Origin of the sequence: Vibrio sp. THAF190c (assembly GCF_009363355.1) — a bacterium.
Taxonomy (GTDB): Bacteria; Pseudomonadota; Gammaproteobacteria; order Enterobacterales; family Vibrionaceae; genus Vibrio; species Vibrio fortis_A.
The window spans coordinates 2,995,108-3,225,793 of sequence record NZ_CP045338.1; the positions used below are offsets into that span (position 1 = coordinate 2,995,108).

177 protein-coding genes, 13 tRNA genes, 15 rRNA genes, 1 pseudogene and 1 riboswitch (1 of these 207 cut by a window edge) are annotated in these 230,686 nt (G+C 46.5%); of the genes and pseudogenes, 78 read left to right on the plus strand and 128 right to left on the minus strand.

The features are described from left to right. The 15 genes and pseudogenes from FIV04_RS13600 to pilM form a co-directional block, all read right to left on the minus strand. Nucleotides 1–2,465, minus strand: the 5' portion of a protein-coding gene (locus tag FIV04_RS13600) for an ExeM/NucH family extracellular endonuclease (protein WP_152469377.1). 922 nt of this gene lie to the left of the window's left edge; 2,465 of the gene's 3,387 nt are visible here — the first part of the coding sequence; the start codon lies at nucleotides 2,463–2,465; its stop codon lies beyond the left edge, outside the window. 113 nt (nucleotides 2,466–2,578) lie between these two features. Further along, nucleotides 2,579–5,818 (minus strand): ExeM/NucH family extracellular endonuclease, encoded by a 3,240-nt coding sequence (locus tag FIV04_RS13605; protein ID WP_152469378.1) that lies wholly within the window; start codon nucleotides 5,816–5,818, stop codon nucleotides 2,579–2,581. Between the two features lie 21 nt (nucleotides 5,819–5,839). Further along, nucleotides 5,840–6,940, minus strand: a complete 1,101-nt coding sequence (locus tag FIV04_RS13610; protein ID WP_152469379.1) for a porin — start codon at nucleotides 6,938–6,940, stop codon at nucleotides 5,840–5,842. A 590-nt stretch (nucleotides 6,941–7,530) separates the two neighbouring features. After that, nucleotides 7,531–8,547 carry a tryptophan--tRNA ligase gene (gene trpS, locus FIV04_RS13615; RefSeq protein WP_032550015.1) on the minus strand — a complete coding sequence of 339 codons (1,017 nt, stop codon included), beginning with the start codon at nucleotides 8,545–8,547 and terminating at the stop codon, nucleotides 7,531–7,533. Nucleotides 8,548–8,722: 175 nt separating this feature from the next. Further along, nucleotides 8,723–9,409: a phosphoglycolate phosphatase gene (locus FIV04_RS13620; RefSeq protein WP_150893257.1), complete on the minus strand. Its 687-nt coding sequence runs from the start codon at nucleotides 9,407–9,409 to the stop codon at nucleotides 8,723–8,725. A gap of 118 nt (nucleotides 9,410–9,527) precedes the next feature. Then, nucleotides 9,528–10,202: a ribulose-phosphate 3-epimerase gene (gene rpe, locus FIV04_RS13625; protein WP_032550011.1), complete on the minus strand. Its 675-nt coding sequence runs from the start codon at nucleotides 10,200–10,202 to the stop codon at nucleotides 9,528–9,530. Nucleotides 10,203–10,412: 210 nt separating this feature from the next. After that, the gene (locus tag FIV04_RS13630) at nucleotides 10,413–11,252 is read right to left on the minus strand and encodes a Dam family site-specific DNA-(adenine-N6)-methyltransferase (protein ID WP_152469380.1); all 840 of its coding nucleotides are present in this window, start codon (nucleotides 11,250–11,252) and stop codon (nucleotides 10,413–10,415) included. 69 nt (nucleotides 11,253–11,321) lie between these two features. Then, nucleotides 11,322–12,863 (minus strand): SPOR domain-containing protein, encoded by a 1,542-nt coding sequence (locus tag FIV04_RS13635; protein WP_152469381.1) that lies wholly within the window; start codon nucleotides 12,861–12,863, stop codon nucleotides 11,322–11,324. Nucleotides 12,864–12,945: 82 nt separating this feature from the next. After that, the gene (gene aroB / locus FIV04_RS13640) at nucleotides 12,946–14,034 is read right to left on the minus strand and encodes a 3-dehydroquinate synthase (protein WP_032550007.1); all 1,089 of its coding nucleotides are present in this window, start codon (nucleotides 14,032–14,034) and stop codon (nucleotides 12,946–12,948) included. Between the two features lie 25 nt (nucleotides 14,035–14,059). Next, nucleotides 14,060–14,578, minus strand: a complete 519-nt coding sequence (gene aroK / locus FIV04_RS13645; protein WP_032550005.1) for a shikimate kinase AroK — start codon at nucleotides 14,576–14,578, stop codon at nucleotides 14,060–14,062. A gap of 174 nt (nucleotides 14,579–14,752) precedes the next feature. Continuing rightward, nucleotides 14,753–16,390 (minus strand): annotated as a pseudogene (locus FIV04_RS13650) (type IV pilus secretin PilQ); the annotation flags it as partial. A gap of 119 nt (nucleotides 16,391–16,509) precedes the next feature. Then, the gene (locus FIV04_RS13655; RefSeq protein ID WP_152469383.1) at nucleotides 16,510–17,028 is read right to left on the minus strand and encodes a pilus assembly protein PilP; all 519 of its coding nucleotides are present in this window, start codon (nucleotides 17,026–17,028) and stop codon (nucleotides 16,510–16,512) included. Next, complete coding sequence (locus FIV04_RS13660; protein ID WP_152469384.1) at nucleotides 17,015–17,608, minus strand: type 4a pilus biogenesis protein PilO; 594 nt, start codon at nucleotides 17,606–17,608, stop codon at nucleotides 17,015–17,017. The genes FIV04_RS13655 and FIV04_RS13660 overlap by 14 nt, the downstream gene beginning before the upstream one ends. Continuing rightward, nucleotides 17,601–18,200 carry a PilN domain-containing protein gene (locus tag FIV04_RS13665; protein WP_152469385.1) on the minus strand — a complete coding sequence of 200 codons (600 nt, stop codon included), beginning with the start codon at nucleotides 18,198–18,200 and terminating at the stop codon, nucleotides 17,601–17,603. The genes FIV04_RS13660 and FIV04_RS13665 overlap by 8 nt, the downstream gene beginning before the upstream one ends. Next, complete coding sequence (gene pilM, locus FIV04_RS13670) at nucleotides 18,184–19,209, minus strand: type IV pilus assembly protein PilM (protein ID WP_152469386.1); 1,026 nt, start codon at nucleotides 19,207–19,209, stop codon at nucleotides 18,184–18,186. Before pilM ends, FIV04_RS13665 begins: the two co-directional genes overlap by 17 nt. A gap of 147 nt (nucleotides 19,210–19,356) precedes the next feature. Here pilM and FIV04_RS13675 point away from each other — a divergent pair, with 147 nt between their 5' ends. Beyond that, complete coding sequence (locus tag FIV04_RS13675; protein WP_172974250.1) at nucleotides 19,357–21,915, plus strand: penicillin-binding protein 1A; 2,559 nt, start codon at nucleotides 19,357–19,359, stop codon at nucleotides 21,913–21,915. An 84-nt stretch (nucleotides 21,916–21,999) separates the two neighbouring features. Here the strand turns inward: FIV04_RS13675 and oxyR are convergent, their stop codons facing one another. Continuing rightward, nucleotides 22,000–22,887 carry a DNA-binding transcriptional regulator OxyR gene (gene oxyR / locus FIV04_RS13680; protein WP_152469387.1) on the minus strand — a complete coding sequence of 296 codons (888 nt, stop codon included), beginning with the start codon at nucleotides 22,885–22,887 and terminating at the stop codon, nucleotides 22,000–22,002. Between the two features lie 205 nt (nucleotides 22,888–23,092). Here oxyR and FIV04_RS13685 point away from each other — a divergent pair, with 205 nt between their 5' ends. Both FIV04_RS13685 and FIV04_RS13690 read left to right on the plus strand, forming a co-directional pair. Continuing rightward, on the plus strand, nucleotides 23,093–23,821 hold the full coding sequence (locus tag FIV04_RS13685; RefSeq protein WP_032549993.1) for a glutathione peroxidase: 729 nt from the start codon (nucleotides 23,093–23,095) through the stop codon (nucleotides 23,819–23,821). 200 nt (nucleotides 23,822–24,021) lie between these two features. Beyond that, entirely contained in the window at nucleotides 24,022–25,488 is a 1,467-nt protein-coding gene (locus FIV04_RS13690; protein ID WP_152469388.1) for a dihydrolipoyl dehydrogenase, read from the plus strand. A gap of 565 nt (nucleotides 25,489–26,053) precedes the next feature. Here the strand turns inward: FIV04_RS13690 and FIV04_RS13695 are convergent. Beyond that, a complete protein-coding gene (locus FIV04_RS13695) occupies nucleotides 26,054–26,416 on the minus strand; it encodes a RidA family protein (RefSeq protein WP_152469389.1) in 363 nt (120 codons plus the stop codon). Between the two features lie 87 nt (nucleotides 26,417–26,503). Here FIV04_RS13695 and FIV04_RS13700 point away from each other — a divergent pair, with 87 nt between their 5' ends. Beyond that, nucleotides 26,504–26,767, plus strand: coding sequence for a DUF3624 domain-containing protein (locus FIV04_RS13700; protein ID WP_084181824.1), 264 nt, complete (start codon nucleotides 26,504–26,506; stop codon nucleotides 26,765–26,767). 216 nt (nucleotides 26,768–26,983) lie between these two features. Here FIV04_RS13700 and argH read toward each other — a convergent pair whose 3' ends face one another. The 4 genes from argH to argC all read right to left on the minus strand — a co-directional run bounded on the left by argH (nucleotide 26,984) and on the right by argC (nucleotide 32,324). After that, nucleotides 26,984–28,858, minus strand: coding sequence for an argininosuccinate lyase (gene argH / locus FIV04_RS13705; RefSeq protein ID WP_032549990.1), 1,875 nt, complete (start codon nucleotides 28,856–28,858; stop codon nucleotides 26,984–26,986). Nucleotides 28,859–29,183: 325 nt separating this feature from the next. Further along, nucleotides 29,184–30,395: an argininosuccinate synthase gene (locus FIV04_RS13710; RefSeq protein ID WP_032549988.1), complete on the minus strand. Its 1,212-nt coding sequence runs from the start codon at nucleotides 30,393–30,395 to the stop codon at nucleotides 29,184–29,186. A 124-nt stretch (nucleotides 30,396–30,519) separates the two neighbouring features. Then, nucleotides 30,520–31,308, minus strand: coding sequence for an acetylglutamate kinase (argB, locus tag FIV04_RS13715; protein ID WP_032549987.1), 789 nt, complete (start codon nucleotides 31,306–31,308; stop codon nucleotides 30,520–30,522). A gap of 11 nt (nucleotides 31,309–31,319) precedes the next feature. Continuing rightward, the gene (gene argC, locus FIV04_RS13720; RefSeq protein WP_152469390.1) at nucleotides 31,320–32,324 is read right to left on the minus strand and encodes an N-acetyl-gamma-glutamyl-phosphate reductase; all 1,005 of its coding nucleotides are present in this window, start codon (nucleotides 32,322–32,324) and stop codon (nucleotides 31,320–31,322) included. Nucleotides 32,325–32,477: 153 nt separating this feature from the next. Between argC and argE the strand changes: the two genes are divergently transcribed. The 3 genes from argE (at nucleotide 32,478) to FIV04_RS13735 (ending at nucleotide 37,412) form a co-directional block, all read left to right on the plus strand. Next, nucleotides 32,478–33,614, plus strand: coding sequence for an acetylornithine deacetylase (argE, locus tag FIV04_RS13725; RefSeq protein ID WP_152469391.1), 1,137 nt, complete (start codon nucleotides 32,478–32,480; stop codon nucleotides 33,612–33,614). A gap of 262 nt (nucleotides 33,615–33,876) precedes the next feature. Continuing rightward, a complete protein-coding gene (gene ppc / locus FIV04_RS13730; RefSeq protein ID WP_172974251.1) occupies nucleotides 33,877–36,513 on the plus strand; it encodes a phosphoenolpyruvate carboxylase in 2,637 nt (878 codons plus the stop codon). A 359-nt stretch (nucleotides 36,514–36,872) separates the two neighbouring features. Beyond that, complete coding sequence (locus tag FIV04_RS13735; protein ID WP_032549984.1) at nucleotides 36,873–37,412, plus strand: PadR family transcriptional regulator; 540 nt, start codon at nucleotides 36,873–36,875, stop codon at nucleotides 37,410–37,412. A 96-nt stretch (nucleotides 37,413–37,508) separates the two neighbouring features. Here FIV04_RS13735 and metF read toward each other — a convergent pair whose 3' ends face one another. The 3 genes from metF to FIV04_RS13750 all read right to left on the minus strand — a co-directional run bounded on the left by metF (nucleotide 37,509) and on the right by FIV04_RS13750 (nucleotide 42,281). After that, nucleotides 37,509–38,408 carry a methylenetetrahydrofolate reductase gene (gene metF, locus FIV04_RS13740; protein WP_032549983.1) on the minus strand — a complete coding sequence of 300 codons (900 nt, stop codon included), beginning with the start codon at nucleotides 38,406–38,408 and terminating at the stop codon, nucleotides 37,509–37,511. A 277-nt stretch (nucleotides 38,409–38,685) separates the two neighbouring features. Next, nucleotides 38,686–41,097, minus strand: coding sequence for a bifunctional aspartate kinase/homoserine dehydrogenase II (locus FIV04_RS13745; RefSeq protein ID WP_152469392.1), 2,412 nt, complete (start codon nucleotides 41,095–41,097; stop codon nucleotides 38,686–38,688). Next, the gene (locus FIV04_RS13750; protein ID WP_152469393.1) at nucleotides 41,097–42,281 is read right to left on the minus strand and encodes an O-succinylhomoserine (thiol)-lyase; all 1,185 of its coding nucleotides are present in this window, start codon (nucleotides 42,279–42,281) and stop codon (nucleotides 41,097–41,099) included. The genes FIV04_RS13745 and FIV04_RS13750 overlap by 1 nt, the downstream gene beginning before the upstream one ends. A gap of 209 nt (nucleotides 42,282–42,490) precedes the next feature. Here FIV04_RS13750 and metJ point away from each other — a divergent pair, with 209 nt between their 5' ends. After that, nucleotides 42,491–42,811 (plus strand): met regulon transcriptional regulator MetJ, encoded by a 321-nt coding sequence (metJ, locus tag FIV04_RS13755; protein ID WP_004415993.1) that lies wholly within the window; start codon nucleotides 42,491–42,493, stop codon nucleotides 42,809–42,811. 180 nt (nucleotides 42,812–42,991) lie between these two features. Here the strand turns inward: metJ and FIV04_RS13760 are convergent, their stop codons facing one another. Further along, entirely contained in the window at nucleotides 42,992–44,278 is a 1,287-nt protein-coding gene (locus FIV04_RS13760) for a malic enzyme-like NAD(P)-binding protein (protein WP_150869392.1), read from the minus strand. Between the two features lie 208 nt (nucleotides 44,279–44,486). Further along, entirely contained in the window at nucleotides 44,487–44,705 is a 219-nt protein-coding gene (rpmE, locus tag FIV04_RS13765; protein WP_032549979.1) for a 50S ribosomal protein L31, read from the minus strand. Between the two features lie 323 nt (nucleotides 44,706–45,028). Here rpmE and priA point away from each other — a divergent pair, with 323 nt between their 5' ends. The 7 genes from priA to rraA all read left to right on the plus strand — a co-directional run bounded on the left by priA (nucleotide 45,029) and on the right by rraA (nucleotide 52,903). Then, a complete protein-coding gene (gene priA, locus FIV04_RS13770) occupies nucleotides 45,029–47,230 on the plus strand; it encodes a primosomal protein N' (protein WP_152469394.1) in 2,202 nt (733 codons plus the stop codon). A gap of 234 nt (nucleotides 47,231–47,464) precedes the next feature. Continuing rightward, the gene (cytR, locus tag FIV04_RS13775; protein WP_032549977.1) at nucleotides 47,465–48,469 is read left to right on the plus strand and encodes a DNA-binding transcriptional regulator CytR; all 1,005 of its coding nucleotides are present in this window, start codon (nucleotides 47,465–47,467) and stop codon (nucleotides 48,467–48,469) included. A gap of 121 nt (nucleotides 48,470–48,590) precedes the next feature. Beyond that, nucleotides 48,591–49,124: an SPOR domain-containing protein gene (locus tag FIV04_RS13780; RefSeq protein WP_032550059.1), complete on the plus strand. Its 534-nt coding sequence runs from the start codon at nucleotides 48,591–48,593 to the stop codon at nucleotides 49,122–49,124. 175 nt (nucleotides 49,125–49,299) lie between these two features. Continuing rightward, nucleotides 49,300–49,848: an ATP-dependent protease subunit HslV gene (gene hslV, locus FIV04_RS13785; RefSeq protein ID WP_150893224.1), complete on the plus strand. Its 549-nt coding sequence runs from the start codon at nucleotides 49,300–49,302 to the stop codon at nucleotides 49,846–49,848. Nucleotides 49,849–49,899: 51 nt separating this feature from the next. Further along, on the plus strand, nucleotides 49,900–51,234 hold the full coding sequence (hslU, locus tag FIV04_RS13790; RefSeq protein ID WP_032549974.1) for an HslU--HslV peptidase ATPase subunit: 1,335 nt from the start codon (nucleotides 49,900–49,902) through the stop codon (nucleotides 51,232–51,234). Between the two features lie 159 nt (nucleotides 51,235–51,393). Further along, nucleotides 51,394–52,311 (plus strand): 1,4-dihydroxy-2-naphthoate polyprenyltransferase, encoded by a 918-nt coding sequence (locus FIV04_RS13795; protein WP_152469395.1) that lies wholly within the window; start codon nucleotides 51,394–51,396, stop codon nucleotides 52,309–52,311. Nucleotides 52,312–52,384: 73 nt separating this feature from the next. Next, the gene (rraA, locus tag FIV04_RS13800; RefSeq protein WP_032549971.1) at nucleotides 52,385–52,903 is read left to right on the plus strand and encodes a ribonuclease E activity regulator RraA; all 519 of its coding nucleotides are present in this window, start codon (nucleotides 52,385–52,387) and stop codon (nucleotides 52,901–52,903) included. Between the two features lie 67 nt (nucleotides 52,904–52,970). Here rraA and zapB read toward each other — a convergent pair whose 3' ends face one another. After that, nucleotides 52,971–53,213 carry a cell division protein ZapB gene (gene zapB / locus FIV04_RS13805; protein ID WP_032549970.1) on the minus strand — a complete coding sequence of 81 codons (243 nt, stop codon included), beginning with the start codon at nucleotides 53,211–53,213 and terminating at the stop codon, nucleotides 52,971–52,973. A 324-nt stretch (nucleotides 53,214–53,537) separates the two neighbouring features. Between zapB and glpX the strand changes: the two genes are divergently transcribed. The 3 genes from glpX to FIV04_RS13820 all read left to right on the plus strand — a co-directional run bounded on the left by glpX (nucleotide 53,538) and on the right by FIV04_RS13820 (nucleotide 55,767). After that, nucleotides 53,538–54,545 (plus strand): class II fructose-bisphosphatase, encoded by a 1,008-nt coding sequence (gene glpX, locus FIV04_RS13810; protein WP_032549969.1) that lies wholly within the window; start codon nucleotides 53,538–53,540, stop codon nucleotides 54,543–54,545. A gap of 148 nt (nucleotides 54,546–54,693) precedes the next feature. Further along, the gene (locus tag FIV04_RS13815) at nucleotides 54,694–55,311 is read left to right on the plus strand and encodes a metalloregulator ArsR/SmtB family transcription factor (protein ID WP_152469396.1); all 618 of its coding nucleotides are present in this window, start codon (nucleotides 54,694–54,696) and stop codon (nucleotides 55,309–55,311) included. Nucleotides 55,312–55,428: 117 nt separating this feature from the next. Beyond that, on the plus strand, nucleotides 55,429–55,767 hold the full coding sequence (locus FIV04_RS13820) for a DUF3135 domain-containing protein (RefSeq protein ID WP_152469397.1): 339 nt from the start codon (nucleotides 55,429–55,431) through the stop codon (nucleotides 55,765–55,767). A gap of 85 nt (nucleotides 55,768–55,852) precedes the next feature. On the opposite strand, the gene FIV04_RS13825 is transcribed toward FIV04_RS13820, so the two are convergent. Both FIV04_RS13825 and FIV04_RS13830 read right to left on the minus strand, forming a co-directional pair. Beyond that, complete coding sequence (locus FIV04_RS13825) at nucleotides 55,853–56,275, minus strand: DUF805 domain-containing protein (RefSeq protein WP_152469398.1); 423 nt, start codon at nucleotides 56,273–56,275, stop codon at nucleotides 55,853–55,855. A 48-nt stretch (nucleotides 56,276–56,323) separates the two neighbouring features. After that, nucleotides 56,324–56,671 (minus strand): 5-carboxymethyl-2-hydroxymuconate Delta-isomerase, encoded by a 348-nt coding sequence (locus FIV04_RS13830; RefSeq protein ID WP_032549965.1) that lies wholly within the window; start codon nucleotides 56,669–56,671, stop codon nucleotides 56,324–56,326. Between the two features lie 235 nt (nucleotides 56,672–56,906). On the opposite strand from FIV04_RS13830, the gene tpiA reads away from it, so the two are divergent. Beyond that, nucleotides 56,907–57,677, plus strand: a complete 771-nt coding sequence (gene tpiA / locus FIV04_RS13835; RefSeq protein ID WP_032549963.1) for a triose-phosphate isomerase — start codon at nucleotides 56,907–56,909, stop codon at nucleotides 57,675–57,677. A 148-nt stretch (nucleotides 57,678–57,825) separates the two neighbouring features. Here the strand turns inward: tpiA and pfkA are convergent, their stop codons facing one another. The 3 genes from pfkA to FIV04_RS13850 form a co-directional block, all read right to left on the minus strand. Next, entirely contained in the window at nucleotides 57,826–58,788 is a 963-nt protein-coding gene (gene pfkA, locus FIV04_RS13840; protein WP_032549962.1) for a 6-phosphofructokinase, read from the minus strand. 314 nt (nucleotides 58,789–59,102) lie between these two features. Further along, the gene (fieF, locus tag FIV04_RS13845; protein WP_152469399.1) at nucleotides 59,103–60,011 is read right to left on the minus strand and encodes a CDF family cation-efflux transporter FieF; all 909 of its coding nucleotides are present in this window, start codon (nucleotides 60,009–60,011) and stop codon (nucleotides 59,103–59,105) included. Nucleotides 60,012–60,176: 165 nt separating this feature from the next. Beyond that, a complete protein-coding gene (locus tag FIV04_RS13850) occupies nucleotides 60,177–60,686 on the minus strand; it encodes a CpxP family protein (RefSeq protein ID WP_152469400.1) in 510 nt (169 codons plus the stop codon). Nucleotides 60,687–60,869: 183 nt separating this feature from the next. Here FIV04_RS13850 and FIV04_RS13855 point away from each other — a divergent pair, with 183 nt between their 5' ends. The 4 genes from FIV04_RS13855 (at nucleotide 60,870) to trmL (ending at nucleotide 64,196) form a co-directional block, all read left to right on the plus strand. Beyond that, on the plus strand, nucleotides 60,870–61,565 hold the full coding sequence (locus tag FIV04_RS13855) for a response regulator (RefSeq protein WP_152469401.1): 696 nt from the start codon (nucleotides 60,870–60,872) through the stop codon (nucleotides 61,563–61,565). Continuing rightward, the gene (gene cpxA / locus FIV04_RS13860; protein WP_152469402.1) at nucleotides 61,565–62,947 is read left to right on the plus strand and encodes an envelope stress sensor histidine kinase CpxA; all 1,383 of its coding nucleotides are present in this window, start codon (nucleotides 61,565–61,567) and stop codon (nucleotides 62,945–62,947) included. The genes FIV04_RS13855 and cpxA overlap by 1 nt, the downstream gene beginning before the upstream one ends. 75 nt (nucleotides 62,948–63,022) lie before the next feature. Further along, complete coding sequence (locus FIV04_RS13865) at nucleotides 63,023–63,640, plus strand: superoxide dismutase (RefSeq protein ID WP_152469403.1); 618 nt, start codon at nucleotides 63,023–63,025, stop codon at nucleotides 63,638–63,640. A 76-nt stretch (nucleotides 63,641–63,716) separates the two neighbouring features. Next, on the plus strand, nucleotides 63,717–64,196 hold the full coding sequence (gene trmL / locus FIV04_RS13870; RefSeq protein WP_032549953.1) for a tRNA (uridine(34)/cytosine(34)/5-carboxymethylaminomethyluridine(34)-2'-O)-methyltransferase TrmL: 480 nt from the start codon (nucleotides 63,717–63,719) through the stop codon (nucleotides 64,194–64,196). 112 nt (nucleotides 64,197–64,308) lie between these two features. Here the strand turns inward: trmL and FIV04_RS13875 are convergent, their stop codons facing one another. Then, the gene (locus FIV04_RS13875; RefSeq protein WP_152469405.1) at nucleotides 64,309–64,851 is read right to left on the minus strand and encodes an FxsA family protein; all 543 of its coding nucleotides are present in this window, start codon (nucleotides 64,849–64,851) and stop codon (nucleotides 64,309–64,311) included. A gap of 283 nt (nucleotides 64,852–65,134) precedes the next feature. On the opposite strand from FIV04_RS13875, the gene aspA reads away from it, so the two are divergent. The 9 genes from aspA (at nucleotide 65,135) to FIV04_RS13920 (ending at nucleotide 75,961) form a co-directional block, all read left to right on the plus strand. Next, on the plus strand, nucleotides 65,135–66,586 hold the full coding sequence (gene aspA / locus FIV04_RS13880) for an aspartate ammonia-lyase (protein WP_032549951.1): 1,452 nt from the start codon (nucleotides 65,135–65,137) through the stop codon (nucleotides 66,584–66,586). Between the two features lie 176 nt (nucleotides 66,587–66,762). Continuing rightward, entirely contained in the window at nucleotides 66,763–68,070 is a 1,308-nt protein-coding gene (locus FIV04_RS13885; RefSeq protein WP_150869398.1) for an anaerobic C4-dicarboxylate transporter, read from the plus strand. A 185-nt stretch (nucleotides 68,071–68,255) separates the two neighbouring features. Continuing rightward, a complete protein-coding gene (locus FIV04_RS13890) occupies nucleotides 68,256–70,064 on the plus strand; it encodes a protein-disulfide reductase DsbD (protein ID WP_152469406.1) in 1,809 nt (602 codons plus the stop codon). 203 nt (nucleotides 70,065–70,267) lie between these two features. Further along, entirely contained in the window at nucleotides 70,268–70,903 is a 636-nt protein-coding gene (locus FIV04_RS13895) for a response regulator transcription factor (protein WP_032549947.1), read from the plus strand. Between the two features lie 115 nt (nucleotides 70,904–71,018). Next, entirely contained in the window at nucleotides 71,019–71,645 is a 627-nt protein-coding gene (locus tag FIV04_RS13900) for a MarC family protein (protein WP_032549946.1), read from the plus strand. 360 nt (nucleotides 71,646–72,005) lie between these two features. Then, nucleotides 72,006–72,272, plus strand: coding sequence for a DUF4212 domain-containing protein (locus FIV04_RS13905; protein ID WP_032549944.1), 267 nt, complete (start codon nucleotides 72,006–72,008; stop codon nucleotides 72,270–72,272). An 11-nt stretch (nucleotides 72,273–72,283) separates the two neighbouring features. Then, nucleotides 72,284–73,987 carry a sodium:solute symporter family protein gene (locus tag FIV04_RS13910; RefSeq protein ID WP_150869400.1) on the plus strand — a complete coding sequence of 568 codons (1,704 nt, stop codon included), beginning with the start codon at nucleotides 72,284–72,286 and terminating at the stop codon, nucleotides 73,985–73,987. 195 nt (nucleotides 73,988–74,182) lie between these two features. Beyond that, nucleotides 74,183–74,563 carry a hypothetical protein gene (locus FIV04_RS13915; RefSeq protein WP_150869401.1) on the plus strand — a complete coding sequence of 127 codons (381 nt, stop codon included), beginning with the start codon at nucleotides 74,183–74,185 and terminating at the stop codon, nucleotides 74,561–74,563. A 12-nt stretch (nucleotides 74,564–74,575) separates the two neighbouring features. Then, nucleotides 74,576–75,961, plus strand: coding sequence for a lyase family protein (locus FIV04_RS13920; protein ID WP_152469407.1), 1,386 nt, complete (start codon nucleotides 74,576–74,578; stop codon nucleotides 75,959–75,961). Between the two features lie 68 nt (nucleotides 75,962–76,029). On the opposite strand, the gene FIV04_RS13925 is transcribed toward FIV04_RS13920, so the two are convergent. Both FIV04_RS13925 and FIV04_RS13930 read right to left on the minus strand, forming a co-directional pair. Further along, nucleotides 76,030–79,461 carry a PAS domain-containing hybrid sensor histidine kinase/response regulator gene (locus tag FIV04_RS13925; RefSeq protein WP_152469408.1) on the minus strand — a complete coding sequence of 1,144 codons (3,432 nt, stop codon included), beginning with the start codon at nucleotides 79,459–79,461 and terminating at the stop codon, nucleotides 76,030–76,032. Nucleotides 79,462–79,570: 109 nt separating this feature from the next. Further along, on the minus strand, nucleotides 79,571–80,758 hold the full coding sequence (locus FIV04_RS13930; RefSeq protein ID WP_152469409.1) for a 3-phenylpropionate MFS transporter: 1,188 nt from the start codon (nucleotides 80,756–80,758) through the stop codon (nucleotides 79,571–79,573). A 211-nt stretch (nucleotides 80,759–80,969) separates the two neighbouring features. Between FIV04_RS13930 and FIV04_RS13935 the strand changes: the two genes are divergently transcribed. From FIV04_RS13935 to fis, 10 genes are all read left to right on the plus strand, one after another. Continuing rightward, the gene (locus FIV04_RS13935) at nucleotides 80,970–82,796 is read left to right on the plus strand and encodes a DUF294 nucleotidyltransferase-like domain-containing protein (RefSeq protein ID WP_152469410.1); all 1,827 of its coding nucleotides are present in this window, start codon (nucleotides 80,970–80,972) and stop codon (nucleotides 82,794–82,796) included. A gap of 6 nt (nucleotides 82,797–82,802) precedes the next feature. Then, nucleotides 82,803–83,435 carry a 3'-5' exonuclease gene (locus FIV04_RS13940; RefSeq protein WP_150869406.1) on the plus strand — a complete coding sequence of 211 codons (633 nt, stop codon included), beginning with the start codon at nucleotides 82,803–82,805 and terminating at the stop codon, nucleotides 83,433–83,435. Between the two features lie 219 nt (nucleotides 83,436–83,654). After that, nucleotides 83,655–85,604 (plus strand): acetate--CoA ligase, encoded by a 1,950-nt coding sequence (acs, locus tag FIV04_RS13945; RefSeq protein ID WP_032549934.1) that lies wholly within the window; start codon nucleotides 83,655–83,657, stop codon nucleotides 85,602–85,604. 341 nt (nucleotides 85,605–85,945) lie between these two features. Next, complete coding sequence (gene aroQ / locus FIV04_RS13950) at nucleotides 85,946–86,395, plus strand: type II 3-dehydroquinate dehydratase (protein ID WP_150893194.1); 450 nt, start codon at nucleotides 85,946–85,948, stop codon at nucleotides 86,393–86,395. Nucleotides 86,396–86,469: 74 nt separating this feature from the next. Continuing rightward, nucleotides 86,470–86,937 carry an acetyl-CoA carboxylase biotin carboxyl carrier protein gene (accB, locus tag FIV04_RS13955; protein ID WP_152469411.1) on the plus strand — a complete coding sequence of 156 codons (468 nt, stop codon included), beginning with the start codon at nucleotides 86,470–86,472 and terminating at the stop codon, nucleotides 86,935–86,937. Between the two features lie 15 nt (nucleotides 86,938–86,952). Next, on the plus strand, nucleotides 86,953–88,296 hold the full coding sequence (accC, locus tag FIV04_RS13960; protein ID WP_152469412.1) for an acetyl-CoA carboxylase biotin carboxylase subunit: 1,344 nt from the start codon (nucleotides 86,953–86,955) through the stop codon (nucleotides 88,294–88,296). 203 nt (nucleotides 88,297–88,499) lie between these two features. After that, entirely contained in the window at nucleotides 88,500–89,873 is a 1,374-nt protein-coding gene (locus tag FIV04_RS13965; protein WP_152469413.1) for a DUF4397 domain-containing protein, read from the plus strand. 153 nt (nucleotides 89,874–90,026) lie between these two features. Further along, the gene (prmA, locus tag FIV04_RS13970; protein WP_150893190.1) at nucleotides 90,027–90,914 is read left to right on the plus strand and encodes a 50S ribosomal protein L11 methyltransferase; all 888 of its coding nucleotides are present in this window, start codon (nucleotides 90,027–90,029) and stop codon (nucleotides 90,912–90,914) included. Between the two features lie 139 nt (nucleotides 90,915–91,053). Next, complete coding sequence (gene dusB, locus FIV04_RS13975; RefSeq protein ID WP_172974252.1) at nucleotides 91,054–92,022, plus strand: tRNA dihydrouridine synthase DusB; 969 nt, start codon at nucleotides 91,054–91,056, stop codon at nucleotides 92,020–92,022. 23 nt (nucleotides 92,023–92,045) lie between these two features. Continuing rightward, a complete protein-coding gene (fis, locus tag FIV04_RS13980; protein WP_004729744.1) occupies nucleotides 92,046–92,342 on the plus strand; it encodes a DNA-binding transcriptional regulator Fis in 297 nt (98 codons plus the stop codon). A 67-nt stretch (nucleotides 92,343–92,409) separates the two neighbouring features. On the opposite strand, the gene zntR is transcribed toward fis, so the two are convergent. Next, complete coding sequence (gene zntR, locus FIV04_RS13985; RefSeq protein ID WP_032549928.1) at nucleotides 92,410–92,844, minus strand: Zn(2+)-responsive transcriptional regulator; 435 nt, start codon at nucleotides 92,842–92,844, stop codon at nucleotides 92,410–92,412. Nucleotides 92,845–93,178: 334 nt separating this feature from the next. On the opposite strand from zntR, the gene purH reads away from it, so the two are divergent. After that, on the plus strand, nucleotides 93,179–94,771 hold the full coding sequence (purH, locus tag FIV04_RS13995; protein ID WP_152469415.1) for a bifunctional phosphoribosylaminoimidazolecarboxamide formyltransferase/IMP cyclohydrolase: 1,593 nt from the start codon (nucleotides 93,179–93,181) through the stop codon (nucleotides 94,769–94,771). 283 nt (nucleotides 94,772–95,054) lie between these two features. Continuing rightward, the gene (gene purD / locus FIV04_RS14000) at nucleotides 95,055–96,341 is read left to right on the plus strand and encodes a phosphoribosylamine--glycine ligase (RefSeq protein WP_152469416.1); all 1,287 of its coding nucleotides are present in this window, start codon (nucleotides 95,055–95,057) and stop codon (nucleotides 96,339–96,341) included. 133 nt (nucleotides 96,342–96,474) lie between these two features. Here the strand turns inward: purD and FIV04_RS14005 are convergent, their stop codons facing one another. After that, entirely contained in the window at nucleotides 96,475–97,182 is a 708-nt protein-coding gene (locus FIV04_RS14005; protein WP_152469417.1) for a DUF1481 domain-containing protein, read from the minus strand. 46 nt (nucleotides 97,183–97,228) lie between these two features. After that, nucleotides 97,229–97,501, minus strand: coding sequence for a nucleoid-associated protein HU-alpha (gene hupA / locus FIV04_RS14010; RefSeq protein ID WP_004729753.1), 273 nt, complete (start codon nucleotides 97,499–97,501; stop codon nucleotides 97,229–97,231). Between the two features lie 271 nt (nucleotides 97,502–97,772). Here hupA and FIV04_RS14015 point away from each other — a divergent pair, with 271 nt between their 5' ends. Continuing rightward, complete coding sequence (locus FIV04_RS14015) at nucleotides 97,773–98,948, plus strand: CNNM domain-containing protein (protein WP_253895350.1); 1,176 nt, start codon at nucleotides 97,773–97,775, stop codon at nucleotides 98,946–98,948. A gap of 60 nt (nucleotides 98,949–99,008) precedes the next feature. Here FIV04_RS14015 and FIV04_RS14020 read toward each other — a convergent pair whose 3' ends face one another. Then, nucleotides 99,009–99,596: a YjaG family protein gene (locus tag FIV04_RS14020; RefSeq protein WP_032549920.1), complete on the minus strand. Its 588-nt coding sequence runs from the start codon at nucleotides 99,594–99,596 to the stop codon at nucleotides 99,009–99,011. A 71-nt stretch (nucleotides 99,597–99,667) separates the two neighbouring features. Here FIV04_RS14020 and FIV04_RS14025 point away from each other — a divergent pair, with 71 nt between their 5' ends. After that, the gene (locus FIV04_RS14025; protein WP_152469418.1) at nucleotides 99,668–100,594 is read left to right on the plus strand and encodes a D-2-hydroxyacid dehydrogenase; all 927 of its coding nucleotides are present in this window, start codon (nucleotides 99,668–99,670) and stop codon (nucleotides 100,592–100,594) included. Between the two features lie 4 nt (nucleotides 100,595–100,598). Here the strand turns inward: FIV04_RS14025 and FIV04_RS14030 are convergent, their stop codons facing one another. The 3 genes from FIV04_RS14030 to nudC all read right to left on the minus strand — a co-directional run bounded on the left by FIV04_RS14030 (nucleotide 100,599) and on the right by nudC (nucleotide 103,445). Further along, entirely contained in the window at nucleotides 100,599–101,144 is a 546-nt protein-coding gene (locus FIV04_RS14030; protein WP_152469419.1) for a DUF4136 domain-containing protein, read from the minus strand. 133 nt (nucleotides 101,145–101,277) lie between these two features. After that, nucleotides 101,278–102,345: a uroporphyrinogen decarboxylase gene (gene hemE, locus FIV04_RS14035; RefSeq protein WP_032549917.1), complete on the minus strand. Its 1,068-nt coding sequence runs from the start codon at nucleotides 102,343–102,345 to the stop codon at nucleotides 101,278–101,280. A gap of 317 nt (nucleotides 102,346–102,662) precedes the next feature. Next, the gene (gene nudC / locus FIV04_RS14040) at nucleotides 102,663–103,445 is read right to left on the minus strand and encodes an NAD(+) diphosphatase (RefSeq protein ID WP_150869417.1); all 783 of its coding nucleotides are present in this window, start codon (nucleotides 103,443–103,445) and stop codon (nucleotides 102,663–102,665) included. A 166-nt stretch (nucleotides 103,446–103,611) separates the two neighbouring features. Between nudC and rsd the strand changes: the two genes are divergently transcribed. Then, nucleotides 103,612–104,106, plus strand: coding sequence for a sigma D regulator (rsd, locus tag FIV04_RS14045; protein ID WP_152469420.1), 495 nt, complete (start codon nucleotides 103,612–103,614; stop codon nucleotides 104,104–104,106). A 236-nt stretch (nucleotides 104,107–104,342) separates the two neighbouring features. Here the strand turns inward: rsd and rpoC are convergent, their stop codons facing one another. From rpoC to FIV04_RS14110, 13 genes are all read right to left on the minus strand, one after another. Next, entirely contained in the window at nucleotides 104,343–108,545 is a 4,203-nt protein-coding gene (gene rpoC / locus FIV04_RS14050; RefSeq protein ID WP_032549914.1) for a DNA-directed RNA polymerase subunit beta', read from the minus strand. Nucleotides 108,546–108,619: 74 nt separating this feature from the next. Beyond that, entirely contained in the window at nucleotides 108,620–112,648 is a 4,029-nt protein-coding gene (gene rpoB, locus FIV04_RS14055) for a DNA-directed RNA polymerase subunit beta (RefSeq protein WP_152469421.1), read from the minus strand. A 235-nt stretch (nucleotides 112,649–112,883) separates the two neighbouring features. Further along, nucleotides 112,884–113,252 (minus strand): 50S ribosomal protein L7/L12, encoded by a 369-nt coding sequence (gene rplL / locus FIV04_RS14060; protein WP_032549912.1) that lies wholly within the window; start codon nucleotides 113,250–113,252, stop codon nucleotides 112,884–112,886. Nucleotides 113,253–113,309: 57 nt separating this feature from the next. Next, complete coding sequence (rplJ, locus tag FIV04_RS14065; RefSeq protein ID WP_150893166.1) at nucleotides 113,310–113,804, minus strand: 50S ribosomal protein L10; 495 nt, start codon at nucleotides 113,802–113,804, stop codon at nucleotides 113,310–113,312. A 240-nt stretch (nucleotides 113,805–114,044) separates the two neighbouring features. Further along, on the minus strand, nucleotides 114,045–114,749 hold the full coding sequence (gene rplA, locus FIV04_RS14070; protein WP_032549910.1) for a 50S ribosomal protein L1: 705 nt from the start codon (nucleotides 114,747–114,749) through the stop codon (nucleotides 114,045–114,047). A gap of 4 nt (nucleotides 114,750–114,753) precedes the next feature. Continuing rightward, nucleotides 114,754–115,182, minus strand: a complete 429-nt coding sequence (gene rplK, locus FIV04_RS14075; protein WP_026084318.1) for a 50S ribosomal protein L11 — start codon at nucleotides 115,180–115,182, stop codon at nucleotides 114,754–114,756. Nucleotides 115,183–115,393: 211 nt separating this feature from the next. Further along, nucleotides 115,394–115,942: a transcription termination/antitermination protein NusG gene (gene nusG, locus FIV04_RS14080; RefSeq protein ID WP_032549909.1), complete on the minus strand. Its 549-nt coding sequence runs from the start codon at nucleotides 115,940–115,942 to the stop codon at nucleotides 115,394–115,396. Between the two features lie 13 nt (nucleotides 115,943–115,955). After that, complete coding sequence (gene secE, locus FIV04_RS14085; protein WP_032549907.1) at nucleotides 115,956–116,333, minus strand: preprotein translocase subunit SecE; 378 nt, start codon at nucleotides 116,331–116,333, stop codon at nucleotides 115,956–115,958. Between the two features lie 224 nt (nucleotides 116,334–116,557). After that, the gene (tuf, locus tag FIV04_RS14090; RefSeq protein ID WP_150869364.1) at nucleotides 116,558–117,742 is read right to left on the minus strand and encodes an elongation factor Tu; all 1,185 of its coding nucleotides are present in this window, start codon (nucleotides 117,740–117,742) and stop codon (nucleotides 116,558–116,560) included. A 94-nt stretch (nucleotides 117,743–117,836) separates the two neighbouring features. Continuing rightward, nucleotides 117,837–117,912, minus strand: a tRNA-Thr gene (locus FIV04_RS14095). A gap of 14 nt (nucleotides 117,913–117,926) precedes the next feature. Next, nucleotides 117,927–118,001, minus strand: a tRNA-Gly gene (locus FIV04_RS14100). Nucleotides 118,002–118,040: 39 nt separating this feature from the next. After that, nucleotides 118,041–118,125: transfer RNA gene (locus FIV04_RS14105), tRNA-Tyr, on the minus strand. 43 nt (nucleotides 118,126–118,168) lie between these two features. Beyond that, a tRNA-Thr gene (locus FIV04_RS14110) sits at nucleotides 118,169–118,244 on the minus strand. A 209-nt stretch (nucleotides 118,245–118,453) separates the two neighbouring features. Here FIV04_RS14110 and coaA point away from each other — a divergent pair. After that, entirely contained in the window at nucleotides 118,454–119,377 is a 924-nt protein-coding gene (gene coaA / locus FIV04_RS14115; protein ID WP_032550054.1) for a type I pantothenate kinase, read from the plus strand. A 30-nt stretch (nucleotides 119,378–119,407) separates the two neighbouring features. Here coaA and birA read toward each other — a convergent pair whose 3' ends face one another. Continuing rightward, nucleotides 119,408–120,373: a bifunctional biotin--[acetyl-CoA-carboxylase] ligase/biotin operon repressor BirA gene (gene birA, locus FIV04_RS14120; protein ID WP_152469422.1), complete on the minus strand. Its 966-nt coding sequence runs from the start codon at nucleotides 120,371–120,373 to the stop codon at nucleotides 119,408–119,410. Continuing rightward, the gene (gene murB, locus FIV04_RS14125; RefSeq protein WP_152469423.1) at nucleotides 120,370–121,416 is read right to left on the minus strand and encodes a UDP-N-acetylmuramate dehydrogenase; all 1,047 of its coding nucleotides are present in this window, start codon (nucleotides 121,414–121,416) and stop codon (nucleotides 120,370–120,372) included. The genes birA and murB overlap by 4 nt, the downstream gene beginning before the upstream one ends. A gap of 66 nt (nucleotides 121,417–121,482) precedes the next feature. Between murB and FIV04_RS14130 the strand changes: the two genes are divergently transcribed. Continuing rightward, the gene (locus FIV04_RS14130; RefSeq protein ID WP_152469424.1) at nucleotides 121,483–121,914 is read left to right on the plus strand and encodes a GNAT family N-acetyltransferase; all 432 of its coding nucleotides are present in this window, start codon (nucleotides 121,483–121,485) and stop codon (nucleotides 121,912–121,914) included. Between the two features lie 91 nt (nucleotides 121,915–122,005). Continuing rightward, the gene (gene pssA, locus FIV04_RS14135) at nucleotides 122,006–123,346 is read left to right on the plus strand and encodes a CDP-diacylglycerol--serine O-phosphatidyltransferase (RefSeq protein ID WP_152469425.1); all 1,341 of its coding nucleotides are present in this window, start codon (nucleotides 122,006–122,008) and stop codon (nucleotides 123,344–123,346) included. A 680-nt stretch (nucleotides 123,347–124,026) separates the two neighbouring features. Here pssA and FIV04_RS14140 read toward each other — a convergent pair. From FIV04_RS14140 to FIV04_RS14210, 15 genes are all read right to left on the minus strand, one after another. Continuing rightward, nucleotides 124,027–124,103, minus strand: a tRNA-Asp gene (locus FIV04_RS14140). A gap of 41 nt (nucleotides 124,104–124,144) precedes the next feature. Further along, a 5S ribosomal RNA gene (rrf, locus tag FIV04_RS14145) occupies nucleotides 124,145–124,260 on the minus strand. A 93-nt stretch (nucleotides 124,261–124,353) separates the two neighbouring features. After that, nucleotides 124,354–127,243, minus strand: a 23S ribosomal RNA gene (locus tag FIV04_RS14150). Nucleotides 127,244–127,591: 348 nt separating this feature from the next. Next, a tRNA-Val gene (locus FIV04_RS14155) sits at nucleotides 127,592–127,667 on the minus strand. A 32-nt stretch (nucleotides 127,668–127,699) separates the two neighbouring features. Continuing rightward, nucleotides 127,700–127,775: transfer RNA gene (locus FIV04_RS14160), tRNA-Lys, on the minus strand. Between the two features lie 2 nt (nucleotides 127,776–127,777). After that, nucleotides 127,778–127,853, minus strand: a tRNA-Glu gene (locus tag FIV04_RS14165). 88 nt (nucleotides 127,854–127,941) lie between these two features. Continuing rightward, a 16S ribosomal RNA gene (locus tag FIV04_RS14170) occupies nucleotides 127,942–129,494 on the minus strand. 346 nt (nucleotides 129,495–129,840) lie between these two features. Further along, nucleotides 129,841–129,956: ribosomal RNA gene (rrf, locus tag FIV04_RS14175) — 5S ribosomal RNA — on the minus strand. A 94-nt stretch (nucleotides 129,957–130,050) separates the two neighbouring features. After that, a 23S ribosomal RNA gene (locus FIV04_RS14180) occupies nucleotides 130,051–132,942 on the minus strand. A 310-nt stretch (nucleotides 132,943–133,252) separates the two neighbouring features. Continuing rightward, nucleotides 133,253–133,328, minus strand: a tRNA-Ala gene (locus FIV04_RS14185). A gap of 40 nt (nucleotides 133,329–133,368) precedes the next feature. Continuing rightward, nucleotides 133,369–133,445, minus strand: a tRNA-Ile gene (locus tag FIV04_RS14190). A 66-nt stretch (nucleotides 133,446–133,511) separates the two neighbouring features. After that, a 16S ribosomal RNA gene (locus FIV04_RS14195) occupies nucleotides 133,512–135,064 on the minus strand. Between the two features lie 346 nt (nucleotides 135,065–135,410). Then, nucleotides 135,411–135,526, minus strand: a 5S ribosomal RNA gene (rrf, locus tag FIV04_RS14200). A gap of 94 nt (nucleotides 135,527–135,620) precedes the next feature. Beyond that, nucleotides 135,621–138,510 (minus strand): 23S ribosomal RNA (locus tag FIV04_RS14205). Nucleotides 138,511–138,812: 302 nt separating this feature from the next. Next, a 16S ribosomal RNA gene (locus FIV04_RS14210) occupies nucleotides 138,813–140,365 on the minus strand. Together the 16S, 23S and 5S rRNA genes with 6 tRNA genes alongside form the textbook arrangement of a ribosomal RNA operon. A gap of 559 nt (nucleotides 140,366–140,924) precedes the next feature. On the opposite strand from FIV04_RS14210, the gene FIV04_RS14215 reads away from it, so the two are divergent. Next, nucleotides 140,925–141,377, plus strand: a complete 453-nt coding sequence (locus tag FIV04_RS14215) for an RNA-binding protein (protein ID WP_032553404.1) — start codon at nucleotides 140,925–140,927, stop codon at nucleotides 141,375–141,377. Here FIV04_RS14215 and murI read toward each other — a convergent pair. The 3 genes from murI to FIV04_RS14230 are packed head-to-tail and all read right to left on the minus strand — an operon-like array spanning nucleotide 141,340 to nucleotide 144,680. Then, the gene (gene murI / locus FIV04_RS14220; RefSeq protein ID WP_152469426.1) at nucleotides 141,340–142,140 is read right to left on the minus strand and encodes a glutamate racemase; all 801 of its coding nucleotides are present in this window, start codon (nucleotides 142,138–142,140) and stop codon (nucleotides 141,340–141,342) included. The two genes, FIV04_RS14215 and murI, sit on opposite strands and share 38 nt — an antisense overlap. A gap of 59 nt (nucleotides 142,141–142,199) precedes the next feature. Next, a complete protein-coding gene (locus FIV04_RS14225; protein ID WP_152469427.1) occupies nucleotides 142,200–142,871 on the minus strand; it encodes an ATPase in 672 nt (223 codons plus the stop codon). A gap of 48 nt (nucleotides 142,872–142,919) precedes the next feature. Then, a complete protein-coding gene (locus tag FIV04_RS14230; RefSeq protein WP_152469428.1) occupies nucleotides 142,920–144,680 on the minus strand; it encodes a TonB-dependent receptor in 1,761 nt (586 codons plus the stop codon). A 39-nt stretch (nucleotides 144,681–144,719) separates the two neighbouring features. Continuing rightward, a riboswitch (cobalamin riboswitch) is annotated at nucleotides 144,720–144,925 on the minus strand. A 154-nt stretch (nucleotides 144,926–145,079) separates the two neighbouring features. On the opposite strand from FIV04_RS14230, the gene trmA reads away from it, so the two are divergent. Beyond that, nucleotides 145,080–146,192 (plus strand): tRNA (uridine(54)-C5)-methyltransferase TrmA, encoded by a 1,113-nt coding sequence (trmA, locus tag FIV04_RS14235; RefSeq protein WP_150897424.1) that lies wholly within the window; start codon nucleotides 145,080–145,082, stop codon nucleotides 146,190–146,192. A 95-nt stretch (nucleotides 146,193–146,287) separates the two neighbouring features. Here the strand turns inward: trmA and FIV04_RS14240 are convergent, their stop codons facing one another. Together FIV04_RS14240 and fabR are read right to left on the minus strand one after the other, a co-directional pair. Continuing rightward, the gene (locus FIV04_RS14240) at nucleotides 146,288–146,659 is read right to left on the minus strand and encodes a YijD family membrane protein (RefSeq protein ID WP_032553398.1); all 372 of its coding nucleotides are present in this window, start codon (nucleotides 146,657–146,659) and stop codon (nucleotides 146,288–146,290) included. Beyond that, nucleotides 146,659–147,300 (minus strand): HTH-type transcriptional repressor FabR, encoded by a 642-nt coding sequence (gene fabR, locus FIV04_RS14245; protein WP_032553397.1) that lies wholly within the window; start codon nucleotides 147,298–147,300, stop codon nucleotides 146,659–146,661. Before fabR ends, FIV04_RS14240 begins: the two co-directional genes overlap by 1 nt. A 327-nt stretch (nucleotides 147,301–147,627) precedes the next feature. Between fabR and sthA the strand changes: the two genes are divergently transcribed. Further along, the gene (gene sthA, locus FIV04_RS14250; protein ID WP_150873361.1) at nucleotides 147,628–149,028 is read left to right on the plus strand and encodes a Si-specific NAD(P)(+) transhydrogenase; all 1,401 of its coding nucleotides are present in this window, start codon (nucleotides 147,628–147,630) and stop codon (nucleotides 149,026–149,028) included. A 154-nt stretch (nucleotides 149,029–149,182) separates the two neighbouring features. Here the strand turns inward: sthA and dinF are convergent, their stop codons facing one another. The 3 genes from dinF to lexA all read right to left on the minus strand — a co-directional run bounded on the left by dinF (nucleotide 149,183) and on the right by lexA (nucleotide 152,229). After that, on the minus strand, nucleotides 149,183–150,538 hold the full coding sequence (gene dinF / locus FIV04_RS14255) for an MATE family efflux transporter DinF (protein WP_152469429.1): 1,356 nt from the start codon (nucleotides 150,536–150,538) through the stop codon (nucleotides 149,183–149,185). Nucleotides 150,539–150,635: 97 nt separating this feature from the next. Further along, nucleotides 150,636–151,511, minus strand: a complete 876-nt coding sequence (locus FIV04_RS14260) for a class I SAM-dependent methyltransferase (protein WP_150873363.1) — start codon at nucleotides 151,509–151,511, stop codon at nucleotides 150,636–150,638. Between the two features lie 97 nt (nucleotides 151,512–151,608). Next, nucleotides 151,609–152,229 (minus strand): transcriptional repressor LexA, encoded by a 621-nt coding sequence (lexA, locus tag FIV04_RS14265; RefSeq protein WP_032553391.1) that lies wholly within the window; start codon nucleotides 152,227–152,229, stop codon nucleotides 151,609–151,611. A 372-nt stretch (nucleotides 152,230–152,601) separates the two neighbouring features. On the opposite strand from lexA, the gene plsB reads away from it, so the two are divergent. Next, nucleotides 152,602–155,025 (plus strand): glycerol-3-phosphate 1-O-acyltransferase PlsB, encoded by a 2,424-nt coding sequence (plsB, locus tag FIV04_RS14270; RefSeq protein WP_150873364.1) that lies wholly within the window; start codon nucleotides 152,602–152,604, stop codon nucleotides 155,023–155,025. Between the two features lie 56 nt (nucleotides 155,026–155,081). On the opposite strand, the gene ubiA is transcribed toward plsB, so the two are convergent. Both ubiA and FIV04_RS14280 read right to left on the minus strand, forming a co-directional pair. Continuing rightward, the gene (ubiA, locus tag FIV04_RS14275) at nucleotides 155,082–155,936 is read right to left on the minus strand and encodes a 4-hydroxybenzoate octaprenyltransferase (RefSeq protein ID WP_032553388.1); all 855 of its coding nucleotides are present in this window, start codon (nucleotides 155,934–155,936) and stop codon (nucleotides 155,082–155,084) included. Beyond that, on the minus strand, nucleotides 155,937–156,476 hold the full coding sequence (locus tag FIV04_RS14280) for a chorismate lyase (protein ID WP_172974253.1): 540 nt from the start codon (nucleotides 156,474–156,476) through the stop codon (nucleotides 155,937–155,939). A 161-nt stretch (nucleotides 156,477–156,637) separates the two neighbouring features. On the opposite strand from FIV04_RS14280, the gene FIV04_RS14285 reads away from it, so the two are divergent. Beyond that, the gene (locus tag FIV04_RS14285; protein WP_150897431.1) at nucleotides 156,638–157,045 is read left to right on the plus strand and encodes a flagellar basal body-associated protein FliL; all 408 of its coding nucleotides are present in this window, start codon (nucleotides 156,638–156,640) and stop codon (nucleotides 157,043–157,045) included. Between the two features lie 81 nt (nucleotides 157,046–157,126). Here FIV04_RS14285 and glpG read toward each other — a convergent pair whose 3' ends face one another. From glpG to ftsY, 6 genes are all read right to left on the minus strand, one after another. Further along, a complete protein-coding gene (gene glpG / locus FIV04_RS14290; protein WP_152469431.1) occupies nucleotides 157,127–157,963 on the minus strand; it encodes a rhomboid family intramembrane serine protease GlpG in 837 nt (278 codons plus the stop codon). A 36-nt stretch (nucleotides 157,964–157,999) separates the two neighbouring features. Continuing rightward, nucleotides 158,000–158,320 (minus strand): thiosulfate sulfurtransferase GlpE, encoded by a 321-nt coding sequence (glpE, locus tag FIV04_RS14295; protein ID WP_032553384.1) that lies wholly within the window; start codon nucleotides 158,318–158,320, stop codon nucleotides 158,000–158,002. Nucleotides 158,321–158,716: 396 nt separating this feature from the next. Continuing rightward, a complete protein-coding gene (rpoH, locus tag FIV04_RS14300) occupies nucleotides 158,717–159,574 on the minus strand; it encodes an RNA polymerase sigma factor RpoH (RefSeq protein WP_032553383.1) in 858 nt (285 codons plus the stop codon). A gap of 177 nt (nucleotides 159,575–159,751) precedes the next feature. Continuing rightward, nucleotides 159,752–160,720, minus strand: a complete 969-nt coding sequence (gene ftsX, locus FIV04_RS14305) for a permease-like cell division protein FtsX (RefSeq protein WP_152469432.1) — start codon at nucleotides 160,718–160,720, stop codon at nucleotides 159,752–159,754. Continuing rightward, entirely contained in the window at nucleotides 160,710–161,384 is a 675-nt protein-coding gene (gene ftsE / locus FIV04_RS14310; protein WP_032553381.1) for a cell division ATP-binding protein FtsE, read from the minus strand. Before ftsE ends, ftsX begins: the two co-directional genes overlap by 11 nt. Before the next feature lie 77 nt (nucleotides 161,385–161,461). Beyond that, nucleotides 161,462–162,694 (minus strand): signal recognition particle-docking protein FtsY, encoded by a 1,233-nt coding sequence (gene ftsY, locus FIV04_RS14315; protein WP_152469433.1) that lies wholly within the window; start codon nucleotides 162,692–162,694, stop codon nucleotides 161,462–161,464. 231 nt (nucleotides 162,695–162,925) lie between these two features. On the opposite strand from ftsY, the gene rsmD reads away from it, so the two are divergent. Together rsmD and FIV04_RS14325 are read left to right on the plus strand one after the other, a co-directional pair. Continuing rightward, the gene (gene rsmD / locus FIV04_RS14320; RefSeq protein ID WP_150873371.1) at nucleotides 162,926–163,528 is read left to right on the plus strand and encodes a 16S rRNA (guanine(966)-N(2))-methyltransferase RsmD; all 603 of its coding nucleotides are present in this window, start codon (nucleotides 162,926–162,928) and stop codon (nucleotides 163,526–163,528) included. A 10-nt stretch (nucleotides 163,529–163,538) separates the two neighbouring features. Then, on the plus strand, nucleotides 163,539–163,805 hold the full coding sequence (locus FIV04_RS14325; RefSeq protein WP_032553377.1) for a DUF1145 domain-containing protein: 267 nt from the start codon (nucleotides 163,539–163,541) through the stop codon (nucleotides 163,803–163,805). 54 nt (nucleotides 163,806–163,859) lie between these two features. On the opposite strand, the gene FIV04_RS14330 is transcribed toward FIV04_RS14325, so the two are convergent. The 4 genes from FIV04_RS14330 to FIV04_RS14350 all read right to left on the minus strand — a co-directional run bounded on the left by FIV04_RS14330 (nucleotide 163,860) and on the right by FIV04_RS14350 (nucleotide 166,835). Then, nucleotides 163,860–164,447, minus strand: a complete 588-nt coding sequence (locus tag FIV04_RS14330) for a YhgN family NAAT transporter (RefSeq protein ID WP_032553376.1) — start codon at nucleotides 164,445–164,447, stop codon at nucleotides 163,860–163,862. A gap of 133 nt (nucleotides 164,448–164,580) precedes the next feature. Beyond that, a complete protein-coding gene (locus FIV04_RS14335) occupies nucleotides 164,581–164,817 on the minus strand; it encodes a YecH family metal-binding protein (RefSeq protein ID WP_032553375.1) in 237 nt (78 codons plus the stop codon). A 90-nt stretch (nucleotides 164,818–164,907) separates the two neighbouring features. After that, nucleotides 164,908–165,528: a lysoplasmalogenase gene (locus tag FIV04_RS14340; RefSeq protein ID WP_032553374.1), complete on the minus strand. Its 621-nt coding sequence runs from the start codon at nucleotides 165,526–165,528 to the stop codon at nucleotides 164,908–164,910. Between the two features lie 932 nt (nucleotides 165,529–166,460). After that, nucleotides 166,461–166,835 carry a hypothetical protein gene (locus tag FIV04_RS14350; RefSeq protein WP_032553372.1) on the minus strand — a complete coding sequence of 125 codons (375 nt, stop codon included), beginning with the start codon at nucleotides 166,833–166,835 and terminating at the stop codon, nucleotides 166,461–166,463. A gap of 244 nt (nucleotides 166,836–167,079) precedes the next feature. Here FIV04_RS14350 and FIV04_RS14355 point away from each other — a divergent pair, with 244 nt between their 5' ends. Further along, a complete protein-coding gene (locus FIV04_RS14355) occupies nucleotides 167,080–167,409 on the plus strand; it encodes a DUF2500 domain-containing protein (protein WP_032553371.1) in 330 nt (109 codons plus the stop codon). A gap of 28 nt (nucleotides 167,410–167,437) precedes the next feature. Here the strand turns inward: FIV04_RS14355 and FIV04_RS14360 are convergent, their stop codons facing one another. From FIV04_RS14360 to rhtB, 7 genes are all read right to left on the minus strand, one after another. After that, nucleotides 167,438–168,451, minus strand: a complete 1,014-nt coding sequence (locus FIV04_RS14360) for an acyltransferase (RefSeq protein WP_152469434.1) — start codon at nucleotides 168,449–168,451, stop codon at nucleotides 167,438–167,440. Between the two features lie 124 nt (nucleotides 168,452–168,575). Further along, a complete protein-coding gene (arsJ, locus tag FIV04_RS14365; protein ID WP_152469435.1) occupies nucleotides 168,576–169,796 on the minus strand; it encodes an organoarsenical effux MFS transporter ArsJ in 1,221 nt (406 codons plus the stop codon). Between the two features lie 96 nt (nucleotides 169,797–169,892). Then, nucleotides 169,893–170,384 (minus strand): cyclin-dependent kinase inhibitor 3 family protein, encoded by a 492-nt coding sequence (locus FIV04_RS14370; RefSeq protein ID WP_152469436.1) that lies wholly within the window; start codon nucleotides 170,382–170,384, stop codon nucleotides 169,893–169,895. 25 nt (nucleotides 170,385–170,409) lie between these two features. Beyond that, nucleotides 170,410–171,411 carry an ArsJ-associated glyceraldehyde-3-phosphate dehydrogenase gene (locus FIV04_RS14375; RefSeq protein WP_152469437.1) on the minus strand — a complete coding sequence of 334 codons (1,002 nt, stop codon included), beginning with the start codon at nucleotides 171,409–171,411 and terminating at the stop codon, nucleotides 170,410–170,412. A gap of 41 nt (nucleotides 171,412–171,452) precedes the next feature. Continuing rightward, nucleotides 171,453–171,794, minus strand: coding sequence for a helix-turn-helix transcriptional regulator (locus tag FIV04_RS14380; protein WP_150897441.1), 342 nt, complete (start codon nucleotides 171,792–171,794; stop codon nucleotides 171,453–171,455). Nucleotides 171,795–171,896: 102 nt separating this feature from the next. Further along, complete coding sequence (locus FIV04_RS14385) at nucleotides 171,897–173,117, minus strand: EAL and HDOD domain-containing protein (protein WP_150873378.1); 1,221 nt, start codon at nucleotides 173,115–173,117, stop codon at nucleotides 171,897–171,899. A 23-nt stretch (nucleotides 173,118–173,140) separates the two neighbouring features. Further along, nucleotides 173,141–173,758 carry a homoserine/homoserine lactone efflux protein gene (gene rhtB, locus FIV04_RS14390; RefSeq protein WP_152469438.1) on the minus strand — a complete coding sequence of 206 codons (618 nt, stop codon included), beginning with the start codon at nucleotides 173,756–173,758 and terminating at the stop codon, nucleotides 173,141–173,143. 80 nt (nucleotides 173,759–173,838) lie between these two features. On the opposite strand from rhtB, the gene FIV04_RS14395 reads away from it, so the two are divergent. Beyond that, nucleotides 173,839–174,819, plus strand: a complete 981-nt coding sequence (locus tag FIV04_RS14395) for an alpha/beta fold hydrolase (protein ID WP_152469439.1) — start codon at nucleotides 173,839–173,841, stop codon at nucleotides 174,817–174,819. Between the two features lie 143 nt (nucleotides 174,820–174,962). Continuing rightward, on the plus strand, nucleotides 174,963–175,790 hold the full coding sequence (locus FIV04_RS14400) for a Cof-type HAD-IIB family hydrolase (RefSeq protein ID WP_152469440.1): 828 nt from the start codon (nucleotides 174,963–174,965) through the stop codon (nucleotides 175,788–175,790). 77 nt (nucleotides 175,791–175,867) lie between these two features. On the opposite strand, the gene FIV04_RS14405 is transcribed toward FIV04_RS14400, so the two are convergent. Further along, a complete protein-coding gene (locus FIV04_RS14405) occupies nucleotides 175,868–176,335 on the minus strand; it encodes an EVE domain-containing protein (protein ID WP_032553358.1) in 468 nt (155 codons plus the stop codon). 39 nt (nucleotides 176,336–176,374) lie between these two features. Here FIV04_RS14405 and FIV04_RS14410 point away from each other — a divergent pair, with 39 nt between their 5' ends. Together FIV04_RS14410 and FIV04_RS14415 are read left to right on the plus strand one after the other, a co-directional pair. Then, nucleotides 176,375–177,922 carry a COG3650 family protein gene (locus FIV04_RS14410; protein ID WP_152469441.1) on the plus strand — a complete coding sequence of 516 codons (1,548 nt, stop codon included), beginning with the start codon at nucleotides 176,375–176,377 and terminating at the stop codon, nucleotides 177,920–177,922. A gap of 1 nt (nucleotide 177,923) precedes the next feature. Further along, nucleotides 177,924–178,523, plus strand: coding sequence for a tRNA-uridine aminocarboxypropyltransferase (locus tag FIV04_RS14415; RefSeq protein ID WP_152469442.1), 600 nt, complete (start codon nucleotides 177,924–177,926; stop codon nucleotides 178,521–178,523). 60 nt (nucleotides 178,524–178,583) lie between these two features. Here FIV04_RS14415 and FIV04_RS14420 read toward each other — a convergent pair whose 3' ends face one another. From FIV04_RS14420 to FIV04_RS14455, 8 genes are all read right to left on the minus strand, one after another. After that, entirely contained in the window at nucleotides 178,584–181,064 is a 2,481-nt protein-coding gene (locus tag FIV04_RS14420; protein WP_152469443.1) for an EAL domain-containing protein, read from the minus strand. A gap of 204 nt (nucleotides 181,065–181,268) precedes the next feature. Then, a complete protein-coding gene (locus FIV04_RS14425; protein ID WP_152469444.1) occupies nucleotides 181,269–183,764 on the minus strand; it encodes an EAL domain-containing protein in 2,496 nt (831 codons plus the stop codon). Nucleotides 183,765–183,923: 159 nt separating this feature from the next. Continuing rightward, entirely contained in the window at nucleotides 183,924–184,640 is a 717-nt protein-coding gene (gene yigB / locus FIV04_RS14430) for a 5-amino-6-(5-phospho-D-ribitylamino)uracil phosphatase YigB (protein ID WP_152469445.1), read from the minus strand. Between the two features lie 9 nt (nucleotides 184,641–184,649). Beyond that, entirely contained in the window at nucleotides 184,650–185,582 is a 933-nt protein-coding gene (xerC, locus tag FIV04_RS14435; protein WP_032553350.1) for a tyrosine recombinase XerC, read from the minus strand. Continuing rightward, entirely contained in the window at nucleotides 185,548–186,249 is a 702-nt protein-coding gene (locus FIV04_RS14440) for a DUF484 family protein (protein ID WP_152469446.1), read from the minus strand. Before FIV04_RS14440 ends, xerC begins: the two co-directional genes overlap by 35 nt. 28 nt (nucleotides 186,250–186,277) lie before the next feature. Continuing rightward, a complete protein-coding gene (dapF, locus tag FIV04_RS14445; RefSeq protein ID WP_032553348.1) occupies nucleotides 186,278–187,108 on the minus strand; it encodes a diaminopimelate epimerase in 831 nt (276 codons plus the stop codon). Nucleotides 187,109–187,119: 11 nt separating this feature from the next. Continuing rightward, nucleotides 187,120–188,373: a diaminopimelate decarboxylase gene (gene lysA / locus FIV04_RS14450; protein ID WP_152469447.1), complete on the minus strand. Its 1,254-nt coding sequence runs from the start codon at nucleotides 188,371–188,373 to the stop codon at nucleotides 187,120–187,122. Between the two features lie 48 nt (nucleotides 188,374–188,421). Beyond that, on the minus strand, nucleotides 188,422–188,634 hold the full coding sequence (locus FIV04_RS14455) for a lipoprotein (RefSeq protein ID WP_084181926.1): 213 nt from the start codon (nucleotides 188,632–188,634) through the stop codon (nucleotides 188,422–188,424). On the opposite strand from FIV04_RS14455, the gene cyaY reads away from it, so the two are divergent. Next, nucleotides 188,614–188,928 carry an iron donor protein CyaY gene (gene cyaY / locus FIV04_RS14460; RefSeq protein WP_032553345.1) on the plus strand — a complete coding sequence of 105 codons (315 nt, stop codon included), beginning with the start codon at nucleotides 188,614–188,616 and terminating at the stop codon, nucleotides 188,926–188,928. The genes FIV04_RS14455 and cyaY overlap by 21 nt on opposite strands. Nucleotides 188,929–188,994: 66 nt before the next feature. Here the strand turns inward: cyaY and FIV04_RS14465 are convergent, their stop codons facing one another. Further along, on the minus strand, nucleotides 188,995–191,523 hold the full coding sequence (locus FIV04_RS14465; protein ID WP_152469448.1) for a class I adenylate cyclase: 2,529 nt from the start codon (nucleotides 191,521–191,523) through the stop codon (nucleotides 188,995–188,997). Between the two features lie 342 nt (nucleotides 191,524–191,865). Here FIV04_RS14465 and hemC point away from each other — a divergent pair, with 342 nt between their 5' ends. The 5 genes from hemC (at nucleotide 191,866) to FIV04_RS14490 (ending at nucleotide 196,421) form a co-directional block, all read left to right on the plus strand. Continuing rightward, nucleotides 191,866–192,804, plus strand: a complete 939-nt coding sequence (gene hemC / locus FIV04_RS14470; protein ID WP_032553343.1) for a hydroxymethylbilane synthase — start codon at nucleotides 191,866–191,868, stop codon at nucleotides 192,802–192,804. A gap of 2 nt (nucleotides 192,805–192,806) precedes the next feature. After that, nucleotides 192,807–193,535, plus strand: a complete 729-nt coding sequence (locus FIV04_RS14475) for a uroporphyrinogen-III synthase (RefSeq protein ID WP_152469449.1) — start codon at nucleotides 192,807–192,809, stop codon at nucleotides 193,533–193,535. 19 nt (nucleotides 193,536–193,554) lie between these two features. Continuing rightward, complete coding sequence (locus FIV04_RS14480) at nucleotides 193,555–194,775, plus strand: uroporphyrinogen-III C-methyltransferase (RefSeq protein ID WP_152469450.1); 1,221 nt, start codon at nucleotides 193,555–193,557, stop codon at nucleotides 194,773–194,775. Further along, entirely contained in the window at nucleotides 194,775–195,956 is a 1,182-nt protein-coding gene (locus FIV04_RS14485; RefSeq protein ID WP_152469451.1) for a heme biosynthesis protein HemY, read from the plus strand. Before FIV04_RS14480 ends, FIV04_RS14485 begins: the two co-directional genes overlap by 1 nt. 132 nt (nucleotides 195,957–196,088) lie before the next feature. Continuing rightward, nucleotides 196,089–196,421: a cytochrome c gene (locus FIV04_RS14490; protein ID WP_152469452.1), complete on the plus strand. Its 333-nt coding sequence runs from the start codon at nucleotides 196,089–196,091 to the stop codon at nucleotides 196,419–196,421. A gap of 588 nt (nucleotides 196,422–197,009) precedes the next feature. Here FIV04_RS14490 and FIV04_RS14495 read toward each other — a convergent pair. The 15 genes from FIV04_RS14495 to trxA form a co-directional block, all read right to left on the minus strand. Continuing rightward, nucleotides 197,010–197,086 (minus strand) — tRNA-Asp (locus FIV04_RS14495). A gap of 41 nt (nucleotides 197,087–197,127) precedes the next feature. Further along, nucleotides 197,128–197,243, minus strand: a 5S ribosomal RNA gene (gene rrf / locus FIV04_RS14500). A gap of 95 nt (nucleotides 197,244–197,338) precedes the next feature. Then, nucleotides 197,339–200,228 (minus strand): 23S ribosomal RNA (locus FIV04_RS14505). Between the two features lie 310 nt (nucleotides 200,229–200,538). Further along, a tRNA-Ala gene (locus FIV04_RS14510) sits at nucleotides 200,539–200,614 on the minus strand. 40 nt (nucleotides 200,615–200,654) lie between these two features. Beyond that, nucleotides 200,655–200,731: transfer RNA gene (locus tag FIV04_RS14515), tRNA-Ile, on the minus strand. Between the two features lie 66 nt (nucleotides 200,732–200,797). After that, nucleotides 200,798–202,350, minus strand: a 16S ribosomal RNA gene (locus FIV04_RS14520). A gap of 346 nt (nucleotides 202,351–202,696) precedes the next feature. Beyond that, nucleotides 202,697–202,812, minus strand: a 5S ribosomal RNA gene (rrf, locus tag FIV04_RS14525). A 94-nt stretch (nucleotides 202,813–202,906) separates the two neighbouring features. Continuing rightward, nucleotides 202,907–205,796 (minus strand): 23S ribosomal RNA (locus tag FIV04_RS14530). A 327-nt stretch (nucleotides 205,797–206,123) separates the two neighbouring features. Next, nucleotides 206,124–207,676, minus strand: a 16S ribosomal RNA gene (locus FIV04_RS14535). A 487-nt stretch (nucleotides 207,677–208,163) separates the two neighbouring features. Then, nucleotides 208,164–208,877 (minus strand): NAD(P)H-flavin reductase, encoded by a 714-nt coding sequence (gene fre / locus FIV04_RS14540; RefSeq protein ID WP_152469453.1) that lies wholly within the window; start codon nucleotides 208,875–208,877, stop codon nucleotides 208,164–208,166. Nucleotides 208,878–208,897: 20 nt separating this feature from the next. Further along, nucleotides 208,898–209,167, minus strand: coding sequence for a 2Fe-2S iron-sulfur cluster-binding protein (locus tag FIV04_RS14545; RefSeq protein ID WP_032552274.1), 270 nt, complete (start codon nucleotides 209,165–209,167; stop codon nucleotides 208,898–208,900). Beyond that, nucleotides 209,164–211,008: a 4-hydroxy-3-polyprenylbenzoate decarboxylase gene (gene ubiD, locus FIV04_RS14550; protein ID WP_152469454.1), complete on the minus strand. Its 1,845-nt coding sequence runs from the start codon at nucleotides 211,006–211,008 to the stop codon at nucleotides 209,164–209,166. The genes FIV04_RS14545 and ubiD overlap by 4 nt, the downstream gene beginning before the upstream one ends. 96 nt (nucleotides 211,009–211,104) lie before the next feature. Further along, the gene (locus FIV04_RS14555; protein WP_152469455.1) at nucleotides 211,105–212,100 is read right to left on the minus strand and encodes a hypothetical protein; all 996 of its coding nucleotides are present in this window, start codon (nucleotides 212,098–212,100) and stop codon (nucleotides 211,105–211,107) included. A gap of 113 nt (nucleotides 212,101–212,213) precedes the next feature. Further along, a complete protein-coding gene (gene rho / locus FIV04_RS14560; protein ID WP_032552271.1) occupies nucleotides 212,214–213,473 on the minus strand; it encodes a transcription termination factor Rho in 1,260 nt (419 codons plus the stop codon). 196 nt (nucleotides 213,474–213,669) lie between these two features. After that, entirely contained in the window at nucleotides 213,670–213,996 is a 327-nt protein-coding gene (gene trxA / locus FIV04_RS14565) for a thioredoxin TrxA (RefSeq protein ID WP_152469456.1), read from the minus strand. 111 nt (nucleotides 213,997–214,107) lie between these two features. Between trxA and rhlB the strand changes: the two genes are divergently transcribed. Next, on the plus strand, nucleotides 214,108–215,418 hold the full coding sequence (rhlB, locus tag FIV04_RS14570) for an ATP-dependent RNA helicase RhlB (protein WP_152469457.1): 1,311 nt from the start codon (nucleotides 214,108–214,110) through the stop codon (nucleotides 215,416–215,418). Nucleotides 215,419–215,424: 6 nt separating this feature from the next. Next, nucleotides 215,425–216,918: a guanosine-5'-triphosphate,3'-diphosphate diphosphatase gene (gene gppA, locus FIV04_RS14575; protein WP_152469458.1), complete on the plus strand. Its 1,494-nt coding sequence runs from the start codon at nucleotides 215,425–215,427 to the stop codon at nucleotides 216,916–216,918. A gap of 506 nt (nucleotides 216,919–217,424) precedes the next feature. Here the strand turns inward: gppA and FIV04_RS14580 are convergent. The 3 genes from FIV04_RS14580 to recQ form a co-directional block, all read right to left on the minus strand. Next, on the minus strand, nucleotides 217,425–218,096 hold the full coding sequence (locus FIV04_RS14580) for a 7-cyano-7-deazaguanine/7-aminomethyl-7-deazaguanine transporter (RefSeq protein WP_032552267.1): 672 nt from the start codon (nucleotides 218,094–218,096) through the stop codon (nucleotides 217,425–217,427). A gap of 231 nt (nucleotides 218,097–218,327) precedes the next feature. Continuing rightward, the gene (locus FIV04_RS14585; protein ID WP_150870696.1) at nucleotides 218,328–218,627 is read right to left on the minus strand and encodes a DUF3630 family protein; all 300 of its coding nucleotides are present in this window, start codon (nucleotides 218,625–218,627) and stop codon (nucleotides 218,328–218,330) included. 30 nt (nucleotides 218,628–218,657) lie between these two features. Next, complete coding sequence (gene recQ / locus FIV04_RS14590; protein ID WP_032552264.1) at nucleotides 218,658–220,496, minus strand: ATP-dependent DNA helicase RecQ; 1,839 nt, start codon at nucleotides 220,494–220,496, stop codon at nucleotides 218,658–218,660. Between the two features lie 180 nt (nucleotides 220,497–220,676). Here recQ and rarD point away from each other — a divergent pair, with 180 nt between their 5' ends. The 4 genes from rarD (at nucleotide 220,677) to ggt (ending at nucleotide 225,075) form a co-directional block, all read left to right on the plus strand. Then, nucleotides 220,677–221,585: an EamA family transporter RarD gene (rarD, locus tag FIV04_RS14595; protein ID WP_150895985.1), complete on the plus strand. Its 909-nt coding sequence runs from the start codon at nucleotides 220,677–220,679 to the stop codon at nucleotides 221,583–221,585. An 85-nt stretch (nucleotides 221,586–221,670) separates the two neighbouring features. Next, nucleotides 221,671–222,465 carry an AraC family transcriptional regulator gene (locus tag FIV04_RS14600; protein WP_152469459.1) on the plus strand — a complete coding sequence of 265 codons (795 nt, stop codon included), beginning with the start codon at nucleotides 221,671–221,673 and terminating at the stop codon, nucleotides 222,463–222,465. Nucleotides 222,466–222,563: 98 nt separating this feature from the next. Then, nucleotides 222,564–223,226, plus strand: a complete 663-nt coding sequence (locus tag FIV04_RS14605) for a LysE family translocator (protein ID WP_152469460.1) — start codon at nucleotides 222,564–222,566, stop codon at nucleotides 223,224–223,226. Between the two features lie 91 nt (nucleotides 223,227–223,317). Beyond that, on the plus strand, nucleotides 223,318–225,075 hold the full coding sequence (ggt, locus tag FIV04_RS14610; protein ID WP_152469461.1) for a gamma-glutamyltransferase: 1,758 nt from the start codon (nucleotides 223,318–223,320) through the stop codon (nucleotides 225,073–225,075). 726 nt (nucleotides 225,076–225,801) lie between these two features. On the opposite strand, the gene uvrD is transcribed toward ggt, so the two are convergent. After that, a complete protein-coding gene (gene uvrD, locus FIV04_RS14620) occupies nucleotides 225,802–227,979 on the minus strand; it encodes a DNA helicase II (protein ID WP_032552259.1) in 2,178 nt (725 codons plus the stop codon). A gap of 265 nt (nucleotides 227,980–228,244) precedes the next feature. Here uvrD and FIV04_RS14625 point away from each other — a divergent pair, with 265 nt between their 5' ends. The 4 genes from FIV04_RS14625 to FIV04_RS14640 all read left to right on the plus strand — a co-directional run bounded on the left by FIV04_RS14625 (nucleotide 228,245) and on the right by FIV04_RS14640 (nucleotide 230,665). After that, nucleotides 228,245–228,505: a DUF2282 domain-containing protein gene (locus tag FIV04_RS14625; protein WP_032552258.1), complete on the plus strand. Its 261-nt coding sequence runs from the start codon at nucleotides 228,245–228,247 to the stop codon at nucleotides 228,503–228,505. A 72-nt stretch (nucleotides 228,506–228,577) separates the two neighbouring features. Beyond that, nucleotides 228,578–229,441 (plus strand): DUF692 domain-containing protein, encoded by an 864-nt coding sequence (locus tag FIV04_RS14630; protein WP_152469462.1) that lies wholly within the window; start codon nucleotides 228,578–228,580, stop codon nucleotides 229,439–229,441. Then, on the plus strand, nucleotides 229,435–230,196 hold the full coding sequence (locus tag FIV04_RS14635; RefSeq protein ID WP_152469463.1) for a DNA-binding domain-containing protein: 762 nt from the start codon (nucleotides 229,435–229,437) through the stop codon (nucleotides 230,194–230,196). The genes FIV04_RS14630 and FIV04_RS14635 overlap by 7 nt, the downstream gene beginning before the upstream one ends. 10 nt (nucleotides 230,197–230,206) lie before the next feature. After that, the gene (locus FIV04_RS14640; RefSeq protein WP_032552255.1) at nucleotides 230,207–230,665 is read left to right on the plus strand and encodes a DoxX family protein; all 459 of its coding nucleotides are present in this window, start codon (nucleotides 230,207–230,209) and stop codon (nucleotides 230,663–230,665) included. Nucleotides 230,666–230,686: the final 21 nt, after the last annotated feature.

Below are 230,686 nucleotides of genomic sequence, written 5' to 3' on the forward strand. Positions count from 1 at the left end.
AGTTTCTGGCCTAGATAATCCGCCGCAGACACACGTAGATTCTCACAACCGCCTTGGCGATCGTCATCCGATGTATCTTCTAGACAAACTTGGTCTTTATCCGCAAAGTGGTTAACCGCAACCACAAGCTTATCTTCACGATCTTTAAACGAGAAGACAGGGACAACAGCTGCATGTTGAGTCGTAAACTCACCATTTTCAGCTTCTTGTTTCGGCATTGGAATCACTTGTAGCGAATCTAAACCTACTGTGCTCGGACGGAAAATAACAAAGTTCGCTGTCGCTAGCTCACCTACCGTTGTTAGTCCTTCACTGCTAGCAATGTTGTACTGCTTAGTCTCTGGAAGGTCAGCATTAAGCTGAGTCACTAGGTAAGAAATCGCAGAGCTGTCTCCAAAGCCGTTGTTTTCCACTTCCATCAAGCCAACGATGTCCGCATCAAGCGCGGTTAACGCTGCAACAAGCTTCGCTGTTTGGTGATCAAACTGAGTTGAATCTTGCGCACCGGGTGTAGCATCGAACGCTAAGAAGTCATTGCTCTCACCGCCACCCTGCAAGCTATTGAAGTACTCTTGGGCATTAAATGTTGCGATACGAACATCACCCTCGTCAACTTTAGGTGCTAAGTCACGGTTGTTACCACGTGCGATGAAAGTATCGTTGTTCGCATCTTCTGTTACGTAGAAGCGGTAGTCTGAGTAAGAGTACCCAAGCACACCTTGAAGGTTACTTGCACGATCACCTACACGAATGAAATCTTCTGTCGAGCCATTTTGATCAATATCTGTTTTAGCAAAATCTGGGTACCACGCTGGTGCGCCAACAGTATCTTTCTTAAATGACTCAACGACTAAGCGTGCATCATCGTTACAGTCCGCTGCTTTTGCAGCTTCGTCAGTACCCGGGAAGTTCGCTTGGTTCGGGTGAACATTTGCTTTTCCTTGGCTAAGAACTAAGTTGTAACGCTTAGGTCCTTCGTCCAAGCTGTAGCTGCGTGAAACGCGCATATCAACGGTTGAAGTCAGGTTAACCAGCATGCCTTCATGACGCTCTAAGGTGAAATCGAACTCCGAGTCTGAAGCAATTTGCTCAAGGTTCACAGCCGATACTGAACCAGTGCCGACAGCTTTAATGGCTGTTGCAGGGATCTGAGTCCAACCATAGTTTTCTTGAACCGGGCCAGTTACCTGAACCTTATCACCCACACTTAAACCAGTTACATCACCGACAACAAAGATACCGTCAGAGGTTTTCGGATCGCTATCTGGCGTTTCATCTTGCATGTAGAAACCAACAGCAACATCACCATCAAGCGCTTCGCTCTGAATCGCGGTGATCACGCCTTCAACGGTAAAGGTTTCATCAGAGATGAATTTACCATTAGCAGGGTCTGTGTATGGAGAAGCCCAAGAGTCACCTTGAAGCTGGCTGATCAGTGTATCTGGTGATGGATCTGGGTCCGGATCTGGGTCCGGATCTGGATCAGGGTCTGGGTCAACTGAACCATTGACTTTACCTAGGCCGTCAAACGTATCTTTGACTAGCTCTGTCCAGTCTGATTCATTGTAAGTCACAGACGGTGATGTGCCATTTCTTTGCAATGTAACATCTTTACCCCAACCACTCGCTGTCGGGACCGCGCCTACTACATCGACAAGTGTATCACCGTTGAAGAGACCGACAGCATCGCCACCATTATGATATAAGCCACCGGTAATAGAGCTTATGCCATCATCTAGAGTGATAGTTGCTGAGTCATGTAGGACAACCAGTACCGACTTCGAAGGTAATGTTTGTCCGTCAAGGATCACCATATCCAATGGAGTCTCGTCACCATCCTTATAACGAACTAATTTATAGCCCGTTAGGTCGATATCTTCAGAACCATTGTTATAGAGTTCGATTGCCTTGTTGTTTGAGCTACCTTCTACATATTCTGTAATAACAACTTCACCGCCACCCAACTCAACCTTGCCAAAATCACTCCAATCATTCATATCTACAATTTTAAACTTATCTGCATCATAAGTTGTGCTTGGAGACATGTTTGTTCTGCGTAGTGTAACGTCTTTATTAAAATCTTGACCGTCGCCAGCACCGACGATATCAACGACAGTGCCATTGTTTCGAACAGCGACAGCATCATTACCATTGAAGTAAGTAACTGTAGACTCAACGTCACCTTTACCTTTTAATTCATCAGCAGCGCTTGCGTTAACAATGACATAAGTTTGCCCAGAAGCCAGCGTCACGCCATCCAAAGATTGACTGTTATTCCAGTCACCACCATTCGGGGCAAGATCGACCGTATACCCATCCAAAGTAGCAGAAGAAGAACCGACATTGGCGATTTCAATTGCTTTGTTACTCCCTGAACCTTCAGTGATCTCAGAGATAATAATATTTGCATTTGCAATAGGTGCGATCACAGCACCAACAGCAATCGCTATTAAACTTTTTTTCATGTTTGAACCTCAAAGGTAAACAAATTTATATCCATATCAGCCAAGGTAACTCTGTGTTTCCTCAGCTCTACTCAAAAGAAAGGGTTAGTAAAAATTACTAACCCTTTTATCAATTACTGACGACGGCGGCGTAGGAAACCAAAGCCAATCAGTGACAACAGAGCACCGAAGCCAAAGCTACCACCCGAACCATCGTATTCAGGTGTCACTGGCGATACATTGCTTGAATCTCGTTTAACGATATCCGTAGTCATTGATTTCGACTCGACCACTTGCGATGTAGAACTAGCTTGACTTGCTGCGTCACGCTTCAAAGTCATCGTAAAGGTGTACTCGCCGGTCTCAAGACCTGCGACATCAAACATAACAGTCTGTTCACCATCTTTACTCAATGTGACCTTAGGTAGACCTACATTTGCAGGGCGAGGAGAGATAGCAATTTCCGCGATGTCACCAGATTTAGCTTCTTTTGAAACAGGGAAGCCGATATCAGCGCGACCACTCTTAATTGCGATCTTCACCGATGTTTCACCCGCTTCACCATAGGTGTAACCAAGCGTTACCATCGCAGGATCGTGGTCTGAAGAGCGGAATGGCGACTGTTCATAGAACGGATTGCTCACTTCATCTGACGCTTTCTTATAGTTGCTGTAATCATATAGAGATGATTCTGGCGCATTAATATGCCAATCCACAGCATCCACTAAACGCTTTTCAAGAGAAGGGGTGATCAGTAAGTGATCAAGAGAGCCAATTTCGGTGTTGTACGAGTAGCTCCATGCCGTTTTTCCTGCTGGTGTTTTCAGGTTTAGGGCATTTAAGTAGCCAAACGTTTTAGTGATTCGTTGGCCATCTAACTCAAACACTTTGCCGTCTACAGAGGTGTAACTTGACGCATAAATCTCTTTATTTGTCGGGTTGTCCGTTAGAATCAACATTGGATCCTCAAACGCATAAGAGTTCATATCACCCAGTACAACTTGATCGCCACCAATCTTAGCCATTTCAGTACCTAGGTGGTACGCTGCCGCAGAACGGAAGTTCTCACAAGAACCTTGGTAATCATCATTGCGGACATCATCATTTACTGGGTCAAAACCTTCCCAAGTTTCCCAGCCAACCCAATCTTCATAACAAGTTGAGCCTTTCGACTTAAGGTGGTTGATCGCAACAGTCAGTTGCTTACCTGTGCTCAAAACGTTAAACGTTGCCGCTACAGTATTACGTTGGTAGTTATCTCCACTTTCACGAATCGCACCCGTGTCGTCAACAATTGGTGCGCCCGATGCATCGACAATCATTGGTGCGTGCTGTTCAGGCATTGGAATCACTTTACCTGATACTAAAGACACCTTAGACGGACGGTAAATAACACCCGTTGTGATTACATCAGTACCAATGGTGTCTTGCTCATCTAGGACTGTGTCACCGTTCTTATCGAAGCCTACAAACACATAACGGTTGTGTTGTGATGTCGAGTAATGACGTTTGTTGTAATCTTCTTCGTCATACTTAGCGTTCACTTTGGCCAGCAATTGCTTGATTGCACCAAAGTCACCAAAACCATTGTTCTCGACTTCCATCAAGCCAAGTACATCAGCATTTAAGCTAAAGATTGCTTCAACAATCTTGGCTTCTTGACGCTCAAACTCTTCTTGCGATTTTGCACCACGATTATCACCAAATGAATTGCTTGAACCGCCATATGGTGAGTTGAAGTAATTCAATACGTTTTGTGTCGCGACTTTAATTGTAAAACCGTGGTCACCATAAGAATCTTCAACATCAATGTTGTGAAGCATGTAGTCCGGCGATCTCTTATCAGTATTAGCCACAGTACGAGGGGTATTAGCGGTAATGTCTGTATCTTTCATGACAAAGTCAGCTTTTGGTACCAAACGATATTCGCTAAAGCTGTAGGTAAGCACACCTTCTACATTTTTGATGCCATCGTTAATACGGATCGGATATTTATTTGGGTCGTCGTTGAATTGTGGGTAGTAAGGGATCTTACCGTTACTTGGCGCAGTCGCACTATCTAAAAACAAAGTGGCATCTTTGTTTTGTTGAATTTTTGCCAGGGACTCAAAGCTACCTGCAATATACTTTTGGTTTGGGTGGAAGTTGGGTTCCTCATAAGCAAGTGCGATGTTGTTACGATATTGTTCTTTATGATAAAGCTCAAAGTCGAACGCAAATGCACGTGTTACGCGCATGTCTTGATTGCCTGTTTTAGTATCGTCCATATCTTCAACAAGCTTCACTAACATGCCTTCATAGCGTTCTAGCGTTTTAGCGAATGAAGCACCGTCACTCTTAAGACGCTTGAGTTCAACTGCAGGAGTCAAAACAGGAGTGCTGTTGACCACATTCCATTCACCATCTTTTTCAAGAGCAAATTGAGTTTGACCTGACTCCTCACGCACTTTACCAACAACCGTAATCTCTTGACCAAGCATCGAGCTAGTTGCTTTTTCAGAATTTACAAATAAGCCATTGGATGTCATTGGATCTTCATCATCATCGAACAAGAAGAAACCTTTCGATATTCCTTGGTTAGCACTTGTTAGGACATACGCCACACGAGCAGTCACTTTAAAATTCTTCGTTGTCTCGTATACTTTGTTATCCTTCAGATCACTGCCATACTCCTCTTCAATCAAAGGAGAAAACATTCCATTACCTTGAACTTCTGAAATCGTAACATCTACAGGCGGTGTCGGTGGTGGCGGTGGGGTTTCTAGTGTTGGGAGACCTAAATCAGTATAAACATCCGTCCCCTTATTCACCCAATGTAGCGTTTCGTAACTAGAATCTGGAGACTTAGCATCATTAGTACGGCGCAAAGTAACTTCTTTCCCCCAAGAACTATTGATGCCAATAATGTCATGCACGTTTGTATGATCAGACGCTGCACCAATCCATACTGCATCGTCACCATTGAAATTCAATGCGTCATGGCCAATTGCTGTACCGCCATTTTGGTCGTTGTGACTACCAGAAAAAACAATTGTTGCGTCATTCGCTGCTACCGCATCTTTTAGATCTTTCGTTGCATTGTCAGCAACAACGATGATCGACTTACCGGCAGGAATCGTCACATTTTCTAATACTGGAGTGCTGTCATCAGGTTTTAAAACCTTATTGTTATACTTGCTGTAATACAGAGCATGATCTGTAAAAGTAAAATCTGAGGTGCCGAAGTTAGTAATTTCAATAGCACTGTTAATTGCATAGGTATCTACACTCGATTCCACGTATTCTGTGATAATTACATCATTGATGTCTGCCAGTGCCATGCCGCTAAGCACACTACTAATCGCACCAGCAAGTAGAGTCATTTTTTTATTCATTTCGATATCTCTCTGATTTAATTAGAAGTAAACGCGAGCGTAAGCGTAAGCGTCTTGAGCTGCTTCACCAGTGTTCCACTCAAGTGCAATCACACTAGAACGTGTTGGACGGTAGTTGACACCCAATGTGCCCCATACGCGCTCATCACCCCAGCTGTGCTTGTCGTTGCCACTTGCTGCTTGCTCATTGCGATTGTCAATCGCCCATTGCTCATACTCTTCGTAGTTGTATGAAGCAGTGAACTCCCAATTATCAGTAAACTGGTACTTCGCTGAAGCCAGGTAACCTTTGTTCTCTAGAGTTTGAAAATCATTGTTTACGTATGTTTTCTCACCAGTAACGGGATCAACTGAAACCAGTGTTCTTGACTGTGCAATATCTTCTTCTTCGAAGAACGCATTAACACCAAGGTGGAAAGTTTCCGTCACGGCAAGGCGCGCGCCCGCACCTAGTAGACGCTGCTCGCCATACTTCGATTTACCATCAGAGCCACCGCGGCCTTCCGCACCAGCTACGACAGAGAAGCGATCGCCAAAGTAACCAATGTAGCCATTCACGATTTCACCAAGCTCAGAGCCAGAAGATGATTCAGCGCGGTTGGTGTACGAAGCGCCAACTTTGATTGCGCCGAAGTACTTACCTTCATACTTTGCGGTCATGTCTTGGTCACCAGCTTCACCCGTTTCAACCGTGGTATCAAAAGTGAAGTCACCCCACTTGTCGTAATCATCAAATGCAGTATCGGTTAGACCTACCTCTACGTAGTGTTTTTGATTCTTGCTCTTGTACAGGTCATATCCAATAAAGACCTTATCGATCGCCAGAACCATATCACCTGAACCGTATTCCCAGTTCTCACGCTCATAGTCCAGCTCTAAGCGATAGTGCATCTTGTCTTGTTTACCTTTCACACCCATGGTTGCGAATGAGTCATCAATGAAAGTTTGGTCTGCGTAAAACTCACCGTATTCGTAGTTAGCGCCAATATGACCACCAACGCCGACCTCACCATAGAGTTTTACGAAGTCACCATTCTCATCTTCATAAATAGTTACGGCATTTACAGCCGATGCCATAAACAAAGAAGAAATAGCTAGCGCCACTGCATTTCTTTTTAACATCACTTATTTCCTTAAATTCAACACTCGTAATGGAATATCGTTCCAAAGCCAATTAGCGCGCAGAAATTCCAACCATTTATTTTATTAATATGGTTTCGATTGAAATTTACGCGTAAAAAAGCACAGATTCACAAGGGTGATTCTGAATGTAGCCAAGCTTACCTAGTTATATTAAACCTGTGTAATCTCTTACTTTTATGTAATTAGATAAAGCGATAAACACCATAAATGAGGTTTATTTCACATTTATGTCGCTGATACTACGGCGTTGATTATAAATCCAACAGAATGGGTAATGTGTAATAGAGCATTTCATCTAAATATTCAAAATATTGCTCTACATCTCAGAAAGTTAATTAAGTTAGTGTTAAATGAACTATTAATAAGGATTAATTTTACAGTTTAGAAAATTGGTACAATATAACAATTAAGGTGATTTTGATTACACACGCTTACAAATATATCTATTAATTATCGCCGCAATATATATAGGTAGTGAATGTGAGGTTTTTATAAATCTAAATCAGTAGAAACAAAAAAAAGCCTCTGTACTAGACAGAGGCTTTAGCAATGAATTTAGCGGTTGAAAACTATGGGCGAGTTACAAAACCTACGGCTTCGTAAGCCTTCTTCAGGGTTACTGCTGCGCGTTCTGAAGCTTTTTCTGCGCCCGCTTTCATTACTGCGTCCATGTAGGCACGATCTTCACGAATGCGGCGGTATTCAGCTTGGATTGGCTCTAGCATCTCAACGATTGCTGCGCCAACGTCTTTCTTAAATGGGCCGTACATCTCTACGCCTTGGTATTGCGCTTCAATCTCTTCAAACGTTTTACCCGTTGCTGCAGAGTACAGACCCATCAGGTTCGAGATACCCGCTTTGTTTTCCCAATCATGAGCAATGCGTGGTGGCATCTCCGCATCGGTTTGCGCTTTGTTGATCTTCTTGATGATCGACTTAGGCTCTTCCAGAAGCGTAATCACGTTCTTACGGTTGTCGTCCGACTTAGACATCTTCTTCGTTGCATCTTGTAGGCTCATTACACGTGCGTTCACGGTTGGAATGTACGGTTCTGGCACTTCGAAGATTGGCTGTTCAGGAGAGTAGATGTTATTGAAGCGAGTCGCGATATCACGCGCTAGCTCCAGGTGCTGCTTCTGGTCGCTGCCTACTGGTACTTGGTGAGCACCATAGAGCAGAATATCTGCTGCCATCAGCACTGGGTAATCAAACAGACCTACGTTTACGTCGTTCGAGTGACGCGCAGACTTGTCTTTGAATTGAGTCATACGGCTCAGTTCACCCATCTGCGTGTAACAGTTAAGAAGCCAACCAAGTTGAGCATGCTCTGGTACGTGTGACTGAACAAATAGCGTGCTCTTCTTTGGATCAACACCGACAGCAAGACAGATAGCTAGTGCGTCTAGAGTCGCTTCATGCAGAGCTTTAGGATCTTGACGAACCGTAACCGCGTGAAGGTCTACAACACAGTATTGGCAATCGTAGTCATCTTGCATCTGTTGCCATTGACGTAGAGCACCCAAGTAGTTACCGATACTTAGTTCACCTGATGGTTGAACACCACTCAATACGATGGGCTTGCTCATGGTTTTAATTCCTTTGCTTGTTCGCTAGTTTTGAACTCAACTCGTTTAACGTTGCGTCTTACAGACTAGCTTCTTAACTTAAATATAGAAAAGCCGCACAGCTCTTTCTGTACGGCTCATCCAGTGTACTCATTGACAAGTATTTTACTAGTAGGTTAGCTAACTTTTGTCCGCATTATGCTGAAACTAGAACGACATCTAGTAATTGAGCAACGCTATCTGCCACGTAGTCAGGTTTTGATGCTGAAATTGGCTCACCATGGTTATAACCGTAAGTCAGACCAAACGAGTGACAACCCGCATTCTTCGCCGCTTTAATGTCATTGCTTGAGTCACCGACCATCAGCATTTCGTCCGCTTTTACATTGTGCTTCTCTAACAGCCAGTTCAGCGCTACTGGGTTAGGTTTCTTTTCAGGGAATGAGTCGCCACCCAGCACATCTACAAAGTACTTATCGATACCGTGTTGCGCTAGCACATCTGGCACAAACTTCGATGGCTTGTTAGTTACCAATGCCATAGTGAAGCCCGCTTTATGCAGTTCAGCCAGTGTCTCTTTTACTGATGGATACAAGTGGCTTAGCTTATGACCACCTTGCTCATAAAAGTCATCAAACATCACACGAGCTTTCTTTAGTAACTCAGGATCTAGCTGAGGGTCGACCGTGAGACTGCGACTCAGGGAACGTCCGATAAGAACATCTGCGCCGTTACCTACGTAATCACGCACTTCCTCTTCACTTACCGCAGAAAATCCCATCGCCTGACACGCTTGGTCCGCTGCAACAGCAAGATCTGGCACGCTGTCCAACAAGGTTCCATCCAAATCAAAGGCAATCAGTTTTATTGAGCTTAATGACATCTTACTTTCCTATTTTTTGTATTCGCCTTATGAGTTGAGCAATAAGACGTAAAAAAGGGGCCAATCAGCCCCTTTATCTAAATTCTTTAGTTTAGGTCAACAGACCCTAGTTCTACTTTTATGCGTTAACTTTTGCAAGCTCTGCACGCATCTCATCAATGACTTCTTTGTAATCTGGCTGGTTGAAAATTGCAGAACCTGCCACAAACATGTCTGCACCCGCTTCTGCAATTTCGCGAATGTTATCCACTTTTACACCACCATCAATCTCAAGACGAATGTCACGGCCTGATTCATCGATCATCTTACGAACAGCGCGCAACTTATCTAAAGTGTGAGGAATGAAAGATTGGCCACCAAAGCCTGGGTTTACTGACATCAGTAGAATCAAGTCAACCTTGTCCATGATGTAATCTAGGCAAGAAAGCGGCGTTGCTGGGTTTAGTACTACACCCGCTTTACAGCCGTGCTCTTTAATAAGCTGCAGCGTGCGGTCAATGTGTTCAGAAGCTTCAACGTGGAACGTGATCATCGACGCACCCGCTTTAGCAAAATCAGGCACGATGTTATCAACTGGCTTAACCATTAGGTGAACGTCGATCGGTGCTGTAATACCGTAATCACGAAGCGCTTTACAGATAGGCGCACCAAAAGTCAGGTTTGGTACGTAGTGGTTATCCATCACATCAAAGTGCACAACGTCAGCACCCGCTGCAAGAACGCGTTCTACGTCTTCACCAAGACGAGCAAAATCTGCAGACAAAATAGATGGAGCGATTAGAAAATCTTTCATACCAGACCTCTTAAGAGTGAGTAAAAATGCGAATATCACCGCCTTGGTGGCATCTCATACACAAATACAAGGCTCAACCCCAAGACTATCTGGTGCGCAATTCTACCTAAGCGATGAAAGAGATCCTAGCAGTTCAAGGGAATTGTTTATCAAAGTGCCAAGTCAACGGTTCTAGCAACGTAATTAGCTGATTGGCTCACTAAACCGTCGCTATTCAGAAGCTTGTTGGTTCTTCTCTGCATAAAACAGCGCCAGTAGCTCATCGACTTTACTGCGGCCTGCCCCGTTACGACTGATAGTACGTTTCACTTTCACAACGTTAAGGTCTGCACCGTGATACAAACGACGTGTCAGTGTGGTGTCGTGGTTAGAGATCAACACAGGAATGCCACGCTCCATTGCTGTTTTCTCAGCGATGTCAGCGAGTGCAGCTTGGTCATCCAGTGAAAAACCATTACCTGCGTAAGAGGTAAAATTAGCAGTAGTAGAAAGCGGTGCATAAGGAGGATCGCAATACACTACACACCCTTTACGAGCGCGGCTAAAGGTTTCGCTATAACCTTCGCAAACAAACGTCGCTTTCTTGGCTTTCTCAGCAAAGAACTCTAGCTCAGCTTCAGGGAAGTAAGGCTTCTTATAAGAACCGAACGGCACGTTAAAGCCACCTTTTTTGTTATAACGACATAAGCCATTAAAACCAAAACGGTTCATGTATAAAAATGCCAACGAACGGTACATCACGTTATCCGTATCGTTGAACTGTGCACGGATATCTAAGTACGCTTCTTTACGGTTGTTTTCAGGACAAAACCAGCGTTTTGCTTCCGTAATATAGGTCTCAGGATCGGTCTTGAGGAGATTATATAGGTTGATCAGATCAGGATTGATGTCAGCCAGTAAGTATTGGTCATAATCCGTGTTCAGAAACACTGAACCGGCACCAACAAATGGCTCCACCAATTTACGAGCAGGCGGCAAGTGGCGTTGGATATCTTCTACTAGGCCATATTTACCACCAGCCCATTTTAGAAAGGCACGCTGCTTTTTCATTTACTGCTCTATCTATCAACTCAAAAATAAGGCTGCGGAATGTAACATATTTTGAGGCGAAGCTCAGCGTTATTTCGCACGTTCTATCTCTCGATGTACTTGATTCATCGATTTTGCCCAAGGTTCCAGTGCTTGTAACTCTTTTGGTAGCGATTCTACCGCATCTCGAGCCACTTGAATGGTTGGGTAATCTTGGTAAGTGACAATGAACCACTCGATATCATTACGTACTGTTGGGTAGATACGAACGTCATCAGCAATGTCGTACTGCTCAATGAAAGATTGAACATCTTCAAGCTCTGTCATCGCACCAAGCTGTAAAGTATAGGCACGTGGCGACAAGGCTTTGAGTTCATCTCTGGCAAACGAGAAGGTGATAGTTTTCACTGGAGCTTGGGCTGCCTCTTGGGCTGCCAGCTCTGCTTGTTCAAGAGCAGCACCTTCATCATCACTGGAAGCTTCAAGCGCCGCTTGTGATGGGGCCGTAACTTCAGTACTTGGAGAGCTGTTTGCCTCAATAGCATCGTCAATATTCTGGGTATCGACCGTCTCTGGTTTGCCTTCCAGAAGCGCATCGACAACATCAGAAGTAATAACCACACGTTGCTGAGTATCTTGCTCTGCTCCTACGCTTACTGTCTCTTCAACCACAACAGGTGGTAGAGAGGAGGTATCATCTTCTGCACCGACATAGCTATCACCACCATCAGATTCAGGCGCAGTCACGTCTTCCAAATTTTCGTCACTCTGACTCTCTTTGGTTTCAAAGGTAGGAATCGCGGTCTGCTCAATTGGGGCAATCAGAGATTCTGCTTTATCGTCGGGGGTTGGCTGACTAAGCATCCACCAGTAGCCGCCACCAATCACAACCAATAACAAAGCCACCATAATTGCGATGTTAGTTGGTGAGCCAATAATTGAGCGAATAATAATCCTTTTTTCCACTTTTAACTCTCCTAGAGCCATTAACTCACCCGGCAGAGGCGCAGCTTTCCTAAATGCGCTTCGTACCCGATTTTCCATATCGTCTTCCACATAACGGACCACCAACGACTCAAAAAACTGCAGTGCCTCTTGCTCCGATAGAGGCTCAATTTCAAGGTCAATGGGCTTATGCTCTTGCCCGTAACTCAATCGAGTTAAGAATGAATCTAAATGTCCCGCTTCTGAAAACAGAACAACATTAATCGTCCATTGAGGGTTATTTTGCGCTTCGAGTACCAACAACCACAGCTCCGACACCAACACTTCCGATAATCGATGGGCATTATCAACCACGATCACCACATCGCACGAATCACCATCAAGGATTCGCGTTAGGCTATCGCTTAGGGAGTCATGTTGATTAAAAAGAGGATCGGAAACGATTTGGCTCAGAATGAGCGCACGGTGTTGTTGGTCGTCTTGATTGGGATGACAAAACAGTAGGCATTGATTTTTATCAGTCGCCCAAGCTTCAAGGTAGCGTTGCGCTAACCATGTTTTTCCTGAACCGGGCTTACCCGCTACAGTTACTAAGTTTGAACCAAAATTGGTGAGTAGTTGTAACCGCTCTAGCAGCTCAACCTGAGACTCTAACTCCAATACTCTTAATTCATGAGCCAAACTCATTAGGCTTCCCTACTGACAAATCAACCAAACATCGAGATTGTCACTCTGAGCCACAATAGCTCAGAGTAACGTTACTTCTTGCTTAAAGCGTACGACAGAAATCAATCGCTTGTTTGATGATGTCCTGAGGTACATCGGCAACCACATCAGCTGTACCAATGCTGGTTGGTAGAACGAGGCGGAGCTGACCAGAGAGCACTTTTTTATCGCGCATCATGTGCTTCATGAAGTCTTCAAAAGACATGCTTTCTGGAGTATGAATCGGTAACTTCGCACTCTTGAGTATAGAGATAATGCGCTCAAGTTGCTGCTCGGTAATCAAGCCCTGCAGCTGTGCTGTTTTCGCAGCCATAACCGTGCCGGATGAAACCGCTTCGCCGTGTAGCCAATTACCATAGCCTAGTTCTGCTTCAATCGCATGACCAAATGTATGACCTAGGTTCAATAACGCACGGATTCCTGACTCTTTCTCATCTTGCGCCACAACTTCAGCTTTAATCGCACAACAACGAGCAATCGCCGTAGTTAGTGCCTGCTCGTCGAGTTGATACAGCTTATCAAGATTCTCTTCAAGCCAACTAAAGAAGGCTTCATCATAAATGATGCCGTACTTGATCACTTCAGCAATACCCGCTGCAAACTCGCGCTCAGGTAGAGTCGATAAACAGTTGGTATCAATGATCACTGACTTCGGTTGATAGAAAGCACCGATCATGTTTTTACCCATAGGGTGGTTAACCGCAGTTTTACCACCTACCGACGAGTCAACCTGTGAAAGCAGAGTTGTTGGAATCTGAACGAAATCAATACCGCGCTGGTAACAAGCCGCCGCAAAGCCGACAAGGTCACCAATCACACCGCCACCTAAAGCAATCACGACCACATCGCGGCTGTAATTTCCTTCAAGCATGTAGCTCATTACGGTGTTAAAGGTTTCAAGCGTCTTGTATTGCTCGCCATCAGGCAGCTCTAGCAGAGATGCTTGACAGCCAACATCACTTAAAAGCGATAAGATTTTATCCGCATACAAAGGCGCAACTGTGACATTACTGATCACAACGACTTTTTGTTTGCCAGATAAAAAAGAAAGGTACGCCGGGTCTTCAAATAACCCGGCGCCGATAGAGATTGGGTAGCTACGCTCAGCTAGATTGACCGTAATCCGTTCCATGGTTTGCTCTCCGAAAAAATTGAACTTAACGTTCTTCTAGCATTTTTACGATCTGGTTGGCTACCACTTTTGCACTTTGATCGTCAGTACGAACTGTGTAGTCCGCCACTTCTTCGTACAGTGCGTTGCGAGTCATTGCTAGATCTTCTAGCACATCACGCGGGTTATCTGTTTGAAGTAGAGGGCGCTTCTTGTCGCGGTTTGTGCGCGCAAGTTGCTTTTCAATTGTTGTTTCAAGGTAAACAACAATACCTCGTGCAGATAGACGGTTGCGATTTTCTTTGCTCATTACTGAACCACCGCCTGTCGCAAGAACAATACCTTGCTCTTCTGTCAGATCGTTGATTACAGATTCTTCGCGTTTACGGAAACCTTCTTCACCTTCTACATCAAATACCCAAGCGATGTCTGCGCCAGTGCGCTCTTCGATCACAGTATCAGAGTCTAGAAACTCCATGTGCAGTTGGGAAGCTAGGTGTCTACCAATTGTACTTTTGCCGGCGCCCATTGGGCCAACAAGAAAAATATTGCGTTTCTCAGCCATGTTTAGCAGTAATTTACAACGTTAATTCAATGACATCGCCACAAGGTAGGTCAGTAGTAATACTGAAATTAAAAGGCCCGTGGCACCGATTCCTCACAGATAATTCGTGATAAGACCCGAAATTATCAAGGTTAGGTGCCACTAATGCAACTTTATTTTTGATCTAATTGTCCGTTACTGAATCACAACTTTAGGTGTAACAAAGATCAACAGCTCACTTTTCTCTATATTTTCGTAACTTCGGCGAAATAATGCGCCTAAAAGCGGTAAATCCCCAAGAACTGGCACCTTATCAACGGTATTACTCACACTATGTTGAAAAATCCCTCCCAACACTACGGTTTCTCCGTTGTTTACCAAAACCTGTGTACCAATTCTCTGAGTATCTATTGCCACCGCTTCACCCGTACCGGTTTTCACCACTTGCCCAGGTCTATCTTGAGTCACGCTAAGATCCAGCACCAAGCGGTTATCTGGGGTTATCTGTGGCGTCACCTTAAGGCTTAATACCGCCTTCTTGAATGATACCGATGTCGCGCCACTCGAAGACGATTCTAAGTAAGGGATTTCTGTTCCCTGCTCAATATAGGCAGGTTTCTTATTAGTGGTGATTAAACGAGGACTGGAGATGATCTCCGCTTTTGACTCTTGTTGAAGAGCCGATAATTCCAAATCAAGCAAGGTGTCCGAGCCTAGCTTGGCCACTTGAAAAGCAATGCTCGATGCATTCGGGGAGGTTGCGCCAAGGTTAACGTTGAGATAGTTATCGAGCGCGCTGGAATCATCACCGCTATCGCCACCATTATAGGGCTGGATTGTCGGATAATTACCTTCAATCGAGCCTCCGACTTTAAAGCTGCCATTGGTTGATGAAACGCCCCAACGCACACCAAGCTCATCTAGATTCCCTTCGGTGACGGTAACGATTCTCGCCTCAATCTGAACCTGTTTTACTGGAATATCGAGTGACTCGATAATTTCTCGGATCACCGAAATGTTCTCAGCGAGCTCTCGAATCAACAACGAGTTGGTGCGTTCATCAATGGTAATGCTGCCTCTATCAGAGAGCATGCTAACGGTTCCATCACCACCAATCATATCGGCAATATCTGTGGCTTTGGCAAAGTTAATTTTAATGATCTCTGACTTCAACTCCCCTAGCTCTTGCTCTAGTCTCGACTTTTCCAGGACTTGCTGCTCTCGCAGGTCGAGTTCGGCTCTTGGAGCTACCAGTATCACATTGCCATCAACTCGCTTATCGAGCCCTTTGACCTGAAGAATAATGTCCAGCACTTGCTGCCATGGCACACCATCAAGGCGCAGTGTGAGGTTGCCAGATACAGAGTCAGACACCACCAAGTTAAAATCGTTATAGTCAGCGATCAACTGCAACACATTCCGCACAGGGATATCTTGGAAGTTAATCGAGATGAGCTTGCCCTCTCTGTCGAGAATACTCTTCTTCGGTTCATCCTCAACTATTGTGGGAGTACTAATGACCACCTCGATTTCACGCCCGTTAATCTGATACTCATAATCGTAATCAGCATTGATGCTTGCGAATAAACGGGTACTCGGTGTTTCTCTAAACACCTCAATCTCTTCCACTAAGGTTGAAAAGTCCTTCACATCTAACAGGTAAAGTTTGTCATCTGCGACTTGAGTATTAAGTAGCTCAATACTGAGCCCCTCTTGAGCTTTCTGCACATCGACGACCGTACTACTTGTGGCCAAATGAATAACAATCACAGCTTCACGAGCTTGATTAGCCCTAAAATCGATACTCTTTAGTTCATTGGGTTGCGTTTGTGCTTTGACCCCAACCGTGACGCAACATAGCAACACAACGAAAACAGCTTGGCGCATCCGGCTCAATAACCGACTTAATCCTTTAATCATATCTACATCTCTATCCACGGCATGTGGTTGGTTTATTTGAGAGCTAAGCGGACATTGCGTCGATGCCAACAACCTAGACCATCTGGAAGGGTTTCATTAATCAATACGTACTGACTGGTGACTTTGGTAATGCGCCCACTGTTCAAGCCGATGAATTGGCCTTTCTGGACCTTAACGACGTTTCCTTTGGGAGTTTGAACAAGACCAGAGATTTGACTGCCGCTGCCCATGACTCCCTTGAGCCGCAACTGCTCTAGCGGATACTTTTCTAACTTGCCCGTACGACTGCGTCGAGTTGGCTGCCAACAATCTTTTTTCGCTTTGGGCTGAGTCAGTACCAGCGCCTCTTTGGGCAGTTCAAATGGTGGACGATGCGTCCTTTGCTGATATTGCGCGGCAATGAACTCAGAAGTAGGACTTAGCTGCTCGACATCTTTGCGTGCTCTTGCCTCTACCTGGACAACAAACTCCTCTAGAGAGTCTTGGTTTGCCTTACACCCGACGACGGTAGAAACAATCAACAGCACCAGCAGCGATCTAACGAGACTCATCTTTGACCTCTGCCTTGAATTGGTAGGTGTATGCACGAACACGGAAATGCAAAGTACTGCTCTCTTGGCTAACTCTTTGCCAAGTCACATCATCAAAACTGATAATGCGCGGTAGTTTGGCGATGTCGGCAGAAAAATCCCCGATCTCATGGTAGTCACCCGTTAGCTCAATATTCAGTGGCAGTCGATACAGAAAAGCCTTGTTCTCTTTCGCCCCCCAGTCAATACGAGTAAAAGTGAGGTTGTTGTCTAAACCGAGCTCATTCACAGAGGCCAACATACTCGCTAACTCTTTTTGAACAGGCAGCTGCTCAAGTAGGTAATCGTAGCGACTGGTCAATTCATCAAGTTGATTCTGTAACGCAGGCAGAGTGGCCACTTTATTGGCTTTGATCCTAAGGGTGCTTTTTAAGGTCTGCTCTTGCTGCTTCATTTGCTCTAGTTCGTCATTGAGTGGCATCACATAGAACCAAGCGCCGAAACCTTGAATAGTCAGCATCAATAAAACAATCACCAACATCTGTGGTAGCAGAGGCCACTCGGTGATTTCGTCAACATCGAGATTTTGAAAGTTAACCATGCGACGCCTCTTGAGCTTTGCTTCGTATTCGCGTTTGTTTTATAGAGGGCGAGACAAAGCTAAATGAGACCTTAAAGGTTTGAAATTCTTTATTAAAGCGCTTGCGATTGTGCACAATTGAGTGCATTTCAACATTGCTGAGGGAGGCGGAACGTTCTAGGTTATCGAGCATAGTGGCGAGCCGTGCTGTGCTGTCACTGATACCCGACATCTCTATCTCTTGCCCATTCATCTTGATCTTATCGACGTACACCCCTTCAGGAATCAATTCGGGCATCAGATTCATAAAGTACGTGGTTTTATTGCGACCAGACTGAAGTGACTCAACGACATCTAGGCGAGTTAAAATGGCTTTGTGCTCACGCTCCGCCACTTTCAAAGAGCGAATCTGTTCATCAAGCTGGCCAATATATTGCTCAAGATAGGTAAGGCGTGCTTGCTGACGTGCTTTCTCTTGTTGGAAGTAATGCCCGATAGCCCACTGCCCCATAAGCGCAACTAAAGAGCCTAAGATCACCAATTGAATGAAGCGTTTCTTGTGCTGTGCTCTTAGCTCATCGCGCCAAGGAAGGAGGTTAATTTGATGCAACATGCTTCACTCCTTGCCACTTCACACCACTCACTGCAATGCCAGCCGCAATACCAAAGGCATGACGGTCCATGCTCTTATAACGTTTGTTAGAGGCTTTATTCTCAAAGAGCGCTAATGGATTAAGCGTTTCACACGCGAGCTGAAAATGGCGTTCCAACTGCTCTGCAAGCATCGGGGTTTCCGCTCCCTCTCCCATCAACCAGATTCCCTTCAGTGCTTGAAGAGAGTTGGCCGATGCGTAGAGCTGAAACTGGCGTTTGAGCTTTTCGATCAAGTTCACGGTAAAGGCTTGAGTCTGCTCTGCAGAGGCAAAGGGAGTCGTGTGTTCCTCAATATAGCCCGCCTGATAAAGCGCTTGAGTACCAAAGGCAATATCTTTGAAAAATGGAATCCCGCTTTGCGGAATGAGGCCAAGCGAAATTTGATTGACCCCTATATCGATCATTATCCAGCTCTGCTTCTCTGGATAAAGCCGAGTTGCCAACTGCCAAATGTAAAGTAATCCATGAGCTTGGGTATCTACCATGATCGGACGAAAACCAGCTTTCGTCAGCGCTTGGGAGCGACTCTCCACCACTTCTTTGCGCGTTGCATAAACTTGGTAACTGGTGGTTGAGCTATTTCCAAATAGCTTATCGTCCAGTTTAATGAAATCTAGGCTCAGCTCCTCAATAGGAAAAGGGGATTGGTGAGCAAAAGTTTGATAAATAGAGAACTCTTTTTCTCGGTCTTCTAGGTCACTTTCTATCTGCAATACTTTGCTAATCACGGTATTATCTGGGACTGAAATAGCGGCATGACGGCAGCCAAATGGTAAGCCTTTCCTAAGTTCTTTGAGTTTCTTTACAGTTTTCTGATACTCCAAGGTGTGGTTATCTGTGAAAATGTCGTCCGTAATAGACAGTTCTTTGTACCCCACTAAGGCATATAACTCTCCAACGGGCTTTAAAACCACAGCTTTGATGCTGTGATTGTTGATATCTATACCTGTAACTAATGACGAACCCATACCAGCTCCTGACATGCCAAGCATTTCGTTGCTTATATAGGGGTTGTGATTATTGGTTAAATAAGCGTTAATAAACGAAAGCTAAGTTTTTAGTCTAGAGTACAAGGGTTTGCTGCTTATCAGCCTTAACTAATCAGGGATTATCCGGTGAAGTTCATAAAGCGATTATTCATATTTACATTGGTTTGCATGATTCTTGGAGTCAGTACAATTTTTGGTTTTTACTATTACGTAAAACCAGAATTGCCAGATGTCGCGACGCTACGCGATGTTGAGCTTCAAACGCCAATGCAGGTCTTCAGTCAAGACGGCAAATTGATCTCTCAATTTGGTGAAAAGCGACGCAACCCTGTCAGCTACGACGAGATTCCTCGTCACCTAGTTGAAGCACTCATCGCTACCGAAGATAGCCGCTTCTACGACCACCCTGGTATCGACCCGATTGGTATTACTCGTGCTGCGATTGTTGTTGCTATGTCAGGCTCAGCAAAGCAAGGGGCGAGTACCATTACCCAACAGCTTGCGCGTAACTTCTTCTTATCGAATGAGAAAAAGATCATGCGTAAGATTAAAGAGATCTTCATTGCGATCCACATTGAGCAGCTACTCAGCAAAGAAGAGATCATGGAGCTGTACGTGAACAAGATTTTCTTGGGTCACCGCTCTTATGGTTTCGGTGCTGCTGCACGTGTTTACTTTGGTAAAGATCTTCCGGATCTAACTCTAAGTGAAATCGCAACGCTGGCTGGTATGCCAAAAGCACCATCGACGATGAACCCTATCTACTCACTAGAGCGTGCGACCAATCGCCGTAATGTAGTTTTAGGTCGAATGCTGGATGAGAAGTACATTACTCAGGAAGAGTATGATGAAGCGCGTGCTGAAGAGTTAGTATCAAAATACCACGGTGCAGAGATCGAATTGAGCGCACCTTATGTCGCAGAAGTAGCTCGTGCTTGGATGGTAGAGCGCTACGGTGAAGACGCTTATACATCAGGTATGAAGGTCTACACTACGGTTGATTCAACTCTGCAAGATGCAGCGAACCGCGCCGCTATTACGAACCTTCTGAACTACGATGAGCGACACGGCTATCGTGGTGCAGAAAAAGTACTATGGCAAACCGAACAAGCGGCTTGGGAACAGGAACAAATTGTTAAACACCTAAGATCACAACCAACCTATGGTGATCTAACGCCTGCAGTCGTAACCAAAGTAGATGCTCAAAGCGCTCACGTTTGGGTTAAAAACCAAGGCGAAGGCGTGATTGAGTGGCAAGGCATGAACTGGGCTCGTAAGTTCCTAACTGACGACCGCCAAGGCCCTGCCCCATCAAACGCAAAAGAGATCTTAGCTGTCGGTGAGCAGATCTGGGTACGCAGCGAAGCGATCTCAGGTAAAGAAGCGACAACCGAAGAGAGTGAAGAAGCCACTGAAATCGCTAATGCGGCACCAACTAACTGGCGTCTAAGCCAAGTGCCAAACGCAAACACCGCGTTTGTTGCGATGAACCCAGACAATGGTGCTGTGCTATCTATGGTGGGTGGCTTTAACTTTGTTCACAACAAGTTTAACCGCGCGACTCAATCAATCCGTCAAGTGGGCTCAGGTATCAAACCTTTCATCTACTCAGCGGCTATCGATAAAGGCTTAACGCTAGCGTCGCTGATTAATGACGCGCCGATTAACCAGTGGGATAAGAGCCAAGGTACTGCGTGGCGTCCAAAGAACTCTCCACCAACGTATGTGGGTCCAACTCGTCTTCGTATCGGCTTAGCGCAATCGAAGAACGTAATGGCGGTACGTGTACTGCGTGAAGTGGGCTTAGATGATACACGTAACTACCTGACTCGCTTTGGTTTTGATATTGATGAAGTGCCTCGCTCTGAAACCATTGCACTCGGTGCTGGCAGCTTAACGCCTATGAAGGTTGCACAGGGCTACTCGGTATTTGCTAATGGCGGTTACTATGTTGAACCTTTCTACATCAGCCGCGTTGAAAGCCCATTTGGTGAGGTAGAGTTTGAAGCATCACCAAAAGTGGTTTGTCACCAAGATTGCGAAACGACTCTAGAAACGGATCCAATTGCTGACGAGTTCGCAGAGCAAGACGTGGATGCAGAAACCCAATATGCACCGCAAGTTATCTCTGAACAGAATGCATTCCTAGTTCGTGAGATGCTGTACAGCAACATCTGGGGTGGTGGTAACTGGCGTGAAGGTACGGGTTGGAACGGTACAGGCTGGCGTGCACAACCACTAAAACGTCGAGACATCGGTGGAAAAACCGGTACTACCAACGACTCAAAAGATACATGGTACAGTGGTTACGGCCCTGGCATTGTCGCGACAGTATGGGTTGGTTTTGATAACCATAACCGTAACTTAGGTCGCACTAAGAACAACAGCAACCTAGGTAAGAACCAAATCACGGGTGCAGAAGCAGGCGCTAAAACCGCTCAACCAGCTTGGGTCGACTTTATGGGCTTAGCTCTGAAAGATGTGCCAGCACAGCGCAAAGATATCCCAGAAGATATTGTGCGTGTGCGTATCGATAGAGATACCGGTCTCCTGACCAACAAGTCCGATGGTTCTTCGATGTTTGAGTACTTCGTAAAAGGCACTGAGCCTACTGAGTACATCAGCGAACGCTTTGGTGATGATATTTACTCATCACCGGGTGAAGCGGAAGAAGAGCTGTTCTAATCCAACACTAAGCAGCAATTAAAGAGGGCTGATACCTAATAAGTATCAGCCCTCTTTTTATCTATAGCTTTAAGCTCTCAGACGTTATTTTTCTAGTTGTGTGCGAATCTCTTCTGCAAGCTGTTCGAATCGACCACGCAGTGGTGAACCCGGTCGGTATGCCACAACAATACGGCGAGAAGGCGTTGGATTAACCGCGGGTACGTAACATACCCCATCCTTCTTCTTCTCAGCTGGCAGAGAAAGCTCTGGCAGTAGTGTAATACCCGCACCCGCTGCAACCATGTTACGCAGGGTCTCTAGGCTGGTCGCTTTAAAGCGCTCATCGTCTCTTGCTCCTGCCGCGAAACAGAAACCCAATGCTTGGTCGCGCAGACAGTGGCCATCACCCAGTGCGAGTACGGTTTTACCATTGAGCTGGAGCATATCGACGCTATCTTGTTCCGCCCATTCATGGTCACATGGAACCGCAACACTTAATGGCTCATCGTAAACATCGATCTCTTTAAAAACAGCTGTCTCATCTACCGCAGCTAACACCAGACAATCGAGCTTGCCATCCTCTAGCTGACTCACGAGTTGGTGTGTTTGTGCTTCGTGAAGAAACAGCTCAAGATCTGGGAACTGCTCTTTTAGGTGAGGAACAATCTTCGGCAATATGTATGGACCCACTGTCGGAATGAAGCCGATATGCATAGGCCCTGTCATCGCATCGCCATGACCACTCGCCATATCTTTAAAGGTCTTCACCTCATTCAAGATACGCTTCGCCTGCTCCACCAGCTGCAAACCAGACTCAGTAAAAATCACCTTCCTTGGGCTGCGTTCAGTCAGTTGTAATCCAATCTCTTCTTCAAGCTTACGGATCTGACCGCTTAAAGTAGGCTGACTAACAAAGCACGCCTCTGCGGCTTTTCGAAAATGTTTATGCTCGGCTAAAGCCACCAAGTATTCAAAGTCACGAATGTTCATGATTGGTCTCTTACCTAAGGTGTAAAGAACGCACTTCCTGTAAAAGAAAGCCCTTAATAGAAAATACCTATCAAAACCATAACATCAAACGATTAGAGCTATCAAAGGATTTATCTAATAATGGGCTCAACAAAACGAAACAGAGCGCAGAAAAACGCTAAGCTCTATACGAACCAAATTAAAAGTAATCTCTAAGGAAACCATTATGTTTGCATCTAAAGAAGGTCAATCAATTCCTCAAGTAACATTCCCGACTCGCCAAGGTGATGCTTGGGTAAACGTTACAACAGAAGAGCTATTCAAAGACAAGACGGTTATCGTATTTAGCTTACCGGGTGCGTTCACACCAACTTGTTCTTCAAGCCACCTACCGCGTTACAACGAGCTTTACTCGGTATTTAAAGAAAATGGTGTTGATGACATTCTGTGTGTATCAGTGAATGACACATTCGTAATGAACGCTTGGAAAGCAGATCAAGAAGCTGAAAACATCACCTTCATTCCAGACGGTAACGGTGACTTCACAGACGGCATGGGCATGCTAGTTGAGAAGAACGATATTGGCTTTGGCAAACGTTCATGGCGCTACAGCATGCTGGTTAAAAACGGCGTGGTAGAGAAAATGTTCATCGAAGAAGACGTACCAGGCGACCCGTTCAAGGTTTCTGATGCTGACACTATGCTTAACTACATTGCACCTGAGCACAAAGAGCAAGAGTCCATCACTGTATTCACTAAACCAGGTTGCCCGTTCTGCATGAAAGCAAAACAGAACCTTATCGACAAAGGCCTAAACTACGAAGAAGTGGTTCTAGGTAAAGATGCAACAACAGTAAGCCTACGTGCTATCTCTGGTCGCTCTACGGTTCCTCAAGTCTTCATCGGTGGTAAACACATCGGTGGTAGCGAAGAGCTAGAAGCTTTCCTAGGCTAATCACTGCCAAATGGCTAACCCACTAGCTTGTGGGTTGGCTAATCCTATCGGGTTGAATCAAGCTTATGGCTCGCATTATCCACAGTCACAAGCTAAACCTAATAAAACAAACCACAAAACGTCACCATCCTGACTCTTAATACATCATCAGAGTTGGAGGGATTCGTTTACGTTTAATTTAACCATTGCGGGAAATTATTATGAAACAAGTCAATGTAGATGTCGCAGTTATCGGGGGCGGTACAGCTGGTCTAGGTTCGTACCGTGCTGCAAAAGCACACACTGACAGTGTAGTGATGATTGAGGGTGGCCCATACGGCACCACTTGTGCTCGAGTTGGGTGTATGCCTTCTAAGTTGCTGATTGCAGCAGCGGAAAGTGTTCACCAAATCGAAATAGCACCGGCATTTGGTGTCCATCCGCAAGGTGAAATCGCCATCAATGGCCGTGAAGTGATGGACCGAGTTAAACGCGAACGTGACCGTTTTGTTGGTTTTGTTTTAGAAGGCGTGGATGAAATCCCAGAGCAAGACAAGATCGTTGGCTATGCCAAGTTCCTAGACGACAACACGCTTCAAGTGGATGAACACACGATCGTAAACGCGAAACGCATTGTGATCGCAACTGGCTCTCGCCCTGCATACCCTGCCGTTTGGAATGAACTAGGCGACCGCCTAATCATTAACGACGACGTATTCAGCTGGGATGATTTACCAGAATCAGTTGCCGTATTTGGCCCTGGTGTAATTGGTCTAGAACTTGGTCAGTCGCTACATCGTCTAGGTGTGAAAACCAAACTGTTCGGGTTAGGTGGTCAAGTTGGCCCAGTAACCGACCCAGAGATCATGGCTTACGCCGATAAAGCCTTCAACGAAGAGTTCTACCTAGATGCTGACGTAAAAATCGAAAGTATGAAGCGTATTACCACTGAATCTGGTGAGCCACGTGTCGAAATCCAATTCATCAATAAACAAGGTGAACTAGAAACCAACATCGTTGAGTACGTGCTAGCAGCAACAGGTCGTCGTCCAAATACGGACAAGCTTGGTCTAGAGAACACCTCTCTTGAGCTTGATGAACGTGGTGTGCCAGTTGCAGACCATTACACGCTTCAAACATCGCTACCATCGATATTTATTGCGGGTGATGCAAGTAACCAATTGCCTCTGCTACATGAAGCGGCAGACCAAGCACGCATTGCGGGTGACAATGCAGGTCGTTTCCCAGAGATTCGAGCAGGGCTACGCCGCTCTAAAATCTCAGCCGTATTCTCTGACCCGCAAATCGCGATGGTTGGCGAAACCTACAAAGAGATCACCACGCGTTTAGGCACATGTGGCTGTTTCGCAACCGGTGAAGTCTCTTTCGAGAACCAAGGCCGATCACGAGTGATGCTACGCAACAAAGGTATTCTGCACGTCTACGGCGAGCAAGGTACAGGTAGGTTTCTTGGTGCTGAGATGATGGGGCCAAACGCAGAACACTTGGCGCACTTGTTAGCATGGGCACACCAGAACAAAATGACTGTGTCTGAAATGTTGGACATGCCGTTCTACCACCCAGTGATTGAAGAAGGCGTTCGAACTGCACTGCGTGATCTGAATGCGAAACTGCACTTAGGCCCAGAGATGGTGAAACACTGTCTAGACTGTGGTCCTGGCTGTTAAGTTCTCCATCACGTCCATGATGAAGACGAAAAAGGAAAGCCACTGGCTTTCCTTTTTGTTTGTTGGCAGCGAGTAAATAACAGATTCCCGATTACGCTCCTTCGTCGCTTTCGGGAATGACAGTGCTTTTAAAGCACAGCCAAGACAAAGCCCAATCAAAATAAAGTATCAGCGAATTAAGCTTTAATTCGTCATTCCAGAATCGAGGAACGAGATGTCTGGAATCTCTCGTCACACATAAACAGAGATTCCCGACCACGCTCCTTCGTCACTATCGGGAATGACGTTGCTTTTATTACATAGCAAACCCGAAGACCTATAAGAACAACGCATCAGCGAATCAAACTTTAATTCATAATTCCAGAACTGAGGGACGAGGTATCTGGAACCTCTTATCGCACATAACCAGAGATTCCCGACCACGCTCCTTCGTCGCTATCGGGAATGACGTTGCTTTTATTACATAGCAAACCCGAAGACCTATAAGAACAGCTCATCAAGCTTTAACCCGTCATTCCAGAATCGAGGAACGAGATGTCTGGAATCTCTTATGTAATTCGAAAGATTAACAGCAGCTGCTGTTCTTCTCTGCAGCAATCACAGAGATCTCAACCAATAGCGCTTCACGAGCCATATCAGCCGTTACACAAGCACGAGCTGGTGCGTGACCTTCTGGAACCCATGCGTCCCATACTGCGTTCATCTCTTGGAAGTCGTCCATTGTTTTTAGGTAGATCGTTGCTGACAGCATGTGCTCTTTGTCACTGCCCGCTTGCTCAAGCAGAGTCTCAACCTTGTCTAACATAGTTTGAGTTTGCTCTTTAATACCTTGAGTTGCGTCTACACACACTTGACCACATAGGTAAATCGTACCGTTGTGCTTTACGATACGGCTCATACGTTGTTTGGTTTCTTGACGTTCAATCATCACTTTCTCTCTCGGTGTCACCGTGATTAACCATAGGGTGACGTGTTATTATCAAAGACCATTAGGATAACGCGAATTCAACCCAAGATGACATGTAAGCATTGCAATAAAAGCGAAAAAATCCGCGATAAGCTCGGACGATGTCAACGTTGCATGAACCAGCTAACAATACTGTCGATTCTCAGTTGGGGAACTTGGTGGCTGTTTTTCTCAGACCAACCCAAGAGCATTAATGCTATCGCCCTTTTGATGGCCGCCAGCGCCTTTAGTGGTTTGCTAATGATCCATTGGATCATGAAGTGGTTGATCTTGCCAAGAAGAAGCAAGCGAAAAAGATCATCGACAAGATAAACAAGGCTGGTACTAGTCTCAATAAATCAATAATCAGAAAATAGCACTGGGCAAGTCGCAGGCATAAAAAAAGCCCTGAAGCCAATCGGTTTCAGGGCTTTCTTAGAAAATTCTAAGAAAAAGCAGTGGTACTTTAATAGACCGTGCTTCCCTTAATTTGTTCCCAGAAAAACGATCTTTTTTTATCTTTTTTCTAAGAACTTTAAAATCAACACGTTATGCAACGTTTGTCTTAGCAATCACTTGTTCGACTAGATTTACTTCCAGTGCAACTTCATCACAAGCATGCTGACGAGGACACTGGTCACAATCTTTAAGTACTTTCTCAGGCAGTAACGACTTCGATGTTGGCAAGAAGTCATGCTTCATAAAGAACTCTGGAGTTCGTGTCAGAACAAAGACTTTCTTGATTGCCATTTGGCGCGCTTTCTCTACAAGATGTTGAACAATCGCGGACCCTTGTCCCTGACCTTGCCAACCCGCTTCGACACCCAGAGAGCGAATCTCCGCTAGACCAGAGTCATAAACATAAAGCGATGCGCAACCTGTCACTTCACCATGATGCTCAGCTACCGCAAATGAGCCAATATCGCGCACGAGTTCATTGCGTGAGCGTGGCAGGTTCTCACCCATATTCGCCCAGTAAGCAACCATACCTTCCAGCGCTTCAACATCGGTCAAACGTGCAGGACGCACCTTAACAATCGAGGTATCACGCTGCGCGAGACGTTTCTCGGCTTGGTCGACAGCGAAAGCCACCTGTTTTGGTGATACACCGCCCAGAGCACTACGCTTCTCAAGGCACGATTCAATGGTCAGGATGTCATACACATCCTCTTCAATCACCTCAGAGAATTCTTTCATCTCTGCGATAGACAGCTCTTCCAGAGCACAGCCTTTAGCTATCGCCGCGACAACTGTTACACCCACGATATGGTGTGCTTCACGGAAAGGAATGCCTTTCGCTACTAGGTAATCAGCCAGCTCTGTTGAGTTTGCGTAACCTTGCTTCGCTGCTTCTAGTGTACGCTCGCCGTTGACTTTGATGCCGTCGAAACACAGCGCCGCCATCTCCATACAGTCGTTCCAAGTATCTAGAGCATCAAATAGACCCTCTTTATCTTCCTGCATGTCTTTGTTGTAAGCCAAAGGTAGAGCTTTCACTGTCATCATCATGCCAGCAAGTGAACCGTATACACGGCCGGTTTTACCACGGATAAGCTCTAGTGCATCTGGGTTTTTCTTTTGTGGCATCAGAGACGAACCAGATGTCACTGTATCTGCTAACTCAATGAAGTTTGATTCACCAGAGTTGTAGAAAATCATATCTTCAGCAAGACGTGACAGGTGAAGCATAGAGATAGAAGCAATCGACATCAGCTCCATCACATGGTCACGGTCAGATACTGAATCTAGAGAATTACGCGTTGCACGACGGAAACCTAAGTTATGCGCCAGCGCTTCACGGTCCATTGGGTATGCTGTACCCGCAAGAGCACCAGAACCCAGAGGACAAGTATCAAGACGCTTAATTGCATCATTCAAACGCGAGTAATCACGTTCGAACATCTCAACATATGCCAGACACCAGTGAGCGAAGGTGACAGGCTGTGCGCGTTGAAGGTGGGTATACCCCGGTAGCACGGTTCCTTGATGCTGCGCCGCCACATTCACCATTTGGCTTTGAAGGCGATCCAGCGCAATCAACAGTTGTTGGCCTTGCTGACGACACCAAAGTTTCAGGTCTGTCGCCACTTGGTCGTTACGAGAACGGCCAGTGTGTAGCTTCTTACCAAGGTCACCAACCTTACCGATCAGCTGTTGTTCAACCCAACTGTGAATATCTTCTGCGTCTGAACGTAGGATTTGCTCAGGATCTTCCATCACCTCTAACTTCAGCTCATTCAGCGCAAGCTCAAGCTTTTGCTGCTCTTCTGCAGTTAGAACGTTGACTGACAGTAGAGCTTTTGACCAGGCAATAGAGCCCACAATGTCTTGCTCAGCCAAGCGGTAGTCAAAACGAAGTGAATCGTTAAAATCTTTAAACCGTGTATCTGCTGCTTGGGTAAATCTCCCGCCCCATAATGCCATTGCGTATCTCCTAATTGCCCAGTGCTCACTGTGTTTTGCAAATAATAAGTCTGATAGAAATTCAGTCTTTTTCTAATGGTTTAAACTTACGGCAAATCAGATCAAAAATAAAGTATAAATTCATTATTTTTACATATTTATTCACCATTGACTGATAAAAACGATTTTTCATCACCATACTGATGCGACTAATAGCCATAATGGGCCGATTATATGCCATCCAAACGTAAAAGCCGATGCTCAACCACCCAACAAAAAGCCCACTCGCTAAACCAATAGCGAGTGGGCTTTGAACAATTTCTAGTATCTTAAGTAACTGTATTTGTTACTTTTGGCTGTTTAGAGCACGGATACGGCTTGATAGAGAGTAAAGGCGGATGAAGCCTTCTGCATGGCTTTGGTCGTAAACTTCATCTTCACCAAAGGTTGCGAACTCTTCTGAGTATAGGCTGTTGTCAGAACGCTTCTGAGTCACCGTTGCGTGGCCTTTGTATAGCTTAACAACCACTTCGCCATTCACGTCTTGTGCTAGCTCTTCTGTTGCCGCTAGGATTGACTTACATAGCGGAGTGAACCAACGACCATCGTATACAAGGTGAGAAGCCTTAACACCTAGCTCTTCACGGAATTCGAATGCTGCTTTGTCTAGCACAAGTTGCTCAACCGCACGCAGCGCTTCCATGATGATCGTGCCCCCTGGAGTTTCGTAACAACCACGAGACTTCATACCTACAAGACGGTTTTCTACGATATCGATACGACCAACACCGTGCTTCGCGCCTTTTTCATTTAGGTAAACCAGTGCGTTGTATGGCGTCATTGCTTCGCCGTCTACTGCAACCACTTCACCCTTTTCAACTTTCAATGTTACTGTTTCAGATTCGTTTGGTGCTTGCTCTGGATCTACTGTCCACGCCCAGCAATCTTCGTTTGGTGCATTCCATGTATCTTCTAGTACGCCACCCTCTGTAGAGATGTGCCATGCGTTCGCGTCACGTGAGTAGATCTTAGTTAGAGAAGCAGTACAAGGGATGTTACGTTCTGCTAGGTAATCTAGACACTCTTCACGGCTCACAAGATCCCACTCACGCCATGGTGCAATTACGTGTAGATCTGGTGCTAGTGCAGCAAATGCGCCTTCGAAACGAACTTGGTCGTTACCTTTACCCGTACAGCCGTGACATAGTGCGTCTGCACCCACTTTACGTGCAACTTCAACCTGCGCTTTAGCAATGATTGGACGAGCCATCGACGTACCTAGAAGGTATTTACCTTCGTAGTAAGCACCGGTTTTTAGCGTTGGGAAGATGTAGTCTGCAACCATCTCTTCTTTTAGGTCTGCGATGTAGCACTCAGACGCACCAGACGCTTTCGCTTTCTCTTCAATGCCTTCTAGCTCTTCTGCGCCTTGACCAACATCGGCCACGAACGCCACAACCTCACAGTCGTAGTTCTCTTTTAACCACGGAATGATTACCGAAGTATCTAGACCGCCAGAATAGGCTACAACAACTTTATTAACTTTAACCTTGCTCATTTGAGTTTCTCCTAAGTTCCCGGGCCTGCACTTTGGCGGTCAGCTCCTCGGGGTTTATCCATTCGACTTAATTAATTCTTTAACTTCACTTTCTGAGTTCAGAAGCTACTGAGATAAAAACATGTTACTGAGGTAAAAACTGAGTACCGATGCTCTCACCTGAAAATAGTTGTGCTAGCTTGTCTGGGTAGCGCCAGGTCGCGACTTCAATTGGACGGCCAAGGTCATTGGCTGCTTCAAGTGCCGCTTGTACTTTAACGATCATGCCGTCGGTGATGACTTTGCCTTCAATCAGCTCATCCGCTTGTTGTTGGCTTAGGCTCGGAATAAGGTGACCTTTTCCATCAAGAACGCCGCTCACATCTGATAACAGTACCAGCTCTGCATCCAATGCCCCCGCGACAGCTACCGCTGCTTGGTCAGCATTGACGTTCATCAGTTGACCTTGGTCGGTCAAGCCGATCGAGCTGATAATTGGCAGTGCGCCCGTATCAAGGATGGCTTGCAGAACCTGAGAATTACCCGGCGCTGCTTTACCTACTGCACCCAATTCAGGATCTAACTCGCTTACCTGACATAGGCCGCCATCAGCAAGGCTTAGACCTACAGCATTAAGACCATCTTTGATCGCTTGGCCTTGAAGAAGCTTATTTGCTGTTCCTGCTAGTGCGCCAGCAATCACAGGAATCTGATCATAAGGCGTCACACGTAGGCCCTGCTTTTTTACGGTCTCTAGATTGAGCTTGCCCATCAGCTCATCAACTAGGTAGCCACCGCCATGAACGATGACGATAGGTCGCTGCGCTTGCTGTTTGTACTGTGAAATTGCCCCGAAAAGCTTGCTCAACGTTTCGCTACAAGACAGTGCAGCGCCACCTAACTTTATGATTAATGGTTGATTATTTTGGCTCATTAGAGAATTCCTTACACTAGCGCAGTTAATGGCGCAAAGCCATACCGTAAATTTAAACACTGCATCGCTTGGCTAGATGCACCCTTCAATAAGTTATCAATCGCTGAAACAACGATGATGTGTTGACCCTGAACCTTCCATCCCAAATCACAGAAAGGAGTATGCTCAACGTCTTGAATTCTTGGCAGTGTCTCTTCGAGCAATCTCACTGCCGGCTTATCTTGGTAAGCAGTAGCAAACGCCTGTTGTACTTGCTCTTCAGTCACGCCATCTGCCAACTTCATGGTGATGGTCGCTAAAATGCCACGCTTAAAGTTTCCTAGGTGCGGCGTAAAAATAACATCGCAACCCAAGTGCGCTGCAATTTCAGGTTGGTGACGGTGATTGAATACACCGTAAGGCTGCAAGCTCACTTCACAGAAGCTATTGACCATGCTTGCCTTGCGACCTGCGCCACTTACACCACTGGTTGCGTTAATCACAGGCCATTGGTTCTCATCTAGCAGCTTGCTTTCTACCAAAGGATTAATTGCCAGTTGAGAAGCTGTTGGGTAACAACCTGCGACAGCAACCAATTGTGCTTCTTTAATTTCAGCTTCATTCCACTCAGCCAGTCCATAGGCAGCGCTATCTAGCCACTGCTCATGCTGATGCTCAAAGCCGTAAAAATCTTGATAGAAGTTTTCACCCTTAACTCTGAACGCGCCTGATAAGTCGAAAACTTGGCAACCGTTCTCTAGAAAAATCGGCGCAAGGTCATGACTAACCTCGTGTGCCGTCGCTAGGAAAACCACATCCGCCTCTTTAGCTACACTAACTGGGTCGACTAATGGCTCGACTGGCATATCGATTAGACCTGCCAATTTTCCGTGCAGGCTAGAAATCGGTTTACCCGCATCTACACTGTTGGCGGAGACAAACAAACCTGATAGCGTTAACTCAGGGTGTCTGTTTACCATCAGAGCCAGTTCTGCTCCTGTGTAGCCGCTTGCGCCAATGATCGTGGTTTTCAACATTCTCACACATCCATTCTTGAGGTAAGTTACAGTTCAAATTTGACTAATCATACTTAATTTTTGGTTTTATTTGATTTTTTATTCACTAAATATGATTTAATATGTGTTTTACCGCCTTATGGTTTTTCTGTCAATAGTAGAAGTGAAGATATTATGCAATTACCCAGTTTTCTTGAGGTCTACCAGGGCCTAATTTCCACCGATTCGATCAGCTCAACCGATCCAAGTTGGGATCACGGTAACGAGAAGGTCATCGAGAAGATGGCTCAATGGTTTAAAGACTTAGGCTTTAGTGTTGAAGTCGTGGAGGTCAAGCCCGGCAAGCATAATATGGTGGCAAAGATGGGCTCTGGCGAAGGTGGCTTACTACTTGCGGGTCACAGCGACACGGTTCCGTTTGATGAAGGGCGTTGGAATTTCAACCCTCATTCACTGACAGAACACAACAATCGCTTCTACGGATTGGGCACAGCAGATATGAAAGGCTTCTTCGCGTTTATTTATGAGGCGGTAAAGAAGATTGACTGGAGTAAGCAAACCAAGCCTCTCTATGTACTGGCGACTTGTGACGAAGAGACCACTATGCTCGGTGCTCGTCATTTCACTGACAATGCTCCTTTTAAACCGGATTACTGCATCATTGGTGAACCGACTAGCCTAGTGCCGATTCGTGGTCATAAAGGCCATGTCGCGAATGCAGTGCGAGTAACGGGTAAATCTGGCCACTCTTCTGACCCAGCGCTCGGCGTGAACGCCATTGAAATCATGCATGAAGTGTTGTTTGCTCTGATGCAGCTGCGCGACAAACTCATCAAAGAGTATCACCACCCAGGATTCGCGATTCCTAGCCCGACACTCAATCTTGGTCACATCCACGGTGGCGACAGCGCCAACCGCATTTGTGGCTGTTGTGAACTGCACTACGATGTGCGTCCTCTTCCGGGCATTAGTTTGGATGGTTTAGACAACATGCTGCGCAATGCGCTTAAAGAAGTAGAGGCTAAGTGGCCGGGAAGAATTGAGATCACTCCGCTACACGAGCCGATTCCGGGTTATGAGTGTCAGCATGATCATCCATTTATTGGTGGCATGGAGTCGGTATGTGAAACCGAGTCACAAACCGTGAACTACTGTACTGAAGCGCCTTTCTTACAACAGCTATGTCCAACACTGGTGCTAGGGCCGGGTTCTATTGACCAAGCGCACCAGCCAGATGAATTCTTGAGCTTTGATTTCATCGATCCAACCATCAATATTTTGAGTAAGTCGATCTATAAATATTGTTTCTAGCTATTGCGCGATAACTCAATATCGCTCGCAGTATCGAACAAAAGCGACCTCGAAAGGTCGCTTTTGTGCTGTTTTGATATCATCATCGTGAATTTGTAATTAAATTTCACCTTCGTTCTCTCAGAAAAGAAAATTTATCGCTTCGCCATTTATATAACCAATAATTGCAAACTTAGGATGCTTTATTTGACTAGATACAGCAGTTTTCGCTAGATTGTGTACCTAACAAGGAACAATGGATGTAATTTTTTTACGAGGCAGGATGACAATGAACGAGAAATACGCCGCTCTCAAGAGTAACGTGAGCATGCTAGGACGCTTGCTAGGTAACACTATTCAAGACGCGCATGGCGACGTAATCCTAGAGAAAGTGGAAACTATCCGTAAACTTTCCAAGTCAGCTCGAGCAGGCAACCAAGCTGACCGCGACAGCCTAGTTGAAGAGATCAAAAATTTACCGAACGAGCAACTCACCCCTGTCGCTCGTGCTTTCAACCAATTTCTAAACCTCACCAACATGGCGGAGCAATACCACACCATTTCTCGCCACTGTGAAGAGCACGTTTGTGAACCAGACGTACTTCAATCTCTGTTCTCTAAGCTAAACCAAAATGACATCAGCAAACTCGATGCTGCTCAAGCCGTTCGCGACCTGAATATCGAGTTAGTACTGACCGCTCACCCAACTGAAATCACTCGTCGCACCATGATCAACAAGCTAGTTAAGATCAACGAGTGTCTATCAAAGCTTGAGCTGAGCGACCTATCAAACAAAGAGCGCGTGAAAACTGAACGTCGTCTAGAGCAACTGATCGCTCAAGGCTGGCACTCAGACGTGATTCGCCAACAGCGCCCAACTCCGCTTGATGAAGCGAAATGGGGCTTTGCAGTCGTAGAAAATTCACTTTGGGAAGCCGTACCAGATTTCCTACGTGAAATGGATGGTCGTCTAAAAGGTTTCCTTGGCGAAGGCCTACCTATCGATGCTCGCCCAGTCCACTTCTCATCTTGGATGGGTGGTGACCGAGACGGTAACCCGTTTGTTACACACTCAATCACTAAAGAAGTACTGCGCCTATCTCGCTGGAAAGCCGCTGATCTTTACCTAGGTGACATCAACGAGCTGATTACTGAACTGTCGATGACAAAATGCAACGACACAGTACGTGAACTGGCTGGTGACGAGCACGAAGCTTACCGAGCGATCCTTAAGAGCCTACGTACGCTGCTTACGGACACGCTCGAAGTACTTGACGCAAAACTGCACGACGCAGAAGTACCGAAGAAGACCACACTACAGAATATCGACCAACTCTGGACACCGCTTTACGCATGTTACCAATCGCTACATGAATGCGGCATGGGCGTCATCGCAGACGGTTCACTATTGGATACACTGCGCCGTATCAAGGCCTTTGGCGTACACCTAGTTCGTCTTGATATCCGCCAAGAGAGCACACGTCACTCAGACGTTCTTTCTGAGCTAACTCGCTACCTAGGTATCGGTGACTACGACCAATGGAGTGAGCAAGACAAGATTGCTTTCCTAACCAACGAGCTAAGCTCTAAGCGTCCACTACTTCCGCGTGATTGGGAGCCATCTGAGCCAGTCAAAGAGGTTTTAGACACCTGTAAAGTAATTGCTGCGCAACCTCGTGAAGCCTTTGGTGCTTACGTTATCTCAATGGCTCGCACAGCGTCAGATGTACTTGCGGTTCACTTGCTACTTCAAGAATCAGGCTGTCCGTACCGCATGGACGTATGTCCACTGTTCGAAACGCTAGACGACTTAAACAACTCTGAAGCGGTAATGAAGCAGCTAATGAGCATCGACCTTTACCGTGGCTTCATCCAGAACCACCAAATGGTCATGATCGGCTATTCTGACTCAGCAAAAGATGCTGGCGTAATGTCTGCAGGTTGGGCGCAATACGATGCAATGGATAAGCTTGTAAAAGCGTGTGAAGAGGAAGGTATTGAGCTGACTCTATTCCACGGCCGTGGTGGTACCGTAGGTCGTGGTGGCGCTCCAGCGCACGCTGCACTACTTTCTCAACCACCAAAGAGCTTAAAAGGCGGTCTACGTGTAACTGAGCAAGGCGAGATGATTCGCTTTAAGCTTGGCTTACCAGATGTCGCAGTGAACAGCTTTAACCTATACGCAAGCGCAATCCTTGAAGCAAACCTACTTCCACCACCAGAGCCGAAGCAAGAGTGGCGCGATCTGATGGAAGTATTATCACAGGTTTCTTGTGAAGCTTACCGCAACGTAGTTCGTGGCGAAGAAAAATTCGTTCCTTACTTCCGCCAGGCAACCCCAGAGCTAGAGCTTGGCAAACTGCCTCTAGGCTCTCGTCCAGCTAAGCGTAATCCAAATGGTGGCGTAGAAAGCCTGCGTGCTATCCCTTGGATCTTCTCTTGGAGCCAAAACCGTCTAGTACTACCTGCATGGTTAGGTGCTGGTGAAGCGATTCAATACTCAGTTGATCAAGGCCATCAAGCGCTGCTTGAAGAGATGTGTCGCGAGTGGCCATTCTTCTCGACTCGCTTAGGTATGCTTGAGATGGTTTACTCGAAGTGTAATATGGAGATCGCTAAGTACTACGACCAGCGTTTGGTAGACGAAGAACTATTGCCACTGGGTGAGAAGCTTCGCGAACAGCTGCAAAAAGACATCAAAGCGGTGCTAAATGTAGAGAACAATGAAAACCTAATGCAGAGCGACCCTTGGGGACAAGAGTCTATCCGCCTACGTAACATCTACGTTGAGCCGTTGAACATGCTTCAAGCTGAGCTGCTATACCGTACTCGTCAGAGTGAAACGCCACCAGCAGAGCTAGAAGAAGCGCTTATGGTGACGATTGCAGGCATTGCAGCAGGCATGCGCAACACTGGTTAAGCAGAATAATATTCTAAATAAAGAACAAAAGGTCGCCCATGGCGACCTTTTTATTTTACCGAGAAAATACTATTGAGTCTTTTATCAGTTTTTTGGGTTATTTTGTCCATGTATTCTACTTTATGCTTATTATTTAGATATACTACTGCTCCGCTGCGAGAACACTCCAATCAAAATATTTCGTAGCATTGGACTAGGCAAGCTAGTCCGACTAGGTGATAAACGGCTTTATAAGGTGACACAACCAACAACAAAGAGTGTTGGTGCAACTTAGACATAACCCAATATATCGTGCCGCAAGAAGCACACTTGATGTTTAAGTTTTTGTTTACTGTTTATTGACCATTTGGATTGAAGACATGTCATTACCACACGTAATTCTAACCGTTTTAAGTACACGCGATGCTACTGGTTACGATATCACTAAAGAATTCTCAGCAAGCATTGGATACTTCTGGAAAGCTAGTCACCAACAAGTTTACCGCGAGCTCAACAAAATGGCTCAAAATGAACAGGTAACTTGCGTACTAGAACCTCAAGAAGGCAAACCTGACCGTAAAGTTTACTCAATCACAGACGCTGGCCGTCGCGCACTAGGCGAGTGGTTTGAACAGCCAACTGCTCACCCAACTGTACGTGATGAATTCTCAGCAAAATTGATGGCTTGTGCCGTTCAACCATCGGCTGCATACCAAGTACAACTTTCTGAACTAGTTGAAGAATCACGCAAGCTGGTTTCTCACTACAAAGAGATTGAAGCAGCTTACTACGCAACGCCGTCAACACTAGATAAGCAAGCACGTCTAGAGCGACTAACACTGCGTCGTAACCTACTGATCCGTGAAGCTTGGATCATGTGGGCTGAAGAAGTTCTACTAGAGCTTGAAACGTTAGCGTAAGTTTGACACTGGTGATTTCACCAGAGACTAGATAAGCAAAAGGCTTGAATACTGAGTATTCAAGCCTTTTTTGTATCTGCTGGGTAGAGTTGAAACTTACAGTGCTGCAACCTGAGGACGCACACCTAGAGTGTGACAAAGTGCGTAAGTCATCTCAGCGCGGTTCAGCGTATAGAAGTGGAAATCCTTCACACCTTCACGGCTTAGCGTTCTAACCATATCTATCGCTTGGCTCGCACCTACTAGCTGACGCGTTGTTGGGTCATCGTCTAAGCCTTCAAATTGCTTCGCCATCCAACCCGGTACTTTCACATTGTTCATCGCCGCAAAGCGAGACGCTTGCTTAAAGTTAGATACAGGTAGAATGCCCGGAACGATCTCTACATCGATGCCTGCAGCCACACAGCGGTCACGGAAACGCAGGTAGCTCTCTACATCAAAAAAGAACTGAGTAATCGCACGGTTAGCACCCGCATCAACTTTACGTTTTAGGTTAAGTAGATCGGCTTGTGCGCTCTTCGCTTCAGGGTGAACTTCAGGGAAAGCCGCAACTGAGATATCGAAATCATGACGAGCTTTAAGCAGTTTAACAAGGTCTGAAGCATACATTTCTGGCGCACCGCCACCTGGAGGAATATCACCACGCAGTGCAACGATACTTTGAATACCGTTCGCCCAGTAATCGTCAGCGATTTGAATCAACTCTTCACGGCTTGCATCAATACACGTTAAGTGTGGCGCTGCAACAAGACCCGTCTGGTCTTTAATCTCTTTGATGATTGAGTGGGTACGGTCACGCTCACCAGAGTTAGCACCGTAAGTCACCGATACAAACTTAGGTTGTAGTGTTTTCAGACGGTGTACAGAGTTCCACAGTGTCTCTTCCATCTTCTCATTGCTTGGCGGAAAAAACTCAAATGACACATTGATGTTGTCAGAAAGCTCAGCAATGTTCTGATTCAAAGCGTCTATATGACTTGCGTGCGTGTATCCCATCTTACTCTCCCTGTGGCCAACTCAACCACTAAAATCTCAAACCTTTAAACCGACGTTTAGACGTCTATATGTCCACAGAATGTATTGAATACGATTTAATGTCAACAGATCCATTATGAATTTTTCTCAAGTTGATCGTGAGGAATCTTCAAGTCGATAAGTGGGTCGCAAAGCAATAATAACGTACAAAAAAGGCTGAAAAACACATTGTGCTTTCAGCCTTATTTATCTTAGTGGATAGTATGCTATTTACGCTTACAAACCATCGATCTGAGTTTTAGAATAAGCTCGACATTCTATTCAAATCAGACTGAATCGCACCGGCCGTTACCTCACGTCCTGCACCAGGACCACGAATCACCAATGGGTTATCTTTGTACCACTTACTCTCAATCGCAAAGATGTTGTCACATGGCAGCAGGTTCGCCAGAGCATGCTCTTTCGATAGCGCTTCTACACCTACCGTTGCCTTACCATTCTTCTCAAGGCGTGCAACATAACGTAGTACCTTATGCTGCGATTGAGCCTTCTCTAGACGCTCAGCCAGCACTTCGCTCAATACTGATGCTTTATCAAAGAAGTCATCGACAGAGAGATCTTGCAGCTCTTCCGGTACCAAAGATTCCACTTTGACGTTCTCAGGTTCAATATCTAGACCGGATTCACGCGCGAGAATAACCAGCTTACGCATCACATCCGAGCCATCAAGGTCAGAGCGAGGGTCTGGCTCAGTTAAGCCCTGCTGCCACGCTAGGTCCACCAACTCGCTAAATGGTACTGAGCCATCAAATTGTTGGAACAGCCAAGATAGAGTGCCAGAGAAGATGCCTGATAACGCAATGATGTCATCACCACTCTCACGCAAGTCACGTACAGTATGGTTGATCGGTAAGCCTGCACCTACTGTCGCGTTGTACAACCAATGGCGGCTGATCTTCGCGAACGCGTCTTGTACCTGATGATAGTAATCACTCGATGCAGAGCCCGCGACTTTGTTGGCAGAGATTAGGTGGATACCTTGTTGAGCGATGTCCAAATACTTGTCAGCCAGTACCTTGCTCGCCGTTACATCCAATACCACCACTTCATCATAGCCTTGAATTGAACCTAACTTGGTTAACCACTCGCCGTCCGAATACTCGACTGCCTCGTCACCAAAGCGATCGACGACTGCACGAGCATCGATACCTTGTTCGTCGTACCAATAAGTTTGACTATCCACCACCGCAACCAACTCGAAGTTCATGCCGCGACGCTTTTCTAGCTCAACCTTTTGCTCAGCGAACAGTGATAGCCAGCTTGAGCCGATGTTACCCTTACCACACAGCGCAATCGCAACGCGCTTCTGAGCTTGGAACAATTGAGAGTGAATGCCTTTCACTAAGGTTTCAGTTTCCGACTTACGAACAACGGCCACTAAGCTCAAACGAGATTGAGACTCTGAGATAAACTCAACCGGTGCGCTCTTTAGCTGTTGGTAGAAACCGTAGCAGTGATTCGGGTTCTTAGTCACACCAGCACCTACCGCAGCAACCAGTGAGTAACCCTCTTTAAGTTTGATTTCCGCTTCAATCGCATGATCTTGCAGATATTCAAGCGCTCCACCCGCAATCTCTTCAGTGTAGGCGAGACGCAAACAGTTTTGGTCCGCTTGCAGCTCGTAAGCCAGTGGCTCGAGCTGAGCGCGCTTAAGCCCCTCAAGCACCTCACTCTCAAGGCGCTCAAAGTCATGGCCATGACCAAAGGTAAGCTGAATCAGTAGTACATCATCTAAAGACGTGATGATCTTTGCACCGCGTCCCGACGCCAATACACGTTCAATCTGAGTAGAGCCAGACTCAGGCTGATAGCTGCAGCGTAGGCTAAGATCCATCGCACTCTGCGCGACAGGTTGTAGAGTACGACTGTGAAGCACAGGTGCCGCCAGACGTGCAAGTTCACTCGCCTCATCTAGACGTAGCAAAGGCAACAGACATGCATCAGAAACCAACCTAGGGTCAGCACTATACACACCGGCCACATCACTCCAGATAGTCACACGATCGACTTCCGCTAATGCACCAATTACGGTTGCGGAATAGTCTGAGCCATTACGACCTAAAAGCACCGTTTCACCGACACTGTTTTGTGCCATAAATCCGGTAATCACTACGCGACAATGAGCGTGTTGGGCGAGAGACTCTTTAATCAATGCGTATGAGCGAGCGCGATCCACCTCTGGCTGAGCACCCGCTTCAGCACGCAGAAAGTCACGCGCATCTTGCGCTACCGCTTGAAGATCACTCTGACATAAAAGCGCCGCTAGTAAGCGGGACGACCACACTTCACCATGGCCTAACACAGACGCTTTTTGTGCTTCATTCAATGGTGCGGTTAACTCACCTAAAGCTGTAAACTCTCGTTGTAGGGTTGCAGTTAACTGCTCTGCTACTTCGCCCTCTAATAGTTCTGAAACCAGCTCTAGTTGGAACTGACGCAAAGATTGCAGACACTCATGAGCCAAGCGTCCATCTTTCTCCAGCGCTTCTAAAAATTCGATCAATCGGTTTGTGGTTTTGCCTGCCGCAGACACCACTACCAAATCTGTTTCACTAGAGTACTCTTTGAGAATACTCACTACACGCTGATAGCACTCAGGGTTTGCCAAACTGCTACCACCAAATTTATGCAATTGGCGAAAGTTAGCCATTAGTTGCTCTCCCCGTTATCGATGAACTGCTGTGCTTTAGCAAACGCTTGTTCAAGGTCAGCAATTAGGTCTTCTGCATCTTCAAGGCCTACCGACAGTCTTAGCAGCTGATGAGATACACCCGCTTCCGCTAGAGCCTCTTCACCCATTGCACGGTGTGTCATTGAAGCAGGGTGACAAATTAAGCTCTCAACACCGCCAAGCGATTCTGCCAATGAGAACAGCTCTAGCTCACCAACAAAGTGCTTAAGAGCCTCGAAAGAACCTGCAAATTCAAAACTCAGCATAGACCCAAAACCAGACTGCTGCTTCTTAGCAATCTCATGACCCGGATGCTCAGGCAGACTCGGGTGATAAATGGTATCAACTAATGGTTGTTTCTGTAGCGCCGTTAGAATCTCACGAGAGCTCTCTTCATGAACACGCATACGCGCACCTAGTGTACGAATACCACGTAGCGTCATGTAGCTATCAAATGGTGTCCCCGTTGCACCAATACAGTTACCCCACCAAGCCAGCTCTTCAGCGTGCTCTTCGGTTTTAGTAATCACTACGCCGCCAATCACATCTGAGTGACCATTGATGTACTTAGTCGTTGAGTGGATAACAAAGTCAGCACCAAGCTCTAGAGGCTTTTGGAACACAGGAGTCAAAAAGGTGTTATCCACCGCCACCAGCGCACCCGCCTCTTTTGCCTTGCGGCAGGTTTCTTCAATGTCGACGACACGCACCAATGGGTTTGATGGCGTTTCCAGCAAGATCAATTTAGGCTTGAGTGCGATCGCTGCATCGAATGCGGCTTGATCCGATTGATCGACAAACAGAACCTTAAAGTCACCCTTTTTTGAGCGTGTATTGAAAAGACGATAAGTACCACCGTAGCAGTCGTGTGGTGCCACGATCAGATCATCGCTACCAAGGAAAGCGGAAACCCAAAGGTTTAATGCAGAAGTACCACAGTTGGTCACAACTGCCCCCTTACCAGACTCCAATTCAAACAGGGCTGTTTCTAGCAAGCCACGGTTTGGGTTACCTGAGCGAGTGTAATCATACTTAGGCACTTCACCAAAAGCGGGAAAACCGTAGTTAGTCGACAGATAAATTGGTGGAACAACGGCATGATGTTGAGTGTCTGACTCGATACCAGTACGTACGGCGATGGTTGCTGGTTTCCGGCTGCTCATAGGTGTTTCCTTACAGGTTTTGGCGTCTGAGAATCACAGCGGCTTGTCGGGGTTTTGCGGCTGTGTTAGATATATGTTATTCACTTTACTTTCATAAGAATGAGACGTCAACACTTCTAGACGTCTATATGTCTTTGCTTATGGCGGTAAATCCCGCTAAAATCATCCCTATTAATTTAATCTAACAACTAAAGTGATGAAGGTACGCAATGGCCGACTGGAATGGTGAATACATAAGCCCATATGCTGAGCATGGAAAGAAAAGCGAACAAGTAAAGAAAATTACAGTTTCTATCCCTCTAAAAGTGTTAAAGGTTCTAACTGACGAGCGTACCCGCCGCCAGATTAACAACCTACGCCATGCAACAAACAGTGAGCTGCTATGTGAAGCCTTTCTGCATGCATATACTGGCCAGCCTCTACCAACAGATGAAGACCTGCGTAAAGACCGCCCAGACGATATCCCAGCTGAAGTGAAAAAGCTGATGACAGAGATGGGTATCGAGTTCGAAGCGTTTGACGAAGAATAATCATAACTCAGTCACTACCTTCAACATTTGATTCGCTTTAGCTGAGCCATATTGATTGCCGAAATCATCCAGGATGAATTTCAGGCATAAAAAAACCGACTCCAGATGAGTCGGTTTTTTATTATTCTCTTCGCTCTACTAAATGACGATTACGCCATCCAGTCTCTATGCCATATGCTTCTACGCCATGTAGTTTGCTGGCATCTCAATACGAGCCACACCAGAATCAACCGCTGCCTGAGCAACTGCTTTTGCCACGCGAGGCAATAGACGTGGGTCCATTGGCTTAGGAATGATGTAGCCTTTACCAAACTCAAGTGCATCAGCACCTGCTGCTTTTAGTACGTCTGCAGGTACTTCTTCTTTCGCAAGTTCACGAATCGCTTCCACTGCCGCTAGCTTCATTGCATCGTTGATTTCGCTTGCACGAACATCAAGAGCACCACGGAAGATGAATGGGAAACACAGAACGTTGTTTACTTGGTTCGGGTAATCACTACGGCCAGTACCCATGATAAGGTCGCTACGAACTTCGTGAGCAAGCTCTGGCTTGATCTCTGGATCTGGGTTAGAACACGCGAATACGATCGGCTTGTCAGCCATCAACTTCAGTGATTCTGCTGGTAGCAGGTTAGGACCCGATACACCTAGGAATAGGTCTGCACCTTCAATCACGTCTTCTAGAGTACGCTTGTCAGTGTTGTTCGCGAACAGCTGCTTGTATTCGTTCAGATCGTCACGACGAGTGTGAATCACACCTTTACGGTCCAGCATGTAGATCTTCTCACGCTGTGCGCCACACTTGATCAGCAGTTCCATACATGCAACTGCCGCTGCACCTGCACCCAAACAAACAATCTTACACTCTTCCAGCTTCTTACCTTGAAGCTCAATCGCGTTCAGCATACCCGCAGCTGTTACGATCGCAGTACCATGCTGGTCATCGTGGAATACAGGAACATCACAACGCTCGATTAGGCGGCGTTCAATTTCAAAACAGTCTGGTGCTTTGATGTCTTCTAGGTTGATGCCACCGAATGTATCGGCAATGTTCGCTACTGTATCTACGAACTCATCGATTGTGCGGTGTTTTACTTCAATATCGATAGAATCTAAACCTGCAAAACGCTTAAACAGTAGCGCTTTACCTTCCATTACTGGTTTAGAAGCAATAGGACCTAGGTTACCTAGGCCAAGAATCGCTGTACCGTTAGAGATAACTGCAACCATGTTGCCTTTACCTGTGTACTTATAAACGTTATCCACGTTCTGTGCGATTTCACGAACTGGCTCAGCCACACCTGGGCTGTAAGCAAGGGCCAGATCTTCTGCAGAATTTGCAGACTTTGTCAGTTCAACGGCAATTTTGCCAGGAATTGGGAACTCATGATAATCAAGAGCTTGCTGACGGAATTGTTCTTGAGGTGATAGTTCTTCAGATTGAGCTTGGAGAGTGTCATCAGACATGGGTGTAGGTTTCCTAGAATATTATTATTTGGGGGAATCCATTTTATATTAATGGATGTACTTCAAAGTTCCTAGGTGGTAAAGCCCCCTGTCTCATTAAAAAACGAGAATTCACTACTAATAAGACCAGTGCCCAGTTGAAATTACTAAACGCCAGATAACAAAAAAGGACACCGAAGTGTCCTTTTTCATATCTACTAAGCGAGAATTACTTCTTGCTAGATAGAGCACCGAAACGCTTGTTGAAGCGATCTACACGGCCGCCTGTATCAACGATACGTTGCTTACCAGTGTAGAATGGGTGACATTTGTCACATACGTCTAGGTGGATAGAATCTTTACCTAGAGTAGAGTTGAATTCAAATGTGTTGCCGCAAGAGCAAGTAGCTGTTACAGCTTTGTATTCTGGGTGGATACCAACTTTCATGGGAAAACCTCAATTAGGCCGTGTCGCCATCCGATTCTAAGCCGGACACCACACGTTGTTAAAAAATAGATTAAAGACACCGCATCTCACGAAAACGTGATGAAGCCATACCTTTAAGGCGCCGTATAGTAATGAATCTGTGAGGCAGGATCAACCAGTTTGGATGATTTTTTCGCCACTATTGCATGATTTCTTCTTTTATTGCCTTTTTATGCTTTGCATAACTCCATCACCGACTTTGGCAAACAAACTGCTTCTCGAATTTAGCGTCCTTATCCTTTAGACTGGTCGCCCTGCACTCTCCAGAATTAACAAGCGAATTTATGCGTCCAACGATTGCCCGAGTGGCTCTGCCAGTCCCTTTAGATAGACAGTTTGACTACAAAATCCCAGGTCATTTGTTTCCTATCATTGGTGGGCGCGTCTCGGTTCCTTTTGGCCGCCAGACTCTGACTGGCATTGTCACTGCACTGGTCAATGAGTCTGAGTTTGAATTCGACAAGCTTAAACCTATTAAAGCCCTACTCGACAATCAACCTGTATGGCCTGACTCGGTATACTCCTTGTTAGTATGGTGCAGCCAGTTCTATCAATACCCATTGGGCGAAACCTTTGCTAACGCCCTGCCAAGCGCATTGCGTAAAGGAAAACCTGCAGACTTCGCGACACTGGTCGAGTGGCAAATCACATCACAGGGTAAAGATCAGTTGATGCAAGGCTTTGGACGCGCAGTCAAACAGGCCAAAGTGATGCACTTGCTTGAAAATGGCCCAGTACCGCATCAAGAGTTTATTGACCAAGAGATCTCAAGCTCAGTACTCAAAACCCTTGAAGAGAAAGGTTGGATAGAGTCCCGCGAGAAAAAACCGACACGTTATGCATGGCCAAGCGACCTTGAAAACGACCAAGACAAGCCAAAGCTCAACGAAGAGCAGGCGATCGCGATTGCCACGGTCAATAGCCAAACCGACTTTGGCTGTTTCCTATTAGAAGGTGTTACGGGTTCGGGCAAAACAGAAGTTTACCTAAATATGATTAAGCCGGTGCTAGAGCAAGGCAGACAAGCCTTAGTTTTGGTTCCTGAAATCGGCCTGACCCCGCAGACCATCAACCGCTTTAAAAAACGCTTTAACGTACCGATTGAAGTCGTGCATTCAGGGTTAAATGACTCTGAGCGCCTAAACGCTTGGCTATCTGCTCGCGATAAGATCGCAGGCATTGTGATCGGCACTCGTTCGGCTCTGTTTACGCCGTTTGCTGACCTCGGCATCATTATTGTCGACGAGGAACATGACGCGTCATATAAGCAACAAGACAGCTTACGCTACCATGCTCGTGATGTGGCGATTATGCGCGCCCACAAAGCGCAGATTCCAATTGTGCTTGGCTCAGCAACCCCTGCATTTGAAACCCTACACAACGCGCAAGTTGGCAAGTATGGCCATCTGACATTGAGCTCACGTGCGGGTGCAGCCGTACCAACCACTAACAAGGTTCTGGATGTTAAGGGGGAGTACCTTGAGAGCGGCTTATCGGCCTCATTGATTGCTGAGATGCAAAGACACCTCAAGTCCGGTAACCAAGTGATGCTGTTCTTAAACCGTCGTGGCTTCTCTCCAGCATTGATGTGCCATGACTGCGGTTGGACGGCAGAGTGTAAGCGCTGTGATGCCTACTACACCTATCACCAATACAGTAATGAGATGCGCTGCCACCATTGTGGCTCTCAGCAGCATATCATTCATAACTGCCAAGGGTGTGGCTCGGCTAATCTAGTGACCGTAGGTGTCGGCACCGAGCAGCTAGAAACACAGCTTGGGCAGTTGTTCCCTGAATACAAAACCATACGAATTGACCGCGACAGTACCCGTCGCAAGGGCAGCCTAGAGAATGCATTAGAATCGATTCGCCGTGGTGAGTATCAGATTCTGATCGGCACCCAGATGCTTGCTAAGGGGCACCACTTTCCGGACGTGACTCTAGTAGCGCTGCTCGACGTTGATGGTTCTCTCTACAGCAGCGACTTTCGAGCCTCCGAGCGCCTGGCTCAGCTGTTTATTCAAGTTGCAGGCCGTGCTGGACGTGCAAGTAAGCCTGGTGAAGTGATTCTGCAGACTCATCATCCAGAACACGGGTTGCTGCAGGCACTGCTGCACAAAGACTACAACCACTTTGCTCAGACAGCGCTCGCCGAACGTAAACAAGCGATGCTACCGCCCTATACCTTTATGACGCTATTCCGCGCGGAAGCCAATGACCCATATCTTGTTGAAGAGTTTTTAAGACAGGTGCGCCACACCTTAGAGTCGCACCCACTATTTGATCAGTTCTGTATGGTACTTGGGCCCACTCCAGCACCGCTGGCCAAGCGTGCTGGAAAGTCGCGTTGGCAGTTGATTTTGCAAACCCAAACTCGCTCACTTATGCAGAAATTACTCATGAGTGCAAAACCTGCGATAAACATGTTGCCACTCGCAAAAAAGGTACGTTGGTCGCTCGACATTGAGCCGCAAGATCTCAGCTAAACCTTACTGGCTTAAAATTACTGATAGGTTTATTCACGGAAATTTCATATTTATCGTGAGCAACTTCACACTAGTCATGTGATTTTTGTTAATCTAGCCGTAACTTTGTATCGGCTAAACACATAAAATATTGCAATAAAAAAAGTGTTAGCAACACTTTCATAATATCAATCAATTATATAATTATTCACGCCTTAGTCAGAGGCAATAAAGGAATTAGAGAGGGTTTAATTTATGGCGACAATGAAGGATGTTGCCCAGTTGGCAGGTGTCTCAACAGCGACGGTATCACGAGCGCTAATGAACCCTGAAAAAGTATCGGTGACCACTCGAAAGCGAGTTGAAACAGCGGTACTCGAAGCTGGATACTCACCCAACACTTTAGCTAGAAACTTACGTCGCAACGAATCTAAAACCATCATCACCATCGTTCCTGATATCTGTGATCCCTACTTCGCTGAAATCATTCGCGGTATTGAAGACGCTGCCGTTGAAAACGACTACTTGGTTCTTCTAGGTGATAGCGGACAACAGAAAAAACGTGAGAGCTCGTTTGTAAACTTGGTCTTCACCAAGCAAGCAGACGGCATGCTACTACTCGGAACTGACCACCCATTCGATGTCAGCAAAGCAGAGCAGAAAAACCTGCCACCAATGGTTATGGCGTGTGAATTCGCTCCAGAGCTTGAGCTGCCAACGGTACACATCGACAACCTGACCTCGGCATTTGAAGCGGTGAACTACCTTGCTCAGCTGGGTCATAAGCGCATTGCTCAGATCTCAGGCCCGACATCGGCTACCCTCTGTCAATTCCGTCAACAAGGCTATCAGCAAGCACTGCGCCGCGCAGGAGTTACCATGAACCCAGCCTACAGCACGGTCGGTGACTTTACCTTTGAAGCGGGTGCTCAAGCGGTTCGCCAACTACTTGCACTGCCAGAGCAACCAACTGCTATCTTCTGTCACAATGACGCGATGGCAATTGGTGCGATTCAAGAAGCGAAGAAACTAGGTCTACGCGTCCCGCACGATCTATCTATTGTCGGCTTCGATGATATTCAATTCGCACAATACTGCGATCCACCGTTGACGACGATTTCTCAGCCTCGCTACGAGATTGGACGTCAGGCGATGCTGATGATGCTTGATATGCTCAAAGGCAATGATGTTCAAGCTGGTTCTCGTCTGCTTGAAGCGAAACTGGTCGTTCGTGGAAGTACGGCGCCACCACGCATTTAACCCATGAAAATAGACTCATAAATCTGCGGCACATTTTGATGTGCCGCTTCCATTTCTACACTATTATCCTCGCGCATTCTGGATTACCATGGGTGCAGAATCACCAACATTTGAAAGACTTGTGGCTAATAGAGATTATGTAAAGCGCGGTCGTGGAAATAAACGCACGGCTAAAAAACCTGCCCCTCGCCGAAAACCATGGCGCAGTGGTCTTTTGGCGATCTTACTGGCCGGTGGCTTTGGCTACGGCTTGTATCTGTTGAGCAATGATCCTGAGCCACCACCGCCGACTGTGGTGACTAAGCCCAAACCAAAACCTAAGCCAGCTAAGGTTATACCGCCTCCACCCGAAGAAAAGTGGGATTACGTAGAGACCTTACCAAGCCGCGAAGTTGAAGTGAAAGCCAAAGAGCAAGAGGTTTCTAAAGTGCCATACATCATGCAATGTGGCGCTTACAAGACATCCGCTCAAGCTGAAGCGCGTAAACTCGACATCGCCTTCCAAGGCATCTCAAGCGATATCCGCAAGAAAGAAGGCAGCAGCTGGTACCGTGTGGTACTTGGCCCTTACAAACTTAAGCGTGATGCTGAGCGTGATCGCCATAAGCTACAAAGAGCCAAAATCGAGCCGTGTGCGATTTGGAAAGACCAATAAATTCCATGATGAAAACCTCCGCTTTCGGAGGTTTTCTGCTTTCTGGACCAATACTGTTTTCTACTGCCCTATCAGCATAAATTGCCCTACATCTACCATGGCAACTTGAATTCTCAGCAGGCCATCCTCATATTGTTTTTATACCCAAAGATAAAAAGATAAAGAGGCCCTACTCGTGACTACCATTGTATCTGTACGTCGTAATAATAAAGTCGTCATCGCGGGTGATGGACAAGTATCTCTAGGCAACACCGTAATGAAGGGCAATGCCCGTAAAGTACGTCGCCTATACAATAATAAAGTACTGGCAGGTTTCGCTGGCGGTACGGCAGATGCTTTCACGCTATTCGAAAAATTTGAAAGCAAGCTGCAAATGCACCAAGGCCACCTAACCAAAGCTGCCGTTGAGCTGGCGAAGGATTGGCGTAGTGATCGCGCTCTGCGCAAACTAGAAGCCCTATTGGCTGTTGCCGATGAGACAGCATCTCTGATCATCACTGGTAACGGTGACGTAGTGCAGCCAGAGCATGACCTAATCGCAATTGGCTCAGGCGGCAACTTTGCACAAGCAGCAGCGACAGCCCTACTAGAAAATACCGATTTAGATGCACGTGAAATCGCAGAGAAGTCACTGACCATTGCTGGCGACATCTGTGTATTCACCAACCATCACCACACTGTTGAAGAACTAGAAAGCACCGTTGAGCTACCGAAGCCGGAATAAGCCTCAAACCAATATTGCATCCAACAGTGACTCAAGAATTAAGGAATAAACATGTCTGAAATGACCCCTCGTGAAATTGTTCATGAACTGAACCGCCACATTATTGGCCAGGAAAATGCGAAGCGCTCTGTGGCTATCGCCCTACGTAACCGCTGGCGTCGTATGCAGCTAGAAGAGAGCCTGCGTGTTGAGGTTTCACCTAAGAATATTCTGATGATCGGTCCAACCGGTGTGGGTAAAACTGAAATTGCTCGCCGCCTAGCAAAACTTGCAAACGCTCCTTTCATCAAGGTAGAAGCGACCAAGTTCACTGAAGTCGGCTACGTGGGTAAAGAAGTAGAGACCATTATCCGTGACCTGACCGACGTTGCGATCAAGATGACTCACCAACAAGCGATGGAGAAAGTAAAATTCCGCGCTGAAGAGCAAGCGGAAGAGCGTATTCTTGATGCCCTTCTTCCACCTGCTCGTGACGCTTGGGGTCAAAACGAACAAGCAGATGAAGGCTCATCAAACACGCGTCAGATTTTCCGCAAAAAACTGCGTGAGGGTAAGCTAGACGACAAAGAGATCGAAATCGATGTTGCGGCACCGCAGATGGGCGTTGAAATCATGGCGCCTCCAGGCATGGAAGAGATGACCAACCAGCTACAAGGCATGTTCCAAAACCTTGCTGGTGATACTAAGAAAAAGCGCAAGCTGAAAATCAAAGACGCATTCAAGGCACTGACTGAAGAAGAAGCGGCAAAGCTTGTTAACCAAGAAGAGCTGAAAGAGAACGCAATCTACAACGTTGAGAACAACGGTATCGTGTTTATCGATGAGATCGACAAGATCTGTAAGCGTGGTGATAGCTCGGGTCCAGACGTATCTCGTGAAGGTGTTCAGCGTGATCTACTACCTCTTATTGAAGGTAGCACGGTATCGACTAAGCACGGCATGGTGAAAACAGACCATATCCTGTTTGTTACTTCGGGCGCATTCCAAGTGGCTAAGCCATCGGATCTGATCCCTGAGCTACAAGGTCGTCTACCAATCCGTGTTGAACTTGAAGCGCTATCAAGCCATGACTTCAAGCGCATCCTGACTGAGCCAAAAGCGTCTCTAACTGAGCAGTACATCGCTCTAATGAAAACAGAAGAAGTGGACGTTGAGTTCACTGAAGACGGCATCACTCAGATTGCAGAAGCGGCATGGCAAGTTAACGAAACCACTGAGAACATCGGTGCACGTCGTCTACACACGGTAATGGAACGTCTAATGGATGAGATTTCATTCGAAGCGACAGACAAAGCGGGCAGCAAGCTGGTGATTGATGCAGGTTACGTGAAGTCTAAGCTAGGCGAATTCGTTGAGGACGAAGACCTAAGCCGCTTCATTCTGTAGCACAAAAATATCCAACTTGTTGCTCTAACGCAAAGAAACAGCAAGCTGATAACCGATTTCAAGGCCCACTCTCGAGTGGGCTTTTTATTACCTAAAAAATGAGCGTATACTCGAAATACGGTATGACACAGTGTCCTTACAACGACAAATAGACCTACGATGAAACAATCTCTACTGATTTGGCTTGATGCCGCACGACCAAAAACTCTGCCTCTCGCACTCGTCTCTATTCTTACAGGAAGTAGTTTAGCGTTCGCTAGCGATCAGTTTTCTCTCTCCATTGCTTTGTTGGCTTTTCTCACTGCGACCTTGCTGCAGATCCTTTCCAATCTCGCTAACGACTATGGCGATGCGGTAAAAGGCACCGACAATGAAAAACGTCTAGGACCAATGCGAGCGATGCAGTCGGGTGCTGTCTCAGCCGCAACCATGAAGCAAGCCATCATCCTAAACATTGTGTTTACCATGATTGCTGGGCTTATCTTAATTTTCCACGCCCTATCCTCTATTGAGAGTATTCTCTCTTTCATCGGTTTGGGTGTGCTGGCGATTGCAGCCGCGATTGCTTACACCGTCGGTAACAAGCCCTATGGTTATATCGGCTTAGGCGACCTGTCAGTATTCATCTTCTTTGGTCTGCTTGGTGTATCCGGAACTTACTTCCTGCACACAGGGCACATCGAACCAAGCCTATTCTTACCCGCTTTGGGCTGTGGCTTGATGGCGGTGGCCGTACTAAACATCAACAACATGCGTGACATCGAAAACGACAGTGAGTGTGGTAAACGCACCATGGCAGTTCGACTAGGACAGCACAAAGCCAAGCAGTATCATTTTGTCCTCCTGAGCGTGGCAGTGATTGCTTTCGCTAGCTACCTGCTTATTCAAGATAAGCCCGCTTGGATTAGCCTGCCGTTTTCACTGAGCATCATCACCGTTTACAAACATGGTAAGGCGGTTTGGGATACGGACAAACCCGCACAAATCGCACCTATGATGCCAGTTATCGTCAAATGCTCTCTGGTGACTAACTTATTGTTTGCTGGTGTTGTTGTAGCTCAAACTCTATTGACATAATTCAGACTAATCATTGCAAAGGGATCGAGCACCGATATACTCAAAGTAAGCTCATTGTTCAAAAGGTACGCGAATGGAATACAACACTTCAGCACTGTGCGACATCTATCTAGACCAAGTGGATGTCGTAGAGCCGATGTTCAGCAACTTTGGTGGAAGAGCCTCCTTTGCTGGACAGATCACGACACTCAAATGTTTCGAGGACAACGCGCTGATCCGCTCTGTTCTAGAACAAGACGGCTTGGGTCGTGTGTTGTTGATTGATGGTGGTGGCTCACTGCGTAAAGCGCTGATTGATGCCGAGTTAGCACTATTAGCCGAAGACAATGAGTGGGAAGGTATCGTCGTGTATGGCTGCGTTCGCGAAGTAGACGAACTAGAAGATATGAATCTCGGTATTCAAGCCCTTGCTTCTATTCCAGTTGGCGCTGTACAAGATGGCGTCGGCGAAGTCGATGTTCCAGTCAACTTTGGCAGTGTTAGCTTCCTACCTGAAGATTACCTCTATGCCGATAACACCGGCATCATTCTGTCACCAGAGCCACTCGATGTAGAGTTCGAGCTTGATGCAGAAGACGATGAGAACGAATAGTTGATACAAAAATGCCCGCTAACAAGCGGGCATTTTTTTCATCAGCGTTTATCGCAGCAAAAGTGGATTACTCAACTTCGTCCATCTTGCCTAGTAGGCTGCGAATGCGATCTTGCCATGCTGCATGCTCTTGCTGCATTTGCTGAGTTTTTTGCTCTAGCTCTTCACGGCTTGCTTTTAGCTCACCAGCTTCTGTCGCTAGCTGCTGCTTCTCTTCTTTTAGCTCTTCTACTTCCATTTGCAGAAGTGCAATAGTATCAACTGCTGTTTGAATTTTTGCTTCTAGTTGCTCTAGTACTTCAAAAGACATTCTGGCCTACCTTTAAGTTATCCATTTGATGTTGAAGGTTCACTCCACTTATTGCCCCATTCTACTCAGCAGAGCACGGATAAACACTCTATATCTTCGATATTTTGCGCCATTCGATGAAAAAAACATCGCTTTTTACCGAATATTGACGTTAATTGTGCCAGCACTATTACCTAACTGATTATTTCAGTGAATATTTTAAAATTTCAGCTCTGCTTTGATCGTAAGCAAAGCCACAAAAGCAAAAAAGCAAACGTTTCCTTTGAACTATGGTAAAATCCGCCGCGAAATTTCTATTCCCCCTTTGAAAATTTTGGAGTCCGCATGAAACGCGATTTAGCAATGGCATTTTCTCGTGTCACTGAAGGTGCAGCACTAGCAGGTTATAAATGGCTTGGCCGTGGTGATAAAAACGCTGCCGATGGTGCCGCAGTAGAAGTCATGCGCAGCCTGCTCAACAAAACCGAAATCAGCGGTGAAATCGTGATTGGTGAAGGCGAAATCGATGATGCTCCGATGCTATACATCGGTGAGAATGTCGGTGTTGGTGGTGATGCAGTTGACATCGCCGTTGACCCAATCGAAGGGACACGTATGACGGCTATGGGCCAGTCAAACGCACTGGCTGTACTAGCAGCGGGTGAAAAAGGCAGCTTCTTAAAAGCGCCTGACATGTACATGGAAAAACTGGTTGTTGGCCCTGGTGCTAAAGGTGCTATCGATCTAGAAAAACCACTAAAAGAGAACCTAGAAAACATTGCTAAAGCACTGGGTAAATCTTTAGATACACTTGTGGTAACCACGCTAGCTAAACCTCGTCACGACCAAGTGATCGCAGAAATGCAAGCGATGGGCGTACGCGTATTTGCTGTGCCAGACGGTGATGTCGCCGCTTCTATCCTAACGTGTATGCCAGACAGCGAAGTGGACGTGATGTACTGCATCGGTGGCGCACCAGAAGGTGTGGTATCAGCAGCGGTAATTCGCGCACTAGATGGCGACATGCACGGTCGTTTGCTGCCACGTCATGAAGTGAAAGGCGACAACGAAGAGAACCGTAAGCACGGTGAACTGGAACTTGAGCGTTGTGCTGAAATGGGCGTAACTGCAGGTGTGGTTCTAAAGATGGAAGACATGGCGCGCAGCGATAACGTCGTATTCTCGGCAACGGGCATCACTAAAGGTGATCTGCTAGAGGGCATCACTCGCCAAGGCAACATTGCAACCACAGAGACTCTGCTGATTCGTGGCCGCTGTCGTACAATTCGTCGCATCAAGTCGATTCACTACCTTGAGCGCAAAGACCCAGAAGTGATCGGTCACATTCTTTAATAACGACCACCACGTAAACTTTGTTCAAGGCCAGCATTTTAATGCTGGCCTTTTCTTTTTATAACGATGCTGTCAAGTGGCTATAGTAAATGGTTTGCTTTATAAATGCCTTGCCTCATAATAGTAGGGGTCATGAGGTAGGGATAGTATGAAAACAAGCGACAGAATTTTACACACCATTAAGCGCCATGGAGCCGTTACTGCTAAGCAGCTCGCACAAGAGTTTGGCATGACCACCATGGGTGCAAGGCAGCATCTCCAAAGCCTAGAAGATGATGGTATTCTGGCATTTCATGACGTTAAGGTAAAAGTTGGTCGCCCAACGCGTCACTGGTCTCTAACCCAACAAGGACACAGTCAATTCTCTGATCGTCATGGCGAGTTGACCATTCAAGTTATCGATGCCGTTGAGAATCTGTTTGGAAAAGAAGGCCTAGCCAAAGTCTCTGCAGAGCGTGAGCAATCGACCCTAAAGCAGTATCAACAAGCCTTAGTCAATTGTGATGACCTTCTTAGCAAGCTCCAAACCCTCACTCAATTGCGTGAAGATGAAGGCTACATGGCCGAGCTGCACGACGAAGGCGATCACTATGTCTTGATCGAGAACCATTGCCCTATCTGTAAAGCCGCAACACGCTGTCCTAGCTTGTGCCAATCAGAGCTAAATGTGTTTACCGAACTGCTTAAAAATGACTGTAATATCAGTCGTTCCGAACACATTATTGCGGGTGAACGTCGCTGTACATACACTGTGATTCCGTTTTAGCGTTATCGACTATTGCTGTCTCAAATTTGAGAAGAACACAAACCGAACAAAAAATAACCAACTTTCTTTCTTAAGCTTAAAGTATCTCACTCACGATGCATCATTAAGGAAAGAAAGATGGGACATCCTCAACCCGATCTCAAACTGCCCCCTTTCGATGAATTGGTTGAACTTGCTCAGCGAGATCCGAATGCGTTCAACCAACTCAAGCAAGATATGTGCGAACAGATGATTTGTTCTGCCTCTCACATCATGCAGGACAGACTGCGCGCTCAACAGAGCCATATCGACTTAGTGGTCAGTCGCTGTAAAAACCCTCATCAAACCAACGTTGTCTTAATGCGAGAGTTGCGCTGTCAGGTGTGTAAATTTCAGGAAGCACTTCAGGGCAACGATTCTAACCCTGAGCCACCACAAGCGACCATCATTGCATTTAAACCAAGAAACACCGACTAACCCTTAGGGAACCTGATACAAAAAAGGAGGCGATATGCCTCCTTTTTCTTTCCTAACACTTTTTAACTTAATGCATCTCTGCAAGCTACTGCGGTTCGTCACCGTAATCATTACGACCCTCAGTGCCTTTCAAAAAGCCACACTCAACCAAAATCCACAGGCCACATACCAAAGCAGCGACCGTCGCCACCATATGAATTGGCGATACAGTTTCAGCGGTTGGTGTCGCCATTGGTGATGCCAAACGTCCTAAAACTAAAGGCACATTCAACAGCAGCCACATATTTGATTTATTGCGGTCATGCCAGCGTTTTGCCGTAACTGCCAGATCAGGAACCACCAGCATCAGCAAGAATATTGGCAATAAGATGTATGAATATGCTGGGAACAACACAGAGATACCGGAGGCAAAGCCAGTAATCGCAACGTAGTAAAATACGTTCCAAATCCAGTAGGTTTTACGGCTGATTCTTCCTTGGAAGGAAAACAGTAACTCTTTCATCGACATCTTAAATACACTCTAATTTGGGATGCGGCCAAAAAGGGCTGCAAAAATTTAATTAATCACTTTTTGAAAACTGTTGATGTCCATATCGCGGATGTTCACTGTCAGGCTTCTTACATGGCTGGCTTGCTCTTGCAGCACCACCATTAATGCTCGTGACAGTTCTCTTTTCTGCTCATCAGTGCGGCCAGAAAGTAACTCGAAGCTGATATGAATAAAGTCCACACTGTCGTCCTCTTCCCCTACCAACCAATTGTGGCAACGCAGAGAACGAGATTTGACAGAAGGCGCATCAAACAATCCACAGTGTAATGCAACTTGATGGAGATCTTCTAGCAAACCTTGTACATTCACTCGCTCATCCACCGAGTTTGAGTACTCAAGAACTAAATTTGGCATGGTTACTTCCTATTCTTCACGCAATCGTTTGTCCTTTAATATCAATTAACCGTGAAAAATCCGAGGAGTTCACTATTATTCTGTCTGTTGGATCACTGATATCTGTCTATTATCTACTCTGACCAATCGATAAGATCCCATAAAGACATGACCACAATCATGATCTAACGCGTTTTATCTGTTATATTCTTACGAAGATTTTTTACATTAATTGATTAAATACGGAGATATTCCTATGCGTCGTCCTGTAGTGATGGGTAACTGGAAACTTAACGGTAGCAAAGCAATGGTAACTGAGCTGCTAACTGGTCTTAACGCTGAACTTGAAGGCGTTGAAGGTGTAGACGTAGCAGTAGCTCCACCAGCACTTTACATCGATCTAGCTGAGCGTCTTATCGCAGAAGGCGGTAACAAAATCATCCTAGGTGCACAGAACACTGACCTAAACAACAGCGGTGCTTTCACTGGCGACATGTCTCCAGAAATGCTGAAAGACTTTGGTGCTTCTCACATCATCATCGGTCACTCTGAGCGTCGTGAATACCACAACGAATCAGACGAGTTCGTTGCTAAGAAATTCAAATTCCTACAAGAGAACGGCCTGAAGCCAGTTTTCTGTATCGGTGAATCTGAAGCGCAAAACGAAGCAGGCGAAACTGAAGCAGTATGTGCACGTCAAATCAACGCAGTTATCGACGCTTACGGCGTTGAAGCTCTAAACGGCGCAATCATCGCTTACGAACCAATCTGGGCTATTGGTACTGGTAAAGCAGCAACAGCTGAAGATGCACAACGCATCCACGCTTCTATCCGTGCAATGATCGCTGAAAAAGATGCAGCAGTAGCTGAGCAAGTAATCATCCAATACGGTGGTTCTGTTAAGCCAGAAAACGCTGAAGCTTACTTCGCACAACCAGACATCGACGGTGCTCTAGTTGGCGGTGCAGCTCTTAACGCAGCAGGTTTCGCAGCTATCGCTAAAGCAGCAGCTAAAGCAAAAGCTTAATTTAGACTTCTCTGTTTAAATTGAAGAAAGGGTCAACTTAGGTTGGCCTTTTTTATTACCTGTCACCCAAGCCTAATCTTCTAATATTCAAGCATAAAAAAACCGCTGACAATGCAGCGGCTCTTTACATTTTTAGACCAAGACAGGCTTAGAATAGCTCTTCAGCAACCTTGAATAGGTCTGAACGATCTGGGTTTTTCATGTTCTCGATACAGTCGATGATATCGTGGTGAACAAGCTGCTCTTTCTCGATACCAACACAACGGCCACCGTGACCCTCTTGAAGTAGGTGAACTGCGTAGTTACCCATGCGAGAAGCCAATACACGGTCGAATGCTGTTGGACGGCCACCACGTTGGATGTGACCAAGAACGGTTGCACGAGTTTCACGACCCGTCGCTGCTTCGATCTCTTTTGCTAGCTCATTTGCATCCATCATTAGCTCAGTAAGCGCGATGATTGCGTGCTTCTTACCTTTAGCAATACCATCTTGGATGTTTTGAATAAGCTGCTCTTTATCTAGACCTGTTTCAGGTGTGATGATGTATTCACAACCGCCAGCAATCGCAGACATTAGAGTTAGGTCACCACAGTGACGGCCCATGATCTCAACGATAGAGATACGTTGGTGTGAAGATGAAGTATCACGTAGACGGTCAATGTTATCGATAACTGTGTTCAGTGCAGTTAGGTAACCGATTGTGTAGTCAGTACCAGCGATATCGTTATCGATTGTGCCAGGTAGACCGATACATGGGTAACCCATTTCAGTCAGCTTCTTCGCACCCATGTAAGAACCGTCACCACCGACAACAACAAGTGCTTCAATGCCGTGTTTTTTCAGGTTTTCGATACCTTTTTGGCGAACTTCAACTTCTTTGAACTCAGGGAAACGTGCAGAGCCTAAGAAAGTACCACCACGGTTGATCACGTCAGATACGCTAGAGCGATCTAGCTTCTGGATACGATCTTCAACCAGACCTAGGTAGCCATCGTAAATGCCGTAAACTTCGATACCAGCAGACAACGCTGTACGAACAACACCACGAACTGCTGCGTTCATACCAGGTGCGTCACCGCCACTTGTTAAAACACCGATTTTCTTAATCATGCTCACCCTCAATATTTGGGAATTTATTATTCAATTCTTGCTCTTGCTGATTGTATATCAACAAGATTTTAAATCTATATTTGTGCGCTATGTTACATTTCCTCAACAGGAATACCACTCAAATCGCACAAAATTATGTAACTTTTCTACTTCTGTAGGAGTATTACAGTTTTACTCAATAACTTTGTTGATTCACATCAGAATCAACATTAATTGTTATTGGCTGATTTTTATATCACCAAAGTATTAGTGAATTTTAGTCAATGTAGCCCAAAAATCCCCCACTTACCATTTAGGCCAAGTCGAGTCTCTCGCTACCAAGATTGAAACTTTTGTTGCTTCTCTGGGCCAAACACCACCGAATATGGATCTTGATGGATCAGTACATCAGCATCCGGGAAAACCGACAACAACTTGTCCTCAACTTCATCGGAAATGCGATGCGCTTCAATAAGTGGCATCTCATCTTGCAGCTCTAAATGCAGCTGAATAAAACGCACTGGACCTGAGCGTCGAGTTCTTAATTGATGAACCCCTAAAACCCCTTCAATACTCAGTGCCGTCTCTTTAATTTGAGCCAACTCTTCATCGGGTAGCTTTCTATCGAGCAGAGACTGAATCGCCTCCATCGCCATTTGATAAGCGCTATAAAGAATGTAGCCGCCAATTGCTACAGCAAAGATTGAGTCTGCTTGAGTAACGCCAAACCAGCTCAAGCCTAGAGCTAACATGATGGCAGCATTCATATAAAGGTCGGACTGATAATGAAGAGAGTCTGCAGCAATGGCTTGGCTGCCGGTTTTCTTAACGACATATTTTTGGAAACGGACCAGAGCAAAGGTCACAAAGATGGCAAACAGACTGACATAGATCCCCAGCTCTGGTGAGTTAAGCTCTTGAGGTCTAAAGAAACGTTCGACGCCGTTAAGGATAAGGAAACAAGCAGAGCCTGAGATAAACATTGCCTGCGCCAACGCAGCCAATGATTCGGCTTTACCATGACCGAAAGTATGTTCCCTATCAGCTGGCTGCAGCGAATAACGCACCACCAAGAGGTTGACCAACGAGGCGGCTATGTCGAGCAGTGAGTCGACTACCGAGGCCAAGAGACTCACCGACCCTGTTACCCACCAAACGGCAACTTTTACGACCAATAAGAAGGTCGCGACGATAGTGGCTGCCCAAGCCGCAAGTGTCACAAGACGAGCGTATTCTGCTTTCATATTCTGACTATTGTTTGATCTATTGTACAAAGTATAACCTGACAACAACCGATTGAATATGACAGTCAATCACTTAAATTTTTGTAATCGCGATCAAAAAAAGCGACACATGGTCGCTTCTTTCATTTTGCTCATCTAACTCACGTGTGGTGTCACGCTCAATGATTAGCTGTCTTTGTTAGCACGCTTTTCCATTTTCTCTACACACTTAGCCATACGCTCTTGTTGTAGCTCAGTTAACTTTGTTTTTTGCTCAGGAGTCAGCACGCTCATCATTTCATGCTGCTTTTTCAGCATAGCAACGCGACGTTCAGTCTGTTTCTCTACCATTTGGCTAGCCAGCTCGTTCGCAGCTGCTTCATCGAAAGTGTCAGCCAGAACCAATGCTTGAACTTGTTCACGGTGCGCCTTCATCTCTGCCATTTTTTCAGCTTTGTTCGCAGAGCGCTTCTCTTTCATCGCCGCTCGGTCTGCCTCACGCATCTCTTTGAACTGCTCTTTCTGCGCATCTGTTAGGTCTAGTTGACGCATGATTTTCTTATCGAAACCACCACATTTACCGTGCATACCTTTGTGGTCACCTTTGTTACCGCCACCATACGCATACGCACTTGCTGTACCAAACACTAGTGGAAGAGCTGCAGCTGCTAGTACAAGTTTCTTAGTCATTTTCATAATCTTTGCCTCAAATTGGTATAATCATTTGTGTGTCTGCGTCTGTTGGTCAGCGCTTGAGTATAGAATAGAAGCTCGCACGTAAAGCAACGTGTAGAAAGCGTAAAGAATCGTAAAGAGTGCAAATTGACGAATAGTTAGCAGTTATTATTTAGGTGTAAACAACACAACAAGGTTCTCCCTATGGCAAATATCCTTCTTATTGATGACGACACGGAACTGACCAGTCTATTAAAAGACATTTTAAGCTTTGAAGGCTTTACAGTAACGGAAGCCAACGATGGTTACGCCGGTCTCGAGGCCATCAATAACGACATCGACCTTATTTTGTTAGATGTGATGATGCCTAAGCTCAATGGGATGGAGACGCTCAAGAAGTTGCGTGAGTCCTGGGAGACCCCAGTATTAATGCTGACCGCGAAAGGTGAAGAGATCGATCGCGTGATTGGACTTGAGCTCGGTGCTGATGACTACCTACCAAAGCCATTCAGTGATCGTGAACTGCTGGCGCGCATTCGTGCCATATTGCGACGTACTCAATCAAACAATAGCGCAGAGAAAACAACCAGCAGCGATTGTGTCCGCTACCAAGACTTAGCAGTGTACCCAGGCAAGCAAGAAGCTTACTGCAATGAGCAACTGCTGGATCTCACCACCACTGAGTTCGCCTTGCTGAGCCACCTGATTCAAAACCCGGGACAAGTGATCACCAAAGAGTCACTCAGTTTAGATGTTCTCGGAAAAAGATTGGCTGCCTTTGACCGTGCGATTGATATGCACATCTCTAACTTGAGAAAGAAAGTTCCAGAACGCCCTGACGGCAAAGCACGCATTAAGACCTTGCGTGGCCGTGGCTACCTATTTGTTGAGGAAGATTAATGCGCTTACCTAAAATCACCAGCTTATATGGACGTATCTTTGCTATTTTTTGGTTCACCATGTTACTGGTGCTTTTATCAGTGCTCTCTCTGCCACACCTAGATCCGCGCGTTGCACGAGATGTTCCTGCAGAACACTACGACAAACTCACTCGTATCGCTAAGGCGACCGAAAAACGCTTCGCGGGTGAAGACAACCTTGGCAAGATTATTTTTCAGCTTGAGGGACCACCTCGCAGCCGCAAAGACTCTCGCCCACGCATCTACCTGACCGATTTAGATGGCAGTGTCTTAACCACCAAGCGCCACTCTAACTACAAGGTCAAAGCGATCCGCAACTTTGTGACCACGATTGATAACCCAGAAGTACCCAAGCAGAAACTGTATGGACATTACATGGTGGCAGGCCCGGTTCCTGTGGTATTGGCCAATGAAGACCTGATGATGTACGTCAGTGTTAAGTGGAATCAACCGCCACCTTTCCTATTAAGATTGTTCGATAAACCACTGCAGCTGCTCCTCGCGGTAATGCTTGCTAGTACCCCGCTGCTATTATGGCTGGCTTGGGCACTCAGCCAGCCAGCTCGACGACTAGAACGCGCCGCTCAACGAGTAGCGAAAGGCGAGTTTGAGGTCGACCCAACCCTTGAAAAAGGGACTTCTGAGTTCCGCCAAGCAGGGGAAAGCTTCAACCAGATGGTCGAGGCCGTTAATCAGATGATCTCTGGGCAACAGCGATTGCTTTCAGACATCTCACACGAACTGCGATCGCCTTTAACACGCCTAAGAATGGCCAATGCACTCGCTATTCGTAAGCAGGGCGAAAGCCAAGAGTTGGAGCGTATTGATACTGAAGCGCAGCGATTGGAGCAGATGATCAGTGAACTGCTGACGTTGTCGCGTATGCAGGTTGATAGTCATATCACACGTGAGATTCAGCCACTTTCGAGCCTATGGGAAGAGATCCTAAAAGATGCGGAATTCGAAGCAGAGCAGATGAGCAAGAGCCTCACCTTCTCTGAGATTCCAGAACGTTCGATCTCTGGTAACCCTAAGCTATTGATGAGCGCGCTTGATAACATCATCCGCAATGCCATCTACTATGGTAAAGATAAGGTCGATGTACAGATGAGCGTCAAGCAAGACCAGCTGACGATTCAGGTCAATGATAATGGTGATGGTGTCCCAGAGGCGGAGCTTGAATCGATATTCCGACCATTCTATCGAGTCTCAACCGCGCGCGACCGAAACTCTGGAGGCACAGGACTAGGACTAACCATCACTGAAAGTGCGATTCGCCAGCACAGTGGTACCATCACAGCCAGTCGTAGCTCATTGGGTGGGTTGCAGGTCGAAATCACTCTGCCGATCATACCTTTGTAATAACCTTACAAAGATCTAGTTGATAATAGATCTCATTATCATTAAGGTAAATCCTCTAATTAAGGAGGATTTACCATGTCACACACCTTTCCAGAACTGCCATATGCTTACGATGCTTTAGAGCCTTACATTGATGCTAAAACAATGGAGGTTCACTACAGTAAGCACCATAGAACCTATTACGATAAGTTCATGGCAGCGATTTCAGGTACCGATTTAGAGACACAGCCTCTCACAGAAATTTTTGCCAACATTTCTAAGCATTCACCAGCAGTACGTAATAACGGTGGTGGCTACTACAACCACATCCTTTACTGGAACTGCATGTCTAAAGATGGTGGCGGCGAACCGAGTGGTGATCTAGCCAAAGACATTCTTGCAACGTTTGGTGACTTCGAGAGCTTTAAAGATCAGTTCGCTCAAGCCGCTATCAACACCTTTGGCTCGGGCTTCGCTTGGCTTGTCGTTAAAGATGGTGCGCTGAAAATCGTCTCTACGTCTAACCAAGATAACCCTTGGATGGACGCAGTAGATAACCAAGGTGAGCCTATTCTAGCGCTCGACGTTTGGGAACACGCTTACTACATCAGTTACCAGAACCGCCGTCCTGACTACATCAATGCATGGTGGAATGTCGTGAACTGGGATGCCGTTGCAGAAAACTACGCACAGGCACTAGCAAACAAAGCGTAATCATTCGGTGGCAACTGTACTCACTCAGTCTGCCACCGTATACTCAAGCTACTTTTTATCTATCTAGTGAACCAGTATGTTTGATATCGCGCTTTACGAACCTGAAATTGCACCTAACACAGGTAACATCATTCGCCTTTGTGCTAACTGTGGTGCCAACCTACACCTGATTGAACCGCTCGGTTTTGATTTAGAAGAGAAAAAGGTACGCCGCGCTGGTTTGGACTACCACGACCTCGCTCGCGTAAAGCGTCACAAGAACCTTGAAGCATTTCTAGAGTATCTAGAGAACGAACGCGAGGGTGAGTTCCGTATCTTCGCCTGCACAACAAAAACCACAGGCCATCACGTAGATGCGAAGTTCCAACAAGGTGATGTTCTGATGTTTGGCCCTGAAACGCGCGGCCTGCCAGCAGAGTTAATTGAAAGCATGCCAATGGAGCAGCGTATCCGCATTCCAATGATGCCAGACGCTCGCAGCCTGAACCTATCGAATGCGGTTGCGATCATTGCATTTGAAGCGTGGCGACAAATGGGCTTTGAAGGCGCAGTTTAAGTAAGAACAATCGACTTAGACGACAGTGCTCTTAAGCGGCAATAAAAAAGGCTCTCTCCTTTTGTTCTATTAAAGAATAAAGGAGAGAGCCTTTTTGATGATGAGATAGAGATTAGTTCAAACGGTTACGGTCGTTGTTATCGTCGTCTTTCTTCTCAAACTCACCTTCAAAGGTGTTGCCGCCTTTTGATTGGTCAAATGGGTCTTGCTTAAACGAACCTGAGTTAAACGGGTCTTCACCAAATGGACTCTGACCAAAACCAGCATGACCACCTGCGTGGAAGCTACCTGATACATTCTTAACGACCATTTTCTCCATCAACTTTTTCGCGATTGCTGCGCGTGGTGCTGGCAGTAGCACCAACATACCTAGCGCATCGGTCATAAAGCCCGGCGTTAATAGCAGTACACCCGCCACCGCAAGCATCACGCCTTCAAGGATTTGTTGCGCTGGCATCTCGCCCTGCTGCAAACGACCTTGAACCGACATTAAAGTCTGGATCCCTTGGCTGCGCACCAGCGATGCACCGACAAATGCAGTCACTAATACCAAGGCGATAGTTGGCCACAATCCTAAGAAGCCACCAACTTGAATAAATAAGCCGATCTCAATGATAGGCACAAAGATAAACAGTAATAATAAGATAGGAAACACAAGCCCTCCTTTGTTGTGTTCAGTGTACGTTGAAAGCTCTCACGAACTCAAATTTATCCTGTAAATAAGCGTGTCCCGCCCTCAAAAAATAGTTTGCACAAGATTGACGAAACAAAAGCAAAAAAGGTGATCAACTTACTATTTTTATGCGCTAGGTACAGTATTATGTGCCACATAAGTCAGGACGGATTTATCAGCCTAAAATTCTGGTGAACGGAGTTTCGCGTAAAGAATAGGCTAATAACTAATTATATTATCAGAATAATTCTCTAAGGATCCTGTTATGGCTACCCAATCTAAAGCTCCTGTTGAAGCTCCTCAAGCCACTCGTCTCGAAGAAGATCTATTAGGTCAACGTCATGTTCCGGCAGATGCTTACTACGGCATCCACACTCTACGCGCTATCGAAAACTTTAACATCTCAAGTGTAACTATCTCAGACGTACCTGAGTTCGTGCGCGGTATGGTGATGACTAAGAAGGCTGCGGCTTTAGCAAACAAAGAGTTAGGTGTAATTCCAAGTGAAGTCGCGAAGCACATCATTGCGGCATGTGACCTTATCCTAGATACGGGTAAGTGCATGGACCAATTCCCGTCAGATGTTTTCCAAGGCGGCGCTGGTACTTCTGTAAACATGAACGCAAACGAAGTGGTTGCGAACGTGGCTCTTGAACTTATGGGCAAAGAGAAAGGCCAATACGAGTTCATCAATCCAAATGACCACGTAAACAAGAGTCAATCAACCAACTGTGCATATCCAACAGGCTTCCGTATCTCTGTTTACAACAGCGTACGTAAGCTTATCGATGCTATCGAATACCTGAAAGGTGCATTCGAGCTTAAGAGCCAAGAGTTCAACACCGTTCTTAAGATGGGTCGTACTCAACTGCAAGATGCAGTACCAATGACAGTGGGCCAAGAGTTCCACGCATGGGCAGTAACGATCAATGAAGAGATCAAGAACCTAGAGTACACATCAAAGCTTCTTCTAGAAGTAAACCTAGGTGCAACTGCGATCGGTACTGGTCTAAACGCAGCACAAGGTTACCAAGAGCTAGCAGTTAAACACCTTGCTGAAGTAACTGGCCTAGAGGTTTCTCCAGCAGAAGACCTAATCGAAGCAACTTCAGACTGTGGTGCATACGTAATGACCCACGGTGCACTAAAACGCCTAGCGGTTAAACTGTCTAAGATCTGTAACGACCTACGTCTACTTTCTTCTGGTCCGCGTGCTGGCCTAAACGAATTGAACCTTCCAGAGCTTCAAGCAGGTTCTTCAATCATGCCAGCTAAAGTAAACCCAGTCGTGCCTGAAGTAGTAAACCAAGTGTGCTTCAAAGTACTAGGTAACGACAACACGGTTTCTTTCGCAGCAGAAGGCGGTCAGCTTCAATTGAACGTGATGGAGCCGGTAATCGCGCAAAGCATGTTTGAGTCTTTAGACATTCTAACCAATGCTTGTGTGAACCTACGTGACAAGTGTGTTGACGGCATCACTGTGAACAAAGAAGTGTGTGAAGCACACGTGTTTAACTCTATCGGTATCGTGACTTACCTAAACCCGTACATTGGCCACCACGAGGGTGACATCGTTGGTAAGATTTGTGCAGAAACTGGTAAGAGTGTCCGCGATGTGGTTTTAGAGCGTGGTCTTCTCACTGAAGAAGAACTTGATGACATTTTCTCAGTTGAAAACTTGATGCGTCCTCAGTATAAAGGCAAACGCTACGAGTAAGTTTAAATGTAGGGCTCCCAACGGAGCCCTTTTTTAGTCCCGAAAACGATTAACCATAAATTTTAAGTGGTTTTATAGCGAGACAAATTCTTACAATGGCTTCTAGCCAAGGTTCTATTATTTGAACACTCAGTGGCGAGTTTTCAGATAATAAAATCTAAAAATGAGGTGTTACTATGATTGCAGTAGAACTATTCGTTGTCCTACTCTTTATCTTTTTAGGGGCCAGAATTGGCGGTATTGGTATCGGTTTTGCCGGCGGTGCGGGTGTTATCGCTCTGTCGCTAATCCTTGGCGTTCCAACCAGTCAATCTTTTATCCCTATCGACGTTATTCTGATCATCATGTCGGTTATCACTGCGATTGCTGCTATGCAAGTCGCAGGCGGTATGGACTGGTTGGTTCAGATTGCAGAAAACTTTTTACGCAAACATCCTGAACGCATAACTTTTTATGCTCCTATCGTGACGTTCTTGATGACATTGATGGCGGGCACGGGTCACACAGCGTTCTCAACACTGCCTGTGATTGCAGAAGTTGCTAAAGGCCAAGGTGTTCGTCCATCTCGTCCACTATCGATTGCGGTTGTCGCGTCTCAGATTGCGATCACAGCTTCTCCAATCTCAGCGGCGGTTGTTGCTTTTGCTGCGATGCTAGCGCCGTTCGGTGTTGATTACTTAACACTGCTGATGGTTTGTATTCCTACAACCTTCATCGCTTGTATGGTTGGTGCTGTTGTTGCGAACTATATGGGCAGCGAACTTAAAGACGATCCTGTATACCAAGAGCGTCTAGAGAAAGGTCTAATCAAACTAGCGACAGAAGAGAAACGTGAGATTCTGCCAACAGCGAAGAAAGCGACTTACATCTTCCTAGCGGCTATCGGCTTTGTTGTTTGCTACGCGGCGGCGATCTCTAGCTCTGTGGGTCTGATTGAAAACCCAGCGCTAGGTCGTAACGAAGCGATCATGTCTGTGATGCTAGCAGCAGCGGCGGCGATTGTACTGTTCACGAAAATCGATGCGGCGAAGATCTCTTCAGCACCAACATTCCGCTCTGGTATGACAGCATGTGTATGTGTACTTGGTGTGGCTTGGTTGGGCTCAACGTTTGTAAACGCACACGTTGCAGAGATCAAAGACGTAGCAGGTGCTCTACTATCTGATTACCCTTGGATGCTGGCACTGGTTCTATTCTTTGCTTCTATGCTGCTTTACTCTCAAGGTGCAACCACTGTTGCTCTTATGCCTGCAGCACTGGCAATTGGCGTAGCGCCTCTTACTGCGGTGGCGTCATTTGCAGCAGTAAGTGCACTGTTTGTTCTGCCAACTTACCCAACTCTGCTTGCAGCGGTTGAGATGGATGACACAGGCTCGACTCGCATCGGCAACCTTGTATTCAACCACCCATTCTTTATCCCGGGTGTGGTGACTATCGCGACAGCAGTTGCGCTAGGTTTTGGCTTCGGTGGCTTGTTCATCTAATCAGAATCAATCTGTTATTTTTAAAAGGAAGCCTCGGCTTCCTTTTTTATTATCGGTTTCCTAAAGACAAGCCCGATATAACGAAAACATTTTTATAATAAAATCGGCAATTTGAAACTTATTAGTCAGCAATAAGGTCTGATTAAGTTAATATCGCTGTTAACTTAATCAAGATGACTTCACTTATGCGCGCATTTCTCATCACGCTGTGTGTTGGACTGCTTAGTTTGTCCCATTCAGCCTATGCTCTCTTTGGCAATAACGACCAAGGACTTGAACTCGACTCAGCCAATAGCTTTGTTCCTGTTGATCAGGCATTCCCTTTTAATTACTACCAGCAAGACGGCAAGATCCTCATAGACTGGCAAGTAAAAGAGGGCTACTACCTCTATCAACACAGTCTTGATTTTACAGGCCAAAATCTCGCTATCGGCCCTGTAGAGATGGAAAACGGACAACCATACCAAGATGAGTTTTTTGGTGAGGTGAGCATTTATACGCAACCGCTATTTGTGCAAGTCCCACTGCAGAGCTACCAAGATGGCTCGCAGCTTGTCGTTAAGTACCAGGGCTGTGCCAAAGCGGGTTTCTGTTACCCACCTGAAATTCGTGTCATCGACATCGAGCCATTCACACCGTCGGCAGATGTCGCGAATACAGCAAATGCCTCTGCTAAGACTGAGGTATCAACACAACCAACTTCAGCCCCTATCGCAGAAGAGCGCAGCGCGGCTCCAGTTTCAAAAGAAGCTGGCCTTGCTGAACAGCTCGGTGACAGTTGGTGGACACCGCTGCTATTCCTAGCTCTTGGTGTTGGTCTCGCCTTCACACCATGTGTCCTGCCTATGTACCCGATTCTGACTGGCATTGTGTTGGGTGGCGGTAAGCTAAGCCAAGGCCGTGCACTGATGCTGTCATTCATCTATGTGCAAGGTATGGCGCTCACCTACACCTTGCTTGGTCTTGTTGTGGCATCTGCAGGTATGCAGTTCCAAGCGGCGATGCAGCACCCTTATGTACTGATTGGCTTAAGTGTTCTATTCGTGGCATTGGCACTGTCGATGTTTGGCGTCTACAACCTGCAACTTCCAAGCAGTGTTCAGACTTGGCTCAACAACCAAAGCAATAAGCAGCAAGGCGGCAACACCTTAGGCGTGTTTGCGATGGGTGCGATCTCTGGTTTAGTGTGCTCACCATGTACTACAGCCCCGCTATCTGGTGCTCTACTTTACGTGGCACAAAGTGGCGATCTGTTTACAGGTGGTATTGCTCTGTATGCATTGGCAATGGGCATGGGTATCCCACTGATGCTCGTCGCGGTATTCGGCAATAAATTGCTACCGAAAGCCGGCAGCTGGATGGACAAGGTCAAAATTGTATTTGGCTTTATTCTACTGGCAGCGCCTATCTTCCTATTAGAGCGCATTCTTCCTGAGCTTTGGGCAACTGTATTGTGGTCAGCGCTTGGCTTTGTGGCCTTTGGTTGGTTGTATCACAGCAAAAACTCCCTGCCGTTTGGTGGCTGGAAACAGAGCGCAGTCGGCATCATTGCTATGCTTGGGCTATTCGCATCGGCTCAACCGGCCCTGAACTACTGGTTTGCAGAAAAAAGTGTCGAGCAGACTGCTCAAATTGAGTTTGCGCGTATCAATACCGTTGAAGAGCTTGAGATCCAGCTTATCGAAGCGAAGAAGTTAGGTAAGCCGGTGATGCTCGATTTCTATGCCGACTGGTGTGTCGCGTGTAAAGAGTTTGAGAAGTACACCTTCCACCAAGCCGATGTTGAAAACAAGCTTTCTGGTTTTGTTCTGCTGCAAGCTGATGTGACCAAAAATTTACCTCAAGATATTGAACTGCTTAAACAAATGCAGGTCCTTGGTTTACCAACTATTGAGTTCTGGGACGGTAAGGGTAACCATGTTCCAAATGCTCGTGTGACCGGTTTTATGAACGCTGCAACCTTCTTAAAACACATGCAAAGCCACCAGCTATAACAGCACTGCGTTGATAAAATACAAGCCACGTTTTATTTCTCAAATGAGAACTGAAACGTGGCTTTTACATTTTTATAAAACCTTTCCATACTCGCCTCTCAGCAAAAGTGGATATGCTTCAGACTTTTAGTGCATAAATATTGTCCGCATAGTCAATCGGGTCAATAATAAATGTTAACTAAATTGTTAAAAGTATGAACGTCATGGACTCGACCTATACCATCATCATTGCTGATGACCACCCTCTGTTTCGTAACGCCTTGTTTCAGTCAGTGCATATGGCGATCAGTGGCGCGAACCTTCTAGAAGCGGACTCTCTGGACGCTTTGTTGACACTTCTCAAAAAAGAAGACGAGCCAGATCTGCTGCTGCTCGACCTCAAAATGCCGGGTGCCAACGGCATGTCCGGTTTGATTCAGCTACGTGCTGAGTACCCAGATTTACCTATTGTTGTTATTTCTGCCAGCGAGGATGCTAGCGTTGTGACTCAGGTGAAGAGCCATGGTGCATTTGGCTTTATCCCTAAATCGAGTGATATGCGCGAGCTGGTGAGTGCTCTCAATCAAGTATTGAACGGCGACCCATTCTTCCCAGAAGGCTTGATCACCAATAACGCAGCTTGCAGCGACTTAGCAGAAAAGATTGCAACCCTAACGCCACAGCAATACAAGGTATTGGGCATGCTCTCTGATGGTCTACTTAACAAACAAATTGCTTACGAGCTCAATGTTTCTGAAGCAACCATCAAAGCTCATATGACCGCTATCTTCCGCAAACTAGATGTGAAAAACCGTACTCAGGCGGTGATCTTGTTACAGCAAATGGAAACAGAAAGTTAGGCTATTTTCGTAACATCTCACACAGTGATGACTTAAAAGGAATAATAGCCGCTATAATCTAAAGGCTGCAGATTAGCGGCCTTATCCCTCTGTCATTAACTCTGGGAGATTTTCCTTGCTTACTAGTATCATCATTACTCAGTTTGTTGTTCTTTGGGCGGTCATCGACCCAATTGGCTCCGTTCCTGTTTACCTATCACAAACACAGCACCTCACACCAAAACAGCGCCGCGCCGTTGCCCTTAAGGCGATCGCCATCGCAACCGGTGTACTACTCTTTTTCCTTATCGCAGGCCAACTGCTTCTTGAAGCGATGCAGATTCCATTACCCGCTTTCCAAGCTGCCGGTGGATTGGTGCTGCTGTTATTCGCATTAACCATGATTTTTGGTGAGAGCAAACCAGAGCAAGAACAGAAAATCTCAGAAGAGGTGTGCAGTAAGCAACTCGCGGATCTCGCGGTCTACCCACTGGCGATCCCTTCCATTGCCTCACCCGGCGCCATGATGGCGATTGTGATGTTGACGGACAATAACCGCTACTCACTGATTGACCAGAGCATTACCGCAGGGGTTATGGTGTTGGTGCTTGTTATCACCTTGCTGCTGCTACTGGGCGCCACTAAGATTCAGAAGGTGATTGGTAATGTCGGTGCCGCAATCATCAGCCGTGTCATGGGTTTGATTCTAGCGGCGGTTGCGGTAAATAACCTTCTGATGGGTATCAAAGACTTCTACCTGTAAGGCTTACTTGCAAACATTAATTGCTCTCAGCCTTTGTTGGATGAGGGCAATTCCACTCCCTCATTTCCCCAAACACTCCTGCGAAGAACTGAATCTGCATCGACAGAATAAAAATCATCCTCCTTTTGAGTTTTATCTCATCAAAAATCGACATTTCGTTAGACCTTTGGCTAATTTAACAACATTGCAACATCACACTTTTGGGTCAAGGTGCGTTGTAAGCCCCATAAAACAAAGACTTCCTGCTCTTTTCGCCCCGACTAAAGTTGCACAGATCCCTTGACCTCCCCTTGCTATATTTCAAATCGTAACATTACGTTAACACAAACATTCTACGGAATCGGAAGAAAGGAGAAGGCAATGGCGTTCGAATCAACAGAACATGCTCAAGCCTATTGGAAGGAAAACTTGGGAATTATGGGGACCCTGCTGGCCATCTGGTTTGCAGTGTCTTACGGCGCAGGCATCTTATTTGTCGATGCGCTTAACACCGTACAACTAGGCGGTTTCAAGCTAGGGTTTTGGTTCGCTCAACAAGGGTCGATCTACACCTTTGTCGCCTTAATCTTTGTTTACGTAGTGCGTATGAATGCGCTCGACAAGAAATACAACGTACAGGAAGACTAGAGGTTTAGAACATGGATATTCAAACTTGGACGTTTATTCTCGTCGGCATCACTTTTGCACTCTACATCGGTATTGCTATCTGGGCTCGTGCTGGCTCAACCAGTGAGTTCTACGTTGCAGGCGGTGGTGTACACCCAGTAGCAAACGGCATGGCAACAGCCGCGGACTGGATGTCAGCAGCATCATTCATCTCAATGGCAGGTATCATCTCATTCGTTGGCTACGACGGTGCGGTATACCTAATGGGTTGGACAGGTGGTTATGTACTACTTGCACTCTGTTTAGCACCTTACCTGCGTAAGTTCGGTCAGTTTACGGTTCCCGATTTCATCGGTGAACGTTACTACTCGAAAACAGCGCGTATGGTAGCAGTATTCTGTGCGATCTTCGTATCATTCACGTACGTTGCAGGCCAGATGCGTGGTGTAGGCGTTGTATTCTCACGTTTCCTAGAGGTTGATATCAACCTAGGTATCATCATCGGTATGGGTATTGTGTTCTTCTACGCAGTACTTGGCGGCATGAAAGGCATCACTTATACGCAGGTAGCTCAATTCTGTGTCCTCATTTTCGCTTTCCTTGTGCCAGCTATCTTTACCTCAATCATGATGACAGGTAACCCGCTTCCACAAATCGGTATGGGTTCAACTATCTCAGGAACGGACGTTTACCTACTCGATAAACTGGATGGGTTAACCGAAGAGCTCGGATTTACCGCCTATACCGAAGGTAATAAGAGCATGGTGGATGTATTCTTCATCTGTGCAGCTCTAATGGTGGGTACAGCGGGTCTACCACACGTAATCATCCGTTTCTTCACGGTACCAAAAGTACGTGATGCACGTATCTCAGCAGGTTGGGCACTACTGTTCATCTCACTACTTTACACAACAGCACCAGGTGTAGCGGCGTTTGCTCGTGTAAACATGATTGAGACAATCAACGGTCCTGACATGCAAGGTGTTCCAGCAGCAGAAGCACCAAGCTGGTACAAAAACTGGGAAAGCACTGGTCTAGTAGGCTGGGAAGATAAGAATGGCGATGGCAAGATGTTCTACTCGGGCGATGAGCGCAACGAGATGAAGATCAACCGTGACATCATCGTACTGGCTTCTCCAGAGCTTGCGAAACTACCAAACTGGGTTGTAGCACTACTGGCAGCCGGTGGCCTTGCAGCCGCACTATCAACAGCAGCAGGTCTACTACTGGTAATCTCAACATCCATCTCGCATGACTTGTTGAAGAAAGGGTTTAGACCAAACATGAGCGACAAGCAGGAGTTGTTAGCCGCTCGTCTGGCAGCAATGGTCGCGATTATTGGTGCAGGTTACTTGGGTATTAACCCACCAGGCTTCGTGGCACAGGTAGTAGCGTTTGCATTCGGCTTAGCCGCAGCATCCTTCTTCCCAGCGATTATCCTAGGTATCTTCTACAAGAAGATGAACAAGGAAGGTGCGATTGCAGGTATGTTGGCAGGTATCCTATTCACAGCGTCATACATCATCTACTTCAAGTTCATCAACCCAGCAGCAAGCACGCCAGACAACTGGTGGTTCGGTATCAGCCCAGAGGGCATCGGTACGCTAGGTATGTGTCTGAACTTTGTAGTATCTATCGCGGTGAACAAGGTTACAGCTGAAGTACCACAAGATGTACAAGAGATGGTAGAGAACATCCGTTACCCTAAAGGTGCTGGTGCAGCTCACGACCACTAAGCAACAACTCTCGCAAGAGACTAAAACAAACCAGTGCTTATATTGTAGGGATTAGGTACTGGTTCTCAGAAAGCCGATGCGTCATGTATCGGCTTTTTCTTTTTGTCCCGCCATTTATGAAAAGAAAGGGTTGTTTTTAATACATCATTTGATAATAATTATCATTAACATCTAATTAACGATGGTGAGAGATTAATGCAGCAACAGCAACTTATCTATTCCACTTTTTACAAAGCACAAGACCGTTTTCTCGCTTCCGATGTGGTTGAGGGATATGAGCCATCAACAATCCAAAGCTATATCGACTGCAGTCTAGAGCTTGCGCTTCAGTATGAAAAAGATAGTGAGCATGAAAACATTCTGCTGTGCGAACTGTTCCTCCGTCAGCTGTTCTTTCACCTAATAGAAGCCATCGAATCACCACAACGCAGCCTGACATTTCGTCGTGTTTGTCTTGATTTGATCCACACGCCTCTATTTTGTTTAAAGCGTCATTACTACCAACAACCTAACGGTAAACAGAAGTATTTACCGCTCCAACAAACCCTACAACAAGTCCAAGCTCCACTTGGCTAACAAGGATCCAGCATGACCCAAGAATTTCGAATCGAAAAAGACAGCATGGGTGAAGTAAAAGTGCCAGCCAATGCACTTTACCAAGCACAAACCCAGCGCGCCGCTGATAACTTCTCTTTCAGTTCGCACACAATGCCTGCAAGCTTCATTCAAGCACTCGCTTTCATCAAACAGGCCGCAGCTAACACCAATGCACAATTGGGTCATCTTGAGGGCGATATTGCTCACGCAATTATCGATGCGAGCCAAGAGATCATCGATGGCCAACACCTTGAACAGTTCCCTGTCGATGTCTATCAAACGGGTTCCGGCACCAGCTCGAACATGAATGCCAATGAGGTTATCGCAACGCTGGCCTCACGTGCACTGCAAGGTGACGTTAGCCCAAACGACCATGTAAATATGGGGCAAAGCAGTAACGATGTTGTACCGACAGCAATCCAGGTCAGCGTAGCATTAACGGTAGAGAAGCAACTACTGCCAGCCCTTGCACACTTGTCAGATGTGTTAGCCACTAAACAGATGCAGGTTGCCGACGTGGTCAAGACAGGTCGCACTCATCTAATGGATGCCATGCCAATCACTCTCGCTCAGGAATTAGGTGGTTGGAAATTCCAAATTGACCATGCAAAACAAGGCATTGAATCGAGCTTGGAGGCAGTAAAAGCACTCGCTCAGGGCGGAACAGCCGTCGGAACCGGGATCAACGCCGATCCGCGATTTGCAGATGCCTTCGCGCACAACCTGTCTCAAACGACGAAATTGCAATTCAGTTCGAGCGAAAACTTCTTCTTTAATCTCAGCAGCCAAGATGCGATCGTTGCCCTATCTGGACAGCTTAAAACCGCAGCAGTTGCGATCATGAAGATCGCAAACGATCTTCGCTGGATGAACTCTGGTCCATTGGCTGGCCTTGGCGAAATTGAACTCCAAGCTCTGCAGCCAGGTTCTTCTATCATGCCAGGTAAAGTAAATCCTGTGATTCCAGAAGCTGCAGCAATGGCGGCAGCGCAAGTGATTGGTAACGACACCACCATCACAGTCGCTGGTCAATCTGGCAACTTCCAACTCAATGTGATGTTACCTGTCATTGCACACAATGTGCTTGAGAGCATCGAACTACTGAGCAACAGCTCGGTGGCACTGGCAGATAAAGCTGTAGCTACCTTCACCGTTCGTCAAGATAACCTTGATGAAGCCCTCGCGAAGAACCCGATTCTAGTGACGGCGCTCAACCCAGTTATTGGTTACCTAAAAGCCGCAGACATCGCCAAAAAGGCGTATAAAGAAGGCCTGCCAATCCTAGATGTAGCCGAGCGTGAAACCGACATCCCACGTGATGAGCTAGCAAGCTTATTGAACCCAAGTCAGCTGACTAAAGGCGGAATTGCCGGCTAAGTAAAGCCCAATAAAAAAGCGAAGCCAGAGTTGGCTTCGCTTTTGGCCTACTATGATCCAAATGCTAATTAAGCGACACGATTGAGTACTGCTCTGAGCTTGAGTGGCTTAACTGGTTTGGCAATAAAACTGAAACCATGCGCTTTGATCGCCGCTAACATGTCATCGGTACGATCAGCACTGATAATCACCCCTTCGAAACTATCACCCAGTCTCAAGCGACATTGCTGCAGAACTTCGAGGCCGGTGCGCCCATTGTCGAGTCGATAATCCGAGAAGATCACATCCGGTTGCCAACTGTCTTCCAGACACTTCAAACTCTCAACCAGATCCCCCGCAGTTCGCACATCGCATCCCCAACGACCAATCAGGTTCTCCATGCCGACCAGAATGTCTCGCTCGTTATCCACACACAGGATTTTCAGTTGGGCTATTTCGCTGTTGACGGTCGGTGCCGCCACTTGCGGTGCAGTAACCACCTTCTCTGCTCGAGGCAAGGTAATCGAGAATACGCTGCCTTCATCTGGCCAAGAGCGCATCGAGATTTCATGCCCAAGAACGTGTGCGATCCCTTTTGAAATCGCTAAGCCAAGACCTAAGCCTTGATCTGAACGTACTTGGCTACCACGAGTGAACTCTTCAAAGATCTCTTGCTGTTTATCTTCATCGATACCAGTGCCGTTATCCCATACATCAATACGCACTCGGCCATCCACACGCCGTGCACCCAATACAACTTTACCACTTGGGTTATAGCGGAACGCATTGGTCAAAAAGTTCTGAATCACGCGACGCAGTAGTTTGGGGTCAGACTGAATAAACAGCGATGATGGCACCATATGGAAATCGATATTCTGCTGTCCTGCCAAGGCGCTGAATTCTGCATTCAGGTTGGACAGCACATCATTAATAGCGAAACTATGGACATTGGTTTCTAACTTGCCCGATTCCAAGCGCGAGATATCAAGCAGATCACCAATCAAGTCTTCTGCCGCACCAAGTGCACTCTCGATATGTGAAGAGAGCTGCTTAACCTCTTGCTCTTTCGCGACTTCTGACAGTGAAGAAGCAAACAAGCGCGCCGCATTCAATGGCTGCATCAAGTCGTGGCTCACCGCCGCCAAGAAACGCGATTTGGATTGTGACTCTTGTTCTGACACTTGAGTGGCTTTCACCAAACGCTGGTTGAGTTTTTCAAGCTCTTGGGTGCGCTCGTGAACGCGAGTTTCTAAACTCTCATTGGCGTCTTTCAGCGCCTGCTCCGCTTGTCTAAATACCGTGATATCGGTAAAGCTCATCACAAACCCGCCACTTGGCATCGGGTTACCTTGCACTTCAATTACTCTACCATCTGGTCTTACCCGCGAAGAGGTATGACGGGTGCCTTGCTCAAGGTGGAAGATGCGTCGCTTAACGTGGTCCTCTGGATCGCCAGGGCCACATAAGCCCTGCTCCGCATTGTGTCGAATCACATCGGCAATTGGCCTACCGACCTGAATCAGTCCGCTAGGGAACACGAACAACTCTAGATAACGCTGGTTCCATGCCACTAAACGTAGCTGTTGGTCGACTACCGCAATGCCTTGACCGATATGTTCAATCGCCCCTTGCAACAAGCCACGACTAAAATCATACAGTTCAGAGGCCTCATCAACGATGGTCGCGACCTCCTCGAGCTGCATGTTTCTTCCCTGCAGGGCAGAAGTGAGTACTAACTTAGCAGAGGAGGCACCAAATACACCAGCGAGCACACGTTCAGCATGTCGAATCAAACTGGCAGGTGATTGTTGATTGGGCAGTAGTGGTCGACCTTGCTGCTGCCAATACGCCTGAAAGGCACTTTTCGCGCGCTTGCGTCCCACAAACCGTGAGGCGAGCATCTCTAGCTCAGCAACCGTCACACGACTCTGGTAAAGACTCATGTTTTCGTTTTCAGGCAAAGGCGCACCAACGAATGCCGCTGATTGTAAGCGCTCACTTAGGCTTGGTCTGGTCGATAGGGATATCACCACATAACAGAGTGTATTCACGGTAATACTGAGCACAATCCCCCAGTTGGAGCTACTGACATCCCAGTTAGCTAACAGATCAGGTGGCGTAATCAACCACAACAATAAGTTACTCTCTTGGTCACCCGCGAGCATGCTGGTTTGGCTCATCAAAGTGATCAGCCAGATAATAGAACCAAACAACAGACCAACATAGACACCTTTACGGTTACCCAAGCGCCAGTACATGCCACCAATCAGGGCTGGCGCAAACTGTGCGATCGCCGCAAACGAGAGAAAACCTATCGCAGAGAGTGAGTGGATACTATCTAATGCTTGATAGAAGCCCCATGCCCCTAGCAGCAACAATAGGATGAGCGCGCGACGAATCACCAGCAGCAACCCAGAGAAGTGTCGATGGGTTCTCTGCGTTAGTCTCATCCGGCGCAGCAATAACGGCATCACCAGATCATTGGAGACCATGATCGCCAATGCAATTGTAGAAACGATCACCATGCCACTCGCGGCCGACGTGCCGCCAAGAAATGCCAGCAAGGCAATGTTGTTGGCTCCTTCTGCCATCGGTAGGCTAATCACATAGGTATCGGCAGGCATACCCGTCAAGAGTCCTTGCCCTGCCCACGCAATTGGCAGCACAAACAGCCCCATTAGGATTAGATAAACAGGGAACAGCCAGCGCGCCGTATGCAGATCTTGCGGCCTTTCATTCTCAACCACCATGGTATGGAACTGCCTTGGCAGACAGACAATTGCTAACATCGTCAGCACAGTATGGATAATAAGAGTGGGAATATTAGGGGATTCATAAGTCTGCGCAGCGACTTCAAGCAGATCAATCTTATCGCTACTGGTCGCTAGGTAGATGATAAACAACCCGACAATTAAGAAAGCCACCAGCTTGACGATCGACTCAAACGCGACCGCCATCATCATCCCACGGTGGTGTTCCGTGTTATCGATATGACGGGTACCAAACAACATAGTGAAGATGGCCAAAGCGCCCACCACAAACCAAGAAACGTGGTAATCCTGATAACCAAAATCTTGCGCCAGACTCGGAGCAACAATATCGAGCCCCATGGTGATGCCACGCAACTGCAGTGCTATGTAAGGCAAAATGCCCACTACAGCGATAATCGTCACCGTGACCGCGAGCCCTTGTGACTTGCCATAACGAGCAGCAATAAAGTCAGCAATCGAGGTGATGTGTTCGCGCTTGGCGATGACAATAAGCCGCGCCAGAATCCGCCAACACAAAGTAAAAACCAGAATTGGGGCTATGTAGATAGGAAGAAAAGACCAAGGGTTATTACTGGCCTGCCCCACTGTGCCGTAGAAGGTCCACGAGGTACAGTAAACCGCAATTGATAAGCTGTAGATCCATGGTCGCCAGCGTGACAACCAGCGAGTTTGCCGATCTCCATACCAAGCAATTAAAAATAACACCCCGAGATAGGCGAGTGAGACGGGGATTACGATCCATCCTTGCATTGCGAACCCTTTTCTTCCATAAAAAAACCTCTCCATAAGGGAGAGGTTTCATTTAACTAAGGAAGTGTCAGCAACACAATCAGGTCGATTAATTTCTGTGCTTTAGGCTCTAATTCTCTGCTTTAGCTGTCGCAGCTGCCAATTCGACGTCGACCACGGAACTGCGCTCATCCAACTTAATAAACAGAGCCAGTACACCCATTGCCGCCATCACCCAGAAAATGTTCGCGCCCCACAATTCATAACCCCAACCACTCAGAGTGGTCATCAATGCGATAAACGCACCAAGCGGAATCGCATTATAGAGTGCTTGCAGTGCCACCATCTTGTTCTCTTCTTCAGATTGGATGTACTGAATGGCAGCAATGTGCGCCATTGCGAATGTCACACCATGCAGCAACTGCACTAATACCAAACCAAAGATATCCGTTGTCGATGCCGTAATACCCCAACGCGCAATCACACCTAGTGCAGCAATAACAAATAGCGTTCTGAGTGCCATGCCAGAGAAGAGACGTTTACTTAATGCAAACACACCCACTTCCGCCACGACCCCTAAGCTCCACAAGTAGCCGATGATGGCTTCGGAGTGGCCCGCTTCCTTCCAATAAATAGCACTGAAACTGTAGTAAGCAGCGTGACTACCTTGCAACAACGCCATCAACGCAAGGAACTTCACAACCGAGCGCTCACGCATCAACGCTCCTAACTTTGGACGTACTTGGTGCTGTTCGGATTGCGTCACTGGCATCAGGTTCGGGTTTCTCATTGCCAGTATCAGAGATACAAACACCCCAGCTAATGCCGTATACAAGATCATATCGGTGCCAAACTGTGCCACCAGATAACCAACCACCGTCGAGCCAGCAATAAATGCAACCGAACCCCAAAGTCGTGTGCGGCCATAATCCAACACCTTAAGTCGACTGTAGTAGTTCGCCATTGCGTCGGACAACGGAACAACTGGCCCGCAACAGAGGTTAAACAAGATGGTTGCTAATAGCATTAGTAGGAAGCTACCACCAGTGAAGAAGTGAAACGCTACAAAAATCAACGCCGCTAAACTGAGCCAGCGCAGCGCAGGCATTAAGTGCTCCGCTTTATGAACACGCGGAGTAATTAAAAGGTTCGCCACACATCGCGTCGCAAATCCCACACCGATCAATACACCAATATCACCTGCCGAAACCCCTTGGTCTTCGAACCATAATGCCCAAAACGGCAGATAGACACCGTAAGCGAAAAAGAAACCGATGAAATACTGAGATATCCATCCATACGGGGAAGGGTTAAACATACATATACCTATATAAACGATTGCAGAGAGGCAGCGGAGATTATGCCTCTACGCAATCATATGAAAAAGGGAATAATTGCTGCTTTGAGTTTCCGTGTTATCAATGACTGTATCGCCGAGGAAAATCGCACGTTTAGACTAAAGTCGTCTGGAGCTTCAGTGAGTTTTTGTCAGACTTACCTTTAGGTTCTTCACTCTATCTGCGACGCTTATGCCTGATAAATTTAATATGCAGCATCCACCCTTCGATAGCTTATCTGAGGCTGAACAATTGACCCTGCGTTCTGCGCTCGACGTGGTTTACTATCGTGCTCAAGAGACCATTCTCGAAGCGGATCGCCCAAGTCGTCATCTGCATATTTTAATTAAAGGTGCCGTAGAGGAACGTGCTAGCCAAGATGGGGAGATTTACGCCCACTATGCAAACGACGATATCTTTGATGTTCGTAGTCAGTTTGAGCCTCACACCAAACACCAATACATCGCACTAGAAGATACCCTCAGCTACCTGCTTCCCACCGATGTATTCCTCGAGCTCTACAATGCAAATGGCCAGTTTGCTGCCTACTTTGATAACAACCTAGCCAAACGTAAAGAGCTCATAGAGGCCGCTAAACAGCAGCAAAACTTGGCTGAATTTATCCTAACCAAAGTCGACGATTCGATTTATCACCCACCTCTGATCCTAGAGCCTAACCAACCTATCAATGAGGTAACAAGAACCCTTAAGGAACAAGGGCTCGACTCGGCTTTAGTTCGTTTGGCCTATGATGATCTAAAAGCTTTTGGATCATCATGTACCCTTCCGTACTCTATCGTCACACGGACCAATTTATTGCACGCTGTGATGCTCGAGAATTACCCCCTTGATGCGCCCGTTGGTGAGATAGCGACCTTCCCTGTTTTGCACGTCAATGATGGTGATTTCCTGTTTAACGCCATGATTAATATGACGCGTAATCGGGTAAAACGCTTGATGGTTTGTGATGGGCAAGAAGCGGTCGGCATGCTCGATATGACACAGATACTGAGTGCCTTCTCGACCCACTCTCATGTACTGACTCTGCGAATAGCTCGCGCCACCAGCATTGAAGAGTTGGCCATGGCCTCCAACAAACAGCGTCAATTGGTTGAAAGCTTAATCAGCAATGGCATTCGAACGCGCTTTATCATGGAACTGATCTCTGCGGTTAACGAGCAGATTATAGAGAAAGCTTTTGAACTGATTTTGCCTCCGGCACTGCAAAACCACTGCTGTCTGATTGTGCTCGGTTCAGAGGGGCGCGGAGAACAGATACTCAAAACAGACCAAGACAACGCGCTGATCATTCAAGACGGTTTAGAGTGGCATCACTGTGAAGAGGTCATGGCTGAGCTGACTCATACCCTGCAGCAATTAGGCTACCCGCTCTGCCCAGGCAATGTGATGGTGAATAATCCGAAATGGGTGCACTCACAACAAGGCTGGAAGGAAACACTATCCCAATGGGTGAAGAAGGCGACTCCCGATACGGTCATGGACATCGCCATTATGGCAGACGCTCATGCAGTAGCAGGCAATCGAGAGCTATTGCAACCGGTTAAAGATCATTTGAGAGATTTAATGGTGGGACAAGAACTCATACTCACAGAGTTTTGCCGCCCTGCCTTGAACTTCTCTGTACCGCTATCTCTGTTTGGTAACGTGAAAGCGTCCAAATCAGGGCTAGACATCAAACAGGGAGGCATCTTCCCTATCGTTCATGGCGTAAGAGCGCTCAGCCTTGAGCACGGCATCAGTGTCAACAACACCTTCGAGCGTATCGAAGCACTAGTGGAAAAGAATGTTCTTGAGCGAAGCACTGCAGACAACCTCAGCGAAGCGCTCAAACAGTTCTTCAAGTGGCGTCTATCACAACGTTTATCGCAGCAGCACAGCAGCAACAAACTCGACGTGAAACTCATGGAGCGCGCAGACCGAGACCTATTAAGGCACAGTTTGCACGTAGTGAAAAAGTTTAAGCAATGGTTGGGCTATCACTACCAAATTAGGGATTAGATCACCATGAACCGATTAGTACGCTATTACTGGTATCGAAAACTCAAGGGGTCGCCCTATCGGGATCTCTTCACCACCAATTCAGGACAAGAGTTGGTGTCACTCGATTGTGAAACCACCAGCCTCGATCCAAATCAAGCGGAGCTAGTCTCAATTGCAGCGACCAAGATTGTCGGTAACCGCATCATCACCAGTCAGCCGTTTGAGGTCAGACTAAGAGCACCTCAATCTTTAGATTCTAACTCGATAAAAATCCATCGCATTCGCCACCAAGACCTCAAACATGGGGTCGAAGAGAAACAGGCCATCAGCGCACTGCTCGACTTCATCGGTAATCGACCTTTGGTGGGTTACCACATCCGCTATGACAAAAAGATTCTTGATAAAGCGTGTTTAAAGCATTTTGGCTTCCCTATGCCTAATCCATTAGTAGAAGTTAGTCAGCTCTATCAAGAAAAACTCGAGAAACACCTGCCAAACGCTTATTTCGATCTAAGCCTCGACACCATCTGTCGCCAGCTCGACCTGCCGCTGCCCACCAATAAACATGATGCATTACAAGACGCTATCTCGGCCGCACTGATATTTGTGCGCCTTCAACATGGTGATCTACCACGCTTCAACTCATCTTATTCATAAATCAACCCGCGTAAATAATTGAAACGATCTAACTCTCAAAAAAACACTTAACTCGCTATTTTTTAAGTAGAAACACGCTTCTCATCCTAAAGTCTAATTGTGGAAATGGCTCTGCTAGCCGACAGTGATAACACAACGACAGTCCACTAACTTGACTTAGAAACTGAACATAAAGGAAGTTGCCAATTCATTAGGAATGTAGGCACAAGGAGAGATGCAATGAGTGAAGCCCACGTTTATCCGGTAAAAGAAAACATCAAAGCAAATACGCACGCGGATAATGACACTTACCTAGCCATGTACCAACAATCTGTTTCTGACCCTGAAGGTTTCTGGGGCGAGCATGGAAAAATCGTAGATTGGATTAAGCCTTTCACCCAAGTGAAAAGCACTTCATTTGACCCAGGCCACATCGATATTCGCTGGTTTGAAGATGGCACACTCAACGTGTCTGCGAACTGTATTGACCGCCACCTTGCTGAGCGCGGTGACGACGTGGCAATCATCTGGGAAGGTGATGACCCAGCTGACGACAAGACGCTGACTTTCAACGAACTGCATAAAGAAGTGTGTGAATTCTCTAACGCACTTAAAGAACAAGGCGTACAAAAAGGCGACGTTGTGTGTCTGTACATGCCAATGGTGCCAGAAGCGGCGGTTGCGATGCTTGCTTGTACACGTATCGGCGCAGTTCATACTGTGGTATTTGGTGGCTTCTCACCAGAAGCACTATCAGGCCGTATTATCGATTCTGATTCTAAGGTTGTGATCACCGCTGATGAAGGTGTTCGTGGCGGCCGTGCCGTCCCTCTAAAGAAAAATGTCGATGAAGCTCTGACCAACCCAGAAGTGAAAACCATTCAAAAAGTCATCGTTATGAAACGTACTGGTGGTGATATTGACTGGCACGAGCATCGTGATGTTTGGTGGCATGAAGCAACAGCAAACGTATCTTCAGAGTGTCCACCAGAAGAGATGAAAGCAGAAGACCCTTTATTCATTCTCTACACATCAGGTTCAACAGGTAAACCTAAAGGTGTTCTACACACAACGGGTGGCTACCTAGTTTACGCGGCAATGACGTTCAAGTATGTATTTGATTACCAAGAAGGCGAAACCTTCTGGTGTACCGCTGATGTGGGTTGGATCACTGGCCACACATACCTAATCTACGGCCCACTGGCTAACGGCGCTAAGACAATCCTATTTGAGGGCGTGCCAAACTACCCGAATACTAGCCGTATGAGTGAAGTGGTTGATAAGCACCAAGTAAACATCCTATACACGGCACCAACAGCGATTCGTGCTCTGATGGCGAAAGGTAACGAAGCGGTTGAAGGCACAACACGTAGCAGTCTACGTATTATGGGCTCGGTAGGTGAACCAATTAACCCAGAAGCGTGGGAGTGGTACTACAAAACGATTGGTAACGAGAACTCTCCGATTGTTGATACATGGTGGCAAACCGAAACGGGCGGTATCTTGATCGCTCCTCTACCGGGTGCAACGGATCTAAAACCAGGTTCAGCGACTCGCCCATTCTTTGGCGTTCAACCTGCGCTGGTCGACAACATGGGCAACATCATTGAAGGCGCAACCGACGGTAACCTAGTGATTCTAGATTCTTGGCCTGGTCAAATGCGTACTGTTTATGGCGACCATGAGCGCTTCGAACAGACTTACTTCTCAACATTTAAAGGTATGTACTTCACTAGTGATGGTGCTCGTCGTGATGAAGATGGTTACTACTGGATCACAGGCCGTGTTGATGACGTACTGAACGTATCTGGCCACCGTATGGGTACAGCAGAGATTGAATCAGCGCTGGTTGCATTTGATAAGATTGCCGAGGCTGCAATTGTGGGTATCCCTCATGACATCAAAGGCCAAGCGATCTACGCTTACATCACCCTAAACGACGGTGAGTTCCCAACAGCTGAGCTACATAAAGAGGTGAAAGACTGGGTACGTAAAGAGATTGGTCCGATTGCGACACCAGACGTACTGCACTGGACAGACTCTCTACCGAAAACGCGTTCTGGTAAGATCATGCGTCGTATCCTACGTAAGATTGCAACAGGTGATACAGGCAACCTTGGCGACACTTCTACGCTTGCTGACCCAAGTGTGGTTGACAAGCTCATCGCAGAAAAAGCTGAGCTTGCATAAAACTGCGATAAACAGCCCTAACTTGGGCATGTTTACCTGATATGTTTAAAACACCCCTATTTGTAAACCGTCACCTGTGTGGCGGTTTTTTTATGCCTGATCTTGATCTCAAATATCCTCCCTTAAATTAAGGCTTCTCCCGTTTTTTGTTAACTTGGTAACAATTCCGCACCATTACATTAGGAGATTAGACCAGTAAATTGCTGCGATTTGCGCTGAATTAGCTATAATCTGGTTCTAATTTTTAAAATCGGTCGTTTTAGCTCTAGCAAAACGGCATGATTTGTAAATAAAATGGGACATTCGCTCTCGTCGTCACGATAAAGGAAGATAGCCCCACGATGTCTACAAAGTTTCGCATTCTAGTTTTAAATGGCCCAAACCTTAACCTGTTAGGCCTAAGAGAGCCTGCTCATTACGGTTCTCAAACACTTGACCAGATAATTGACGGTCTGAAAGAGCAAGCGAAAACGCAGGACGTTGAGCTATCTCACTTACAATCAAATCGTGAGTACGAGCTAATTGAAGCCATTCACGGTGCATTCCAAAATATTGATTTTATTATTATCAATCCAGCAGCGTTCACACACACCAGTGTGGCACTGCGCGATGCACTGCTTGGCGTAGCAATCCCATTTATTGAAGTGCACCTTTCTAATGTTCACGCACGTGAACCGTTTAGGCACCACTCTTACCTCTCAGACAAAGCCGAAGGGGTAATTTGTGGCTTGGGCGCACAAGGCTACCAATTTGCTTTGACCGCTGCGATTAACAAGCTTCAGTCAAAGTAACGAACATAACCGAACTATTAGACACCAGCTCCAGTCATAGAGCATGGTTAATTAACAAATAAGAGAAAGAAACGATGGATATTCGCAAAATCAAAAAGCTGATCGAATTGGTTGAAGAGTCTGGTATCGCAGAACTAGAAATCTCTGAAGGTGAAGAGTCAGTACGCATCAGCCGTAACGGCACTGCTCCTGCAGCAGCACCAGTTCAATACGCAGCAGCGCCAGCACCTGTAGCAGCACCAGCTCCTGCATCGGCTCCAGCTCCTGCGGCGGCTCCAGAAGCAGCTGAAGCTCCAGCGGCAGTAACTGGTCACCAAGTTCTTTCTCCAATGGTTGGTACTTTCTACAGCGCGCCAAGCCCAGATGCAAAACCATTCGTTAAAGTAGGTCAACAAGTTAACGCTGGCGACACTCTATGTATCGTTGAAGCGATGAAGATGATGAACCAAATCGAAGCGGACAAGTCTGGTGTTATAACTGCAATCCTAGTTGAAGACGGCCAACCAGTTGAGTTCGACCAAGCTCTAGTAATTATCGAATAATAGAGAAGCCTCATTATGTTAGATAAATTAGTAATCGCGAACCGTGGTGAAATTGCACTACGTATTCTGCGAGCATGTAAAGAGCTAGGCATTAAGACGGTAGCTGTTCACTCAACAGCTGACCGTGACCTTAAGCACGTACTGCTTGCAGATGAAACTATTTGTATCGGTCCAGCTCGTGGTATCGATAGCTACCTGAACATCCCTCGTATCATCAGTGCGGCAGAGGTAACAGGCGCTGTTGCTATTCACCCTGGTTACGGCTTCCTATCTGAAAACGCAGACTTTGCTGAGCAAGTTGAGCAAAGCGGTTTCATCTTCGTAGGTCCTAAAGCTGAAACTATCCGCATCATGGGTGATAAAGTTTCTGCAATCACGGCAATGAAGAAAGCAGGCGTACCTTGTGTACCAGGTTCTGACGGCCCACTGAACGACGACGAAGCAACTAACAAAGCTCACGCTAAGCGTATTGGCTACCCAGTAATCATCAAAGCATCTGGTGGCGGCGGTGGTCGTGGTATGCGTGTTGTACGTTCTGAAAAAGAGCTAACTGAAGCGATCGCAATGACACGTGCAGAAGCAAAAGCATGTTTCAACAACGATATGGTTTACATGGAGAAATTCCTAGAAAACCCACGTCACGTTGAAGTACAAGTGATTGCTGACGGTCAAGGCGGTGCTATCCACCTTGGTGAGCGTGACTGTTCTATGCAGCGTCGTCACCAGAAGGTTGTTGAAGAAGCGCCAGCACCAGGTATCACTGCAGAAATGCGTAAATACATTGGTGAGCGTTGTACTCGCGCTTGTCTTGAGATTGGCTACCGTGGTGCAGGTACTTTTGAGTTCCTATACGAAAACGGCGAGTTCTACTTCATCGAGATGAACACTCGTATCCAAGTAGAGCACCCAGTAACTGAGATGGTTACCGGTGTTGACCTAATCAAAGAGCAACTACGTGTTGCTGCTGGTCAGCCTCTGTCTTTCACGCAAGATGACATCAAGATCAGCGGTCACGCTATCGAGTGTCGTATCAACGCGGAAGACCCAGAGAAGTTCCTACCTTCACCAGGTAAGATCGAGCGTTTCCATGCTCCTGGTGGCATGGGCGTACGTTGGGATTCTCACATCTACACGGGCTACACTGTACCACCACACTACGATTCAATGATTGGTAAGCTGATCACTTACGGTGAGAACCGCGATGTTGCTATCTCTCGTATGAAGAATGCTCTAGGTGAGATGATTGTAGAAGGCATCAAAGTGAACATCCCTCTACAAGAGTCGATCATGAACGACGAGAACTTCCAACACGGTGGTGCAAACATCCACTACCTTGAGAAGAAACTTGGTCTTCAATAATCGGTTCATTTAAGAACATCACGAAATGCCCACCTCGGTGGGCATTTTTATTTCTAATAATTTCATCAATACAAGCAACTGAAAAGAAAAAGTTAAATAGGTCAAATTCACATTTTCATCTCTGTCTTCCCACGATATTTCTGATCCTTTAATCAAACAAGTCGTAGATCTGTGTGATGTAAAAATCATCTGGAGACAAGACAATGAAACTGGTTAAATCATTTGCAATCGTGAGTGCGATCAGTGCTGCAATAGTGGGTTGCGGCAACGATGACTCACACCATACCTCAGCAGCAGATTCCTCTTACCTTCGCGTTTTCCATGCTGCTCCTGACGCACCGAAAGTCAACGTCCTTCTTGACGGGCAACCTGCTCTACAAAATGTTGACTACCAACAATCATCAGGACAAATTTCCGTATCCCCAGGCGACCATACCGTCCAAGTTGACGCTATCCTTGCTGATGGAACCACCACGACCGTCGTTCCTGCAACAACCCTCGATTTGATGGCTGGGCAAGAGTACAACGTTGTTGCGACAGGGAAAGTCGGCGACAATTCATTCGGGCCTCAGATCATAGCAAGGGACTTCATGGCCCCAACCGATGCACGAGTTCAAGTGATGCACTCTGCACCCGATGCGCCCACCGTGGATGTGTTCATCACAGCCCCCAATGCCGACCTCACAACTGCAACGCCTTTCGCCAATGACGTTTCGTTTCTAGGCGTCACCGACGCAATGAACGTACCTGCAGATACCTACCAAGTGCGCATCACGGATCCATCTGATCCAACCCAAGTGTTTTTCGATTCCGGCTCAATAGCGGTACCTGCCGGAGCGGACTGGTTTGTCGCGGCAACCAATAACACCACAGCAGGCGCGTCACCAGTAACTCTACTAGTAGACACTGGCAGCGGCTCGCTAACGGTGCAAGACACTAATAGCGGCGCAGATGTTCGCGTGGTACACACCATTTCAGATGCCCCAGGCGTCGATGTGTGGGTCAATGGCACAGCACCAGTCAGTGGTTCGCCCCTATTTAACCTAATGTACAAGGGCAAAACAGACTATCTAGCACTTAATGCCGCATCGACAGACTTCGCGGTAGCTGTTAACGGCAGCAGCCCTGTCAGCATCGTCAGTGCCCTTGGTCTAACCGCTTCACTTGCAGCAAACACAACCTACACCGCATTAGCTATCGGTAACCTTGGGGATGGACTGAGCAATGATGAGCTTTACGTCGTTGAAGATGATGTAAGAAGAATTGCGACAGAAGCCAAACTGAGAGCGATTCACGCCTCTACATTGGCAGGCATCGTCGACATTTATGTGAGTGCTGATGCGACTCCAAGTTCTGACGATGTGATTCTAGAAGATATCCCTTATAAAGGAGATAGCGGTTTACTGCCCGTAATGCCTGGCACGGTATACATCATGATCACGCCAGCCAATACCCCTAGCACCATCGCTATTGGACCAGTAATGCTCGACCTCACCGGCGGTTCAATCACAACGCTTGTTGCGATTGACGATCCTGTCGCACCCACCAGCGTATCAGCAATCAGTTTGGACGACTGATGACCACTTCAACTATCTGCTAACCCAGTGTTCATCGCGAACACTGGGTTTACTTATATCTGGAACGGCAGTTTTAATTGGGGGTAATCGCTCATTAAATCTGCTAAACTCTGCGCCCAATTCATTTTCAACCATTGTTAAGAGCACATACCCATGCCTTGGATTCAAATCAAGCTTAATGCGACCAACGAAAATGCCGAACAGATCGGCGACATGTTGATGGAAGAGACTGGTGCTCTTTCTGTCACTTTCCTTGATGCACAAGATACCCCTGTATTTGAGCCTCTGCCGGGTGAGACGCGACTTTGGGGTGATACGGATATCCTAGCTCTATACGACGCTGAAATTGATACCAGCGCCGTTCTAGCACAAATCAAAGCAAGCAACATGTTCCCTGCGGATTTCGCTCATAAAGTCGAGCAAATCGAGGACAAAGACTGGGAACGTGAATGGATGGATAACTTCCACCCAATGAAGTTCGGTGAGCGTCTATGGATTTGCCCAAGCTGGCGTGACATTCCAGAACCAGATGCGGTGAACGTAATGCTTGATCCGGGTCTTGCGTTTGGTACTGGCACTCACCCAACAACAGCACTTTGTTTAGAGTGGTTAGAAGGTCTAGATCTATCAGGCAAGACAGTGATCGACTTCGGTTGTGGCTCTGGCATCCTAGCGATCGCAGCGATCAAACTCGGTGCAGCAAAAGTTATCGGGATCGACATTGATCCGCAGGCTCTACTGGCATCAAAAGACAATGCTGAGCGCAATGGCGTTGCTGACCAATTAGAAGTGTTCCTTCCTCAAGATCAGCCAGAAGGCCTGATTGCCGATGTTGTCGTTGCTAACATCCTTGCCGGTCCACTACGTGAACTTTCAGGCATCATTAAGGGTCTAGTAAAAGAAGACGGTGTATTAGCGATGTCGGGTGTTTTAGATACACAAGCGGAAGACGTTGCAACTTATTACCGTGATGAACTTCACATTGATCCGATTATCGAGCAGCAAGAGTGGTGTCGAATCTCTGGTCGCAAGCAAGGCTAGATAAGACTTTGAGCGCTAATTGACTGAATTTTATGCAAATTACAAAAACAAATTGTAAATGCTCAAATATTAGTCTTTTCACGCAGCAAAAAAATGCGTAAAATGCGCGCCCTTGCTGGTACAGAACTGTGATGACGTTTTGAAAATCGGAAATTATCAACTTAAGAACAATCTAATCGTCGCCCCAATGGCTGGCGTAACGGATAGACCATTCCGTGAGTTGTGTCTTCGCTATGGTGCGGGGATGGCAGTCAGTGAAATGATGTCCTCTAATCCTAAGGTTTGGAAAACGTCGAAGTCTCAGCAGCGTATGGTACATGAAGGCGAATCGGGCATTCGTTCAGTACAAATCGCTGGTGCAGATCCACAGCTTATGGCCGAGGCTGCGCAATTCAACGTTGAGAACGGTGCTCAAATCATCGATATCAACATGGGTTGCCCAGCAAAAAAAGTGAATAAGAAGCTTGCGGGCTCCGCACTACTGCAATATCCGGATCTTATTGAAGAGATCTTGAAGGCTGTAGTAAATGCGGTTGACGTTCCAGTGACGTTGAAAACTCGTACAGGCTGGGACACAGACAATAGAAACTGTGTCCAAATCGCTAAAATAGCCGAAAACTGCGGCATTCAAGCGCTTGCCCTTCACGGGAGAACTCGTGCTTGTATGTACAAAGGTGAGGCCGAATACAAACACATTAAAGCGGCGAAACAAGCCGTCTCTATACCGGTTATCGCTAACGGTGATATCGATAGCCCGGAGAAAGCGAAGTTTGTACTGGAGTACACCGGTGCTGACGCTTTAATGATTGGCCGTCCTGCCCAAGGACGTCCTTGGATTTTCCAGGAAATCCACCACTATTTGGAAAACGGCACCACGATGGACCCACTCCCAACTTCGGAAGTGAAAGACATCATGCTTGGTCATGTTCACGCTCTGCATGAATTTTATGGAGAGTTTTTAGGCCCGCGCATTGCTCGTAAGCATGTGGGTTGGTACCTAAAAGAGCACGAACAAGCGAGTGAGTTTCGCCGTACCTTCAACGCACTCGAAGCAGGTGATCTGCAGCTTGAGGCGTTAGAAGGTTATTTTGATAACGTTGCACCATAATTACGAGAAGAGCTAGACCGAATATGTTCGAACAAAATCTGACTTCAGAAGCATTGACAGTGACTACAGTTACATCACAAGACCAAATCACGCAGAAACCACTACGTGATTCAGTGAAAGCATCATTGAAAAACTACCTTGCTCAATTAAACGGTCAAGAAGTCAGCGAGTTATACGAACTAGTATTAGCTGAAGTTGAACAGCCACTACTAGACACCATCATGCAGTACACTCGCGGTAACCAAACTCGCGCAGCAACTATGATGGGTATCAACCGCGGTACTCTTCGCAAGAAACTTAAAAAATACGGCATGAACTAATCATTCTGACGTATAGAAATTTAAAGCCCAACTTACTCAGTAAGTTGGGCTTTTTTTATCTCTACACTCAGTCGCTGCAACAGCTGCCTTTCTGGGTATTCTCAGAATCCAGTGCCGCCAGAATTGAGCAGTGACTGGCATCGTCATCCACATGCCCACAGCACGCATCATTAATTTTTTTCAGGGCAATTCGAATCCGGCTCAGCTCTGCGATTTTCTCATCAATCATAGTCAACTTAGCGCTGGTAATCGACTTCACCTCCGCGCAGCTATGCTGGGTTGCCTCTAAGCGAATATCGAGTAATTCTTTAATCTCTTCTAGGCTCAGGCCCAACGCCTTTGATTTTAGAATGAAGGTCACCTGCTTTTGGTTATTTTCGTCATACAGTCGATAGCCAGACTCACTGCGACTCGCCGGAGCAATAAGGTGGTTTTTCTCGTAAAACCGTAGCGTATCCGCTGTTACACCACAGCGTTTCGCTAATTCTCCTATCTGAAACATAGTTTTTCCTGATTTTTCATTACTGCCACAATTAACCTTTTCGTTACTTTTCAGGCTCAAATGGCAATTTTCATAATTATTTTTGAGATGCCAAACGATTGCGCGAGCTTTTTTGTAATAAATTAGTTAGAATGTGCGCCATCAAATTTGGAGACTGTTACTTTCTTAGGTATTAAACATAAGAAGAAACGGAATCTCAAAGGTCTTTACCAAAACTGGCCAATATTTTATCTCTTGCTCTGTTGTACGTTAACCAGAGTGAAGAAGATAGAAACAAGTTCTTTTTTGGCAAATATCTTTATTTTAACTCCATGAATTTGAGGAAGATGGAAGCATGAATAACGCTCGTCCAATTCGCCGCGCCCTAATCAGCGTATCAGACAAAACTGGTATCGTTGAATTTGCACAAGCCCTTGCTAACCGTGGTGTCGATATTCTATCGACTGGTGGCACTGCTCGCCTGCTTGCTGAGAAAGGCATCTCTGTAACAGAAGTATCAGACTACACAGGCTTCCCTGAAATGATGGACGGCCGCGTTAAGACTCTGCATCCAAAAGTTCATGGTGGCGTTCTAGGTCGTCGTGGCCAAGATGATGAAGTGATGGAAACTCACGGCATCAATCCTATCGATATGGTTATTGTTAACCTATACCCATTCGCAGAAACCGTTGCTAAAGAAGGTTGTACCCTTGCTGACGCTGTTGAGAACATCGATATCGGTGGTCCAACAATGGTTCGCTCTGCAGCGAAAAACCACAAAGACGTAACTATCGTTGTGAACGCTCACGACTACGATCGTGTTATCGCTGAAATGGACGCCAACGAGAAGTCTCTAACACTAGAAACTCGTTTCGACCTGGCTATCGCAGCATTCGAGCACACAGCTTCTTACGACGGCATGATCGCTAACTACTTCGGCACTATGGTTCCATCTTACGGTGAGAACAAGGAAGGTGATGAAGAGTCTAAGTTCCCTCGCACGTTCAACCAACAGTTCGAGAAAAAACAAGACATGCGCTACGGTGAGAACAGCCACCAAGCAGCTGCATTCTACGTTGAAGCAAACCCTGAAGAAGCGTCTGTTTCTACTGCTCGCCAAATCCAAGGTAAAGCCCTTTCTTACAACAACATCGCTGACACCGATGCAGCACTTGAGTGTGTGAAAGAGTTCGACGAGCCAGCATGTGTGATTGTTAAGCACGCTAACCCATGTGGCGTAGCACTAGGTAAAGACATCCTAGAGGCTTACGACCGTGCATTCAAAACAGACCCAACGTCTGCATTTGGCGGCATCATCGCATTCAACCGCGAACTAGACGCAGCAACAGCAACAGCTATCACAGAACGTCAATTCGTTGAAGTTATCATTGCACCATCTGTTTCTGCTGAAGCCGTAGAAATCGTAGCGGCTAAGAAAAACCTTCGCCTACTTGAGTGTGGTGAGTGGACAACTAAGACAACAGGCTTTGACGTGAAACGCGTTAATGGTGGCCTACTGGTTCAAGACCGCGACCAAGGCATGGTTTCTCAAGATGACCTTAAAGTGGTTTCTAAGCGCCAACCTACAGAAGAAGAGTTAAAAGATGCTCTATTCTGCTGGAAAGTAGCGAAGTACGTGAAATCTAACGCGATCGTTTACTCGAAAGGCGACATGACTATCGGTGTAGGCGCAGGCCAAATGAGCCGCGTTTACTCTGCGAAAATCGCAGGTATCAAGGCTGCAGACGAAGGTCTACAGGTTGAAGGTTGTGTGATGGCATCAGATGCATTCTTCCCATTCCGTGACGGTATCGACGCGGCTGCAGAAGCGGGCATCAAGTGTGTTATCCAACCAGGCGGCTCAATGCGTGATGACGAAGTTATCGCTGCAGCAGACGAGCACGGCATGGCGATGATCTTTACTGGCATGCGTCACTTCCGCCACTAATTTCCTCTTCGTATTTGGCACTGTGGCGTCGTTAGCTGCTTTCGCCCACCCCGGTCACATAGCGGGCTATGCTCCCGGGGATGGGCTCAATTGCTGCCTAGCCACATCACCAACTACTTTGAGCAAAACTTATAATTTTGTTTTTTTAAATATTCCGATATTTGAAATACGTAGAGCAAGTCAGTGACTTTAGTTCAAGGAAAACACGCGGAGCTTATGACCATAAGTGAGCATGTTTGACACAGAAATAAAGGCTCTGAAGCAGCTATAAGGATTTTAAAACATGAATGTATTGATCATCGGTGCCGGCGGTCGTGAGCACGCACTTGGTTGGAAAGCAGCACAAAACCCAAACGTTGAAACAGTATTCGTTGCTCCAGGTAACGCAGGTACTGCACTTGAGCCAAAACTGGAGAACGTAAATATCGGTGTTGAAGACATCGCTGGTTTAGTGGCGTTTGCTCAAGAGAAAAAAATCGAACTGACTATCGTTGGTCCAGAAGCACCACTCGTCATTGGTGTGGTTGACGCGTTCCTCGAAGTGGGCCTGCCTATCTTTGGTCCAACTCAAGCAGCAGCACAGCTGGAAGGCTCTAAAGCATTCACTAAAGACTTCCTAGCTCGTCACGACATCCCAACCGGTTCTTACGCGAACTTCACTGAGATTGAGCCAGCTATCGCTTATGTTCGTGAGCAAGGCGCACCAATCGTTGTTAAAGCTGATGGCCTTGCCGCTGGTAAAGGCGTTATCGTTGCGATGACTCTTGAAGAAGCAGAAGACGCAATCAAAGACATGCTAGCAGGCAACGCATTTGGCGAAGCTGGCAGCCGCGTGGTTATCGAAGAGTTCCTTGAAGGCGAAGAAGCAAGCTTCATCGTGATGGTTGACGGCTCTAGCGTACTGCCTATGGCCACCAGCCAAGACCACAAACGTGTTGGCGACAAAGATACAGGTCCTAACACGGGCGGTATGGGTGCTTACTCTCCTGCTCCAGTGGTAACGCCTGAAATCCACAACCGTATCCTTGAAGAAGTTATCTACCCAACGGTACGCGGCATGGACGCAGAAGGCGCACCTTACACAGGTTTCCTTTACGCAGGCCTAATGATCGACGCTGACGGCACTCCGAAAGTTATTGAATACAATTGCCGCTTCGGCGATCCAGAAACGCAACCTATCATGATGCGTATGGAGTCAGACCTTGTTGAGCTTTGCCTAATGGCTATCGACGAGAAGCTAGACCAAGCAGAATCTAAGTGGGATCCACGTGCTTCTATCGGTGTTGTTCTTGCAGCTGGCGGTTACCCTGCTGACTACGCAAAAGGTGACGTGATTTCACTACCAACAAGCGATGTTGAAGGCCAAAAAATCTTCCACGCTGGTACAGCGAACAACGAAGCTGGCGAAGTTGTGACGAATGGCGGTCGTGTTCTATGTGCGACTGCTCTCGGCAATAGTGTTTCTGAGGCTCAGGAGCGTGCGTACGCGCTAACTAAACAAGTTAGCTGGAATGGTATGTTCCACCGCAATGACATCGGTTACCGTGCGATTGAGCGCGAACAGAAGTAATCTTTGTTGAGATTGCAGATACTAAAAAGGCGCTTCATGCGCCTTTTTTAATTTTCGAGCCGAATGTGCAGCCTTCAGAGTATTTAGCCTACCATGATCCATTTACTCCAAATGCTTTTCAGCAATGATATTTCTACTGCTCTTTCAACAGCGCAGGGCGCGTAATACAGTCATGGCTGTCTTCCGCTAGCATCAGTAACTCCTCAACCGATACACTGCCCTTACCGAGCGATACATCGCCCAATACTGCCGCATAGCTGTCTACCGTCGCTAAGCGATTAATCACGAAGCTTGGCAATGTTTGGTTGAATTCAAATTCAGTGAATTCGTCACCGTCACAGCTCTCAAACGAGCGGCCATTCCAGTAGCCTTGCAGCAACTCTAAACCCTCACCGTTTTGTTTGTCGGTAGCGGTTAAGACACTCGTCGCCTCTTTTTTGTAGCGCTCTAACTGCTCAGCTTGAATCGGTAAGATTTTTCCATCGATACGATGCTGTTGATAAACAGCGTCACCCGACGCATTAAAACGCACATGTACACGGTATGGCACGAGTTTGCCATTAGAGTCGCGCTGTTCACCTTCACGGATAAACTCACGTAGGATGCCATCAGACCAAGCATAATCGGTTTTGTACCAGCCATAATCACCTACAGTAACGTAGTCGGCTGAACTGTGTGGCTGTGTAAGCTTATTCGTGACCCAGTAAAAGCTGGTTGCGTCACCCATAACCTGACCGCCGGTGTAGGTTTCAAATTGTTCGAGATTTTGTGTCGGACTGGATGAGGAACATCCAACGAGAAGTGCTGAGAAGAGAGAAACGAGAAGAAATGTTTTTTTCATAAAACCTGTACCGAGGTGGAATACGACTACCTCGGTACAGTTTAGATTATTTCACTGAATCTTTCAGTGCTTTACCTGCAACAAATGCTGGAACATTTGCAGCAGCGATTTGAATCTCATCACCAGTTTTTGGGTTACGACCAGTGCGAGCTGCACGGTGGTTTACTTTGAAAGTACCAAAACCAATTAGCTGAACTTGATCGCCATCTTTAAGAGCATCAGTTACGCCACCAAGAGTCGCTTCTAGCGCAGCTTTCGCTTGAGCTTTAGAAAGGTCCGCTTTTTCAGCAATAAAGTCGATTAATTGGGTCTTGTTCATTTTAGGTTTCCCTTCTTTGTATTTTTAAATTCAATTCACTCTAAAACATAAATGCCCCATCTGGCAAAGGTTTGTCGACGATCTTTGACTCTAATGCCGTAGTTTTAGCCATAATATGAGTAATAACTCACAATTTGTTACTCAAATTCCCTTCCAAGCCCTTGTTTAAAGGGGGCTGAGACTAAAATTAATGATGACCAAAGCATCAATTTTTTTCTATAATCCAGCTTGAATCGCTGACAAAGCGTACAATCTATCATTAAGGGCAAACATGCTGCTGCTAACTATCTACGTCTCCATTGCGATTGGAGTTTCTTTTATCTGTTCTGTTTTGGAAGCTGTGTTACTGAGTATCAGTCCGAGCTACATCGCTCAACTCAAGCAACAAGGCCACCCTGCAGCTGAGTCGCTCGATAAGCTAAAAACAGACATTGATAGACCACTTGCTTCTATCCTAACGCTCAACACCATCGCGCATACTATCGGTGCCGCGACAGCGGGTGCGCAGGCGGCAGTTGTATTTGGTAGCCAGTGGTTGGGGGTTTTCTCTGCCGTACTTACGTTAGGCATTCTAGTGCTATCTGAAATCGTTCCTAAGACGATTGGTGCAACTTACTGGCGTCAGCTTGCGCCTGCATCTTCAAGAGTTCTACGTTGGATGGTGTTCTTCCTAACACCTTTCGTATGGTTCTCTGAGCAGATTACTAAGCGTCTAGCACGTGGCCACGAAGCGCCAAAAATGCGCGACGAGTTATCTGCAATGGCGATCTTGGCAAAAGAGAGCGGCGAGTTTGCAGAAGGTGAGTCAAAAATCCTGAGCAACCTATTAGGCATTCAAGATGTCCCTGTGACTCAAGTAATGACTCCTCGTCCTGTCGTATTTCGTGTTGATGCCGAGATGACAATTAATGAGTTTCTATCTGAGCACAAAGAGACGCCATTCTCTCGTCCACTGGTTTACAGCGAACAGAGTGACAACATCATTGGCTTCGTACACCGTCTAGAGCTGTTCAAACTACAACAAGCAGGCAGTGGTGAGAAATCACTGGGTGATGTAACACGACCAATTCACGTGTTGCTCAACAACCTAGTATTACCAAAAGCCTTTGACCAGATGATGGCGAAGCGCCTTCAACTGGCGATGGTGGTTGATGAGTACGGCACCATCCAAGGTATTATTACCCTTGAAGACATCTTTGAGCACTTAGTTGGCCAAGAGATTGTCGATGAAGCCGACAAGAACACTGACATGCAAGAACTGGCGTTTCAGCGTTGGGAAAACTGGAAAGAGACCCACGGCGTAATCGAAAGCCGCGATGACGAGCATGAAGAAGAGCTCGAAGAGAAAGCTGAACAGAAAGAAGAACCAGAGACCGAGGAAAAAACTGAAGCCGAAGCTGAGGTAAACCAAGAATCTGAAGTTTCTTCAGCAGACAAGAAAGCGTAATCAAGCGCATACAATAAAGGCTCCCGAGGGAGCCTTTATTTTTACTATTCAATCGTAAGCTTAGATAGCAACGCCAATGTTGCTGACTGGCTCTTCGCGTAATTCATGACGTAAGTCTTTAATCAGCTCAATATCACGCTCTGTGGTTTCACGTAGAGGACGGAAAATAGCCCACTGAACGTCCCACTCTTCACATACTGCTTCGTTCTCTTTTTGATTCTGGTTCGTCACTTCGTCTGCACCCTGAGCAAACTCAAGATCCGCGACCGTCTTAACCGACTGTTGGCTAACCTTTATCACCGCTTCAAATAGGTGTTCACGGTCCAACAAGCCATGCAGTAGTGTAGCAAGACCTTGGCACGCATCCATTGCAGGGTACACACCATAGAAGTCGAAATCTTCTGCACTCGGGAATAGCTCTTCAATTTTTTCTAATTGACGCTCAAAGTTCACCTTCGCGGTTTTTACCGTTAGGATTTCCCAGACACTGTCTAACACATCACGGTAGATTCGTGCTTCGGCAAATTCTGTATTCTCACAAAACATGGCATAGTTAGGGTACATACGCTCACACAGACACGCCATGAAAGTAATTTGTTGCCAAGGTTCTAGTTTTTCAAGACGAACCTGAAGTGGATTCTGTAGCATAGTCACTCAATAGTTGCAGAAAAAGACAGCGAAAGTGTACTTGATAAACCTTAGGGAAAAAAGGTAAGCCGATGAACAATTTCACCAATAAACTCTATATTCTCACCGAGCACGACGAGACCTATCAACAACTGGTCCTTGAACACGCCTTACCCGACCTAGAAATCACTGAAAACGCCGCAGAGGCTGACATTGTACTCGCGGCTCCACCTATGGTTGCTCAACGTCTGAAGGAGTTCACCAAGTTGGATTGGCTGCAAAGCACATATGCGGGTATCAACGCGCTAGCTAGCCCTGAGCTTCGTCAAGATTACACACTCACCAACGTCAGAGGCATCTTCGGACCACTCATCGCTGAGTATGTAATGGGTTACAGCATCAGCCACTACCGCCACTTTCAACATTACCACCAGCAGCAAGCTCAAAAGCAGTGGCAGCCACAGCTTTATCAATCACTCAGCGGACGCACCATGGTGATCCTTGGTACCGGTTCAATTGGCAGCCATCTCGCCAAGGTGGCGCAAGCCTTCGGTATTCAAGCGATAGGGGTTAACCGCACTGGCATACCACCACGTCAAACTTCATTAGATAGCACTTACCACATCAACGAAGCACACGTCGCTCTCAAACAAGCGGATATCATCGTCAATACCCTGCCCTCAACGCCACAAACCAACAAGCTGCTTGATGGTGAATTGCTCAGTCATTGCCAAGGTGCATTACTCTTTAATGTAGGCCGAGGCATTACACTCGATGAAGCAGGCCTTCTGTTAGCACTTAAAAACCGTTGGATCGAACACGCCTTCCTAGATGTATTTGAAAGCGAGCCTCTAGCAAAAGAGCACCCTTTCTGGGGGCTGCCTCAAATCACTATCACGCCCCATATTGCGGCTCTTAGTGAACCGCGACAGGTTGTCGAGATATTTGCTAACAACTACCAGTCTTGGCGCGATGGCTTTCAGCTCAAATACCAAATCGATTTCGACAAAGGGTACTAGCGGTTTACTTCACTTGTGGCGCTGCAATTGGGTACTCTTCAAACATCTGCTGCACCTGATCTTGAACGAATTCATTTCGCTCTTCAGAGTCCATGGTTTCAGTTAGCTGTCTTTGAGAGACGGAGCGCCACACCACGTCATTAGTTTGTGTATCAATCAAGTTCACACTGAGCTTGCCGTATTTCTTCTCTTTGACTCGAGTTGGCGTACTAACGCCAGCACCATAGCGGCTATTAATACTGCCCGTGCCAAAGCCAAAACTAAAGGTTGGCCCATCAGCTAGCAACTCAGACGCCTCTAAAATCTCATAGTAGACCGTCAACTGACCATCGGATTCGGATAGGCGCATACCTCTCAAAGCCATCTCTTTGTCGACCGCTTTCTTAATTCGGGCGCCATCTAAGGTCACTGGCGTATTGGGGTCCTCATGATACTGATAGGTAGAAAAGCCACTAAAATCGACCGAGGAGTCGTAATCGGTCGCCACGTCCGAAGCGCAACCAGACAACAGCATTGCACTCAATAAATAAGCAAAACCCACTCTCAACATACTCAACTCCTTCGAATTTCCACGCTATGTAGATCATAGTCGAAAATTATCGGGGCACCTGTGAAACTCTCAGAAACAAAAAAGCCCCTCACTGCAATAATGAGGGGCTTTGGCGAAAATCTTATTTTAAGCGTTACTTGTGGTAAGGCTTAGACAATTCATGTACCGCTTCTACGAACACGCCTGCATTTTCTGGCGGCACGTCTAGGTGGATACCGTGACCAAGGTTAAATACGTGGCCAGTACCCGCGTCACCGAAGCCTTCAAGAATCGTAGAGACTTCTTCACGAATACGCTCTGGAGAAGCGTAAAGCATAGAAGGATCCATGTTACCTTGCAGTGCAACCTTATCACCCACGCGTTTAACCGCATCTTGGATGTTGATAGTCCAGTCTAGACCAACTGCGTCACAGCCCGTCGCTGCGATCTGCTCTAGCCACATGCCGCCGTTCTTAGTGAATAGCGTCACTGGTACGCGACGACCGTCGTTTTCACGGATAAGACCATCAACAATCTTATGCATGTATTGCAGTGAGAACAGGTTGTAATCACGAGGAGTTAGTACACCACCCCAAGTATCAAATACCATGACTGATTGAGCACCCGCTTTGATTTGCGCGTTTAGGTATTCGATAACGCTGTCTGCTAGCTTGTCTAAAAGCAGGTGCAGAGTTTGAGGTTCTGCGTACATCATCTTCTTGATCTTAGTGAACGCTTTCGAGCTGCCACCTTCAACCATGTAAGTCGCTAGTGTCCATGGGCTACCAGAGAAACCGATCAGTGGAACGTCACCGTTTAGGTCTTTGCGAATCTGACGTACTGCGTTCATTACGTATTGCAGTTCACCTTCTGGATCTGGCAGGCCAATTTTCTCTACGTCTGCTTTGCAGGTAATTGGCTTATCAAATACCGGACCTTCACCCGCAGCAAAGCGCAGCTCAAGACCCATCGCATCAGGAATCGTCAAAATATCTGAGAACAAGATTGCTGCATCAAGAGGGAAGCGACGCAGAGGTTGAAGCGTTACTTCAGATGCCAGTTCAGCGTTCTTACAAAGCGACATAAAGTCACCCGCTTCAGCACGAGTTGCCTTGTACTCTGGAAGATAACGACCTGCTTGGCGCATCATCCATACTGGCGTGTAATCAACAGGCTGTTTTAAGAGTGCGCGTAGATAGCGATCATTTTTTAATTCGGTCATTCCGTAAATTCCAATTCAATCTTGTCTAGTTGTTGGCGTGTATTCTAACACTGATTGCAGGGTAAAAGCTGTGTGCTTTGCAACCTAGATCAAGTTATTAACTTTTAAATCAATGCTTAATTTGCACCCAATCATAGGCACATGTTAAAAATTTGTTCGCTAGCGAAAATTACAATTATAACACTGAGTTCCTACAACTCAGCATCTCATAACGACATCTTACTTACCCCCTCCACTTGTGGAGGGTTTTTTTTAGGTATTTGACCACCCATAGGCCAAATACTCCTGTAGGCCAATCCACCCGTTTTCAGATAGATTTAATCCGCAGCGATATCTTCAATCGTCTGCTCAATTAGCGCTCTTGCAATCGTCCCTTTCGGCGCAACTTCTGGCATAGAATCTTTCGTAAACCATTGAGCATCTGACAGTTCGCTGTAGTCTGGTTTCAACACGCCACCAGCATAGTCGGCAAGAAAGCCCATCATCATGCTTGAAGGAAATGCCCAAGGCTGGCTGCCGAAGTATCGGATGTTAGTCACATCGATTCCTGTTTCTTCTTTCACTTCACGAGCAACACACTGTTCGAGAGTCTCTCCGACTTCTAGGAAGCCCGCTATCACAGTATACATCCCGGTTTTGTGTCGTGGGTGCTGAGCAAGTAAAATCTTATTGTCGTGCCTTACAGCGACAATGATGCATGGAAAGATTCTTGGATAGTGCAACGTGCGACAATCACCGCACTGCATCGCCACTTGATTATGATTGAGGTGATTGCGACCGCCACATTGTGGGCAAAAACGCATGCTTTGGCTCATGTGACCGTACTGAATCGCTTTGCTAGCGAGCAGAAACAGAGCCTCAGGCCAGTGCAGCAATTCACGCAGGCTTTGCATCTCAAACTGAAGATCGCTGTCAGAATCATTTAGCCAGTAAACATGATGATTTTGATACTGACCAATGCATATCGCGTGTTCGATATTGAGTTCAAAATCCACAGCAGTGCCTAGTGGTAAGCGGCCTTCTATGGTCCAAATATCGCTTCCTGAAACGACACACCAGTAAGCTTTGTCAGTCATCTTACCGTCACTTTTTTTTAACATCCCTATGCCTCATTGCTTGCAGTTCGTTCATTTTACTGGCAATCTAATTTCATACTAGAGTTGTAGCCGATATTAATTCAGGCTATTACTTTTAGTAGCGTATAACAAATGGACCCCTACTTAAGCACTTATCATGATCACAAGGTTGTGATCAGATCATGAGGACATGGTCATGCTAAATAAATTTAAACAAGTACAAGAACAATGGGGTGGCTCGAATGAGGTCATCGATCATTGGCTCGAAACTCGACAGTCTCTAATCGTCGAGTATTGCAAGCTAGGTACCCTTCAGCCAGCTAACGGGCAATCAAACGTTGTTGAACTCCCTTCTCCTAAAGAAATCAGCTCATTTTGCGATCACGTTGTTGATTATATCTCTGAAGGTCATTTTAAGATCTACGATATGGTCATGGCAAAATGGCAAGCGACTGGCTTTAAAACCAACGACGAAATCGACACTACTTACGCGAAGATCGTTCTCACCACTGAGCCGCTGCTAGAGTTCAACGATAAATACGTAAAAGTAAGTGCAGACGATGAGTTGCCTAACTTCGAGGCCGACATGTCGAAGGTTGGAGAGCTACTTGAAGTGCGTTTTGAAGTAGAAGACCATCTGATTCAGCTTATTGCCGACAGTTTAGCGATTCCGCCAGGCGCATAAGCAAGAAACGAAAAGAAGATTAAATCGTGAGGGTTGGCGTTTATGACGTCAGCCCTTTTGCGTTCTTAGAACAGCATTTCCCAATAATAAAAGCTCATAACTCGGGTGCTCTTTAACTGGTGAGAGTTAGAGGTGACTCCCTACTCGCTCTTTCTTACACGATGGAATGATACTTTCCCTTCACCCAAAAACAAAAAAGGCACCCGAAGGTGCCTTTTCTTTTAAGCTCTTAACGATTACTCGTCAGAAGAGAAGCCTGCATTTAGAAGTGCAGCTAGGTTGTCAGTAGCTTGTTCAGCTGAAGGACCTTCTTGCTCTTCTTCGCGCTTAGCTTGACGCTCTTGGTGGTATGCGAAACCAGTACCAGCTGGGATCAGACGACCAACAATTACGTTCTCTTTCAGACCACGTAGGTCATCACGCTTACCAGAAACCGCAGCTTCTGTTAGTACGCGAGTTGTCTCCTGGAACGATGCCGCAGAGATGAACGACTCAGTTGCTAGAGATGCTTTAGTAATACCTAGTAGTTCGCGCTCGAAGCGCACTAGTTCTTTACCTTCCGCTTCTAGAGCGCGGTTAGCAATCTTAACTTGTGAGTATTCAACTTGCTCGCCAGGTAGGAACTCAGAGTCACCTGCGTGCGTGATTGTACACTTACGTAGCATTTGACGAACGATAGTCTCGATGTGCTTATCGTTAATCTTTACGCCTTGTAGACGGTAAACTTCTTGAACTTCGTTCGCGATGTACTGAGTCACAGCGTGAATACCACGTAGACGTAGGATGTCATGTGGAGTTTCTGGACCGTCAGCGATTACATCACCACGTTCAATCTTCTCACCTTCAAACACGTTCAGTTGACGATGCTTAGGAATCATCTCTTCGTAAGTTTCGCCACCCTCGCGAGTGATAACTAGACGACGCTTACCTTTCGTTTCTTTACCGAAAGACACAGTACCTGTGTGCTCAGCAAGGATCGCAGGCTCTTTAGGCTTACGAGCTTCGAATAGGTCTGCTACGCGTGGTAGACCACCGGTGATATCTTTGTTACCGCCAGATTTCTGAGGGATACGTGCAAGAGTGTCACCAATGCCAACTTCTGCACCATCTTCGATGTTTACAATCGCTTTACCAGGTAGGAAGTAGTGAGCTGGCATATCAGTACCAGGGATCATTACGTCGTTGCCTGCTGCATCAACAAGTTTGATAGCTGGACGCATATCTTTACCTGCTGCTGGACGCGCTGCTGCATCAGTTACTTCAGAAGAAGATAGACCTGTTAGGTCATCTGTCTGACGAGAAACTGTTACGCCATCGATCATGTCTACGAACTGGATGCGACCTGCCACTTCAGTGATGATTGGCATAGTGTGCGCTTCCCAGTTAGCTACTACTTCACCCGCATCAACTGAATCTTCGTGACCTTTAGTCAGCGTAGAACCGTAAGGAAGTTTGTGCTTCTCTTTCGTACGACCGAACTCATCAACGATGGTTAGCTCAGATGCACGAGAAGTGATTACAAGCTTCTTGTCTTTGTTGATAACGAATTTAGCGTTGTGTAGCTTAACCGTACCTGTAGTCTTAGCTTGGATGCTGTTCTCTGCTGCTGCAGTAGATGCCGCACCACCGATGTGGAACGTACGCATCGTTAGCTGTGTACCCGGCTCACCGATAGATTGTGCAGCGATAACACCAACTGCTTCACCTTGGTTCACTAGGTGACCACGTGCTAGGTCACGACCGTAACACTGTGCACAACAACCGAAGTCAGCGTCACACGTTACAACTGAACGTACTTTGATGCTGTCTACAGAGTTGTCTTCCATGATCTGACACCACTTCTCATCAATCAGAGTATTACGTGGAATTAGAACATCTTCAGAACCAGGCTTAAGAACGTCTTCAGCTACTACACGACCTAGAGCAAGCTCAGAAAGTGCAACTTTAACGTCACCACCTTCGATGTGAGGCATCATATCGATACCTTCGTGCGTGCCACAGTCATGTTCGTGTACTACAACGTCTTGAGCAACGTCTACTAGACGACGAGTTAGGTAACCCGAGTTCGCTGTTTTCAGTGCCGTATCCGCAAGACCCTTACGAGCACCGTGCGTTGAGATAAAGTACTGAAGTACGTTTAGACCTTCTTTAAAGTTCGCAGTGATCGGTGTCTCGATGATTGAGCCATCTGGACGTGCCATCAGACCACGCATACCCGCTAGCTGACGAATCTGAGCTGCAGAACCACGAGCGCCCGAGTCGGCCATCATGTAGATGCTGTTGAACGATTCTTGCTGCTCTTCTTCACCGTCACGGTTGATAACAGTTTCAGAAGATAGGTTATCCATCATCGCTTTCGCAACGCGGTCGTTCGTAGACGCCCAGATATCGATAACTTTGTTGTAACGCTCACCCGCAGTAACAAGACCAGATTGGAATTGCTCTTGGATTTCGCGAACTTCTTCTTCAGCAGATTCGATCTCATCGTATTTCGCTTGAGGTACAACCATGTCGTTGATACCTACAGAAACACCAGAAAGTGCTGCGTATGCAAAACCTGCGTACATGATTTGGTCAGCAAAGACTACTGTGTCTTTCAGGCCAAGCTTACGGTAAGCCTCGTTAAGCAGGTTAGAAATCTGTTTCTTACCAAGCTTTTGGTTAACTAGGCTGAACGGTAGGCCCGCTGGAACGATTTGCCATAGCATTGCACGGCCGACAGTTGTATCAACCATCTTCGTTTCAGTTGTGCTGTTACCATCTTCGTCTTTAACAGTCTCAGTGATACGAACTTTAACGCGAGCGTGTAGCTCAGCAGTCTTAGTACGGTATGCCTTCTCAGCCTCTGCAGGGCCAGCAAGGTACATACCTTCGCCTTTCACGTTGATCTTGTCACGAGTCATGTAGTAAAGACCCAATACAACGTCCTGAGAAGGTACGATGATCGGATCACCTGACGCTGGCGACAGAATGTTGTTTGTCGACATCATCAGTGTACGTGCTTCAAGCTGTGCTTCTAGAGTTAGAGGCACGTGTACCGCCATTTGGTCACCATCGAAGTCGGCGTTATATGCCGCACACACTAGTGGGTGAAGCTGGATCGCTTTACCTTCGATTAGTACTGGTTCAAACGCTTGGATACCTAGACGGTGAAGTGTAGGTGCACGGTTAAGCAGTACTGGGTGTTCGCGGATTACTTCGTCTAGGATATCCCAAACGATAGCTTCTTCGCGCTCTACCATCTTCTTAGCAGCTTTGATTGTCGTAGCCATGCCACGAGTCTCTAGCTTGCTGTAGATGAACGGCTTAAATAGCTCAAGTGCCATCTTCTTAGGAAGACCACACTGATGTAGACGAAGGTATGGACCTACTGTGATTACAGAACGGCCAGAGTAGTCTACACGTTTACCTAGAAGGTTCTGACGGAAACGACCCTGTTTACCCTTGATCATATCAGCAAGAGATTTCAAAGGACGCTTGTTCGAACCTGTTATCGCACGACCGCGACGACCGTTATCTAGAAGGGCATCAACAGACTCTTGCAGCATACGCTTTTCGTTACGTACGATGATGTCTGGAGCCGCTAGCTCTAGAAGACGCTTCAAACGGTTGTTACGGTTGATCACACGACGGTAAAGGTCGTTCAGATCTGAAGTCGCGAAACGACCGCCATCTAGAGGAACTAGAGGACGTAGATCTGGCGGAAGAACCGGAAGTACAGTCAGAATCATCCATTGCGGATCGTTACCCGATGCAATGAACGCTTCAACTAGCTTCAGGCGCTTAGTGATCTTCTTACGCTTAGTTTCAGAGTTAGTTGTTTCCAACTCTTCGCGCATTTCTTCCACTTCTTGATGAAGGTCCATTGTTGCAAGCAGATCTTTGATCGCTTCTGCACCCATCTTAGCAGTGAATTCATCACCCCACTCTTCTAGACGATCCAGATACTCTTCTTCAGTAAGCATCTGAGATTTTTCTAGATCAGTCATACCTGGCTCAGTTACTACGTACATTTCGAAGTAAAGAACACGTTCGATATCACGTAGAGGGATATCCATTAGTAGACCGATACGAGACGGTAGTGATTTTAGGAACCAGATGTGAGCAACTGGTGAAGCAAGCTCGATGTGGCCCATACGGTCACGACGAACTTTAGTTTGTGTAACTTCTACGCCACACTTCTCACAGATAACACCACGGTGTTTCAGACGCTTGTATTTGCCACAAAGACATTCGTAGTCTTTAACTGGACCAAAGATACGCGCACAGAACAGACCATCGCGCTCAGGTTTGAACGTACGATAGTTGATCGTCTCAGGTTTTTTAACTTCACCGAAAGACCATGAACGGATCATGTCTGGTGAAGATAGACCGATTTTGATTGCATCAAATTCTTCGGTCTTATGCTGCGCTTTTAGAAAGTTTAATAAGTCTTTCACAATCAGCTCCTGTAAGGAGTTAAAAGGAGCTCACCCGCAAAAGTGAGCACCTTCTACCAATAATCCCGTGGGGATTACTCTTCGTCTTCTAGCTCGATGTTAATACCTAGCGAGCGGATCTCTTTCAACAGTACGTTGAACGATTCTGGCATGCCAGGTTCCATGCTATGGTTGCCATCTACGATGTTCTTATACATCTTAGTACGGCCGTTAACGTCATCCGACTTAACTGTTAGCATTTCTTGAAGCGTGTAAGCAGCACCGTATGCTTCTAGTGCCCATACTTCCATCTCACCGAAACGCTGACCACCGAACTGAGCTTTACCACCAAGTGGTTGCTGAGTTACTAGGCTGTAAGAACCAGTTGAACGAGCGTGCATCTTGTCATCAACAAGGTGGTTTAGTTTCAGCATGTACATGTAACCAACAGTTACAGGACGCTCAAACGCATCACCAGTACGACCATCAAACAGAGTTAGCTGACCAGATTCTGGTAGGTCACCCAGTTTAAGTAGTTCTTTGATTAACGCTTCAGAAGCACCGTCGAACACAGGAGTAGCAATCGGTAGACCGCCACGTAGGTTCTTGATCAGAGTACGAACTTGATCATCAGACAGTTCAGCAATGTCAACTTTCTGACGAGTATCACCAAGATCGTAAACCTTCTGTAGGAACTCACGGAACTTGTGCAGTTCTTGTTGTTCCTTAACCATTTGGTTGATCTTGTCACCGATACCTTTCGCAGCCAGACCTAAGTGTACTTCTAGGATCTGACCGATGTTCATACGCGATGGTACACCCAGTGGGTTTAGTACGATGTCGACAGGTTGACCTTTCTCATCGTATGGCATGTCTTCAACAGGGTTAATCTTAGAGATTACACCTTTGTTACCGTGACGACCCGCCATCTTATCACCAGGCTGGATGCGACGTTTAACTGCTAGGTAAACCTTAACAATCTTCAGTACGCCAGGCGCTAGATCATCACCTTGAGTGATCTTACGACGCTTAGTTTCAAACTTCTTATCGAAGTCAGCTTTTAGCTCATCCCACTGCTCAGCAAGTTGCTCAAGCTGTGATTGTAGCGCGTCGTCTTCTAGTGCTTGCTCTAGCCACTTCTTACGGCCGATTGCATCAAGCTTAGCTTCAGAGTAACCACCAGACAGAAGAACAGCTTTAACACGGTTAAGAAGGCCACCCTCAAGAATTTGGAACTCTTCAGTTAGGTCTTTCTTCGCTTCTTTCAGCTGCATCTGTTCGATTTCAAGTGCACGCTTGTCTTTCTCTACGCCATCGCGAGTGAAGACTTGTACATCGATGATCGTACCTGAAACAGAGTTTGGTACACGTAGAGAAGTATCTTTAACATCAGATGCTTTCTCACCGAAGATTGCACGTAGTAGCTTCTCTTCAGGAGTCAGTTGAGTTTCACCTTTAGGTGTTACTTTACCAACTAGGATGTCGCCACCCTTAACTTCAGCACCAATGTAAACGATACCTGACTCGTCTAGTTTAGACAGAGCAGACTCACCTACGTTTGGAATATCAGCTGTGATCTCTTCAGAGCCCAGCTTAGTATCACGAGCCACACAAGATAGTTCTTGGATGTGGATAGTCGTGAAACGGTCTTCTTGAACTACGCGCTCAGATACTAAGATCGAGTCTTCGAAGTTGTAGCCGTTCCAAGGCATGAATGCGATACGCATGTTTTGACCAAGAGCTAGCTCACCAAGGTCTGTTGAAGGACCGTCAGCTAGTACGTCGCCACGTGATACAGGTTCACCTGGAAGCACGGTAGGACGTTGGTTAATACATGTATTTTGGTTAGAACGCGTGTACTTAGTTAGGTTGTAGATGTCGATACCAGCTTCGCCAGGTACTAGCTCATCTTCGTTAACCTTAACTACGATACGAGAAGCGTCTACAGACTGAATCATACCACCACGTTTAGCTACGGCTGTTACACCAGAGTCTACTGCGATGTTACGTTCGATACCTGTACCAACTAGAGGCTTATCAGCTTTTAGAGTTGGAACTGCTTGACGTTGCATGTTCGCACCCATCAATGCACGGTTCGCATCATCGTGTTCTAGGAACGGGATAAGCGATGCAGCGATAGATACTACTTGGTTTGTCGCAGCGTCCATGTAGTCAACGTGGTCGCGTGGGTGAAGACCAGATTCACCTTTTTGACGAGCAGTGATTAGCTCATCTGCGAACGTACCCTCTTCAGTAAGAACGGTGTTCGCCTGTGCGATTACAAATTGACCTTCCTGGATTGCAGATAGGTAATCTACTTCGTCTGTTACAACACCATCTACTACGCGACGGTACGGAGTTTCTAGGAAACCGTAGTCGTTACAACGCGCAAATGCAGATAGCGAGTTAATTAGACCGATGTTTGGACCTTCAGGCGTTTCGATCGGACATAGACGACCGTAGTGAGTTACGTGAACGTCACGTACTTCGAAGCCTGCGCGTTCACGAGTTAGACCGCCTGGACCTAAAGCAGAAATACGACGCTTGTGCGTTACTTCTGACAATGGGTTGTTTTGGTCCATGAACTGTGAAAGCTGTGAAGAGCCAAAGAATTCTTTAACAGCAGCAGAAATAGGCTTAGCATTGATTAGGTCTTGAGGCATGATTGCATCAAGGTCACCAAGGCTTAGGCGCTCTTTAACAGCACGTTCTACACGAACTAGACCAACACGGAATTGGTTCTCTGCCATTTCACCTACTGAACGGATACGACGGTTACCTAGGTGGTCGATATCATCAACTTCACCTTTACCGTTACGGATAGCGATCAGCTTCTTCATCACTTCGATGATGTCTGATTCGTCTAGCGTACCGCGCTCTTCTTCTTCTTCACGCTCGATAGAGCTGTTGAACTTCATACGGCCTACAGTTGATAGGTCGTAACGTTCTTCAGAGAAGAATAGGCTTTCGAATAGAGCTTCTGCAGCTTCTTTTGTTGGTGGCTCGCCAGGGCGCATCATGCGGTAGATTTCTACAAGCGCAGAGATGCGATCTACAGTGCTGTCTGCACGTAGAGTGTCTGACATGAATGGACCATGGTCTAGGTCATTCGTGAACAGTACTTCCAGAGCTTTGTGACCTGCTTGAGATAGGTTAGCAAGTGCCTCTAGGCTGATCTCTTGGTTAGCACCAACAATGATCTCGCCAGTTGCTTCGTTGATGTAATCTTTCGATGCAACTTTACCAACGATGTACTCTACTGGTACTTCGATGTGTTCAACGCCATCTTTCTCAAGTTGACGGATGTGACGAGCAGTAACACGACGACCAGTCTCAACGTAAACTTTGCCGTTTGCTTCGATGTCGAATGACGCAGTTTCACCACGTAGACGATCTGGAACCAACTCCATTAGTAGAGTTTGGTCTTTCACTTCGAAGTTCACTTTCTCGAAGAATAGATCCAGGATCTCTTCTGTCGATTTACCTAGTGCACGAAGGATGATTGAAGCTGGTAGCTTACGACGACGGTCGATACGTACGAATAAGTTGTCCTTAGGATCGAACTCAAAGTCTAACCATGAGCCACGGTAAGGAATTACACGTGCGTTATAAAGAACTTTACCTGATGAGTGGGTTTTACCCTTATCACTGTCGAAGAACACGCCTGGGCTTCGGTGCAGCTGGGATACGATAACCCTCTCGGTACCATTGATTACGAAAGTACCATTGTCTGTCATAAGCGGAATTTCGCCCATGTAGACTTCTTGTTCTTTAATGTCTTTTACAGTACCTGCTGGCGCATCTTTATCAAAGATAACTAGACGTAGTTTAACGCGTAGTGGCTTTGAGTAAGTTACACCGCGGATTTGACATTCTTTAACGTCAAAAACTGGCTCACCAAGACGGTAGCTAACGTATTGCAGCTCAGAATTGCCGTTGTAGCTCTGAATTGGGAATACAGAACGAAAAGCAGCCTCAAGACCGTATTGACCTTCAGGATCCTGTTCGATGAATTTGTCGAAAGAATCAAGCTGGATCGATAACAGGTATGGAATGTCCAAAACTTGTGGACGAGTACCAAAGTCCTTACGGATGCGCTTTTTCTCGGTATAAGAGTAAACCATGGGGTTCCTCAGCTCGCTGATAAGTGACCCAAACTACCCGAAACACTCCTCGGAGGGGGTAGTGACTAACAGCTGTTTACTGTAGTGAACGACTATCTTGGAAAGGTAATCGTTTTTTTGCTCAGGTTATGACGTTTAAACAGCGGGAAAATTCGTCATAGCCCTACAGCGCAAAAAGGCCGGTGGTTATTTAACCACCAGCCAATAGCCGTTAGGCTAAGAAATTAAGTAATAATTACTTAACTTCAACAGAAGCGCCTGCTTCTTCTAGCTGTGCTTTAAGAGCTTCAGCTTCAGCTTTGTCAACGCCTTCTTTTAGAGGTGCTGGAGCTGAGTCTACAAGACCTTTAGCTTCTTTAAGACCTAGGCCAGTTGCGCCACGTACAGCTTTGATTACTTGTACTTTGTTAGAACCAGCAGCAGTTAGGATTACGTCGAATTCAGTTTGCTCAGCAGCAGCTTCGCCACCAGCAGCGCCGCCAGCTACAACAGCAGCTGCAGCAGATACGCCGAATTTCTCTTCCATAGCTTCGATAAGCTCAACAACTTGCATTACAGACATTTCTGCAACTGCGTCTAGGATTTGCTCGTTAGTAATAGACATAACAATTCTCTTTTAAGTCAACAATAAGTTTAATTTGCAACCAGTGAAAAGCAAGGCTTATGCCGCAGCTTCTTCTTTTTGGTCACGTAGTGCAGCGATAGTACGAACCAGCTTGCCTGCAGAAGCTTCTTTCATGCACATCATTAGGCGTGCGATTGCTTCGTCGTAAGTTGGTAGTGTCGCTAGTACTTCAGCATCAGTAACTGCGCCTTCAAATGCAGCAGCTTTGATCTCGAAATCTTTGTTCTCTTTAGCGAAGTCTTTGAAAAGACGCGCTGCAGCACCTGGGTGCTCGTTAGAGAACGCGATCAGAGTTGGACCAGTGAAAGTGTCAACTAGACACTCGTAGTCTGTACCCTGAACCGCACGGCGTGCTAGTGTGTTACGAACAACTTTCATGTAAACACCCGCTTCGCGAGCTTGTTTACGTAGAGAAGTCATTGCGCCAACTTCAACGCCACGAGAATCAGCTACAACTGCAGAAAGTGCACCATTAGCTGCTTCGTTGACTTCAGCAACAATTGCTTTTTTGTCTTGAAGATTTAAAGCCATTTGGATTAACCTCTGGTTGTGATTACAGCACTCATCACAGTGTGTAATGAGCGTTTACGATGCTAATAAACATGAATCACTTCATTTAAATTAGGCACCGCCTACGTAGGTTTTATTAAGCTGTAGCTCCGAAAAGTACAGCGCCTACGGTCTTGGGATAGATGACTCGAATTGCTTCAGAAATCACCCAACCACAAATATTAGGCGCAGAAGTATACACTAAATCTGCGCCTAAGCAAATTAGTTTGCTTGAGTGTTCAGGCTAGCCTGATCAACAGCAACACCAGCACCCATAGTAGTAGAGATGCTTACTTTCTTCAGGAAAGTACCTTTCGCTGAAGAAGGCTTAGCTTTCTTAAGAGCAACTAGCAGAGCTTCAAGGTTTTCTTGAATCTGGTTAGCTTCGAAAGATGCTTTACCGATAGTAGTGTGGATGATGCCGTTCTTGTCGTTACGGTAACGAACCTGACCAGCTTTAGCGTTCTTAACAGCTTCAGCAACGTTAGGAGTTACAGTACCAACTTTCGGGTTTGGCATAAGGCCGCGTGGACCTAGGATAGTACCTAGTTGACCAACAACACGCATTGCATCTGGAGAAGCAACAACTACGTCGAAGTTCATTTCGCCTTTCTTCACTTGCTCAGCAAGATCTTCCATACCAACAACATCTGCGCCAGCTTCTTTAGCTGCTTCTGCGTTTGCACCTTGAGTGAACACAGCAACGCGGATTTCACGGCCAGTACCGTGAGGTAGCACAGTAGCGCCACGTACGTTTTGGTCAGATTTACGAGCATCGATGCCTAGGTTAACAGCAACATCAACAGACTCAACGAATTTAGCAGTAGCTAGTTCTTTAAGAAGAGCAACAGCTTCGTTGATTTCGTACTCTTTAGTTACGTCAACTTTTTCGCGGATTACGCGCATACGCTTAGTAAGTTTTGCCATCTTATTAACCCTCTACCACTAGGCCCATTGAACGAGCAGTACCAGCGATTGAACGCTTCATTGCTTCGATGTCAGCACCAGTCATGTCAGCAGCTTTAGTTTCTGCGATTTCTTGGATTTGAGCGTCAGTTACAGTACCCACTTTTTCAGTGTTTGGACGACCTGAACCAGACTTAACGCCAGCAGCTTTCTTAAGAAGAACAGCAGCAGGTGGAGTCTTAGTTACGAACGTGAAAGAACGGTCGTTGTATACAGTAATAACTACTGGAGTCGGTAGACCTTTTTCAACAGATTCTGTTTTTGCGTTGAACGCTTTACAGAATTCCATGATGTTAACACCGTGTTGACCTAGAGCAGGACCAACCGGTGGCGACGGGTTTGCCATACCAGCTGCAACTTGCAGTTTGATATAAGCTTCAACTTTCTTAGCCATGATATTTCCTAATATTTGGGTACATGCGCTAGCCGAAAGGCAAGCTCCCCATAATTTGAATTAAGCTTTTTACTTCCTCAGAAGTAAAAAGGCGCGAAATTATAATCATAATTCGCGCCTTAAACAACCCTAAAAAGGTGATTTTTTATACTCTTTTAATTTAAACAAGTTGCCAATAAGTTATCCACAACTTTGTTCAACTATTCGAGTCTTAGTCCAGTTTTTCAACCTGACCGAATTCAAGCTCAACAGGAGTTGCACGACCAAAGATCGATACAGAAACCTTAATGCGGCTCTTCTCGTAATCCACTTCTTCAACAGTACCGTTGAAGTCAGCAAATGGACCATCGTTCACACGAACCACTTCACCAGCTTCGAACATAGTCTTAGGACGTGGAGCTTCGCTCGCTTTCTCTAGACGGTTCAGAATCGCATCAGCTTCTTTGTCAGTGATTGGTGCAGGACGATCAGAGGTGCCACCAATGAAGCCCATAACACGCGGAATGCTGCGTACTAAGTGCCATGATTCGTCATTCATGATCATCTGAACTAATACGTAGCCAGGGAAGAATTTACGTTCACTCTTACGACGTTGACCCGCGCGCATTTCCACTACTTCTTCAGTAGGTACTAGCACATCGCCAAACAGTTCTTCCATGTTGTGCATTTTAATATGTTCGCGTAGCGATTGAGCCACACGACCTTCAAAGCCAGAGAAGGCTTGAACTACATACCAACGTTTTTTTGGAGCTTCACTCATGAATCAGAACCCTCTATACCCCAGTCACAAAGGCAACAAGACGAACCATAATGCCGTCGATGCCCCATAGTGCTAGAGCCATAACAATACTTACAGCTAGAACGATCAATGTGGTTTGCATAGTTTCTTGGCGTGTAGGCCAAACCACTTTACGAATCTCCATGCGAGATTCTTTTGCAAATTCGATCGCAGCTTTACCTTTAGTTGTCGTTGCTGCAACGCCTAGTGCGGCAGCAATCAGCACAACTACACCTGCAGCGCGAATTACAACTGATAATTCACCATACAGGTAATTACCCACAACAGCGGCGGCTAGCAGAACAAAAGCGACAATCCACTTCATTGTATCTGCTGCACTTGAGCTATCAGGAGTCTCAGCGTTTGCTTTCATAAAACCAACCTGTGATAAGTCTTAAATATAGACGACAATAACCCCGCTGTTGCAGGGCACATTCCTTTGCGTTGCAGAACAACACATCTAACAGTCATTTTAGTCAAAAATGATCGTTTTATTCTTTGCTAAGAGACAAAGTTGCTGTGATTTCACGCAACTCTTTTTTTAGCGCAGAAAAAGGGCATCAAATGATGCCCTTTTTACTAGTGGTTCGTCAAATCTTATGCAAAGATTTTAGCTACAACACCAGCACCTACAGTACGGCCACCTTCACGGATAGCGAAACGTAGGCCTTCGTCCATTGCGATTGGAGCGATTAGCTCAACAGTCATTTGAACGTTGTCACCTGGCATTACCATTTCTACGCCTTCTGGTAGAGTGATGTCGCCTGTTACGTCAGTTGTACGGAAGTAGAACTGTGGACGGTAACCTTTGAAGAAAGGAGTGTGACGGCCGCCTTCGTCTTTAGAAAGTACGTATACTTCAGACTCAAACTTAGTGTGTGGGTTGATTGACTTAGGAGCAGCTAGTACTTGACCACGCTCAACTTCGTCACGCTTAGTACCACGTAGAAGTGCACCAACGTTCTCACCAGCACGACCTTCGTCTAGAAGCTTACGGAACATTTCAACACCAGTACATGTAGTTACTGTTGTTTCTTTGATACCAACGATTTCTACTTCGTCACCTACAGTTAGGATACCGCGCTCGATACGACCAGTTACAACTGTACCACGACCTTGGATCGAGAATACGTCTTCGATTGGTAGTAGGAACGGTTGGTCTACTGCACGCTCTGGCTCTGGGATGTAAGTATCTAGAGCTTCAGCTAGCTCAACGATCTTGTCTTCCCATTCCTTCTCGCCGTTTAGTGCGCCAAGAGCAGAACCTTGGATTACTGGTAGGTCATCACCTGGGAATTCGTACTCAGAAAGAAGTTCACGAACTTCCATTTCTACTAGCTCAAGTAGCTCTTCGTCATCAACCATGTCACATTTGTTCATGAATACGATGATGTAAGGGATACCAACTTGACGACCAAGTAGGATGTGCTCACGAGTTTGAGGCATTGGGCCATCAGTCGCAGCAACAACTAGGATACCACCGTCCATTTGTGCAGCACCAGTGATCATGTTTTTAACATAATCCGCGTGTCCTGGACAGTCTACGTGTGCGTAGTGACGAGTTGGAGTGTCGTACTCAACGTGAGAAGTTGCGATTGTGATACCGCGCTCACGCTCTTCTGGAGCGTTATCGATAGATGCGAAGTCTTTCGCTTCACCACCGTACACTTTAGAAAGTGTAGTACAGATAGCAGCAGTTAGAGTTGTTTTACCGTGGTCAACGTGGCCGATAGTACCAACGTTTACGTGCGGTTTCGTACGTTCAAATTTTTCTTTAGACATGGGGTGTCCCTCTAGGTACGGATTAAGTGGCTTTGATGACCACGCAACCAAAAAAATGGTTATTTTTTAATTTAAAGGAGAAGAAGCTTTAGACTGGTGCTGATACCCAGATTTGAACTGGGGACCTCACCCTTACCAAGGGTGCGCTCTACCGACTGAGCTATATCAGCACACAAATTTGAGTTGGAGCGTGCAGCGGGAATCGAACCCGCATCATCAGCTTGGAAGGCTGAGGTAATAGCCATTATACGATGCACGCAACACGTAACTCTGTTTGAGCTATTTAACCTTTAGAATATGGTGGAGGGGGACGGATTCGAACCATCGAAGGCAGTGCCGGCAGATTTACAGTCTGCTCCCTTTGGCCACTCGGGAACCCCTCCAAATTTTTAAGCTTTCTTCTCGCTCCCTTAAGAGGGAAGAAAGTGGTGCCGACTACCGGAATCGAACTGGTGACCTACTGATTACAAGTCAGTTGCTCTACCTACTGAGCTAAGTCGGCACAAGTGGGGCGCATTTTATTGAATGATTTTCCACCTTGCAATAGTAAATTGAAAAAAAATGGAAAAATCTAATAAGTAATGAAATTTAGCGGGTATTTCTTATTAAGTTTGTCTCTTTAATCCACATCTCTCTCACGAATATATTTTATTTATCCATCGCATGATGTATTTTCCATGCACTTGTTTTGTAACCCACTATAGAGTTTTTATGAGCCCATTTATGTCATTTGACCGCGAACGCTGGTCTGAACTAAGAAATTTAGTTCCCATGACACTGTCAGAAAATGACTTAAAAGAGCTTCAAGGGATCAATGAAAAATTGACGATGGAAGAAGCGGTAGAGATCTACCTACCCCTCTCACGTCTATTAAACCTCTATGTGGCTGCAAGACAGAACCGTAACTCGGTGCTTCAGCAGTTTTTGGATAAAGACGAGAAAGCGCCTCCCTTTGTTATTGGCATTGCAGGCAGTGTCGCAGTAGGCAAAAGCACCACAGCTCGATTACTGAAAGCCCTACTTTCTCGCTGGGACAACCACCCAAAAGTTGAGCTGGTGACCACCGACGGCTTTTTATATCCAAACGAAGTACTTCAAGAAAAAGGCTTAATGGGCAAAAAAGGCTTTCCTGAGTCTTACGATATTAAGCGCTTGGTGAAGTTTGTTTCCGATGTCAAAGCCTGTAAGCGTAATGTGCAGGCGCCTGTCTACTCACACCTAACCTACAACATCACCGACGAAGTAAAAGAAGTCGATCTTCCAGATGTCTTGATCATCGAAGGGCTGAATGTACTGCAGAGCGGTATGAACTACCCACACGAACCACATCGTGTATTTATTTCAGATTTCTTGGATTTCTCTCTTTATGTCGACGCAGACAGCGCGCAAATTCAAGAGTGGTATGTGAATCGCTTTATGAAGTTCCGTGAGGGTGCATTCGCCAAACCAGGCTCTTACTTTAGCCACTACACCTTGCTCAATGATCAAGAAGCGGTCGATAAAGCTCAGAATATCTGGAAGTCGATTAATGGTCTCAACTTAGAGCAGAATATCTTACCGACCAGAGAAAGAGCGCACCTTATTCTACGTAAGGGCGCTGATCATATGGTTGAAGAGGTTTTACTACGCAAGTAGTGAGGATGATTTTTAGTATTTTGGGGGCGACTAGTCCGCTTTGCGCAGTGAGATTTCGCCACCAATATAGGCTTCAATGCCATTCTCAGTTTCTAGTAGAACAGCACCTTGCTCATTAATGCCTTTGACCGTACCTTCTATCTCTCTCGGTCCAATGATCAAGCGAACCGAACGTCCTAGGAAGTTATCTAATCGATTCCAGCGTCCAACGAAGTCTGTCATTCCTTTGAGCTCATACTCATCAAGCGCTTTATACCAAGCATTAATTAACGCCTGCGCTAACTCATTGCGGTCTGGTACCTGACCTCCGCAGACCTCTTTTAACGAAGTCCATGGTTGTCCAATACCCGATGTATTTGGATCCATTGATAAGTTTAGGCCCATACCGATCACGATATTAGCCGCACCACCAGACTGTCCTGAAAGCTCTACCAAGATTCCCGCAAGTTTCTTATCATTGTGATATAGGTCGTTCGGCCATTTGAGCTTGACGCCTTCAACCCCCATCTCCTCGAGAGCCTCAACAATGGCAACACCAACGACGAGACTCAGTCCCATTGCCGCTGCCATACCAGCATCCAGTCGCCAGTACATTGACAAATATAAGTTGGCGCCAAACGGGGATACCCATTCGCGTCCGCGACGACCACGCCCAGAAGCCTGGTATTCTGCAATACATACCGAACCTGACTCTAGAGAGTCTCCCTTATCAAGCAGGTGTTGGTTTGTAGAACCGATAATTGGTATAAGTTCTAAGGAAGAGTCTACGCCAGGCGCCTTAAGCTTCGAATCATCAAGCATGTTCAGTGGCTGAGCGAGCTTATAGCCCTTACCTTGCACTCGATAAATATCCAGTCCCCAGTCTTGTATACCCTTAATATGCTTACTGATAGCGGCACGAGAAACACCTATCAGCTCGCCTAGCGCTTCACCTGAATGGAACTCGCCATCAGCCAGAGCTTTAAGCAGGGTTAACTTGGTTGTATGGTCTCTCATGCTAGCGCCTCCAGTGCGATATCGAGATTGATCTCACCATCTTTACCCATAAACCTCACTTCATGCTCAAGCGTAATACCAAAATTCTCTTTAACTGCTGAACGAACTTGGTTTGCTAGACGGACAACATCTTCAGAAGAAGCTTCACTGTAGTTAATCAAAACCAAGGCCTGATTTGGGTGAACCTGAGCACCCCCTTCTTTATGCCCCTTGAACTGACATTGATCGATCAACCACCCCGCAGCCACTTTGATCTTATCGCCACTCTCATAACCAACAATGCTTGGATAAGTTTGAGTTAATAGATCATAGTGATCCTTTTCGATCACAGGGTTTTTAAAGAAACTGCCTGCATTACCATTTACCGCAGGGTCTGGGAGCTTACTTGAGCGAATTGCACAAACTTCATCGAAGATAACACGAGGGGAAATCGTCTCTATGTCCAATGCCTTGAGTGGCCCATAGTGATTACATGGCTGCCAGTCTTTACTCAAGGTTAAACCAATCGCGACCACAATCGCTTTACCATACAGGGCGTGTTTGAATATAGAATCACGATAACCAAACTGGCACTCTTCGCGACTTAACCTCTTTACTTTGTATGTGTCTAAACACAGGATATCAACGTATTCACATACATCTTGAAACTCAACGCCGTAAGCACCGATATTCTGAATCGGTGCAGAACCTGAACATCCAGGAATCATGGCGAGATTTTCTAATCCGCCGATTCCTTGATCGACAGACCACTCCACCAAGCTTGGCCAATCTTCACCACCACTAATATGCAGTTTATAGTGTGTCTCAGTTTCGGTCCGCTCAATCCCTTCCAGCTTATTCACCATCACCAAACCTGCAAAGTGCTCGGTAAATAGCATGTTGCTACCCTTACCTAACATCAGTTTCGGAAGGTGGCTCCATTGTGGAGATTGGTAAGCGGAAATCAGGTCGTCTACAGAGCGGATTTCAATAAGCACATCACAAGTCTGCTCGATAGAGAAGGTATGTGCCTTTTTCAAACTGGCATTGAGATAAGATTGCATGGCGATATTCAATTAAACTAAACTGCCACCATTCTACAGCAGTTACCCAACCGGCGCAGTGATTGAATGAACAATGTAATAATAGCCCAGCTGGATCCAATCAAAGTTCCATTAGTTAAGCGCTTCTATAAAGAGCACTACCCTTCCGGTAAGGCTAACAAGAGCGAGTTAATCTACTCATTAACCATTGATAGCCAATTATTAGGAGTGGTTCGCCTTCGCACAATCGAACAGTTTCGCTTACTGACAGGAATGGCAATTTCAAAGGAATATCGAGGACAACAACTGGGAAAAAAGTTGATGGACTACTGTGAAGAAAATACGTTGAATGAACAAGATTATTGCTTTGCTTACGCCCATTTAGAGAGCTTTTATAGCCGCCACCATTTTGTAAAAATATCACCTCAAGAGCTGCCAAATAGCCTGAAAAACCTCTTCGAGCGCTATACAAATAGTGGAAAAGATCTCATTCCTATGCATTATCAGCAAAATTGTTAGAGAATGCCTCGATTATCTAGTAATTCGCCATTTGCCTTTGGTAAAATTCGCTGTTCGCAATTTTGCATATTTTTAAGGTCAAACAGTCAATATGATTGCTAGTAGGAATCCATTCATACAGTTACCCACTGTAGCTCAGAACCCCGATAAGTTTGAAGTACTGTTATCAGCACAAGAGTTCAGAACTCGTTTACTTAAAGAGATCTCTGAAGCAACTCAGCGTATCTGTCTGGTTGCTCTCTATCTAGAAGATGACGAAGCAGGTCGTGAGATCCTTACTGCACTGTATGAAGCTAAGCAAAGCAACCCTCAGCTTGATATCAGTGTCTGTGTTGATTGGCACCGAGCTCAGCGTGGCCTTATTGGTGCGGAATCATCAGAAGGTAACGCTGCAATGTATAAAGCATTCGCAGATAAGTATGAACATGAAGTCCCTGTTTATGGCATCCCTGTTCGCGGCAAAGAAGTCTTTGGTGTGCTTCACCTGAAAGGGTTCGTCGTTGACGATAAGGTTATCTACAGTGGTGCAAGTCTCAACAACATCTACTTGAACTATCACGACCGCTACCGTTTTGACCGTTACCATGTTTTAAACAATAAGACTCTAGCTGATACGATGTTCAGCTACGTGCAAGAACAAATGGTGGCAGACACAGCCGTAAACAACTTAGCTGACCACAGCAAGCCAACCACTAAACAAATTAAATCAGCGATCCGCCAGTTCCGGTCGACACTAGCTCGCTCTCAATATCAGTTTAAGAGCGAAGAAGTCTCAAGTGAGCAAGTGGCAGTGACTCCGCTCGTTGGCATTGGTAAACGCCGCAACCGCCTAAACCAAGGCATCAATCAGTTGATCGCTCAAGCCAAAGATGAAATCTTCATCTGCACCCCTTACTTCAACTTCCCACCTAGTCTTGCGAAGGAAGTGAAAAAAGCCCTTAAACGTGGGGTAAAGGTAAGTATTGTTGTTGGTGATAAAACGGCGAATGACTTCTTTATCTCTCCAGAAGAAGAGTTCAAGACCATCGGTGGCCTGCCTTACCTATATGAACTAAACCTGCGTCGTTTTGCCAAAGCGAATGAGGCAAACATCGCGAGTCGTAAACTATCTATCCACCTTTGGAAACACGATTCAAACAGCTTCCACCTAAAAGGTATTTGGGTAGATAAGCGTTACATGCTTCTTACAGGTAACAACCTGAACCCAAGAGCTTGGAAACTCGATCTTGAGAACGGTATTTTCATCCAGGATAACTACAATCATCTGGCTGAGAAATTCCAAGCTGAAGTCGATAATATCCTTCAACATACTCAGCTGATCTGCACTTATAAGCAGCTAGATAAAGTTGATAGCTACCCAACTGAAGTGCAAAAGCTAATTCGCAAGATAACACGCGTAAAGGCTGATAGAGTGCTTAAACAGATTCTATAAGTATCAGCTTTAAATTATCTCTACTTTAACGCCTAGCAGTCGCTGGGCGTTTTTGTATCTGTAATACGAGATACGAGATACGAGATACGAGATACGAGATACGAGATACGAGATACGAGATACGAGATACGAGATACGAGATACGAGATAGTTTTTCTGGCTACCCTGCCTTGTCAACGGTCTACAATGAGCTCTACTTCCACTGAACAGGTAATAACGACCTGATACATCTTTCAGGGTTTATCACCTCAATCAACTATGTCAGGAACTGATCTTATGACATAACAAGGTGACTATTTATGTTAGCGGATATAGTGCTCGAGCATATCTACTCAAGTTTATATGAAGTAGTCAATAGGATTAAAATCGCTGACCTGAGGCTATGACATCTAACCCCAGAAGCGACCAAAGCCTAGTCATAAGACTGGGCTTTCTAATAAATAACGAGATTGTTGGGCTGCTGTACTTTCGCATTCGATCTACAAACGAACGAAGCTTGCTATGTAACAGCACAACCATATCTGATAGATGTAAAAAAGCCCTGCGATTTCTAGCAGGGCCTCTCTGTAACGACAAAGTGATTGAGGTGGCACTCAACCTGTGACTCGTTGACTCAAGACTAAAATACCTACCCCTAGAAACGACGAAAGCCTAGTCGTAAGACTAGGCTTTCTGATAAGTGGCGGAGTGGACGGGACTCGAACCCGCGACCCCCGGCGTGACAGGCCGGTATTCTAACCAACTGAACTACCACTCCGCAGTGGTAAACACGTCTTTAGACGTGGTTCCAAAATTAAAGCCTGGCGATGTCCTACTCTCACATGGGGAAGCCCCACACTACCATCGGCGCTATTGCGTTTCACTTCTGAGTTCGGCATGGAATCAGGTGGGTCCACAACGCTATGATCGCCAAGCAAATTCTTAAAATTCGGAAAGCTGTTTCTGTTCTCTCAAACTCATTCAAGCGTTTGTATATCTTGAGTCCATCAAAACCCCTTGGGTGTTGTATGGTTAAGCCTCACGGGCAATTAGTACAGGTTAGCTCAACGCCTCACAGCGCTTACACACCCTGCCTATCAACGTTCTAGTCTTGAACAACCCTTTAGGGCGCTTAAAGCGCCAGGGAAGACTCATCTCAGGGCTCGCTTCCCGCTTAGATGCTTTCAGCGGTTATCGATTCCGAACTTAGCTACCGGGCAATGCCATTGGCATGACAACCCGAACACCAGAGGTTCGTCCACTCCGGTCCTCTCGTACTAGGAGCAGCCCCCTTCAATCTTCCAACGCCCACGGCAGATAGGGACCGAACTGTCTCACGACGTTCTAAACCCAGCTCGCGTACCACTTTAAATGGCGAACAGCCATACCCTTGGGACCGACTTCAGCCCCAGGATGTGATGAGCCGACATCGAGGTGCCAAACACCGCCGTCGATATGAACTCTTGGGCGGTATCAGCCTGTTATCCCCGGAGTACCTTTTATCCGTTGAGCGATGGCCCTTCCATTCAGAACCACCGGATCACTATGACCTGCTTTCGCACCTGCTCGAATTGTCATTCTCGCAGTCAAGCGGGCTTATGCCATTGCACTAACCTCACGATGTCCAACCGTGATTAGCCCACCTTCGTGCTCCTCCGTTACTCTTTGGGAGGAGACCGCCCCAGTCAAACTACCCACCAGGCACTGTCCGTAATCCCGATTCAGGGACCAACGTTAGAACATCAACACTACAAGGGTGGTATTTCAAGGACGACTCCACCACATCTAGCGACGCGGTTTCAAAGTCTCCCACCTATCCTACACATGTAGGGTCAATGTTCAGTGCCAAGCTGTAGTAAAGGTTCACGGGGTCTTTCCGTCTAGCCGCGGGTACACTGCATCTTCACAGCGATTTCAATTTCACTGAGTCTCGGGTGGAGACAGCGTGGCCATCATTACGCCATTCGTGCAGGTCGGAACTTACCCGACAAGGAATTTCGCTACCTTAGGACCGTTATAGTTACGGCCGCCGTTTACCGGGGCTTCGATCAAGAGCTTCGACCGAAGTCTAACCCCATCAATTAACCTTCCGGCACCGGGCAGGCGTCACACCGTATACGTCATCTTACGATTTTGCACAGTGCTGTGTTTTTAATAAACAGTTGCAGCCACCTGGTATCTGCGACTCTCGTCAGCTCCATCCGCGAGGGACTTCACCGATAAGAGCGTACCTTCTCCCGAAGTTACGGTACCATTTTGCCTAGTTCCTTCACCCGAGTTCTCTCAAGCGCCTTGGTATTCTCTACCCGACCACCTGTGTCGGTTTGGGGTACGATTCCTTACAATCTGAAGCTTAGAGGCTTTTCCTGGAAGCATGGCATCAATGACTTCACCACCGTAGTGGCTCGACATCGTATCTCAGCGTTAATGAAGAGCCGGATTTACCTAACTCTTCCGCCTACGTACTTGAACCTGGACAACCGTCGCCAGGCCCACCTAGCCTTCTCCGTCCCCCCATCGCAATTGTAAGAAGTACGGGAATATTAACCCGTTTCCCATCGACTACGCCTTTCGGCCTCGCCTTAGGGGTCGACTTACCCTGCCCCGATTAACGTTGGACAGGAACCCTTGGTCTTCCGGCGAGGGAGTTTTTCACTCCCTTTATCGTTACTCATGTCAGCATTCGCACTTCTGATACCTCCAGCAGCCCTTACAGACCACCTTCAACGGCTTACAGAACGCTCCCCTACCCCGCACACTAAAGTATGCAGCCGCAGCTTCGGTGTATAGCTTAGCCCCGTTACATCTTCCGCGCAGGCCGACTCGACCAGTGAGCTATTACGCTTTCTTTAAATGATGGCTGCTTCTAAGCCAACATCCTGGCTGTCTGAGCCTTCCCACATCGTTTCCCACTTAGCTATACTTTGGGACCTTAGCTGGCGGTCTGGGTTGTTTCCCTCTCCACGACGGACGTTAGCACCCGCCGTGTGTCTCCCGGATAGTACTTACTGGTATTCGGAGTTTGCAAAGGGTTGGTAAGTCGGGATGACCCCCTAGCCTTAACAGTGCTCTACCCCCAGTAGTATTCGTCCGAGGCGCTACCTAAATAGCTTTCGGGGAGAACCAGCTATCTCCAGGTTTGATTGGCCTTTCACCCCTAGCCACAAGTCATCCGCTAATTTTTCAACATTAGTCGGTTCGGTCCTCCAGTTGATGTTACTCAACCTTCAACCTGCCCATGGCTAGATCACCTGGTTTCGGGTCTATATCCAGAGACTGAACGCCCAGTTAAGACTCGGTTTCCCTACGGCTCCCCTAAACGGTTAACCTTGCCACTGAATATAAGTCGCTGACCCATTATACAAAAGGTACGCAGTCACCCTCGAAGGGCTCCTACTGCTTGTACGTACACGGTTTCAGGTTCTATTTCACTCCCCTCACAGGGGTTCTTTTCGCCTTTCCCTCACGGTACTGGTTCACTATCGGTCAGTCAGTAGTATTTAGCCTTGGAGGATGGTCCCCCCATATTCAGACAGGATATCACGTGTCCCGCCCTACTCGATTTCACTGATTATGATGTGTCGGTTACGGGGCTATCACCCTTTATTGCGAGACTTTCCAGACTCTTCACCTGCATCATTAAAAGCTTAAGGGCTAATCCAATTTCGCTCGCCGCTACTTTCGGAATCTCGGTTGATTTCTCTTCCTCGGGGTACTTAGATGTTTCAGTTCCCCCGGTTTGCCTCTTGCTGCTATGTATTCACAACAAGATACTTACTTATGTAAGTGGGTTTCCCCATTCGGAAATCCCAGACTCAAAAGGTTTTTACTACCTAATCTGGGCTTATCGCAAGTTAATACGTCCTTCATCGCCTCTGACTGCCAAGGCATCCACCGTGTACGCTTAGTCACTTAACCATACAACCCGAAGAAGTTTCGAGTTGATGATAAATCACCAAGGTTTTTGGTTGTAACAAGAAGGGTTAATTCTTATTACGTGTTTGCCGGACTCAATTTTGAATACAAGACACTTGAATGTGTTTGTGTTGTGTTTATACCGTTCTTATTAAATAAGAGCAGATAAACATTGAGAACTTTTAATTTGATTTAAATAAATTGTTATTTAAATCAGTCAGCTTTCCAAATTGTTAAAGAGCATGAGACTTCGTTAGAAGTTCATTTTCTAAAGACTCTCACAGTCGAAAAATCCAACCAGCAACCTAAATTGTGGTTTGGAGTTTTGAACTTCCAAGAATATTTAGAGAATGGTGGGCGATACCGGGCTCGAACCAGTGACCCCCTGCTTGTAAGGCAGGTGCTCTCCCAACTGAGCTAATCGCCCACGATAGTTTTAATTCCTTCGCGGAGAAAGAATGGTGGGTCGTGCAGGATTCGAACCTGCGACCAATTGATTAAAAGTCAACTGCTCTACCAACTGAGCTAACGACCCAATGGTATCCCGTAGGGGAGTCGAACCCCTGTTACCGCCGTGAAAGGGCGGTGTCCTAGGCCTCTAGACGAACGGGACACTGCATGAAGATATTGGGATATCTTCGTCTCTTTTACTTTCTAAACCGTATCAATCTGTGTGGACACTTATCGTGAACATCTTCGTATAAGGAGGTGATCCAGCCCCAGGTTCCCCTAGGGCTACCTTGTTACGACTTCACCCCAGTCATGAACCACAAAGTGGTGAGCGTCCTCCCGAAGGTTAAACTACCCACTTCTTTTGCAGCCCACTCCCATGGTGTGACGGGCGGTGTGTACAAGGCCCGGGAACGTATTCACCGTAGCATTCTGATCTACGATTACTAGCGATTCCGACTTCATGGAGTCGAGTTGCAGACTCCAATCCGGACTACGACGCACTTTTTGGGATTCGCTCACTCTCGCGAGTTGGCTGCCCTCTGTATGCGCCATTGTAGCACGTGTGTAGCCCTACTCGTAAGGGCCATGATGACTTGACGTCGTCCCCACCTTCCTCCGGTTTATCACCGGCAGTCTCCCTGGAGTTCCCGACATTACTCGCTGGCAAACAAGGATAAGGGTTGCGCTCGTTGCGGGACTTAACCCAACATTTCACAACACGAGCTGACGACAGCCATGCAGCACCTGTCTCAGAGTTCCCGAAGGCACCAATCCATCTCTGGAAAGTTCTCTGGATGTCAAGAGTAGGTAAGGTTCTTCGCGTTGCATCGAATTAAACCACATGCTCCACCGCTTGTGCGGGCCCCCGTCAATTCATTTGAGTTTTAATCTTGCGACCGTACTCCCCAGGCGGTCTACTTAACGCGTTAGCTCCGAAAGCCACGGCTCAAGGCCACAACCTCCAAGTAGACATCGTTTACGGCGTGGACTACCAGGGTATCTAATCCTGTTTGCTCCCCACGCTTTCGCATCTGAGTGTCAGTATCTGTCCAGGGGGCCGCCTTCGCCACTGGTATTCCTTCAGATCTCTACGCATTTCACCGCTACACCTGAAATTCTACCCCCCTCTACAGTACTCTAGTTTGCCAGTTTCAAATGCAGTTCCGAGGTTGAGCCCCGGGCTTTCACATCTGACTTAACAAACCACCTGCATGCGCTTTACGCCCAGTAATTCCGATTAACGCTCGCACCCTCCGTATTACCGCGGCTGCTGGCACGGAGTTAGCCGGTGCTTCTTCTGCAGCTAACGTCAAGAGATGCCGCTATTAACGACACCCCCTTCCTCACTGCTGAAAGTACTTTACAACCCGAAGGCCTTCTTCATACACGCGGCATGGCTGCATCAGGCTTGCGCCCATTGTGCAATATTCCCCACTGCTGCCTCCCGTAGGAGTCTGGACCGTGTCTCAGTTCCAGTGTGGCTGATCATCCTCTCAGACCAGCTAGGGATCGTCGCCTTGGTGAGCCATTACCTCACCAACTAGCTAATCCCACCTAGGCATATCTTGACGCGAGAGGCCCGAAGGTCCCCCTCTTTGGCCCGTAGGCATCATGCGGTATTAGCCATCGTTTCCAATGGTTATCCCCCACATCAAGGCAATTTCCTAGGCATTACTCACCCGTCCGCCGCTCGACGCCGTTATCGTTCCCCGAAGGTTCAGATAACTCGTTTCCGCTCGACTTGCATGTGTTAGGCCTGCCGCCAGCGTTCAATCTGAGCCATGATCAAACTCTTCAATTTAAGATTTTGTGACTCAATGAATACTGATTACATTACATAGTAATGTTGAATTGACTGTGCCGAATCTTACGATTCGAATTGGTCACTCAGTTCATTGAAATCAAGTTGAAACCGAAGTTTCTATTTTGATATTCATCAACGAGTGCCCACACAGATTGATAGGTTTAAATTGTTAAAGAGCTTTGCTATCAACGCTTTAGCGTTGAAGCGGATGCGTATAATACGCGATTGACTCTGTAAGTCAACATAAAACTCTATCTTTTTTCCTTCAGATTTTGAAAATCTAAAAGCAAAGGTTAGAACTTTATGGTGACTTGCTTAGATACTAAGCAAAGTCGAAATTAAAGCCTGGCGATGTCCTACTCTCACATGGGGAAGCCCCACACTACCATCGGCGCTATTGCGTTTCACTTCTGAGTTCGGCATGGAATCAGGTGGGTCCACAACGCTATGGTCGCCAAGCAAATTCTTAAAATTCGGAAAGCTGTTTCTTGTTCTCTCAAACTCATTCAAGCGTTTGTATCTTATGAGTCCATCAAAACCCCTTGGGTGTTGTATGGTTAAGCCTCACGGGCAATTAGTACAGGTTAGCTCAACGCCTCACAGCGCTTACACACCCTGCCTATCAACGTTCTAGTCTTGAACAACCCTTTAGGACGCTTAAAGCGCCAGGGAAGACTCATCTCAGGGCTCGCTTCCCGCTTAGATGCTTTCAGCGGTTATCGATTCCGAACTTAGCTACCGGGCAATGCCATTGGCATGACAACCCGAACACCAGAGGTTCGTCCACTCCGGTCCTCTCGTACTAGGAGCAGCCCCCTTCAATCTTCCAACGCCCACGGCAGATAGGGACCGAACTGTCTCACGACGTTCTAAACCCAGCTCGCGTACCACTTTAAATGGCGAACAGCCATACCCTTGGGACCGACTTCAGCCCCAGGATGTGATGAGCCGACATCGAGGTGCCAAACACCGCCGTCGATATGAACTCTTGGGCGGTATCAGCCTGTTATCCCCGGAGTACCTTTTATCCGTTGAGCGATGGCCCTTCCATTCAGAACCACCGGATCACTATGACCTGCTTTCGCACCTGCTCGAATTGTCATTCTCGCAGTCAAGCGGGCTTATGCCATTGCACTAACCTCACGATGTCCAACCGTGATTAGCCCACCTTCGTGCTCCTCCGTTACTCTTTGGGAGGAGACCGCCCCAGTCAAACTACCCACCAGGCACTGTCCGTAATCCCGATTCAGGGACCAACGTTAGAACATCAACACTACAAGGGTGGTATTTCAAGGACGACTCCACCACATCTAGCGACGCGGTTTCAAAGTCTCCCACCTATCCTACACATGTAGGGTCAATGTTCAGTGCCAAGCTGTAGTAAAGGTTCACGGGGTCTTTCCGTCTAGCCGCGGGTACACTGCATCTTCACAGCGATTTCAATTTCACTGAGTCTCGGGTGGAGACAGCGTGGCCATCATTACGCCATTCGTGCAGGTCGGAACTTACCCGACAAGGAATTTCGCTACCTTAGGACCGTTATAGTTACGGCCGCCGTTTACCGGGGCTTCGATCAAGAGCTTCGACCGAAGTCTAACCCCATCAATTAACCTTCCGGCACCGGGCAGGCGTCACACCGTATACGTCATCTTACGATTTTGCACAGTGCTGTGTTTTTAATAAACAGTTGCAGCCACCTGGTATCTGCGACTCTCGTCAGCTCCATCCGCGAGGGACTTCACCGATAAGAGCGTACCTTCTCCCGAAGTTACGGTACCATTTTGCCTAGTTCCTTCACCCGAGTTCTCTCAAGCGCCTTGGTATTCTCTACCCGACCACCTGTGTCGGTTTGGGGTACGATTCCTTACAATCTGAAGCTTAGAGGCTTTTCCTGGAAGCATGGCATCAATGACTTCACCACCGTAGTGGCTCGACATCGTATCTCAGCGTTAATGAAGAGCCGGATTTACCTAACTCTTCCGCCTACGTACTTGAACCTGGACAACCGTCGCCAGGCCCACCTAGCCTTCTCCGTCCCCCCATCGCAATTGTAAGAAGTACGGGAATATTAACCCGTTTCCCATCGACTACGCCTTTCGGCCTCGCCTTAGGGGTCGACTTACCCTGCCCCGATTAACGTTGGACAGGAACCCTTGGTCTTCCGGCGAGGGAGTTTTTCACTCCCTTTATCGTTACTCATGTCAGCATTCGCACTTCTGATACCTCCAGCAGCCCTTACAGACCACCTTCAACGGCTTACAGAACGCTCCCCTACCCCGCACACTAAAGTGTGCAGCCGCAGCTTCGGTGTATAGCTTAGCCCCGTTACATCTTCCGCGCAGGCCGACTCGACCAGTGAGCTATTACGCTTTCTTTAAATGATGGCTGCTTCTAAGCCAACATCCTGGCTGTCTGAGCCTTCCCACATCGTTTCCCACTTAGCTATACTTTGGGACCTTAGCTGGCGGTCTGGGTTGTTTCCCTCTCCACGACGGACGTTAGCACCCGCCGTGTGTCTCCCGGATAGTACTTACTGGTATTCGGAGTTTGCAAAGGGTTGGTAAGTCGGGATGACCCCCTAGCCTTAACAGTGCTCTACCCCCAGTAGTATTCGTCCGAGGCGCTACCTAAATAGCTTTCGGGGAGAACCAGCTATCTCCAGGTTTGATTGGCCTTTCACCCCTAGCCACAAGTCATCCGCTAATTTTTCAACATTAGTCGGTTCGGTCCTCCAGTTGATGTTACTCAACCTTCAACCTGCCCATGGCTAGATCACCTGGTTTCGGGTCTATATCCAGAGACTGAACGCCCAGTTAAGACTCGGTTTCCCTACGGCTCCCCTAAACGGTTAACCTTGCCACTGAATATAAGTCGCTGACCCATTATACAAAAGGTACGCAGTCACACCACGAAGGTGCTCCTACTGCTTGTACGTACACGGTTTCAGGTTCTATTTCACTCCCCTCACAGGGGTTCTTTTCGCCTTTCCCTCACGGTACTGGTTCACTATCGGTCAGTCAGTAGTATTTAGCCTTGGAGGATGGTCCCCCCATATTCAGACAGGATATCACGTGTCCCGCCCTACTCGATTTCACTGATTATGATGTGTCGGTTACGGGGCTATCACCCTTTATTGCGAGACTTTCCAGACTCTTCACCTGCATCATTAAAAGCTTAAGGGCTAATCCAATTTCGCTCGCCGCTACTTTCGGAATCTCGGTTGATTTCTCTTCCTCGGGGTACTTAGATGTTTCAGTTCCCCCGGTTTGCCTCTTGCTGCTATGTATTCACAACAAGATACTTACTTATGTAAGTGGGTTTCCCCATTCGGAAATCCCAGACTCAAATGGTTTTTACTACCTAATCTGGGCTTATCGCAAGTTAATACGTCCTTCATCGCCTCTGACTGCCAAGGCATCCACCGTGTACGCTTAGTCACTTAACCATACAACCCGAAGAAGTTTCGAGTTGATGATAAATCACCAAGGTTTTTGGTTGTAATAAGAAGGGTTAGTTCTTATTACGTGTTTGCCGGACTCAATTTTTTCTCTTTATTTTCACTTTTTAAAAGTGAAGACAAAAAGCCAAGACACTTGAATGTGTTTGTGTTGTGTTTATCTAAAAGATAAACATTGAGAACTTTTAATTTGATTTAAATAACTGTGTTATTTAAATCAGTCAGCTTTCCAAATTGTTAAAGAGCAGATTCATTTCTGAACCATGTTTAAAAGCACTATCGCTAATGCGCTTAAAGATGGTGGAGCTAAGCAGGATCGAACTGCTGACCTCCTGCGTGCAAGGCAGGCGCTCTCCCAGCTGAGCTATAGCCCCAACGAAATCGATATTGACCGCTATCTCTGGGAAAAGATAGTGGTGGGTCTGAGTGGACTTGAACCACCGACCTCCCGCTTATCAGGCGAGCGCTCTAACCAGCTGAGCTACAGACCCAATATCGTCTCTTAACTTTCTAAACCGTATCAATCTGTGTGGACACTTATCGTGAATATCTTCGTATAAGGAGGTGATCCAGCCCCAGGTTCCCCTAGGGCTACCTTGTTACGACTTCACCCCAGTCATGAACCACAAAGTGGTGAGCGTCCTCCCGAAGGTTAAACTACCCACTTCTTTTGCAGCCCACTCCCATGGTGTGACGGGCGGTGTGTACAAGGCCCGGGAACGTATTCACCGTAGCATTCTGATCTACGATTACTAGCGATTCCGACTTCATGGAGTCGAGTTGCAGACTCCAATCCGGACTACGACGCACTTTTTGGGATTCGCTCACTCTCGCAAGTTGGCTGCCCTCTGTATGCGCCATTGTAGCACGTGTGTAGCCCTACTCGTAAGGGCCATGATGACTTGACGTCGTCCCCACCTTCCTCCGGTTTATCACCGGCAGTCTCCCTGGAGTTCCCGACATTACTCGCTGGCAAACAAGGATAAGGGTTGCGCTCGTTGCGGGACTTAACCCAACATTTCACAACACGAGCTGACGACAGCCATGCAGCACCTGTCTCAGAGTTCCCGAAGGCACCAATCCATCTCTGGAAAGTTCTCTGGATGTCAAGAGTAGGTAAGGTTCTTCGCGTTGCATCGAATTAAACCACATGCTCCACCGCTTGTGCGGGCCCCCGTCAATTCATTTGAGTTTTAATCTTGCGACCGTACTCCCCAGGCGGTCTACTTAACGCGTTAGCTCCGAAAGCCACGGCTCAAGGCCACAACCTCCAAGTAGACATCGTTTACGGCGTGGACTACCAGGGTATCTAATCCTGTTTGCTCCCCACGCTTTCGCATCTGAGTGTCAGTATCTGTCCAGGGGGCCGCCTTCGCCACTGGTATTCCTTCAGATCTCTACGCATTTCACCGCTACACCTGAAATTCTACCCCCCTCTACAGTACTCTAGTTTGCCAGTTTCAAATGCAGTTCCGAGGTTGAGCCCCGGGCTTTCACATCTGACTTAACAAACCACCTGCATGCGCTTTACGCCCAGTAATTCCGATTAACGCTCGCACCCTCCGTATTACCGCGGCTGCTGGCACGGAGTTAGCCGGTGCTTCTTCTGCAGCTAACGTCAAGAGATGCCGCTATTAACGACACCCCCTTCCTCACTGCTGAAAGTACTTTACAACCCGAAGGCCTTCTTCATACACGCGGCATGGCTGCATCAGGCTTGCGCCCATTGTGCAATATTCCCCACTGCTGCCTCCCGTAGGAGTCTGGACCGTGTCTCAGTTCCAGTGTGGCTGATCATCCTCTCAGACCAGCTAGGGATCGTCGCCTTGGTGAGCCATTACCTCACCAACTAGCTAATCCCACCTAGGCATATCTTGACGCGAGAGGCCCGAAGGTCCCCCTCTTTGGCCCGTAGGCATCATGCGGTATTAGCCATCGTTTCCAATGGTTATCCCCCACATCAAGGCAATTTCCTAGGCATTACTCACCCGTCCGCCGCTCGACGCCGTTATCGTTCCCCGAAGGTTCAGATAACTCGTTTCCGCTCGACTTGCATGTGTTAGGCCTGCCGCCAGCGTTCAATCTGAGCCATGATCAAACTCTTCAATTTAAGATTTTGTGACTCAATGAATACTGATTACATTACATAGTAATGTTGAATTGACTGTGCCGAATCTTACGATTCGAATTGGTCACTCAGTTCATTGAAATCAAGTTGAAACCGAAGTTTCTATTTTGATATTCATCAACGAGTGCCCACACAGATTGATAGGTTTAAATTGTTAAAGAGCTTTGCTATCAACGCTTTAGCGTTGAAGCGGATGCGTATAATACGCGATTGACTCTGTAAGTCAACATAAAACTCTATCTTTTTTCCTTCAGATTTTGAAAATCTAAAAGCAAAGGTTAGAACTTTATGGTGACTTGCTTAGATACTAAGCAAAGTCGAAATTAAAGCCTGGCGATGTCCTACTCTCACATGGGGAAGCCCCACACTACCATCGGCGCTATTGCGTTTCACTTCTGAGTTCGGCATGGAATCAGGTGGGTCCACAACGCTATGGTCGCCAAGCAAATTCTTAAAATCTGGAAAGCTGTTTCTTGTTCTCTTCAAACTCATTCAAGCGTTTGTATCTTTGAGTCCATCAAAACCCCTTGGGTGTTGTATGGTTAAGCCTCACGGGCAATTAGTACAGGTTAGCTCAACGCCTCACAGCGCTTACACACCCTGCCTATCAACGTTCTAGTCTTGAACAACCCTTTAGGACGCTTAAAGCGCCAGGGAAGACTCATCTCAGGGCTCGCTTCCCGCTTAGATGCTTTCAGCGGTTATCGATTCCGAACTTAGCTACCGGGCAATGCCATTGGCATGACAACCCGAACACCAGAGGTTCGTCCACTCCGGTCCTCTCGTACTAGGAGCAGCCCCCTTCAATCTTCCAACGCCCACGGCAGATAGGGACCGAACTGTCTCACGACGTTCTAAACCCAGCTCGCGTACCACTTTAAATGGCGAACAGCCATACCCTTGGGACCGACTTCAGCCCCAGGATGTGATGAGCCGACATCGAGGTGCCAAACACCGCCGTCGATATGAACTCTTGGGCGGTATCAGCCTGTTATCCCCGGAGTACCTTTTATCCGTTGAGCGATGGCCCTTCCATTCAGAACCACCGGATCACTATGACCTGCTTTCGCACCTGCTCGAATTGTCATTCTCGCAGTCAAGCGGGCTTATGCCATTGCACTAACCTCACGATGTCCAACCGTGATTAGCCCACCTTCGTGCTCCTCCGTTACTCTTTGGGAGGAGACCGCCCCAGTCAAACTACCCACCAGGCACTGTCCGTAATCCCGATTCAGGGACCAACGTTAGAACATCAACACTACAAGGGTGGTATTTCAAGGACGACTCCACCACATCTAGCGACGCGGTTTCAAAGTCTCCCACCTATCCTACACATGTAGGGTCAATGTTCAGTGCCAAGCTGTAGTAAAGGTTCACGGGGTCTTTCCGTCTAGCCGCGGGTACACTGCATCTTCACAGCGATTTCAATTTCACTGAGTCTCGGGTGGAGACAGCGTGGCCATCATTACGCCATTCGTGCAGGTCGGAACTTACCCGACAAGGAATTTCGCTACCTTAGGACCGTTATAGTTACGGCCGCCGTTTACCGGGGCTTCGATCAAGAGCTTCGACCGAAGTCTAACCCCATCAATTAACCTTCCGGCACCGGGCAGGCGTCACACCGTATACGTCATCTTACGATTTTGCACAGTGCTGTGTTTTTAATAAACAGTTGCAGCCACCTGGTATCTGCGACTCTCGTCAGCTCCATCCGCGAGGGACTTCACCGATAAGAGCGTACCTTCTCCCGAAGTTACGGTACCATTTTGCCTAGTTCCTTCACCCGAGTTCTCTCAAGCGCCTTGGTATTCTCTACCCGACCACCTGTGTCGGTTTGGGGTACGATTCCTTACAATCTGAAGCTTAGAGGCTTTTCCTGGAAGCATGGCATCAATGACTTCACCACCGTAGTGGCTCGACATCGTATCTCAGCGTTAATGAAGAGCCGGATTTACCTAACTCTTCCGCCTACGTACTTGAACCTGGACAACCGTCGCCAGGCCCACCTAGCCTTCTCCGTCCCCCCATCGCAATTGTAAGAAGTACGGGAATATTAACCCGTTTCCCATCGACTACGCCTTTCGGCCTCGCCTTAGGGGTCGACTTACCCTGCCCCGATTAACGTTGGACAGGAACCCTTGGTCTTCCGGCGAGGGAGTTTTTCACTCCCTTTATCGTTACTCATGTCAGCATTCGCACTTCTGATACCTCCAGCAGCCCTTACAGACCACCTTCAACGGCTTACAGAACGCTCCCCTACCCCGCACACTAAAGTATGCAGCCGCAGCTTCGGTGTATAGCTTAGCCCCGTTACATCTTCCGCGCAGGCCGACTCGACCAGTGAGCTATTACGCTTTCTTTAAATGATGGCTGCTTCTAAGCCAACATCCTGGCTGTCTGAGCCTTCCCACATCGTTTCCCACTTAGCTATACTTTGGGACCTTAGCTGGCGGTCTGGGTTGTTTCCCTCTCCACGACGGACGTTAGCACCCGCCGTGTGTCTCCCGGATAGTACTTACTGGTATTCGGAGTTTGCAAAGGGTTGGTAAGTCGGGATGACCCCCTAGCCTTAACAGTGCTCTACCCCCAGTAGTATTCGTCCGAGGCGCTACCTAAATAGCTTTCGGGGAGAACCAGCTATCTCCAGGTTTGATTGGCCTTTCACCCCTAGCCACAAGTCATCCGCTAATTTTTCAACATTAGTCGGTTCGGTCCTCCAGTTGATGTTACTCAACCTTCAACCTGCCCATGGCTAGATCACCTGGTTTCGGGTCTATATCCAGAGACTGAACGCCCAGTTAAGACTCGGTTTCCCTACGGCTCCCCTAAACGGTTAACCTTGCCACTGAATATAAGTCGCTGACCCATTATACAAAAGGTACGCAGTCACCCTCGAAGGGCTCCTACTGCTTGTACGTACACGGTTTCAGGTTCTATTTCACTCCCCTCACAGGGGTTCTTTTCGCCTTTCCCTCACGGTACTGGTTCACTATCGGTCAGTCAGTAGTATTTAGCCTTGGAGGATGGTCCCCCCATATTCAGACAGGATATCACGTGTCCCGCCCTACTCGATTTCACTGATTATGATGTGTCGGTTACGGGGCTATCACCCTTTATTGCGAGACTTTCCAGACTCTTCACCTGCATCATTAAAAGCTTAAGGGCTAATCCAATTTCGCTCGCCGCTACTTTCGGAATCTCGGTTGATTTCTCTTCCTCGGGGTACTTAGATGTTTCAGTTCCCCCGGTTTGCCTCTTGCTGCTATGTATTCACAACAAGATACTTACTTATGTAAGTGGGTTTCCCCATTCGGAAATCCCAGACTCAAATGGTTTTTACTACCTAATCTGGGCTTATCGCAAGTTAATACGTCCTTCATCGCCTCTGACTGCCAAGGCATCCACCGTGTACGCTTAGTCACTTAACCATACAACCCGAAGAAGTTTCGAGTTGATGATAAATCACCAAGGTTTTTGGTTGTAACAAGAAGGGTTAATTCTTATTACGTGTTTGCCGGACTCAATTTTGAATACAAGACACTTGAATGTGTTTGTGTTGTGTTTGTGTTGTGTTTATCCAAAGGATAAACATTGAGAACTTTTAATTTGATTTAAATAACTTGTTATTTAAATCAGTCAGCTTTCCAAATTGTTAAAGAGCAATAATAGCTCGAAGCTTTCGCTTCAAAACCATCAATCTGTGTGGACACTTATCGTGAATATCTTCGTATAAGGAGGTGATCCAGCCCCAGGTTCCCCTAGGGCTACCTTGTTACGACTTCACCCCAGTCATGAACCACAAAGTGGTGAGCGTCCTCCCGAAGGTTAAACTACCCACTTCTTTTGCAGCCCACTCCCATGGTGTGACGGGCGGTGTGTACAAGGCCCGGGAACGTATTCACCGTAGCATTCTGATCTACGATTACTAGCGATTCCGACTTCATGGAGTCGAGTTGCAGACTCCAATCCGGACTACGACGCACTTTTTGGGATTCGCTCACTCTCGCGAGTTGGCCGCCCTCTGTATGCGCCATTGTAGCACGTGTGTAGCCCTACTCGTAAGGGCCATGATGACTTGACGTCGTCCCCACCTTCCTCCGGTTTATCACCGGCAGTCTCCCTGGAGTTCCCGACATTACTCGCTGGCAAACAAGGATAAGGGTTGCGCTCGTTGCGGGACTTAACCCAACATTTCACAACACGAGCTGACGACAGCCATGCAGCACCTGTCTCAGAGTTCCCGAAGGCACCAAAGCATCTCTGCTAAGTTCTCTGGATGTCAAGAGTAGGTAAGGTTCTTCGCGTTGCATCGAATTAAACCACATGCTCCACCGCTTGTGCGGGCCCCCGTCAATTCATTTGAGTTTTAATCTTGCGACCGTACTCCCCAGGCGGTCTACTTAACGCGTTAGCTCCGAAAGCCACGGCTCAAGGCCACAACCTCCAAGTAGACATCGTTTACGGCGTGGACTACCAGGGTATCTAATCCTGTTTGCTCCCCACGCTTTCGCATCTGAGTGTCAGTATCTGTCCAGGGGGCCGCCTTCGCCACTGGTATTCCTTCAGATCTCTACGCATTTCACCGCTACACCTGAAATTCTACCCCCCTCTACAGTACTCTAGTTTGCCAGTTTCAAATGCAGTTCCGAGGTTGAGCCCCGGGCTTTCACATCTGACTTAACAAACCACCTGCATGCGCTTTACGCCCAGTAATTCCGATTAACGCTCGCACCCTCCGTATTACCGCGGCTGCTGGCACGGAGTTAGCCGGTGCTTCTTCTGCAGCTAACGTCAAGAGATGCCGCTATTAACGACACCCCCTTCCTCACTGCTGAAAGTACTTTACAACCCGAAGGCCTTCTTCATACACGCGGCATGGCTGCATCAGGCTTGCGCCCATTGTGCAATATTCCCCACTGCTGCCTCCCGTAGGAGTCTGGACCGTGTCTCAGTTCCAGTGTGGCTGATCATCCTCTCAGACCAGCTAGGGATCGTCGCCTTGGTGAGCCATTACCTCACCAACTAGCTAATCCCACCTAGGCATATCTTGACGCGAGAGGCCCGAAGGTCCCCCTCTTTGGCCCGTAGGCATCATGCGGTATTAGCCATCGTTTCCAATGGTTATCCCCCACATCAAGGCAATTTCCTAGGCATTACTCACCCGTCCGCCGCTCGACGCCGTTATCGTTCCCCGAAGGTTCAGATAACTCGTTTCCGCTCGACTTGCATGTGTTAGGCCTGCCGCCAGCGTTCAATCTGAGCCATGATCAAACTCTTCAATTTAAGATTTTGTGACTCAATGAATACTGATTACATTCCCTATTCTTACGAATAGTGACTGTGAATTGACTGTGCCGAATCTTACGATTCGAATTGGTCACTCAGTTCATTGAAATCAAATTGAAACCGAAGTTTCTATTTTGATATTCATCAACGAGTGCCCACACAGATTGATAGGTTCTAATTTTTAAAGAGCTTCTAGCGTTTTGTGATTTATATCTCAATCGCTAGGGGTGCGTACTATACTCGCACCGTTTTGAGAGTCAAGGGTTATTTTCAAACTCTTTTTTCTCTACCGATTCCAGTGTGTGACTTTCGTCTCACTCCGTGTCGGTGAGGCGGCATTATAGAGAGATTCGAATGGAGCGCAAGGGCTTTTTTAAATAAAAATTTCGTTCGACTAAAAAGCCATCAAATGCGCTTATTTTGAATAAAAACTAAACATTTGAGACGCATCACAGCAATACATTGGAAAAATACAAACCATGAACGTAAGATTCATGTGTCTATTTTGTTAATAGTAGATGCGTCTATTTCGTTTATTAATATGTAGTAATCCGATATGAATTCAAAAAAATCGATGTTGTTAATTGTCGCACTGGCTGTATTAGGCGGCATTGTGTTTTCACAGGTTGATATATCGCCTGCAATTACTTTCGTTCTCGGTGTCTTGGCTTCAGCTTTTATTCTTAACCTTTCAGGCTCAGACACAAAATCAGATTCAGAACCTAAAGCTTCAACTCAAACCCTATACGTGGGTAACCTTCCATATAAAGCCAACGAATCACATGTTCGCGAACTTTTCTCTGAACACGGTGAAGTATTTGCCGTAAGACTAATGAAAGATAAGCGCACAGGTAAAAGAAGAGGATTTGGCTTTGTTGTGATGGCTAGCAACGATGTCAATAACGCCATTGCTAGCTTAAATGATAAAGACTATATGCAGCGTACATTGAAGGTACGTATCGCAAATGACCCTAAGCACCCTGAAGCGGACGGATCTGAACAGGCATAAAACCCATTTCTTTTAATGTTCTATTGAGTGCACTTTCTTTTCTTAGAGGTGCACTACAATATACCTCTCTTATTCCCACCACTTTATCTTCACTTTCGACTGCTAATAGGCTTTGGACACGTTTGGCGATTGCATTGCCTGAGTCCACTAGCATGACATCCGCTCCCATTACGCTCTGGATCTCTTCTTTTATTAATGGGAAATGCGTACACCCTAATACAGCGACATCTACAAGATTCATCATTGGACTGAGAATTTGAGCTAACTCTTCGAGGTTAACGAGCTCCCCACGTAATTTCTCTTCTGCCATATCCACCAGCTTTGTCGAACCCAATAGTTCAACGTGCTTATCACTAGAAAAGCTTTTGATCAGATCATGAGTATATTGACGAGTAATCGTTGCTGGCGTGGCAATCAGACCAACCGCTTTGTTTGCCATAAGAGATGCAGGCTTGATCGCCGGAACGACACCAACGATTGGAATCGTATTATTGGCACGCAAGGTTGGAAGAACAATGGTGCTTGCGGTATTACACGCAATCACTACGATATCGATAGAGTGGCTTTTAATAAAGCTAGCGACAATTTGCTCAACTCGCTCAATTAGAACCTGCTGTGCCAATTCACCATAGGGATAGGCTTCATTATCGAAAGCATAGATATAGTTATGGTTCGGTAGTAGTTTGTTTATCTCTTTATAGACAGATAAGCCTCCGACTCCCGAATCAAATACCAGTATGTTTTTTTGTTGCTCGCCCAACACTGCATCTACCTATAAGAAAGTTCGCAGCAATCATACCCCTTCACTTATTATTCGCCAACTTAGTCACGGCTTATGTTAGCCAAGTAACGTTGATGTACGAAACGTTCCCCCCTATCGACTTCAAGCAATGAAACCTTTATTGCCCCATTAAATGATGGTGCTTTAGTTACTAACGTGTGGAACTCTCCATCCTCTCCGCAAGGGTCAACACCGTTGGGAAGGTTCTCTAACAATGACTTTGTATAAGCTTGCCCACAATACTCTGCGGACAAAGCATTGGTATCGATAGTCACTAAGAAGGTTTCGATGCCTCTCTCTATTATCTCATCGGCCAGTTGACTGCTCTCCTCTCCAAGCAGTGGGAATACACACTCCCAACCAGCCTGTTCAATATAGCTTCGACGATAGTCAGCAATGCCATTACAAAACATGTCGCCAAATGCGACCGCATCAATGGTTAAACTCGATTGCTTCAGTGCATTAACAATGGTGCTCTGATAAATGTCGTTTGATGGGAACACTTCCGGCAGCTCAATCATGATGACAGGCAAACCAAGCAGGTCCGCCTGCATTGCGACGACTTCTCTTGGGGTTGCTTGAAAAGGTACTTCGTCACCGACATAAGTTGTGTATAGAGCAACCACTTCATAGTCAGGACTTTCTAGTAGGCGTTCGAGGGTTAACGTAGAGTCTTTGCCAGAAGACCAACTGATGATGACTTTCTTTTTCATATTGGATATCTATCGATAAGAAAAAACCGCCCGAGGGCGGTTTAAAATTTAAAAGCGATACTCTACAGTGCCAAAGTAGCTTCGTTCTTGAGTGTTGTACCCATTTGCCAGTTGATACTCTTCGTCAAATAAGTTCGCGATTTTGCCACGCACTTTTACAGCCTCAGTAACGTTATAGGTCAATGCCAAATCAAATAAAGAATAAGAATCTAGAACAACGTCACCGCTATCGTAGCGCTTGCCTTGGTATAAGTAGCTCAACTCAGCATCTAATTGCTGGTAAGAATAAGACATATTCCACTTGTAGTTCTGTTTAGCTCGACGGATCAACTGACTGTTATCACTCTTATCAACAGGATCCATAAAGTCCAGAATAACTTGATGAGAAAGAGGACCAGTATCAAATAGACCTACAATTTCAACCCCTTCAATCTCGGCTTTACCAATGTTCTGCGGTGGCCAGCCTGAAATCAGATTCTTAATATCATTTTTATAAGCCGCGACACGTAGGTCTAAGTACTCATAACTCGCATCAACAGCCACTTCATAGTTTGTTGATTCTTCAGGCTCCAAGTTAGGATCACCCGCCCCTGGATAATAAAGGTCATTAAATGTGGGAGCTTTAAAACCAGTACCCACGTTGCTACTCAGTTTATACGTCTCATTTAGCGAATACGCAGCGCCCAATTGCCAAGTCGTATATGAACCGTAGCGCTCGTTGTCATCAGCACGTACCGAGCTCTCAACTGCGAATTGTTCAGAGCTATAATATCCACTCAAGTACAATGCTGTATTTGAGCGTTTTGTCTCATCATAAGCAGTAGATGTCTCAGATACATCATCTCTATACCAATCAACTCCACCACCTAACTTAAGGTTCTCATTAATTGAAAAAAGATTATCCCAAGCTGCTGCTACTCTATCCGTTTGATAAGTGCCGTTGAACGATGGATAGAATGTATTTTCTCGGTTGGAAGATAAAGTCAATTTAGACTTCAATTGGTCGTTGGTATAATCGTATGCCGCAGATACATTGTAGAACTTTTCTTCATTTGAAGAATCCGCTGGGTCATATTCTACATCACCATCATGAATCAAAGCATTTATTGATAACGAAGATTTTTCCGTAGCTTGATATCGAAGAGTCATTGCCAAATCTCTTGAGCGATAGGCGTCTGCATCTTCATTACCAGCAGTCGGTTGAGCGGAAAATCCATCATTGTTTAATGCACTAAGTGATAAAGAGGCATGTAGCTTGTCGGTTAACAAACCCGAAAAGAACGCCTGACCTTGATGATATGAATCCGAGCCAGTTGTTGCGCTCAAAACATTTTCGCTACGTGTGTTTGATGTAATGATATTTATCACACCAGCAATAGCATCCGAGCCATATAACGAAGCACGGGCACCTCTTAAGTACTCAATTCTCTCAACACCACCGATTGGGATAGCTGAAATAGGAGCCCCACCTGCGGTTGCACTGCCAAAACGAACACCATCAATCAAAATCAATACATGGTCAGATTCTGCACCTCTGACAAAGATACTTTGTTTCTGCCCATAACCACCATTTGATGATATCTGAATGCCAGGTAGACGCTTTAAAACTTCAGTCAAGCTTTTTGCTTGAATAAGCTCTATCTCTTCTTTCGAGATAACTTCTACTGGAACAATTAAAGAGTCAACACTTTGCTCAAAACGGTTCGCCGTCACCACCATGGTTTCATCGGCAGAGGCTTCTTGGGCGTGTAAATTGGAGATAGGTGAAAGCAGCGACGCTACAGCTATCGCTAAAAGGGACTTGTTCATATTGTGATCCTAAATCGCGTAAATTCCTACCAAGCCAAATATTGTGACTTAGCTGCTGGCAGGTATTCGGACTCAAGAGCTCAACCTAGTGGTTACCTAATATTCGACTTCCCACATAATCCTATATGCAGTGTCTTGGTGAATACTCGTTCTCTTTTACCGCTGCGCGTCAGTTCTGGATTTACACCAGATTCCCTTTTCAGCCATCTATACATCTAAATGGCACCAGCTTGTGAAGGATACTATTGTCCTATGGGTAATTTGTCTAGTCTAAGATAGTTATAAGCTATAGTTTTCATGGCCAATTTACAGGTAATGGCTCTCAACACTGGACAAGAGGCTGTGATTGAATAAAATCTGCGCTCTTGATTTGAACGCACCACAGCAAAAGGCATAACAATGGCGACTTTAGATGTAAACCCGCAACGCTACCAAGAACAACTGACAGAAAAGACCGAGCGTCTGACTGAGATGTTCTCACAATACAATGTGCCTGAATTAGAAGTGTATGAATCACCAGAACAGCACTACCGCATGCGTGCAGAATTCCGCGTGTGGCATGAAGGTGATGACATGTACTACGTGATGTTCAATCAAGAAACCAAAGAGAAATATCGCGTTGATCAGTTCCCAGCAGCAAGCCGTCTTATCAACGACCTAATGCCACTACTAATGGAAGCGATGAAAGGCAACCCTTCACTACGTCACAAGCTATTCCAAGTGGACTTCCTTTCAACCCTAAGTGGTGAAGTACTTGTATCGCTTCTATACCACCGCCAACTTGATGAAGAGTGGATTGAAAACGCAAAAGCACTTAAGCAGCAACTTAATGACGAAGGTTTCAACCTAAACCTGATTGGCCGTGCACGTAAGATGAAGATTGTGCTAGACCAAGACTACGTAATTGAAAAGCTTAACGTGAATGGCGACAGCTACATTTACCAACAAGTAGAGAATAGCTTCACACAGCCTAACGGTAAGATTGCGGAAAAAATGCTGGAGTGGGCGGTAGACTGTACTCAAGAAAGTAAAGGTGACCTACTTGAGCTGTACTGTGGTAACGGCAACTTCTCTTTAGCGCTGGCACAAAACTTCGAGCGAGTACTAGCAACAGAGCTGGCTAAGCCATCTGTAGACTCTGCGCAATACAATATTGCAGCAAACAACATCGACAACGTTCAGATCATTCGTATGTCGGCTGAAGATTTTACTGAAGCAATGGAAGGTAAGCGCGAGTTCCGTCGTCTAAAACAAGCTAATGTCGACCTAAAGAGCTACAACTGCAACACGATCTTTGTTGATCCACCGCGATCAGGTATGGATGTTGATACGTGTAAAATGGTACAAGGCTATGAACGCATCATGTACATCTCTTGTAACCCAGACACATTAAAAGAGAACTTGGACATTCTGAGCGAAACTCACAACATCACGCGTTTTGCCCTGTTCGATCAGTTCCCATACACCCACCACATGGAAGCTGGTGTGTTCTTAGAGCGCAAAGCTAAATAGAAACAATAGATACAAAAGAACCGACCTTAACGATCGGTTCTTGAATCAAAAAAACGAGCCACGCGGCTCGTTTTTTATTGTCTATTCAGCTGAAGTTACGCTGACTTAGACATAAATCCTAGTTTCTTACCTACCCATGCGAGTAGCAGCATTGCCACGATAATAGCAAAGAAGTTAGAGCCAGCTTCTGGGTGTTGTGCTTTCACAAATGCCGAGTGGCCAAATGCACCAACGAAGAAACACGCTAGGCCAACTAGTGGGATATCTTCAGATACTGGGTTTGCTAGGTACTCTTGGTATAGAGCTTGAACAGCCAGTACTAGCGCAATAAGAGGGAAAATAGAGAAACCAACTTCGCTCATCGTTACCCAAGATAACAATGCGTCACCACAGACACCCGCAACAAGAGCCAGTACCAGTGTTTTTCTTTCTGAACCGCGGTTCACAGTATTCTTTTCATTCGACATTATTCAATCCCGCCTTTTAGTCGGTTACGTTCACGTTCTTTGCGATACCAATAAGCCCCTTTGGCTATCATTCGCAATTGCATAATCAACCGCTCAGCAAGTTCATCTCGCTCACGGCTATTTAAATCCAAAGCTTCTGCGCCGGAACTAAATACCAAGGTGACTGATGCTTCTGCTTGGGTAAAAGCCTCTTCACGAGTCATCCCCGTACCTATTAGATATTCCGTCATTTCCGCAACAAAGTGCTGCATTTCTCTTGCGACGGCTGTTCGAAACTCAAATGAGGTTCCTGAACGTTCGCGCAATAACAGTCTAAATACGTTTGGACTGCTTTCGATGAACTCCATAAAGGTTTCAACCGAGGTGCGGATAACACTGCCTTCTTTTACGATTCGTTGCCTTGCCTGACGCATCAACTGACGCAGTAACAAGCCACCTTCATCAACCATGGTCAAACCGAGTTCATCCATGTCTTTGAAGTGACGATAGAAAGAAGTTGGGGCAATGCCGGCTTCGCGAGCAACCTCTCTTAAGCTCAGGTTTGAAAAACTACGGTCAGCACTCAACTGACTGAACGCAGCATCGATTAAGCTTCGACGAGTTTTTTCTTTTTGCTGTGCGCGAATTCCCATTGGTTTCATACTTTATCAATTTCTTCTTTTACAGCCTAAACAGGCATGCCTAATACTCAGGTAAATATAACGCGAATCACTCTATTTTATAAGGAATTCTCGCTTTATATGACATCAGACACCCCTCTTTGTTCACGTACCGAAGTAAATACGTTCGAGAACAAAATTTCAATCGCGGAGCTGTAATTTGGAGACATACAACATACCAAATATGACTTTTTCTTTAACACTGCGTGATCAGCTCGACTCTCTGATGCCCTTTTCATGTACCAAATAACGGAATCAGTTAAAATCTCGCTAAAGCAATGTTAAACAAATATAACAAGGAAGATTTCTATGTCGCATTCGAACCACTTTGATGTGATCGTGATTGGTAGTGGCCCCGGCGGTGAAGGGGCAGCGATGGGATTAACCAAAGCCGGGTTGAATGTAGCCATCATTGAAAAAGAAAGTAGCGTAGGCGGCGGATGTACTCACTGGGGTACCATCCCATCGAAGGCACTACGACACGCGGTTAGTCGTATTATCGAATTCAATAACAACCCACTCTTTTGCCAAAACAATAAAAGCCTCCACGCCACCTTCTCCGACATTCTTGGTCACGCTAAATCTGTAATCGACAAGCAAACGCGACTTCGTCAAGGCTTCTACGATCGCAATCAATGCACATTGGTCTTTGGTACTGCGCGCTTCATTGATAGCAACACGGTTTCTGTGATGCAAAGTGACGGTACAGAAGAGCTCTACTCCGCAGATAAGTTTGTTATTGCGACAGGCTCAAGACCTTACCAGCCTGAAAATGTCGACTTCCTACATGAGCGTATCTACGACAGCGATTCCATCCTGTCACTGAAACACGACCCGCAACACATCATCATTTACGGTGCTGGTGTTATCGGTTGTGAGTACGCATCTATCTTCCGCGGATTGGGGGTAAAGACAGATCTTATCAATACTCGAGACCGACTATTGTCATTCCTAGACAATGAAACGTCTGATGCGCTCTCTTATCACTTCTGGAATAGCGGTGTCGTCATTCGCAACGATGAAACGTTTGAGCGAATTGAGGGTACGGACGATGGAGTCATCATCCACTTAGAATCAGGCAAGAAGATGCGTGCTGACTGTCTGCTTTATGCAAATGGCCGAACGGGTAATACCGACAAACTCAATCTTGGAGCGGTTGGCTTGGAAGCAGACTCACGTGGCCAAGTCTCTGTAAACGCTAACTACCAAACCAATGTCAGCCACGTATATGCGGTGGGTGATGTGATTGGCTACCCTAGCCTAGCGAGTGCCGCATACGATCAAGGCCGATTTGTAGCGCAAGCAATTGTCAAAGGCGAAGCAGAAAGCCACCTGATTGAAGATATCCCAACCGGCATCTACACCATTCCAGAGATCAGCTCTGTTGGTAAAACCGAGCAAGAGCTTACTGCAGCCAAAGTACCTTACGAAGTTGGACGCTCTTCATTCAAACACCTAGCCCGTGCACAAATTGCAGGTAAAGACATCGGTAGCTTAAAGATTCTATTCCATCGTGAAACTAAGGAAATATTGGGCATCCATGTGTTTGGTGAGCGTGCTGCAGAAATCATTCATATCGGCCAAGCGATTATGGAGCAGAAAGGCGAAGCGAATACCATCGAGTATTTCGTGAACACGACCTTCAACTATCCGACCATGGCAGAAGCTTATCGTGTTGCAGCCCTTAATGGTTTGAACCGCTTGTTTTAAGTAGGATGTACAGCTCAAGGAGCATTTGACCACCTATAGGCCAAATACTAAAACAGCAAGCACATAAGCTTGCTGTTTTATTTGAAATCAAATACTTAATAACACTCAGGTAGTAATTAGATCATGGTATTCTAAATGCTTATCTATCTGTACACTAAGCTAAAAACTCATTCCTTTTCCACTGTCTAATAAACAATACCGCTAGCCCAACTCCGCGCATTCCCATGAAGCAAATCATCGCTAACCATAGTGCATGGTTCTCTAACGATGAGGCTAAAAAGAAGATAAGGAAGAAAGTGCAGGTCGCAACAAACATACTATTGCGCATCTCTTTTCCTTTGGTCGCGCCGATAAAAATACCGTCTAATAAGAAACACCACATCGACACCAAAGGCATTGCGACGAGCCAAGGTAAGTAAATCATCGCCTGCGCTTTTACCTCAGGTATGGTTGTGATCATATTGACCATGTTGCTACCTAGCATCATGAACACCGCCGTCAGGCCAAGACAAATGATTAAGCTCCAGAAAAAAGTACCTACGAGAGACTGATTCAACTCTTGCTTATCTTTAGCACCAATGGCCTTTCCTACCATCGCCTCCATCGCATAGGCAAAACCATCCATCCCATAAGAAATGATCATCAAGAAACTCATCAGTACCGCGTTGGCAGCAACCACATCATCGCCAAAACTTGCGCCTTGGAAAGTCATAAAAGTAAAAGTGGCTTGCAAGCACAGAGAACGTAAAAAGATATCGCGATTAAGTTTTACGAAACGAGAAAGCCCTTGAGTGGTCTGTTTCACCAAGGACAAGATTGCTGGCAACTGCCTCTTCGACCAAACACGTGCCACACATATCAAGCCAAACAACAGTCCCATATAATCAGCAAGTACCGAAGCATACGCGGCCCCTTCAACTTGCCAACCAAATCCAATTACAAACACCACATCAAAAACAATATTGGTGACATTAGTGATGATCACCATCCACATCGGCGCTTTGGCATTTTGTGTTCCAAGCAGCCAACCAAGAATCACAAAATTACTCAGGGCTGCAGGAGCACTCCAAGCACGAATCGAAAAGTACTGCTCACCATAAAACTTCACCTGATCGCTGGCGCTACTTAAAGAAAACACCACTTCAGCGATCATGCTATGCAGCAGTAAAAACAAGGCAGCAAAACCCAAGCTCATGGTAATGCCCTGTACGAACACCAAACCTAATTGCTGATTATCGCTGGCTCCATAAGATTGCGCCGCCAAGCCCGTCGTCGACATTCGTAGAAAACCAAGTAGCCAAAAGGTCACACTGATCATGGTGCCACCGAGTGCGACACCACCAAGATACCAAGCATGCTCTAGGTGACCAATAACAGCTGCATCAACCAAACCAAGCAATGGGACGGTTATATTGGAGAGAACCATAGGTATGGCGAGCATTAGTACTCGCTGGTGAACCGATAAATTCGTTAGAGTTTGAACAATAGATTGGGGGAGAAATAGCTTCACGATCACCTCTTTGCTTTGAGGTGATAGTTTAACCTAGGGGGTAGAGATTCACTATTTAATGACTAGAGCTTTATAGAGAGTGGGAAGAAGAGTACCTCTACCACTTCATCACGATAAGTTGTGGAGCCAGTCGCTTCTTGTATTGAGTCAACTTACTCAACATTCTTTGCCATAGCTTCCAGCGGTTACATTGTTGATCCAAAGGTGAGAAGGCTTTGACCCATTGAGTCCATGGTAGCCAATTCAACACGCTATCAACAGGGGAAGCCAAGCCGTGCGCGTATTCGCCAGAACCCAGCTTTTGACCAAGCTTGCTTGAGGTCTTATCCCCCGCAAGAACTAAACAGGCATGTGCATGAGTAAATTGACGGCTTAGCGCTTGAATAAAGTGCGCAGTGGTTTGTTCATCGCAATCGAGCAGTGCATGTTCACAAACAATCAGCACTGGCGCCTGCTCTGGGATATTCAGTTCATCAAGCCAAGTCAGATCATTCACTGAACCACACTCTAAGCGATAACGCTCATTTTTATGGAATAAACGCTGACGCCACACCAAGTTTTCAGTGACATCCAACTCTACCCAGTGACAGCGGCCGTTATCTAGACGGTAGAAACGCGTATCAAGCCCCGCCCCAACATTAATGATCCACGCCTCAGGGTTATGAGATAGGTACTGTTGGATCTGGTTGTCACAAAGCTGAGTCAGTGTCGCGTACAGAAGCTGTTGCTGGTCGAGCTCTCCCGTTAAACACTCCGGTGCAAGACGACAGCGGGTACACGCTTGCGCTGCAATTGGATCGTAAACGAGGCCATCGTCAGCGAGGCTTTCTCGACTGCGAAACCAAAGAGGTTGAATAAGGTTGCTAGGAACATGAAATTCAGAATGAGCCATGTCTTGCTGCGCCATCGGCTTACGGGCAGCGCTGCGCTTTGAGGAAAGCAGTGTTGACTGAGGTTTGTTTTGATTCGACATGTTCATCTTCCTTGTAGCTCGACAAGGAAGATGATAATGAATATCAATTACAATGACAAGTTATTGAGAATAAATATCAATAACTCATTGTGTGATATTACATCCAATCTGTGTTGCGAATGATACCAACCGCTAAACCTTCAATGGCTAAGTGCTGGGTCTCTAGATCCACCTGGATTGGAGAAAACTCTTCGTTTTCAGCATGTAGTAGTACCGTTGAGCCTTTGCGCTCTAAACGCTTAACCGTTACATCATCGTCGACACGTGCTACCACAACCTGACCGTCGCGTACATCTTGCGTTTTGTGCACAGCCAGTAGATCACCATCCATAATACCGATGTCTTTCATACTTTCGCCATTAACACGCAGTAAGAAATCTGCTTGTGGCTTAAACATACCAGGATCCACTTGGTAATGCGTTTCTACATGCTCTTGAGCAAGGATAGGCTCACCCGCTGCCACTTGACCGATCAAAGGTAGACCTTCTTCGTCGTTGGCAGCGTCATCAAGCAAGATGCGAATACCACGAGACGCACCCGGAATGATCTCAATAGCTTCTTTTCGAGCTAGAGCTTTTAAATGTTCCTCTGCAGCATTAGCAGAGCGAAAGCCTAATTCACGCGCGATTTCAGCACGTGTCGGTGGCATACCGGACTCTTCGATCTTGTTTTTAATCAGGTCGAAGACTTGTTGTTGGCGGGGCGTTAACGGCTTCATGAGTCACCTGTCTTTTTATACAGTTGACTGTGAGTATATCCAGTAACTGAACAAAAGCAAAGCAATTGGTTGTTTTTAGTTCATTTTTAAACAACGGGCTACTTTTTATAACTTTATAAACAGTCAGCTAAGTCGTTGTTTTAATCAAAGGCTTTAAAAATTGGTGACGATTAAACCTATACTCAATCAGTCGATGAATGATTTTCCGCAAACTTAACGCCATTATGACTAATTCCATTAAAAGGTTAGACCAGTTTCTGGTATTCTTGCATCGATTAAATTTACGCCTAGGCCTATCCCTATTTTAAATCACTAAATAAAAATAGAGATACGCTTGAGCATGACAAAAAACTACTGAGGCAGTGAACCTATATGTCTTCTGGACAATCTTTTTCACGTTCAATGATGAAGCTTCCTTTATCCGTATTGGTGAAAGGCACATCCATTCCTTCAAACCCTATTGAAGATTTGAACATTGATTTAGGCAAACCAATTGTATATGCGTTACCTTTCCGCTCGAGTGTCGATCTCCTAACTCTACAAAAACATGCATTAGAGCTTGGGCTTCCTGATCCACTGAGCCCACTTGAGATTAATGGTAAATCACTGCAACGCTACGTGTTTATTGCGTCGCGCAAAACCCTTGTTCAAGATGATGACCACGTACCAAGTTCATCGATCGCCGTATTCACCGAGCTACTTCAGCTTCATGAGTCTGATTCAGAACTAGACGTTCAGGTTATCCCAGCAACCGTGTTGTGGGGACGTAAGCCGGGTAAAGAAAATACCCAAAAACCTTATCTACAAGCGATGAATGGTCTAGAGAAATCAAGAGCGGTTCTTCTAGCTGGTCGTGATTGTTTAGTTCGTTTCAGCCCAGTGGTATCACTGCGCTACATGGCGAACTCTCACGGCACTGACAGCACCATTGCACACAAGCTGGCACGCGTAGCACGTATCCACTTCTCGCGCCAAAAGCTAGCCGCGTCTGGCCCGAACCTTCCAAGCCGCCAAGCGCTGTTCGACCGCCTACTGAAATCAGAAGCGATAAAAAAAGCGATAGAAGACGAAGCGAAGTCGAAAAACATCTCGATTGAGAAAGCGAGCAAAGAAGCGCAAGACATCATGGATGAGATTGCAGCTAACTTCTCTTACTCTCTGATCAAACGCGGTGAAAAAATCCTGGGCTGGTTGTGGAACAAACTTTACCAAGGTCTGCACATCAATAATGCATCTACGGTTCGCAAATTGGCACAAGACGGCCACGAGATTGTTTATGTACCTTGTCACCGTAGCCACATGGACTACCTACTACTCTCTTATGTGCTTTACCATGAGGGTATGGTTCCTCCGCATATTGCAGCGGGTATTAACCTCAACTTCTTCCCTGCTGGACCGATCTTCCGTCACGGCGGTGCTTTCTTCATTCGTCGTAGCTTTAAAGGCAACAAGCTGTACTCAACCATTTTCCGTGAGTATCTAGCCGAGCTATTCGCAAAAGGTTATTCGGTAGAGTACTTCAGTGAGGGTGGTCGCTCTCGTACTGGCCGTCTCCTACAAGCGAAAACCGGCATGTTAGCGATGACAATTCAGGCAATGCTGCGCGGTATGAACCGTCCAGTTACCCTTGTACCTGTTTACATTGGCTACGAGCACGTAATGGAAGTGGCGACTTACGCAAAAGAGCTGCGTGGTAAACGTAAAGAGAAAGAGAATGCTGGCTTGGTACTTCGCACTATTCGCAAGCTACGCAACTTTGGTAAAGGCTACGTTAACTTCGGTGAGCCAATTCAGCTAAACCAATACCTGAATGAGCATTCTCCAGAGTGGACTAAAGACATCGATCCGATTGGCACTAGCAAACCACAGTGGATGACACCAGTTGTTAACGATCTTGCGACCAAGATGATGACAAACATTAATGATGCAGCAGCAACCAATGCACTGACTCTGTGTGCAACTGCTCTGCTTGCTTCGCGTCAACGTGCACTATCCCGTGACTCGTTGGTATCACAGATTGATTGCTACTTATCGTTACTAAAGAATGTACCTTACTCTGAGACATTCACGGTACCGAAAGACAGTGCTGAAGATTTAGTGAAACACGCTGAAGCTCTGAATAAATTCTTGATCGAGTCAGACACTATGGGCGACATCATTTCGCTCGACCGTCACCAATCGATCCTGATGACTTACTACCGTAACAACATCATCCATCTATTCGCACTGCCATCATTGGTCGCGCAGATGCTGATTCGTCAACGAGAGCTGTCGATTACAGACATCCAGAAGAATGTGGCTATCATCTACCCGTTCCTTAAGAAGGAGCTGTTCCTTAGCTACCCAGAGGATAAGTTAGAAGAAGTTGTCGCCAACATTATCTCTGAGCTGGAACGCCAGGGTATGATCATGGTGAAAGACAACGAAGTCACGATCAACCAATCTAACAGCCAACCGCTGATGCTGTTGGGCCGTACTATCTCTGAAACACTGCAGCGCTACTCAATCGCATTGAACCTTCTGGCAGAGAATCCAGACCTCGATAAGTCAGAGCTTGAGCAGAAGAGCCAAGATATCGCGCAGCGTCTAGGTCGCCTGCACGGCATTAATGCTCCAGAGTTTTTCGACAAAGGTGTATTCGCTTCAATGTTCGCAACGCTAAAACAGCAAGCGTACTTAGATAGCGACGGCAACTGCGATTTAGAGAAGACCGCGGTTTTCGCTAAGCTGCTTTACTCGATGCTTTACCCAGAAGTTCGCTTGACGATCGAAGAGAGTATTCACCAAGCAGAATAACTCACTTAAAAACAGAAAAGGCACCCATTGGGTGCCTTTTTTATATGTGATGTTTTTTACCAGAATGCGATAAGTAAGCCTGCGGTCACTGCCATTCCAACATAGTTGTTGTTTAAAAAGGCTTGGAAGCAGAGGTCTCGATCTCGGTGGCGAATTAGGTGCTGCTGATATACAAACAATCCACCGACAACCAGCAGGCTCCAGTAAAAACTCCCGCCCAGTTGATAGTGCATACCAAGCGCAATCAACATCGCCAAAGTAATTAACTGCAGCACACCGATTACTAGCTTATCTTGGCGGCCAAACAGAATCGCGGTCGACTTGATGCCAATCTTAAGGTCATCGTCTCGGTCAACCATCGCATACTGAGTATCATAAGCGATGGTCCATAGTGCGTTGATAGCAAACACGAACCACACGACACCTGGTAATTCATTGGTTTGTGCAGCCCACGCCATCGGAATTGCCCAGCTGAAAGCCAAACCCAGAAATAGTTGTGGCAGATGAGTAAAGCGTTTCATGAAAGGGTAAATAAACGCTAAGCCCACACCAATAAACGACAACTGAATGGTCAGTGTGTTCATGGTTAACACCAGTAGAAAAGAGACAATGGCTAGCACCAAAAACAGAGCTACCGCTTCTTTACTGGATACCGCTCCCGAAGGTAAAGGTCGTTGCTTAGTGCGTTTTACGTGGCCATCAACTTTGCGATCGGCAAAATCGTTAATCACACACCCTGCCGAGCGCATTAACACCACACCCAACACAAATACCACTAATACCGACAAGTCTGGTAGGCCATTGGCCGCAATCACTAGCGCCCACAAGGTTGGCCACAACAGTAATAAGGTTCCAATCGGGCGATCCATTCGCGTTAACTGCCAATACGCTTTCGCTTTTGTGGCCAGCATTTACACACTCTCCTTAGAGTAAATGGGTGAAGTTGGTAAAAAAAGTTCCGCCACTAACATTGGCTTATGGTTCATCCATAAACGCGAGCGACGAGCAAGCAGGCGCTCTTCGCCTACCATAACCCAACCGACTTGCAGTGCATCACGCTTAACGTTTTCTGCGCTAAACACCGTCAACCCGAGTGGTACATTGCCCTGCTGAGCCAGATCTGAGTGTTGGTCATCTAAGGTAAGGCGTGGAATTAACGTACGGCCAAGTACCCAAGGCTCACCGTCTCCCTTCAGAATAACCTTGCGAAGTAAGCAATCTGATGATGAAAGCAAAGTCTCTTCGTCGTGTTGTAGTGTTGAGCGTTCCACGACTTGATTATGAAGTAACTCGACCGATAAGTGCTCACAGCACTCACCCAAACGACGAGATAACGAGCCTTGCTCCATTAACCACCCTTTGATGGTTTGATTCGGAAAATCAAATTTTTCTGTATTTTGCCAATCTACATTCATTAACGAATTAAGATACAGCGATATTGGCTGATTCATACTGGTATTCAATAGGTGACTTTACACGTACAATAAAGCATCAACTTCCGAGCTGTTTTAACCGCAAGCTGTGTTATAAACGTATTTAGATTTAGACCGCTCATTGTAACAAGACAAACGCGTTTCGAATATCGCGATTAAACTAAAGAAAAGTCACAAATATGCACAAACGTTATGTAGCCCAAATATTTCTAGCAATCACACTACTTTTTTCTTTGCCTTCATTGGCGGAAGAGGAATCTGCACCCAAGCTGGCGTACTTCACGCTAGAACCGGATCTCACTACTAACTTTTATACTAAAGGTAAGAAGCTGGGTTACATTCAAGTGCGCATCGACATTATGGTTGCCAACTCAACTGACCTCCCGGCCATTGAGCTTCACCAACCCCTTATTCGCGATGCTGTGATTGAGCTACTTGGTAAACAGAATGAAGAGACCATTAAGTCACTTTCTGGTCGCGAAGACTTGCGTAAAACCTTAGTCAACCGACTCAATGAGATCCTATTGCCAGAAACAGGCAAAACCATCATTGCCGACCTCTTATTTACTAAGTACCTGTACCAATAAGGCGATGACCAAATCGAGATAAAAAAAGCGGCTTCATCGAGCCGCTTTTTCGTTTTCACAGAAAACTCACCACCAATATCGCTAAACGATAGGCTTTGATTTCATTGAATCAATCCAGCCGATGCCGACGCCAGCAATCAAACCCGCTAGGTGTGCGGTGTTAGCAATCGCCATAAACGGTTGCATGTAACCAAGCACTAACCAAATCAGCATGAAGCCAACGATCTGTCTCGGTATGGTTAGTCCTAATTGAGGGGCCTTAGCGCTCACAACCCACAGATAACCAACTAGCGCGTACACAACTCCAGATAACCCACCAAAGTTAGCACCCTCGACCCAATATTGCCCTGCGCCAGACAACGCCGATGATATAGCGAAAATCTGCAGTAGTTTCAGACCGCCTAGCTTCTTCTCAATATCGCCACCAAGCTGCCACCACCACAAAATATTAAAGGCTATGTGCATAACGGAGAAATGAAGAACCGCATGACTAAGCCAGCGCCACAACTGCCACTGTTGCCCATCCAAAGCCGGAAAATGCAGCATTTGAAAGATCTGCTGATTGAAGCCAAGTTGCTGCAGAGCAAAAATCGCCACACACAACAGCATAATGCTGAGTGTAACGGGGCCGGCTTTAGCCTTAATCATGCTTAGAAAGCTCGGAGTATGGTAATGAAACTGACTTTTACGCGTTTCAGCAACATCCCAAGAAGCGGCTTGATAACGCTTGTGGTTCGGTTCAGACAGAAAACGGTTGAGCTCCGCTTCTGTCTCCACTTGATGTTGAGCATCAATCAGCCATAGCGCGACACGCCCTTCCCCTTCTGGAGACATCTGAATCGAGATATGACGCGACGCCATATAATCAATGAAGGCCTGCGCAACACGCGCATTATTCAATACCATCAATCTTACCATTGGAGTTTCCTGCTTAAATTTGTCTAAGGAAGCGAACTAGCCTGTCACAACAGGGAGCTGGGCACGATGCCAAGCTTCAAAGCCTCCATCAACACTATATACGTCTTCAAAGCCTTGGTTGACTAGATACTGCGCCGCACCTTGGCTACTAATGCCGTGATAACACATCACAAGGATAGGCTGTTCAAATTCTACCTCATCCATAAACGCCACCATGGTGTCATTCGTCAAATGATACGCACTTTCTGGGTGCGCAACGGCAAATGATTGTGGATCGCGGATATCTACTAGGCGTGCGTCGCTTTGCTCAATGAGTGTTTGAGCACCTTGCACATCAATATGTTTAAACTGGTCCATGACTTTCTCTTGTACTGATTTACTTTGGTGTCATTGTAACCTATCCCAAGGCTAACATTTACACCGACTTAATAAGGTTATCCACCAGCGATCACTTTTACACCATATGTGGATAAACCTGTGAATTGCGTGAATAAAGTGTTTTAAGAGAAATAGATCCACAAGATGTAGTAATGATCCTGATCTATCTGTGGGTTAACTTGAAACTATCCCCACCAACAAAACCGCCTGAAAGCCTTACTACACCCTGCTTTTTGACAACTGACAAAGAAACTCCTCACAGAGTTATCCACAATCTCGACTTGAAAGTTTCGATCGCGAAGACACTAAAATGCGATCCAAACAAAAAGGCCGAGATCTCTCGATCTCGGCCTTTTCAAAAAATTGTATGTGGGCTTAGAAGTCGCCGACAGCTTGCTTTAGCTTCTTCATTGCATTCTTTTCTAGCTGACGAACACGCTCTGCTGAGATGTTATAGGTTTCAGCGAGATCTTGCAGCGTGGCTTTGTCGTCATCTAACCAACGAGAGCGAACAATGTGTTGGCTGCGGTCATCTAGACTTGCTAGTGCATGGCCAAGACGGTTATTGGTATGGGTTTCCCAGTTTGCTGCTTCAACCGTTTCAGCTACATCTGACGCTTTGTCTTCTAGGTAGTAAACAGGTGCCGTGTAAGCTGAGCCGCCGTCATCGTCGTCCATAGGTGCTTCAAAGGTCGCATCTTGCGCCGCAAGACGAGATTCCATTTCACGAACTTCAGAAGGCTCTACACCTAACTCGCGAGCAACAGTTTCAACTTCACCGTTGTTGAACCAACCTAGACGCTTCTTAGATTTACGCAGGTTGAAGAACAGCTTACGCTGCGCTTTCGTCGTTGCAATCTTAACGATACGCCAGTTACGAAGTACGTACTCATGGATTTCAGCTTTGATCCAGTGAACAGCGAAAGATACCAGTCTTACCCCAACCTCAGGGTTAAAGCGTTTTACCGCCTTCATTAGACCAATATTACCTTCTTGAACAAGGTCAGCCATAGGCAGGCCGTAACCAGAGTAACCTCTCGCTACATGAACCACGAATCGTAGGTGTGAAAGGATCAAGCCTTTCGCAGCTTCGATCTCACCTTTGTAATGTAATCGCTCTGCAAGTCCACGCTCCTCTTCAGCAGTTAGCATTGGGTAGCTGTTTGCTGAGCGGATATAGCTGTCTAGGCTATCTTGTGTGACTAAAGCCATTTGATACGCTTGGTTTGCCATTCGGTTCCTCATCAATCTCTGATCTGGAGTAGTCTTTCTATTAGAACCCGCTAATCTTGAACCTAAAATGAACAGGATTCAAGAAGGGGGAAGTAATTATGCATAATCAATTCGTCTATACAAGGCGAAAACTGACTAACATGTGTCTATTTCTCGTCTAAATATGACTCAATTCACCTAAACAGGTTCAATTTCTTTTAGGTGTCTTTGGGCAGAAAGTTTTGCTGCCACGCTACCAAGCAAGGTTCCAACAATCAAAAGCAGCAAAGATTCATCCCAGCTTAAGCCAATTAAGCGGAAATGACTGTCGTATAACTGCGCTAAATCGTCCACTGCACTGTTGAGTAATACAGTAATCAGTGCGGTCATGATCCACGCACTGATAGATCCCAATACACCAAACCACATACCTGTATACAGATAAGGGCGTAAGATGAAACTATCGGTCGCCCCGATTAGCTTCATGGTTTGGATCTCTTCTTTGTGAGCAAGCACATTAAAACGCAAGGTATTACCAATAATTAGAAATACCGCTCCCAGCATAAGGAAGGTTAATGTCACTACGATGACAGTAGCCAGTGCCTTAATCGCATCGAGTCTTGCTAACCAATCTTCATCAAGGCGAACGTCAGTCACCGAGGGTTGTTCTTTGACTTGCTTAGCCAGTGCTTTAATTTCCGTGTCTGTTTCAACGCTCGGTGTGATGATCAATACACCTGGTAGTGAGTAATCATCAAGAATCGTCAGTGCATCATTGAAGCCTGAGTACTGGCTAAGGTCTGCAAGTCCCTGCTGTGGTGAGATGTACTCCACTAGATCCACTTGTGGCCAGCTTTCAATCTCATCTTTCATCACCATCACTCTAGGTTCAGGGATACCCTCTTCTATATAGGCGCTAACCTGAGAAGGGCTTGCCACATCTTGTGCAGCCTCACCCACGTTTTTACCCAGTAGGTACAAACACGCTGGCATCGCTAATGCCATAGAGATCACGGCTAAAGTCAGTAAATTTCCCAGTGGGCGCTGCCACAATTCAGATAGAGAAGACTTCGCCTGCTTCCAGTGAACCACTAAAAAGCCATCACTTGCTGCACGATTGTTGGCGCGCTTTGGTTTCGCCTTTTTAAGACGTTTATTAACGGCCATAGTCTTCTACCTCACTTAAGAAGCCTTGGTTTAACTCGAAATGACGATATTGTGGGCGAGTGTTTACTAACCCCACATCATGCGTAGCTAAAAGGATGGTCACGCCTGCTCGATTAAATTCTTCGAACAGTCTTAAAACTCGGTTCGATAATTCTGGGTCTAGGTTACCGGTCGGTTCATCGGCCAATAGTAAGGTTGGTCGATTCACCACAGCGCGTGCTATGCCAACACGTTGCTGCTCACCGCCCGACAATTGGCTCGGCAAGCAACGCGCTTTGTCCAATAACCCAGTCTTGTCTAATGCAGCACCAACGCGTCGTTTGATTTCATTTTCAGAAATCGACTCGATACGCATTGGCAGAGCTACATTGTCGTAAATAGAGCGGTCCATTAACAAACGGTGGTCTTGAAAGACAATACCGATGTTACGGCGCAAAAAGGGAATGTCTTTACTCGGAATTCGAGTAATGTCGTGATCGTTGAACCAAACGCGCCCGTCCGTCGGGCGCTCAATCGCACAGATCAGTTTCAGCAGTGTACTTTTACCCGCACCGGAATGACCACCCAAAAAAGCCATTTCACCTCGCTTAAGATGAAAGTCCACTTTTTGTAATGCTTGGCGTCCACCTCGGTAGGCCTTGCTCACTTGCTGAAATTTGATCACCGAAAATTCCTCTTACGATCACTCTTATCAAATTTAAAAAGGTAGCAGGTTAAACACAAACCAAATTGCTACCCAAATTACTCTTCGCGGCTAAACAACGCTTCAATAAAGTCTTTTGACTCGAATGGACGCAGATCGTCAATGCCTTCGCCAACACCAATAAAGCGAATTGGAATCTGGAACTGATCAGCGATAGAGAAAATCACACCGCCTTTTGCAGTACCATCGAGCTTAGTCAGAGTAATGCCGGTAACTGGCGCTACTTCACTAAACAATTTCGCTTGGCTGATTGCGTTCTGACCAGTACCTGCATCTAACGTTAGCATGATTTCATGTGGTGCTGAGTCATCAATCTTCTTCATTACACGAACAATTTTGCGCAGCTCTTCCATTAAGTTGCTCTTGTTCTGTAGACGACCCGCTGTATCCGCGATAACCACATCCACACCACGAGCCTTAGCAGCTTCAATCGCATCATAGATAACCGATGCACTATCAGCGCCAGTGTGCTGAGCAATAACAGGCACGTCGTTGCGCTTACCCCATACTTGAAGCTGCTCAACCGCTGCAGCACGGAAGGTATCACCCGCCGCCAGCATCACTTTCTTGCCTTCATTCTGGAACTGCTTCGCCAGCTTACCAATAGTCGTTGTTTTACCTACACCATTAACACCTACCATTAGGATGACGTAAGGCGTTTTAGTGGTATCCACCTCTAGAGGCTGTTCCACTTGGCTTAAGATATCAGCCATCTCTTCTTTCAATAGACCATACAGGGCTTCACCATCTTTCAGGTCATTGCGAGATGCTTTTTCTGTTAGGTTATCAATGATTTTGACTGTGGTGTTCATGCCTACGTCAGCAATCAACAGTTGTTCTTCAAGCTCTTCGAATAGATCTTCATCAATTTGCTTGCCTTTGAACAAACCAAAGAAGCCCGCGCCAATGTTGGCTTTAGTGCGGCTTAGGCTACGCTTCAAGCGCGCAAAGAAGCTCTCTGTCGGTTTCTCTTGAACTTCTTCAACTTGTGGCTCTTCTGCAACCACTTCAGGCTCTGCTTCTGCTTCTGCTTCTGCTTCTGCTTCTGCTTCTGCTTGTTCAGGTTGAACCTCAGCACTTGGCTGTTCAAGCTCTTCTTGTAACTCCGCCTCTTGTGCAGATTCTTCCTTTTCTACCGGTTGCTCAACCTCAGCTTGAGGCTGCTCTTCCGTTTGCTGCTCTACTTTAGAGTCAGTCTGCGTTTGTGGGCTCTGTTCTTCTTCACCAAAGCCAAGCCACGATAATAATCCGCGCTTCTTTTTTTCCGCCATCAGAGGAGTTTCCTAGATCTACTAATTAACTGTATTGACTTAATGCACGTCGACTCTTTGCTATTGTTCTACAATACAAACTTGTAGACACGAATAGTAAAGAAAAATGACAAAGCAGTGATATGCTTGCTGTTTGCTTGATACACTTTGTCATTGCAAAATTTATTTAATACTCGAACCAAATTAAATTGGGCTCGATATAGTATCACTTTATTAGCGGTCAAAAAATCTATGGTAAGACGTCGCCAGCAAAACACATCACAAAAAAAGCCATCTGGAGGCTTTGTTAGAATCATCAGTGGCTCATGGAGAGGTCGAAAACTCCCAGTTCACGACTTAGAGGGATTACGCCCAACCATTGACCGAGTAAAAGAGACACTCTTTAACTGGGTGGCTCAAGATATCCCAAATGCGACGTGTCTGGATGTATTTGCAGGCTCTGGCGGGCTCGGGTTTGAAGCAGCGTCTCGCCAAGCGAAGATGGTGACGCTTTTAGAGATGAACCAAAAGGCGGCTAAACAACTTTCAGACAACGCTAAAGAACTGAAAGCCGATAACATTAAGGTAGAGAATATCGACGCTATCTCTTACCTCAGTAAACCGGGTACACCGTATGATGTGGTTTTCTTGGATCCACCTTTCCGCAAAGGCCTTCTTGCTGAGACAGTCAACCTACTCGAATCTAACGGTTGGTTGGCTGAAGATGCTGTTGTGTATGTCGAAACTGAAAAAGAACTTAAGCTGGAAGGCATGCCTGAGAACTGGGAGCTCTATCGTGATAAAACGACTGGGCAGTCCAGTTACCGCCTTTTCCATAGAACCAATGCAGAATAGGATTTAAATAATGAATGTACTGATTCCCGTAGCCAAAGCGGCTATTGCTTTCGTTTGGTTTGTTCTCATCGTAAATATTTTCCATCCCTTCCCAGGAAACGCAGCCATTGCCCTGTATATCATGACGGCATTCTTGTTCTTCATGCACGGTCTACAAATGCTGATCTTCATTGGTGCATTTGGCGATAAGATTTCCATGACGCGCTGGGAGAAGTGGTCAATTCTAATCTTCGGTATCTTTGCTCTGCTCGATATCCGACGCAAATACATGATGTAAAAAAAGCCGCTCATTTGAGCGGCTTTTTTAATGCTGTTCGTCAGCAAACGGACTCTAAGAGAGCATGTAAGCTTTGATACCATCGAGGAACATCTGCGTTGATATCATAATAAGCAATAGCCCCATCAATCGCTCTACCGCTTTAAGGCCTCGCTCTCCGAGGATACGCAGGAAGAAACCATTAAACATCAAGATAAAGAAAGTTGCGCCCCAAGCCAGTAAGACTGCTGCAGATAGCTCCAACATATTACCTGGGTGCTGAGTCGATAGCAGAATCAAGGCTGCAATCACCGATGGCCCCGCAATCATCGGTATCGCCATAGGTACAATAAATGGCTCTTCACCCGCCGCTAATCCAGTGATACTCCCAGCACTTGGGAAAATCATCTTAATCGCGATGATAAACAGGATAATACCGCCTGAAATACTTAAGGTTTCTGGCTGAACGTGCAAAAAGTTCAGAATGCTCTGACCGGCAAACAAGAACAATAAAAGGATAATCAACGCGAACATAAGCTCACGAATCAAAACAATTCGGCGTCGCTTTGGATCGATATGTTTAAGTATGGAGAGCACGATCGGCAAGTTGCCTAACGGGTCCATAATAAGAAACAGCATGGTAGCTGCAGATAGGATTTCCATGAGTAAGTCCTGAAAAGCGAAGGTGCGCGGAGTATAGCAGCCTCAATCCGGCTTTTCGAACCCAGTGGGGAGGATTATGTGTTAAATGTTTGATTTAAAGGGAAGCAGTAATCCACTTCCCAAAACAATCGAATTAGTGGCTACATACTCGTGCCATATTGGTTCTCAGCTTATCACCCTCTAGCACCACCTTCTCCATTTTCACAAAGAACGTCAGCAATGCATCTAGGTCTAAGCCACTTAGCTTACAAGTATGGAAACGGGCTTCTGAGCCATATTCTTGTGCTAGTTTTTCCGCTAACTCTTCACGCGTTAGAGCTTGTTCATTCAATAGGTTCAGTACATTGTGAGCATGGATTTCAGTCGTCATTAGAGGTTCCCCTGTCTGTCATATCTCGCCAAGCATAACGAATTGCTGTTAGCGCACTTTGATATAACGCAGCCTCAGAGCAGTTATCGACTAAAGGGTTAGTGACGCCACGATGAGAGAATGTGCTAGGAAGTAGCTGCCTGTCACCCACATGTAAGCCCCTTTGATCGGGCTTCGATAGCAATTCAATGCGTAGGCCAAAGCAGAAAGCAACAAAACACAACAACCGATGAAGCCAACACCATGTGACATGTGTGGATCAAGCAACCAGACCTCTCCCGACGCCCATGCTAATTGGATAAGCACTATTCCCATAATCACAACGGGAAATACCAACTTATCAAGACGAGGTAAAAGTAGGAAAAAGGCCACTACACAAGCCGCAAGCAACAGGGCGAACAGCCACCAGACCACTTGACCAGAAAGTTGCAGCCAAAACGCTTTGCTATAACAGAGTTGCGCTACTAAGAAACAGATAAAGTGCAGCGGCTTTCTCTTGGACAGAGTATGCAGAATATCCGCCAGTGCAGACACAACCAAGCCACCGACAATCCAATAACTATAAGTGGTAATCTCAGGCTGGCTTAATGCAATCGTAGCTAAAAGTACAAAAGTGAATACTTTGTAGATTAAGGTTTGAGTAACATGCCCATGCTTAGCTCCTGCTATCGCTCCGATACCAGATAACGAAACCGCTAACCAACTCCACATAACATCTACCCTATTACCTCAAATCGTCGCCAGTCTAGGCACCTCAATAGTGATGTAAAGCGCTAGCCCCTCAAAATTGGATCTTGCTTACGCTTCCACTAAAAATGTGATCGATACTCAAAATGAAGTGAAATGCTCAAGCTGATGATAGCAACCCAAATATTTGGTGCTTTTATCGTTCAATACCTACAAAAGTACACCTCAGTTCCAGTTTGAAAGAACTAACCCCTACTTTTATAAATACGGCCATCCCCCAAAGCACCAAAAACACTCCATATCCACAATGCAATACTCTAAAACAAAAACTTATAAACATTTAAAAACAAAAGCTTAAACACAAAAACATTAACTTTAAACATCTGAAAACTTCAGGATCTCATTTCCAATAAAAACTCTCACACAATATCTAAATAAGGAACTCACTTGCATGATAAGTAAGCTGCCTCACTACAACACCACAGTATAAAACTCATAATAACCTTCATAATACGCACTGAGCCCACCCCTACCCCTTCAGCACCCATTAATACACTTTAACAAGTTTTAACAACTATGATTACATTAATTAAATCCATAAAAACAACAACTTAAATAAAAAAAGAACAAACAAAAACCACAAGGAACAAAATTAAACCAACACAAAAACAAGCATAAACTTCGCAAATACCACCCCTAACACTGAAGTTTTCTTATGGTTTTAGAGGTTTCAAAACTAATTCTTGATCTAAAGCCTAAAGTAGTGCTATTCTTAATCACATAGCGATAGTTAACCAGATTTAGGAGTAGTGTTATGATTTCATCTTCGCAAAAACAAGGACTTGTAATGATCGCGGTAGTTGTTGGCCTTATGACACTACCGATGATGTACTAATCAAGTACCCAAAAAAGAGAAAAGGGACGCCGTGGCGTCCCTTTTCTTTTATCTAAACCTGTTACTTTGAGAATAGATGCAACGTCAATACATCCCAGTTGGCATAATAGAACCCGGCCGCAGCCAAAGTCATTACCATCATTAAAAGAATGGCAACACGCCAAATAAAGCGCCCGCTTCTTGGGGTTAGCTCCTTCTCACAATCATTACACATCATAATGAACTGATGATGATCCTCTAATTTCGCATCATGATCATTCACTACCTTGTTTCGACAAGTGGCAATGTAGCGTAGTTTTACCACCATATCGTGTGGCAATCTCTCTTCACAGCTCGTGACCAGCTCATGCAGCCCTTCTCCCTCAGCGTGATACTGAAGCCGCAATAACTTCTCTATATTACGAGTCCTTGTGACTACTTTTTCAATGTCCGTCATATTGACCCTCCCACTCCACACTTTAATTTTAGTCGAGCATTACCCTATTCTTATACAAATTGATCACGATTTACGTGAGAAAGAGACAATAAATAACAACGTGTTATCCACAAATGGCAATGAAATGTGATATCAGCCGAAAAACAACTCGCTCAACTTACATCAATTCACGAATAGCGGCTTTAAACACATATCCCTTGCAGTCGACCGACTAGAATACCCCTCAGGACTATATGGAGGTTGTATGCCTAATTCACTTTTTCTTGCGATTATTGTACTTGTCGCCCTAGCAGGTTGGGTTTTTGTTAGCTTTTACAGAAAGCATATGCAAGGAGAAAACGCGCCAGAGAAAAAGGTGGATGTTACGGTACTCGATAAACAATCCATTGACCTTCCTGATGCGCAACCAGGCCAAGAAGACCAAGAGTATTGGATCTACGTTCAACGCGGACTGGTCGGTCCCAAACGTGAGTTCCAAGTTGGTATTCATTACTACCACGCTCTCAATCCTGGGGACAAAGGTACATTAACCTACCAAGGTGATAAGTTTTTGCACTTTGCCCTCAAACGCTAAATCCTTTTTTGCATTTAATTTTTTATTGTTATGGCAATAACCAGCGTGTTTTCTCTGATTTTGCCATTAACCAACTCATCCATAACGCTCCTGCCCCACTGATCACTACCCACAATGGAATCACCCAAGCAGGATGGCCTTGATACCAACCAAACTCCTTCATTGGCCATAAGAAAATTGGGTGCAACAAATAAATGCCTAAGCTGTGTTTACTGATAAAGCCCACCACTTTATTCGACTTGTCAGATAAGCCTTCTCCAAAGTAGCGACACAACATAAACACCATACTTGCAGCCAATACTGTATTGAGTGTTTTGTAAGACAGCCAGCGGCCTACTGTGTACTTCTCTGCCGCGAGACTCGCATCAACCACCATATAAACCGTGGTAAACAGTGCCAAGGCTCCCAATATCGTAGTCCCTGTGACCACAGGTGCGGTAAGAGGTAGTTTCTTATACAAAATATAACCGAGTGGTAAGTAGCCAGTATAAAGCCACAGCTCATGACTCCACGGGCCATCAATTTTGAACAAAAACAGTAATGTGGTGAACAACCAAACAGCAGTAAAGCTATAGATGAACGGGTCACCATATTGGCGCAGCCCGATCTGCATAAACGGGATCACAAAATAGAGCGGTATGAAGTAATAGAAAAAGCCCAAGTGATAATAGGTATAGTGATGATAGCTGTTACTCAGCACTTCCCAGCTAACTGCAGCATCAAACCCCGACGCTGACCAGCCAGAGAAATAGGTATAAAACAGCGACCACACAAGAAATGGAATCAGCACCTTACCTAGGCGTCGTTTGAGGTAATACTTGGCATCAAACGGACGTTGGTCACTGAGCATCAATGCACCGGTAATCAAAATAAACACCGGAACCGCCCATCGGCTAAAGCCATTCACCGTGATTGCCGTTAACCACTCGTTGAATGGGATCATGTTGAGCTCATTACGATACGGTGCTAGCACATGAATTGCGATCACAGCTACCGCTGCAACGCATCGTGCTAAATCAAAGAAGAGAATTCGCTGCTTCATGTAAATGCCTGATTAATATTCAATCATTCTACTATAGCAACAAAAAAGCTGACTGGTATGGTGACCAAGTCAGCTTATTGTTAAAGGAGAAGCATATCGCGATTTTATCGAATCCGACTGAAACTTATGCGGCTGATGTTTGCGGCACCTTAGGTAAACGCAAAGAGATCACCGTTGTTATCGCTAAGAATGCAAACGAGACCCACAAACACGCAGACAAACCACCCATTTGAAATACTAAGCCAGACAAGATAGTTCCAATCAAGCGACCCATTGCATTCGCCATGTAGTAGAAGCCAACATCAAGCGATACACCATCGCCTTTCGCATAACTCACGATGAGGTATGAGTGAAGTGATGAATTCACTGCGAAGATAGCACCAAACACCATCAAACCACCGATGATCACTAACTCAGGCTGCCAACCGATTTGTACTGCGTAGGCAATACCCGCCGTCACAATCGCCAATGCGCCGGCCCACAATAGGGCTGCGTGTCCATCTGGAACCTTACCTTGCGCCTTACCCGTAATCTTAGGTGCAATGCCCTGTACAAAACCATAAGCGATAGTCCAAGCAGCTAAGAAGCCACCCACCCATGAGTGATCCCAACCAAATACACTGCCTAGATAGATTGGCAGAGCAATCACAAACCACACGTCACGAGCACCAAACAAGAACATACGCGCCGCAGACAGGATGTTGATCGATTCAGACTTAGAGAAGATTTGTTTGAACTTAGGCTTAGTTTTCGCCTTACCCATGTCCGCTTCTAAGCTCACTACGCTACCGATAAAGACTAAGGTCAAGACAGCGGCCATCACAAGCACTGCATATTGGAAGCCAATCGTTGAAAGCAGAAAACCACCAATAAAAAAGCCTGCGCCTTTCAGAGCATTCTTAGATCCGGTCAGAATCGCAATCCATTTATATAAAGCACCTTGCTGTTCATCCGGTACTAAGGTTTTGATAGAGCTCTTGGCACTCATCTTATTGAGGTCTTTGGCGATACCAGACAGTGCCTGCGCCGCCATTACCCAAGGGATGGTCAACATGGTCGATGGCAGTGCCAGCATGCCCAAAGCGAAGACTTGCATCCCTAAGCCTATGTTCATGGTCTTATTGAGGCCAAGACGCGCGCCCAACCAACCACCGATTAGGTTCGTCACCACACCAAAGAATTCATAGAAAAGAAACAGTGAGGCGATCTCTAACGAGCTGTAACCAAGGTCGTAGAAATACAGTACCACCAGCATACGAAGTGCACCATCTGTAATGGTGAAGTTCCAATAGTTGAAAGTCACCAACATGTATTGGCGAACACTCTTACTTAGATTTGAAAACATAATGCTATCTCTGCAATCAAAACAAAAAGAGCTTTTGGATCACGATAAGCTTAACACTCTAGATACCAAAAGCTCCTTGTCTAACACCGATGACTATTAGCTATTCGCTACGCCATTGATGTATTCAACTTGGATCGGTTTAGTGAAAGCACCTGGACGCAGTGCTTGAACTTCTTGAACGATCTTGTCGAGGTCCCAACCTTTTTCTAACAGCAAGTGAGCTGCGAATAGACCGGTACGGCCTGAACCGCCCATGCAGTGCATAGCGACTTTCGCACCGCTATCAACGATTTTGTGCAACTCAGGGCTTGCTGCAGACCATTTCGCCGCAAACTCAGTACCCGGAGCACAATCGTCTTCGATTTCGATTTGGAACCACTGCATGCCTAGCGCACGTGTTTTCTCACCAAGTGCTGCCACATCTTTGCTTGCAAGCTCTGCATCATCAAGCGCAGTCACGATAGCTTTAACGCCCTGCTCTTTCAGTTGTGCCAGAGATGCATCAAGATCAGCCTCTTTAGTACCTGGGCATGGAGTCAGAATCAGAGCACCTTGCTCAAGGTCTAGTTGCCATGTTGGATGTGTCATAGTGTTATCTCCTAAGTGCTCAGGTTTATGCTAAACCAACAGTACGAACTAGCTCAGCGGTACGTGTCGCGTAACCCATTTCGTTGTCGTACCAAGCGTAAATCTTAACCATGCGCTTACCAACCAGCATGGTAGAGAGTGCATCAACGATAGTAGAACGTTGGTCACCTTTGTAGTCGATAGACACCAGTGGGCGCTCTTCAAAGCCAAGGATGCCTTTTAGCTCGTTCTCAGATGCTTCTTTCAGCATCGCGTTTACTTCTTCTGCTGTCGTGTCTTGTTTTACTTCGAAGATGATGTCAGTCAGAGACGCATTCGCTAGCGGTACGCGTACAGCATGACCATTAATGCGGTTTTCGAGCTCAGGGAAGATCTCAACAATCGCCTTAGCAGAACCTGTCGTGGTTGGGATTAAGCTCATACCACAGGCACGTGCACGACGTAGGTCTTTGTGCGGCGCATCTAGGATAGTTTGCGTGTTGGTTAGATCGTGAATTGTCGTAAATGACGCGTTCTCGATACCAAGCTTCTCGTTGATTACTTTCACTACTGGAGCGATACAGTTAGTGGTACAAGATGCTGCTGTCACGATTTTGTGCACTGCTGGGTCAAAGATATTGTCGTTCACACCAACCACGATGTTCGCGATGCCGTCTTCTTTAACTGGTGCAGAAACCACAACGCGCTTCACGCCCTGCTCTAGGTACTTGTTTAGGAAAGAAGTCTTACGGTGAACACCTGTCGCTTCAATCACAACATCACAGCCAGACCAATCAATCGCGTCGATGTCACGCTCTTGCGTTGTTTTGATGCGCTGACCGTTGATGATCATCTCATCACCTTCAGCGGTTACTTCATGGTGCCAGCGACCTTGAACTGAATCGAACTCTAGAAGGTGTGCAAGCGTTGCAGTATCGCCTGCTACATCATTAACCTTTACAAACTCTAGCTCTTCCCAGTCGAAAGCTGCGCGAAGTGCTAGACGGCCGATACGGCCAAAACCATTGATACCTACTTTAACTGTCATGTTCTTTTCTCTCAGTTAGTGGTGAATCTAAAAATATTCGATTAAACGCAACATTGAGGACGTGAAGTCATCGCTTCTAGGCGCTCAATATCTTGCTGATATTCGGTTTTCAAACAGTTGGATGCGATAAGGTCATCAATTAGCTTTAGCATCCAACCCGGTAAATCTTTGGACAGGCGGTAGAACACCCACTGCCCTTGACGAACGTCCGTTAGGATCCCGTTTGAGCGCAACTGCGCTAGGTGACGAGATACCTTTGGCTGACTCTCTTGCAGTGCTTCAGTTAGCTCACCAACAGATAAACACTCTTGGCGTACAATCATCATTAGGCAACGTACTCGCGTTTCATCGGACAATAATTTAAAAAACTGGTGAGGAAGCATACTCGTATTCTCATATATGGATATGCGTATATCTTAGTTACAAAAAAAAACGCACGTCAAGGCGTGCGTTTCTAATGTCATAAAAGTTTAATATTCGAGCAGCTAGGTTTGACTCGTAATGCTATGGCTCCAACGTTGCGCCTCAGCAAGTTCAGCTTTAACCTGCTCAACACTGAGTCCTAACGTGTTACAGTGCTCTTCTATCTGACGCCAATCAGCGTGTTCAAAGCTCTCTTCTAGAGCCAGTAGCTGACCATATGGCCCCTCTCGACGCAGCAGCGCCAACTTGATGATTTTGCACAATGGCAACTGTTCAACTAAATGCTCTAACGACAGGTCGAGTAACGCATCCAACAGTGAGAACAGCCCAATCATGAAGGCCTGTTCAGTATGCCCTTCAAAGGGTTGATAGCGCGACATACGCTGACAGAACTGAGCACGTTGCAGAGATAAGCTGTATAACTCTTTTGGTTTCTTGTCTGAGACATAAGAGGCAACCGCCAATGACACAAACATCTTGAGGTTGTCTTGCCCTAAATACACCAGCGCCTGACGAAATGAGGATATGCTGACTTCCAAACGTGGCGACATGGTATTCACAAAACGGAGTAGCTTGTAAGAGAGCGCGACATCCTTTGCCACAATGCTTTCTACGCGCTTAAAGTCGACATTAGGCTTGCAGACCTCTTGGAACAACTCCATCGCAATCACATGTTCAGGGCTGATGTATTTGGTCTTAACCATTTCTGGCTTACTGAAAAAGTAGCCCTGAAAAAACTTAAAACCCGCTTGCTTGGCTCGCTGAAACTCTTCTTCTGTTTCAACACGCTCTGCGAGAAAGCTGTATTTCTTGCCTTGATGTTTTTGCACCAATTCACACGCGGCATCTAAGCCCATCTGCATAATGTCGAGCTTTACGATGTGCGTGTATTTAAGAAAGGCTTCCCACTCGGGTGTCGAGGTAAAGTCGTCCAGAGCAATCATGTAACCCTGTTTATAGAGATCTTTCACTGCCTCTAACAGCTCAGGTGTCGGTGGACAGGTCTCCAAGATTTCGATAACCACTTTGTCTTTTGGCAAGCTTTGAGGAAGACGGCGCAATAGACTCTGATACGGGAAATTAATGAAGCAGCGCGATGAAGGAATCGATGGGTTGAGCCCCACCGATAAAAAGTTTTCGACGATCAGACGATACGTCGCTCTATTCGACTCAATATGCGCTGGATAGGCATTATTGTCCCCATCACGAAACAACAACTCATAACCAAGAGTATGTTTTTTTCGGTTAAAGATAGGTTGTCGAGCGACGTATGTAGCGGTCATCTATTTTCTAACTCTATGATTGGTTAAGCCTTAGCAGCGGCAAGCAGCGCACCGCAACCCATGAACATACCACCAAAAATCTTATTTATCTTACCCATTACGCGATCTGAACGAATAAAACGTCCCATTTGTGATGCCAATGAGGTGTAGCCCAACATAACAACGCTATCAATGAATACTGTTGTCACACCGAGTACCAAAAGTTGTGGAGCTTGGGGTTGTGAAGGGTCTATAAATTGCGGGAACAATGCAACCAAAAATACGATAGATTTCGGATTTGTAAGATTAATTAACACCGCATTGCGCAAAAGTGTCCAACTTGACTGCGATATACCCTCTTCTGTCGCAACCATACTAGAGGTATCGCGCCACTTTTGAATACCGAGCCAGATGAGATAAACCACACCTACCCATTTAATTAGTGTGAACGCGAACGCGGATTTAGCCACCAGCGCACCAATCCCTGCGCCTACCAATAAGATATGAAATGCCAACCCAATTTGCAGGCCTGCAATAGAAGCCAATGATTTACGAGTACCATAGCTGAGGCCATTGCTGATCGAATTCACGGTACCGGAACCCGGCGCTAAACTAAACAGAATTGCGGTCACGACATAAGCGAGCCAAACATGAGTATCCATTGCATTTCCTTAGCAGTACTTTAATCTAATAACATCAATAGCGATAAAGCTCTCATCAGTATTCTTTCAGGTAACTTCTCATGGCAAACAGCGCTGCCGCACCTTCTTATTTCACTCAAGAGCCTCAATTTGAGGAAGCGATTAAACACCCGATCTCAGCCTTTTGGCAACAACGAAATGAAGGTTACGTCACCTCATCGAGCAAGAAAAAACTCTACTGGTCGAGCTTTACTTCTCCACAGCATAGCAAAGCGATTGTTATCTCGAATGGGCGCATAGAGTGCTGCGAAAAATACCAAGAGCTTTTCTACGATCTCTACCATCAAGGTTATGACATTTACTCTTTTGATCATCAAGGTCAAGGTCGTTCACAACGCAGTGTGCAAGACTCTGACATTGGTCATATTCATGAGTTTGATGATTACATTCGTGATATGCGTGAAATTCTCCAGCACTTCCCACTCGACAAGTATGAGCAACGCTACTTACTGGCTCACTCGATGGGCAGTACCATCGCGACTCGCTATCTGCAAACAACGCCAGATCACCGCTTTGAAAAAGTCGTCTTATGCGCGCCTATGTTTGGCGTCAATACTGATTGGTATCTCAAACCCATCGCTATGTTCGTTGCACAACTGCTAACGGGGCTTTACGCCAAACCAACCTTTGCACCGGGACATAAGGCGTATTACGCGAAACCTTTTGAAAACAACCTACTCAGTCAGAGCAAAGTTCGTTACCAATGGTTCAGAAAACTGTATGACGACAACCCAGAGATTCAAGTTGGTGGTCCAAGCACGCGCTGGGTATGGCAGGGGTTGATGGCTGCTAAACAAGCGATTCAACAGACGCGCCAAATTAAAATTCCTCTTTTGTTGATTCAAGCGGGCAACGAGCAGATCGTTTGTAACCAAGCTCAACAAAGCTTCATCAATAAACTGCGCAAAACGAATACAGACAGCGAGATGATCAGTATCCAAGGCTCAAGACATGAAGTGCTGTTTGAAATCGATCAGTATCGCAATCAAACCTTAGACTCAATTGTTGCGTTTTTTCGATAAAAAGATTTAGTAAAGAGGAAGACAAGTAATCGAGCTTTGCCCTCTTTTGTTGGGCTAATTTCACGTACAATTTGTCTTACAACATTGGACACCAGCCGTTGCTTGGTGTCTCTATTAGTCAAGTACGCTGTATCGAGGGTTAAATGACGATTCCTGCACTAAAAGATTCCATCAATATTGTTGCCTCTGATCTTGATGGCACGCTGCTCGCTCCCAACCATAAGCTGAGTGACTTTACCAAGCAGACGTTGAAGAAGTTACACCAGCAAGGCTTTACCTTTATCTTTGCCACTGGTCGACATCACGTTGACGTTGCAGGTATTCGTCAGCAGGCCGGTATTCCAGCGTATATGATCACCTCTAACGGCGCGCGTGTGCATGATCAAGACGACCAACTGATGTACAGCCAGAACGTACCTCAAGAGCTTGTGCAGCCTGTGGTCGACATTGTTCGTCAAGATCCAAACATTTTCATCCACATGTACCAAAACGAAGATTGGTTGTTGGATCGCGAAGATGAGATGCTTGCTAAGTTCCATAGTGAGTCAGGCTTTAGCTACAAACGCTTTGAAGCGGAGCAAGCGCCCACTGACGGCATTGCTAAGGTCTTCTTTACTCACCCAGAACACGATCATGAATACCTAGTGACGTTCGAGCAGAAGTTGCGAGAAACCTTTGGCGATAAGCTGAATATCGCCTTCTCTACCCCTTGGTGTTTGGAAGTGATGGCTGCAGAAGTCTCTAAGGGTCATGCGTTAGAAGCCGTGGCAAAATCGCTAAACCTTACTCTAGAGAACTGCATTGCCTTTGGTGATGGTATGAACGATGCTGAAATGTTAGCAATGGCAGGCAAGGGCTTGGTAATGGGGACATCGCATGAAAAAGTGATGCAAGCACTGCCGAACAATGAAGTGATTGGTAGTAACGCAGATGATGCCGTGGCTCACTATCTTGAAGATCATCTACTGTAACGCCCTCTTCTTCTAAAACTAAAAAGGCAGCCTAGCGCTGCCTTTTTTGAACCTTCACGTTCCCATAAGCTCTAAAGCTAGCGAGAACCCAGCACCTCTTTGCTTAAAATAGCCTGCCACTCTTGCTCCGTCACTGGCATGATGGATAAGCGGTTACCACGCTTTACCAAAGGCATATTCTCAAGTTCAGGCATTGCTTTTAGCGTCGCTAGGGGGATCAAGCGTTCGGTGGTTCGAACATACTCGACATCGACCATGACCCAGCGAGGGTTATCTGGTGACGATTTGGCATCGTAATAGTCACTCTCTGGATCAAACTGAAAATGATCTGGATACGCCTCTCGCGTCACTTTAGCGATACCTGCGACGCCAACTTTCTTGCATGACGAGTGGTAAATCATCACTAGGTCACCCAATTTGACCTGATCTCGCATCATATTACGGGCTTGGTAGTTACGAACCCCCTCCCAGCAAGAGGTGTTTTGTACTCGCAGAGTATGAATAGAAAAGGTGTCGGGTTCTGTTTTAAATAACCAATATGCCATAATAAATCCAATTAACGGTTGCTCCGAGGAAGATATAACATGAAGGTACTTAAAAACCCAGCGGTGTGGCTCACAGCCATCACTCTGACGGGTTGTAGCCAAACCCAACAGTCCACTTCTGAACCAGAAAAATCACCCGCAGCTAGCCTAGATGCGCCAAGTACCATTCAACCGCAAACCTTTATCATGCGCGGTCAGGTGATTGTTGGACATGAGAGTCGCACCTTTACCCCTTGCGGCAGCCAAGAACAATACTGGCTAGATTTGTCACCAGAACTGGCACTAGAGGCTCAAGGACTCTCCAATACACCCTATCAACCTATGTATGGCGAACTGATTGGCCACCTGACTGTGCCGAGTCAAACCGGATACAACGCCGATTTCACAGCTCGCTTTGTTGTCGACCAAGTCAATATTCTCACGGCAGAGAACCCTAACCGTTGCAACCAGCCTCTCAAATCAACGCGTGCCTTTGGCAATGAGCCTTTTTGGTCTGCGCAATTCGATAAGAGCCAAGTGACCTACTCAAAAATGGGTGAAACTCCGCAAGCTTTTGAGATTCAATCAAGCCGCATAAGTAACGAACAACGCAACTATCAGTTGAGTAGTGATCAAGACGGTGGCGAGCTGAACCTAACCAAGAGCCGCTGCTACGACACTATGAGCGATAGCTTGTATGGTTGGAGTGCTGATCTCACCATCAATGACAAAACACACAAAGGCTGTGCGACGCTCTCAAATCAAGATCCAACTCTAGAATGGGCTGATCGCTATTTTGCCAGCTCAACACAGAATGCCGGTTTCTCGGTTACTCTGGAGTTGAATGCTGACCACAGTGCGGTCACCACCTATTCATACAGTAACGGCGATGACCCTATTATTGAGCAAGGGTTCTGGCAGCAACTCAACGCTGACCAAGTTCAAGTAGTGATGACGCGCCACCAGCAGCAGTATCTAATCTCAGAGCGTATTTTTACTCGTGAAGGTAGCCAACTGACGGCGAAAAAAGAGCGTGTTGGCAATGTCGTGTACCCAATAGCCGACGGAGGTTTAGTGTTGTTCAAAGCGAAACAACAAGATCTGGCGTCAACGCCTAAATCCGCCGCCGATCTTACACCACAAAAAATCAATGGCAGCGATCAACTTGATCCCAAGGTCGACCGCGCGATCCGTGATTATTTTAAGATCCACAACACTTCGACTGACGATACCCAATATCGTTGGCTGACCTATGACCTCAATGGTGACGGGCAAGAGGAGTTGCTGGCACAACTGAACTGGTGTGGTTCTGGAGGATGTACCCTACTTATTTTTGAAAACCATCAACAACAATGGCGCTTCAACAGCCGAGTGACCTTAGTGCAAGGAAAGATTCACTTGGGAGAAGAGCAACACAACGGGTGGCAAGATCTCGTGTTTAACGTCAGTGGCGGTGGTGTGACACCAGCACAACATGTTTTGCAGTACTCAGGGGTCAGTTACCCACTCAATCCAAGCGTTGCCCCTAAAATCACCAGCGACAAGGTGAGTCAAGTAACACTGTTTGCTGACGAGATCTCTCCAATGCAGAAGGGAGTGAAGCTCTAGTATGGAAAAGCTAATGGCTTGCCAGCGATGTGGCTTCACTCATCAATGCATTTGCCCACAGATACCCGCGCTTGAAAGCTCGGTGAACATTGCACTGCTTACTCATGAGAATGAACTCAAGCGCGATACCAACACTGGAAAGCTACTGCAGCAGACACTACCAAACTGCCAAAGTTATATTTGGCAACGCAAAAGCGCACCTGCAGAATTAATGGCGATGATCCAGGAAGACACGGTTCAGGCTTTGCTGCTATTTCCAAGTGAACAAAGTATTGATGTCAGTGAGATGACTGAGGTATACCCAACCGAGAATCAAAAGCTACTGTTTATTGTGCTCGACGGGACATGGCAAGAAGCTAAGAAGATGATGAACAAAAGCCAGTGGTTGCAAACCATTCCACAGGTACACCTCACGCCCAGCCTAGACTCAACCTATACCTTAAGGCGCAATCAAGATTCGGGGCACTTATGTACCTGTGAGGTGGGAAGCCTGTTACTGAGTCAATTGGGTGAAACCGAGCAAGCTCAAGCGCTAAACCAGTACTTCCACCACTACCTAAAGGTATTCCAAGCTGACAAAAGCGGTCATGCCCTGAAGTAAAAATAAAAGAGCGAGCCTTGACTCGCTCTTTACGTTTCACGTGAAACAATCGTTCGAATATCAGAACAAACGCGTGGGTTCGCCGACGAAGTAACCTTGTAGGTAATCGACTCCCATATCTTCTGCGATACGACACACCTCTTGATTGTGAACAAATTCTGCCACGGTTTTAGCATTGAGAATCTGACACAAGCTGACCAACTGCTGAGCTATCTTGCGCTGCTTCTTATCCTGATCAATATTGCGAATCAAACTCCCATCAAGCTTAATCACCTGAGGCTCTAGCTTGAGGATTTCATCAATATTGGAATATCCAGAGCCAAAGTCATCAACAATAATGTTCACACCAAGCTCCCTAAAATGATTACAGATTTCAATCAAGCGACCATAGTCTTTGATCTGCTCGGTTTCTAATACCTCTAAACCTATTCGCTGAGGATGACTGATGCTTTTGATTGCTTGCTCAAGGTGCAGCACAGTTTTCTCATTGGTAAAGTCTTGTGGTGCAAGGTTGATACTGAATGAGTCGGTTCTCGTACTCATAAAGTCAAAGGTGCGCGAAATCATCTGACGGCTTAAGCGGGTATAAAGATGAGTTCCCTCAATGATCGGTAAGAAGCGTCCCGGAGTGATCAGCTCGCCCTCTTCCTCAATTCGAACCAAGCATTCATGGCTCTCGACTTGGTGGGTGTGCGCCGATACGATCGGTTGAGAACAGGCAACCACATTCTGATTCATCACCGCCCGGCTAACACAAGATAACCAACGAAGCTGCTCTTGACGCTGCTTCTCTCGCTGAACCAAGGTCTTTGCGTTAACCAGATGCTTATTTTGACTCACTGCACTGCGGCGAGCATCTATGGACTTCAGCAACAAATCATCAATGGACGTTGTTGGAAAATCACGGCGACTGGCAATTCCAGCACCAATCGATACTGACAAGTAATCAATATCAGGAAGCCCCATAGGCTCAAAGTTCACATGCTCGGTCTCATCAGCGAACTCAGAGAAGCGTTGTTGTATGTACTCATCACTTGCCAAGCTATCGAATACTACCGCCCACTCACCGATACCCACGCTATATAGCTGGCACTCTTGTTCAAAAAAGCGAGTCAGTGAGCTTTGGAAGTGATCACTCAGGTCATTAAGAAGCTTGTCCCCAACGCGATAGCCGTACTTCTCATTAATCTGACTAAACGTCGTGACCTTAAGCGTCAGCAAGTGGCTAGCACCGCCCATTCGAGCCAATCTTTCACGCAATACACTACGGTTAGGCAAACCTGTACGACGATCAACACGATAACTGGCGGTTAGAGCGCTCGCCTGTTGTTGAATCTTGTTGACCATGCTGTTGTTCATGTCATCGACATCCATTAAGGAGTTACGAATCAGTGAAAACAGGGGTGAAATATTGCTGGCAGGTTGACTACTTAATTGGCGACAGTTGGCGTTGTCCCCTTCGCTGAGTGCCATATAGGTTAAGCTGTGATGCAACAGGCGTTGCTGGTCTTGTTCATAGAAGAGCTCACCCATGCAGTAAGCGCCATAAGTGTCGGTCAGCTTCTGGAAGATCTCGACCTCTTGGTTTCCTTCAATGAAGTCCAAACGGGAGGTGCAGTTATAGACAAAAAAGCACTCAGGCGAGTGTAACGCTGCCTGCTCAACCCCCAATCTGACTTGTTCTAGGGTTAGTGATGGGTGGTCGTAGCAAAAGCGCACCTCTTCACCGACTTGAAACTCGCCACTGAATTCCATTTCCTCATTACCAGCAATCCTGATCGGTAAATAGATATTCTGTTGTTTTGGATCTCCGACCATCAATGGGAAGTTGTGCAGTTGTTCGAAAGGGACTTCGAGGCCATCAGCAAGATAGCGGTTATAAAGCTCACGAATTGGCACGCCATCAAGTTGAATCAGATGAGTACCTTGAGCAGCAGTAACACGGAAGGTTTTGCCAATGGGGTTCCACTCAGTGAAATAACCGCGGTTCACAGCGAGCTTTTCACTATGCAGCGCAGCCATCACATAGGCTTCTTGATAACAACGCCCGTTACTCATCACCCAACGTCCAGATGTAGTGATGGTAGAGGCACCGCCACAGATTGGAATATTCAGGTCAGAACGCTCAAAGGCATAAAAGAGGTCGTTTTTATCAAGCGTCAGACGATCAACAAAACAGATCGCCGTTTGAGTACCATCGTGGCATTCGAGTTGACGTAGCATATTATTGCTATCGCGAGCCAAATCATCACTGTATGGAACCACGGCTGAGCTAATCGTTGTCGAAGAGAACCGACTAAAGACTACCAGCAACCCTTGGTGTCTTAGCTCGCCCCTATCAATAAAGTGTTCAGCACTACAGCCGATGGAAGTGCAATTAGGGAAACGCGCGTGAATAACCTGACACGCAGCCTCTACCCTCTCTTGCTCAAAAGAAGAGAAAACCTGAACTAAGAGCGCATCGCTGGTAGCGAAGCTCACAGTCTCTAGCTCAACTGCGAGCAGCTCTATATCATGTATAAAGAGGGAAAATGACTGCATAACCACATTAATCGCTGCATTAATGATTTGTTATTGTGCTGATTATCGATAAGCCTTGCACGTATTACTTACAATCATCCTGTAAGATCTGTGAGCTCAGTAAAGGATGATTCCTTAATAAATCATAGAATATGCAGCGAATTTCTCGAGATCTGTGTGCACATCACACTGTGTGTTAGGGGCATTTAATCGAAACGTTTTTTGTTAGAATAAACGCTTAGGTTCGCCAAAGTAGTAGCCTTGTAGATAGTCGATTCCCATATCTTCCGCGAGTTCACACACCTGCTGGTTGTGAACAAATTCAGCTACCGTCTTAGCATTAAATACCTGACACAACTTAACCAACTGAGCGGCGATACTGCGCTGCTTTGGGTCTTTATCAATGTTACGAATCAGACTGCCGTCTAGCTTGATGATCTGAGGCTCTAATTTGATGATTTCATCAATGTTGGAGTAACCAGAGCCAAAGTCATCAACGATAATTCGAGCACCTAAAGCTCTGAAGTGGTCACACACTTCTATCATTCGCCCGTAGTCTTTGATCTGCTCAGACTCTAACACTTCTAAACCCAATCTAGTTGGGTCGTTCATACCTTGAATCGCCGTCTCTAGAATCATCAAGGTTTTATCGCTCAAAAGGTCTTGTGGTGACAAGTTGATAGAGAATGCACCCTGTTTGTCTGCCATATAACCAATCGTGTTCTTAATCATGTGACGACTTAAGCGCGTGTAGAGATGAGTATCAGCAATGATAGGCAGAAACTTACCCGGAGGTACGATGGTTCCGTCGTCCATAATGCGAACTAAACACTCTTGGCTCACCTCTTGATGGCTGCCAGCAGCGACGATAGGTTGTGTGTAAGTGATGATATTCTGACTTAAAATGGCACGACTCACGCAAGAGAGCCAACCCAGCTGGTCTTTACGGTCTTCTTCACTAACCTGAATGTCTTTGGCGTTAGTAATATGGGTATTGTTACGCACCCCATAGCGCCGTGCTTCAATGGCTTTTAGTAGGATCTCTTCACCAGTATCTTCAGTAAAGTCGCAGCGGCTAGCAAAGCCACCACACAATGACACAGAGAGATAATCGACGTCCGCCAAACCATAGGGTTCAAAATTGATGTGCTCGATGTCATCGGCAAACTGGGCAAAACGGTATTTGATCCGCTCACTTTCGACCTTCGCATCAAAAATGATCGCCCACTCACCAACACCAATGCTAAACAACTCGACTCGCTCAAGAGAGTCTTGCTTCACATTGTTCTCAAGTCGTTCAATAAAATGATTAGAGAGGTCCCTTAGCAGCTGGTCACCCACTTGATAGCCATACTTTTCATTCACTTGGTGGAAGTTAGTCAGCTTTAAGGTAAGCAGATGCTCGGAACTCTTGATGCTATTGAGCTGTTCCTTAAGCACAATACGATTTGGCAAACCGGTACGAGAATCTACTCGGTAACTTTCAGTGAGGCGACGCGCTTGTTGATGAAGCTTCTTCTCCATCTGGCTGTTCATCTGATCGAGATCAGCAACGGCATTTCTCACCAAATTAAGCAAAGGCGACACCATCGAATCGGTATGAGCATCCGTTCGGCTATATTCAATCAACTCATGGGATTCACGCATCGCGACATAAGTCAGGCTGTGGTGCAAGATCTCTTGTTGAGTGTCTGTTCGATACAACTCACCCATGCAGTAGGCACCACATGCATCAACAACCCCTTCAAACGGCTTCAGCTCGGTACGACTATCAATGAACTCTAAGCGTGAAACACAGTTGTAGATCATCACCGACTCCGGCTGGTGCATTGCTAGCACTTCCGCGCCGTGGCGTACCTTCTCTGCAGTGAGTGACGGATGGTTGTAGCAGAACTGAGCTTCTTCACCAACTTGCCAAGCACTATCAAATTCAATACTGCCATCATCATTGATTCGCAGCGGAGTTGAGATACCCTTTTTTCTGCCGGATTCACGATACAGTGGGAAGCTCATTAACTGGCTAAAGGGAATATCTTTACCGTCGGCGAGGTAGTGCTTAAATACCTCAATAGCAGGCTTATCGTTGAGGCTGTATAAACGATGCCCTTCAGCACGAGTGACCCTAAGCTTCATGCCGATCGGATTCCACTCAGAATAAGCACCCGACCACACCTTTAAGTTAGGGTTATGCAGTGCCACCGCAACACAAGCGTGTTGATAGACCTGACCGTTATACATCACCCAACGGCCATAAGCATTCTCATGACACAAACCACCAGCGACCGGTACCGAATAAGGCAGTGTGTCAAAACCGGTATAGATTGGGTAATCGCAGCCCTCGACTTGGTCACAAATACTGATCACGGTTTGGCTATGTTCAGTCAGGTTCAGTGCGTTAACCAGCGCTAATCCGTCTAACCCAGTTTTGCCGCTAAATGGCACAACCGTCGAACTTAGCGTCGTCTCCTCAAACTCACTGATCATCAGTAAACTTCCACTACTCACCTGACGATTATTGTGAATCATATGCTGAACGCTCTGACCAATTAGGGTCGCGTCTTTGAGATAGGTAAGTGTAATGTCGGCTAGGCGACTCGCAGATTGGCTGGAAAGTGTCGAGTGTAACTGGATAAGGTACTGTTTATTGGCATGCCACTCTTTTTGTTGTAGATAAGATTCTAAGGATTCCTCAGAGGTTACGAGAAAAGTATAGGTATGCATGCCAAGCCTTGTTGTAATCGTATTAAGAGAGGACAACGGCTTTAGTGGATATTAATACGATGAAAGCAGCTGCCGATTAAAAAAGCCAAAATAGCTTCTTAAACGGAACTTAATGTAACAAGACCCTATGATAAATGCGACATAAGCTTGGAGTAGCGATTAAATTAGTCGCATAAGATCTCGTAATTGTGAAATTTCGATATCAGGCAACACACGAGCTTTCGATGCTTGCTGGATATTTACGTTTTTGTCATTAAACCAGCACGCCTGATAACCACTGACTTTAGCTCCGTAAACATCACTGATTAGGTGATCACCAACATGCAAGATGTGTTCGGCTTTAATGCCAAGGTGCTGTTGCGCTTGGTTAAACATGTCTGGGGACGGCTTGGCTCTACCATCAGGTCCAGCTTTCAATATCAGTTGAAAGTAATCACCCAAGCCAATTTTATGTGGGTCGACATTGCCGTTAGTGATTGCGACTAAAGGCAATTTTTCACTCAAGGCTTGCATCACGCGGTGTGTCTCTTGTGGGACATCGACTTGATTTCTTAGCCACAATGCATGCTCTATACCTGATTTCGCCGCCGCCGTCGCTTGCGCCTCTGTGTAACCAAGCTGCATCAACCCGTGTTTGATCTGTGTTTCACGCCATAGAGTCACATCATGCTTTAACTCAGGATTGGCCTGCGCGACTTGAACCTTCACTTGGTGCCACTCATCCAGCGACAAAGTTGACGATACAGGATGCTCACTGAACAGCCACTTCGCCATCTCCTTTTCCACTTTCATGATCACAGGCCAGTTATCATAAAGTGTGTCATCTAGGTCAAACGTCATCGCCTTAATCGGGTTCAATCCACGGTAGAGTTGCATCTATGCCTCTTATTCTTTGTTTCTTTTACGGGCTCTTGGGTGCGCCTGATCGTACGCTTGTGCCAAGTGTTGAAAGTCCAAGTGTGTATAGATCTGGGTTGTTGAGATGTTTTCATGCCCTAAGAGTTCTTGAACTGCCCTTAGGTTCTGACTGGACTCCAGTACATGAGTCGCAAACGAGTGACGAAGCTTATGCGGGCTAATATGACTGGCCACCGCCTGCTTCTTACCCCACTCTTCCATACGCTTCTGAACACTGCGGTGAGAAATACGCGTACCCAGCTTAGAGACAAACAGTGCAGGCTCTCCAGGAGCGGCAAATTCACCGCGTACCTTAAGCCATTTCTCAACACACTCTTTGGCCTGACCAGAAAAAGGCGCCTTGCGCTCTTTATCACCCTTACCGATCACTCGTATCTCACCCTGACGCGCCTGAATGTCCTTTAAGTTGATGCCCACCAGTTCTGCAAGACGCAGACCGGCACCGTACATTACTTCCATCATCGCACGATCTCGAATCGCCAAAGGATCGCTTTCATCGACCTCAAGCAACTGCCCCACTTCATCGACATCAAGGTTCTTTGGTAACGGGCGCTGCTTACGCGGTGCCGATACACCCTTGGCTGGGTTTGCCGAGATCTCGCCTCTCAGCACCAAGAAATCAAAGAAACTACGCAATGAGGAGAGACGTGTCGCCAAGCTGCTCGCTTTAATCCCTTCACGCATGCCTTTACTGGCTAACTGGCGCACCCACGCAGCGTCAACCTGCTGCCAGTCTTTAAGACCTAGAGTCACCAATTGGGCTGCCATAGTTTCTAGCTGCTGTTTATAATTGCGTTGCGTGTGCAGGCTCAGACCTTTCTCGCTTCGCAGGTATTCATAGAAACGAGAAAGTGGTTTTTGAAGGCTATTGGGAAGAGGTGTGTTGGGCTCTAGGCTCATTATCGATCTGCCAAGGTAAGGTCTCTGCCATATGAGCAACAACGAGTGCTAAATGACGCAAGAAAAGGGTGTCCATGTAGGGCTGAAAGTGACCACCATCTTCACTAGAGAAGGCCAGCAACCCAATCGGAGACTGTTTTGCCAATGGTAGCACTACATACGATCCTAGCTCAGGAGCCAATTGTTCGCCAAATAGGTCTTGGCGATCGGTCTTTCTCAAACGCCCAAGATACGCATCTTTCCCATTAAGATGGTTCAGCGAGAATTTCGCGTAACCCTCATCACTAAGCTGATAGAAACCGCTCTGAGAAAGAATACGCACATACGCTTTCAAGCCAAGCTCAGTTGCCTTCTGCTCTACCGCCTTAATCACCTGCATGAAATCACGACACTTCAGCACTTTATCTTGCAGTGCCATAAACTCATAAAAGGTTTTATCGTTATTGGCTGCCAGTGACATTAAGCTGGTGATCTCTTCTTCAAGCTCTTCAATGCGCTGTCGCTGACGCTTCAACTGCACTTCGACCAAAGAGACAGCACCCTGCTCTACATTATTAATCGCCAAGCGATCGACCAGCTCTTTCCTATCTTGGAAGAAGTCTGGGTTATCACGCAAATATTCAGCAACCACTTCTGCCGTTAGCGCATCGGCTTCTACGTAAGACAAAACCTATCCTTTTTATTATTAATGGTGATCAGCAAGAGAGCTGACCATCAAAGACGTGTGTTGCAGGTCCAGTCATAAACAGTGGTTTACCTGGCCCTTGCCAACTGATCTGGAGGTCGCCACCTGGCAGACTCACTTTAACGTCGTTAGACAGCAGGCCTTGAGTGATACCGACAGCAACCGCACCACATGCTCCGCTCCCGCACGCTTGTGTTTCACCTGCACCACGCTCGTAAACACGTAGGCGAACTTCATCACGCGTCACTACCTGCATAAAGCCTGCATTCACACGCTCAGGGAAGCGCTCATGAGACTCCAACAGTGGGCCAATGGTATCGACATCCGCGGTATCGACATCATCGACGACGGTCACCACGTGTGGATTACCCATGCTGACCGCACCACAGAATAGTGTGTGTTCGTCGGTACGCAAAATGTAGGTTTTCTCTGGTTGCTTAGCTTTGAAAGGGATCTTGCTTGGTTCGAACTCAGGCACGCCCATGTTAACCGTGATTTGATCGTTCTCTTCAATCTTGAGAACCATCTTACCTTTCTTGGTACTCACGTTAATGCTGTACTTGTTGGTCAGCCCTTTCATTCGCACGAAGCGAGCAAAACAACGAGCACCGTTACCACACTGTTCGACTTCGCTGCCATCGGCATTAAAAATACGATAGTGGAAGTCGGTCTCTGGGTCGTACGGAGCCTCAACCACCAGCAGTTGGTCGAAACCAACACCGGTATGACGATCCGCCAAACGGCGGATCAAGTCTGGAGAGAAGAAGATGTTTTGAGTAATGCAGTCCACGACCATGAAATCATTGCCCAAACCATGCATTTTTGAAAAGTGGAAGTGCATAACGCTTAAACTTACTCCGGAAGAATGTTTTCAAGTTCCCACAAGCTCGTTAGCTCTTCACGCTGACGAACAAGGTGAGTTTTATCGCCATCAACCATCACTTCTGCTGCACGTGAGCGAGTGTTGTAGTTTGATGACATCACGAAGCCATAAGCACCTGCAGAACGCACCGCTAGGAGATCGCCCTCTTCAAGAACAAGCGCACGATCTTTACCTAGGAAATCACCAGTTTCACAGATAGGACCCACTAAATCATAAGTCACTGCTTCACCTTCACGAGGAACAACAGGGACAATGTCTTGCCATGCTTGGTATAGCGCAGGACGCATCAAGTCGTTCATCGCAGCATCGATGATGGCAAAGTTCTTATGTTCAGTCGGTTTTAGGAATTCGACTTTTGTTAATAATACACCAGCGTTAGCCGCAATCGCTCGTCCAGGTTCGAAAATCAGCTCTAGATCAGCATGATTATCCAGTCGAGCCAGCAACGCCTTCGCGTAGTCTGATGGTTGAGGCGGTAATTCGTCACGGTAAACAACACCTAGGCCGCCACCGACATCAAGGTGTTTGATATTGATACCATCTGCGCGCAGTTGGTCAATCAGAGCCAACAAACGGTCCGTCGCATCGATAAAAGGTTCAATGTCTGTTAGCTGTGAACCAATATGGCAATCAATGCCGTGAATCTCTAGGTTTTCTAGCTTCTTGGCAAACGCATAAACCGCTGGCGCACGATCAAAGGCGATACCAAATTTGTTGTCACGCAAACCAGTAGAGATATAAGGGTGAGTATTTGCATCAACGTCTGGGTTAATACGCAGAGAAATTGGCGCCTTCACACCCAGCTCGCCGGCAACCTTATTCAGGCGCTCTAGCTCAGGCTCTGATTCAACGTTAAAACACTTAATCTTCAACTCAAGCGCACGCTTCATCTCTGCAGCCGTTTTACCCACACCAGAGAACACAACCTTAGACGGATCACCACCTGCTGCAATAACGCGTTCCAGCTCACCACCAGATACGATATCGAAGCCAGAACCCAATCTTGCCAGTGTATTTAGTACGCCTAGGTTAGAGTTTGCTTTTACGGCATAACAAACCAAGTGAGGGTGCTCACCCACAGAAGAGTCGAACGCATTCCAGTGACGTTCTAGAGTAGCACGAGAATATACGTACAGTGGCGTGCCGTATTGCTCTGCCAGTTGTGAAAGTGCGACGTTCTCAGCCCAAAGCTGGCCATCATCCTGATAGTTGAAGTAATCCAAAATTCTTATCCCTTATCCGTTACGATTGCTACTACATTGTTGATTCACTTATTGCGATTGTTCATTTTGCTGCGCATCATCAGGTAAGTAGAGCGGACCAGTTTGACCACAGCCCGAAAGACCAATAACAGACAACATAAACAGAGCGGTAATTAACTTTTTCATTTTGCATATCGTGATTATTAACTCAATGCCCCCTATAATCGCACCACACTCAAGAAAAGCAATAGGATAGAAAGGATGAACGATACTGAATTTCATCAGCTAGTCGATATACAGATGCAAAACATCGAAGAAGCGATCGATGAATCAGAGGCAGACATCGATTATGAAGTGACTGGCAACGTGATGACGCTAGAGTTTGAAGACCGCAGCCAAATCATCATCAACCGCCAAGAACCAATGAAAGAGATCTGGTTAGCTTCTAAGTCAGGCGGCTTTCACTTCAAGTTAATTGAAGACAAATGGACATGCTCAAAGACAGGCATGGAGCTATTTGAAATGGTGAAAACTGAGTGTGAGAAGCACGCTGGTGAAGAGATCGACTGGGTTTAATCTACCAATGGATACCCCAAAGCGACCAATGTAAAAAGGAGCGACTCAGTCACTCCTTTTTTGTTGCTAAACGTTAGCGATCTTTGAATTACGCGAAGAGAGCGTGGCATCGTTGCGATAAGGCACCACGTAAGATTGCCCATCATCAGGGTGAACAATCTGATAATACTGAGGAAGGTTGAAGTTAATCAGCTTCGACGCCACCTTAGAATCATCTTTCACCGAGGTGTAGAAAGAGTTTACACTCGCAATCATCTCGTCTTTCTGACCACTGTATTGGTGGTAAACCTCAACCTGATTCGACTCATCTAATACGTAGATATTGAAACCCTGATCGGTATCTTCAAAGAAGAACTGAATCAAGCCTTCACTAGCAAAGCCATCCACTACTTCTGGCAGTTGGTACTCTTGCTCTTTATCTAGCATGAGCAGCGGAGAGCCTTTCAGCTTATTGGTTGAGATGCTGCGATAGAAGTCGACCGAGTTTTCCAGCATCTGCACAGATACGCCACGACGCTCGAAGAACAGACCAAACATCTTGTTCGCCAAACGGATTGCTTTAAATCGACGACGCTTCTCTTGCTCGATCGGTTTCAAGCGCAAGTCAATACACTCTGCTAGCAGTTGGTAAACCATATTTCGGATCACGCCGCGTAGGTTTTTGCTGTAACAGAACACATCCACCGACTCTGGCGGCAACGCATCTTGGTGCATCTTACCCAGTACTGTTTTTAGTGCATCAAGCATTGCCGTCTCACCTTGGAAATGAAGCGTTCTCACTTCATGCCAAGAGTTACGGTAAACCAAATCGACACTACCCACTAGGCTCTGGCCTTCTTCACCAAAACTAAAGATATCCGCACTCTTCAAATCAACTTTTAAAGAGCGAGCACTCAATTCTGAGGTTGGGTCGTTCTCAAAGTTAATGAACATCGCCAACTGGCTGATCTCACACGGGCTCGCCAGTGCTTGCATACTCGGACGGCGCTTGCGCAGTGAGAAGGTATTACGCAGGTCGCTCACCATCTGATAGAACTTATCGATATCAATGTGTGCGTCACGAACCACAGAGTGTAGGCGTGTTGACTCAGTGATCAATCCATTAAAGAACGACCACGCAACCAACTTACTCAAGTACTCATGGTGCTCAAGCGATGGTTGTCCCAGAATTCGGTGTGCAATCAGCGGCTGCTTATACAGATACCAACCCGCTTTGTTGGTTTGGCCCTGTCTTACCTCAATAAAGCTCAGATCGGGTTCATGCAAATCCGGAGAAATCTGAGGGTTTAGAAGTGTTACCTTACCCGGCAGCACCTCAAACGCTGCATACAGCTTGCGAGCAAGAATGCTGATGTCTTGTGGGCTGATTGCCGAGGTGATGTCGTTGCGACGTGCAAACTGAATCAGATTACGGTAGCTGAGCATCAACGCATCTAACAGGGCGTGGTGTACAACTTTAACTTGCTCAACCTTCCAGTTACGACGGTTATCCAACTCAACGATGGTCTCATGATCCCAATTCCAAGATTGAGTCATCTCAGTTAACGCTTCACGGCGCCAAGCGACTGACCCTACTCCTGCCTCACGCGATAACTTCTCATGAGTTTTGAGATAGAAACAACGGCGAACAAGATCAAGACGCGTGTCATCGTTAATGCGTTCAAGGTAACGGGTTACCTTCTCAAGCATCAAATAGTAGCTGTCCATCCCATATAGGTCTGGTTCATCAGCAAAGAAACGACGCTTAGTATCGATACTCAAAAGTTGAGTGTGGGGGTATTCCCACGAGTAAGCCTCTAACAAGATCGCTTTTAAAACCGATTTGTACGGAGAGTCGATACTCTTGTACAGCTGCCACAGGTTAGAGCCGAAGTACTCTTCCGCTGGAATTCGGTTTAATTTGCCGAAATCAATCCACTGAGAGCAATCGATGTAACCCTTGCTACAAAGATCATGCACGTATTCGTCGTAACACTCTTCCATTTCTGGAGGGATGATCTGCCAAAGTAGGCGTTGACCCGCTAATCGCACAGCAGAACGATAGAACTCATCCAGTAGCAGTAGATGCTGAGAAGAGCCGCAGTTATCACCGGTCATCTCCTCTGAATAGTTCGAGCGGAAGCGCTGCTCATCCATCAGGAAGAAGTTAGCTTCAACGCCAAGCGTCTGAGCCCAATCGGTAATCAATAGACACTTGTTGGTCAAACTATCGCGAGCACCACCATCCATATCCGGTGATACACACACCCAGATATCAAGGTCACTCGAAGTACTTTGACCAATAGAGGATGTACTGCCCATGGTGTAGAGACCAAGGACCTCAGGGTTATCCGTTTCGGCGAGCTTGCCGCCTAACGTCAGCTCAGTATCTTCGACAAATTGCTTTTGGAATTCATTAGGCGTGAAGCTACGAATTCCAAAAGGAACTTGTTGGTCATAAAAACCAGGCATCATTGGATGGTTGTAGTGAAGCAGTGCGGGGATAAGATGGAATACGCGCTGACTTTGCAAATCCATCAACGCCAACGCACGATCAATGCGCTGTTGATTTAGATTATCCAATCGCTGAATCAAAGTCTGAATGTATGCCTGCAAGGTAAGTCCTTGGTTGAGATTAAATGCACTTCTGTTTAGTTACCGAACGAAAGCAACAACAAAACGTGATCAATTTAACACTTTTACCTTTAATGGTAAAGCAAAGCTGGCGATGCTGCCACCTTTGTTCGTCTAGGAAAAACGCTAAATCCACGGCATGGTAGTGTCCTCTTTATTGACTATTTCTAATAATAGCCCATGTTTCAAATGAGATACCAATCACACTATTTTGGTGAAGTAATGAAATTCCTTTATCTATCAAAGCTCGCAATGATCTAACAGTAAGAATTTTCAGCCCAGAGTGTTAGGATTAGGCTATTACAGACTCATATCGGAATCACCATGACACAATCAACTCCAATCCGTATCGCCACTCGAAAAAGCCCACTTGCTCTTTGGCAAGCCTACTTTGTAAGGGATGCCCTTCAAGCTGCGCACCCTGGTTTAGAAGTTGAGTTAGTGACCATGGTTACTAAAGGCGACATCATTCTCGATACACCGTTGGCGAAAGTTGGCGGTAAAGGCCTGTTCGTAAAAGAACTTGAAGTCGCGATGCTAGAAGGCCGTGCAGACCTTGCGGTCCACTCAATGAAAGATGTGCCTGTCGACTTCCCTGAAGGCTTGGGTCTGGTGACGATCTGTGAGCGTGAAGACCCACGCGACGCGTTCGTATCTAACACCTACAACAACATTGATGAGCTGCCCCAAGGTGCCGTTGTGGGCACATGTAGTCTGCGCCGTCAGTGCCAACTTATGGAATATCGCCCAGACCTTGTAATCAAAGAATTACGCGGCAACGTTGGTACACGCTTAGGCAAACTCGATGACGGTCAATACGACGCAATCATCCTTGCTGCTGCAGGCCTAAAACGTCTAGAGCTAGAAGAGCGTATCCGTAGCTTCATTGAACCAGAACAGTCTCTTCCGGCTGTTGGCCAAGGCGCTGTTGGCATTGAGTGTCGTTTGGATGACGAGCGACTAATCAAACTGCTAGAGCCATTGAACCACCAAGATACGGCTGATCGCGTACTGTGTGAGCGTGCAATGAACCTAACTCTAGAAGGCGGTTGTCAGGTGCCAATCGGGAGTTACTCACTACTCGACGGTGATGACATCTGGTTACGTGCACTTGTTGGCGAACCAGACGGATCAAAAATGGTACGCGGTGAAATCAAAGGCCCACGTAAAGACGCAGAAGCATTAGGTGTTAAGCTTGCGAATCAACTTCTTGATGATGGCGCCCGTGAAATCCTAACTAAGCTTTACGCTGACCAAGACTAATCATGACGGTGTTGGTAACTCGCCCTGGTCTTGAAGGGCAAGCGCTTTGCCAACAGCTCGTGGATGATGGAATCACTGCGATCCATCATCCACTGATTCGCATCGTTGACAACTCTCCCTCCGAACCTCTTTCTGATCTGTTACAGAGCAGCGATATTATCATTGCTGTTAGTCAACACGCCGTGACCTCAGCTCAACGAATTCTTGCACAAAGTAACCAAAGTTGGCCCAGTTCCGTTCTATACCTTGGCGTTGGTCAAAAAACCGCGCACATTTTAAGCAAAGCTTGTAAACAAAAAGTAAACTACCCACAAGTGAGTGATAGTGAACACCTTCTTAGGCTGCCAGAGCTAAGAAATGTGCAAGATAAGGCGATCTTAATACTGCGTGGAAACGGTGGGCGCGAGCTAATACGCGAATCTCTTGTCAATCAGGGAGCACGAGTCTCCTATTGTGAGACCTACCGTAGAGAATATATTCCGATAAACCACCACAATACTTACCCTCTATGGGTTGAACAAAAGATTTCAAAAATTGTCATCACCAGTCAGGAGCAATTGGAGTACTTTACCTCTAATACACCTGATGAGTATTCGAATTGGCTTTTCACAAGACATCTATTTGTCCCAAGCCAACGCATTGCAGAACGAGCCCAACAGCTTGGGTATTCAACAGTTACGAATACGACAAGTGCGACAAACCCAATATTACTGGCTGCTCTCCAGCCTTAGCTAGAAACAGGAAATAAGCATGACAAGCAAAAAAAATAACGAGCATATTGAACCTGAAAAAAGTCCAGAAACTCAGCCGGTAGTTCAAGATGATGTTGTCTCTGAAAGTTCTGAAGAGACAAAAGCAGAGGCTCCAAAACCAGAAGAGCCACAAACCAAGCCTCAAACAACGTCGGAAGAAAATGAGCTAATCGCTAAAGCTGAAAAGCAAGGCAAACGCGGCGTTAAGTTTGGTGCGATTGCCATCGCGATCTCTATTATCTTCAGTGGCGGTATCGCTTTCCAAATGCAGCAAAAAAATGCTGAATACTCGGCGCAAATTGCAGCCCTTCAATCTCAGTTGGAAAATACCCAATCGGCAGTTAACAAAGACCTACAAGCTGTGAAGCAAGAGACCATTCAAGAGGCGTCTCAAGCTGTTCAAAAAACACAGGTTGTACAAGCTCAACAAGAGAAAAGCATTCAAAGCCTACAGCTTGCTGTCGCTGACGTGAAAGGTCGCAGACCAAATGATTGGTTACTTGCAGAGGCAGACTACCTAGTAAAACTAGCAGGGCGTAAGTTATTCTTGGAACACGACGCTGTCAGTGCAACTAAGCTAATGGAAAGTGCTGACCAACGCATTGCTGCACTGAACGATCCAAGCCTAGTGTCACTGCGCCAATCCATGGCGAACGATATTACTAAGCTTCGCACTATCCCACTGATCGATCGTGACGGCTTAGTGCTACGCCTAACCAGCCTGCAACAACAAGTCGATACTCTACCACTGGCAAATGCAATCTTGCCTGAAGCACAAGAACAGAAAAAAGAAGTGGTTTCTGGAGACATCAACGACTGGCAAACCAACCTGATGACTTCACTAAAAGATTTCTCAGGCAACTTCATCACTTTCCGTAGCCGTGATGGCGATGTAGTACCTCTCCTTTCTCCGGAGCAGCACTTTTATTTAAGAGAAAATATTAAGGGTAAGCTTGAGACAGCAATCCGCGCGGTTTACAAAGAGCAAGGTGATATTTATACCGCTGCACTGGAAACAGCACACGAGTGGTCGACAGCATACCTGAACCAAGACAACAACTCGGTAATCGAGTTTGAGAAAGCCATCAAGCAATTGAGCGAACAAAACATCACTGTAAAATACCCAGTGAAGCTTGAGTCTCAAAGCTCTCTTTCAGATGTCATTCGTGACCGTCTACGTCGTGAAGTCACTACGATGACGAGCAAGGAGGAGAAATAATGATTCGTTGGATTTTTCTTTTCTTAGTCCTTGGTGCCGGTCTATTTGTCGGTACACAGTTCTCAGGACAACAAGGCTACGTTCTTATTTCTATTGCCAACAAAACAATAGAAATGAGTGTAACTACCTTAGTTATCTTTGTGATCGCGCTATTGGCCGCACTCTTTGGCCTTGAGTACCTATTTAAGAAGGTGGTATACGCAAGTTCTACCACGTGGAACTGGTTCAGCGTACGTAAGCAAAAACGTTCACGTCGTTACACCAATGAAGGTATCGTTAAACTGCTTGAAGGTGACTGGAAAGGCGCAGAGAAAAAAGTGACACGCTGGGCTAATCACCACGACATGCCACTGCTTTGCTACCTAGTGGCGTCACAAGCTGCACATGAGCAAGGCAATAAAGATGAGCGTGATAAGTACATCGAACTTGCTAGCCAACAAGATAACTCTCAGCTTGCTGTTGAACTAACTAAAGCTAAGCAGCAGATCAGTGAGAGAAACTTTGAAGCCGCTTTTGATACTCTGTCGACCCTAAAAGGCACCTATCCAAGCAACACTGCTGTTCTAGGTCTATTAAAGACGACTTACGTTGAACTGAAGTTATGGCAGCCTCTGATTGAACTGACGCCCAAATTGGTTAAGAGCAAGCTAATCACAACAGAAGAACAAGTCGAATTGGAGCAAAAAGCACAATGTGGTCTACTGCACGATGTCGCTAAGCAACAGGGTAGCGAGGGGCTTATCAGTCACTGGAATAAGCTATCTCGCAAGCAAAAACAAAGTACACACCTTGTCTCTTGTTTTGTTAAACAGTTAATTGCTCGTAAGGCAGACTCAGAAGCATTCACCGTCATCAAAGAGAACATAGCTAAGAGCGAATCAAACGAGCTATACACATTGCTTCCAGAACTTAACCTAGCCGACCACCACCCTGTGGTTGTTATGCTAGAAAAAGCAGTGAAGAAAGATGATAGCAACGCAGAAGCCCACAGTGCTCTGGCGCAGTTCTACCTAAGAGAGCAAAAGTGGACAGAAGCGCAAGCGCACTTTGAAAAAGCGCTAGAGCTTCGTTCTAACGTTTCAGATTATGGTTACCTGTCTGATGCTCTTGAGAAACAGAACCTAACCAAAGCTGCCCATGAAGTTTCACGTAAGGCTTTAGGCTTAGTGAAGTCGGCATAACAAACGTAATGACAACACCACAAAGCCGATGCAGAGATGTATCGGCTTTTTGTACATTTCATTCAGATAATATTCATACCACCTATCGTACTCTTACTTCATTCCCAAATTACACCATGAGTGAGAGTCATCATGTCAAAGTTCGCCACCCTATTACTTACTAGCTTTATTGGCTTCAATACATACGCATCTAACTTAGATATAGAAGCTGGTGAGAACTCCTATAAGACTCTCTGCGTGTCCTGCCATGGCGATCTTGGCCATGGTGATGGTATTGCGGGAAAAGCGCTCCCAGAGCAGCCCTCGAACATTTATGATGGATTGAACTCTTGGTTTGAAAGTGAAGCAGAACTCATCGACACCGTGTTAAATGGTAATGAAGGTATGCCCGCTTGGAACTCCGTCTTCAATGAGAAGGATGTAAAAGATATCTTTGCCTATATCGAAAAGATAAATAGCAAATAACCCTTGGTGTAATACCTAACCATTGCAGGGTGTTTTACTTCTTACGCAACTAATCTGTCTTTGAAATTTGCTCTATATATCTGCAGGAGTTTAGACTCCCTTCTCCTTCCTTCGTCAGTCTAGAGAATGACGAAGGCTTAGCTACAACTAGAAAGACAATAAAGTATCGTACGTGCAACCACCCTCAACTCCTCCTATTTCTGACGAAGCTCCTCAATAAATAGCATGTATCAAGCGGCTTAGTTTCGTTGTCCGAAGACTAAACCACCGATCCCCAGAAGCAATGAAAGCCGAGTCGTAAGACTAGGCTTTCTAATAAACCAAAAGCTGTTGGGTTATTGGACTTTCGTTTCGACCCGCAAGCTATCTAACAACACAATCATCGCTGATTCTCTCGTCCTGAAATGTGTTTACACATTGAGAGGGGGACAGATGGATGTAAAAAAGCCCTGCTATTTCTAGCAGGGCTTATCTGTAAGTAACGAAGTGCCTGTGGTCACAGGAGACTAGGATTCCTTGGTCCAAGACCAAAATACCTATCCCCAGAAACGACGAAAGCCTAGTCGTAAGACTAGGCTTTCTGATAAGTGGCGGAGTGGACGGGACTCGAACCCGCGACCCCCGGCGTGACAGGCCGGTATTCTAACCAACTGAACTACCACTCCGCAGTGGTAAACACGTCTTTAGACGTGGTTCCAAAATTAAAGCCTGGCGATGTCCTACTCTCACATGGGGAAGCCCCACACTACCATCGGCGCTATTGCGTTTCACTTCTGAGTTCGGCATGGAATCAGGTGGGTCCACAACGCTATGGTCGCCAAGCAAATTCTTAAAATCTGGAAAGCTGTTTCTTGTTCTCTTCAAACTCATTCAAGCGTTTGTATCTTATGAGTCCATCAAAACCCCTTGGGTGTTGTATGGTTAAGCCTCACGGGCAATTAGTACAGGTTAGCTCAACGCCTCACAGCGCTTACACACCCTGCCTATCAACGTTCTAGTCTTGAACAACCCTTTAGGACGCTTAAAGCGCCAGGGAAGACTCATCTCAGGGCTCGCTTCCCGCTTAGATGCTTTCAGCGGTTATCGATTCCGAACTTAGCTACCGGGCAATGCCATTGGCATGACAACCCGAACACCAGAGGTTCGTCCACTCCGGTCCTCTCGTACTAGGAGCAGCCCCCTTCAATCTTCCAACGCCCACGGCAGATAGGGACCGAACTGTCTCACGACGTTCTAAACCCAGCTCGCGTACCACTTTAAATGGCGAACAGCCATACCCTTGGGACCGACTTCAGCCCCAGGATGTGATGAGCCGACATCGAGGTGCCAAACACCGCCGTCGATATGAACTCTTGGGCGGTATCAGCCTGTTATCCCCGGAGTACCTTTTATCCGTTGAGCGATGGCCCTTCCATTCAGAACCACCGGATCACTATGACCTGCTTTCGCACCTGCTCGAATTGTCATTCTCGCAGTCAAGCGGGCTTATGCCATTGCACTAACCTCACGATGTCCAACCGTGATTAGCCCACCTTCGTGCTCCTCCGTTACTCTTTGGGAGGAGACCGCCCCAGTCAAACTACCCACCAGGCACTGTCCGTAATCCCGATTCAGGGACCAACGTTAGAACATCAACACTACAAGGGTGGTATTTCAAGGACGACTCCACCACATCTAGCGACGCGGTTTCAAAGTCTCCCACCTATCCTACACATGTAGGGTCAATGTTCAGTGCCAAGCTGTAGTAAAGGTTCACGGGGTCTTTCCGTCTAGCCGCGGGTACACTGCATCTTCACAGCGATTTCAATTTCACTGAGTCTCGGGTGGAGACAGCGTGGCCATCATTACGCCATTCGTGCAGGTCGGAACTTACCCGACAAGGAATTTCGCTACCTTAGGACCGTTATAGTTACGGCCGCCGTTTACCGGGGCTTCGATCAAGAGCTTCGACCGAAGTCTAACCCCATCAATTAACCTTCCGGCACCGGGCAGGCGTCACACCGTATACGTCATCTTACGATTTTGCACAGTGCTGTGTTTTTAATAAACAGTTGCAGCCACCTGGTATCTGCGACTCTCGTCAGCTCCATCCGCGAGGGACTTCACCGATAAGAGCGTACCTTCTCCCGAAGTTACGGTACCATTTTGCCTAGTTCCTTCACCCGAGTTCTCTCAAGCGCCTTGGTATTCTCTACCCGACCACCTGTGTCGGTTTGGGGTACGATTCCTTACAATCTGAAGCTTAGAGGCTTTTCCTGGAAGCATGGCATCAATGACTTCACCACCGTAGTGGCTCGACATCGTATCTCAGCGTTAATGAAGAGCCGGATTTACCTAACTCTTCCGCCTACGTACTTGAACCTGGACAACCGTCGCCAGGCCCACCTAGCCTTCTCCGTCCCCCCATCGCAATTGTAAGAAGTACGGGAATATTAACCCGTTTCCCATCGACTACGCCTTTCGGCCTCGCCTTAGGGGTCGACTTACCCTGCCCCGATTAACGTTGGACAGGAACCCTTGGTCTTCCGGCGAGGGAGTTTTTCACTCCCTTTATCGTTACTCATGTCAGCATTCGCACTTCTGATACCTCCAGCAGCCCTTACAGACCACCTTCAACGGCTTACAGAACGCTCCCCTACCCCGCATACTAAAGTATGCAGCCGCAGCTTCGGTGTATAGCTTAGCCCCGTTACATCTTCCGCGCAGGCCGACTCGACCAGTGAGCTATTACGCTTTCTTTAAATGATGGCTGCTTCTAAGCCAACATCCTGGCTGTCTGAGCCTTCCCACATCGTTTCCCACTTAGCTATACTTTGGGACCTTAGCTGGCGGTCTGGGTTGTTTCCCTCTCCACGACGGACGTTAGCACCCGCCGTGTGTCTCCCGGATAGTACTTACTGGTATTCGGAGTTTGCAAAGGGTTGGTAAGTCGGGATGACCCCCTAGCCTTAACAGTGCTCTACCCCCAGTAGTATTCGTCCGAGGCGCTACCTAAATAGCTTTCGGGGAGAACCAGCTATCTCCAGGTTTGATTGGCCTTTCACCCCTAGCCACAAGTCATCCGCTAATTTTTCAACATTAGTCGGTTCGGTCCTCCAGTTGATGTTACTCAACCTTCAACCTGCCCATGGCTAGATCACCTGGTTTCGGGTCTATATCCAGAGACTGAACGCCCAGTTAAGACTCGGTTTCCCTACGGCTCCCCTAAACGGTTAACCTTGCCACTGAATATAAGTCGCTGACCCATTATACAAAAGGTACGCAGTCACCCTCGAAGGGCTCCTACTGCTTGTACGTACACGGTTTCAGGTTCTATTTCACTCCCCTCACAGGGGTTCTTTTCGCCTTTCCCTCACGGTACTGGTTCACTATCGGTCAGTCAGTAGTATTTAGCCTTGGAGGATGGTCCCCCCATATTCAGACAGGATATCACGTGTCCCGCCCTACTCGATTTCACTGATTATGATGTGTCGGTTACGGGGCTATCACCCTTTATTGCGAGACTTTCCAGACTCTTCACCTGCATCATTAAAAGCTTAAGGGCTAATCCAATTTCGCTCGCCGCTACTTTCGGAATCTCGGTTGATTTCTCTTCCTCGGGGTACTTAGATGTTTCAGTTCCCCCGGTTTGCCTCTTGCTGCTATGTATTCACAACAAGATACTTACTTATGTAAGTGGGTTTCCCCATTCGGAAATCCCAGACTCAAATGGTTTTTACTACCTAATCTGGGCTTATCGCAAGTTAATACGTCCTTCATCGCCTCTGACTGCCAAGGCATCCACCGTGTACGCTTAGTCACTTAACCATACAACCCGAAGAAGTTTCGAGTTGATGATAAATCACCAAGGTTTTTGGTTGTAACAAGAAGGGTTAATTCTCATTACGTGTTTGCCGGACTCAATTTTTGCTTTTTATTTTCACTTTTAAAAAGTGAAGACAAAAAGCCAAGACACTTGAATGTGTTTGTGTTGTGTTTATCTAAAAGATAAACATTGAGAACTTTTAATTTGATTTAAATAACTGTGTTATTTAAATCAGTCAGCTTTCCAAATTGTTAAAGAGCAGATTCATTTCTGAACCATGTTTAAAAGCACTATCGCTAATGCGCTTAAAGATGGTGGAGCTAAGCAGGATCGAACTGCTGACCTCCTGCGTGCAAGGCAGGCGCTCTCCCAGCTGAGCTATAGCCCCAACGAAATCGATATTGACCGCTATCTCTGGGAAAAGATAGTGGTGGGTCTGAGTGGACTTGAACCACCGACCTCCCGCTTATCAGGCGAGCGCTCTAACCAGCTGAGCTACAGACCCAATATCGTCTCTTAACTTTCTAAACCGTATCAATCTGTGTGGACACTTATCGTGAATATCTTCGTATAAGGAGGTGATCCAGCCCCAGGTTCCCCTAGGGCTACCTTGTTACGACTTCACCCCAGTCATGAACCACAAAGTGGTGAGCGTCCTCCCGAAGGTTAAACTACCCACTTCTTTTGCAGCCCACTCCCATGGTGTGACGGGCGGTGTGTACAAGGCCCGGGAACGTATTCACCGTAGCATTCTGATCTACGATTACTAGCGATTCCGACTTCATGGAGTCGAGTTGCAGACTCCAATCCGGACTACGACGCACTTTTTGGGATTCGCTCACTCTCGCGAGTTGGCTGCCCTCTGTATGCGCCATTGTAGCACGTGTGTAGCCCTACTCGTAAGGGCCATGATGACTTGACGTCGTCCCCACCTTCCTCCGGTTTATCACCGGCAGTCTCCCTGGAGTTCCCGACATTACTCGCTGGCAAACAAGGATAAGGGTTGCGCTCGTTGCGGGACTTAACCCAACATTTCACAACACGAGCTGACGACAGCCATGCAGCACCTGTCTCAGAGTTCCCGAAGGCACCAATCCATCTCTGGAAAGTTCTCTGGATGTCAAGAGTAGGTAAGGTTCTTCGCGTTGCATCGAATTAAACCACATGCTCCACCGCTTGTGCGGGCCCCCGTCAATTCATTTGAGTTTTAATCTTGCGACCGTACTCCCCAGGCGGTCTACTTAACGCGTTAGCTCCGAAAGCCACGGCTCAAGGCCACAACCTCCAAGTAGACATCGTTTACGGCGTGGACTACCAGGGTATCTAATCCTGTTTGCTCCCCACGCTTTCGCATCTGAGTGTCAGTATCTGTCCAGGGGGCCGCCTTCGCCACTGGTATTCCTTCAGATCTCTACGCATTTCACCGCTACACCTGAAATTCTACCCCCCTCTACAGTACTCTAGTTTGCCAGTTTCAAATGCAGTTCCGAGGTTGAGCCCCGGGCTTTCACATCTGACTTAACAAACCACCTGCATGCGCTTTACGCCCAGTAATTCCGATTAACGCTCGCACCCTCCGTATTACCGCGGCTGCTGGCACGGAGTTAGCCGGTGCTTCTTCTGCAGCTAACGTCAAGAGATGCCGCTATTAACGACACCCCCTTCCTCACTGCTGAAAGTACTTTACAACCCGAAGGCCTTCTTCATACACGCGGCATGGCTGCATCAGGCTTGCGCCCATTGTGCAATATTCCCCACTGCTGCCTCCCGTAGGAGTCTGGACCGTGTCTCAGTTCCAGTGTGGCTGATCATCCTCTCAGACCAGCTAGGGATCGTCGCCTTGGTGAGCCATTACCTCACCAACTAGCTAATCCCACCTAGGCATATCTTGACGCGAGAGGCCCGAAGGTCCCCCTCTTTGGCCCGTAGGCATCATGCGGTATTAGCCATCGTTTCCAATGGTTATCCCCCACATCAAGGCAATTTCCTAGGCATTACTCACCCGTCCGCCGCTCGACGCCGTTATCGTTCCCCGAAGGTTCAGATAACTCGTTTCCGCTCGACTTGCATGTGTTAGGCCTGCCGCCAGCGTTCAATCTGAGCCATGATCAAACTCTTCAATTTAAGATTTTGTGACTCAATGAATACTGATTACATTACATAGTAATGTTGAATTGACTGTGCCGAATCTTACGATTCGAATTGGTCACTCAGTTCATTGAAATCAAGTTGAAACCGAAGTTTCTATTTTGATATTCATCAACGAGTGCCCACACAGATTGATAGGTTTAAATTGTTAAAGAGCTTTGCTATCAACGCTTTAGCGTTGAAGCGGATGCGTATAATACGCGATTGACTCTGTAAGTCAACATAAAACTCTATCTTTTTTCCTTCAGATTTTGAAAATCTAAAAGCAAAGGTTAGAACTTTATGGTGACTTGCTTAGATACTAAGCAAAGTCGAAATTAAAGCCTGGCGATGTCCTACTCTCACATGGGGAAGCCCCACACTACCATCGGCGCTATTGCGTTTCACTTCTGAGTTCGGCATGGAATCAGGTGGGTCCACAACGCTATGGTCGCCAAGCAAATTCTTAAAATCTGGAAAGCTGTTTCTTGTTCTCTTCAAACTCATTCAAGCGTTTGTATCTTTGAGTCCATCAAAACCCCTTGGGTGTTGTATGGTTAAGCCTCACGGGCAATTAGTACAGGTTAGCTCAACGCCTCACAGCGCTTACACACCCTGCCTATCAACGTTCTAGTCTTGAACAACCCTTTAGGACGCTTAAAGCGCCAGGGAAGACTCATCTCAGGGCTCGCTTCCCGCTTAGATGCTTTCAGCGGTTATCGATTCCGAACTTAGCTACCGGGCAATGCCATTGGCATGACAACCCGAACACCAGAGGTTCGTCCACTCCGGTCCTCTCGTACTAGGAGCAGCCCCCTTCAATCTTCCAACGCCCACGGCAGATAGGGACCGAACTGTCTCACGACGTTCTAAACCCAGCTCGCGTACCACTTTAAATGGCGAACAGCCATACCCTTGGGACCGACTTCAGCCCCAGGATGTGATGAGCCGACATCGAGGTGCCAAACACCGCCGTCGATATGAACTCTTGGGCGGTATCAGCCTGTTATCCCCGGAGTACCTTTTATCCGTTGAGCGATGGCCCTTCCATTCAGAACCACCGGATCACTATGACCTGCTTTCGCACCTGCTCGAATTGTCATTCTCGCAGTCAAGCGGGCTTATGCCATTGCACTAACCTCACGATGTCCAACCGTGATTAGCCCACCTTCGTGCTCCTCCGTTACTCTTTGGGAGGAGACCGCCCCAGTCAAACTACCCACCAGGCACTGTCCGTAATCCCGATTCAGGGACCAACGTTAGAACATCAACACTACAAGGGTGGTATTTCAAGGACGACTCCACCACATCTAGCGACGCGGTTTCAAAGTCTCCCACCTATCCTACACATGTAGGGTCAATGTTCAGTGCCAAGCTGTAGTAAAGGTTCACGGGGTCTTTCCGTCTAGCCGCGGGTACACTGCATCTTCACAGCGATTTCAATTTCACTGAGTCTCGGGTGGAGACAGCGTGGCCATCATTACGCCATTCGTGCAGGTCGGAACTTACCCGACAAGGAATTTCGCTACCTTAGGACCGTTATAGTTACGGCCGCCGTTTACCGGGGCTTCGATCAAGAGCTTCGACCGAAGTCTAACCCCATCAATTAACCTTCCGGCACCGGGCAGGCGTCACACCGTATACGTCATCTTACGATTTTGCACAGTGCTGTGTTTTTAATAAACAGTTGCAGCCACCTGGTATCTGCGACTCTCGTCAGCTCCATCCGCGAGGGACTTCACCGATAAGAGCGTACCTTCTCCCGAAGTTACGGTACCATTTTGCCTAGTTCCTTCACCCGAGTTCTCTCAAGCGCCTTGGTATTCTCTACCCGACCACCTGTGTCGGTTTGGGGTACGATTCCTTACAATCTGAAGCTTAGAGGCTTTTCCTGGAAGCATGGCATCAATGACTTCACCACCGTAGTGGCTCGACATCGTATCTCAGCGTTAATGAAGAGCCGGATTTACCTAACTCTTCCGCCTACGTACTTGAACCTGGACAACCGTCGCCAGGCCCACCTAGCCTTCTCCGTCCCCCCATCGCAATTGTAAGAAGTACGGGAATATTAACCCGTTTCCCATCGACTACGCCTTTCGGCCTCGCCTTAGGGGTCGACTTACCCTGCCCCGATTAACGTTGGACAGGAACCCTTGGTCTTCCGGCGAGGGAGTTTTTCACTCCCTTTATCGTTACTCATGTCAGCATTCGCACTTCTGATACCTCCAGCAGCCCTTACAGACCACCTTCAACGGCTTACAGAACGCTCCCCTACCCCGCATACTAAAGTATGCAGCCGCAGCTTCGGTGTATAGCTTAGCCCCGTTACATCTTCCGCGCAGGCCGACTCGACCAGTGAGCTATTACGCTTTCTTTAAATGATGGCTGCTTCTAAGCCAACATCCTGGCTGTCTGAGCCTTCCCACATCGTTTCCCACTTAGCTATACTTTGGGACCTTAGCTGGCGGTCTGGGTTGTTTCCCTCTCCACGACGGACGTTAGCACCCGCCGTGTGTCTCCCGGATAGTACTTACTGGTATTCGGAGTTTGCAAAGGGTTGGTAAGTCGGGATGACCCCCTAGCCTTAACAGTGCTCTACCCCCAGTAGTATTCGTCCGAGGCGCTACCTAAATAGCTTTCGGGGAGAACCAGCTATCTCCAGGTTTGATTGGCCTTTCACCCCTAGCCACAAGTCATCCGCTAATTTTTCAACATTAGTCGGTTCGGTCCTCCAGTTGATGTTACTCAACCTTCAACCTGCCCATGGCTAGATCACCTGGTTTCGGGTCTATATCCAGAGACTGAACGCCCAGTTAAGACTCGGTTTCCCTACGGCTCCCCTAAACGGTTAACCTTGCCACTGAATATAAGTCGCTGACCCATTATACAAAAGGTACGCAGTCACCCTCGAAGGGCTCCTACTGCTTGTACGTACACGGTTTCAGGTTCTATTTCACTCCCCTCACAGGGGTTCTTTTCGCCTTTCCCTCACGGTACTGGTTCACTATCGGTCAGTCAGTAGTATTTAGCCTTGGAGGATGGTCCCCCCATATTCAGACAGGATATCACGTGTCCCGCCCTACTCGATTTCACTGATTATGATGTGTCGGTTACGGGGCTATCACCCTTTATTGCGAGACTTTCCAGACTCTTCACCTGCATCATTAAAAGCTTAAGGGCTAATCCAATTTCGCTCGCCGCTACTTTCGGAATCTCGGTTGATTTCTCTTCCTCGGGGTACTTAGATGTTTCAGTTCCCCCGGTTTGCCTCTTGTTGCTATGTATTCACAACAAGATACTTACTTATGTAAGTGGGTTTCCCCATTCGGAAATCCCAGACTCAAAAGGTTTTTACTACCTAATCTGGGCTTATCGCAAGTTAATACGTCCTTCATCGCCTCTGACTGCCAAGGCATCCACCGTGTACGCTTAGTCACTTAACCATACAACCCGAAGAAGTTTCGAGTTGATGATAAATCACCAAGGTTTTTGGTTGTAACAAGAAGGGTTAATTCTCATTACGTGTTTGCCGGACTCAATTTTTGCTTTTTATTTTCACTTTTAAAAAGTGAAGACAAAAAGCCAAGACACTTGAATGTGTTTGTGTTGTGTTTATCTAAAAGATAAACATTGAGAACTTTTAATTTGATTTAAATAACTGTGTTATTTAAATCAGTCAGCTTTCCAAATTGTTAAAGAGCAATAATAGCTCGAAGCTTTCGCTTCAAAACCATCAATCTGTGTGGACACTTATCGTGAACATCTTCGTATAAGGAGGTGATCCAGCCCCAGGTTCCCCTAGGGCTACCTTGTTACGACTTCACCCCAGTCATGAACCACAAAGTGGTGAGCGTCCTCCCGAAGGTTAAACTACCCACTTCTTTTGCAGCCCACTCCCATGGTGTGACGGGCGGTGTGTACAAGGCCCGGGAACGTATTCACCGTAGCATTCTGATCTACGATTACTAGCGATTCCGACTTCATGGAGTCGAGTTGCAGACTCCAATCCGGACTACGACGCACTTTTTGGGATTCGCTCACTCTCGCGAGTTGGCTGCCCTCTGTATGCGCCATTGTAGCACGTGTGTAGCCCTACTCGTAAGGGCCATGATGACTTGACGTCGTCCCCACCTTCCTCCGGTTTATCACCGGCAGTCTCCCTGGAGTTCCCGACATTACTCGCTGGCAAACAAGGATAAGGGTTGCGCTCGTTGCGGGACTTAACCCAACATTTCACAACACGAGCTGACGACAGCCATGCAGCACCTGTCTCAGAGTTCCCGAAGGCACCAATTCATCTCTGAAAAGTTCTCTGGATGTCAAGAGTAGGTAAGGTTCTTCGCGTTGCATCGAATTAAACCACATGCTCCACCGCTTGTGCGGGCCCCCGTCAATTCATTTGAGTTTTAATCTTGCGACCGTACTCCCCAGGCGGTCTACTTAACGCGTTAGCTCCGAAAGCCACGGCTCAAGGCCACAACCTCCAAGTAGACATCGTTTACGGCGTGGACTACCAGGGTATCTAATCCTGTTTGCTCCCCACGCTTTCGCATCTGAGTGTCAGTATCTGTCCAGGGGGCCGCCTTCGCCACTGGTATTCCTTCAGATCTCTACGCATTTCACCGCTACACCTGAAATTCTACCCCCCTCTACAGTACTCTAGTTTGCCAGTTTCAAATGCAGTTCCGAGGTTGAGCCCCGGGCTTTCACATCTGACTTAACAAACCACCTGCATGCGCTTTACGCCCAGTAATTCCGATTAACGCTCGCACCCTCCGTATTACCGCGGCTGCTGGCACGGAGTTAGCCGGTGCTTCTTCTGCAGCTAACGTCAAGAGATGCCGCTATTAACGACACCCCCTTCCTCACTGCTGAAAGTACTTTACAACCCGAAGGCCTTCTTCATACACGCGGCATGGCTGCATCAGGCTTGCGCCCATTGTGCAATATTCCCCACTGCTGCCTCCCGTAGGAGTCTGGACCGTGTCTCAGTTCCAGTGTGGCTGATCATCCTCTCAGACCAGCTAGGGATCGTCGCCTTGGTGAGCCATTACCTCACCAACTAGCTAATCCCACCTAGGCATATCTTGACGCGAGAGGCCCGAAGGTCCCCCTCTTTGGCCCGTAGGCATTATGCGGTATTAGCCATCGTTTCCAATGGTTATCCCCCACATCAAGGCAATTTCCTAGGCATTACTCACCCGTCCGCCGCTCGACGCCGTTATCGTTCCCCGAAGGTTCAGATAACTCGTTTCCGCTCGACTTGCATGTGTTAGGCCTGCCGCCAGCGTTCAATCTGAGCCATGATCAAACTCTTCAATTTAAGATTTTGTCGACTCAATGAATACTGATTACATTCCCTATTCTTACGAATAGTGACTGTGAATTGACTGTGCCGAATCTTACGATTCGAATTGGTCACTCAGTTCATTGAAATCAAGTTGAAACCGAAGTTTCATTTTTTGATATTCATCAACGAGTGCCCACACAGATTGATAGGTTTAAATTGTTAAAGAGCTTTACTTTTTCGAGGCTTACCTCTCAAAGTGGACGGCCATTCTAGCGAATTAACATTCAGTGTCAAACACTTTTTGAAAATTAATTTTTTCGAATTTTCGTCTTACTGATTACTGCTGAAGCCTTGTGGCGCCTGCCGTGTCAGTGAGGCGGCATTATAGAGATACCTAAGAACTTGGCAACTACTTTTTCATAAAAATTGAATAAATAGGGGTTAACTGCCTAATAGTTCATCAAAACCAAAAAAAGAGAGCATTTCTGCTCTCTTTTTGAACGAATTAATACGCTTTTAGTTAAATAAATGCGTAGGCATCAGCGTACATATGCTCGCGTTTCGCATCTTTTTTCTCAGTAAACTGTTCTCTTGCAGCGCCTGCCATTTCAAAACGACCTGCAATATAGATGTCGTAATCAGCCAGAGACTCAAAGTTATGGTTAATTGCTTCTAGCACATTACCGGTTTGACCGTTCCATGCTGCTGGTGCGTCTTCTACTACTGGCACGAAGTGAACATTGCTGTGCTTTTCTGCAATCTCAGTTAGTTCTGCTTTCGCGTAAAGCTGGCGCTCATCTTTAGCACCCCAGTATAGGTGAATCTCTTTTTGGCTATTCTGGGCGATACAGTGATCAAGAATAGAACGTACGTAACTGAAACCCGTACCACCAGCTACTAGCAATAGTGGACGATCGCTCTCTTCTTTTACCCAAGCGTCACCGTGAGGCGCATCAATCGCGATATCTCCATCTTCTGCTAGCGCTTTTTGCATAGCTTCTACTACTTCTAGTGCGTAAGCGTTATGTTCTGCGGCACCGATATGTAGCTCTAGTTCACCTTCGTGACGGCAAGGGCTGCTCGCAATTGAGAATGGGCGCTTATCTTTCTCGCCCATCTCTACCATAAGGTATTGACCAGCTTTAAATGCTACTGGGGTTTCTGGGTGAAGTAGAATCTGGTACGTGTTACACGCCAACGGCTCGATAGACTTCACTTTACATTTAATTGTCATGCTATTCCTCTCACAGACCTTTAATCAGCAAAGGTCAGGACTAAATTACTTTCTGCTATTGCTTGGCAAGCGAAGATCCAACCTTGTTGCTGCTCTTTCTCTGTAAGCATTGGCTCAAGGTGGTAACTGACTTGCCCTTCTAGTTTTTTGCACATGCACATCGCACAAGCGCCGACTTGGCAACGGTTAGGGAAGTTAATGTTGCTGTTGAGCGCAGCATCCAACACCGTTTGCCCTTTTTCTATATCGAAGGTGATATTTTCTGGATACAAGACTACTTGGTAGCTCATAAGATTCCTAGTTGTTCCCAGATACTATCAACTTTTTCGACAATCTTTGGATCTTTTGTAATGGGTGTGCCCCACTCGCGTCGACACTCTTGACCTTGAATCTTATTCGTCGCATCCAATCCCATACGAGACAGTGAAGATGGTTGTGATTCAAAAATCGTATCGCGCGCCGGATCCATTCGCGTGGTGATCGCCCAGATAATATCGTTCCAATCACGAACATTAACGTCGCCATCACACACAATCACGAACTTGTTATCAGCAAACTGCTGCCAGATGGTTTCCATCACTTCTTTTGCATGATGCGCCTTCGCTTTCTCAATAGAAACCACGACCATGCTGCTATTGTTATTTTGCAGATGGATATCGATGATTTCTGGATGAGCTTGCTTGATCTGTTTTAGCGCTTGCTCGCATACCGGCTTGTCTTCACTTACAGCAGAAGCTTCAGGAGACAGTTCAAGCTCAGCATCCCACTTCTTGGTGATATCCAGCCCCATCTTAGAGCCTAAGCCCACAACTGGAGATGCAAAGTCGAGAGAATCAATAGGGGTGCTTTCTATCATCAATGTGTCACGCTTAGGGCTCATATGTTCCGCCATCGCTGCAGTGACTTCAGACCAATCACGTGCATTAACACTCTCATCGCATACCAGTACAAACTTGGTGTACATGAACTGACGTAAGAAAGACCATACCCCCATCATCACGCGCTTTGCATGACCCGGGTACTGTTTCTTCATGGTCACTACTGCCATTCGGTACGAACATCCTTCAGGCGGTAGGTAGAAATCTTCTATTTCAGGGAACTGCTTTTGCAGAATTGGCACGAACACTTCGTTCAGCGCAACACCTAATACTGCAGGCTCATCTGGCGGACGGCCTGTGTAGGTGCTGTGATAAATAGGGTCTTTACGCATAGTGATATGAGTAATGGTAAACACATGGTGTTTCTCTTTCTCATTGTAGTAACCCGTGTGATCACCATATGGACCTTCATCAGCAAACTCGTTCGGGTCGATATAGCCTTCCATCACAATCTCTGCGCTGGCTGGCACTTCTAGATTATTACTAATCGATTTAACCACTTCCGTTTTGCTACCACGCAGCAGACCAGCAAACGCGTACTCAGACAGAGTATCTGGCACTGGCGTTACCGCACCTAGAATGGTAGCAGGATCAGCGCCAAATGCGACAGATACTGGGAATGGTTTACCTGGGTTGGTTTCCATCCAATCACGTAGGTCGAGAGCGCCACCTCGGTGGGCAAGCCAACGCATGATGATCTTATTCTTACCAATCTTCTGTTGGCGGTAGATACCCAAGTTTTGGCGTTTCTTGTTTGGCCCACGAGTAACCGTCAAGCCCCAGGTTAGTAGTGGCGCGACGTCGTCCGCCCAGCAGCTCATTACCGGAACTTTATCGAGATCAACCTCGTCACCCTGCCAAACGATCTCTTGGCACGACGCTTTACGCAAGCGCTTGGCTGGCATGTTTAGGACTTGCTTAAAGACCGGTATTTTTTCTATCGCATCTTTAAAGCCTTTTGGCGGCTCTGGCTCTTTAAGATAAGCCAGTAGCTTACCTACTTCGCGTAACTCTTTAACGTCCTGACGCCCCATACCGATAGCCACACGCTCCGGCGTACCAAATAAGTTGGTCAACACAGGCATGTTATAGCCAATTGGGTTTTCGAATAACAATGCAGGACCACCAGCACGTAATGTACGATCGCTGATCTCTGTCATTTCATAATCGGGGTCGACAGGGTGAGAAATGCGCTTTAGCTGACCAATCCCTTCTAGGTGATCAATAAAGTCGCGTAAATCCTTATAACTCATAGGGCTTCTAATGCTGATTAATCTGCAAGCAGTATAACAAAAAGGGGCATCCTGAGATCCCCCTTTTTAGTAAGGTTATTGCGAGGTAAAACCCAGTTACGGTAGCACTTTCTGGATTACAGAGCTTTTAACTTGTGGGTTATCGTTAACTAAGTCTTGTAGCCACCCCGTGTGACCTTGTTTAGCTAACTCACGTGCGACCAACGAGGCGTCGTCTGCTATCGCCATGCGAGAGACTAGAAATGCTTTTACCTCTTCCGAAAGTGGGTTCACTCTTGTGAGTAAGGTGATCGCTTCTTCTTTTAGGCGTGGGTTCTTAGTTGCTGCCATCACCTGCTCTAATGCGAAAGGTTCTTTGCTTTCAGCCAAACGTACTAGCTCTGCTTGACTATGATAGTCGGCTTTCATCTTCCACAGGATTTGGTAGACCTCAGGGTCTTCGCTGACTTGTGCCAAGCGTACTACCACTTCTGTTGATGGTAACCAACTCACGATTGGCGACTCGGTTAACTGTTTAGCTAGGTAATCAACCGCCTCTGGAGACAAACTATCGAGTTCACGAACTAACAATGCTTCTCGCGTTTGAACCAGATGGTCCGCTCCTGTTAGCCACGACTTTAAATCGAGATCTTTCTTTTCAGCATTTAATACAAATACCAGGGTATTTTGGTCTTCGCGGAACTGTTTGATAAGACGGTTAGCAATAGATGGGTAGTTAAATGCAGGAACCGTAAATTCGTAGCCATCACCACGCTCTAAAACTTGGTAGGTAGGTGTAATCGCGAGCTGTTGCTCGACAAAGATCGACATCTTAGGAGTAAGAACGATACCTTGCTGCTCTATCTTTTTGAGCAGTTGATAGCGCGCGACTTCCTGCTGGGGAAAGGTAAGACGCTCAAGGGCAAAGCGCAATGAGTTCACTTCATCGCGCATCACTAACTCTAGAAACTCTGAGGTCTTTTGTTTTACTTGGTCATTCTCCAGCCATGTTTCGACTGTTTGAGGAGACATCTCTGTCGCGAACGATACGCTGACAGGTGTAAATAACAGTGAAATAGACAGGAGTATTGACGACAACAGTCCATGTTGCATTTTAACTTCCTTGTAACACTTTTGGTTATTCTGCAAGCTACTCGCCAAAAATGCAAATAAAAAGCGCTACCAGTGGCAGCGCTTCATAGTCGTTCTAGATAACGATATCTAACTTATTGACGACGCATTGCGTCGAAGAACTCATCGTTAGTCTTCGTCATCGCTAGCTTGTCGATTAGGAATTCCATTGCATCGATTTCGCCCATTGGGTGAACAATCTTACGTAGGATCCACATCTTCTGCAGTTCATCGTTCTTCGTCAGTAGTTCTTCACGACGAGTACCAGAGCGGTTGAAGTCGATTGCAGGGAAGACACGCTTCTCAGCGATCTTACGGTTCAAGTGGATTTCCATGTTACCTGTACCCTTGAACTCTTCGTAGATAACTTCGTCCATCTTAGAACCGGTATCAACCAGTGCAGTTGCTAGGATAGTTAAGCTACCACCCTCTTCTACGTTACGTGCAGCACCGAAGAAACGCTTAGGACGGTGTAGTGCGTTCGCATCCACACCACCAGTCAGTACTTTACCTGATGAAGGTACTACGGTGTTGTATGCACGTGCTAGACGAGTAATAGAGTCAAGTAGGATAACAACGTCTTTCTTGTGTTCAACAAGACGTTTCGCTTTCTCGATAACCATTTCTGCAACTTGTACGTGGCGAGATGCTGGCTCATCGAAAGTCGATGCAACTACTTCACCTTTAACTAGGCGTTGCATCTCGGTTACTTCTTCTGGACGCTCATCGATAAGAAGTACCATCAGCTCACACTCAGGGTGGTTGTGAGCAATGCTTTGTGCAATGTTCTGAAGCAGCATTGTCTTACCCGCTTTAGGCGGAGCAACAATCAGACCACGCTGACCTTTACCAATTGGTGATGCAAGGTCTAATACACGTGCTGTGATGTCTTCAGTAGAACCGTTACCGCGCTCCATAACCATACGCTCGTTAGCGTGTAGAGGGGTAAGGTTTTCAAATAGGATTTTGTTACGAGCGTTGTCTGGTTTGTCGTGGTTTACCGTGTTTACTTTAAGCAGAGCAAAGTAACGTTCGCCATCTTTAGGTGGGCGAATCTTTCCGGCAATTGAGTCACCAGTACGTAGGTTGAAACGACGAATCTGACTTGGCGATACGTAAATGTCGTCAGGGCCAGCTAGGTATGAGCTGTCTGCGCTACGTAGGAAACCAAAACCGTCTTGCAGAATTTCTAGAACACCATCACCGAAGATGTCTTCACCACTTTTTGCATGTGCTTTAAGGATGGAGAAGATAATGTCCTGTTTTCTTAGACGAGCTAGGTTTTCTAGGCCTAGGCTTTCGCCAAGTTTAACAAGTTCAGATACAGGTCTGTTCTTCAGTTCTGTAAGATTCATTGTGGTGGATGCTTGTTTAGTCAAAATAAGATCTGTTTTCTAGTTAAGAGGGATTCGGTCACAGGATCGACCAAGAAGAGAAATTTGTTCAATTAACGTGCGATAAATTATCACTAAAACTAAGCCTAGTCTATAGCTTAGAAAAAACAAAACCGTGCATTTGTTAACTGCACGGTTTCTTTTTATTGCTTGCCTATTATAGGTTCGCGTCTAGGAACTCTTTCAGTTGAGTTTTAGACAGAGCACCAACTTTAGTTGCTGCTACGCCACCATCTTTGAAAAGAAGTAGCGTTGGAATACCACGGATACCAAACTTAGGTGGTGTACCCGCGTTTTGGTCGATATTCAGTTTACCGATAGTGAGCTTGCCTTCGTACTCGTCGGCGATTTCATCAAGAATCGGCGCAATCATTTTACATGGACCACACCATTCCGCCCAAAAATCAACAAGAACCGGGCCTGCAGCGTTGATTACTTCGTTATCAAAACCTTCATCAGTAAGCTGCAAAATCTTATCACTCATCTTCCACTCCAATGTGTTTTTTAGAACTGGTTGGATGATAACCAGTAAATAGATGCCCTATTGGAATGTATTTACTTTCGTATTGCAAGCTTAAGCTGATATTCTATAGCTATGAAAAAGACGCATATCACAGAGCAAAAGTTCGCCGATTTGGATTTAAACGCCCAAGTCATTGAAGGATTGGAGAAAAAAGGGTTCGAATATTGTACCCCGATTCAAGCCTTGGCGCTGCCGGTACTGCTCACCGGCCAAGACATCGCAGGCCAGGCCCAAACGGGCACTGGTAAAACGCTCGCGTTTCTTACTGCTACCTTTAACCACCTGCTAAATACGCCTGAACACGAAGGTCGTAAGCCAAATCAGCCTCGTGCGATTATTATGGCTCCGACGCGCGAGCTAGCGATTCAGATCTTTAACGATGCTGAGCCTCTTATCGCGAATACTGGTATTAAAGCGGCACTTGCCTACGGTGGCGAGAGCTACGATAAGCAGTTAGCGAAACTAGAAGACGGTGTAGACGTTCTGATCGGTACTACTGGCCGTATCATCGACTTCTACAAGCAGAAGGTATTTAACCTGAACCACATCCAAGCCGTTGTACTGGATGAAGCGGACCGTATGTTCGACCTTGGTTTCATTAAAGACATCCGTTTCTTGTTCCGTCGTATGCCTGAGCCAAAAGATCGCCTGAACATGCTGTTCTCTGCGACGCTTTCTTACCGCGTACAAGAATTGGCGTTTGAGCACATGCACAACCCTGAGCATGTTGTGGTTGAGCCTGAGCGTAAAACTGGTCACCGTATCAAAGAAGAGCTGTTCTACCCATCAAACGAACACAAGATGGCACTACTGCAAACTCTGATCGAGGAAGAGTGGCCTGAGCGTGCAATCATCTTTGCTAATACTAAGCACAAGTGTGAGTCTGTATGGGGCCACCTAGCAGCTGACGGTCACCGTGTTGGCCTACTAACGGGTGATGTTCCTCAGAAGAAACGTGAAAAGATCCTTGAGCAGTTCACTAAGGGTGAAGTTGACCTCCTCGTTGCAACCGACGTTGCGGCACGTGGCCTACACATTCCTCAAGTAACTCACGTGTTCAACTTCGACCTGCCGGACGATTGTGAAGATTACGTTCACCGTATAGGTCGTACTGGCCGTGCTGGTGCAAGTGGTCACTCAATCAGCTTCGCTTGTGAAGATTACGCAATTAACCTTCCAACAATCGAAGAGTACATTGAGCACGCAATCCCAGTTTCTGACTACGATGCTTCGGCACTTATTGAAGATCTGCCAGCACCATTGCGCCTGCGCACGCGCAACCCGCAACAGCGCCGCTCAAACAACGGTGGTTCTCGTAACGGCAACCGTAAGCCGAACCAAAACCGTCGCCCACGCCAGCCGCGTCATAACAAGGAAGCTTAAACGCCTATGACTCAAACAGTGTCACCCCCGCTATACGCTGCTATCGACCTCGGGTCGAACAGTTTTCATATGCTCGTTGTGCGTCATATCGATGGCAGCGTCCAAACCATGGCCAAGATTAAGCGCAAAGTTCGTTTAGCTGCCGGCTTAGATGAAAATAATGCTCTTAGCTTAGAGGCTATGCAGCGAGGTTGGGATTGTTTGAGTCTCTTTGCTGAGCGACTTCAAGATATTCCTACTGAAAACATCCGTATTGTGGGTACTGCTACCCTGCGTACCGCAACCAATGTGGATATTTTCTTAGAAAAAGCAAACCAGATTCTTGGTCACGACATTAATGTTATCTCTGGTGAAGAAGAAGCTGCGACTATCTATAAAGGCGTAGCGCACACCTCCGGTGGTAGCGGTCGTCGTTTAGTGGTCGATATTGGTGGCGCGAGCACAGAGATGATCATCGGTGAAGGTTTCTCTGCCAAGGCACTAACTAGCCTAAAAATGGGCTGCGTGACATGGCTTGAGCGCCACTTTAAAGATCGCCAACTGACGGCAAGCAACTTTGAGCACGCGATTGATGCTGCCAAAGCGACACTAGAGCCAATCCTAGAGAGTTACACCAAGCTAGGTTGGGATGTGTGTGTGGGCGCGAGCGGCACAGTACAGGCTCTGCAAGAGATCATGCTAGCGCAAGGCATGGACGAGGTTATCACTCATGCCAAGCTTAAGCGTCTGCAAAAGCAAGCAATGATCGCCGAACGTTTAGAAGAGCTAGAGATTGAAGGTCTAACTCTAGAGCGCGCTTTGGTATTCCCAAGCGGCCTTTCTATTCTGATTGCAATCTTTGAACTGCTTGAGATCGACTCAATGACACTGGCCGGTGGTGCACTGCGCGAAGGCCTAGCCTATGAGATGGTCGATGAGCTGCGCCAAGATGACATTCGCGCACGCACGATTGCGAGTGTTCAATCACGCTACCAGATGGATACTCAGTACGCTGAGCAAGTTTCTCAGCTGGCTGAGTCTCTTTACCAACAGGCTGGCAGCAGTGAGTGGATTGCAGAGCCTCAAGCTCTCGTCATGTTACAAACCGCAGCCAAACTGCACGAGATTGGTCTCACTATCGATTTTAAAAAGGGTGGTGAGCATAGTGCTTACTTACTTCAGCATCTCGATCTGCCAGGCTTTACACGTGCGCAGAAGCACTTCCTTGGCGAGCTAAGTCGTCGTTACCGTGAGCAGTTAACATCACTGCCGGAACAACATGCAATTTCAGGCACCAGCGCGAAACGTGTACTGCGCTTGTTGAGACTGGCTATTCTGTTAACTCACCGTCGTAACCCAGAACTAGAGCCAAAAGTAAGACTTGTTGCCGATGGCGATAACTTAACAGTGACCATCGATAAGCAGTGGCTTGCGAGTAATCCGCTTACCGCAGCCGAGCTAGAGATTGAAGCCAACCGTCAAACCGACATTGGTTGGCCACTGACCATCGTTGAGTCGTAGTCAGTACACTTGTTTTAGATACACAAAAGGCCTTCACAACTGAAGGCCTTTTTTTATTTACTTCCCTGCCCGCTTCTTTTCCACACTTCTACTCATACGCTCCATGACGAGAGTGCTGACTCCGAACCATGGCATTAATCCGATTGAATGGGGAATGCTCTCTTCCATTTCTTACGGCGATAATCACTATATACGCAGTAGAGTTTGAAGGTGATAAGGATAAACATGACGTACCTCTAATGACAAAGAGCCGCCATTCTACAAACGCACACTCGCGCAGCATCAGCAAAGGATTACCGTTCAATAATAACGATATAAGGAAAATATAAACCAATACCTATCATTAACTTAGACGGAAAAAAACACATTCTAGATAGAATATTGAAAGGTATAGAGGGGAGGATAAATTGGTTATAGAAGGCATTAGAAATAAAAAAGCGCCCTTTAACTGGAGGTTAAAGAGCGCTGGGAAGTCAAAGGACGCTGAATAGATAAATCGTCGTTCTCTAAGCGTTTACACCCGTTGCTTTAAAACTAGGGTTAACCGCCGTCAGCTTCTTCACGATGTAGTTCAGTAGTACGCCGTACATCGGTACGAACAGGCCTAAGCTGATCACCAACTTAAAGCCATAGTCCACCAGAGCAATCTCGGTCCAATGTTCAGCCATGAATGGATCTGGGCTTTGGTAGAAAGCAATCGCAAAGAAAGCGATGGTATCAATTGCGTTACCGAATAAGGTTGAACATGTCGGTGCAATCCACCACTGTTTCAGTTGGCGCAGACGGTTAAATACGTGCACATCAAGAATCTGACCTAACAGGTACGCCATAAAGCTTGCTGCTGCGATACGAGCAACAAACAAGTTAAACTCGCCAAGCTGTGCAAAACCTTGGAACTGGCCTTCAAAGAACACAACCGATAAGAAGTACGACACCGCTAGTGCAGGCAACATCACCAAGAAGATGATTTTACGCGCTAACTGAGCACCGAAAATACGTACGGTCAGGTCGGTCGCTAGGAAAATAAACGGGAAAGTGAACGCGCCCCATGTGGTATGCATACCGAAGATGGTAAAAGGCAGCTGAACAAGGTAGTTACTTGATGCAATAATGATCAGGTGGAATAGAACTAGCAGGGCTAGAGCTTTGCGCTGTTGCGCAGGCGTAAAGTTACTCATGCGGTACCTTTTTAGTTTGGTTTGGGGGTGAGGGAACCCAAATCGAGTGACTTATTCATTTATCATGAACAAGGCTCTTACCAATAATGTGAATAAAAAATCTGTTTAACTTTGCTCTATTGAGCGGCGGGCGATTATACATTAATCAATTTTGACTGCAATGAGAGGAATAAACGCAAACGTTTATCCCTAACATTTCTTCATTTCAGTAGTGATTCCGCGGGAGTAAAATTAGAAGCCGCGTTTAAACAGAGAAGCCAGATAATCGAATTCTTCTCGACTCGCTTCTGGGCTTAGAGACTCAAACCAGACTGACTCGCTGTAATGTTCAGACTTAAGAAACAACTGACACCCTTCAAAATCCACCAGCCAAGAGTGCATATCCGCATCCCACTGCTTTTCAATCACACTGGCAGAAAGCAGCGCAATTAGCTTCTCTCCTAACTCAGGAAAAGTGTCAAAGTCAAAGCTTGGCGTGGTAATCAGCAGTCGCCCTTCTTCAGCAAGATATTCTCTCAGTCCAAATTCCATTTTACTTCTCTATTTATAATTTTCGGGACGTTAACCGTGGTTGGTAATGTGTTCTTGAATCAAATCAAGGAACGGATCGGCATATTTGTCCAACTTACGCTGGCCAACACCGTTGACTGCTAGCATCTCACCGTAAGAGGTTGGCAAAATTTCCGCCATGTCGATCAGTGTGGCATCACTGAAGACAACATAAGGCGGCAAGCCATCTTCATCGGCAATCGACTTACGTAGCTTGCGCAGCTTAGCAAATAGCTTCTTATCGTAATTCTTGCTGCTGAGCTTATCGGACTTCGCACTACGCGCAGCAGTATCCAGACGTGGCACTGCCAACTCTAGAGTCATTTCACCACGCAGCAGTGGACGAGCTTCTTCGGTCAGTTGCAACGTAGAGTTGCGAGTGATGTTTTGAAACAACAACCCTTTATGAATTAACTGACGGAAAATACTGATCCAGTAGTCATGGCTGTGGTCACGACCAATACCATAGGTAGAAAGCTTGTCATGCCCATTGTCTCGTACACGGATGTTCTGCATACCGCGCATCACTTCAACCACATAACCCATACCAAAAGATTGGTTTACTCGATACACGCATGAAAGGGCTTTTTGCGCCTCTTCTGTAGCATCAAAGTGCTTTGGTGGATCAAGGCAGATATCGCAGTTGCCACATGGCTTTTCACGATACTCACCAAAGTAGTTAAGCAGTACCTGACGACGACATGTCTGAGCCTCAGCGAAAGCACTCATCGCATTGAGCTTATGAGTCTCTACCTGCTTTTGTGGCCCATCATCTTTCTCATCCAACATACGGCGTAGCCAACCCATATCTGCTGGGTCGTACAACATCATCGCTTCAGCAGGCAGACCATCACGCCCTGCTCGACCCGTCTCTTGATAGTAAGACTCGATGTTTCTTGGGATGTCGAAGTGCACAACAAAGCGTACATTGGGCTTGTTGATGCCCATACCAAACGCCACGGTCGCTACGACTATCTGAATATCATCACGCTGAAACGCTTCTTGTACATAAGCGCGTTCGTCTGTATCCATACCAGCGTGATAACCCGCGGCGCGAATGCCGTTGTTACACAGCTTCTCGGTGACCATCTCTACCTTCTTGCGGCTACCACAATAGATGATGCCGCAATTACCGCGCTGGGTTTCTAGGTAGCGCACCACTTGAGAAACCGGTTTGTGCTTCTCTACCAGGTTATATCGGATATTAGGGCGGTCAAAGCTGCCTAAGTAGGTGTGAGGATCCACCAGCTGCAAGCGCTGAATAATGTCTTTACGCGTCGCATCATCCGCGGTTGCCGTCAATGCCATATAAGGGACATGAGGAAAATACTGCTTAAGCTGACCAAGTGATGCGTATTCGGGACGGAAGTCATGACCCCACTGCGAGATACAGTGTGCTTCATCCACTGCGATCATCGACAGCGGCAAGCCTTGCAAGCGCTCAATGAAATCACGCATCAATACACGCTCAGGTGAGACGTAAACCATCTTTAATTGGCCTGAGTTCATGCGATTGAAGACTGAAATGAGCTCTTCACGTGGCATTGAAGAGTTAATACACTCTGCCGCCACACCATTGGCCTTGAGTTGGTCCACTTGATCTTTCATGAGCGAAATTAGTGGCGAGATAACTAATGTGAGCCCCTCACGCACTAACGCGGGAATCTGATAACAGAGCGACTTACCACCACCAGTTGGCATGATCACCAGGCTATCTTGCCCGGACACCGCCATATCGATCACCTCTTGCTGACCATCTCTGAACTCTTGATAGCCGAACACCTCCTCAAGCACGCTTTGAGCGCTGATGGTGGTATTGGTGGTTTGTTCTGCAATCAAAGTAGCGGTCATTGGGTATCCTAATCGCGGGGTTAAATAAGCTCGCTCAGCAGTAAAGCGAGGCGACACATTGTAGAGGGGAATGGTGGTGAATAAAACCGCAAATTATTAGGTGAAACGGTCTAACGCTCCTATACTGACCAACTCTCTTTATAAATCTTATTCATAAGCACTCTGTGCCAGAGATAATTCATGACACCAGAACAACAACAGCGTACACGCCAAGGTATTTTGCTTGCGATTGGTGCGTATACGATGTGGGGCATTGCGCCTATATATTTCAAATCGTTAAGTGAGGTTTCTCCGTTAGAGATCCTGAGTCACCGTGTAGTTTGGTCTTTTTTCTTACTCGCTTTTCTACTACACCTTGGCCGCAGCTGGCGAAATGTTCGCGACACACTAACCTCCAAGCCGAAGATGACTTATTTGGTTGCTACCTCTCTATTGGTGGGTGCCAACTGGTTAATCTTCATCTGGGCGGTCAACGCCAACCACATGCTCGACGCCAGTCTAGGGTATTACATCAACCCGTTAATTAATGTGGTACTTGGTATGATCTTTTTGGGCGAGCGTCTCAGAAAGCTGCAGTGGTTTGCGGTTGGCTTAGCCGCGATTGGTGTCTTGATTCAGATTGTCGCGTTCGGTTCTATCCCTGTGGTGGCGATTGCTCTCGCCTTCTCATTCGGCTTCTATGGCTTGCTAAGAAAGAAGGTCAGCCTCGAAGCACAGACCGGCCTATTTATTGAAACCTTAGTGATGCTACCTGCTGCGGCCATCTACCTGCTGTTTATCGCGGATAGCGCAACATCGGACTTAGCAGCGAACCCAATGACGCTCAACCTGCTGCTGATCGCTGCTGGTATCGTTACAACCTTACCTCTGCTGTGTTTTACTGGCGCTGCAACACGACTCAAGCTATCGACACTCGGCTTTTTCCAGTACATCGGCCCAAGCTTGATGTTCTTATTAGCGGTCCTCATTTATGGCGAAGCCTTTACGACAGATAAAGCCATCACCTTTGCCTTTATTTGGGGCGCACTGGTGATCTTCAGCTTTGATGGACTGCGCCACAACAAAAAAAGCAAACGCACTCAACAGTGATGTGATCGTTTTTTACAAGACAATTTAGAAATACAGAGATAAGCTTGGTTGGATTGATGATAATTTAACCAAGCTTTTTTATACCATGGATAAAGTCCACTACTACTCAACACCCACTGAAGATATCAGCCTGATCCAAGCTCAATACCAAGAGTTTGCCTTTCAGCGCCACTATCATTTGGACTTTCACATTGGTTTGATTACCCAAGGACAGCAAAAATTCGTCTATAAGGGTACTAGCCATCATGTGGGAGCGGGTCAGGTAGTAATCATGCCACCAGATGAGCTGCATGATGGTCACTCAAAACTAGATTCAGGCTATCAGGTCAGCGTGTTCTCAGTATCTCCTCAATGGTTTCAAGATCTTGCGGATCCCGACCAAAACGGTCACACATTGAGCTTTTCGAAGCTGATCCTTTCTGATCACGCCGCTTTTTCACAACTACGCAACTTGCATGGCTTGCTCATCAATCAAAATATCAGCCAACTCGCCCAAGACTGCCTCCCTTTTGAAGGATTTTCGACGATTGTGGATCGTTACGCCAAGTTTGGATCCAAAACCGAGACTCAACTAGGTAATCAATCTATCGAAACACTGAAAGAGTATTTAATGGCAAACCTAGACCAGCCAGTACGTTTAGAGCAGCTCTCTGAACTATGTGACTTATCAACCACGCAATTCCAGCGCCACTTTAAGAACAAAATGGGCATTACACCTTATGCCTGGCTAAGTCGTTTGCGTATGGAGCAGAGCATGAGGCTCATCAAATCAGGTGTGTGTGGTACTGACGTGGCGCATCAAGTTGGTTTCTACGATCAAGCGCATTTCTCAAAGGCGTTCAAGACAACCTTTGGTGTCCCGCCTTCACAAATCAACTGAGTGTTGATTATTTACAATTGCTCTGTGTGAGATCTAGGTAAGCTACCCCATATACCAACAACAGTTAGAATCTAGCTAAGCGTTATCGAGATTAGACAATGAACGAAATCACCATCCTTATCACCCTAGCCTCTATCCACTTTATTGCTTTAATGAGCCCCGGTCCTGATTTTGCGCTTGTGGTCCAAAATGCCACACGTCACGGTAGGCAGACAGGCTTGTACATCGCGCTAGGTTTGTCGTGTGGGATTTTACTTCACTCATTACTGAGCTTGACGGGCATCAGCTACCTGGTCCACCAGCAACCAACCCTATTTGCGGTTATCCAATTGTCGGGTGGTAGCTACTTACTTTACCTAGGTTATGGCGCACTCAAAGCGACTTGGCAGACGATTCAAAGTCATGATGACGACAATCAAGCGCTCAACTCAAAAGATCTTATTCTGACCAACAAACGTGAGGCGTTTTCTAAAGGCTTTGCCACTAACATCCTCAATCCAAAGGCGTTGGTGTTCTTTATCAGCTTGATGTCGAGCTTAGTCCCTGCAGATATGTCATTGTCGGGCAAAGGCTTTGCGCTACTTATCTTGTTTGGTCTGTCGCTATTTTGGTTCTCACTATTGGCTTGGATGCTGTCAACCAAAGCACTTCAGAAAAAGCTGCATGAAGCGACCGTTTACATTGACGGCTTGTGTGGCGCGCTATTCAGCATGATAGGTTTAAGTATCTTATGGCAATCGGCTTCATCATTGATCGCCTAAATTAGAATCAAGATTACAATTCGTTAACAACGTACTGGCTAAATATCGTTTCCACTGCCAATCTAGCTCTGCATATGAAAAGGAGAAGATCATGCAGTGGAAAACAAAACTAACAACCCTCGCCACTTCTACCCTACTTTTTGCCTCTCACGTCAGTTGGGCAAATCAAGCTGCCGATTCCGTCGCCCCAGAACAAAGTAGTGGTTTAGAAGCCAAGCAACTCGTCAAAGCCAACGATTGGATGGTCACAGCAGCCAACCCATTGGCAACACAAGCAGGCGCTGACGTACTTGCGCGTGGTGGTAACGCGGTAGACGCCATGGTTGCCGTACAACTTATGCTTGGCTTGGTTGAGCCACAATCGTCTGGAATTGGTGGTGGTGCCTTCCTTGTCTATTTCGATAATGAAGCCAAACAGCTAAAGACCTACGATGGCCGCGAGACAGCACCACTAGACGCGACTCCTCGCCTGTTCCAAGACGAAAATGGAAAGCCTCTTAAATTTTACGATGCCGTTGTTGGCGGACGCTCAGTTGGTACACCGGGTACCGTTCAATTGCTATGGGACACTCACCAGAAATACGGCAAGTTGGAGTGGGCGTCACTGATAGAGCCCGTCGCTCAATTGGCGAAAAAAGGCTTTACCATCAGCCCACGCTTAGCAACATTGATTGCCAATGATCAAAAGCGCCTTAGCCGCTTTGCCACCACCAAGGCCTACTTCTTCAATGCCGATGGCAGCCCGAAAACCGCAGGAACTCTTCTTAAAAACCCAGAGTACGCCGCAACACTAGAGGCCATTGCCAAAGACGGTGCCAAAGCGTTTTATCAAAGTGAAATCTCTGCAGATATCATCAACACAGTACAAACTGCCAAGGGGAACCCCGGTGTCTTAGCGCAAAAAGACTTCGACGCGTACTCTATCAAGCGGCGTGAGCCAGTATGTTCCGCTTATGGAAGCTACGATATCTGTGGTATGGGACCACCAAGCTCAGGAGCGCTCACTGTCGGACAAATCTTAGCCATGACTGAGCAGTTTGATCTCAAATCTTGGGGACCAAACGATGCAAAATCTTGGCAAGTGTTAGCAGACGCTTCTCGTCTAGCCTTTGCAGACCGAGGTATGTATATGGCAGACCAAGATTACGTACCAATGCCAACTCAAGGGTTAGTAAACACTGACTACCTTAAAGAACGGGCGCAGCTCATCACTGCAGGAAAGGCATTGGAAAGCGCGCCATCAGGTACGCCACCTTGGGATCACGCGATGCAAAGAAGCCAAGATATCTCGATTGAGCTTCCTTCCACCAGCCACTTCAATATCGTCGATAGCGATGGCAATGTCGTGTCCATGACCACCACGATTGAGAATGCGTTTGGCTCGCGCTTAATGGTGAGAGGCTTCCTACTTAATAATGAATTAACCGACTTCTCATTCAAAACTCATAACGATGGTAAGCCTATTGCTAACCGCCTAGAACCGGGCAAGCGTCCACGCTCTTCGATGGCGCCAACTATCATTATGCAAGATGACAAGCCTTACATGGCGATTGGCTCTCCGGGTGGCAGCCGCATCATAGGTTATGTTGCACAGGCAATCATCGCTCACACACAGTGGGATATGGATATTCAGCAAGCGATCAACCAACCACACTTTCTAAATCGTTTTGGTACCTTAGATCTGGAAAAAGGTACCTCAGCCGAAAACTTCAAACCTGAGCTAGAAAAGATGGGATTTGAGGTCAATATTCGCGATCTTAACTCTGGTTTACATGCTATTCGCATCACTAAAGATGGCCTAGAAGGGGCTGCAGACCCTCGTCGTGAAGGTGCAGCGATAGGTAAATAGTCGGTTATTACGCCTTTTTACTCACTGCCTTGTGAGAGATCTCTTACAAAGCAGTGAGTATATATCGATATTTAACTAAGAAAACTAGCAACAACAGCACCTAAACCATTGAAATAAAACAATACGTCTATTTTGACACCAATATTACTGTGAGAAATTTGAGTTTCAGCCATTGCTGATAAATTGGGGATCGGTAATATGAATGGTGTCGGAAGGATGCTGACACGGAACAGGAAAACACCAAGGACTTGGTTATCTTCAGGATGAAGATTCGATTACTCAGGATGAATAATCGGCACGGATAGCGAAATTGGACATTGAATGGACGCAATAGTAACTAGGATGGTTGCTACTAAGGAAAGACAATGGACACCTCTGGACGAGGAAAGGACTGAACATCAGGATGATGTAAGGGACACCGCTCAAGGAACAAGTGACGCGCGCTAACGAGGATTGTTGGCAGATCAGGATAAGATCGAGGACACCGCTAGGAAGGCGACGAAAGGAATACGCTGAAGGATAACAGCACACTATCATGGATTAGATGCATGGAGCACACTTAGTAGCCGGATTGCTGCGAGTAAGACTATAGACCCCGATGAGCGCAAGCTCTCGGGGTTTTTCTTTATCTGCTGTTTATCGCCTTTCTGGGTACTCAACCTAAGTATCGCTCAACAAAAAAGCCGCCCGAAGGCAGCTTTTCAAATCACTCTAGTTTTCTTGCACTTAACCTAGCTTCTCTAAACGAGCATAAGCAGTCACCAGCCATTTGATACCCTCGCCGTTGAAGGCCACCTGAACTCGGCTCTGTGGACCACTGCCCTCAAAGTTGATAATGGTACCTTCACCAAACTTAGGGTGTTTAACACGTGAACCTAAGCTAAAACCAGTTTCGTTGAAGTTCTCTTTAACCGCGGTTTGTCCAAAGCGACCGCTACTTGCCGGACGACTTACCTGTGCTTTCATTCGTACTTCATCAAGACAAGTTTCAGGCAGTTCTCGAATAAATCGTGATGGCTTGTGGTACTTATCTTGACCATATAGGCGACGCATTTCTGCGTAAGTGATGTAGAGCTTCTCCATTGCACGCGTCATACCTACATAACATAGACGACGTTCCTCTTCCAAGCGCATCGCATCTTCGGCAGACATCTGGCTCGGGAACATTCCTTCTTCGACACCAACCATGAACACCATTGGGAACTCAAGACCTTTAGCACTATGCAGAGTCATCAATTGAACAGCATCATCAAACTCGTCTGCCTGCCCCTCACCCGCTTCTAGCGCGGCATGAGTCAAAAATGCCGTCAGCAAGCTCATCTCTTCGGCTTCTTCCGGCTTCTCGAATTGACGAGTCGCCGTTACTAGCTCTTCCAAGTTCTCAATACGAGCCTTCGACTTCTCGCCTTTTTCTTGCTCATACATAGCAAACAAGCCAGACGACTTAATCACGTGGTCAGTCTGTTCATGCAGGCTCATCTCATGAGTGTCATCTTCTAGTGCGTTGATAAGCTCGATAAATCGGCTCAATGCCCCTGCTGCTCTGCCCGCCAAAACCTGCTCTTCAAGAAGTGCGATACTCGCCTGCCACATCGTCGCGCCACGATCGCGTGCAGCAAAACGAATGGTCTCTAAGGTTTTATCACCCATACCGCGCGTTGGCGTATTCACCACACGTTCAAAGGCTGCGTCATCATTGCGGTTAGACATCAATCGCAGATAGCTCAGTGCATCTTTGATCTCCTGGCGTTCGAAGAATCGCATGCCGCCGTAGATGCGGTAAGGTAATCCACCTTGAATCAAAGCTTCTTCGAGTACACGAGACTGGGCGTTGTTACGATAAAGCATCGCCGTATCATTCAATGCTCCACCCTTGTCTTGCCACTCTTTGATTTTGCTCACCGTAAAGCGCGCTTCGTCGAGCTCGTTGTAAGCAGAATAAACCGAGATAGGTTCGCCATCGTTGCCGTCCGTCCACAGCTCTTTACCCATACGCTCAGTGTTATTCGAGATCAGTTCGTTCGATGCTTGCAAAATGGTCTTGGTTGAACGGTAGTTCTGTTCCAGACGAATGGTGGAGGCACCTGGGAACTCATCTAAAAACTTTTGGATATTCTCAATTTTAGCGCCACGCCAGCCGTAGATTGATTGGTCATCATCACCTACGATCATCACTCGACAGTCAGGACCTGCCATCATGCGTAGCCAAGCGTATTGAATGTTGTTGGTATCTTGAAATTCGTCGACCAAGATATGCTTAAAGCGCGCTTGGTAGTGTTCACGAATGTGCTTTTTATCACGCAGAAGCTCATGACAACGCAGCAAGATCTCAGCAAAATCGACCAGACCAGCACGATCACACGCCTCTTGATACGCAGCGTAGATCTTAAGCCAGGTCTTGGTGACTGGGTCATTGTAGGTATCAATATGGCTTGGACGTAATCCTTCGTCCTTCTTGCCATTGATCCACCAAGACGCTTGTTTCGCTGGCCACTGCTTCTCATCGAGATTTTGCGCTTTAATCAGACGGCGCAATAAACGAATTTGATCATCGGAATCAATGATCTGAAAGTCTTCTGGCAATTTCGCATCTAAGTAGTGAGCGCGCAAAACACGGTGACAAATACCGTGGAAGGTGCCGTTCCACATACCTGAAGAGCTACCCATCATCAGCTCATCAATACGACCACGCATTTCAGCGGCCGCTTTGTTGGTAAAGGTCACTGACATGATAGAAAACGGCGACGCCTGCTCTACGGTTTGCAGCCATGCGATACGGTGAACCAACACTCGCGTTTTACCACTGCCTGCTCCCGCTAAGATCAGCAAGTTTTCTAAGGGTGCAGCCACTGCCTCACGCTGCTTGTCGTTGAGGCCATCGAGTAAAAGCGAAGGATCAATCATTTGGGTTTGCTCACTACTGGGTATTTATACATAAAAGTTGATTATAACCTAAACACAGAGCGCAGTTTAGGAGAATAAGAAGAAAAAATATCCAAAAATAAATTATTAATAATCATAACCTTACACATCGATATATCATTTATTTCTATAAATCTTCAGTTCTTTTGAAATTATTTCTTAGTTCTTCCTATCCTTTTTACTAAGCAAGTTAACAAAACCTTAACCTGCTCAATGTAAATAACAATTAAGTCTAGAGGGAATGACTATGAAAAATTCTAATCTTGCTGTAACTGCTGCAATCACAAGTGTACTAGCGTTTGGTGGTACTGTTCTAACTTCGGCTCCTGCAGAAGCGGCAGCGAAAGAAAAGTGTTATGGCGTGTCTAAAGCTGGTCAAAATGACTGTGCGACTAAAACAAGCTCATGTGCTGGTACAGCAAAAGAAGATAACCAAAGCGATGCATTCGTTGTCGTACCTAAAGGGCTTTGTGGCAAGCTTACTGGCGGTAGCACTCAATCTTCATAATACCCGCTATAAACCAGGTGAGCATGCCTATCAGCTCACCTGGATTGTTCCACCCACCTAAGGAGAATACCTGTGGCTCATCCTCTACACCCGCTGGCAGGCGTGGGTTTAAGAACACCTCACTTAGATTATTTTGGCCACAACTCTAATAAGGTCGACTGGTTAGAGATCCACAGTGAGAATTACTTCTCCCCACATGCAAAAGCAACTGAACAACTCAGAGCAATTCGACAAGACCATGAGATTAGCTGCCACGGCGTAGGTTTATCACTGGGTTCTGTGGAGCGTATCAGTCAGGAGCACTTATTCCAGCTCAAACGCCTAATTAGCGACATTCAGCCGTTTTTAGTATCAGACCATCTAAGTTGGAGCCAAACCGGTGGTCATCATTTCAATGACCTATTGCCACTGCCTTATACCCAAGAAGCACTCGATGTCTTTTGTCGCAATGTATTAGAGGTTCAGGATGCTCTGCAAAGGCCACTACTTGTTGAAAACCCTTCGAGCTACCTCGCATTCAAACACTCGACAATTCCAGAGTGGCAGTTCCTAGCAGAAGTTCAGAAACGCACTGAGTGCCGATTGTTGCTCGACTTCAATAATATTTTTGTTTCTTCGTTCAATCATCAATTCAGTTGTGATGACTACCTCGAGGGAATTCCGGCCGATGCAGTGGACGAGATCCACCTTGCTGGTTTTACTAAGAAGCAGCTAGAAGATGGTGAGATATGGATAGACACCCACAGTAAGCCTGTTTGTGATGAAGTGTGGCAACTGTACACACAATGGCTTATGACTCACGGCGCGCGGCATACATTGATCGAATGGGACTTAGATATCCCAGAGCCAGAGGTGTTGCTTAATGAAGCTGAAAAAGCCAGCTACCTACTGCATCAATATCAAAATGCAGAGTCATTACGAGGCCAAGCATCATGAGTTCCTTAGCTGAAATACAACAAGCATTTGGTGATGCACTCCGTTATCAAGGTGAAGATTCACTGTGTCAGGTCGTTAGCGATCACTTCTCAGATAGCCAGAGGCTACAAATCTATCGTAACAACTTCGTAATTGGCGTTAGTGATGTACTTGTGGCTACCTATCCTCTTGCCCAAGCCTTAGTTGGTGAAGAGTGTTTCGCCCAATTGGCACGTCATCATGTGCTTAGTACGCCACCTCAATCGGGTGATATAACAGAATACGGGGAAGGCTTTGATGAGGTCGTTAAGCACTTTCCAGCGGTTGTCGAAGCCGCTCCTTACCTGGCAAATATGATTCAGTACGAGTGGCACAAAGATGCGCTAATGCGTGCCGAACCAAAGCCCGTGACGACAGAGCAATATCCACTGGCTGCTCTCTCTGCAATTCCAGAGCATCAGCATGCTGAGTTGGTGTTTCACTTGCTTCCAGACATTGTCTTGCTCAACTTCGATTATCAAGTGCTGACTTTAGAACAAGCCATCATCAATAACCAACTCGACGGACTCAATATCGCCCAACCGGAATTTGCTGTCTTACAGAAAATAAATAACCATACCTTGGAGCCTCATATCGTGACGTCAAAAGTCTTCCAGCTTCTGCAAGCCTTCCAAGCCCAACAAATGCTCGCTGATATCGACCCAACGCTGCTAGCCCATCTTAACGATGTCTTGGCGCTCAATATCATCTCTGGATTTTCTATTAGCGGCGAATAGGAGAAATAAAATGGATAACAACACCGTGACCAACATGATGGCTCAATACGATAGCCTCGTTGATAAGTTCCAGGCCCTGTTTGTGCCAGCGTTACTGCTGTTTTGTCGCTTATGGGTTGCTTGGGTTTTCTTTAATTCCGGGCTGACCAAGATTGCCACTTGGGATAGCACTCTGTTTCTGTTCGAGCTTGAGTATCAAGTCCCGCTCATTCCATGGGAAATGGCGGCCTACATGGGTACCGCTGCAGAGTTGATTCTTCCAGTGTTTATTGCATTAGGCTTGTTAAGTCGACCTATGGCGGTTGTCTTATTCGCCTTCAACGTAATTGCAGTCGTCTCTTACCCAGTGCTTTGGGACCAAGGTTTCTACGACCACCAACTGTGGGGTCTGATGATACTGATTGTGATTGTTTGGGGTGCGGGTCCATTCTCATTAGACCATATCCTAAAACGACAATTCCGAGGCTAACCATTGCCCCTCAAGATCAAA

Bases quoted from the DNA above. Each gene is read 5' to 3' on its own strand.
- FIV04_RS13905 (WP_032549944.1), top strand. From the start codon at position 72,006: ATGGCGTTCGAATCAACAGAACATGCTCAAGCCTATTGGAAGGAAAAC.
- FIV04_RS14360 (WP_152469434.1), bottom strand. From the start codon at position 168,451: ATGAAGCAGCGAATTCTCTTCTTTGATTTAGCACGATGCGTTGCAGCG.
- nusG (WP_032549909.1), bottom strand. From the start codon at position 115,942: ATGAGTGAAGCTCCAAAAAAACGTTGGTATGTAGTTCAAGCCTTCTCT.
- FIV04_RS13695 (WP_152469389.1), bottom strand. From the start codon at position 26,416: ATGATTGAACGTCAAGAAACCAAACAACGTATGAGCCGTATCGTAAAG.
- FIV04_RS14400 (WP_152469440.1), top strand. From the start codon at position 174,963: ATGACGATTCCTGCACTAAAAGATTCCATCAATATTGTTGCCTCTGAT.
- trxA (WP_152469456.1), bottom strand. From the start codon at position 213,996: ATGAGTGATAAGATTTTGCAGCTTACTGATGAAGGTTTTGATAACGAA.
- recQ (WP_032552264.1), bottom strand. From the start codon at position 220,496: ATGACCGCTACTTTGATTGCAGAACAAACCACCAATACCACCATCAGC.
- FIV04_RS14480 (WP_152469450.1), top strand. From the start codon at position 193,555: ATGACAAGCAAAAAAAATAACGAGCATATTGAACCTGAAAAAAGTCCA.
- FIV04_RS13760 (WP_150869392.1), bottom strand. From the start codon at position 44,278: ATGTCTGATGACACTCTCCAAGCTCAATCTGAAGAACTATCACCTCAA.
- trpS (WP_032550015.1), bottom strand. From the start codon at position 8,547: ATGAGCAAGCCCATCGTATTGAGTGGTGTTCAACCATCAGGTGAACTA.
- purH (WP_152469415.1), top strand. From the start codon at position 93,179: ATGAATAACGCTCGTCCAATTCGCCGCGCCCTAATCAGCGTATCAGAC.
- FIV04_RS13890 (WP_152469406.1), top strand. From the start codon at position 68,256: ATGCGCGCATTTCTCATCACGCTGTGTGTTGGACTGCTTAGTTTGTCC.
- glpE (WP_032553384.1), bottom strand. From the start codon at position 158,320: ATGGACCAGTTTAAACATATTGATGTGCAAGGTGCTCAAACACTCATT.
- FIV04_RS14355 (WP_032553371.1), top strand. From the start codon at position 167,080: ATGCCTAATTCACTTTTTCTTGCGATTATTGTACTTGTCGCCCTAGCA.
- FIV04_RS14005 (WP_152469417.1), bottom strand. From the start codon at position 97,182: ATGAAAAAAACATTTCTTCTCGTTTCTCTCTTCTCAGCACTTCTCGTT.
- fieF (WP_152469399.1), bottom strand. From the start codon at position 60,011: ATGAAAGCAGAATACGCTCGTCTTGTGACACTTGCGGCTTGGGCAGCC.
- FIV04_RS14585 (WP_150870696.1), bottom strand. From the start codon at position 218,627: ATGGAATTTGGACTGAGAGAATATCTTGCTGAAGAAGGGCGACTGCTG.
- rraA (WP_032549971.1), top strand. From the start codon at position 52,385: ATGGAATACAACACTTCAGCACTGTGCGACATCTATCTAGACCAAGTG.
- oxyR (WP_152469387.1), bottom strand. From the start codon at position 22,887: ATGAACATTCGTGACTTTGAATACTTGGTGGCTTTAGCCGAGCATAAA.
- rpmE (WP_032549979.1), bottom strand. From the start codon at position 44,705: ATGAAAGTTGGTATCCACCCAGAATACAAAGCTGTAACAGCTACTTGC.
- FIV04_RS14555 (WP_152469455.1), bottom strand. From the start codon at position 212,100: ATGCAACATGGACTGTTGTCGTCAATACTCCTGTCTATTTCACTGTTA.
- ftsY (WP_152469433.1), bottom strand. From the start codon at position 162,694: ATGGCGGAAAAAAAGAAGCGCGGATTATTATCGTGGCTTGGCTTTGGT.
- murB (WP_152469423.1), bottom strand. From the start codon at position 121,416: ATGCAATCTTATCTCAATGCCAGTTTGAAAAAGGCACATACCTTCTCT.
- prmA (WP_150893190.1), top strand. From the start codon at position 90,027: ATGCCTTGGATTCAAATCAAGCTTAATGCGACCAACGAAAATGCCGAA.
- FIV04_RS14545 (WP_032552274.1), bottom strand. From the start codon at position 209,167: ATGAGCTACCAAGTAGTCTTGTATCCAGAAAATATCACCTTCGATATA.
- rhlB (WP_152469457.1), top strand. From the start codon at position 214,108: ATGAAAAAGACGCATATCACAGAGCAAAAGTTCGCCGATTTGGATTTA.
- FIV04_RS13690 (WP_152469388.1), top strand. From the start codon at position 24,022: ATGAAACAAGTCAATGTAGATGTCGCAGTTATCGGGGGCGGTACAGCT.
- FIV04_RS13935 (WP_152469410.1), top strand. From the start codon at position 80,970: ATGCCTGATAAATTTAATATGCAGCATCCACCCTTCGATAGCTTATCT.
- FIV04_RS13850 (WP_152469400.1), bottom strand. From the start codon at position 60,686: ATGAAAATGACTAAGAAACTTGTACTAGCAGCTGCAGCTCTTCCACTA.
- FIV04_RS14385 (WP_150873378.1), bottom strand. From the start codon at position 173,117: ATGACCGCTACATACGTCGCTCGACAACCTATCTTTAACCGAAAAAAA.
- FIV04_RS14475 (WP_152469449.1), top strand. From the start codon at position 192,807: ATGACGGTGTTGGTAACTCGCCCTGGTCTTGAAGGGCAAGCGCTTTGC.
- FIV04_RS13855 (WP_152469401.1), top strand. From the start codon at position 60,870: ATGGCAAATATCCTTCTTATTGATGACGACACGGAACTGACCAGTCTA.
- birA (WP_152469422.1), bottom strand. From the start codon at position 120,373: ATGAGAGACCATACAACCAAGTTAACCCTGCTTAAAGCTCTGGCTGAT.
- FIV04_RS14640 (WP_032552255.1), top strand. From the start codon at position 230,207: ATGGATAACAACACCGTGACCAACATGATGGCTCAATACGATAGCCTC.
- ppc (WP_172974251.1), top strand. From the start codon at position 33,877: ATGACAATGAACGAGAAATACGCCGCTCTCAAGAGTAACGTGAGCATG.
- FIV04_RS14380 (WP_150897441.1), bottom strand. From the start codon at position 171,794: ATGCTTCCTCACCAGTTTTTTAAATTATTGTCCGATGAAACGCGAGTA.
- ggt (WP_152469461.1), top strand. From the start codon at position 223,318: ATGCAGTGGAAAACAAAACTAACAACCCTCGCCACTTCTACCCTACTT.
- rarD (WP_150895985.1), top strand. From the start codon at position 220,677: ATGACACCAGAACAACAACAGCGTACACGCCAAGGTATTTTGCTTGCG.
- hemC (WP_032553343.1), top strand. From the start codon at position 191,866: ATGACACAATCAACTCCAATCCGTATCGCCACTCGAAAAAGCCCACTT.
- plsB (WP_150873364.1), top strand. From the start codon at position 152,602: ATGTCTTCTGGACAATCTTTTTCACGTTCAATGATGAAGCTTCCTTTA.
- FIV04_RS14025 (WP_152469418.1), top strand. From the start codon at position 99,668: ATGAACAATTTCACCAATAAACTCTATATTCTCACCGAGCACGACGAG.
- FIV04_RS14410 (WP_152469441.1), top strand. From the start codon at position 176,375: ATGAAGGTACTTAAAAACCCAGCGGTGTGGCTCACAGCCATCACTCTG.
- FIV04_RS14605 (WP_152469460.1), top strand. From the start codon at position 222,564: ATGAACGAAATCACCATCCTTATCACCCTAGCCTCTATCCACTTTATT.
- rsd (WP_152469420.1), top strand. From the start codon at position 103,612: ATGGTCATGCTAAATAAATTTAAACAAGTACAAGAACAATGGGGTGGC.
- pfkA (WP_032549962.1), bottom strand. From the start codon at position 58,788: ATGATTAAGAAAATCGGTGTTTTAACAAGTGGCGGTGACGCACCTGGT.
- FIV04_RS14030 (WP_152469419.1), bottom strand. From the start codon at position 101,144: ATGTTGAGAGTGGGTTTTGCTTATTTATTGAGTGCAATGCTGTTGTCT.
- gppA (WP_152469458.1), top strand. From the start codon at position 215,425: ATGACTCAAACAGTGTCACCCCCGCTATACGCTGCTATCGACCTCGGG.
- FIV04_RS14580 (WP_032552267.1), bottom strand. From the start codon at position 218,096: ATGAGTAACTTTACGCCTGCGCAACAGCGCAAAGCTCTAGCCCTGCTA.
- glpX (WP_032549969.1), top strand. From the start codon at position 53,538: ATGAAACGCGATTTAGCAATGGCATTTTCTCGTGTCACTGAAGGTGCA.
- ubiD (WP_152469454.1), bottom strand. From the start codon at position 211,008: ATGAGTTATAAGGATTTACGCGACTTTATTGATCACCTAGAAGGGATT.
- FIV04_RS14225 (WP_152469427.1), bottom strand. From the start codon at position 142,871: ATGAAAAAGAAAGTCATCATCAGTTGGTCTTCTGGCAAAGACTCTACG.
- argH (WP_032549990.1), bottom strand. From the start codon at position 28,858: ATGGCATTATGGGGCGGGAGATTTACCCAAGCAGCAGATACACGGTTT.
- FIV04_RS13885 (WP_150869398.1), top strand. From the start codon at position 66,763: ATGATTGCAGTAGAACTATTCGTTGTCCTACTCTTTATCTTTTTAGGG.
- argE (WP_152469391.1), top strand. From the start codon at position 32,478: ATGCAATTACCCAGTTTTCTTGAGGTCTACCAGGGCCTAATTTCCACC.
- FIV04_RS14280 (WP_172974253.1), bottom strand. From the start codon at position 156,476: ATGAATCAGCCAATATCGCTGTATCTTAATTCGTTAATGAATGTAGAT.
- trmL (WP_032549953.1), top strand. From the start codon at position 63,717: ATGTTTGATATCGCGCTTTACGAACCTGAAATTGCACCTAACACAGGT.
- FIV04_RS14240 (WP_032553398.1), bottom strand. From the start codon at position 146,659: ATGTCGAATGAAAAGAATACTGTGAACCGCGGTTCAGAAAGAAAAACA.
- aroB (WP_032550007.1), bottom strand. From the start codon at position 14,034: ATGGAACGGATTACGGTCAATCTAGCTGAGCGTAGCTACCCAATCTCT.
- FIV04_RS14230 (WP_152469428.1), bottom strand. From the start codon at position 144,680: ATGAACAAGTCCCTTTTAGCGATAGCTGTAGCGTCGCTGCTTTCACCT.
- secE (WP_032549907.1), bottom strand. From the start codon at position 116,333: ATGAAAGCAAACGCTGAGACTCCTGATAGCTCAAGTGCAGCAGATACA.
- FIV04_RS13665 (WP_152469385.1), bottom strand. From the start codon at position 18,200: ATGTTGCATCAAATTAACCTCCTTCCTTGGCGCGATGAGCTAAGAGCA.
- FIV04_RS13685 (WP_032549993.1), top strand. From the start codon at position 23,093: ATGTTTGCATCTAAAGAAGGTCAATCAATTCCTCAAGTAACATTCCCG.
- accB (WP_152469411.1), top strand. From the start codon at position 86,470: ATGGATATTCGCAAAATCAAAAAGCTGATCGAATTGGTTGAAGAGTCT.
- FIV04_RS13910 (WP_150869400.1), top strand. From the start codon at position 72,284: ATGGATATTCAAACTTGGACGTTTATTCTCGTCGGCATCACTTTTGCA.
- rsmD (WP_150873371.1), top strand. From the start codon at position 162,926: ATGGTAAGACGTCGCCAGCAAAACACATCACAAAAAAAGCCATCTGGA.
- fre (WP_152469453.1), bottom strand. From the start codon at position 208,877: ATGACAATTAAATGTAAAGTGAAGTCTATCGAGCCGTTGGCGTGTAAC.
- FIV04_RS13965 (WP_152469413.1), top strand. From the start codon at position 88,500: ATGAAACTGGTTAAATCATTTGCAATCGTGAGTGCGATCAGTGCTGCA.
- zapB (WP_032549970.1), bottom strand. From the start codon at position 53,213: ATGTCTTTTGAAGTACTAGAGCAACTAGAAGCAAAAATTCAAACAGCA.
- FIV04_RS14485 (WP_152469451.1), top strand. From the start codon at position 194,775: ATGATTCGTTGGATTTTTCTTTTCTTAGTCCTTGGTGCCGGTCTATTT.
- cytR (WP_032549977.1), top strand. From the start codon at position 47,465: ATGGCGACAATGAAGGATGTTGCCCAGTTGGCAGGTGTCTCAACAGCG.
- ftsX (WP_152469432.1), bottom strand. From the start codon at position 160,720: ATGGCCGTTAATAAACGTCTTAAAAAGGCGAAACCAAAGCGCGCCAAC.
- nudC (WP_150869417.1), bottom strand. From the start codon at position 103,445: ATGTTAAAAAAAAGTGACGGTAAGATGACTGACAAAGCTTACTGGTGT.
- accC (WP_152469412.1), top strand. From the start codon at position 86,953: ATGTTAGATAAATTAGTAATCGCGAACCGTGGTGAAATTGCACTACGT.
- tuf (WP_150869364.1), bottom strand. From the start codon at position 117,742: ATGTCTAAAGAAAAATTTGAACGTACGAAACCGCACGTAAACGTTGGT.
- fis (WP_004729744.1), top strand. From the start codon at position 92,046: ATGTTCGAACAAAATCTGACTTCAGAAGCATTGACAGTGACTACAGTT.
- rpe (WP_032550011.1), bottom strand. From the start codon at position 10,202: ATGAAAGATTTTCTAATCGCTCCATCTATTTTGTCTGCAGATTTTGCT.
- argC (WP_152469390.1), bottom strand. From the start codon at position 32,324: ATGTTGAAAACCACGATCATTGGCGCAAGCGGCTACACAGGAGCAGAA.
- FIV04_RS13745 (WP_152469392.1), bottom strand. From the start codon at position 41,097: ATGGCTAACTTTCGCCAATTGCATAAATTTGGTGGTAGCAGTTTGGCA.
- hupA (WP_004729753.1), bottom strand. From the start codon at position 97,501: ATGAACAAGACCCAATTAATCGACTTTATTGCTGAAAAAGCGGACCTT.
- tpiA (WP_032549963.1), top strand. From the start codon at position 56,907: ATGCGTCGTCCTGTAGTGATGGGTAACTGGAAACTTAACGGTAGCAAA.
- cyaY (WP_032553345.1), top strand. From the start codon at position 188,614: ATGAACGATACTGAATTTCATCAGCTAGTCGATATACAGATGCAAAAC.
- FIV04_RS13865 (WP_152469403.1), top strand. From the start codon at position 63,023: ATGTCACACACCTTTCCAGAACTGCCATATGCTTACGATGCTTTAGAG.
- FIV04_RS13830 (WP_032549965.1), bottom strand. From the start codon at position 56,671: ATGCCAAATTTAGTTCTTGAGTACTCAAACTCGGTGGATGAGCGAGTG.
- cpxA (WP_152469402.1), top strand. From the start codon at position 61,565: ATGCGCTTACCTAAAATCACCAGCTTATATGGACGTATCTTTGCTATT.
- arsJ (WP_152469435.1), bottom strand. From the start codon at position 169,796: ATGTTTTCAAATCTAAGTAAGAGTGTTCGCCAATACATGTTGGTGACT.
- FIV04_RS13750 (WP_152469393.1), bottom strand. From the start codon at position 42,281: ATGAGCAGCCGGAAACCAGCAACCATCGCCGTACGTACTGGTATCGAG.
- FIV04_RS13895 (WP_032549947.1), top strand. From the start codon at position 70,268: ATGGACTCGACCTATACCATCATCATTGCTGATGACCACCCTCTGTTT.
- FIV04_RS14405 (WP_032553358.1), bottom strand. From the start codon at position 176,335: ATGGCATATTGGTTATTTAAAACAGAACCCGACACCTTTTCTATTCAT.
- FIV04_RS14260 (WP_150873363.1), bottom strand. From the start codon at position 151,511: ATGTCGAATCAAAACAAACCTCAGTCAACACTGCTTTCCTCAAAGCGC.
- FIV04_RS14325 (WP_032553377.1), top strand. From the start codon at position 163,539: ATGAATGTACTGATTCCCGTAGCCAAAGCGGCTATTGCTTTCGTTTGG.
- zntR (WP_032549928.1), bottom strand. From the start codon at position 92,844: ATGTTTCAGATAGGAGAATTAGCGAAACGCTGTGGTGTAACAGCGGAT.
- FIV04_RS14420 (WP_152469443.1), bottom strand. From the start codon at position 181,064: ATGCAGTCATTTTCCCTCTTTATACATGATATAGAGCTGCTCGCAGTT.
- hemE (WP_032549917.1), bottom strand. From the start codon at position 102,345: ATGACCGAATTAAAAAATGATCGCTATCTACGCGCACTCTTAAAACAG.
- FIV04_RS14215 (WP_032553404.1), top strand. From the start codon at position 140,925: ATGAATTCAAAAAAATCGATGTTGTTAATTGTCGCACTGGCTGTATTA.
- FIV04_RS13795 (WP_152469395.1), top strand. From the start codon at position 51,394: ATGAAACAATCTCTACTGATTTGGCTTGATGCCGCACGACCAAAAACT.
- FIV04_RS13710 (WP_032549988.1), bottom strand. From the start codon at position 30,395: ATGAGCAAGGTTAAAGTTAATAAAGTTGTTGTAGCCTATTCTGGCGGT.
- xerC (WP_032553350.1), bottom strand. From the start codon at position 185,582: ATGAGCCTAGAGCCCAACACACCTCTTCCCAATAGCCTTCAAAAACCA.
- rplA (WP_032549910.1), bottom strand. From the start codon at position 114,749: ATGGCAAAACTTACTAAGCGTATGCGCGTAATCCGCGAAAAAGTTGAC.
- trmA (WP_150897424.1), top strand. From the start codon at position 145,080: ATGGCGACTTTAGATGTAAACCCGCAACGCTACCAAGAACAACTGACA.
- rplL (WP_032549912.1), bottom strand. From the start codon at position 113,252: ATGTCTATTACTAACGAGCAAATCCTAGACGCAGTTGCAGAAATGTCT.
- FIV04_RS13660 (WP_152469384.1), bottom strand. From the start codon at position 17,608: ATGGTTAACTTTCAAAATCTCGATGTTGACGAAATCACCGAGTGGCCT.
- FIV04_RS13915 (WP_150869401.1), top strand. From the start codon at position 74,183: ATGCAGCAACAGCAACTTATCTATTCCACTTTTTACAAAGCACAAGAC.
- rplK (WP_026084318.1), bottom strand. From the start codon at position 115,182: ATGGCTAAGAAAGTTGAAGCTTATATCAAACTGCAAGTTGCAGCTGGT.
- FIV04_RS13930 (WP_152469409.1), bottom strand. From the start codon at position 80,758: ATGTTTAACCCTTCCCCGTATGGATGGATATCTCAGTATTTCATCGGT.
- pssA (WP_152469425.1), top strand. From the start codon at position 122,006: ATGATTGCTAGTAGGAATCCATTCATACAGTTACCCACTGTAGCTCAG.
- pilM (WP_152469386.1), bottom strand. From the start codon at position 19,209: ATGGGTTCGTCATTAGTTACAGGTATAGATATCAACAATCACAGCATC.
- metJ (WP_004415993.1), top strand. From the start codon at position 42,491: ATGGCCGACTGGAATGGTGAATACATAAGCCCATATGCTGAGCATGGA.
- FIV04_RS13820 (WP_152469397.1), top strand. From the start codon at position 55,429: ATGGGACATCCTCAACCCGATCTCAAACTGCCCCCTTTCGATGAATTG.
- aspA (WP_032549951.1), top strand. From the start codon at position 65,135: ATGGCTACCCAATCTAAAGCTCCTGTTGAAGCTCCTCAAGCCACTCGT.
- priA (WP_152469394.1), top strand. From the start codon at position 45,029: ATGCGTCCAACGATTGCCCGAGTGGCTCTGCCAGTCCCTTTAGATAGA.
- yigB (WP_152469445.1), bottom strand. From the start codon at position 184,640: ATGCAACTCTACCGTGGATTGAACCCGATTAAGGCGATGACGTTTGAC.
- lexA (WP_032553391.1), bottom strand. From the start codon at position 152,229: ATGAAGCCGTTAACGCCCCGCCAACAACAAGTCTTCGACCTGATTAAA.
- FIV04_RS13700 (WP_084181824.1), top strand. From the start codon at position 26,504: ATGACATGTAAGCATTGCAATAAAAGCGAAAAAATCCGCGATAAGCTC.
- ubiA (WP_032553388.1), bottom strand. From the start codon at position 155,936: ATGCTGGCCACAAAAGCGAAAGCGTATTGGCAGTTAACGCGAATGGAT.
- FIV04_RS13610 (WP_152469379.1), bottom strand. From the start codon at position 6,940: ATGTTAAAAAGAAATGCAGTGGCGCTAGCTATTTCTTCTTTGTTTATG.
- coaA (WP_032550054.1), top strand. From the start codon at position 118,454: ATGAGCCCATTTATGTCATTTGACCGCGAACGCTGGTCTGAACTAAGA.
- FIV04_RS14015 (WP_253895350.1), top strand. From the start codon at position 97,773: ATGCTGCTGCTAACTATCTACGTCTCCATTGCGATTGGAGTTTCTTTT.
- FIV04_RS14625 (WP_032552258.1), top strand. From the start codon at position 228,245: ATGAAAAATTCTAATCTTGCTGTAACTGCTGCAATCACAAGTGTACTA.
- aroQ (WP_150893194.1), top strand. From the start codon at position 85,946: ATGTCTACAAAGTTTCGCATTCTAGTTTTAAATGGCCCAAACCTTAAC.
- FIV04_RS14130 (WP_152469424.1), top strand. From the start codon at position 121,483: ATGAACAATGTAATAATAGCCCAGCTGGATCCAATCAAAGTTCCATTA.
- rho (WP_032552271.1), bottom strand. From the start codon at position 213,473: ATGAATCTTACAGAACTGAAGAACAGACCTGTATCTGAACTTGTTAAA.
- acs (WP_032549934.1), top strand. From the start codon at position 83,655: ATGAGTGAAGCCCACGTTTATCCGGTAAAAGAAAACATCAAAGCAAAT.
- FIV04_RS14600 (WP_152469459.1), top strand. From the start codon at position 221,671: ATGGATAAAGTCCACTACTACTCAACACCCACTGAAGATATCAGCCTG.
- glpG (WP_152469431.1), bottom strand. From the start codon at position 157,963: ATGGTAAGATTGATGGTATTGAATAATGCGCGTGTTGCGCAGGCCTTC.
- FIV04_RS13655 (WP_152469383.1), bottom strand. From the start codon at position 17,028: ATGAGTCTCGTTAGATCGCTGCTGGTGCTGTTGATTGTTTCTACCGTC.
- FIV04_RS14425 (WP_152469444.1), bottom strand. From the start codon at position 183,764: ATGCATACCTATACTTTTCTCGTAACCTCTGAGGAATCCTTAGAATCT.
- FIV04_RS14330 (WP_032553376.1), bottom strand. From the start codon at position 164,447: ATGGAAATCCTATCTGCAGCTACCATGCTGTTTCTTATTATGGACCCG.
- FIV04_RS14350 (WP_032553372.1), bottom strand. From the start codon at position 166,835: ATGACGGACATTGAAAAAGTAGTCACAAGGACTCGTAATATAGAGAAG.
- FIV04_RS14285 (WP_150897431.1), top strand. From the start codon at position 156,638: ATGCACAAACGTTATGTAGCCCAAATATTTCTAGCAATCACACTACTT.
- rpoH (WP_032553383.1), bottom strand. From the start codon at position 159,574: ATGGCAAACCAAGCGTATCAAATGGCTTTAGTCACACAAGATAGCCTA.
- sthA (WP_150873361.1), top strand. From the start codon at position 147,628: ATGTCGCATTCGAACCACTTTGATGTGATCGTGATTGGTAGTGGCCCC.
- rpoB (WP_152469421.1), bottom strand. From the start codon at position 112,648: ATGGTTTACTCTTATACCGAGAAAAAGCGCATCCGTAAGGACTTTGGT.
- rhtB (WP_152469438.1), bottom strand. From the start codon at position 173,758: ATGGATACTCATGTTTGGCTCGCTTATGTCGTGACCGCAATTCTGTTT.
- FIV04_RS14415 (WP_152469442.1), top strand. From the start codon at position 177,924: ATGGAAAAGCTAATGGCTTGCCAGCGATGTGGCTTCACTCATCAATGC.
- FIV04_RS14455 (WP_084181926.1), bottom strand. From the start codon at position 188,634: ATGAAATTCAGTATCGTTCATCCTTTCTATCCTATTGCTTTTCTTGAG.
- FIV04_RS13920 (WP_152469407.1), top strand. From the start codon at position 74,576: ATGACCCAAGAATTTCGAATCGAAAAAGACAGCATGGGTGAAGTAAAA.
- argB (WP_032549987.1), bottom strand. From the start codon at position 31,308: ATGAGCCAAAATAATCAACCATTAATCATAAAGTTAGGTGGCGCTGCA.
- FIV04_RS14370 (WP_152469436.1), bottom strand. From the start codon at position 170,384: ATGACACATCCAACATGGCAACTAGACCTTGAGCAAGGTGCTCTGATT.
- fabR (WP_032553397.1), bottom strand. From the start codon at position 147,300: ATGAAACCAATGGGAATTCGCGCACAGCAAAAAGAAAAAACTCGTCGA.
- FIV04_RS13635 (WP_152469381.1), bottom strand. From the start codon at position 12,863: ATGAGTTTGGCTCATGAATTAAGAGTATTGGAGTTAGAGTCTCAGGTT.
- dapF (WP_032553348.1), bottom strand. From the start codon at position 187,108: ATGCACTTCCACTTTTCAAAAATGCATGGTTTGGGCAATGATTTCATG.
- rplJ (WP_150893166.1), bottom strand. From the start codon at position 113,804: ATGGCTTTAAATCTTCAAGACAAAAAAGCAATTGTTGCTGAAGTCAAC.
- FIV04_RS14375 (WP_152469437.1), bottom strand. From the start codon at position 171,411: ATGACAGTTAAAGTAGGTATCAATGGTTTTGGCCGTATCGGCCGTCTA.
- FIV04_RS14490 (WP_152469452.1), top strand. From the start codon at position 196,089: ATGTCAAAGTTCGCCACCCTATTACTTACTAGCTTTATTGGCTTCAAT.
- FIV04_RS13620 (WP_150893257.1), bottom strand. From the start codon at position 9,409: ATGTCATTAAGCTCAATAAAACTGATTGCCTTTGATTTGGATGGAACC.
- FIV04_RS13940 (WP_150869406.1), top strand. From the start codon at position 82,803: ATGAACCGATTAGTACGCTATTACTGGTATCGAAAACTCAAGGGGTCG.
- FIV04_RS14340 (WP_032553374.1), bottom strand. From the start codon at position 165,528: ATGTGGAGTTGGTTAGCGGTTTCGTTATCTGGTATCGGAGCGATAGCA.
- FIV04_RS13825 (WP_152469398.1), bottom strand. From the start codon at position 56,275: ATGTCGATGAAAGAGTTACTGTTTTCCTTCCAAGGAAGAATCAGCCGT.
- FIV04_RS13925 (WP_152469408.1), bottom strand. From the start codon at position 79,461: ATGCAAGGATGGATCGTAATCCCCGTCTCACTCGCCTATCTCGGGGTG.
- aroK (WP_032550005.1), bottom strand. From the start codon at position 14,578: ATGGCTGAGAAACGCAATATTTTTCTTGTTGGCCCAATGGGCGCCGGC.
- uvrD (WP_032552259.1), bottom strand. From the start codon at position 227,979: ATGATTGATCCTTCGCTTTTACTCGATGGCCTCAACGACAAGCAGCGT.
- FIV04_RS13815 (WP_152469396.1), top strand. From the start codon at position 54,694: ATGAAAACAAGCGACAGAATTTTACACACCATTAAGCGCCATGGAGCC.
- FIV04_RS14335 (WP_032553375.1), bottom strand. From the start codon at position 164,817: ATGACGACTGAAATCCATGCTCACAATGTACTGAACCTATTGAATGAA.
- FIV04_RS14020 (WP_032549920.1), bottom strand. From the start codon at position 99,596: ATGCTACAGAATCCACTTCAGGTTCGTCTTGAAAAACTAGAACCTTGG.
- FIV04_RS13735 (WP_032549984.1), top strand. From the start codon at position 36,873: ATGTCATTACCACACGTAATTCTAACCGTTTTAAGTACACGCGATGCT.
- metF (WP_032549983.1), bottom strand. From the start codon at position 38,408: ATGGGATACACGCACGCAAGTCATATAGACGCTTTGAATCAGAACATT.
- purD (WP_152469416.1), top strand. From the start codon at position 95,055: ATGAATGTATTGATCATCGGTGCCGGCGGTCGTGAGCACGCACTTGGT.
- FIV04_RS13605 (WP_152469378.1), bottom strand. From the start codon at position 5,818: ATGAATAAAAAAATGACTCTACTTGCTGGTGCGATTAGTAGTGTGCTT.
- FIV04_RS14395 (WP_152469439.1), top strand. From the start codon at position 173,839: ATGGCAAACAGCGCTGCCGCACCTTCTTATTTCACTCAAGAGCCTCAA.
- FIV04_RS13630 (WP_152469380.1), bottom strand. From the start codon at position 11,252: ATGAAAAAGCAGCGTGCCTTTCTAAAATGGGCTGGTGGTAAATATGGC.
- hslU (WP_032549974.1), top strand. From the start codon at position 49,900: ATGTCTGAAATGACCCCTCGTGAAATTGTTCATGAACTGAACCGCCAC.